Raw genomic sequence first — 194,061 nt, 5'->3', positions numbered from 1 at the left:
TGCCCACGAGCGACTACTGGTTCACACTGGCCTATGACGAGCCCCTGACCGGACAACGGAAGGAACTCAATGCCCATTTTACCTTGAAACGATAAGACATTATGAGATTAAGAAATTTTTGGTTGATAGCTTTATTTGTAACTTTTGTTGTGGATTTTATTGATGCGCAGGAAGGAGTTCCTATTTATTCTGATTATTTAACGGATAATTATTATTTAATTCATCCTTCTATGGCAGGTGTTGCAAATTGCGCTAAGGTAAGATTAACAGCACGACAACAGTGGTTTGGTGTTGATGATGCACCTAATTTACAGACATTAAGTATTAATAGTCGTTTAGGAGATTCTCCAGTTGCAATTGGTGGTATACTCTTTAGTGATGAGAATGGATTCCATTCAACCCAAGGAGGTTATGCGACGTTTGCTTATCATTTAATGTTTTCAAGGAATGAAATAGATTTAAACATGTTATCTTTTGGATTAAGTGCTGGATTTCTTCAATATAAATTGGATGAAACAAGTTTTTTAGCCCCTGGAGACTTTGATGCTTTGATTGCGGGAATAGAACAAAGTGCGACCAATTTTAATGTTGATTTTGGGTTTTCCTATCATTTCATTGATTTTTATGCGCATTTTACTGTTAAGAATATTTTGAATAATGAGGGTATTAACTTTAATGACCAAGGTTTTGAATTTGATAATTTAAGAACATATTTATTTTCTTCAGGCTATGTTTTTAGTAAGTATGGAAGTGATTGGAGTTATGAGCCATCAATAATGTATATGTACAGAGATGCTACGCAGGAGTCTTCAATTGATATCAATGGTAAAGTTTATAGAGAAATGGATTTTGGGAAAATTTGGGGAGGACTATCTTATAGAAGAAGTTTAGATGGCGCTGAATTTTTGGATGGGTCTGGAGTGAGCAGTCAAAAATTGCAATACATTACTCCATTTTTAGGGATAGACTACAATCAGTTTGTATTTGCTTATACATATTCTTACCAAGCTAATACTGTTAATTTTAATACAGGTGGTTTTCATCAAATTACTTTAGGATACAATTTCAATTGTAGAAGAGAGAAGTATGAGTGTAATTGTCCTGCCGTAAACTAATTTCGACGATAAAGCGGAATTTTTAGTTAGACCTTTTTCAAATTTATAATATTGGGCTTCTTTTTGTTTTTTATATCATTCATGGCTTAATAAAGTTGCATAGGGATTTTAATGAAAAGCTTCAGAGCACATCGTCGGATTTTATTTTGAAAGAATAGTCAAATAAGGAATTAATACTTTTTAGAGACTTTCTTTCATATAAAGTTATAATGAGTAAAGGCCACGGCTGAATGAGTTAGTTTAGGTTATATTTTAGTCTTCTGTTATAAATCGCTCTTTTTAACCTCACTTATTGGAAAAGGGTATTTTTTCAACTGAAATAAAGTATGTAGTTTAGTCTTATAGGATATCCATCGTATGCTCAAGAAAATTTTAATCATCTTACTGGTTTGCATCTCTGTATTTCAATTGAACTATGCTCAAAGTAGATCGTATAATAATTCTAAATTAGAAACTTATTTTAATATTAGAGGTTCTGTCTATGAAAAGTCATCTTATCAACCATATAAAAATGTAAGTGTTTTAGTGAACGGTGGCAGATACACTACAACTGATAATGATGGTTACTTTTCAATTAGAGCAAAAGTAGGTGATGAACTGATTGTAAGCCATGACGATTTTGAAACTATTTATCATACTATTACTAATAACGAGAGGATAACCATTGAGGTGGTAGATGAAAATGATAGTAGCAGTCCAAGGCTTAAAAGGCAAAAAACCGCTAAAAATTTTAATAAGCATATCGATTCTGCCGATGCTTATTTAAAAACTAATGCAGAGAAAAGCATCAAGTTTATTGGAGATGCCCTAGATGAAGAGGTGACCTCTGCTCAAAGTGCTGTTGCGCATGAGTTACTCGGTGATATTTATTTCTATTGGAAGCAATATGATTTAGCAATTACGGCGTTTAAAATAAGTATTCAAAACTCTAACAGGCCATCGGCTTTATTAAAACTGGCTAAAACCTATCTGTTGAATGGAAACCAAGACCTTTGTTTTGACTCCTATAATTCTATAGATGAAAAGGTCTTATCTAATTACCAGAGCGTATTACTTCACGAAGGTATAGGAGATGCGTACATAAGTAAAAGAGATTTTAGTGCTGCTATTTTATCTTACCAGAATGGTATAGAGATAGCTAACAAATATTCAATCACCCCTAAAGTAATTGACCTTAAATCCAAGATTGCAGAAGCCTACAGCAAACAAGGCGAAAATACAAAAGCAAAGACTTATTACGATAGCTCTTTAAGTTTAGCAAAAAAGGAAAATAAAAAGAGGGCTGTTGAAGAACAAATTAAAGTTGCGGAATTTAGCAGTGATATAAAAGATTATGAGGGTGAAATAGAATTGCGAAAGAAAGCGATAGAAGGATTGTTAGGCTTAGATTCATTGCTCTCCAATGAAAGTGCAAACACAGTTCAAAAACAGAATTATAAGATTGGTAATGCCTATTATTTAAAGAAGGATTTTGAAAATGCAATCCCTTATTTTGAGAAAAGTATTGAAGAATCTGATAAAAAAGGCGATTTAGTTGTAAAGAAAGATGCCATCAGAAAACTTTCAGAAGCGCTTATTAGTAAAGGCGATACCGATGAAGGTTTAGCTATGATTAATGAATATAAAAATGTAGTTGACGAATTATACGTGCTTAAAGAGCAAGAGATATCTCGAGCGGCAAGATTCAGCAGAAATATTGCCGAACAACAGAATAGAATTACATCTTTAGAAAGTGACAGGCGTTTGTCGTTGAGCAAATATCAGCTTACCCAAGAACGAAATAAGAGACAGCAACTGATTATATATTCCATGGCAGGTGGTTTAATTTTGTTCTTGGTCACAGGTTTTTTGATGTATAAATACATTAAGCAACAAAAATTGGCCAATAATCTTTTGGCTTTAAAATCCTTGAGAAGTCAAATGAACCCTCATTTTATTTTTAATGCTTTAAACTCCGTAAATAGTTTTATTGCTACTAATGATGAGCGAAGTGCTAATAAGTATCTCACAGATTTTTCTCATTTAATGCGTTCGGTTTTAGAGAATAGTGAAGAGGACTTTATTCCATTGAATAAAGAAATTGAGCTTATTGAAATGTATACGAAATTGGAACACTTTAGATTTCAGGATAAGTTTGATTTTGAATTCAAAGTAGACAAATCTATTGATATCGAGGCCTATACAATTCCACCGATGCTATTACAGCCATATATAGAAAATGCTGTTTGGCATGGTTTGCGTTATAAGGAAGAAAAGGGCTGGCTATTAGTTGAATTTAAAAATGAGAACGAAAATGAAATCTCAATAGTGATTACTGATGATGGCATTGGCCGGGAACAATCAAAAGCACTTAAAACTCAAAACCAGAAAAAGCAAAAGTCCAAAGGAATGGATAACATAAAAAAGCGGGTAGCCATCTTAAATGAAATGCATAAGGGAAAAGTTGATATTTCAGTTGAGGACTATAAAAAGGGACTAGAAAATACGGGCACTCGAGTAATAGTAACCCTTAAAAAGAGAAAAGTATGATACTAAATGCCATAATTGTAGAAGACGAAGCAAAAAGCAGAGAGATTTTATCGAATTATCTCAAAAAGTATTGTCCTAATGTTATGATAAAAGGCGAAGCTGCCAATATAGATGAAGCCTTACAACTGATAAGAAATAACGACTTGGATATCGTTTTTTTAGATGTCGAGATGCCTTTTGGAAATGCATTTGATTTGCTGGATAAAGTGGGACATGTAGATTTTGAAACCATATTTGTAACGGCTTACAATCATTATGCCATTGAGGCATTAAATGCGCATGCGTCCTATTACCTAATGAAACCTATTTCAATTGATGAATTAATTAAAGCGGTTGACTACGTTGGAGAATTAAGAGCAAAAGAGGAGGCCTTGCATAACCAAGTTCTAGTACCCAAAACCAAATCAGTTAGCGGAAAAATTACAATTCCTCAGCAAAACGGATTTGAAGTTATTGAGACGGATGATATTCTCTATTGCAAAGCTGATGATAATTATACAGAGATTTATCTTAATAATGGTAAAAGGAAATTGGTAAGCAAGACGTTAAAGTATATTGAAGAGCAACTTAAAGATGCTAATTTTGCCCGTGTACACAAAAGTTTTTTGGTAAATGTGAATGAGGTTGTGAGGTATGTCAAGGGAAAAGGAGGAAGTGTTGTTTTAAGAAACGGTAAGGAGATTATGGTTTCAGCTTCAAGAAAATCAGAATTATTATCATTTTTTAAGTAGATTATGGCTACAATATTATCAGTAAGAGGACACTATCCCATTATCCCAGAAGATTGTTTTATCGCAGATAATGCTACAGTAGTTGGCGAGGTTACAATGGGTAACCAATGCAGCATTTGGTTTAATGCCGTAATTAGGGGTGATGTTCATTTTATAAAAATGGGAAACAAGGTTAATGTACAAGATGGTGCCATTATCCATGGGACGTTTCAAAAATCACCGACAACTATTGGAAATAATGTATCCATAGCCCATAATGCTATCGTTCATGGCTGCACTATTCACGACAACGTCCTTATTGGTATGGGAAGTATAGTTATGGATGGCTGTGTTGTAGAAAGTAACAGTATTGTTGCTGCAGGCGCTGTTGTATCCCAAAACACCATAATTGAATCTGGGAGTGTCTATGCAGGCGTGCCAGCAAAAAAGATAAAGGATATTAGTCCAGATTTAGTGTCTGGAGAAATTGACAGGATTGCCAACAATTACGTTAAGTATTCTGGGTGGTTTAAATAAGACCTTTTAATTTGGCAATAAGTTCTTCAACGGTCCTAATCGAATTGAGATCGCTATGCGATAAAAGCGTTGTTAATTGCTCAGATTCTTTTTTTATCACAACGGGATAAGTCAATGCTGAATGCAGGTATTGTTTTTCAAACTCGTCCTTGTGTAAAAATTTAAATTTAGCAGAGGTTGTTTTTCTGAATTTTAGCCAGGTTTTATTTTCTTTGAATACGTTATAGGTAAGAGCGCATAGACTGCAAGGATAGGTTTTTGGACTTATCAATTTGTGGCTTACATCAAAGAGAATATTAAGTAAACCAGAGTTGGCATTATAAACAAAAATAATTGTCACAATTAAATAGTAGTAATTATAAAGTTTCCTTTCTAAAAGTCCAAGTAAGAACTATTAAAGTTTTTATCGCTAAAAGTCTTTAAAACTTCAATATTACCATTTGTGAACATTTCAACACTTGGTTGCGAACCAGAAAGATTTAATAATAAAAGTTGTTGTAAAACAGTTCGGGTTTGCTTGGCAACGGCGCGGCCAGAATCAATAATTTTCACTTCTTTCGGAAGTAACTCCTGTAATTGAGGGATTAAATATGGGTAATGTGTGCAGCCTAAAACTAAATAATCTATATGTTCTTCTATCATTGGTTCTAGGTATAATTTTAGTAAGTCTGTCATCTCACTAGAATTGAGCTTACCTGATTCGATTAAGGGAACAATACCATTACCAACCTGTTCTATAACCTTAATTCCCTTGGCAAACAACGCAGAGGTATTGTGAAATAAGCTACTGCTTAAAGTACCTTTTGTAGCTAAAACCCCAATTGTTTTAGATTTAGTATTTAATGCGGCAGGTTTAATAGCTGGTTCGATCCCTATAAATGGTATTTTGTAGCTCTTCCTTAAATATGCAATTGAATTTGTTGTAGCAGTGTTACAAGCAACGACAATGATTTTAGCCTGTTTACTCAGTAAAACTTCTGTGTTCTTTATGCTTAATCTAAGTATTTCAGATTTAGATTTATTGCCATATGGAGCATTTTTACTATCTGATAGATAGACGCAATTTTCATTGGGTAGCAACGCGTTGATTTCTTTCAGAATTGAAGTTCCTCCAATACCAGAATCAAATATACCAATTGGGTCTTTGCTCATATATCTACAAAAATAAAAAGTCGCTCATTAACATAAGCGACTTTTTTTAGTTATAACTATGTGATTTGAACTAAATTTTTAAATATGCTTTAACATCGACCATAAGGTCTTTTCCTTCTGCCATGATGAGCATTGCAGAATCTAGAACGTATTGAAAGCCTTGCTCTTTAGCAACCGCTTTAATTGCATTGTCGGCCTTTTCAACAATTGGCTTTAAAAGATTAAATTCCTTTTCTTGCAAATCCTTTTGAGCTTGTTGCTGATACTGTCCTAAACTTTGCTTCATACCCTCAACTTCTTGCATACGTTTGGTATTCTCTTCATTGGTTTGTCCAGCTGCTTCGGCATCATACTGCTTCAATTTGGTCTCTAATTCCTTAATTGAAGTTTGTATAGTTGTTTCATAAGTTTTACCGAGTTTTTCAATTTCAGCCTGGGCTGTTTTGTACTCTGGCATGGCTTTAACGAGCTCTTGCTTGTTTATATGAGCAATTTTACTCTGGCCAGTCATAAAACTTGTCGCTCCGATAAAAAGTGCCGTTGCAATCGCTAAAATTCTAAATTGTTTCATTTGTTTTAAGTTGTATTACGTGTTATAATTATTAATCATTTCCATTTTTCTTCTTAGCCTTGGCTATAGAATCTCTCTTTTTTAGTTGTTTTTCGCGTTCTTCACGCGCTTTTTTTCGTTCTTCAATTATTTTTTGTTTGCGTTCCTCTAATTCTTTTTGTCTAGCTTCTCTGTCTCTAATTTTTTGTTGTCTTTTTTCTTCTAGAATTTCAGCTGAAGTCTTAGATTTTTTAGCTGAGCTAGAGTCTTTTTTTACTTCTTTCTTAGCCTTAGTACTGTCTATTTCTGTCTTAGAATCCTTTTTAGGGTCTATTTCTTCCTTAGCTTCTGTTTTTTCTTTAGTTTCTGCTGATGCTGCAGTTACTGCAGCTGCTTCAGTTTTTTTCGTTGCCTCTTCAACAGTGTCTGTTGCAACATCTCCGTTTCGCTTTTGGTTTCTAGCATCAATTGTAGCTTGTCTCCTTTCCTCTGCCTCCCTACGTTTAGCCTCTCTTAATTCTTCTTGCTGTTTACGTCTTTCTTCTAAGGCTTTTTCTCGCTCAGCTCTTTTTTGGGCTAAATCAGCTTCGCGCTGGGCTTTACGATCTTCTAACGCTTGCTGTCTATCGTCTTTTTCTTGGCTTACGAAAGGAACAACTTCTTCTTCCTCTAAGGCCTTGCGCTCTTCTTTAGAATTAACTTGCTTACGTCTTGATGACCTTGTGATAGTTCTTAAAACCTGTTCGCTAATATCATAGCGCTCGGCAGAATATAACATTACAACATCGGCAGATTTATCAAAAATGAAATCAAATTTCTTAGATGTTGCGATTTCTTGTACTGCAGCAAATATCTGATCCTGTATAGGTTCTATAAGCTGTCGTTTCTGTATCATTAAATCTCCATTAGGTCCAAAGCGCTTCTGTTGAATGTCGATTATTTCGGCTTCTTCAAAGCTAATTTCCTCAAAACGTTCATCGTAAAGCTCCTTGGTTAAAAGAACACTCTCGTTGTTTAATTCTTTTTTCTTTTGTTCTATTTCCGAAAGGCGCTTTTCTATTTCGGTTTTCCACTGCACAGCCTTCTTATCTAACTGGGAAGAAGCTTCTTGATATTCTGGAACATTTTGAAGAATATACTCTGTATCTATATATCCTATCCTAACACCTCTTTGAGCGTGAAGGTTAAAGTTCACTAGACTTATAATTACTATTAAAAAAAGAACTTTTAACTTCATCATTTATTAATTAGTTTTTCTCAACACCTCAATAATTTGGTAGGCGTCAATTTTAAGCATATTTGTTTTTCAAATAAACGAAATATATTCCTAAAAATTTTAACGCCATGATGAAATCGTTATTTAGCTATTAGAAAATATCGTGCCAAACTTAAAATTGTTGTCCAATAATAAAGTGTGTTTCCCACCCGTTAGCGCCGACAGTTCCTGGCACTGGGTCGAATCCATGGCCAAAATCTATACCTAATAATCCAAAGGCTGGCATGAAAATTCTAACCCCCAAACCTGCAGATCGATTAAGGTTAAATGGGTCAAACTCTCTAAAACTATTTACTGAAGCTCCAGCTTCAACAAAAGTTAAGGCATAAATTTTTGCTTGTGCTCCCAAGGTTATAGGATATCTCAGTTCTAATGAAAACTTATTATAGATAGATCCACCGTCTTGCGTTGATAATGATTGGTTAGGATAACCTCTTAACTGAATTATTTCTCTACCGTCTAATGCGAAATTACCTAGTCCATCACCACCAAGGAAGAATCTTTCAAAGGGAATAATCCCTCTGTCATTATTGTATGCGCCAAGGAATCCAAATTCTGCACTAGGCCGCAATACTAGATTTTTGGCCAATTCTGTATACCAATCTACTTTAAATTTTACTTTGTAAAATTCTAACCAATTAAAACGCTCTTGGTCTATTTCACCAATTCTTTGAAAATCGTCTGGGTCACTTGGGTCTAGTGAAGCCCGTTCTTCTTTTAGGGCAGCATAGTCTACACCATTAACCAATGAATAGGGGAAACTAAATTTAAGAGAGGCGGATATATTAGATCCTCCAGTTGGGTATATTGGATCCGTGTAAAGGTTATTTCTGCTTAATCCGATGGTATAAGACAGGTTGTTTGAACTACCATTACCAAACGTAAATAAGCCGGTGTTGTAATTCTGCAGATCGTAATGTTGATAACTAATAGCTTGTGACAGTAAGAAATAATCATCTGGTTTTGTCAATCTTGTAGAACTACCAACTGTTAAACCTATAATATTAAACTGTCTGCTTCTATCCGCCCTACGCGATTGTGGATCAAATAAGAACTGTCTTGAATAGGATAATGAAGTGGATAACTGAAATGGTTTTTTCCCTCCAAGCCAAGGCTCACTAAAGGAAAAACTATAGGTTTGGAAAAATTGACTAGCCTGTAATCTTAGAGCTAAACTCTGTCCATCACCTCTAGGAACAGGTTTATAGGCATCTTTTTTAAATATATCTTTAATTGCAAAATTATTAAAAGAGAGACCCAATGTACCGATGAAACCACCGCCACCATATCCACCTTGAAGCTGGATTTGACTAGAGCCTTGTTCTACAACTTTATAATCTATATCTAATGTCCCGTCAACAGGATTTGGATTTTTAATATCTGGTGTTAATTGTTGAGCATCGAAAAAGCCAAGTTGTCCCAATTCTCTAATCGTACGGATGATATCTGCCTTTCTATAAAGTTCACCGGGTCTTGTTCTTATTTCCCTGTAAATAACATGGTCGTTTGTTACATCATTACCAGAGACAGTAACATTATTAAAATAGGCTGGTTTTCCTTCTGATATACGTATTTCCATATCAATGACATTCCCTTCAGCACTAACTTCAACAGGGTTAATGGTTGAAAACATATACCCGTAGTTTTGGTAGGCATTGGTAAGGTCATTGGCATCTGGATTTTCTGAATTAGCAATACGTTCTCTTAGCTCAACACCGTTATAGGTATCACCTTCATTAATACCAAGTAAAGCACCTAATACCTTGTCTGAATATACCGTGTTACCAACAAAAGAAATCTTCCCGAAAGTATATTGTTCACCTTCTTCGAGCTTTAAGTTTAGACTAATAGTCTTATCGTTGTGGTAAATAATGGAATCAGAAATTACCCTTGCGTCCCTGTATCCGTTTTCTTTGTACTTGTCTATTAAACTGACTAAATCTTCTTTGTAGTCTTCTTCAACGTATTTAGAGCGTTTGAAAATCCTAATAAAATTCTTTTGCTTCGTGTTTTTCATGGCTTTACGAAGCTGCTTGTCTTTTAATTTATTATTCCCTTCAAAGTTTATTTTTCTAATTTTAACTTTTTGACCTTTATCAATTTTAACAAACATATCAACGCGTTCCTTCTCTACAGAATCGATAACTTCAGACGTTACTATGTTTACTTTAGTGTTTAAAAAGCCTTTTTTCTGATATTTATTTTTTAAGAAATTCTTAGTGTTTGAAATAAGGTTTTCTGTAACTTTTTGTCCTGAAATAAGTTTATTTTCCTCAATGATTTCTTCTTTCTTTCCTTCTCTTACGCCAGAAATTGTTAACTCTCTTAATTCAGGTAAATCAATTAAACGTATTTCTAAGGTTGCTTTATTGCCTTCAATTTCGGTGAAATAAATATCTATACTACTAAAGAGATTAGATTTCCAAAGGGTTTTAACGGCATTTGCTATTTCTTCACCTCCGATTTGAACTTCGGTATTTTTGCGCAATTTAGAATATGCAATTATGGTCTGAGGGCTAAAATTAGTATTTCCGGTAACCTTGATTTCTTTAATAAAATAGGTTTTGCCGCCTTCTACTTGTGCACTTGCAGAAAAAGAGAGAAGCCCTATTAATACGGTAAAGAAAAGCTGAGTAATAAATTTCAAAAGATTGTGCTTAGATAAGTTGTTCGCTCGTTTTTCCAAATCGTCGTTCTCTATTTTGATAATCTAAGAGAGCTTTGTATAGATTTTCTTTTTTAAAATCTGGCCATAGAATATCAGTAAAATATAATTCTGCGTACGCAATCTGCCATAATAGAAAATTGCTGATTCTTTGTTCACCGCTTGTTCTAATTAACAGGTCAACATCAGGTAAATCTTGCGTGTAAAGATGCTTATTTATAATGGATTCGTCAATACTTTCAGTTGAAATTATATTATTTTTAACTTTAAGCGACAATTCCTTTATAACCTTAACAATTTCTTCCCTTGAGCCATAGCTTAAAGCAAGTGTTAATGTCATGTTTGTATTGTTTTTTGTTTTTTCAATAACATCTAATAATTCTTCGTAAGCTTTTTTTGGCAAATCATTGAGACAGCCAATGGCGCTGAGTTTAATATTATTGTCTTGTAGGGTTTTTATTTCCTTTTTAAGGGACCGCACTAAAAGTTTCATTAAGGTTTGAACTTCTAACTTAGGTCGCTTCCAATTTTCGGTAGAGAAAGCATATAGGGTTAGATTTTTAATGCCTAGTTCTGCACTTGCCTCAACAGTTTCTCTCACTGATTTAGTGCCGTTTTCGTGACCAATAACTCGCATTAAACCCTTTTGCTTTGCCCAACGGCCATTGCCATCCATTATTATTGCAATATGGTTTGGTAGTTTATCTTTTAGTATTTGATTTTTTAAACTCATCTTAAAAACCGCAGTAGCAAGGTCTCCGGCCAAATGTATAGGTTAGTGTTAATCCAGAGAACACATACCAATCATTGCTATTGGTATTACCAAAACTAAATGGCTCCCTAAACTCTGCATCAGGTACACTGCCATCTAACTCATCCGTAAATGTATATCGCGCTCCGATTTCAGCAGCTAAAACTAGGTGATTAGAAATATTGGTTTTATAGCCTAAAACAATTGGAATGCCATAGGCCCAACTGTTAGTGTTTTCAGACGTATAATCACCATTTTGATTAAAAAAGTAATTATCGTGATTGGTAACGCTTATTCCAGAATATAAATATGGCGTACCTTTTAATCCGCTTGTATGTAAATCAAAATCAAAAAAGGTAAACTCCATTCCCGCAGATAATTCAATAATACTTAAATTAAAATCATATCCGCGCTGAATACGTCTAGGGTCATCAGACTTACTATCATTTCCTTCTAAATCCGAAAAAATAATAGAGGCCCTAAATGCATGTCTTGGACTACGGTTCCACTTAAATAGAGCTCCTAAGGCCAATTGGTTTGGTGAGATATAATTTGTAGCACCGACATCGCCAATAAAGTTGCTTCCTCCGGCAAAAATACCGACTTCATAAATTTGAGAAACAACAGGTTGGCTCATGAAAATGCTTATTACAATAATTACAATTAATCTCATACGATTTTCAAAGTTTGCAAATATAACAATTCTTACTAGCCAATAGTAATTTGGCATAAAATGTCTAAGAGATTAACAGTTTTTGCCATTAATTATTGTTTAATTTCTGCGATCTTCTCCCCAAAGCAACTTTTTTCTTAAGGTGTCTAGGAAAGTTTCGTTAGGAAGCTCAATCATTTTTATAGTGAAGTTTGCTTTTTTTATGTGAACAACCGTGCTGTTTGGTAGAGTTACAATTCTGGAGTCCAATGACATAAGGAATTGATCCTCTCTACCATCAATTTTGAAAGAAATTGCAGTATTATCCGGAATAACTAATGGTCTTGCACTGAGATTGTGCGGCGCTATTGGGGTAAGCACAAAATTTTTCGCATCTGGAGCGATTACTGGTCCACCACAACTTAGCGAGTAGCCTGTAGACCCTGTTGGTGTTGATAAAATTAGGCCATCTGCCCAATATGAAGTGAGGTACTCAGAGTTAAGGTGTGTTTCTACGGTAATCATAGAAGTGGTATTCTTACGGCTCACAGCAACTTCGTTAAAGGCAAAATTAATATCTTCGATTTCCTTATTGGTAGGAGTAGTTCTTACGCTTAGAAGTGTTCTTTCAGATAATTTGTAATTACCTTTAAAAATTAGTGGCAGAACTGTGGGGATTTCTTCTGTTTGTACTGTAGCTAAAAAGCCTAATCTACCTGTATTAATACCAATTATAGGTATTCCGTAATCTCTTACATAGGTAATAGCTCGTAAGATTGTGCCATCGCCACCAATACTTATCAATAAATCAAAACTTTCATCAAGAGAGCTAAAACTTTTAAAGTTCTTATTTTTAGGTTGGGACATATTTTGAAGCTTTAAAAACTCAGCTTCAACGTAAATTTCAGAGTTATAATTTGAAAGTTCACTAGCCAATGCATCAAAAGCTGTTGCGGAAGTTTCTTTTGCATAGGTTTGACCATATATAGCTATTTTCATCACTAGATATTTAAGTATTTATCTAAATACTTGGAGCGCTCCTTTAAACTTTCTAAATAAGAGTCCTCCTCATGTCCTGATACAATGGTATAACTGTATCTTCTAAATGTTTGTATAACATCGTTAAGGCTTGTATTGCCTATTTTAATAGTAATGCTTGCAAGGTCTCCATCCATTTTAGAGATAAATGCTCCTAAAAGTTTAGCATCGTTAGATTCTACAATTTGAGAGATTTCGCTAAACGAATAATCATTGATGCCTTTCTCAACGATAAGAATTCCACCAGGTTCGGAGAAAAATGGTGTTTCGTTGAATAAATGCATAATATCATTTAGTTCATAATAGCCTAAATAAATATTCTCTTTATTGAGCACAGGCATAATATTGCTGTCGTTTTGGGCAAAAGCCTCAAGGACATCAAGCCAATTTGTGGTATCCCTAACATAAAAACCTTCTATCGCATATTTGCAGTCTTTGATGGCTAAAGCAGATTCAAAACAATGAGCGTCAGTTTCGGATATGCACCCTAAGTACAAACTCTCATTTTGTATTGGAATATGAGAATAGGTCAATTGGTTAAAAGCCAATTGTAAATCACTGATTTTATCTTCTAAGCGAAGCGGTTTGATATCGTTTATAATAAATTCTTGAAGCTGCATAAATATGGCAATATTTCGAAGTGCAAATTAATCAAAATTAACCACAATATGAGTTAAGCACTTTGTATTTTTGCAGTGAAAAAAGGGATAATAGATGACTAAGTTAAGTGTTAACATCAATAAAATAGCAACACTAAGAAATAGCCGAGGAGGAGATGTTCCAAACGTTGTTCAATTTGCAAAAGATGTTCAGAGATACGGTGCTGAAGGCGTCACCGTGCATCCAAGACCAGATGAAAGGCATATTCGTTATCAAGATGTTTACGATTTAAAACCAGAAATTTATACGGAGTTTAACATAGAAGGCAATCCCATGCCTAAATTTATCGATATGGTTTTAGAAGTTAAGCCAACTCAGGTAACCTTAGTACCGGACGGAGAAGATGCCATTACTTCAAATGCCGGATGGGACACCGTTAAAAATAAAACATTTTTGACTGAAGTTATTTCAGAATTCAAATCCAATGGCATTAGAACCTCTATTTTTGTAGATCCTTATTTAAATATGGTGGAAGGCGCAAAGGCCACCGGAACCGATAGAATTGAACTCTACACAGAGACCTATGCACAACAATATAAATTGGGTAATAAAAAGGCTATTGAACCATACATGGAATGTGCAGGGTTAGCCAATTCACTCCAACTTGGAATCAACGCAGGCCATGATTTATCATTAGAAAATATCAAATTTTTCAAAGAAAACATAACAGGATTGCTCGAAGTTTCCATAGGCCACGCCCTTATTACCGAAAGCCTTTACTTTGGTATTGAAAATGTGGTTCAAATGTATTTACACCGATTACAATGATTTTACATTCCAACACATTTGGTAACGGACGGCCGTTCTTGATTTTACACGGATTTCTGGGTATGGGTGATAATTGGAAAACGCTTGCCAAAAGATTTTCTGAAATCAATTTTGAAATGCATTTAGTCGATCAAAGAAATCATGGAAGAAGTTCTCATTCTGCAGACTTTAATTACGAGATTCTTGCAGAAGATATAAAGGAGTATTGTGAACATCATGGCCTAAAGGACATCATTTTGCTAGGGCACAGTATGGGCGGAAAAACAGCTATGTTTTTTGCTTCTCAATATCCTGAAATGGTTTCTAAATTAATTGTTGCAGATATTTCACCGCGCTATTATCCAGTGCACCACGAAGCCATATTAGAGGGTCTTTCACATTTAGATTTTTCGCTCATAAAATCTCGTGGTGAAGCCGATGAGGCATTGAGTAAGTTTGTGGATAATGACGGTGTCCGTATGTTTTTGCTTAAAAACTTATATTGGATAGAAAAGGGCCAGCTTGGTTTGCGCATCAATTTAGAAGCATTGACTGAACATGTCTCGGAGGTAGGTGAAAGTTTGCCTAAACATGCTGTGTTTAAAGGTGATACCTTATTTCTTAGAGGTGATACATCTGAATATATTGACACTTCTGATGAACTAGTTATAAAGCAACATTTCCCAAATTCTAATTTAGTGACTATTGCAAATGCAGGGCATTGGTTGCATGCCGAAAATCCAGAGGCTTTTTTTAAGGCTGTTTTAGAGTTTTTATGATGTAATCCTTAATTTTAAAGTTCAAAACGCATTCTATGGCCTTCCCTCGAATCTTATTACTAATACTGTGTGTTCAGTTTTCTTTCGCTCAACAATTAGTGCCCTTTGAAGATTATTATGAAACGGGAGAGCTTAAAACGGAAGGATTTAAGTTAGAAAATAAAAATCATGGGGATTGGAAATCCTACTACAAAAATGGTCAGCTTCAGCGCCAGAGTTCATATACAAAGGGACAAAGGAATCCTGAATATGTAGTTTATTATGAAAATGGGCAAATAAGCGAGAAAACAGAAAAATCAAAGGGAGTTTATATCAATACCGCATATTATAAAACGGGAGAATTATTTTATGAACGCCAATATAAAACTGGCTTTTGCAAGGGCTTTTATAAAACCGGAGCCGTTAAAACTGAGGCCTATTATGAAAATTTTGAGATAGTAGGGCTCTGGAAAAGCTTCGATGAAGACGGGAATTTAATCTGGGAAGTCACTTACAAAGATGGCTATAGAGAAGGACTGTATAAGAGCTATAACAAATCTGGAGTACTAAAATTAGAAGGATATAATGTTAAGGATAAAAAGCAAGGTGTCGAAAAACGCTATAGTACTGAAGGTATATTAGAATGGAAAGGAAGTTATAAAGACAATAAGCTCAGTAAATCTTGGACTAAATACGATGTAGAGGGTATTAAAATAGATAAAGTAAAATTTAATAACGGAATTGCATTAAATGCAGAAGTCGCTAATATTATTCGCCCAACTACAGTGCCTTCTGGTCTCTTTAATCGCGTACCTATTTATCCTGGTTGTGAGGGTAATTTAACTAATATTACCAAAAGAAATTGCATGAGTCAAAAGGTTGCTACTCATTTTAATAAAAACTTTAATATAGAGGTAGCAGTTAACCAAGGATTGTCAGGTTTACATAGAATTATTATTACTTTTAAGGTAGATAAAGAAGGAAAGGTCAACTTTACTAGTGCTAAAACACCACATGTCTCTTTGCAAGAAGAGTGTAAGCGGATTATAGGATTATTGCCAAAAATGACTCCTGGAATCAAACGAGATGAACCTGTTGAAGTACCTTATTCTTTTCCAGTAGCGTTTCAAATTAGAAATTAAAAAATAGCAATACAATGAATTTAATTCTCAGACTGTTAATCAATGCTTTTGCAGTATTAATCTTATCCCATTTTTTATCTGGTATCTCAGTAGACGGCTATTTAGGAGCAATCATTGTTGCTGTTGTACTGGCAATACTCAATGTGTTGGTCAAGCCGTTATTAATACTTTTTACCTTACCTGCAACAATCCTTACATTGGGTCTTTTTTTATTTGTAATCAATGCTTTGATTGTTCTTTTAGCAGATAAATTGGTAGATGGTTTTGGAGTGGAGAATTTTTGGTGGGCCTTGCTGTTTAGTATTTTACTATCTATACTTCAATCCTTTTTACAGGCCCTGTTTAAAGAGGAGAAAAACTAGTTCATTTTCAAGAGCTTAAAATATTGTTGGGTTGTAAAATTTATCGTAAATTTGCAGCCCAATTTTAGTTACAATAAAGATGAATATTACAAGAGAGAACAGCGATGCGTTAAATGCGGTGGTCAAAGTAGAAATTACTAAGGATGATTACAGCGACAAGGTAGAAAAAGTCCTATCTGATTATCGTAAATCTGCCAACATTCCTGGGTTTAGAAAAGGACATGTGCCAATGAGCTTAGTAAAAAAGCAATATGGTAAAGCAGTGCTTGTTGATGAGGTTAATAAATTATTGCAAGATGCTATAGGCAAATATCTAGTTGAAGAAAAACTAGATGTGCTAGGTAATCCACTTCCAAAGCCACAAGACGATTTAGATTGGGGTGCGGATGCATTTGCCTTTGAGTTTGAATTAGGATTGGCGCCAGAATTCGATGTTAAGTTAAAAGGCAAAAAAGCCATAACACATTATAACATCATTGCTGATGATAAAATGATTAATGACCAAGTTAAACATCTGCAAAAGCAATATGGTAAACTTATACCTCAAGAAGCTATTGACGAAGATTCTGAGATTACAGGTAAATTTTCAAATGAAGAAGAGGGTGTTGAAAATGTAGCAACCCTTTCTTTAGATAAAATAAAGGGAAAAGCTAATACTAAAAAATTAGTAGGAGCTAAGGTCGGTGATATTATAACCTTGAAAACAAAAGGCTTATTTGATAATGATCATGACTTAATGACTTATCTGAAAGTAGCCCATGACGACGCCCATGGCTTAGATATTGAAGTAAACTTCGAAGTTTCTGAAATTAATAAACGCGAGTTGGCTGACTTAGACCAAGAATTATTTGATAAGTTGTTTGGTAAAGATGTCATCACATCAGCTACAGAATTAAAAGAGCGCATTAAAGCGGACTCAGAGAAACAATTTGCGCAGCAGGGTGACCAAAAACTCTTAAATGATGTTACGGAATATTTAATTGATAGTACTAAGTTCGATTTGCCAGCAGAATTCCTCCAAAAGTGGATGCAGACCTCAGGAGAAGAACCTATGGACGAGGAGCAGGCTAAAAGCGAATATGAAAAATCAGAAAAGGGTATTCGTTATCAACTTATAGAAGGCAAAATAATTCAAGAAAACAACCTCCAAGTACAGTTTGAAGATTTAAAAGCGTATGCTATGGAGATGATAAAAGGGCAGATGGCACAGTTTGGTCAAATGAACCCTACAGAAAAAGAATTAGAGGACATCGCAGCGCGAATCTTGTCTAATCAAGACGAGGTAAAACGCCTTTCAGAACAATTAATGAGTCAAAAACTATTAAACTTCTACAAGACCGAGGTTAATCTCAAAACAAAAGAGATTACTTATGATGATTTTGTGAAGGAGTTTTACAGTTAATTAGTCTGTAAAAATATTAGTATCTTTAAGGCGTAAAACGGAAAGGTTTTACGCTTTTTTTTGATAGGCACTTTGAGTCGCAATTTTTGAGTTATCCTAGCTGTTTGTATCAATAAAAAGTAAAAAAAGGAAAATTTAATTACATTAATTAAAAGCATAAAAACTATATGAACTACGGTAAAGAGTTTGAAAAATTCGCCACAAAAGATCAAGGTGTTAATAGCCTTTATTTTGATAAGGTTTTAACAAGTATGTATCCTACTAATCTTACACCAAATATTATTGAAGAACGGCAAATGAACGCTGTTGCTATGGATGTATTTTCTAGATTAATGATGGATCGTATTATCTTTTTGGGGACAGGAGTAAATGATCAAGTTGCCAATATCATTCAGGCACAGTTGTTATTCCTTCAAAGTGTTGATGCTTCAAAGGATATTCAAATCTATATTAATTCTCCAGGAGGTAGCGTTTATGCTGGTTTAGGAATTTATGATACCATGCAGTTTGTTAAACCAGATGTTGCTACTATTTGTACAGGTATTGCTGCTTCAATGGCAGCAGTGCTGTTATGCGCAGGTGAAAAGGGAAAACGATCTGCTCTTAAACACTCAAGAGTAATGATTCATCAACCAATGAGTGGAACGCAAGGTCAGGTCTCCGATATGGAAATCGCTGTAAGAGAAACCATTAAAGTAAAAGAAGAATTATATACCATTATATCAAACCACTCAGGTAAACCTTATGAAGAAGTAGAAAAAGACTCCGATAGGGACTATTGGATGAAATCTAGCGAGGCCTTAGATTATGGTATGATTGATGAAGTTTTAGAACGCAAGTAATCTCTATTGATTGCGACTAAAACCGACAATTAAGAATTAATATTATGGCAAAGGAAGAATTAGAATGCTCATTTTGTGGTAGGAAAAAGCCAGAGACCAATCTGCTTATTGCAGGTTTAGATGCCCATATTTGCGATAGATGTATCGAGCAGGCTCATGGGATTGTTGTAGAAGAATCTAAACAAGTTGGAGGAAGTGAGCTCAGTGCAGAATTAATGTTGAGAAAGCCTAAAGAGATTAAAGCTTTTTTAGATGAGTACATAATTGGTCAAGAATACACAAAACGCGTCATGTCTGTAGCAGTTTATAATCATTATAAGCGTTTGCTGCAGCCACCTACGGATGATGATATTGAAATCCAGAAAAGTAATATCATTATGGTTGGGCAAACCGGTACAGGTAAAACTTTAATGGCCAAAACCATAGCTAAAATGCTAAACGTTCCGCTTGCTATTGTAGATGCAACGGTGTTAACCGAAGCGGGCTATGTTGGAGAGGACGTAGAAAGCATTTTAACACGTTTACTACAGTCAGCAGATTATAATCTTGAGAAAGCCCAGCGTGGTATTGTTTTTATAGATGAAATCGATAAGATTGCTAGGAAAAGTGACAATCCTTCGATTACACGTGATGTATCTGGTGAAGGCGTGCAACAAGCCTTGCTAAAACTCCTAGAGGGGACCATTGTTAATGTTCCACCAAAAGGTGGCCGTAAACACCCAGACCAAAAATTTATTGAGGTCAATACGGAGCATATTCTTTTTATAGCCGGAGGTGCTTTTGATGGCATAGAGCGTGTAATAACCAAACGTCTTAATATGCAGGCCATTGGCTACAGTTCTGTAAAGAGTGATATTGTAGATAATGACAATATTTTGCAGTACATCATTCCCAAAGATTTAAAGGATTTTGGATTGATACCAGAAATCATAGGACGTTTGCCTGTGCTTACTCACATGGATCCGTTAGATGCTCATACCTTAAGGGCTATATTGACTGAGCCAAAGAATGCCATTATTAAGCAATACAAAAAGTTGTTTGGAATGGACGAGGTAGAATTTACCATTACAGAAGGGGCTTTAGATTATATTGTAGGTAAAGCAATTGAATACAAGTTAGGTGCTAGGGGATTGCGATCCTTGTGCGAAGAGATTTTAACCGAAGCTATGTTTAATTTACCGGGTTCTGGTGAAACAAAGCTTAATGTTACGAAAGCTTATGCCGAGCAACGCCTTTCTAAATCTACATTGAAAAAGCTTAAGGCGGTATCTTAGTTTAATATCTACTTAGAACAAAAAGGCCACAACTTTTAAGTTGTGGCTTTCTTTATAATTAAGGATCGATTAATTTAATATTGCATTCTTTAGTATGCTTTTTAAGAGATGGCAATATTGTTGATAGCACATTTATTTGATACGAATATAGAGCCCAATGTGTTCTAATAAAAGAAATGTCTAATCTTTTGGCTTAAGGGATCATTATTTCGATTTGGGTAAAGGCAATACCAATTTTACCGATGAATTGCTATGGGCCATTCATCTTCAATAACGCCTCTACATAATCTCTAGAGTTAGACAGCCTTGGCACCTTGTGCTGGCCACCGAGTTTATCATTGGCTTTGAGCCAGTCGTAAAAAAGATTTGTACGCGCCATATGGATCTTAGGCTTGTTTAAGGTTATGTTATTATAGCGTTTAGCCTCGTAATCAGAGTTAAGTGCTTTGAGGGCATTATCAAATAACTCATTAAAATAATTAATATTTTTTGGTGGTGTTTTAAATTCTATAATCCATTCGTGAGCACCTTTTTCTTTACCACTCATAAAAATTGGAGCGGCGGTATAATCCACAATCTCAGAGGCTGTGCGTTTACATACTTTTTTTAGGGCTTCCTCGGCATTTTCAATGATAAGCTCTTCGCCAAATGCATTGATATGATGCTTAGTCCTACCGGTGACTTTTATGCGATGCGGATTTAAACTCACAAATTTTATAGTATCTCCAACTTTATAACGCCAAAGTCCGGCGTTTGTAGTTATAACAAGGGCGTAGTTAGTATTGAGCTTAACTTCGCTTAATGGAATGGCATATTGCTCCGGTTTACCATAGCTGTCCATTGGTATAAATTCATAAAAAATGCCATAGTCTAACATTAATAAAAGGTCGCCGGAATAGTTTTGGTCTTGAATGGCAAAAAACCCTTCAGAAGCATTATAAATTTCATAATACTTAAATGTTTTAGAAGGAATAATTCTTCGGTATTGTTCTATATAGGGACTAAAACTAACGCCACCGTGAAAATAGACTTCGAGATTTGGCCAAATATCGAAGAGGCTGTCTTTGTTTGTATGCTCTAGAGCAGCATTGAGAAGTACTAACATCCAAGAGGGAACACCAGCAAGAGAAGTTACATTTTCATTAATGGTTTCCTCAACAATGGCTTGCATTTTATATTCCCACTCGCTCATAAGAGAAACCTTGCTGCTCGGTGTGCTACTAAACTCGGCCCAAAATGGCATATTGTCAATTAAAATAGCACTTAGGTCGCCAAAAACAGTACCGTTTTCCTTATAGAGTTCCTTGCTACCGCCGAGACGCAAACTTTTACCGGTAAATAATTGAGCACCTTCATTGTTGTTAAGGTACATACAAAGTAAATCTTTACTTGCCGCGTAATGACAATCCTCTAGCGACTCATTACTTACAGGGATGAATTTGCTCTTTGCATTTGTAGTACCACTGGATTTGGCAAACCATTTAATAGGTCTAGGCCAAAAGATATTCTGCTCTCCTCTTCTTGAGCGTTCTATAGAGGGTTGAGCGGTTTCGTAATCAACTATAGGAATACGCTCATTAAATTCTTTATAAGTCTTTATGGAGGCAAAATCATACTGCTTTCCAATTTCGGTATCCTTCGCAAATTTAAGAAGGCTAAAAAGCAATTCGGATTGTACCTCATTAGGATATTTTAAAAAAAGATCAATTTGATGAAACCGCTTTTTTAAAAACCACGAAGCGATGGAATTTACAATAGGAATTGGCATGGAATGGCTATCTTTACGCTAATAATCACGCTAAAAATACTAAAATTCTTTAATGCTTTATACTGGTGTACTTACAAAAATGCAAACAGAGTTTTTAGACCCTATCCAATATTATTTGGTCTTCGAAAATGATTTTATTCATATGAATCAACTGCTTAACAAAACCATATCAATAACCAAAGTAGGAGAGCAGTGTTTGAGTTGCGGTTTAAGTCGTCCTATCTTTAGGCAGGGCTTTTGTAGAACTTGTTTTTTTGAAAAGCCACTTGCAGGAGATTGGATTATGCGGCCAGAGTTAAGTACAGCACATTTAAATAAGGAAGATAGAGATTTGGTGTTTGAAAAGAAGATACAATTACAACCGCATATTGTATATCTGGCAAATTCAAGCAATGTAAAAGTTGGTGTCACGCGCAAAAGTCAAGTGCCAACACGATGGATTGATCAAGGCGCCCATGAGGCGATAGAGATAGTCGAAGTTCCTAATAGATATTTAGCAGGTATTACAGAAGTTGCGCTTAAGGAGCATGTTGCAGATAAAACTAATTGGCGTAATATGCTAAAGAACAATCTTAAGGATGAAGATTTAATGGAATGGCGAGACCGTCTTAAAATCTATATACCAGAAGAAGTAAAACCTTATGTTTTAGAGCATAATAAAGAGACCAATATTAACTTTCCGGTAGAACATTATCCAAAAAAACCCAACAGTTTAAACCTGTCTAAAGTCTCTACTTATTCTGGTCAATTGGTTGGAATTAAAGGTCAATATCTATTGTTCGAAGATGAAAGGGTTTTTAACATCAGATCAAATGAAGGGTTGGTGGTTGAAATTGCTTTAGCATAAGATGTTAGAGTAGCGTTAAATGTTATTTTGTTTAATTAAAAATAAATATCTTTAAACAAAATAAAGAAGAATGAAGTCATCACCATTTCCATACATAGCAATTACAACATTATTACTTATAACAATCACAGTAATGAGTGCCATGGATTTTCCCTTCAATTGGGTGTTCTACTTAACTGTACTTGGCCAAGTATTTTTGGTAATTATGGTTTATAAGGTTCTTACTGACGATTATACAACGGACAAAACTTTCGAGCATTTCTACGAAGATAGACCCATTGAGCCTATTGAGGTTCCTGTTGAAAAAGAAAAATTCAGGTAGTGCAAATTGGTTATCCAAAAAAAAAGAGCAACATTTATGTTGCTCTTTTTTTTTTAACAGAATGATATCTAATCTTAAATATTTTCTTGATCTCTTAGGCCTTGGATGTATTCTGCCTTTTGAATTTCTCTTCTTCTTTTAACAGAAGGCTTAGTAAAATAACGCGATTCTCTTAAGTTTTGCATTATTTGAACATTTCTGTGTTTACGCTTATATCTTTTTAAAGCGCGCTCTATATTTTCACCTTCTTTGATTTCTATTTTAATCATGGAACCTTAATTATGTTGTCTCAATTCTTTAAATGGGTGGCAAATATACTCCAACTTATTTAAAATAAAAAATAATTTATCCCAAATAGGTTTTTAGAATTTTGCTCTTACTAGCATGGCGTAATCTGCGAATACCTTTTTCCCGAATTTGCCTAACACGCTCTCGTGTTAAATCATAAATATTTCCAATTTCTTCGAGGGACATTGCAGGCTGATTGCCAATCCCAAAATTAAGACGGATGACATCTTTTTCCTTTTGGGTTAATGTATCTAGTGCACGTTCAATTTCAATTTGAAGTGAGTCGTGCATGAGGTCTTTGTCTGGTCTTGGTGAATCTTTTTCGCTAACAACATCGTATAAACTAAATGTTTCTCCGTCTTTTAACGGCGCATCCATGGACAGGTGGCGCCCAGAGTTTTTCATGGATTGCTTAACCTCTCTAACACTAATGTCCAGTTCTCTAGCAATTTCTGCTGCGTTTGGAGGACGCTGATATATCTGCTCTAAATGAGAATAGGTTTTATTTATCTTGTTAATTGTTCCTATTTTATTAAGTGGTAATCTTACAATTCTAGATTGTTCTGCCAATGCTTGTAAGATAGATTGTCTAATCCACCAAACGGCATAGGAGATAAACTTAAATCCACGAGTTTCATCAAATCTCTTTGCAGCTTTTACTAAACCTGCGTTGCCTTCATTGATGAGGTCGGGTAACTTTAATCCTTGATTTTGGTACTGTTTAGCTACAGATACCACAAATCTTAAATTAGCAGTTGTCAATTTCTCTAACGCTTCTTGATCACCTTTTTTAATGCGCTGCGCCAATTCTACTTCTTCATCCGCAGTTATCAAAGGAATTTTACTAATGTCTTGTAGATATTTATCTAAAGATTTGTCTTCTCTATTGGTAACTTGCTTGGTGATTTTTAATTGCCTCATATATTCCTTTTAAAATTTAGTCAACCCACATAATAGTCTAATAATTCACAATTCCAAGAAAATGGCTAATAATTAACAGTTTTTAGTAAAAAATAGACCAGAAAGGCCAAAATTTAGTTTGTTTTGGTTGAGTCCTTCTGTTTTTTTGATGCGGAAGCTTTCTTGCCCTTAAGTAAATTATCTAAAACAGACCCTACATCTTTTTTGATATTGTCTTCTTGAGATTTGGTTTTTGTAGTATCTCTTTTACCACCGAGAAGTCCACCAACTATATCATTAAATTTATCTGTACCGCTATTGATAAGCTTTTGTTTTTGAATTTCAATAAGTTGTTGGCTAAGGTTGGTAATACTCTTAGATAAATCTGTTGTTATTTGTGGTTGAGAAAACGTGCCATTAATTTTAGCTGTAACGGGAACACTTATGTTATTGACTTCGTTATCATTGATTTGGCCAATGAGTCGGTTAACATCACTTCCTAAATATTTAGCGGGAACTTGAAAAACGGCATCATAGTCCATGACGTTGTCAAAACTATGGGACCCTTTTATTTCAATAGGAATATCTTTATATTTTATTGTAAAAGGCTGCATTAAAACATTTCCGTCTTTAAAGCTAAGGGTGGTTTTAAAATCTTTAAGATTTAGGTCATTAAGGTTTATAAAATTGAGATTCTGGTTTATCCCATTTAAAATTGCACTTTCATTGGTGTTTATTTTAGTGGTTAATACCTCTGCTTCAGCGTTACCAGCAATTGTCTTTAAATCTGGAGAAAAATTTCCATCTAGTAATCCATTAACATCTATTGATGCATTTAGCTTACCTTTTAAAACCTTTGCGATAGGCGCTAAGGTTTCAAGTAATTTTAAATCTTCAAAGGATTTGGAGATGTCAAAATCTTGCATTCCCAATTTCATATCAAAATCGGGTTGTTTTTCTTTCGTTGAAATATTTCCAGATACAGCTAATTGACCATTGAATAAATCTGAGGTCATGTTAACGAGCTTGGCGTTTTGATTTTGGATACGCACTTCGCCTTTTACGTTTTTGAGGCTAAGATTGTCATAGACAACCGTTTTAGCATTGGCTTTTATTGTACAATCTAGAAAATCTGGTATTTTTAAAGACCCAACATCTGATGTGCTTTTGTTAGATGTTTCAGAACCGGTATCATCTTCAACCATAAAATCCGCTATCACGAAATAGCTGGAGTTTACGTTAAAATTACCTTGTAACTTTTTATCACTTAAAAGAAAACCAAGCAAATTCGTTATGTTGCCATTTGCAGAAAAATCACTTGTTCCTGTAATCGCGTTAAAGCTATTTAGACTTACTAGCCCTGGTTTAAAGTCTAGAGTCGCTTTATTGATTTGAATAGGATTAACAATGTCTTTAGATGAGAATACAAAATTCAAAACAGAAACACTGCCATTGTTTTTTATACGCTTATAGTCATTTTTTTCAATGGCATCCATATCAAAAGACGTATTCAATTTTCCTTTTAAAACACCAGTAAGTTGATTCTTAAGCTCTAATGGATAGGCTTTAGTAATATTAGCGAGGTTTAATACGCCATCTAAATTGGCATTAACCTTAATATTTTTGTCTAAATCTTTGATGTGGGCTTCTGACTTAAAGGTATCGTCATCTATTTTAAAATCTAATTGATTAATATCTACGTAAGTGTCTTTGATAAGACCCGTTGAATTTTTAATTTTTGCATCAATCTTAATGTTTTTAACTGCTTTTGAAAGGCTAGGGTATTTAAACGAAGCATCTTTTGATGAGATTTGAATATCAAAAGTTGGGATGGTCTCTTCAGAAAGCAACCCTTTAATTCTTCCATTAACCGTAAAATTTCCAGTAGTGCTCACCTCATTTATATTTTTGGAATATTCTGAAGGAATAATGGCCAAAAAATCCTTAAATGAAGATTCAGGATTTTTGAATTTTATATCGAACTCTTCACCGTTTTCAACAAGTTTTAGATAGCCTTCAAACTCAAGTGGTAAAGCATTTATGAGCGCTTTGTTGTCTTTAAACGTATAGGTATTCTGGTCCAAGTCTACATCGATAAGAGCATCTAGTTTAATGGTGTTGTTGCTTAAATAGTCTGTGCTATCTGACGAAATGCTAATTCTAGAATTGGTTTGTGTGTCAAGTTCAGATTGGTCATCGGAGAATATGCCATTGCCTTTGTGGTTAAATTCGGATAAATAGACTTTGGTGTTGTTTTCTTCATTGATATAAGTAAAGGCGCTATTGTTAACTTCATAGTTTTCTATGTTGAAACTAAAACTGTTTGATTTAGAACTATCTTCTCTGGGCGCACTTTCTTTATTTAAAAGTAGGTCATAGTTGTTGGTGCCATTTGCATTTGTTTTAAGAGTTAGTAATAGCTCTTCTGCAATAATTTCATTTACAGTTAAGGGTTCTTCTGAACTGTTTAGCAGTTCTTTGATAGGCATTTTAAAAGAAAGGTCTTTTGCAGTGGCAAAGATTTCGTCTTTAAATGGAGCTCGATTAATTATTTTAAGAGCTTCAACATGGATTTCTGCATTTGGGAAACTCTTTATTAAACTAAGGCTTATATCGTCAAAACTTAAATCGGCATTTAGATTGTTGTCAGCATAATTCTGCACGATTGTCTCTATTTTAGATTCGAGAAAAAATGGAGTTGCAATAAGCACACTAATAATCAAGAGTAACAGTAACGCTAAAATTTTAAAAAGCTTCTTCATTATAAAATGTAATGTGATATATGGTGTTCATTATAAAAGATACGTAAAATGGGTGGTAAAAGTTGTGTATTGGCTTTATTTAATAAGAATTTAGTCTTTTTAAGAACTAGGCTAAATTTATCTCTTCGTTGATTTTTAAACTGAATCGCTTTCTAAACAGATAAACTCCTAAGTATAGAAAAGGTGTGTCTAAAAAAGCTACTAAAACCTTAAATAAAAACCCACTGATTAAAAGTCCTTTGAAACTAGACCATGGCAGAACTTCAAAAAAGCAAAGCAAGCCTATAATCGAAAACGTATCTATAAATTGAGATAGCCATGTAGAGCAATTATTCCTCAGCCATAAATGTTTGCCTTTGGTTAGATTTTTCCAAAAATGATAAATGCGTATATCAATAAACTGCGCAAACAAATAGGCAAACATACTAGAGCCTACAGCAATTATAGTTTTACTAAATACAAATTTAAAGGTCTCGTCATTTATCGGTGAATTGTCCAAAGCCGGAACTGCATCGGCTAATAAAATAATTCCAACCGAAAACAAAGAAGCGAAAATACCTGCAATCACAACATCATTAGCACGTTTCTTCCCATATATTTCACTGATTAAATCGGTAATTAAAAACGTTATGGGATAAGGTAGTATGCCTACAGATATCTCAAAGAGTTTACTGCCAAATAATTCTACGTCCACAGGATACCAATAAAAAAACTTTTGAAAAATTAGGTTAGAAACAACAAGTGAAGTTATAAAGAGTGCACCTAAAAAAAGATAAATACGTTGGGCTAAGAGCTTGTCTTTAAGGGTCATTAAAATTTGTCAATAAAATCTAGGTATAAAGATAATCTATTAAAAATTGTTTTAGTTATTTTGATCTTTAAATGAAGTCAAATAGAATCGTATATATAGCCTTAGGGAGCAATAGGGGAAATAAGTTCCAGTTTTTACAAAATGCGATTGATGCAGTCTTCAAGACTATTGGCCCAATAAAAAAAATATCTAAGGTTTACAAAACACCAGCACTTGGTTTTGAAGGTGAAGACTTTTTTAATGCTGTCATTAAAATTGAAACGCCATTATCGGCGAAAAACATTTTAAAGATGCTTCAGAAAATAGAAAAGCGATTAGGAAGAGCCCAAAAAACTAAAAGCGGTTATGAGTCTCGAGAAATTGATTTAGATATTTTGTTCTATGGAGATGAGATCATAAAGCAAGATGCTTTAATTGTGCCACATCCAGAGATGCAGAACCGCAAATTTGTTCTTCAACCTTTATGCGATATTGCTTCAGACCATATTCATCCAGAGTTAAACTTATCTTGTGCACAATTGTTTGAAGCATGCAACGATAGCTCCGCTATTGAGCCACTGAAAATATGGCTGAAAAACCCTAAAAAGCAATACAACTTTTCAAGTTATAATTACATTGCAATAGAAGGAAATATTGGAGCAGGTAAAACAAGCTTAGCAACCAAAATTTCTGAAGATTTTAATGCGAAGTTGATATTAGAGCGTTTTGCAGATAATCCATTTCTTCCTAAATTTTATAAAGAACCAGAACGATATGCCTTTACTTTGGAAATGTCTTTTTTAGCAGACAGGTACCAACAGATTTCAGACGATTTATCTCAACTGGATTTGTTCAAGGATTTTATGGTGAGTGATTACGATGTGCATAAATCCTTAATTTTTTCGAAAGTAACCTTACCAGACGATGAGTTTAGGCTGTACAGGAAATTGTTTTACCAAGTCTATAAAGACATTGCTAGACCAGATCTCTATATATACTTGTACCAAAACACAGAAAGACTGCAACAAAACATAAAAAAGCGCGGCCGTCAATATGAGAAGGAGATTGAAGATGATTATCTCGAAAAAATCAATTCTGGGTATCTCAATTTTTTAAGGAATCAAGAGAATTTGAACGTTAAAATTATTGATATTTCAGATCGAGATTTTGTGAAGAATCGTGAAGATTATTTGTGGGTGCTAAGTAAACTGAACAGTTAGGCATTGTAGGGGAATTTTTTTTAACTTCGATCCTTGTTAAGTATATTGAACAACTTTAAAAACAATCCATTATGAAAAAAATTACTTTATTACTTCTATTAGTATTTGCGACAACGCGAATGTTTAGTCAAGCAAGAACCGAATTGAATTTTGGTATTATTGGTGCTAACTACGAAATTCCCGTAAGTGAAGATGTTACCATCGCTCCTTTTGCAGGAACAAACTTCGATATCGATTGGCTAATATTAGGGGTGAAAGCAAATTATTATTTCGATAATTTACTCGAATTAGATGACGATGCCTGGGATGTTTATGGTGGCGCTGGTGCTGGTTATGCCTATTATAATGGCAATAGGAATAAAGATAATGATTTAGATATTGGACTACATGTTGGAGGGCGATGGTTTTGGAATGATAAATGGGGAATTTATTTGGAATTTGGAGGAGGAAATACTCAAGGTGCAACAGGTGGCCTTGGGCTTACAGTGAAACTGTAATAAAACACATTACTAATTACGGGTCGCTTAGGTAACTTACTTAAGCGACTTTTTTTTAGTATAAATGTGCTCGCCTAATTTTAAAAAATAGTTGAATTTCAGTCGTTATGTATAACCAAACCATTTATAGGTTTTTGGTCAAATTCAATTAGAGCTGCGTCAATAGCGCTAATCTCATAATATATTATATCACAGACCTTTAGCTTTAGCGTTAAATTAACAAAATGATTACAGAAAAGCGTTTAAAAACATTTGTATATTCTTGTTACAATATAATCTTTATTGGATTCTAGAACAATATTTAGATGCATCACTTCTTCTTTAATTTTTAAATTAAAGGGTGGTGCTAAAATATCAACACCGCTGTTATGCTTCAATCTAATGCTTTGTCCTGTAATTATGTCCTTGTTCGGTTCAAAATTGCCGAGAGGCAAGTGCTCGGTTAGTACTATATATTTGAAGTCAATAAGCTTATTTACGATCATCTTGATTTCTTCATTAGACAAGTGCTGCAACACCTGTCTCAAGATAACACAATCAGCCCTTGGCAATTGATGAGTAGCAATATTTAGGCATTCAAATTCTATATTGTCCGCCATAAAAAGACCCTTGTTTCTTTCAATTAGCGCATCTACAATATCTATACCAATATATTTTGAAGTGAATGGAGCGAGTTGTTTTCCGATATTAAAATCCCCACAGCCCAAATCGCAAACAGTTAAGGCGTTATTATGAGAACTCAAAAAAGCAACAACCGAATCTAAATAGGGATTTACAATTTTTGAATTGTGTGACCCTTCACCAGAATAAAAGTCAAAATCGTTTCCGCCCCAGAAATGCTTTTCATATATCTGTGTCATAACCGCTTTGGTTGGCCAAGGTGTTTTTGATTTTTCGATGTTTTCTTTTATTAGAACTTTTTATTCCGGATTCTCAAACGATTGAGGCATCTCGTGTAATTTTATAAAAGAAAATTATGAGATTTCTCCTCTATCGCTCGAAATAATATAAATGAATATTTTCTAACGACTAACTACTAACTTTGAAAACACATCCCAAATTACAACACCAGCGCTTACAGAAATATTTAACGAATGTTTAGTGCCAAATTGCGGAATTTCAATCACCAAATCACTTGCGTCAACTACTTTTTGAGATACACCTTTCACCTCATTACCAAATACAAAAGCATATTTAGTGTTGGGCTGAGGTTTAAAATCATAAAGCATTGTGGCTTCTTTGGCTTGTTCAATCGAGCAAATTTGTACATTTTCAGACTTCAATTTATCAACAATGTCCGTTGTATTTTCAAAGTATTGCCAATCTACAGTTTCGGTGCTGCCAAGGGCAGTTTTGCGTATGTCATTATGAGGGGGTTGTGCTGTAATTCCACAAAGATAAATTTTCTCTATTAAAAACGCATCACTAGTTCTAAATACAGAACCAATATTGTTTAGGCTTCTAATATTGTCTAATACAATAATAATTGGCGACTTCTTGGCCTGTTTAAACTCTGAAACATCTAAACGTGCTAGTTCGCTATTTTTTAATTTTCTTGCCATTTTTCTTGTTGCTTCTAAAAAAGACTAGTTACCTCAAAGGTCACCTCGAGGGAATAATTCGTAGGAGTACCTATGAAGTGACCGCCTTTGTCAGTGAATTTAGCGGTATCATCTTTATTAACACCTGTAAATAACTTATAAGCTTTAGACTTCAATAAACCTCAAATTATAAGTAAATTAGCATTCTTACAATTTTAACAAAAATACTGAATTCTCTTGGCCAAAAAGGTAAAAAAAGAAACACCTTTAATGAAGCAATACAATGCTATTAAAGCAAAGTATCCTGATGCCTTATTATTATTTAGAGTAGGTGATTTCTACGAAACTTTTGGTAGCGATGCTGTTAAAGCCGCAAAGATTTTAGATATTATTTTAACAAAGCGAGGTGCTGGCAGTGAAAGTGAAACTGAACTCGCTGGTTTTCCGCACCATTCCTTAAATACCTATTTACCAAAATTAGTTAGAGCAGGTGAGCGCGTTGCGATTTGCGATCAACTTGAAGATCCAAAGCAAACCAAGAAAATCGTAAAACGCGGTGTCACGGAATTAGTGACACCGGGCGTGGCTTTGAATGATGATATATTACATTCAAAATCGAATAATTTTTTATGTGCGGTTCATTTCGATAAAAAATACATTGGTATTTCCTTTCTTGATATTTCTACAGGTGAGTTTTTAACCTCTCAAGGTGATGCTGAATATGTAGATAAATTGCTTCAGAATTTTAATCCTAGTGAAGTCTTAATTTCTAAGCATTGTCGAAAAGAATTTGCCGAGACTTTTGGAAATGATTTTCACACATTTTATCTGGAAGATTGGGTGTTTCAGGCAGATTATGCATATGAAATCTTAATTAAGCATTTTAATACCAAAACACTAAAGGGCTTTGGAATTGAAGATTTATACGAAGGTATTGTAGCCTCTGGTGCGGTGTTGCATTATTTAAGTGAAACACGTCATAATAGATTGGAGCACATTACTACAATCTCAAGAATTGCCGCGAATGATTATGTGTGGATGGATAAATTTACTATCCGAAACCTCGAGTTATATCATTCTACAAATGTAAATGCTGTGACACTCATCAATGTTATTGACAAGACTATTTCTGCAATGGGTGGACGTACCTTAAAGCGGTGGTTGGCCTTGCCTTTAAAACATGCCGATAAGATAAAACAGCGTCACGAGGTTGTGCAGTATTTGTTAGATAAGGATGTTGTACTTCAAAAGGTACAAGGGCAAATTAAACACATTGGAGATATAGAACGCTTAATATCTAAGATAGCTACAACAAAGGTGAGTCCGAGAGAAGTCATACAGCTTAAAAACTCTTTGGAGGCCATTGTGCCTATTAAGTCAATGGCTGGAGCCAGTGATAATGGTGCTTTAAAAGTGATAGGTGAAAACCTTAACAATTGCGATTTACTTAGAGAAAAGATTAAGCAAACTTTAAATGAAGAAGCACCTGTTAACGTCCTTAAAGGGAGCACTATTGCAGAAGGTTTTTCTCAAGAGCTAGATGAGCTTAGGGGTTTGTCCAAATCAGGAAAAGATTACTTAGATGCAATGTTGCAACGCGAAAGTGAACGCACAGGTATAACCTCCTTAAAGATTGCCTCAAACAATGTGTTTGGGTATTACATCGAAGTGCGTAATTCACATAAAGATAAAGTTCCGGAAGATTGGATTAGAAAGCAAACTTTAGTGAACGCTGAGAGATATATTACGGAAGAGCTCAAGGAATACGAAGCTAAAATTCTTGGTGCTGAAGAACGCATTTTAGCTATTGAGCAACAATTGTTCTCAGAGTTAGTGCTTTGGATGCATCAGTTTATTATTAAAGTACAACAGAATGCACAATTGATTGGACAATTGGATTGTCTTTGTGGATTTGCGAGTTTGGCAAAATCCAATAATTACAACTATCCACAGATTGATGACAGCTTTGAACTAGAAATTAAAGATGGACGTCATCCTGTTATAGAAAAACAATTGCCGCTTGGCGAAGCTTATATTGCCAATGACCTGAATCTCGATAGAGAAACGCAACAAATCATAATGATTACAGGGCCAAACATGTCTGGTAAGTCAGCTATTTTAAGGCAAACCGCTTTAATAGTGTTGCTGGCTCAGATTGGAAGTTTTGTACCAGCAAAAGAAGCGCGTATTGGCTTGGTAGATAAAATATTCACTCGTGTTGGTGCTAGTGATAATATATCTATGGGCGAATCCACTTTTATGGTAGAGATGAATGAAACGGCATCTATACTTAATAATATTTCAGAACGAAGCCTGGTATTATTGGACGAAATTGGTCGAGGCACAAGTACTTACGATGGTATATCTATCGCTTGGGCGATTAGCGAATATTTACACGAGCATCCTTCAAAACCTAAAACCTTATTCGCAACACATTACCACGAGCTGAATGAAATGAGTGAAACCTTTCCTCGAATTAAAAACTTCAATGTGGCGGTAAAAGAACTCAAAGACAATGTTCTTTTTGTACGCAAATTGGTGGAAGGCGGCAGTGAACACAGTTTTGGGATTCATGTGGCTAAAATGGCTGGTATGCCGCAACAAGTTATAAGACGAGCTAATAAAATCTTGTCTAAATTAGAAAAATCACATTCTAGCGAAGAACTTACAGATAAAGTGAAAACGCTTAAAGACGATGTGCAATTAAGCTTTTTTAACCTTGATGACCCCCTGCTTGAAGAGATAAAGGATGAAATACTCCACACTGATATCGATACCTTAACTCCAGTTGAAGCCTTAATGAAGCTCAATGAAATAAAACGAATGCTTGTAAAGAAGAAGCAAGCCTAAAATGCAATTTTTTATTTTAAAAAGTCTTTGCTTTTACTAGAAATAGTTTAAATTTGCAACCGCTTTTATAGCGATACGATTATTATACATAGGCGAAAGTAGCTCAGGGGTAGAGCATCACCTTGCCAAGGTGAGGGTCGCGGGTTCAAATCCCGTCTTTCGCTCGACAAAGTATTTTTTATAAAGCTACAGTTTGTAGCTTGGATGCTGAAGTGGTGGAATTGGTAGACACGTTGGACTTAAAATCCAATGGCCATTATGGCCGTGCGGGTTCAAGTCCCGCCTTCAGTACAAATGAAAAGCCGAAACGAAAGTTTCGGCTTTTTTTATTGTATTATCCTTGTAAAATAAGTCATTTGCTTTTATCGTTAAAGTAAAGCTATTGGTTTTTTAAATACCTCTACAATAGAAAAACTCACCACTACAAAAGTTGACCTATTCATTAATTTATATATATTAGCTACTTAACAATGATCGCTACGACTGATATTTTGTCTTTTGTAAATGTTCATTAAGAAATTTAGGTTTTAGGTGAAAAAGAAGTCAATGAAAAATGTCTGTCTGTCTATTCTACTAGTTTACGTCACCCTTGTTACCGCTCAAGAGATTCCGCCAATACAAGTTTTTACACCGCAAGAGTATAGTGCCGAAGATCAAAATTGGGCTATCTCTCAATCATCCGAAAAATTTATTTACCTAGCTAATAACAAAGGCCTCTTGGAGTATAATGGAGATGCTTGGAAACTATATAATTCCCCGAACGAGTCAATTATCCGTTCTGTATTAGCAACTGAGAGACTAATTTATACTGGTGCTTATATGGACTTTGGTTATTGGGAAAAGGACGAAACTAATAGGCTTCAGTACACCTCAATTGTTAAAGAGAATGCAGTGCCTGTTATAGAAGATGAGGAGTTTTGGGGCATACTAGAGGTAGATGGCTTTGTGATTTTTCAGTCTTTTGAAAGGATATATATCTTTAACACCCAGAATTCGTCATTTAAAATTATAGATGCTAGGAAAAGGATAAATAAAATATTTCAAGTTAATAGCGATATTTATTTTCATGAAATAGGTCTCGGTATATTTAGAATAGAAAATGGCAAAGCCATTATGGAGGTGCCATCTAATGCATTTGGATTCAATGAAATAATAAATATTTTTAATCAGCAAGGGAATCTTCTGCTTTTAACAAAAGATAATGGGTTACTTAAGTATTCAAATAAAGACCCACAAGAAAATAGTATTGGCGCTAATAGGCTCTTGAAGGAGAGAACAGTATACAGTGGTATAAAATTAGCTGACGGAACAATAATTATTGGTACAATCTCAAACGGAATTATTCAAATAAGTGAAGACGGTGAGTTGTTATTGGAAATCGACCAATTTAAAGGATTAAGTAACAATACGGTATTAGCTTTGTTTGAAGATATCGATGGTAATGTATGGTTAGGTTTGGACAATGGAATCAATGTAATTAATCTCAAATCACCTTTTAGGGTTTATACGGATAAGCTTGGTCAATTAGGAACAATATATACATCTATTGTAGTTGGAAATTACCTTTATTTAGGGACAAATCAAGGTTTGTTTTATAAGAAAAGAGATGATACTTCAGCATTTAAAATGGTAAGTGGCACTAATGGCCAAGTGTGGAGTTTAGATAGTATCGAGGGGATAGTACTTTGTGGTCATGATAATGGCACCTTTATTATTGAGAATGATAGCGCTAAATTAATATCTCGTATTAAAGGTACATGGGGAGTTAAGCAGATACCATCTAATACTAACTTATTATTACAAGGTAATTATAAAGGATTGCATATACTTGAGCGAAATGGAGGTTCGTGGGTATATAGAAATAAGTTAGAAGGATTTGATATTTCTTCAAGATATTTTGAGTTTACTAGTGACAGCGAAGTCTTGGTCAGCCATGAGTACAAAGGGATTTATCAAATAAAAATAGACCAAGGCCTTTTTAATGTTACCAATTATGAAAAACTGAATTTACCCGCAGGTATTAAATCGAGCATAACAACTTATGATGGTGAGGTTTTGTATGCTTTTGGTGAAGGGGTTTTTAAGTTCGATTCTGCTCAAAGAGATTTTAAAAAGGACTCGATATTTAGTAAAGAGTTGAGCAATAGTAAATATCTCTCAGGCAAACTAATTGCAGATAAAACCAAAAATAGACTTTGGGCATTTACAAAAAATGATATTGTATATATAGAGCCTGGCCAGATGACCCAAAAACCTGATTTAAATAGTATAGCCATTCCGGAAGATTTAAGAAAGAATAAAGCAGGATTTGAGAATATTCTTCACCTTAAAAATGAAAAATATTTAATTGGTACCACAACAGGGTATTTTATTTTAGACCTGGCCAAAATTGAAACGCCACAGAATGAAATAACATTCAACTCCATTGCTTCATACGTAGGTCAAAATCCAAAAAAATATCTGACAGTAAATGAAAGTCCTAAATTGTCAAACGCCCAGAACAACATCAGCTTTTCATACAGCGTGCCAATTTTCAATGAATATAGCCACAAACAATATCAATACAAACTTGTTGGTTTGTATGATAGTTGGAGCGATTGGTCTACAAGTCCAGAAGTGACATTTGAGAATTTACCATATGGCAACTATATATTTCAGGCAAGAGCTAAAGTAGGCAATACTGACACTATTAATACTTTGTCCTATCGCTTTTCAATTGACAAGCCGTGGTATTTAAAACCTTTAGCAATAGCATTCTATATAATGGCTTTTTTGCTTATCGGCTTTATTATGCATTATGCTAATAGGCAATATTATAAGAAACAGAAGAATAAACTGCTCCAAAAAAAGGAACAGGAACGTGAATTGGAGAAATTAGAGAATCAAAAGCAGCTGATGGAATTCAAAAATGAAAACCTTAAACTCGATATAGAAAATAAAAATCGCGAGCTCGGTATAGCTACAATGAATTTGGTTAAAAGAAATGAATTGCTAAACGACATTAAAACTGCATTGTCCAAAATCAAATCTATTGAAGAAACTAAAAAAGTAATAAGATTAATTAATAATAACCTTAATGATAGTAATGACTGGAAATTATTTGAAGAAGCCTTCAATAATGTAGATAAAGATTTTATGAAGCGTGTAAAAACATTACACCCTTCAATTACACCAAATGATTTAAGACTCTGTGCGTATTTAAGGTTGAACTTGTCTTCAAAGGAAATTGCACCTTTATTAAATATTTCTCATAAGAGTGTAGAAGTGAAGCGATATCGTTTGCGTAAGAAAATGGGATTGGATCATGATAAGAGCTTAACAAACTATATTTTAGAGCTGTAATTAGGTCTAAATCCCTATACATTACCACTACAATTCTAAATTTAACACTAAAATTTAACCATCGTTATTTTTTGCATAATCCTAAGAAATTCAGCGCCTTATTGCGAATTTGACAAAAAATCAGACTATTTTTTATTGTGTATGTTTTTTGTTGTGTAATAATATTGTGATAATTTTAAGATTCAATTTAGTTTTACATTTAAGCCTCACCATTAACTAACTTCAAATAATTAAAAACTAAAACTATGAGAAAACACCTATTTGCGCTAACTTTTATGTTCAGCCTTTCACTAGTTTTTTCCCAATCAAATGTTCGTGTGTCAAAAGATACTGACGGCAAGAAATTACTTGTTGATGGAAAAGAATTTATGATAAATGGTATGAACTGGGATTACATTCCAATCGGAACAAATACAGTAGATGCAAAATTCTGGGAAAAATCAGATGACATTATTAAGGCTGGCCTAGATATAGAAATGCCACTCTTAAAGAATATGGGAGTTAACGTAATACGCCAGTACACAGGTGTGCCAGCGAGATGGATCAAGTACATTTATGAGAATTACGGGATTTACACCATGCTCAACCATTCATTTGGGAGGTATGGATTGACCCTGAACGGTGTATGGACTCCGGTAACAATTTATGATGACCCAGTGACATCAGAGTTCTTGATGCAGGAAGTAACCCAATTAGCAGAGGAATATAAAGGTACACCAGGACTACTATTCTATTTACTCGGTAATGAGAATAATTATGGTTTGTTCTGGCAGGGTGCAGAGACGGAAGATTTTCCAGACGATGATCAACAAAAGCAATTCATTGGAGAAAAACGTGGTAGGCCCATGTATAAATTAATGAATGATGCCGCGAAAGCTATGAAGGCTATAGACCCAGATCGTCCTGTGGCTTTATGTAATGGGGATGTTTTATTCATAGATATAATTGCTGAGGAGTGTCCAGACATTGATATATATGGTACCAATACCTATAGGGGAGTTTCGTTTACGGATATGTTTGATACTGTAAAAGATAAACTAGATATGGCATTAGTATTTACGGAGTTTGGATCAGATTCATATAACGCTAAAGAAAATAAAGAAGACCAAAAAATGCAGGCCTATTACAATTTGGGGAATTGGAAAGAAATTTACCAAAATGCTGCAGGTTTAGGAAAATCCGGAATTTCAATAGGTGGATTCACTTTCCAATTCAGTGACGGATGGTGGAAATATGGTTTCGATGATAGAGAAAATGCAGACAGACATGATAACAATGCCTCTTGGACAAATGGTGGTTATTCCATTGATTTGGCACCAGGGCAAAATAATATGAATGAAGAGTGGTTTGGTATATGTGCTAAGGGACCAACAAATGAGAGAGGACTTTATGAGTTATATCCGAGAGCCTCTTACTATGCTTTAAAGGAAGCACACCAGCTTAACCCATATGATGACGGGATGACCGCAGATTTTGTTGAGAATTATTTCAACAACATTAATATCATGGATGCTGTGTTGAGGGCAAGAGGAGATAAGGCTGCACTGGCAGGAGGCGATTCTCAGATGTTAAGAATTAGTCAATTACAGGCAAAATTCACAACATTTAATACAGGGGGAACACTTATAAGTACTCCAGAAAATCCAGACCCTAACTCAACGTCATTTCCAAATCAATTAGGTTTCGATCATATGCAATCTTATTTCTTGGGTGTAGAAGGTAGTCCTGCAGAAAATGTTAGAGCTAACGTAGTGTTCAACTTTATTGGTAAAGTTGCACTTAACCCTATAGATGAAATATTTTACGAAAATAGAGCAAGAGTTATTACAGTGCCAACGAGCCAAGGCGATGTTACACTGCCAGATGTTAACAGATTAAATATCTATCAGGCAGAAGCAGAATGGAATGCCAAGGATTTTGACGTAAGAGCTTTCTACCGTACAGGACATTACCACTGGCAGTATGAAGGGGATTTCTTTGGATTTTACCCAGAAGCTAACTATGGTCCTAATTTAGATATTTATGGAGGGGAGATATTTGGAGCAGAAATTGATGGAAAAGGAGATTTAGAAGGTTTAAAAGCAGCCTTTGGTCCACAGCTTTGGTGGGGAGCAAACCCAACAATGTTATTTAAATACCGTAAGAAATTAGGTCACTATGACGTTGCTGCAATCTATCATAGAGACGTGGAAACAGAATTACGATTTGATGACACAGGACGTCGAGTTTTAGACCAAAATCAGGTGCGAAGTGGTATTATCCCAGCATGGCCTACAGAACGGGCGTCAATTGCCATTAATCGTGAGTTTGGTAAGTTTGGCGTAACGCTTGGTGGTATTTGGGCAGGTAGTCCATTAAACGGAAGTTCCTTCCAAGATGTTAAAGATGGGCAAGTATTTGTCGATAAAATAGAAGCCAACGATAATTTTGGAGGTAAGGTTAAGGTAACTTATGAAGGTGGTAAATTCAATTGGTATGGCCAAGGGGCAATAATGGGATTAGTTGCAAATGGGGGTTTTGATGCCACACAGACCTTTACGGGTTGGAAACTAAAAGATACAGGAAGCGGAAACCTAACTAATTTCTTAACTGGTTTTACGTACTCCGTTGATAATTTCCAAATAGCACCAAACTTTATGTGGCAAAAACCATTAGTGGATGCTATGCCGGATGGTGGTGCTGCGCCAGGACGATTAAGAAATGTTATCGACGATCCATTTGCTGTTAGGGATTGGAACCGAGAAACAACTGCAGGTGAAATTTTATTTACCTACGACCCTACTCCAGGTACGTGGATGTACCAATGGGACAACGACAGATCAGAAGACGCAAAATTTGCCATGAATCTTGGATTTGTGTATAGACACTTACCGACAACTATGGATGCACATATTGGTTTCTTAGCAACTCGTGAATTTTTTGCTTTCCCTAATTCGGTGCCAGCACAAGATTTATGGGAAGTACACTCAAGAATGGTTTCCAAATTATCACCAGATTTAGGAATAATTGGTAATTTCTACTATGGTAATGGACAGGCTAATGGTGATAGCGACCGAACAATTTACCGTTTTGGTGGTGATATCAGGGCTATTTATAAAAAGATGAAATTAGAAACACACGTTAAAATTAATGATTGGGGTCCTTTTGATTATCACAGGGATTTCAACTTAACGTTCCCTTTACAATTTATGATGGATATTTCTACGTCATTCGGTAAGCCAGATTGGTTTATTCTTCCAAACACAACGATTGGATTGAGAGGAACTTGGCGTTCATTAGACCAATTCTCCAACAGATATGCGCCGACTTTTGTACCGGCAAATACGTTTCCGCCAGTGCCTGCATTGAGCCCGGTAGGATTCCCTGACGGTTCGGAATGGGAGATAAGAACTTATATACACATTAATATTGGAAGATAAAAATAAAGCAAATGATGAAAAATATTAATTTAGTTAAAAGCAAAACAATAGTCCTCTTCGGATTATTAATAGTCTTCAATTTTGGTTGCGAACGCGACCTAACGGACCAAGCTGTGCCAGCAACTTTTCCCAATACCGCAGATATCTATACGGATAACCCTGTAGGTCTTACTGATGAGTTCTTTATTTCATTCGATCCTGCTGGTGGAGCAAATACCGGGGCATTTGATACCGACGATAATGAAGCCTATGAAGGGACTTCTTCGATTAGAATTGATGTACCAGCATCAAACGATCCAGATGGTAATTTTGTAGGTGGTATTTTTAAAGACCGTGGCGAAGGTAGAGATTTAACAGGTTATGATGCATTGACATTCTGGGCAAAAGGTTCTGTGACAGGGACTTTAAGTCAGGTCGGTTTTGGAACAGATTTTGAAGATGATAGATACCCTGCAAGCCGAAGTGATATCCAATTAACTACTAACTGGAAAAAGTATATAGTTCCAATTCCTGACCCTTCAAAATTAGTTCAAGAAAAGGGGATGTTTTTATTCTCAGCTGGTGGTTTTGATATTTTAGGAGATGGACCTAATGGAAATGAAATTGGGTGGATCTTCTGGTTAGATGAAATTAGATTCGAAAAATTAGGTACAAATTTAACAGTGGGTGCTGAGATTTTTGAAGGTCAAGAGATTATGCGTGACGAATTTATTGATACGGCTTTCGGTGTTTCTGGAGTTGCTCACACAGTAAATTTAGGATCAACAGGAGAAAATATCTCTATGAATCTATCAGCCGCATATTTTGATTATGAGTCATCTAATCCCTCCGTTGCTGATGTTAATGCAGATGGTGACGTTGAGGTAATTGGATTGTCTGGAACTACAACAATAACTGCTTCTCTTGAAGGTTTTGGGGCAAATGGATCATTAACAGTAACATCAAATGGAATATTTCCACATGCGCCCATACCGGCACAGAATGCAACTAATGTTGTTTCTCTGTTTAGTGATTCGTATACCAATGTGCCTGTGAGACATTATAATGGCTTCTTTTTGCCATTCCAGACCACCCAAGGGGGTGCTGGCGCAGACCCAAACAATGTTGATTTACAAGTGCCATATCCAGATGGTTCACCAGATAATATTATAAATTATACAGCACTTAATTTCGTAAGTATAGGAATGTACGAATCCGTACCTAATGTAGATGTAAGTGCAGCAACGCATTTACATGTTGATATTTTTGTGCGTGAGGATATTGAGCCAGGAGACTTTATTAGGTTAGAAATGGAAAGCGGTACCTTCTCTGGGCCAACGGCTAGCGGATCTTTTCTATTGAATTCCACAGCTTTAATGGATAATATGAATGAAGATGGATGGACAGTATTAGATATTCCATTATCAAGTTTCTCAGGAAATATTGATTTCACCAGTCTTGGACAGTTGTTCTTTATTTCAGATGGAACAATCTCCGATATTTGGGTAGACAACGTATATTATTATAACGAATAATTAAAAGACATTAAAAAATTGAAAGATAAGATGAAACAAAGAAAGTTTTTAAACACGATAATTGCCTTCTCCTTTTTGGTTGGTGGTACCTTATTGGTAACCAACTGTGAAGTAGATGAAACGCAGAAAGTAGCTAATTTAACCAATTTAGTAATGTCTGATGAGTTTGATGTCGACGGAGCTCCTGACCCAGATTTATGGGGATATGACCTTGGCGATGGTACAGCTCAAGGCCTTCCAGCAGGTTGGGGAAATAATGAGTTACAGGTTTATACAGATAGTCCAGATAATGTTAGTGTAGAGAATGGTCTTTTGGTCATAACTGCACGACAAGTAGGCGCGAACCAATATACCTCTGCAAGATTAACGACCCAAGTTAATTTTGACCAGCAATATGGTAGATTTGAAGCTAGAATGCGTCTTCCGTTAGGTAAAGGTATTTGGCCTGCCTTTTGGCTATTAGGTAACGATTGTGACGAAAATCCGTGGCCACAATGTGGTGAGATTGATGTAATGGAATACTTAGGCGATGCACCAACAGTAATTTTTGGGAGTGCTCATGGTCCAGGTTACAATGGTGGTGATTCAATCTCTAAGGAGTACGACCTTGGGAACGACCGTTTTGATACAGGATTTCATGTTTTTGGTATAGAATGGGGACCAGATTTTATCAATTACTATGTTGATGGGGATTTGTATCAGCAGATAACACCTGAAATAACGGCAGAAGAAGCTATAGAAAAAGATGGTATCACTAATCCAGGTGAGTGGGTTTTTAATCGTCCTTTTTATATTATAATGAATATTGCAGTGGGTGGTGATTTACCCGGTGCTCCAAATGCAGATACTGTATTTCCGCAAAGAATGTTTGTTGATTACGTTAGAGTTTATAACTAAAAAAATTAAAAGAGCATGATATTTTTAAAAAATAGAATCAATATACTGGGTGTTTTCTTAATGACCTTAGTAATAATTTCCTGTGAACCTAAGGAAGTTGTAGTACAAAGTAATTTGGAGGCCAGATTTGTAAGTACGGTAACGGGCTCAACTATAGAATTTATAAACGTATCAAATGATGCCCAAAGTTACTTGTGGGATTTTGATAACGGATTAACCACTACGATTTCTGATCCTACACAACAATTTGATAATGGAACGTATACCGTAAGATTAACGGCATTTGACAAAAACGGTAATTCAGCAATATTTGAGCAAACTTATGTCATTGACTGTGAAATTGACGAGAATATTGACCCAGCGAATGGCAATTTAAATTGGACATTCAAAACGTCTAATGCAAATACACTATTTGATGCTTTTGGTAATACTGGAGGAGGCATTGTTCAAAATCCTTTGGAAGATGCAGTAAACTCAAGTTGTAATGTGCATAGCTTCGAAAAAATTCCTGGATGTTTCACTTTTGCTGGGCTTGGTAAAGAACTAAATACGGCACTTGATTTTAATAATCCAGATGCGAGCAAAATATTTACCATGAAAGTTTTGGCAGAAACTCAGGTAACAGAAGTTACGTTAAGATTAGAGTTTATGCCTTTTCCTGATGTAAATCCTGCTTTTGATCGTGTAGCCACAATCACAGAAGTAGGGGAATGGCAAGAATTAACATTCGACTTTACTGGTGTAACAGGTACTTTTAAAAGTATGATTATTTATTTTGAAAGAAACGCACCCTGTGATGGAGACGTTTATTATTTTGATGATATCATACAACAGTAATTAATATAACTTAAAATTTCATTGCGGCTCTAACTTTATAATTAGAGCCGCAATTTTGGCTTTAGATTTTTAAATTAAGTTAAAAAGAATTAAAAGATAACAATGGCCGTTGACATAGAAGATTTAAAATCTGCTGAAAAGCAAGTAACTTTGGAAAAGGTTGGCATAAACAATCAGGACTTCTTCAAAATCTCCAACAGTGACGCAATGCGTCCATTTTTTATGAGTATTGTAAGTGATTCTAATCATTGGATGTTTATCTCAAGCAATGGAGGGCTAACTGCAGGCCGAAAAAATGCAGAATACTCAATATTCCCATATTATTCAGATGATAAAATTACCGAATCGGCGGAAATCACTGGAGCTAAATCAATCTTTCAGGTAACAAAAAGTGATAAGCAATATATTTGGGAACCCTTTTCAATTCGGTATCAAGATAAATATAAGGTAAGACGAAACTTGTATAAAAGTGTATATGGCAACGCTATAATATTTGAGGAGATAAATCTAGATTTAGAATTGTCCTTTAGATACGAGTGGTCATCTAGTAATTTGTATGGGTTTGTAAAAACGTCTAGATTACTAAACCATTCAGATGCTGATGTAGAAATTAACATACTAGATGGTATACAAAACGTTCTACCGTTTGGTGTTAGTAGTGCCCTCCAAAATGCAAGTAGTAATTTGGTGGATGCATATAAACGTACAGAATTAGTTAAAGGTTCAGGTATTGGCATCTTCGCCTTAAGCGCCATTATTGTAGATAAGGCCGAACCAAGTGAAGCTCTCAAAGCAAATGTTGCTTGGTCTCTTGGGCTTAAATCACCATCATATTTATTATCATCCCTTCAACTAGAGCGTTTTAGAGCTTTTAAATCCATACAACAAGAAACGGATATAAAGGCTGAGAAAGGCGCTTATTTTGTTAATGAGACGGTTAGTCTTTCTAAAGATGAAACTAAAGAATGGTGCCTTGTTACCAATGTAAACCAAGACCAATCAGATATTGTGAGCCTGTCAAAAGCTATAAAAGAGGATTCAGGTCTTTGGAAAAAAGTACAAGAAAACATTGCACTTGGTACAAAAAAACTGATCGCTCTTAATGCAGCATCAGATGGTATTCAGCTAACTTCAGATAATTTCAGAGATACAAGACATTTTTCCAATACCCTGTTTAATATAATGCGTGGTGGCATTTTTGATGATGGCTACACTATTGAAAAATGGGACTTTAAAAAGTATCTTAGGGATGCCAATAAAGATGTTGTGAAAAAGCACAATGATGTTATTGATGGTCTTGCGGAAAAAATTAGTCTTGCCAACTTAAAAGAGATTGCTAATGATTCCAGTGATCCAGATTTTAGTAGGTTGACTTTGGAGTATATGCCGCTAAAGTTTAGTAGAAGGCATGGCGACCCTAGTAGACCATGGAATAAATTTTCAATCAATACCAGAAGCGAAGTAGATGGTTCAAAAATTTTAGATTACGAAGGGAATTGGAGAGACATTTTTCAAAACTGGGAAGCTCTTGTGCACTCCTATCCAGAGTATATTGAGAATATGATTCATAAATTCTTGAACGCTTCCACTTTTGATGGTTATAACCCATACCGTGTTACAAAAGGTGGTTTTGACTGGGAAATTAGTGAGCCAGATGATCCTTGGTCGTACATTGGATATTGGGGAGACCATCAAATAATTTATTTACAAAAGTTCCTTGAGATTATTGAAAATCATCAACCAGGGAAATTATCCAGTTTCTTTACAAGAGATATTTTCGTTTACGCCAATGTGCCATACAGGATCAAATCGTATGAAAAGATATTACAAAATCCTAAGGATACTATAGAGTTTGACGATGAATTAGATAAAGAAATCAGGGCAAAAAGGAATAAATTAGGGGCTGATGGAGCTTTGTTGTGTACCAGTAATGGAGACATTGTTAGGGCAAATTTCATGGAGAAAATCCTCGCAACGACACTATCAAAATTATCAAATTTTGTTCCCGAAGCAGGAATTTGGATGAATACCCAACGTCCAGAATGGAACGATGCCAACAATGCCTTAGTGGGTAATGGTGTATCAATGGTGACCCTTTACTATTTAAGACGGTTTTTAAAATTCTTTGAAGGTGTGTTTAATGAGGCTTCGTCCGAGAAGGTTTCAGTATCGAAAGAGTTAGGCGAGTTTTTTAGTGCTATTAAATCCGCATTGATGTCAAATGAAGGACTCTTAGCTTCATCCATAAGTGATAAAGACAGAAAGTCCATAATGGACCTTTTAGGAGAAGCAGGAAGCACCTATAGATATCGTATTTATGAAAAAGCATTTACAGGAGATAAAACCACTATAAGTTTAACAGAACTAAAGGATTTTACAACATCAGCATTAAAGCATTTAGAACATGCTATTAAGGCTAACAAGCGTGAAGACAATATGTATCATGCTTACAATCTAATTACAGTTAATGAGGATAATTCTGTTTCGGTGTCTTATTTAGATGAAATGCTAGAGGGCCAAGTAGCGGTATTAAGTTCTGGATATTTATCTTCAAGTGAAAATTTAAAAGTGCTAGATGGATTAAAGCAAAGCAGTCTATTTAGACCAGACCAGTACAGTTATATTCTTTATCCAAATAAAGACCTTAAAGGCTTTATGGAGCGCAATATAATTCCTGATTCTGCTATAGAAGAATCCCAATTGTTTAAGCAGTTGTTAGAAGATGATAATCGTCAACTAATAAATAAAGATGTTAACGGAGAATACCATTTCAATGGTAATTTTAAAAATGCAGAAGATGTAAAAGTAGCCTTAAACAATCTTGAAGATGGTAAGTATGCCAGTTTAGCTAGTAAAGAAAGAACCAAAGTGCTAAGGATTTTTGAGGGTGTTTTTAATCATAAGGCATTCACAGGTCGGTCAGGAACCTTCTATGGATATGAAGGTTTAGGATCTATCTATTGGCACATGGTATCAAAACTACAATTGGCAGTTTTAGAATGTTGCTTAAAAGCTATAAGTGAAAATGAGGACGAAGTTGTTGTAGGTAAGCTTTTAGAGCATTATTATGAAATTAATGAAGGTATAGGTGTTCACAAATCACCTCAGCTTTATGGAGCATTTCCAACAGATCCTTATTCTCATACGCCTTATGGTAAGGGAGCGCAACAACCAGGAATGACTGGTCAAGTTAAAGAAGATATATTATCGAGGTTTGGTGAGCTTGGTGTTTTTGTCAATGATGGGCACCTTTATTTTGATCCCTGCATGCTACGAAGTGAAGAATTTTTGTCAGAATCAGAGCAATTCAATTATGTTGATGTTAACGGCCAACAAGCTTCAGTTCAGTTACAACCTAATCAATTAGCATTTACATATTGTCAAGTGCCTGTAATTTATGAGACATCAGACAACAAAGCATTAAGGATTAAATTAAAAACAGATTTAACCGAATCATCTAATGACCTTGTATTAAATAATGCATTAAGTTCTTCCTTATTTAATAGAAAAGGAGAGATTGAGTATATTAAGGTATTTATTGACAAGGGATATTTAAAATAAAATAATTCAAATCAAAAAAGATGTCGAAATAAGCTAACAGCTTTAGTTTTTATTGAGATGTCTTGTAAGTAAAGAAAAGACGCATAGTCTATAACCCAAATTAGTAAAGCATTGACAGCTAAAGACATATTAGGAAATCCAGATTATCAGGCCATTTCATATGGTGGTTATCGCGAAAAAACAAGGGATATCCAGCCTACTGTACCACAATTGAAGGAGGATTTAAAAATCTTATTTGCAATGGGTATAAAGGTGATTAGAACGTATAATGTTCAGCCTAAGTTACCTCATGCTTCTAATATTTTAAAAGCCATAAAGGAACTTAAAAAAGAAGATTCTAATTTCGAAATGTACGTGATGTTAGGGGCATGGATAGATTGCTTAAACGCATGGACAGAGAAAGAACCAAATCACGACGTTGAAAGCCCGAATAATGCTGGTGAAATTGATAGAGCTGTTGCATTAGCAAACGAGTATCCAGACATTGTCAAAATCATTGCTGTTGGTAATGAGGCGATGGTAAAATGGGCGACTTCTTATTACGTAAAGCCAGAGGTTATTTTAAAATGGGTAAACCATTTGCAAAGTTTAAAGAAAAACGGGAAGCTTTCCAAAGACCTTTGGATAACAAGTTCTGATGACTTTTCGTCGTGGGGAGGTGGTGATAGTCAATATCACGTCGAGGATTTAGACAAGTTAATTGAGGCTGTAGATTATATATCTATGCATACGTATCCATATCATAATTCTCATTATCATCCTCAGTTTTGGGCAGTGCCGGATGCGCATAAAAATATCCCAAATGCAACAAAAATAGAGATGACTATGGAGCGCTCAGTGCGTTTTTCTCAGGAGCAATACGAAGCTGTTAAGAGTTATGTTAAAAGATTAGGCGTTGATAAGCCAATTCATATTGGAGAAGCAGGTTGGGCAACCATTTCTAATGGACATTATGGCCCAAGTGGGTCTAGAGCTACGGACGAGTATAAACAAGGCTTATACTATAAACTAATGAGACGTTGGACCAATAGAGTTGGTATTACTTGCTTTTATTTTGAAGCTTTCAACGAACAATGGAAGGACTCACAAAATATCAATGGATCAGAAAATCATTTTGGTCTTTTTACAATAGACGGTAAAGCAAAGTATCCAATCTGGGATTTGGTAGATAAGGGTGTTTTTGAAGGCTTAACTAGAGATGGGAATCTTATAAGCAAAACTTATAATGGCGATAAAAATGAACTTTTAAAAGATGTTTTAGTCCCTCCTTTAGAGTTCGAAATATTTGCAGGCAGATAAAATATCTAGACACCTAATTAAATAAATTTAAATGGAATTTGATTTCTGAACATAAAGAGATAAAAGAACACATAAAGACTAAATCATGAAATTGAGTAAACATATTTTTATAACAGTAATTTTGTCGATTTTTATTTGGTCCTGTAACCAAAAATCCAAATCAAAAGAGCAGATGCAGACAAAAAGCCAATTAACAGCAGAAGATATTTTGGGTAATCCAAAATATCTTGCCATGTCTTATGGTGGCTACCGATATGCAGACCATAGTATCGAACCGACAGCAGAGGAGCTTAAGGAGGATATGAAACTACTCTCCGCAATGGGAGTGAAGTTAATTCGCACATATAAATTGCTTAAACCACAGGCTGCGAATTTGGTGAAAGTTATTAGTGACATGAAAAAAGATGACCCAAATTTTGAAATGTACGTTATGTTGGGTGCATGGGTTGACTGTAAAAATTCATTTAATACAGGAGATGGAGAACCAATTCATAGCCTAGAAAATGAAGAAAACCCGGCAGAGATAGAAAGGGCAGTGGCCTTAGCAAACAAGTACCCAGATATTATTAAAATAATTGCTGTAGGTAACGAGGCGATGGTAAAATGGGCTGCGAGTTATTACGTTGAGCCTAACATTATTCTTAAGTGGGTTAACTATCTTCAAGAATTGAAGAAAGAAGGTAAGCTCTCAAAGGATTTATGGATTACGAGTTCAGATAATTTTGCCTCTTGGGGAGGTGGTGGCGATGAGTACCATGTGGAAGATTTAAATAAATTAATAAAAGCTGTAGATTTTATTTCAATGCATACCTATCCCATGCACGATACGCATTATCAACCAGAGTTTTGGCAAAAACCATTTGCAGATGAGGATATGACGGATTTAGAGAAAATTGATTCATCGATGCTAAGGGCAAAAGCCTATGCGATAGCGCAGTACGCAAGTGTAAAAAAGTATATGGAAAGCCTTGGTGAAAATAAACCGATACATATTGGTGAGACCGGATGGGCAAGTTTTTCAGATGGTCATTATGGAGCCGATGGTTCTAGAGCATGCGATGAATATAAAGAAGCATTGTATTACAAACACATGCGCGATTGGACCAATGAGGCTGGTTTGTCTTGTTTCTATTTTGAAGGTTTTGACGAGCCCTGGAAAGGTGGAGAAAATTCAGGGAACTCTGAAAAACACTTCGGATTGTTTAAGGTAGATGGAAAAGCAAAATATGTGCTTTGGGATGAGGTGGATAAGGGCACATTTAAAGGTCTAACCAGAAACGGAAATGAGATTACCAAAACCTATGGTGGCGACAAAGAGGCAATGATGAAGGATGTGTTAGTACCGCTATCAACCGAAGAAATTCCAACTGATAATTAGAAGTACTATACGAACAGATTATGAAACGACTACACCAATATCTTTTAATCTTCTTTTTAGCTCTATTAACTATGGCATGTACTGAAAAACAAGAGCAATTAAAAGTAGAGGTTTATGAAACATCTTCTAGTGGTAATAAATTAACACCTTTAGCAGATTTTGCTAGTTCAGAGAATGTCCCTGCGATTAACTTAAATCCAGAAAAGAAATACCAAACTATAACTGGATTTGGTGGTGCGTTTACAGAATCATCGGCATACTTGTTAAATAAAATGGGCAAGGAAAACAGAGCCAAAATAATAGAAGCTTATTTTGGAGAATCTGGAGCCGCATATTCTTTAACGAGAACACATATGAATTCTTGCGACTTTTCATTAGGGCAATATTCTTATGCATCTGTTGAAGGAGATAAAGATTTACAGCATTTTACCATCCAAGAAGATAAAGACGATTTAATTCCATTTATAAAAGATGCTCTGTCTGTGTCAAAAGAAGGCTTTAATATTTTTGCTTCACCTTGGACAGCACCACCTTGGATGAAAGATAACAAGGACTGGGTTGGTGGTAAGTTACTACCAGAGTATTATGATACTTGGGCATTGTTCTTTTCAAAATACGTCGATGCTTACAAAGCAGAGGGTATAGATATTTGGGGTTTTACAGTGGAGAACGAACCTTTAGGGAATGGAAATAATTGGGAAAGTATGAATTACTCACCAGATGAAATGACCAACTTTGTTATGAATCATTTAGGGCCTAAATTAGAAGCGGATGGTAAAGGCGATTTAAAAATTTTAGGCTACGATCAAAACAGAGAACATTTAAAAGAATGGGTAGATTCGCAATTTAAAAATGAGGAAACATCAAAGTACTTTGATGGTACAGCCATTCATTGGTACGCCAGTACATTTGATTATTTCCCGAAAGAGTTGCAGTACGCACACCATAAAGCGCCTAATAAGCTTTTGATCCAGTCAGAAGCCTGCGTAGATGCAGAAATACCTGTCTGGAATGATGACGAATGGTACTGGAAAAAGGAAGCTACAGATTGGGGCTGGACCTGGGCGCCAGAAAAAGATAAATATTTACATCCAAAATATGCACCAGTTAATCGCTATGCAAGAGATATCATTGGATGTCTAAATAATTGGGTAGACGGTTGGGTAGACTGGAACATGGTCTTAGATAAACAAGGAGGACCAAATTGGTTTAAAAATTGGTGCATCGCTCCCGTTATTGTAGACCCTAATGAAGATGAAGTGTATTTTACACCACTTTATTATGTAATGGCACACTTTAGTAAATATTTGAGACCAGGAGCTAAAGTGATTGAGGCAACAAGCGAGGACAAGGAGTTAATGCTAGCTGCCGTTCAAAATCTAGACGATTCCATAGCTGTTGTAATTTTTAATGAAGGAAAACAATCGAAGCAATTTAGTTTGAGGCTTGACGGTAAAAGTGCAGAGGTAGAAATAAGCGCACAAGCCATTCAAACGATTGTTATAACTAACTAAAAACTATTAATTATGTCAAACGTAAAAACTGCTGCAAAAGATAAGGTACCCATTGGTCAGAAGGCTGCATTTGGTGCCGGGCATTTAGTACTTAACTTACTTCCAGGAGCACTAGGAATTTTTATGTTCTTCTTGCTAACAGCTTTTGGTATGGATCCCGTATTAGCGGGTTTACTTGGTGGATTACCTAGAATCTTTGATGCGATTACGGACCCAATTATGGGTTTTATTTCGGATAATACGGTATCTAAATGGGGAAGACGAAGACCATATATCTTTGTTGGTGCTATACTCAGTGGAGTCCTATTTGCTGTGCTATGGCAGCTCGACGCAGGTAATTCACAGAATTACAATTTTTGGTACTTCTTAATTTTTTCGTTGTTATTCTTGGTAGGTAATACTATGTTCGCAACCCCTTTAGTGGGCCTAGGTTATGAAATGACATCAGATTATAACGAAAGAACACGTTTAATGGCCTTCTCGCAAACCATAGGCCAAATTGCCTGGATGATTGTACCATGGTTTTGGGTGCTTATAGCAGATGAAGATTTATTCGCTACCCAAGCGATTGGTGTTAGACAATTATCACTTATGGTTGGTGGCGTGTGTATAATCTTTGGTATTCTACCTGCAATTTTCTGTAGGGGATTAGACGCGGGGAACATGGAGAACAGAAAAGAGATTTCATTAAAATCATTAGGGACCAACCTTAAAGAACTATTTAGAGGTATTGTTGAGGTGTCTAAGAGTAGACCGTTTATGAAATTATGTGGCGCCACATTTTTAGTTTTTAATGGATTCCAATTAGTCGCATCCTTTAGTTTCTTCATTATTGTGTATTATATGTTCAATGGAGATTTTGCAGCCGCAGGCAATTGGCCAGCATGGTTTTCCACGATAACCGCGGTGATAACAGCCTTTGCTGTGATACCAATAATTTCTAAACTCGCGGACCGGTATGGAAAGCGAAGTGCCTTTATTATATCTACAGTAATTTCCATTATTGGTTATATTTTAAAATGGTGGGGCTTTGATCCGGGAAATCCTTGGTTGATGTTTATGCCAATACCATTTATGGCTTTTGGTTTAGGTGGTTTGTTTACGTTAATGATGAGTATGACGGCAGACGTTTGTGATTTAGATGAATTAGAAAACGGCATGCCCAGAAAAGAAGGAACATTTGGAGCTATCTACTGGTGGATGGTGAAAATGGGTCAGGCGCTTGCTTTGGTCCTTCAAGGATTTGTTTTAAAAATGGTAGGCTTTATATCAGATGCACCAACACAAACAGTAGAAACTATGACAAATTTGAGAATAGCTGATATTGTAATCCCTGTATTAACTGCCGGAATAGCAATAATTGTTATGTGGAAATACAGTTTAAGCGAAGAAAGAGCAAGAGAAATAAAAGCTGAGCTTGTTGAGCGACGCGGTGAATTATAAAATAAACAAACAAAAAATATATAAATGTCTTATAGAGAAGATTCATATTACAAGTATAAAGGCTATAGCCAAATTGCTACCCAAGGTGTAGATGTGTCAAAATTATCATTAGATGAATTAAAAAGTCTATGGACTAAAACTATGGAAGATGGTTTTCATGGCATATGTTTTAGTATGTATGAAGACGGTCAAACCCCTGGCGACGACATCAGTTTTGAACAAGTAGAACGCCGTGTAAAAATATTGAAACCTTACGTAAAGGCTATTCGTTCATTTTCGTGCATAGAAGGAAATGAACATGTTCCTGTTGCGGCTAAGAAACATGGTTTAAAAACACTTGTTGGTGCTTGGTTGGGCGATGATAAAGAAGATAATGAAAGGGAAATCGAAGGATTGATAGCGCTAGCAAAAGCAGGCCATGTAGATGTCGCAGCTGTAGGAAACGAAGTGTTATACCGTAATGATTTAACCTTAGAAGAATTATTAGGGTATATAAGGCGTGTTAAAGAAGCATTATCTGGATTAGACATACCAGTTGGTTATGTAGATGCCTATTACGAGTTTTCGCGTCATCCTGAAATAGTAGAACATACGGATGTTCTCCTAGCCAATTTATACCCTTTTTGGGAAGGTTGCCCAATTGAGTACGCTCTTGGACATATGCAAGCCATGTATGGCCAAGTTGTAGATGCTGCACAAGGAAAGCCTATAATAATTACGGAAACAGGTTGGCCCAGTGAAGGTGGCAGCTTTAAGGGTGCCGTAGCTGGAGATGTTGCAGCAATGAAGTATTTCATTGATACGATAAACTGGACCGAACAAAATGATATTCCAATTTTCTATTTTTCCTCCTTTGACGAGTCGTGGAAGACTGGTGACGAAGGTGATGTAGGCGCTTATTGGGGACTTTGGGATAAACATGAGAACCTAAAGTATTAGTAAATATACCAGTGAACTAGAATGTCCCTAAGAAAAGAAAAGTTTCTAGCCCTTGCTTCTATCGACTATCAAGGTCTATCAAATGAAGAATTAAGGGCGCTATTTAGAAAAACCCTGAAGTCTGGTATGCATGGACTGTGTTCTAGCCCTTATGAAGAGGGACAGAAACCAGGAGACCAGCTTTCAGAAGCACAAATAAGGCGACGTTTAGAAATTATAAAACCATACACCGATTGGATTAGGTCTTTTTCTTGTACGGACGGTAATGAACTTATACCGAGAATTGCGAAGGAAATGGGACTGAAAACCCTTGTAGGGGCTTGGTTAGGTGACGATACAGCCATAAATGATAAAGAGCTAGAAGGCTTAATCAGTTTGTGCCACCAAGGTTATGTAGATGTTGCTGCTGTTGGAAATGAGGTAATGTATAGAGGCGATCTTAACGAAGCCGAATTACTTGATAAGTTGTATTATGTTAAGGCCTCAATAAAAGATTTAGACATTCCTGTAGGGTACGTGGATGCCTATTATGAATTCCAAGATAGGCCTGCCATTACAGAGGCTTGTGATGTGATACTAGCAAATTGCTATCCATTTTGGGAAGGTTGCGATTTAGATTATTCTTTATTGTATATGAAGGATATGTACAACAAAGCTAAGACTGCCGGAAACGGAAAGCGTGTTATTATTACTGAAACTGGTTGGCCGAGCCAAGGTACCAATTTACAAGGTGCATTCCCATCTGAGGAGAATGCTATTAAGTATTTTATCAATACACAAAAATGGTCTCAAGAAGAGGATATTGAGATTTTTTATTTCTCTTCTTTCGACGAATCCTGGAAGGTGGGCGCCGAAGGTGATGTAGGTGCTTATTGGGGCATTTGGGACAAGGAAGAAAATTTAAAATATTAAAAACAGACTAAAAATAAGTTTAAGTATTAGAAACAACACAACATTACCACTACAAAAGTGCTTAATAGAACAATTTATTTCGAGTTAAACAATTGATAATAAGAAGATTGATTACTATCATGAAGGTTGTACTACAACGTTATAGTTGTATACCTTTTGTTTAGGTTAATTTTTAGAAAGTTTTAATTTCAATTGGGTATATTTACCAAGTAGTTAACTTAAATACAATTTAATTACGAATAATTAATAAATAACTAAAATAAATAACAATTATGAAAAAAATTACTTTTTTAATTTTCTTAATGTGCTCGGCCTTATCTTTTGGGCAGGCGTTGCAAATAGATTTTGAAGATGGCACTACTATACCTGCCTTCAATTTCGGTGCTAATTTTGGAACTGGTAATATTGTAAATCCAGACCAAACTGCGCCTAATACGTCGCTAAGAGTTTTAGAGGCTAATAAGCCTGATGACGCGGAATGGTTTGCGGGATTTGGATTTGAAACACCTGGGAATCCATTGATTGACCTTTCACTTGGAACAGAATTTACATTCAAAGTCTGGGCGCCAATTGCTGGTCAGAGCATCAGATTTCAAATTCAAAACAGTCTTAATGGTGCACCAACTTATGTTGTAGATACAGTTATTCCAACTGCTATGGTCTGGACAGAGGTTACAGTTGATTTTGCCAGTCAAACTAACGGTACAGAGCAGTATGCAGTATTTGTAATTCAACCAAATTACGACATAGCTTGTGAGGGCGCAGGTTGTACTACAGTTGGTGCAGGTAATGGAGGTATTTGGTATATCGATGATATATTTCAGACCTTTGATTCAAATCAAGATGCGAGTCTATCAGATTTAACCTTAGACGGCACTACAATTACTGGTTTTTCTCCTTCGGTGACAACGTATAGTGTCCAGTTAGCAAATGGAACAGCAACGGCACCTACTGTAGCAGCTGTTGCTACGCAGGCGGGTAATGGTTCTTCTAATGTTAGCGTAACACAAGCCGGAGGTGTTCCTGGGACTGCCACGGTAGATGTTACGGCACCAGATGGAGTTGCTATGCAAACATACACGGTTAATTTTGCAGAATTACCGCCTGCTGCTCCGGTACCTTCTGTAGATCCGGCAGCAGTTATTCCGATTCTTACTAATAACCCAGCTTATTCAGACATTGGAGTTCCATTTTTTGAGCCTTTTGGATCAACAACATCATTTCTTGACTTAGATGTCAGCGGAGCTGATGACGCCATTTCATTCCAATTCGGAAATGGAGGACAAGTTAATTACTTTCCTGGACCATTTCCAACAGGTATAGATGGAGCGGGTATATTCCACATCGATTTTTATTGCGAAAATCTTGATGCTGGAGATAATTTCAGAGTGGTTTTATTGCCGCAAAACACTTCCTTTAACATGGAATATAGAGTTACCGTTGATGAAACTCAACCAGGAGTATGGCAGTCGTTTGATATAGGTTTAGCTGGTGCTGGTTCTGGCTTACCAGATGAATTTACGGGTGCTGATATATCAAATTTTACCGATATAGCTTTGATACAAATCTTCCCGGCCGAGGCTGGCAGTACATTAGGTGCTGAACAAGTTATTGTAAGCAATATTTATTTTTATGGAGGTACGCTTTCTACTCCAGATGCTGATTTAGCAAATAGTTTTGCTGTAGCACCAAACCCATCTAAGGATGTATGGAATATCAAAGCAGCAGCTAATCAAAACGTAACAGCTGTGCAAGTGTATGATATGTTAGGTAAACAAGTCATTTCAATAGAACCAAATTCTAACGAAGTAACTTTAAATGCTGCAGATTTAAGAAGCGGTATTTATTTGGCAAGATTATCTACAGCGAATGGTTCTAAAACCATTAAGCTTGTTAAAAACTAGAAAGCTTTATAATATATAAATCAAGAAAAGGGTGTATTTTTAATACGCCCTTTTTTATATAATAGATTTAAAAATGACAACACTAAAAGAGTTAGCCAAGCTTCTCAATCTTTCGGTGTCAACGGTTTCTAAGGCTTTAAACGATAGCCACGAGATTAGTGCGCAGACCAAGAAGAGAGTGCACGAATTGGCCACAAAACTTAATTATAAGCCCAATCGCATAGCACAGCAGCTTAAGTCTAATAAGACAAAAACTATTGGTGTTGTTTTACCTACGGTAACCAACCCTTTCTTTGCAGAAGTGCTACATGGCATTGAAACGGAAGCAACAAAAAAGGATTATGATATATTAGTATGTCTTAGCGACGAGCATCTAGAAAAAGAAGAACGCAGTTTAGAACTGTTATCCAATGGCAGTGTGGATGGATTTATTATTGCTGTAGCCCGAGAAAGTCAGGTAAAATCAGAAACACAGCATTTAGAGAAGGTTCTTAACAATGACTTACCTATTGTTTTGTTTGATCGTGTTGTAGATGCGATTATCTGTGATAAGGTGGTCGTTGACGATTTTCTATCGGTTTATGAGGCAACCAAATATCTTATTGACAAAGAGCAGCGCCAAGCAATTCTATTGATTAGTAATATTGAGGAATTAAGTGTTGGTAAACTCAGAGTAAAAGGCTATAAAGCGGCAGTTGATGAAGCAGGTCAGCCATCTTATATTTTAAATTTAGGTCAATCAACGGATGTAGAAAAGGAAGTTTTTACCTATTTAAATAATAATCCAAGTATTGATGCTGTAGTGTCGATAGATCATATTACCGGTATCGTTGCTATTAATATGGCTAAAAAACTAAAGCGGGAAATTCCAAAAAGTCTATCGGTTATAGGATTTGGTTATGATCATACCCAGATGTTATCTAGTCCAAAAATTTCAATTATTCATCAAAAAGCCCATGCCATTGGTGAAATGGCAATGAAAACAATTATTTCTAATCTCACTTTAGAAAATCACAAGGTGGAAACAAGTATTGTTCCAAGTGAATTAAAATTAAGTGAGTCCACAAAAAAAGCCTGACATCTGCCAGGCTTAATAAAAGGTTAGAAAACGAATTATTAATTGTTTTCTTTCATTTTATCCATAGCGTCATTGCCAGCTTTTTTGGCATCTTCCACGGCTTTATTTCCGGCTTCCTTGGCTTTGTCAACCGCGTCGTTTGCTGCGTCTTTAACATCGTTTGCCATGTCTTCTGCACCTTCTTTGGCGCTATCAACTGCATCATTTACAGCATCAGAAGCTTCATCCATTGCATCTCCTGCAGCCTCAGTTGCTGTGTTAGCAGCATCCTCAACAGCATTAGCAGCATCTTCTGCAGCTTCTTGAGTAGCATCAGTAGCTTCTTCAACAGCGTTTTCAGTTTTTTCTTTAGTTTCTCTACACGATGTAAGGGATAGTCCCAATACGGCGATAAGCACTACGCTTAATACGGTTTTTTTCATTGTAATTAATTGTTTTAGAGTTAATGGTTAATGCGTTTAATATACTCATTTGATTCAAAAAATTGCAAGATACTTGCATATAAACCAATTAGACGTCCTATATACGTATATAGTTTAGTATTTGGACTACGGCACCTTTATTTGCAGAAATGTAGTCCTTATTGATTTGTCCTTTTTGTTGCAAATAGTCTTGGTTTGAAACTAATTTATCCATCTCATTTGTAAACTCCTTTGAGGATTTGACCGAGCTGACACCTCCTAATTCAATGAGTTTTTCGGCCTCGGGAAATTTTTTATAATTTTTACCAAAAAGTATGGGTATACCAAAAACAGCAGGTTCTAAAATGTTGTGGAGCCCTGTAGTACCTGCGGCTCCTCCAACGTAAGCTATATCAGCGTAGTTATAGACCTTGCTCAGATAACCTATAGTATCTAGAATAAAAACATTGTAATTTCTAAGGTCACTTTGATCTTTCAATTCAGAATAACAAAGGTATGATACCCTTAATTGATTTTGTATGGATTTGATGTAGCTGCTTTTAATATTATGTGGTGCAATAATAAATTTTAAATTATTGTTAGTGTTTCTATTAACAAAGTCTAAAAATAAAACGTCATCATCTGGCCAGGTACTCCCAAAAACGATGCATGTTTTATTGTCTTTAAATTTATCGATAAAATCTATGGTGTTATCAAGGAGCAATTGATTAGAAACCCGATCAAATCTTGTGTCTCCTGATACGATTGCTTTGGTAAACTGAATTCGATTCAAGAGTTGTTTAGAGTGCTCGTCTTGCGTAAATATGTAATCAAAAGCCTTCAAGGCCTCACGCATGAGTCCACCATACCATTTAAAAAAACTATGATTTTCTCGAAATACGGCGGAAATTAATACGGTATTGAGATTTCGGGCTTTTAATTCATTCAAAAAGTTGGGCCAAAATTCATACTTAACAAATACAGTCAATTCAGGATGTATATGGTCGAGGAATCGTTTTGCATTAGCTGGCGTATCCAACGGAAGGTAAACCACAATATCGGCGATAGGCGAGTTTTTGCGTACGTCATAGCCAGATGGTGAGAAAAACGTTAATACGATTTTATGGGTTGGATATCTATATTTAAGAGCTTCGAACACTGGTAAACCTTGTTCGTATTCGCCTAGTGATGCACAATGAAACCAAAAAGTTTTATCATTAGGGTCTAGGGAGGTATTAAGCAAATCAAAAGTTTGTTGACGGCCTTTTACACCAGATTTTAACTTGTCATTGAAGAGTGCCAAAATGCTTAGAAAAAATTTGGCAATATAAATTCCTATAGAATATACTATTCTCAAAACAGTTAGTTTATGCTAAAATACAGTTCTTTCAACAAAATGCATTGGTAATAGCCGTTACAATTTCGTATTTTCGCTAGAGGCCTTGTTAAGGTCACTCTTAAATCAAAATTACAGCATGAAAAAAATACAAATGGTTGACCTGCAAGGTCAATACAAAGACATAAAAGCGGTGGTAGACCCATCCATTCAAGAGGTTATTGAAAGTGCAGCATTTATTAATGGACCTAAAGTTCACCAGTTTCAAAAAAATTTAGAAGACTATTTAAATGTAAAGCATGTAATTCCTTGCGCTAATGGTACGGATGCCTTACAAATCGCAATGATGGGGCTTGGCTTGGAGCAAGGTGATGAAGTTATTACAGCTGATTTTACTTTTGCAGCTACGGTAGAGGTTATTGCACTATTAAAATTGACACCAGTATTGGTAGATGTAGACCCAATAACCTTTAATATAGATGTAGCTGCCATAAAAAAGGCGATCACACCAAAAACGAAAGCCATAGTTCCCGTACATTTATTTGGTTTGGCGGCTAACATGGATGAGATTATGGCTCTAGCCAAAGAGCATAACTTGTACGTTATCGAGGACAATGCTCAAGGTATTGGAGCTAATTATACACATAAGGACGGTTCTAAAACTAAGACAGGTGTTATTGGCCATGTAGCATCAACATCATTTTTTCCTTCCAAGAATTTGGGTTGTTATGGCGATGGTGGCGCCATTTTTACTAATGACGATGAATTGGCCCATACGATAAGAGGTATCGTTAACCATGGTATGTATAAGCGTTATCATCATGATGTTGTTGGTGTAAACTCAAGATTAGATTCTATTCAAGCTGCAGTTTTAGATGCAAAACTACCGCATCTCGATAGTTATAATCTTTCAAGACGAAACGCAGCCAGAAAGTATACAAAAGCATTTAAGGATCATCCACAGATAACAACACCTAGTGGTTTAACAGCTTGTGACGGTATTTGTGATACCTGCGATTGTCATGTGTTTCATCAATATACTTTAACCTTAGAAGGTGTGGATAGGGATGCACTAGTTGCACATTTAAACGAAAAAGGTATTCCTTGTGGTGTGTACTATCCAATTCCTTTGCATAAACAAAAAGCTTATAAAGATGAGCGTTACAATGAGGAGGATTTTACAGTTACTAATCATTTGGTTGAGAATGTTATTTCATTGCCCATGCATACTGAGTTAATGGATGATCAAATAGCATTCATAACTGAAACAATTCTTCAATTTATAAATACGCACTCTTAGATGAAAATATTGGTAACTGGTGGTCTAGGTTATATTGGGTCTCATACCACTGCAGAATTACAATCCGAAGGGTTTGAGGTCGTAATTATTGATAACCTTAGTAATTCGTCCGTTAAAGTTCTCGACGGTATTGAAGCCATAACTGGTAAAAGACCAATATTTGAGAAATTAGATTTAAGAATTAAATCAGACGTTTCAGATTTTTTTAAACGGCATAATGATATTAAGGGTATAATACACTTTGCGGCATATAAGGCAGTTGGTGAAAGCGTAAATGAGCCACTAATGTATTATGAGAATAATATTAATAGTCTGGTATATTTACTTCAGGAGATGAAGGAACTTGATCAGAAGAACTTTATTTTCAGCTCTTCGTGTACGGTTTATGGCCAGGCAGATGAATTGCCAATTACTGAAGATGCACCTGTTAAACCTGCAGAATCGCCATATGGTAATACCAAACAAATAGGTGAACAAATTATCAAGGATACTTGCTACGTCAATACAGATTTTAACTCTATAGCTTTGAGATATTTTAATCCAATAGGTGCTCACCCAAGTGCTCATTTAGGAGAGCTCCCAATTGGTGTCCCTCAGAACTTAGTACCATATATTACACAGACTGCAATAGGCATGCGAGAGCAGTTATCGGTTTTTGGAGATGATTATCCAACACCAGATGGCACTTGTATACGTGATTATATCCACGTTGTTGATTTAGCAAAAGCCCACGTTGTTGCATTAAACCGATTGCTTGACAATAAAAACAGTACTAATTTTGAGGTGTTTAATTTAGGTACAGGAAAGGGAAGCTCGGTTTTAGAGGCTATTCAATCGTTTGAAAAAGTTTCAAAAACCAAATTAAATTATAAAATCGTTGGAAGAAGGGAGGGAGATATTACCGCTGCATTTGCAGATACGACTAAAGCAAATCAAATTCTAGGTTGGCAGACAGAATCTTCCTTAGATGATGCCATGGATTCAGCATGGCGATGGGAACAAAAAATAAGAACATAATAATTACCTAAAACTCATGAGAATAATAACAATATGTCTGACATTTTTGGTCTTTTTTCAAATAAGTGCTCAGAAGACCTACTTGCATTGTGGTCAAATTATCGATACAGAAAATGGTACCGTATTAAAAGAAAAGACAATCATTGTAAATGGTAACCTCATTCAGTCTATTGAAAATGGCTATGTTAATCCTAACAATTCTAAAGACAGAACAGTAGATTTAAAGTCTAAAACAGTGATGCCAGGTCTCATTGATATGCATGTACATATTGAGAGTGAAACCAATCCAAAGAAATATCTTGAAGCTTATACTCTTAACGAGGCAGACGTTGCTTTTAATTCAGTTAAGCTTGCAAGAGTAACACTTGTCAATGGATTTACAACGGTAAGGGACTTAGGCGGCAGTGGTGTTAACGTAGCATTACGGAATGCCATAAATGCAGGAAAAGTAGATGGACCTCGTATATATACGGCAGAAAAAGCATTAGCGACAACAGGTGGACATGCTGACCCAACCAATGGTGCAAGCCGAAGGTTAAGTGGAAACCCTGGGCCAAAAGAAGGTGTGGTAAATGGTGTAGATGATGCAAAAAAAGCAGTTAGACAGCGCTACAAAAATGGCGCGGATGTCATAAAAATAACAGCTACCGGTGGTGTTTTGAGTGTTGCAAAAAGTGGACAAAACCCACAGTTTACTTTAGAGGAAATTAAAGCTATCTGCGAAACAGCCAAGGATTATGGTTTTCATGTTGCCGCCCACGCTCACGGCGATGAAGGTATGCAGCGGGCTATTAAAGGCGGTGTAAAAACAATTGAACACGGAACACTAATGAGCGATGACACTATGGAATTAATGAAGCAGTACGATACATATTTAGTGCCTACTATTTCAGCAGGAAAGTTTGTTACAGAGAAAGCAAAGATTCCAAACTACTATCCAGATTTAGTGGTGCCTAAAGCTTTAGAAATAGGGCCTAAAATTCAGGAAACCTTTGCTCGAGCTTATAAAAAAGGTGTTGGGATAGCTTTTGGTACAGATGCCGGTGTATTTTATCATGGGGATAACGGAAAAGAGTTTAGGTATATGGTTGAAGCTGGTATGCCTGCAATTGAAGCGATTCAGAGTGCAACAACCACAAATGCCATGATTCTTAAAATGGAAAATCAATTAGGCCAACTAAAGAAAGGCTATTATGCCGACATAATAGCGGTAGATGAAGATCCAAGACAAGACATTACTACTATGGAGCGTGTTACTTTTGTTATGAAAAATGGTACTATTTACAAGCAAACCAATTAAGTAAGACTTGCATTCCTTTTAATAATTTCAACCATCTAGTGTATTTTTCTCAATCATATTAGTGTAAGGTTGAAGAATTGTTAATCAAATTGTGGCTTAACAATGATTTAACATCCCTTCTTTGGGATTGGTCTTAGCTCTTTGTTGTTTTGCAGTTAATGTTAAGTGATTAAAAATGAAATTGATACGTATAAAACGACAAACGCGCACAGAAAAGCGCTTCTCACCAAAAATGGGTAAACTCTACACTGACGTTACCTACATTAGAAAAGAGTTTTTAAGTATTCCTATTAGAACGCTTCACAAATACAGAGAAACCTATTATGGTGAAATAAAGGATTGTGAAGACTGCTTGTTAAGCCGTTAGTCAAGGTTATTATCTGCCTTCTTTTTATTTAAGAAACTCCCAAAGAGTAGCATAATCATTCCTGTGGTAACTGATAAATCAGCAAAATTAAATATGCCAGTTTTAAAAATTCCACCCAGGTTAATAAAAAAGAAATCAGTGACTTGTCCGTAGACTATACGGTCAAATACGTTGGCAATGCCTCCTCCAATGATACAGCAAAATGCAATAAGGCTGAGGCGGTCTAATTCTTTGGTTTTAATGATATAATAAACTACATAGCCTAAAACAACCACTGGTAATATCAGAAGAAATATAAGTTTTAAGGTATCATTCATATCACTACCCATTCCTAAGAATGCTCCTTTATTTTCTACATATTGCATTATGAATTTGTCGCCAATAATCGACTTAATTTCGGCATAATCAAAATTAGCTCTAACCCACACTTTAGAAATTTGATCTATGGCTATGTTAATAGCAATCAAAATAATAATGAAAATAGTTCTGTTCAAAAGAAGAAGATTTTAGGCGTTAACGTTGTATTGGGCTGAGGTAGTTTCTGCTTCCCGGTGTATTTTTTTTACTAGGCCTTGAAGCACTTTTCCTGGGCCAACTTCAGTAAAATGTGTAGCGCCATCAGTAATCATTTGCTGTACCGATTGTGTCCAACGCACAGGTGCTGTCAATTGGGATATTAGATTGGCTTTAATCTCATTTTCATCCGTTACTGCAGAGGCAGTTACATTTTGATAGATGGGGCAGTTAGGTTTACTAAATCTAGTATTTTCTATGGCTGCAGCAAGTTCTTCGCGAGCAGGTTCCATCATCGGTGAATGAAATGCTCCACCAACAGGTAAAACCAAAGCACGTCGAGCACCTTCTGCTTTTAAGCTTTCACAAGCACGATTAACGGCATCAACTTCACCAGAAATAACTAATTGACCGGGACAATTATAATTTGCCGCAACAACAATACCTTCGGTCATAGCACATATTTTTTCAACCACATCATCATCCAAACCTAAAACAGCAGCCATTGTGCTTGGCTGTAATTCACAGGCTTTTTGCATAGCTTTAGCACGTTGTGAAACTAATTTTAAACCATCTTCAAAATTTAATGCTCCAGCAGCAACTAGTGCAGAAAATTCGCCAAGGGAATGACCAGCAACCATATCGGGTTTAAATGTATCACCAAGCGTTTTTGCTAGAATTACAGAATGTAAAAATATGGCTGGTTGCGTTACTTTGGTTTGTTTGAGGTCTTCGGCAGCACCTTCGAACATTATATCTGTGATATGGAAACCTAAGATATCATTTGCTCTTTCAAAGAGCTCTTGAGCTAAAGGAGCGTTTTCGTAAAGGTCTAAACCCATTCCCGAAAACTGAGCACCTTGTCCTGGAAATATATATGCGTGCATAGTCTTAATTTATGTGCTGCAAAAATAGCAATTAAAATAATAATCTCTTGGGATATCTCATTAAGTGAAAAGAGAACGGCTCTTCATAATTTATAATGAAAAGCCGTAATCAAAAAGTATACTTTTATTATTTTAAACTCAAACTTTTTATATTATCGCTATAAACGCGATCAATTAAAACATGCCTAGGATCTATGGCAGCCTTAACCGGGAGTTTGTCTAACTCCAAGGTAATAGACATAGATTCTCTGTTAAACTTGAGACGCTGTTCTTTGTAGAGTTCTTCTTCTTCGCCGTCCATAAAAAATCCAACATCAATCCAATCGTTAATAGCTACTTTTGTTTCATTTCCTAAACTATCAGATTTAATTTTAGAGCTTTCAATCTCTAAGGTAACTTCATATCTACCATTATCTAACTCTTTGTATTTTGCCTCTTTAAGACGATTATCGTAGAGCGTAATCTCCTTAAACCAGTCATCTATGAGGTAATTTAAAGAATCTGGCACATGTGGTTCTAAATGCCTTAAGAAATCTAAAGACGTCGGGTAAGGGGAACTGTTATAGCGGTATTCTTCAAGAAATGATTTCATTGCCGAGTTCACGTTTTGCTCACCAATATAATCCTGTAATGCATAAAGGATAACACTACCTTTACCATAATGTATATAACCTTGGTTTTCTACCTTGTAAAGGGGCAATTCCTTTAATCGTTCTCCACTACGTCCTCTAAGATACCTGTCGTGATTATATTTCAAGAATTCGCGCATCTTCATTGGATTATCCGTAATACTCTTCATAGTCATAAGAGAAGAGTATTCAGAAAAACTCTCGCTCAACATGGTACTTCCTTGCATATTAACACCAATAAGTTGGTGTGCCCACCACTGATGACCCATTTCATGTGCAATAACAGCATCGACGACATTATTTTCTGTTTCGTCCTCTAAATTAATTACAAAGCCAATGGCTTCAGAATATGGCATTGTCCCAGGAAAAGCCTGAGCAAATGAGGCATATCTAGGAAACTCAATAATACGACATTGCTTGTGGTAATATGGGCCAAAGTTCTCGGTGTAGTACTTTAGGGAGCGTTCTACCGCATCCAACATCATTTCTACATTTTGTGGATGCTTCTCATCATAATAGACCTCAATATCGATACCATTCCATTGACGCGTTGCTACTTCATAATCAGCAGACATAAAAGAATAGAAATCCAAAGATGGAGTATCCGTTTTGTATTTGTAATAGCGCCTTCCATTCTCTTCCCACTGCTTCTGGAGCGATCCAGGAGCTATAGCGATTTGGTCATTACTAGTAGAAATTACAGTTTCAACATTGATGAAATCTGATATTCCATTATTGATGTAGTTTCTGTAATGTAATTCAGATATTTTACCAGATAGCTCAGGAGTACGCTCTTTTGGTTCTAAGCCATACTTCTTTCGAGTATTCTTATCGGCTAGCTCAAAACCTTCATTATAACCCATTGTTGGTAAAATAAAGCCATTATTTATAAAGGTTCCATTGTTTACTATACTAGTGTTGCCAGTACCATTACTAAATCCTTTGGTGATGTATTTGTTATCTAATTGTATTCTGGTTTTTTCTCCTGGTTGTAATGGAGGATTTAACTTGTATATGGTCAATAAATACGTATCATCCGTAAAAACGGACTCGGCATTTGGAATCTTTAATTCAGTCTCCCAATCTTCGCTAAAATAAAAATGTAAAGAGTCAATAGGGACATTGGATTCGTTGGTTAATTCAATATCTGCCTTTACGTAAACGTTGCGTTCTTCAGGGAAAATATCAATAAAATATTTAGCGTCAGTAACCTTTGGATTTATAATATCTTTATACTTTCCGTATGTTTTTTCGTAATCAGCCGCTAACTCTTCTAGCGTATCGCCTGTTCTGTATGGATTTAAAATTTGTGTATTATAATATACAAATGCAGCGACTCCAAGCCAGATGATTGTAGTAACTAGTAAAACACGTTTGTAGCTTTTAGGGACTTCTTGCTTCGCCTTTTTTATTCTGCTTAAGAAAGAGCGTTTTACACCTCTATTCCAAAGTGCACCAGCAGCAATAAGTCCTATTAAGGCAATTAAAATCCAATAAAAGTTAAACCATAAGGTACTTTTCACACCTGGTCCAAATCGATTCATATCAGAATAGAACAAGGATGGACTTCCGCCGATATCCAGCATATTGGTATATACATCCAATATGCTTAAAATTATTTCCCAGACTAGCAGTACAACAACAGATATAAAATAGCCAATATATTTATTGCTAGACAAGACCTGTATCGTAATCATAATACCACCAAATATGATGTAGAGTGCGAGGTTTCCGTAGAAGAAATCAAGTAGGTAAACATCAAGTTCAATTCTTGTAAAACCATGTAATAATTGGTACACAACACCAATAAGAATAAAGAACAGATTTAAAATTGTTGTAATACATACTAAGGATAAGGTTTTGGCGGCAAGTGAAATAAAAGAAATGTGAGGCGTTGCATCTATCACCTCATTTATTTTATAGTCGCGGTCGCGCCATATCAGTTCACCACTAAAAAAGATAAGTATGATAATAGTGAAGAGATTAGTATTGTCCGTTATAGAATCTATAAGTTTGTAGGTTAGTGGATAAGATTGCAAACCAAAATACTCAAAGCCTCCACTTAAGTCTGCCACTAGAATTATAAGGCAGAATAAGAATAATATCTTAAACGTTACGCTTTTAATAATGCTTAAAAAATTGGTATAAAAGAAACTTTTAAACTGCTGCCAATTAGTGTTAGAACTAAAACTTGGATGAAGTTGAGGTAGATTGAATGTCTTATTTTTTGAATCCTTAACCTTCTTTTGCTTTTTGATGGTTTTGTTTTTCTGCTTAAATGAAAAACTGAAATACGAAATAAGTAATACCAAGACGCCAAATGCTGTCCAAATCAATCGGTTTTGAAACAACAAACCGTTAAAACCTGGACTGATTGAATTTTTCTCAGAGGGTGTAAAATATTTGGTTTCTATAGAATAAGTATTGATCCCAAAAATATCAGTAAGCGCACCGACAGTTTCATTATCAATGTCTGAGATTAAAGATCCTGAAACGATATAGGCTACAATTATTAACAGACCACCTACAAATGAAATAATGGTACTGCGCCATTTGTTGGCCAAAGCATAAATAACTGCGCCTGCCAAAAACATATTTGGTAGAATAAAAAGTAGATAGTTATTTAAAAAGGTTTCAAAATAAAAGGGGCCAAAACGTGCAGGGTCAATCCATTCGAAAATTGAATTCATCCATGTACCTAAAAGCATTCCTATAAAGACACCGACTAATGGTAAGGTAGCTACAAGGAGAGCACCGAAAAACCGACCGAAGAAATAGCCTGGTTTACTAAGAGGAGTTGTAAACAATATTTCATTAAACTCGTTATTGAAGTCTCGTAAAGCGGCATTATTAAAAAATGCTACAGCCATAATCAAGCTAAAAATGCAAAATATACTAACGTGGATGGTTAACGTATAGGGAGAATTACGGTAGACGTTGCCAATAGCTCCTCCGATAATGACATTATCGCTAACCGTTGCAAAGAATTCCATTAACCCCAGAACAAACATAAAAATATACACCATGGGTTGTTTAAGGGTGTATTTTAATTCCGATAAAAAGAATGTTTTAAACATAATAATTACAATTTAAAGGATTAAACAAGTACACTGTTGGTGTTGATTTTTGAAAAGAAAACATCCTCTAAATTAGGTGTTACACGTTCAAATCCATTCTCAGGATGCTCGTCACTGTAGATGTGAATTAGTGGCTTACCACCAACCATTTTGTTTGAAATGATTTTGTAATCATTGGCGTATTGTTCTAACTCGGAACGATCGACCATTTTTTGATATACTTTGGAGTTTAGTTCTCCAATAGCGTCTGATGGAGAACCGTGATATACAATTTCACCAAAATTCATAATCGCCATTTTTGTACACAGCTCTCTTACGTCATCTACAATGTGCGTAGAGAGAATGACGATTACCTCTTTTCCGACATCTGCTAATAGATTGTAAAAACGATTGCGTTCACCAGGATCTAAACCTGCTGTTGGCTCATCAACAATAATAAGTTTAGGGTTTCCTATTAAAGCTTGGGCAATTCCTACACGCTGTTTCATACCACCAGAGAAGCCTTTAACGGATTTATTACGCTTATCATAAAGATTGACCTTATTCAATAGATAGTTTACAAGCTCCTTGCGTTCGCTTGTGTTGGATATGCCCTTAAGAATAGCAATGTGCGTTAAAAGCTGTTCTGCGGTTATTCGCGGGTATACGCCAAATTCTTGAGGTAAATAGCCTAATACTTTTCTTAGTTCGGCAGGCTGATTTAAAATATCAATATCATCTAAAGTGGCACTGCCAGAATCGGCTTCTTGCAACGTAGCAAGAGTTCGCATTAGCGTAGATTTACCAGCACCATTGGGACCCAGGAGTCCAAACATACCGTTTTCGAGTTCTAGACTGACGTTGTCTAAGGCTTTTACACCATTAGAGTAGGTTTTAGATAAATTATTGATTTTTAATGTACCCATTGGTTTGATTTTTTAGTTTAGTTATAAAATAAGACGACAAACTAAGCTCTGCGTTACAAGATAACGCAGATTGCCTTTACTAAATTAGACGTTTATCTTAAGCTAATGGTTGCCCAGGGTAAGTTTTTTATGGCCGTACGTAGGTAATAAAGGAGAATGGGTGGGCATGAGACTCATCAGCATCATGTGTAGTGCGCTCTACTTCCTTCCATTGGTTTTCATCAATGTCAGGGAAGAAGGTGTCGGCATCAGGGAAAGATGCATGTACTCTTGTAATTTCTAATTTATCCGCTAAAGGAAGGGCTTGCTTATAAATTTCTCCACCGCCAATAATAAAAGGTTGGTCATCAGATAGAGAGGCGTCTATAGCGTCATCTAAAGTGCTCACAACAATAACGCCATAAGGCGCTTCATAATCTTTTTGTCTTGTAATGACAATATGTGTTCGGTTAGGCAGTGGTTTAGGAAAACTTTCAAAGGTTTTCCGTCCCATAATAATATGGTGCCCATTAGTTAAAGACTTAAACCGTTTTAGGTCTTTGCTGAGGTGCCAAATTAAATCGTTGTTTTTGCCAATAGCATTGTTTTCACCTGCAGCCACAATTACAGTGAGATTAGAGGTCTTTTTTTTTTCATCAGTACCTTCTTTTTCTAATGCCTCATTATAAGCTTGTGATTGAGCAATTTTTGTCTCTTCTTTTAAAAAGTTGGCCTTAAGCTCATCTATACGCTGTTGTTGCTGATTAACTAATTTGTCCAATTGTATTTTCTCCCAGTCTTTTCCCATAAATTTATTTGTGATAAAGACATTGGTAAAATGATAAATAAATAAAAAGAGCCACGCTAAAATGGCATAAACGAACCAGTCTATACCAGCGATAGTAAAATCCTTACCAATTCCAAGAACAGTATTAGCCAAGATTAAAAAAACAGCACCAATCAGAAAAAGAACAAAATGTAAATACAAACGTTTTTTTTGTTTGATACGTTTCTGAGCGTATTCTATGAGTTCAAGCTGCTCTTTATCAATTTTCGAAGTTTGCTTTTTCTTGCCGAACATGGATTGATTTTTACTTTGTAAAGATACCTATTTTTCACTAAAACGTTATCGTAGATGTTTAGTTATCGATATTGTTGGATTCCGAAAACGATATCGTTGATAATCAGTTAGAAAGGCTCTAAAATTTTCTTGAAAATCTTCTAAATTTTATCCTTAAATATTACATTCTTCATTAAAAAGTATCCTCTGTATTAATAAAATGATAATTCTTGCATTTTACAAGAATAAAATAGATGTTATTACTAGAATGTGTTATAATTTTGAACTGTAATTAAATTGATTATTATGGCAATTAAAAAACAATACTTAAAAAGCAAGCCAGTTTGTAAAGTTACATTTTCTGTGCCTGCAGAAGAAGCGAAAAAAGTTGCAGTTGTTGGAACGTTCAATGAATGGAATGAAAAGAAAGCTGTTAAACTTAAGAAATTGAAAAGCGGAACCTTTAAAGGGACTGTTGATTTAGAAAAAGACAATTCTTACGAGTTTAGATATGTTGTTGATGGTACTTACATCAATGATGATCAAGCAGACGCCTATGCATGGAATGATTATGCGGGAGCTGAGAATGGAGTTTTAAATTTATAAGAAAGACTAAAGCTATTAATCTACGAAAGCCTTCGAATTTTGAAGGCTTTTTTTATTGAAAATAAACAGTCATTAACAAGCTAAAAGGAACATCTACAGGTTTTCCATTTTTAGTTCCTGGGGCTTTAAACTTTGGGAGCCGTTTTGCCAAACGTATAGCTTCTATGGCAACAGCTCTGTGATTTGCTTTAGCATTGACATTAGCTACTTTACCCTTTTTTGTAATGGTAAAATCGAGCTGAAAAGAGGTGGATTCTTCAGTTAAAAAAACGCGATCTGCCATTTGGTAATCGAAACTCACCTTAATAAAATCAGTAATTCTTTTTTTAGTACAAGCCTCTAATTCTTTATTACTCAATGTTTCATCGCAACCTCTGTAAATAGGATATCTTTCGCTATTATCCTTTTTGCGATCTAAATTAATATTTAAAGGCAATGAATAGGGCACAATTACAGGTTCGCCACGTTGTAATCCTGGTTTTAATTTAGGTATTAAATTAGTGACCCTTATAGCTTCGTCTTCGAGAAATTTAGCCGGACCCCTTGCTTCAGCCGCAATAACATTTCCTTTGGTATCAATTTTAAAGGTTACGAATACTCTCACCAATCCTACATCTAAATTAGAATCTTCAGGGATTGCAGTGTCAAAGTTATCGGCAAAAAGTTGTGCTACTTTTTGAGACATACACTTCTTTTTATTGGTATTGCCTTTTTTTCTTTCGCAGCCTTTATAAACAGGGACATTTTCAATAATTTCGAAATCCCTCTTATTTGGTCTTTCGGCCTTGTCTATAGAATCTATTTGTGTTTGTGTTATTGTTTGACTTTGGCATAAGCCAAACCAACAAAAACCGAAAACTAACAACTTAAAAGAGTGTTTCATGAAGTCTTAAACAGCAACAGTACCTTTTATATGTGGATGCGGATTATAATCCACTAAGGTAAAATCTTCAAATTTAAAATCGAATATATCCGTAATTTCAGGATTTAAAATCATTTTAGGTAATGGCCTAATATCCCTGGACAACTGAAGTTCTAATTGCTCTAAATGGTTATTATAAATATGGGCATCCCCAAACGTATGGATAAAATCTCCTGGTTGAAAACCACAGACCTGTGCCATCATCATAGTAAATAAAGCATAGGAAGCGATATTAAAAGGAACACCTAAAAATATGTCTGCACTCCGTTGATATAACTGGCAAGACAGCTTACCGTTAGCTACATAGAATTGAAAGAACGCATGACAAGGTGGTAGGGCTGCTTTACCATTTGACACATTTTCCGAAAACGATTTTGAAGTGTCTGGCAATACAGAAGGATTCCAAGCTGATACAAGCATTCTACGACTATCAGGGTTTTTCTTTAGTCCATTTATTACGGCCTTAATTTGATCAATATCCTCACTAGCCCAATTGCGCCACTGATGTCCATAAACAGGTCCCAAATCACCATTTTCATCAGCCCACTCATTCCAAATTCTAACCCCATTATCATTGAGGTATTTAATATTGGTATCTCCTTTTAAGAACCAAAGTAACTCATAAATTATAGATTTAAGATGTAATTTTTTAGTAGTGACCATGGGGAATCCATCGCTCAAATCAAACCGCATTTGATAGCCAAAAACACTTTTAGTACCAGTGCCTGTTCTATCGCTTTTGTCATTACCGTGTTCTAATACATGTTTTACTAAATCGTGATATTGCTTCATAATTAATTACCCTAATTGGGGAACATTGAATTAAATTAAAACCTATTTGGATTGAAATGTTGAACTAGATTCAACAGGTCTAAGGCGAAAATAAATAAAATGATAAATACCATTTACTATTGTTCCAGCTCAGATATTAAAAGTTATTAACGGGTAAGAAATCTTTTGTTATGGCTTAATAATTTTTTTAACACTTATAAGGCCTTTCTTTTGGTCAAAAATTTTGACCAGATATACTCCCGAAGTTAAGTTGGAGATATCTATTTGAGATTTTGTAGTCCTTTGTATTTCATTCCCTAAAATATCCATCAAAACAAGCAGCTCATTTTCCTTGTTGTTCAGAAACACTATGGAGGAACTAGGGTTTGGATATACTGTAATTTTATTCAATGTATCATCTTCAATTGAGAATGTTGGCTCTTTGTTTAGTTTTACAATCCAGGGGTCTATGAAATCTGAATTTTCGTCTTTATCACCATTGACATCAGAAAATGAATGTCCGTAAAGAATATAGCCGTTATCAGTTTCTGCTGCACAAACTAAGTTGTCATTTGCATTTCCACCAATGGTCTCTTGCCAGAGAATAGTTCCGTTATTATCAATTTTTACGGGCCAATAATCGATAGCGCCATTAGAGTCTTTTAGTTTTTCGCCAGAAGTATCTGATTTAGATTGCCCAGCAATTAAATAATTGCCGTCAGTAGTAACCTTTATATCAAAAGCGAAGTCTTCATCGTCTCCACCAATAGTGGATTGCCCTAAAATAGATCCATTTGCAGCGAGCTCAACAATCCAATAATCAAAAGTTCCTCGAGAGTCTTGTGTTTTATCTAGGGAAATATTCGAATCTGAGTAGCCAGCTAAAACGAAATTATCATTATCTAAAATGACCAAATCCCTTAAGATATCAGAAGCGTTTCCACCTATTGTATTTTCCCATTCAATGACGCCTAAATTATCAGTTTTAATAACCCAGAAATCATTAAAGCCACTTACGCCTTCGGATTTATCATCTTCCGCGTCGGAATTAGAATACCCGCCAATAATATAACCTCCATCATTAGTTTGGCCCACTACCGTTGGGATATCATCTCCATTAGAGCCAATGGTATTTTGCCATTGCAGTGTACCAGAACTATTTAGTTTTAACAGCCAAATATCTATCTGACCCTTTCTTCCTTCAGTTTTGTCTCCAGATATACCAGATTCAGAGGAAGCTGAAACAATATAGCCGCCATCATTTGTTAGAGCAATAGCTCGAGCGCTATCGCTATTTGTTCCGCCAATGGTATTTTGCCATTCTATAGTACCTGTAGCATTAATTTTTATAACCCAAACGTCATTCTCGCCGATATTGTTTTCTGTTTTGTCTCCCGAAATATCAGATTTTGAACCACCAGCCAATATAAACCCTCCATCAGTTGTTTCTTGAGCAGAATTAATAAAATCTGATAAAGACCCACCTAAGGTCTCTTCCCATAAAATATCCCCTTGGGCGTCAAGTCTTATGAGCCAAATATCATTTCCGCCATTAGAATTTTCGGACTTGTCACCACTGGCATTAGAGTCAGAAGTCGCCACTACTAAGGAACTGCCATCAGAAAGGGTTAGTGCTGTAAATACAGTATCGAAATCACTGGCATTAATGGTGTTCTGCCATATGATATCTGTAGTTTGAGTATAAGCGATATTGATAAAAAGTAATAGTGCAATAAATGTCTTCATGATTTAACGCGATTTTTAGCCAATAATCATTCCGGCAATAGTTGCAGATAAAAGGGAAGCCAGTGTTCCTCCAATTAAAGCGCGGAGACCAAATTCCGAAAGCGTTTTTCGCTGACCTGGAGCTAAAGAACCAATACCACCGATTTGGATACCGATGGAAGCAAAATTGGCAAAACCACAAAGCATGTAGGTGGCCATGATAACTGATTTTTGATATTTGAGATGGACTGGATTAGCAAGATTCTTAAGTTCAGACAATTGAATGTAACCTACAAATTCACTAGCAGCGAGTTTTATTCCAATCAGTTGGCCCATTAAGGTCATATCTTCTTTTGCAACTCCGATGAGCCACATGAGAGGAGCGAACAAGTATCCTAAAATAAGTTCAAGGGAAAAGGAATTATAACCCGTATTAGCAGCTATCCACGTATTTAGAGTCGTCACATCTCCAACCCATCCAAGAATGCCATTAATCATGGCGATGAAGGCTAAAAACACTAAGAGCATGGCACCTACGTTAACAGCCAGTTTTAAACCTTCTGTTGTTCCGTTTGCAATGGCATCTAAAATATTGGACCCAATAACGTCTTGGCTTACCTCAACATTTTCATTAATTGGGGCTTGTTGTGGATATAAAATTTTGGAGATAACAATAGCCCCTGGCGCTGCCATCACGGAAGCGGTTAATAAATGCTTAGCGTAAAAAATCCGTAAGGCTTCATCTTCGCCACCTAAAAAGCCAATATACGCAGCTAAAACTCCTCCTGCAACTGTTGCCATACCACCAATCATAACTAACAAGATTTCTGATTTGGTCATATTTTCTAAATATGCCTTAATCATTAAAGGCGATTCAGTTTGTCCTAAGAATATATTACCTGCTACACTTAGACTTTCTGCTCCAGATATTTTTAATAGTTTGGTAAGTAACCAGGCCATACCTTTTACAACTTTCTGAATAATACCCAGATAAAAAAGTACAGAGGTTAATGCCGAAAAGAAAATTATTGTTGGTAAAATAGAAACAGCAAAAGTGAGTAACGAGTCCGCAATTTCATTGGTGCTGAAAGATGCAAACAAGAACCGGGTTCCTGCCATTGTAAAATCTAGAATATTAACGAAACCTTTTCCAATAGTTTCAAAAACCGATTGAATAAAGGGAACTTTAAGAACACCAATAGCCAATAGCAGCTGTGCTAATAACCCAAACCCTACGGTACGCCAATTAATGGCTTTTCTGTTTTTACTCAAGATTATGGCAAGTACTAAAAGTACCAACATACCTAATGCTCCTCTACCGAGGCTTTGTAAAGAAAATCCTTGACTTGGGACTATAGTATTCTCTGCAGACACAACTTTTTCATAAGGCTTAAACCTGTAACTAACCCCAGACTCCTTAAACACTAAGGTGGAGTCCGTAAGTTCGGTAATCCTGTAGTGCCTTATTGTATCGTTGGGATGGCTATAATAAAAGAGGAGGAGATTATTTTGGTAAATATAGTCGCCATAAGCTTGTAGGTTATTCTTTGCTTTTAAGCTATATGAAAACTTACCTTTGGCAAGGCTTAAGGTATCGTCTTCAGTAATTTTAAAAAGAGGTTCTTCTGATGCATTTTCTATGGCTTCAAATTGCCAAGTTTTTTCAAGATTCTGAGCGAGAAGAAAATTTATTCCAAATAAGACTGCTAGAATAATCTTGAAAAATTTAATCATAAATGGAATCTTAATTAGCGCTTGGATATTTCATCCCTTATTTTGGCCGCCTTTTCATAGTCTTCATTAGCAACGGCTTCTTCAAGTAATTTATGAAGTTCATCTAAAGTTTTGTCCTTATAACCTTCCTGTTCTATCGCTGCCGATTCAATTTCCTCGGCAATTAAATCATCAACTAAAATACTGTCCTCTTCTTCTTCGTCTTTCTTGGGGTTGACTTTAAGGTAAATACCTGCTTTATCAAGGATATTCTTATAAGTAAAAATGGGAGCTTGAAATCGCAGTGCAAGAGCAATGGCATCGCTAGTTCTAGCATCTATTATTTCCTCGATTTTATCGCGTTCACATATTAAGCTAGAATAAAAAACACCATCAACTAATTTGTGAATAATGACCTGTTTTACAACAATATCAAAACGATCTGCAAAATTCTTGAATAAATCGTGAGTGAGGGGTCTTGGTGGTCTAATTTCTTTTTCTAAAGCAATGGCAATAGACTGAGCTTCAAAAGCACCAATAACTATAGGGAGCTTTCTGTCGCCATCTACTTCATTGAGTATTAAGGCGTACGCACCATTTTGGGTTTGACTATAAGATATCCCCTTTATGTTTAATCGAACTAGACTCATATTATTATACACAAAGAACTGTTTAAATTTGGACTTTACCAACTGCTATTTGCAGATTTGGATATCTTCCCAATACTTTCGATAAATGGTTAAACCGAAACGGGTAATCTAAAATTTAAACAGCCCTTATCTCTTAAAGGTAATAAAATTATGCGTTCTGATCCTTGAATGCTTTTAATTTCTCAGTAAGCTTGGGAACTACCTCAAAAGCATCACCAACAATACCATAATCGGCGGCCTTAAAGAACGGTGCTTCTGGATCGGTATTTATAACCACTTTTACTTTTGAAGCACTAATACCGGCCAGGTGCTGTATAGCACCAGAAATACCTATAGCAATGTAAAGGTTAGTAGCCACCGGCTTTCCGGTTTGTCCAACGTGCTCACCGTGAGAACGCCATCCTAAATCCGATACTGGCTTAGAGCAGGCTGTCGCCGCTCCAAGTACTTCTGCTAAGTTCTCAACTAAGTGCCAATTTTCAGGACCTTTTAATCCACGTCCACCAGAAACAACAACTTCGGCATCTGCAATAGTTACCTTTCCAATAGCTTTATCAACTGATTCTACAGTAACACCAGATTCTGGGAGTGTGGGAGAAAAAGCTTCAACAGATGCTGACCCACCAGATTCTACTAGCCCGAATGAATTATTAGATAGCCCAACAATTTTTTTGTCTGTCGTAATTTTGGTATTGGCAAAAGCCTTGTTCGTAAAAGCGGTGCGCTTCACCGTGAAGGGTGAAAGGTTCGATGGTGTTTCAACGACGTTCGAAACATAGCCTGCCTCTAAGCCAACAGCTAATAGAGGAGCAAGATACTTGCTGTCTGCACTTGAGCTAATTACGATTACGGAGGCATTTTCTTGTTTTGCAGCGGCTTCGATAACCGCAGCATATGTTTTGGCATTGAAAACATCTAAATTGTTGTCTGCAACTTCAAGAACTTTTGATGCTCCGTAATTTCCTAAGCTCTCTAAGTCATTTGCATTTATGGCTATGGCAGTAACATTACTACCCATCTCATCTGCGATTGCTTTTGCATATGATACCGCTTCAAATGCTGCTTTTTTAAATTTTCCTTTTTCTGATTCTGTATAAACTAAAACTGACATATTTTTCTTTCAATTTTTAAATCTCAAATTCCAAATTCTTCAAGGAGATTTTGGACATCGAAATGGGATTATTAAATTACCTTAGCTTCATTGTGAAGCAAGTTCACTAGTTCATCTATATTGTCGGCATCAACTAATTTAACTGCGCCTTTAGGAGCAGGCTTTTCATAGCTCACGGCCTTTGTCTCAGCAATAACATTTACAGGTTCTAATACCGTTAAAGGTTTTTTTCTAGCCATCATAATACCACGCATATTCGGTATTCTTAGGTCACTTTCTTCTACTAAACCTTTTTGACCTCCTATGACTAATGGTAAAGACGTATTAACTGTCTCTTTACCACCATCAATTTCTCTAACTGCTTTTGCGCTAGTTCCTTCAATTTCAAGACTTATACAATTGGTTACAAAGTTTGCTCCAATTAAAGTAGCTAGCATTCCAGGGACCATGGCACCATTGTAATCTATTGACTCACGTCCAGCAATAACTAAGTCGTAGCCACCATTTTGAACAACATTTGCGAGTTGTTTTGCCACTGCAAAACCATCTGTAGCTTCTATATTAACACGGATAGCTGCATCGGCACCTATGGCAAGGGCCTTTCTCAACGTAGGTTCTGTTTCTGCACCTCCAACATTAACGACATCAACACTAGCACCTTGTTTTTCTTTAAACCACATAGCACGGGTTAAGCCAAACTCATCATTAGGGTTAATTACATATTGTACGCCATTTGTATCAAATTTTGTATCACCATCTGTAAAGTTAATTTTCGATGTCGTGTCCGGAACATGACTAATACAGACTAATATTTTCATATATCTAAGTTTTTATTTTTGCGAGCACGAAGATACTTATAATTTTTGAAAAATACTATGCACGCATAATAAAATTTTCTAAAAATGATTGATAAATTGGAGTTGATTACGGATTTAGAAAAGTTGACTGGTTAAACTTGAGGATTTTCTAAAATTTTAGCATTTGATATCATTCTATAAGTTGGAAAATAATAAACGAATTTTTTAACCTTATCATTTTATGATATTATTACTTATATAACTCATGTTAATTTAGTGGCAATTATTATTTTTGCTATTCGACTTAAAACAATAGAATGAAGACAATTCAATTTAGAGAGGCGATTTGTGAAGCCATGAGTGAAGAAATGCGCAGAGACGAAAGTGTTTATTTGATGGGTGAGGAAGTAGCGGAGTACAATGGTGCTTACAAGGCCTCTAAAGGAATGTTAGATGAATTTGGTGCAAAACGCGTTATTGATACACCTATAGCAGAATTAGGTTTTGCCGGCATAGCTATTGGTTCTACAATGACTGGTAACAGGCCTATAGTAGAGTATATGACGTTTAATTTCTCTTTGGTTGGTATTGACCAAATAATTAATAATGCAGCAAAAATTAGACAAATGTCTGGTGGGCAATTTAAGTGTCCTATTGTATTTAGAGGGCCTACAGCATCTGCTGGTCAATTGGCAGCAACCCACTCACAGGCTTTTGAAAGTTGGTTTGCTAATACTCCTGGGCTAAAGGTTATAGTGCCATCAAACCCTTATGACGCAAAAGGTCTTTTAAAATCGGCAATTAGAGATGACGATCCTGTCATTTTTATGGAAAGTGAGCAAATGTATGGTGATAAAGGTGAGGTTCCAGAGGGCGAGTACACCATACCTATAGGTGTGGCAGAAATAAAACGTGAAGGTACTGATGTTACAATCGTATCCTTTGGAAAGATTATAAAGGAAGCCTATAAAGCCGCCGATGAGTTAGCTAAGGAAGGAATTTCATGTGAAATTATAGATTTGAGAACAGTTAGACCTATGGATCGACAAGCCATTCTTAAGTCTGTAAAAAAAACAAACCGGTTGGTTGTGCTTGAGGAAGCTTGGCCCTTTGGAAATGTAGCTACGGAAATCACCTATTTAGTGCAGTCAGAGGCTTTTGATTACCTTGATGCTCCTGTGGTTAAAATCAATACGGCAGACACACCTGCTCCATATTCTCCCGTTTTATTAGAAGAGTGGTTGCCTAATAGTACTGACGTTGTTAAGGCTGTAAAAAAAGTAATGTACAAATAAATAATTCCTAGAATTTTACGTTTAATAAACTTCACTTATAACCTTAGAGTTTATTTATAACTTGGTTATCGGTGAAGTTTGTAGTTTCTATATGAGGTTAAAACTATTCTTTCTTCTTTTTTTGTTCTCGGCTTTTTTGAGTTTTGCCCAAACTAAGGTTAGTGGTTATGTTTATGATGCCAACAATGAACCTGTAGCCTACGCAAATGTATTATTTAAAGGGTCTACAGAAGGTACAACTACAGATGAAAACGGGAAGTTTTATTTAGAGTCCGACGAAAGATGGAAGACCTTGATTGTCTCTTTTATTGGTTTCGAAACTTTAGAAATTCCCTTGCCCAAAAGTGTCAATTACAATTTAAAATTTGTCCTCAATGAGGAGGCCTCTTCATTAGATGAGGTCGTAATTGTAACAGGGAAGCAATCTAAAAAAGCATCAGAAAATCCAGCAATACGTATTTTAAAGAAAATTTGGGAGCGCAAACGGCAAAATGGGCTCAATCAATTTAAGCAATACGAGTATGATCAGTACGAAAAAGTAGAATTCGATCTTAATACTATAGATAGTGCATTGATAAAAAGCAAATTATTTAAGGGAATGGAATTTGTTTTTGAAGAGGTTGACACCTCTAGTGTTACTGGTAAAACCTATTTGCCAATTTTCTTAAACGAGTCCGTGAAGCGCGTTTCTGGAGATAATTTAATCAACAAAGAACGCATTGATTTAGTAGGAAACAAAAACTCTGGGTTTAGTAATAACCAAGTGATTATAGACTTTATTGATGATTTGTATTCAGAATATAATGTCTACGATAATTATCTTAAATTTTTTGACAAAAGTTTTGTAAGCCCTATTGGTCGATCGGGTATTCAAACCTATAATTATGTCTTATCGGATAGTGCCTACATTGACAATAAATGGTGCTACAATATAATTTATTATCCACGCCGAAAAAACGAGCTGACTTTTAAGGGTGATTTTTGGGTGAATGATTCTACCTATGCGATTAAGGAAATAAATATGCAGGCTTCAAAAAGCGCTAATATCAATTGGGTAAAAGAAATATATATTGAGCAAGAGTTCGAGGTTTTAAGTGATTCGGTCTTTCTTATAAAGCGCGATTACTTTTTATCTGATTTTGCGCTTAATAAAAAAGAAGCGTCAAGAGGTGTTTATGGTAAGCGCACTACACTTTACGATAATTATAAGTTCAATGAACAAAAAGACACCAAATTTTATGATAAGGTAGTTTATAATTATGACGAAGACGTTTACAATAGGGAGGAAGAATTTTGGCAGAAGAACCGTTTGGAAGCCCTCAATAAGGACGAAAAAGGGGTATACAAAATGTTGGATACGCTAAAAACCGTTAAGAAATTTAAACGTTTATATAATTTAGGGAGCATTTTAGCCTCCGGATATGTAGAATTTCCAAGTATAAATTTTGATTATGGCCCGATATTCTCAACCTTTGGCTATAATGATGTAGAAGGCTTGCGTATAAGAACTGGTGGGCGAACCTACTTTGGGCCAAATGATTTGTGGCGTTTGGAAGGGTTTGTGGCTTATGGTTTTAAAGACAATAAATTTAAGCATGGAATTTCAGGTAAGTGGCTTTTAGACAAACGGAGCCGATTTATTGTCTTTGGAGGCCATCGCAGAGATATAGAGCAAATCGGTGCAAGTTTAACAAGCTCTACCGATGTTTTAGGGCGTAGTTTAGCGTCCAATGCGGTATTTACAGCTGGCGCTAACGATAAATTATCAGATATAAATTTAACAAATTTTGGTGTCGCTGTAGAACCTTTACGAAATTTGGAAGTCCGATGGGACGGGAGTTTCAGGAGAATTAGTAGTGCTTCGCCCACCTTTAGCTTGGACTTTAACGATCCAAGATCACCAACGGGAGTGTCTTCAGAAGTGTACCAGTTTGAAAGCCGATTTTCCTTAGGATATTTTCCAAAACGCCAAATGACAGGATTTGGTGTAGAGCGTAAGGAAAAGAATGATAATTTTGCTCGTCTTTTCGCGCAGATAACTAAAGGTGACAGGGATTGGTTTAATAGTGATTTTGAGTATACTAAATTGCAGTTCTCTTACATTCAGCCATGGCAGCTAGGTGGTTTTGGTAGGTTAACAAGCTCGGTAGAATTAGGCAAAACATTTGGAGAGGTACCACTTGCCTTGCTAAGTGTGGTGCCTGGTAATCAAACTTATTTCTCAATTTACAACACGTTTCCACAGTTAGATTTTTACGAATTTGTTACAGATACCTATACATCTATGCATTTAGAGCATAATTTTAATGGACGTATTTTTTCTAGAATTCCATTTTTGAAGAAATATAATTTAAGGGCTATTGTAGCCTTAAGAGGTGTATGGGGTGAGCTATCTGATAAAAACATAGCACTCAACACTACGGGAAATCCTTTAGAGTTTCCGTTAATTGCCCCAGACTCTAAAGTGTATTATGAATATAGTTTCGGCGTGGCCAATATATTTAAGGTACTCCGAATAGACCTTAACTTTAGAGGAAATTATCTAGATAATCCCGGTGCCAGAAGATTTGGTATAACAGGAAGTTTCGGGTTTTATTTTTAAATACTTAAGTCGGGCTTAATTTATATCTTCGTAGTTCTAAAAGTAATTCCATGGCAAACAAAGACATTTTAACCTTTGATGTATTGATTGAAATTCCCAAGGGTAGTCGTAATAAATATGAATACGATTTTGATTTGAAGAAAATTAGATTTGATCGTATGCTATTCTCTTCAATGATGTATCCTGGTGATTACGGATTTATTCCTGAGACCCTAGCCTTAGATTCCGATCCTCTAGATGTTTTGGTTTTGGGTCATGAGCCAACCTTTCCTATGTGTGTTATGGAGGTAAAACCAATAGGTGTATTTCATATGGCAGACGAAAAAGGCCCAGATGAAAAAATTGTGTGCGTACCTATATCAGATCCTATTTGGAGCTTAAAAGAAGATATCTCTGATTTAAATCCACATCGCTTAGATGAGATTACACATTTTTTCCAGGTTTACAAAGATTTAGAAGAAAAGAAAGTTGACGTTGGAGGCTGGGGAAATGCCGATGAAGCCAAAAGTATTGTACAAAAATGTATAGAACGGTACCAAAATAGTGACCACAAGACCAAAGGTAATTTTATGATTTAATTCAAGACAAAATATCACAATAAAGAGCCCTTTTGCATTGCTTGTAAAAGGGTTTTTCTATTAACATTCAATTCACTACTTTTGCCCAGCTAAATATCAAATCAAACTAAATACTTTAATATGGAATCTAACATAATTTTTATCCCAATGGCTTTAGCAGTTCTAGGATTGCTATTTATGTTTATTAAAATGTCATGGGTTAAAAAGCAACCAGCAGGAAGCGAAAAAATGCAAGGAATTTCTAAGGCGATTAAAGAAGGTGCTCTTGCCTTTCTTAATGCAGAATACCGTCTTCTATTAATTTTCGTAGTTATAGCATCAGCTGCATTATTTGGAATTTCACAAATGGTTGATACCACTAGTGTAATGATTATACCAGCCTTTATTATAGGAGCAGTCTTTTCTGCATTAGCTGGCAATGTTGGTATGCGTGTTGCTACTGAAGCTAATACTCGCACTGCTGAGGCGGCAAAAACAAGTTTGCCACAGGCATTAAAAGTATCCTTCGGTGGTGGAACTGTGATGGGATTGGGTGTTGCAGGATTGGCCGTGTTAGGTTTAAGTTTATTATTCTTTATTTTCTTAAGTCAATTTATGACTGAAGGTGGAGATTTTTACGCAGATATGACGGTTGTTCTTGAAACTTTAGCCGGTTTCTCATTAGGAGCAGAGTCTATCGCTTTATTCGCCAGAGTAGGTGGTGGTATTTATACCAAAGCTGCTGACGTTGGTGCAGATTTAGTCGGTAAGGTAGAGGCTGGTATCCCAGAGGATGATCCTCGAAATCCTGCAACCATTGCTGATAATGTTGGAGACAATGTCGGAGACGTTGCTGGTATGGGAGCGGATTTATTCGGTTCTTACGTAGCTACAGTACTTGCTGCCATGGTATTAGGTAATTATGTAATAAAAGACATGTCGGCGACAACACAGTTCACTGATGCTTTTAATAATATGGGACCAATATTGTTACCATTGGTAATTGCAGGTGTTGGGATATTAGCCTCTATACTTGGTACGTTCTTAGTTACGATATCTAGTAATGATGCTAAAGAATCTCAGGTTCAAAAAGCATTAGATACTGGTAACTGGGTGTCTATAATAATAACGTTAATTGCAAGTTGGTTCTTAATCCGTTGGATGTTACCAGAAACATTAACCATGAATTTCTTTGGTGAGGGAGCGAAAGCGATTCCTTCTCGTCACGTGTTTTACGCTGCAATGATTGGACTGGCTGTTGGTGCATTAATCTCTATGGTGACAGCCTATTACACCTCATTAGGTAAAAAACCTGTAATGGATATTGTTAGAAATAGTTCTACGGGAGCAGCCACTAATATTATTGCTGGTTTAGCAGTAGGTATGAAATCTACATTTCTATCCGTTATTCTTTTTGCCGCTGCTATTTTTGGATCGTATGCCTTAGCAGGATTTTATGGTGTCGCCTTAGCAGCCTCTGCTATGATGGCTACTACTGCAATGCAGCTCGCAATTGACGCTTTTGGCCCGATTGCAGATAATGCAGGTGGTGTTGCCGAAATGAGTGAATTAGAGCCTCACGTGCGTGAGCGTACAGATATATTAGATTCTGTTGGTAACACAACTGCCGCAGTAGGTAAAGGATTCGCTATTGCATCCGCTGCCTTAACAGCTTTAGCTTTGTTTGCTGCTTATGTAACCTTTACAGGAATTGACGGAATTAATATCTTTAAAGCTGACGTATTGGCGATGTTATTTGTGGGAGGTATGATTCCAGTAATTTTCTCTGCACTTGCCATGCAATCTGTTGGTAAAGCTGCGATGGAAATGGTACAAGAAGTACGTCGACAGTTTAAAGAAATTCCTGGAATCATGGAAGGTACAGGAACGCCAGAATATGCAAAATGTGTTGATATTTCAACGCAAGCCGCATTAAAGGAAATGATATTACCAGGACTTATAACTATTATAACACCAATTCTTATCGGATTAGTTTTTGGAGCTGAACCTCTAGGCGGATATATGGCCGGAGTATGTGTTAGTGGTGTTATGTGGGCCATCTTCCAGAATAATGCTGGTGGTGCCTGGGATAATGCTAAGAAATCATTCGAGGCAGGCGTAGAAATTAATGGAGAAATGACTTACAAGGGTTCAGATGCACATAAAGCTGCAGTCACTGGAGATACGGTTGGTGATCCATTTAAGGATACATCAGGACCTTCAATGAACATTCTTATTAAACTAACTTGTTTAGTAGGGTTAGTGATTGCTCCAATTTTAGGAGGTCATTCTGAGACAGGATTAGCAGCAAACGATGAACAAGAGATAAAGGTTGAAATGGCTATTAGTTCTGACGATATGGCTAAGGCAACCATCGAGTATAAGATTATGGAAAACGGAGTTGAAGTATTGAAAACTGAAACTTTTGAAGGGACTGAGAAAGCTGTTGAAGAGAAAATAAAGGCTTTTGAGAAGAACCTAGAAAACAGTACTGATAATCTTAAAATTGAGATAGATAAAATAGAGGTTACAAAAAGTTAACCTATTTTAATATCTAAATAACACTCTTAACATAAGCACCTCATTGAGGTGCTTTTTCTTTTACTTTATAATAACGAGAGATTTACCTTACTCTAGGATTGGCAATTTAATTTTATGGATCGAAATAATCCAACATTTTAAAAACCATTCCAATGAAAAATTTTTACTTTGAAAAAATCATGGTATTTATCATGATTTTACTCATGTTTTCTGGTGCAAAAATAATTGCCCAGAACTTCGAACTACAATTGTTGCACTACTCTGATGTTGACGGTAACGAGGAGAGTGCGCTTGATGCGGTGGACGAGTTTTCTGCCTTGGTCGATTTTTTCAAGAACGACCCAACTTATAGCAACAACACCCTTACCGTAACCTCTGGTGATCTTATCATCCCTGGACCTAGATATTTTGCCGCTGAGAACAGTGCGGTACGAAGCTTGACAGGTAGCAACGAGCCAGGCCATGTGGATATAGCATTTGCTAATATTTTCGGTGTTGATGTATCAAGTTTTGGGAACCACGAGTTCGATCAAGGGCCTGGAGAGTTGTTTGATTCGGCTTTTAACATTGAATCAAATAGTGGTGTTACCTTTCCAGGATCTAATTTTCCTTGGTTATCCACCAATATAGACTTTTCTTCTGATGGCGACTTCTCGGGTATCATCGGAACAGACGGTAATGACATATCCACATTAAATAACCAAGTAGCCAAATATGCTGTGGTGACCATAGATGGAGAAACAATCGGAATTGTTGGTGCTGTTGCTCCTAGTTTTCCAAATATTACAACCATGGGCAGCTTGGTAGTATCACCAAGTCCAGGGACAACGGTAAATGATTTGGCTGCAGAGATTCAGACAAGTGTGGATGCACTTACTAATAGTGGTGTCAATAAAATTGTTCTTTTGGCTCACATGCAAGCCATAAGTATAGAGAAACAACTGGCATCACTGTTAGACGGTGTTGATATTATAGTGGCCGGAGGATCCAACACAAGAATGGGAGATAGCAACGATACTTTGTTCAGTAATTCATTTGTTACCGATGCAGCATTCGATGAGGCCTATCCCTTCCAAACTACTGATGCTGGAGGAGATCCTGTATTGGTCGTTAATGTAGATGGCGATTATAAATACCTTGGAAGATTAGTTGTCGAGTTCGATTCCAATGGTATATTAGATATCAGTGCATTGGACGATACTATAAATGGTGTCTACCCAGCGACTGAGACTTTGGTAAATTCTTTAAGTGCTACGCCAAACCCAGATGTAGTTGCCATTAGAGATGCTGTTCAAGGTGTTATCACCGCACAGTTTAGTAATGTTGTAGGTTTTGCTAGTGTCTATCTTGATGGGAGAAGATCTCAGGTTAGGACACAGGAGACCAACTTAGGCAATTTGACTGCAGATGCTAACCTTTGGTACGCCAATCTTCTTAATCCTGCTGCAGATGCAGATGTGGACATTTCACTTAAGAACGGCGGTGGTATAAGAACAGAGATTGGTTCAGCGGTGCTTCCTGGAGGATCAAATGATCCAAATGATATTGTGTTTTCTCCTCCAACCAATAATGAAGTTTCCGAGGGTAATTTAAGGGCGACATTGCGTTTTGACAACGGGCTTGTAAGATTGACCATGACACCGGCCGAATTGATAACCATAATAGAGCACGGTCTAGCAGAAGTAGCTCCAGGAGCAACTCCTGGACGTTTCCCTCAGATAGGAGGAATGAGTTTTGTTTATGATCCTAACCGACCAGCAGGTAGCAGGTTAGTTAGTTTGGTGGTTGATCGAGGTGATGCTGATCCAACTAATGATGTGGTTGTCGTAGACAACGGTGTTAATGTTGCTCCCGGTGGAATTACCTTCAATATGGTGACCTTAAACTTTCTTGCCAACGGAGGGGATAGCTATCCATTCGATCAATTGAGTGCCCCTAACCGAATAAATTACTATAGTGGTCTCGGTTTTGGTGAGACCGTCGACTTTCCTGATGGAGATCTTGGTAATGATCCTGGTAATAACAGCACCTTTAGTAATACAGGTGGGGAACAGGACGCGGTGGCCGAGTACATGTCTACTTTCCATCCAGACAATGCGTCGGCTTACGACATTGCTGAAACAGATGCTGACCAGGATACAAGAATTAGAATAGGAATGCTTCCAGTTTTGACTTTTTCTGAAGCCTATGATTCTGTCTCTGAGAATGGTTCAAGTATCACCTTAACAGTATCAATTTCTGAAGCTCCAGGCTCAGAAGTAACCGTTGAAGTGGCATTAGTTACTGGCGGTTCTGCAGTTGAGGGTAGTGATTTTACCTATCCTACGATGCAGACCTTGACCTTTCCTGCGGGTAGTTCTGCGGACCAGACCTTGAATATTCCGATTATAGACAATGGTGATGATGGTTCTGACATATTCTTTGTAGTTGAGTTACAAAATGCCAGTGGTGCGACTATAGGTAGTGCGAATACATTCTCGGCCCATATTCTTGATGATGATACTGTTGTACCTGCAGTCGATTCATCAGTTTTGAACGCCAGCTATCTGGCAAGCTATTTGGTCGATGCCAATGGAACTGCTGAGATAACAGCATATGACCCGAGTACACAACGTTTATTCGTTACCAATAGTACTTCAATTGAAGTTTTAGATTTTTCAGACCCAAGTAATATTACTCCAATTTCAAGTATTGCTTTACCACCCAATACAGACGGCGTGCAGAGTGTTGCTGTGAGTAATGGTATTTTAGCAGCAGCTATAGCAGCAGACCCTAAAACAGATCCAGGTATGGTTATGTTCTCTGATACAGACGGGAATAATCAGGTTATGGTAACGGCTGGGGCTTTGCCAGATATGTTAACCTTTACACCTGATGGTACAAAACTATTGGTTGCTAATGAAGGAGAACCTAATAACGATTATACAATTGATCCTGAAGGTGGTGTTTCGATTATAGATGTAACAGGTGGTTTAGGTTCTATTGACCAAAGTGATGTAACTAATTTAGGCTTTACCGGCTTTAATGGTGATTTGGCTGCGCTGTTGGCAGCAGATGTTAGGATATTTGGACCTGGGGCTAACGTTGCTCAAGATGTTGAACCTGAATATATAGCCGTTTCAGATGATAGCCAGACAGCCTATGTAGTACTGCAAGAAAACAATGCCTATGCTATTGTAGACCTTACTGTACCAACTATTACTCAAATTGTTCCATTCGGTCTAAAGGATCATAGTATTGCATCCAATTCATTGGATACCAGTGATGAGCAAGACTTTATTTTCAATGCGTCTTGGCCTATTTATGGTATGTACATGCCAGACGGGATTGATTACTATAATGTTGGTGGTACAGCTTACATCGTTACGGCCAATGAAGGTGATGCACGTGAGTATGATACTTATGAGGAGGAACGCAAATTAGATGACTCTGACTATAATTTGGATCCTGCAGTATTCCCTAATGCCTCTATATTGGAACTAGAAAATACCCTCGGTGATATTAATGTTTCGAACGCTTCTGGTAATACCGATGGTGATCCAGAGTTCGAGGAAATCCATGTTTATGGTGCCCGGTCGTTCAGTATTTTTGAGGCGAATTCAGGGAACATTGTCTATGACAGCGGTAATGACTTTGAGGTGATTACGGCTGCTGATGCTACTTATGGTGGTATTTTCAACGCGAGTAACAGTAACAATAACTTCAAGAATAGGAGTGACAATAAAGGACCTGAACCAGAAGCGGTTATTGTAGAGGAAATAGAAGGTTCTTTCTATGCCTTTGTGCTCCTAGAAAGAATAGGCGGTGTTATGATTTATGATGTGACAGATCCAAATGCACCTGTTTTCTTACAATATTTGAACAGTCGTGGTAATGTGGAGGGCGACCCAGAAAGTGGCGACCTTGGACCTGAGGGCATTGTTTATGTGAATGCTGATGACAGTCCAACAGGAACTGCTTTAATTGTAATATCCAACGAAGTGAGTGCTACATTGAGTATTTATTCTTTGGACAACATATTGAGCGTTGATGATAATGTTATTGCATCTAATGATTTTAGAATGTTCCCAAATCCAACAAAAGGTAGAGTGAACTTTAGTCACATGAGTGACTATAAAGTTTATGATATTTCTGGACGAATGGTCACCGAAGTTAAGAATTCGAGTACCATTGATTTACAAAATGTGAGACCTGGACTTTACATCATTGAGAATGCCTTAGGTATTACAAAGAAGTTACTAGTTGAATAATTCTATTTAATTAAATAACTAAAAGCCTTGTCATTGACAGGGCTTTTTTATTTTTACCTATAGTTATTTTCATTTATTATTAATGTTAAGAAAAGATCCATTACAAATTATTCCATTTTCTACCTATGGTACTCAACAACATTTGTACTTAAGGGGAAGGGCCATTGAAGATGAGGACATTGACTTGGGCGATAAGAACTGGTGGAGTGTTGTTGTGAATTCATGGAAGCGTTTTGAAACCGACGAAATAAGAGGAACGCCTATTCGTTTTAAGTTAAATGCAGATGAAACCGTTTACTGCAATACAGACAAAGAGGGTTACTTTTTAATAGATCAAACTTTAAAAGATTTAAAGCTATCAACGGATGATGAGGGTTGGTTTAATTATGAAGTTAGTTTTGACACAGAATCACAACGCAGACATATCCAACAAGAAAATAAATTTACTGGAGCAATGCTTATACCTCCGGAAAACGCTGCATTTGGGGTTATTAGCGATATTGATGACACCATACTTCAGACAGGTGTGGCCTCGCCCTTAAAATGGCGTGTAGCGGTTAATACATTTTTGAAAACACCACAAAAACGCAAAGCGCTAGAAGGTGCTTCGGAGTTTTATTCAGTATTACACAAAGGAAAAACGCTCAATGAAGCTAATCCTATTTTTTATGTTAGTAATAGCCCATGGAATCTCTACAGGTATTTAGATGTCTTTTTAAGGCAGAATAAATTTCCAAAAGGACCTGTTTTGCTGCGAGATTTTAGAACACCATTTGATAGAACACCCAGAACGGAATTGGTGCATAAGTATCATGAGATTTACAATATTTTAAAAACCTATCCGCTTCTAAATTTTATTCTTATTGGAGATTGTGGAGAGAAGGATGCTTATATTTATCTGGATGTGGTTAAAGAGTTTCCTAACAGAATAAATGCTATTTACCTAAGGTCTGTTGAGCATAACAAGAAGATGAATAGAATGGTCAACCTATTTTCAGATTACAAAGAAGTCCCAGTACAAATCGTGGAAAAAAGTGAGGAGGCTTTTAGCCATGCTAAAAGTCATGGATTTATTGCTTAGAATAAGCCATTAATCTCTGCATCAATCTTATTTATAATACCACCTAAATCTTCAGGATTATCAACAAAGTCCAATTCGTCAACATTAATAATGAGAAGATTACCTTTATCGTAACCGTGTATCCAGGCTTCATAGCGCTCATTCAATCGACTTAAATAATCAATGCTTATAGAATTTTCATAATCACGACCGCGCTTGTGTATTTGTGAAACTAAATTGGGAATAGTACTTCTTAAATAGATTAATAAATCCGGCCCTTTAACAAAGGACTCCATGAGTTCGAATAAGGAGGAATAATTCTCAAAATCTCGATTTGTCATAAGTCCCATTGCATGAAGGTTTGGTGCAAAAATATGGGCGTCTTCGTAAATGGTTCTATCTTGGATTATATCCTTACCACTATTTCTAATTTGTTTAATCTGTCTAAATCGACTGTTTAAAAAATAAACTTGTAGATTAAAACTCCAGCGTTCCATTTGGTTGTAAAAATCATCTAAATATGGATTGTCTACAACATCTTCTAGCTGGGCTTCCCATTTGTAATGTTTTGCTAATAATTTAGTCAGTGTTGTTTTACCAGCACCGATATTTCCTGCCACAGCAATATGCATAATCTATTGTAATTTTAGTTGATAGCGACTGAGAGTTCCGTCGTTGTAAATATACAAGGTTTCATTCGTTACCAAAAACTGTTTTATTAACAAATTAGGGTGTTCAATAGCCTTTATCTCTGAACCATTTTTAGGTAAGATATAAAGCTTATTTCCTTTGTTTAGTATTAAGTGCGCCTTGCTAAAGGCCATATTTTTAAAGCCGTCATTGGTATGCTTTGCAACCAAACTTCCAAAGTAATTGTAGATATAAAGGTACTTCTCTGTTAACATATAACAGTAATTGTAATCACTTTTTAAATCTAGTATTTGAGATTGTACAGGGACTGTTTTTAATCGTATTTTATTGGTGATGAAGTCATAGAGCTCAAGTTGCTGTAAATCTTGATTAAAAATCCAAAGGGTATTATCAAAGCCATTGGAAACATAGGATACATTTTTATAGGGAATTAAGGTGTTAAAATCAATTTTAAAAATTTCTGCCAATCTGTTATCTAAAATAATGGCGGTGTTGAAGTCTTGATAAAACAAATTAATTTTTAACGGATTAAAGGCATTGGCACTCGTTATTTCATTAAGTTGAAAGTTGGTGTAGGTAACAATAGTGTCTTTTGTTTTTTTGTAAAAGGTATTATCCTCAGTGGTGTAGTAAAAGGTGCCAAACGTATCTACTCCAAATATAGATTTGGCGTCAATTTTTATGGAATCCTTAAAAATTGCTTTAGGTTTAATTTGGGCATTTAACAAACACCCGAGACATAGAAAAAAATAAAAAATCTTGCGCATTAGAAATGGAAAAGTACAAAAAAATGTACCATTCTATAACACCATATTAATATGTTTTAGTATATACTTATTATAGAGTCAGTTTGTATCCATAACCACGCACATTGATAATCTGAATGCGAGAATCTTGTTTGAGTTTCTTCCTTAGCTTGGTGATAAAAACGTCCATACTTCTAGCAGAAAAGAAATCATCAGTGCCCCAAAGTTTATTTAGAATAAGGGAACGGTCTAATACCCTGTTTTTGTTTTTTATAAGATGAAAGAGTAAGTGGGCTTCCCTATGGGTGAGTTGAACTGTATTTTCATTTTTATACGATAGAATTTGTTTCGGAAAATCAAATGTGAAATCACCAAGTGATATAACCTCTGTTTGCTTTTGAAGCTTAGAACGATGTAGCAAGTTATGTACACGTACTATAAGCTCTTCCATACTAAACGGCTTTTTTAGATAATCATTACCTCCAATTGAGAACCCTTCTACAACATCTGTAGTTTGGGATTTTGCAGTTAAGAAAATAATGGGAATAGTATCATCAACAGCGCGTATTTCTTTTGCTAATGTAAAACCATCTTTTTTTGGCATCATTACATCCAAAACCAAGACATCTGGTGATTCGGTTTGATATTTTTCAAGCGCTTTTACACCATCTTCGCATAAAACAACATCGAAGTCTCTTGTCTCTAAACTTTCTTTTATAATAAGGCCTAAAGCCGCCTCGTCCTCTGCTAAAAGTAATTTTATGGTATCAGCCATTTGGTAGCGTAATTTTAAAAGTGGTCAAAGCATTATTGATTTCAACAGTTATAGTTCCTCCGAGTTTTTCTATAATCGTTTTGGTATAAAACAACCCAATACCAAATCCTTTTACGTCATGCCTATTGCCTTTTGGCACACGATAGAATTTTTCAAAAATCCGTTCTTTGTCTGCTTTTGAGAGATTTTTTCCATTATCAGAAATAAGGATTTCAAGATGGTTTGATTTAGGAAGAACATCAACGAAAATTTCAGGACCACCATATTTAACGGCATTATCAAAAAGGTTATTGATGGCATTTTCGAAATGAAAAACATCAACCGAAGCTCGTATGCTTTTAGCTTTCAAACTCAACCGAAATTCTTTTTTTGGAAACTGAACCTCATAGCGATTGAATACATCTTCAATGATGTCAACGACATTGACCGTTTCTAGTTGAAGTTTTAGTTTATCACTGTCAAGGGTTGCTGTTTCCAGAAGTTTCTCAACCATGATATTCAGTTTGCCTAATTGCTCAGACGACATATCGAGGTATTTTTTTGTTTTCTCTTTATCGTCAATACCGTTAAAATTATTAATGCTCTCTAAGGCTACACCAATGGTGGCAATAGGTGTTTTAAACTCGTGTGTAATGTTGCTTATGAGGTCATTCTTAACTTCTGCCAGCTGCTTCTGATTTTTGATGATTTTCAATAAATAAAATAGACAACTAATAACTGCTAGGACAAGTACGATAGAAATTAGAATACCACTAAGGCTTCGCTTTAACACCGTTAAGGTTTCATTACTGTATTCCAATTCGAGGATACTTCCTTTTGGTAAAAATGTTGACTCTGAAATGGCATTGAGTTCGTATTCCTTTTCAACTGAGTTTTTGTTTTGCAGCGAGTCTTTTATCTTAGCCACTTGTCTAAATACGCTAGATTTAAAAAACTTAAGTTGGCTTTTAATCCCTATTTCTTTTCGTTGAAACTCCTTTTTGAGCAAACTATCAACTTCGGCTACATTGAGACTATCATTAGTGATAGATACTACTATTTTTGAAGTCAAGAACTCAATATTCTTCATGTTCAAACTATCATTAGCTTCCTTGATACTGTCTAGTCGATATTTAAATAAACCTTGTGAGACATTGGGGCTATTGTCCTGTTTTAGGAAATTCTCCATTGAATCTACTGCCTTGCCTTTGAGAACCGTTATGCCTTTTATATTATTAATCCCGAAGGAATCATTGAACACAAATTGCTTTTTATTTTCATCTACACTATCTATCTGCATTAATAATCGCTCTACTTCACTCCCTTCTGCGAGGGCATTTTTTTGTTGGTCGCCATCTAAGAAAATACCGAAAGTAGATTTTTCGGCAAGCCTTGCATAGTAGTCGTCAACAGCTTTATCTAAGCTTACTTGTACGTCAGTTTTAAGCTGTTGCTTGTTAGTGAGGTAGTTTTTGTAATTCCAATACGCCTGTATGGTAATAGTTGCGATAATCACCGTGACAATTACATATAGGATATATTGATAACGTTTGTCATTCATATGTCAAATGTATGGGTAAATACCAAAGTAATACTAATCGGTTAACACACGTTAACACTGGTTAACGCATTAGAACAAAATCTGTGATGATATTTGTAGGGTATTAATCATTAAAAGTATTAGAAATCATGAAAAATTTAATTTTACCTTTAACCTTAGTGTTAGGAGTTTTGGGATTCAGTCAATCTAAATCTTTAGAGGATATAGAAATTAGAAAAGAGACAAGGGTGGAGCGCGTTGATGTTACGGTTACAGTGGATTCACTTGAGGAGTTGGAGTCTACATTTACCCTAGATGATGTAAGGGAAATGTTTGAACTATCAGGTGATGATAAAGCAGTATCCTTTAAATTGGTATGTAACGGCAAACCAATGTCAAATGGACAAAAATCTAATATGTCCTACAAAGTTGAAGGGTCCTCAGGTGAAGAGACTATTTTTATTAAGCGGGTAGAAGCCATAAAAAAGGCGGCAATTAAATATTATCAAAATAAATAACTAAAAATCATCAATCAAATGGCAACAGTTATAAGAATAGTAGTTTTGGTATTGACGGCAGTATTTTCTACTGCTAATGCTCAAGATTTTCAAGGAGTCGCAACGTACAAGACAAAGCGAAAAGTTGATTTAAAAATTGATAGTACCAATACAAGTTTAGCGCCTGACATGCAAAAGAAGATGCAAGAAATGCTAAAAAAGCAGTTTGAGAAAACATTTTTACTGTCCTTCAATAGAGAAGAGTCTGTTTATAAGGAGGATGTAAGTCTGGCAACGCCTGGTTCTGGAATTTCTGTAGATGGCATTCAAATTAAAGCGTTCGGTGGTGGAGGTGGTTCTGATGTTCTTTATAAGAATACTAAGGCCGGTTTTTTTATCAATCAAAATGAATTATTCGGTAAGATATTTCTAATAAAAGATAGTCTAGAGACCTATCAGTGGCAACTAGAGAAGGACACAAAGAACATAGGTAAATTCACCTGTTATAAGGCCACTTTTAAAGAAGATGTTGAAGTTACGACGAGTAGTTTTGGAAACGGTAATGATGATGAAGACTCAGAACCAAAGACAGAGACACGAACTAGAACGGTTACGGCCTGGTATACACCTCAGATACCTATTAATAATGGGCCAAGTCAGTTTCAAGGCTTACCTGGATTAATTCTCGAGATTAATGACGGCGAACAACAAATTATTTGTAGCCAAATAGTTTTAAATCCAGAAAATGATATAAGCATAAAGAAACCATCAAAAGGTAAAGAAGTGAGTAAAGCTGAGTTTGATGAAATCAGGGAGAAGAAGCTAAGAGAATTTCAAGAAAGATATAGACCTACAGGGAGAGAAAGTGGCGAGACCATACAGATTAGAATAGGCGGTTAAAACTTTAAGGTTTTATTAACTAATTAGGATTAAACGTATAGAAAAACTTTAAGTCTAAGAGTTGTTAGTTGATTTAACTGATTGTTGAGAGTGTTAATGTTATAATAAAGAAATGTTTTTTGTTTAAACATTAAATACATTTGTTAGACATCATTAAAGCTAAACCTGTAATTCCTATGAAACCATTATTACTTAAAATCAGTATTTTAGTACTTACCCTTACTGTATTTTCACTTCATAAACCACCTGTACAAGAATTTCAAGGACAGGCTGTATACTTCTCTAAGACAACTATGGATCTTGGACGTTGGGGCGCTCGATTTAGTGAAGCCCAGAAAAAACAAATTAAAGAGCGGATGAAAAGTCAATTAGAGAAGACTTTTGTGCTCAACTTTAACAAAGAAGAGTCTTTATTTTATGAAGAGGATAAATTGGATGCTATGTCTGGTGCAACAAACTCTTGGGGGAAAAATTTCTCTGCGGGCGAAAGCTACAAGAACGTTAAATCAAATACTCAAATTCAGGATCAGGAATTTTACGGTAAACAGTTCTTAGTTAAAGACAAACTGCAGCCAATTCAATGGACAATGGGCAAAGAGTCTAAACAGATAGGAAATTATATGTGTTTTAAGGCTACAGCCATTATTCCTACAAAAGAATTAACCTGGTACACGTTCAGTTGGAACGAAATTAGAGACATGGAAAGAAATCAGAAAATAGCTGATTCATTGAAGGCCATAGGAGAAGAACCAAAACAAGAGATTCCGATGACAACTGTAGAGGCTTGGTATTCGCCGCAAATACCAGTGAGTCATGGTCCTCTAGAGTATTGGGGATTGCCAGGACTTATACTTGAGGTAAGTGCAGGGACTACAACTATGCTTTGTTCAAAAATTACATTAAATCCTGAGGAGAAGGTTAAAATAGAAGCTCCTTCTAAAGGAAAAGAAATTACAAAAAAGGAGTATAAAGAAACCATCATTTCTAAAATGCAGGAATTTAGAAACAATCGTGGCAGGAGAAGACGTAGCTAATATAGCCGTATTTTCTGTTATTACTTCAAACTATATCTAAGCACACTATGAAACACTTTTTGTTTGTAGCGCTACTATGCGTTACTAGTTTGTCATTTGCTCAAGTCACTATGAGTGGTATAATTAAAGATAGCATTGGCACACCTCTTGAGTTAACAAATGTTATAGCCATTGACCCAGAAAGTGGAGGCTTGGAGTCTTACAGTATAACAGACACAAAGGGTTATTATAAATTATCCTTAGCAAAAAATTCTAAATTCAAGTTACAGATTACCGCGATTGGATTTAAATCCATTCAAGAAGAGATTATAACCAAAGAAGCGGACATCAAAAAAGACTTTACCATGAAGATTGATGATGCCTTAGATGCCGTAGAGTTAACCTATGAAATGCCGGTTCAGATCAAAGGAGATACCTTAATATATAATGCAGACTCCTTTAAAAATGGTACAGAACGAAAATTAGAGGACGTTTTAGAAAAATTACCAGGTGTTGAAATTACCGAAGATGGTGGTATAGAGGTGGAGGGTCAACGCGTACAAAAAGTCATGGTTGATGGTAAAGATTTCTTTGATGGTGATACACAAATTGCGACCAAGAATATCCCGTCTAATGTCGTAGACAAAATACAAGTCTTAAAAAATTATTCAGAGAACAGACAGTTGAGTGGTGTAAGAAATAATCAAGATAATGTTGCCATAAATATTAAACTTAAGGAAGGAAAGACCAACTTTTGGTTTGGAGATGTTAGAGTAGGTGCTGGAGCCTCAACCGATGAAGCGCTATATGTTGCACAACCAAAGTTGTTTTATTACAATCCAAAATATAGTGTCAATATTATTGGTGATGTTAACAATATTGGAGAGCCTACACTAAACGGTAGGGATTTACGAAATTTTGGTGGAGGCTTTAGGGCTGCAAGTAGTGGTAGCGGAACAAATCTAAATTTAGGGACATCGACGGCTAATTTTTTAAACACCAACAGAAATCAAGTTGAGCGTATAGAGTCTAAACTTTTAGCAGGTAATTTTAGTTATTCCCCAAAGGATGAATTAGATTTTAGTGGGTTTGCGATTTATAATAGGGCTAATGTCGATACTCGTCAGAGAAATGATATTACTTACACAGATCCAGAATTAGGGATACCAAATGAAACAACCTCACAAGATGCAGATCAAGTAACAGATTCAGGGTTACTAAAATTAAGTACGCGATATATTCCAAATGTGAATAATCAATTAGATTATGATATTTTAGGAAGCTACACCAAAGAAGAGCAAAGTCAACGATTTTTATCCTCTGTATTAGGAGCAAACACGCAGCTAGACGAAAATGATCCGTTTAGTATCAATCAAAATATTAATTATTACTTAACGCTTAATGAAAAGAACATCTTGGCATTTGAAGCACAGCATTTGTTTCAGGATGAAGACCCCTTTTATAATGCTGTTATTGAGGATAAGGATACTTATGAGAACACGGCAGACGATATTGGTTTAGATTTAAATCAACAGAATTTTGATATTGTTCAAGATCGAAGAATAAAGACCAATCAGTTTGATGGGAAGTTAGATTACTACAATGTTTTAAATACAAAGAGTAATTTAAACCTATTCTTGGGAACCATTTTTAGCCGTCAGGATTTTGATTCAAGAATATTCCAATTTTTAGACGATAGATCGGAGTTTGATCCAACTCCAATCGGTAGCGCAGGCGCTACAAATGATGTGCGCTATAGCTTTAGTGATGTTTATGCAGGAGTACGTTATACGGCTAAAGTTGGTGATTTTACCTTTAGGCCTGCCGTTTCTTTTCACGCCTATGGAAATAACAACTTTCAAAACGGGCAAGAATTTGGTGAAGACTTTTATCGTATTTTACCAGACGTTGATATTCGGTGGGATATTAAGAATAGTGAAAGTCTTACGTTTAGATATAATATGCAAAATCAGTTTACTGATGTTACTAATTTAGCTCAAGGCTTGGTCTTAAATAATTTTAATAGCTTATTTGTGGGTAATCCAGATATAGAAAATGGATTGAGCCAAAACGTATCGCTTTTCTACAGAAACTTTAATTTGTTCAATTTTACAAATATCATAGCTAATATTAGTTATAGTAAGCGAGAAGATCAAATTAGAAATATTGTCGATTTTGAAAGTGTTATTAGAAGTTCCACGGTTTTTAATTCTCCATTTGCGGATGAAACCTTAACAGCTTTTGGGCGCTATCAGCGTACTTTTGGTAAAGTTAGAGCTGAATTTCAGGCCAACTTCAACTATTCAAAATTTAATCAAATAATTGGAGGCAATCAATCTACAAACGAGTCCTACACCCAAACTTATCGTCCGGGAATACGTACTAATTTTAGAGAGGCACCAAATATTAATGTAAGGTATAGTTATTCTGTACAGGATGTCGATCAGGGAACCAATAGTAACAAAATTATCACAAACGCGCCCAATGTGGTTTTTGATGCTTATATCTGGAATAAAGTCACCTTTAGAACCGACTATAGTTATAATAGTGTAGATGATGGGACAAATGTTAACACCTTTGATATCTGGAATGCCACATTATCTTACAGGAAAGAGCGTCAGGCAAAATGGGAGTATGAGATTAGAGCAACCAATTTGTTGAACACCCAATCTCGAATTAATACCAATGCTGGTAATATTTCATTAAGTTTACGTGAAACCTTTATTCAGCCTAGGTTCATAACTTTAAGGGTAGTTTATACATTATAAAATGTTCCTTAATACCATAATAAGGCCTCTTCAACTGAAGAGGCCTTTTTTTAATGTTTCTGTAGGCAAATTTGTATATTGAAGTCAAAACACCATAACATGAAAAAACTATACATTTTATTTGGGTTCGCCATAGGTCTAATAGCACTTCAGGGTCAAGCACAAAATTCACAAGAGGTTATTGATGCTATTGTAAAAGAAGCTAATGACAATTCTCAGTTAGAACGTTTGGCTCATGAAATGTTAGATGTAATAGGGCCGCGGTTAGTAGGAACACCGCAAATGAAGCAAGCGCATGATTGGGCTGTTGGCACTTTTCAATCTTGGGGCGTTGATGCCAAAAATGAGAGGTGGGGCGAATGGCGCGGCTGGGAACGCGGTATAACACATATAGATATGCTTGAGCCGAGGGTACAAAGTTTGCAAGGTATGCAACTAGCATGGAACCCAAGTACAGGGTCAAAAGGAGTTAAGGCAGAAGTAGTTGTGATGCCTAATAAGATTTTAGATTCTATGGGTTTTCAAAAGTGGTTGCCAACGGTTAAAGGTAAATTGGTAATGGTCTCTATGAAACAGCCAACAGGGCGTCCAGACTATAATTGGGAGGAGTTTGCTACTGAAGAGTCCTTTGAAAAAATGAAAAGTGACCGTGATGAGCAAACTAAGCAATGGCGCCAAAATATTAGAAACACAGGCTACAATAGTAGAACCATTATTGCTGCCTTAGAGGAAGCAGGAGCCGCTGGTATTATTTCTTGTAATTGGTCGCGTGGTTTTGGGGTTAATAAAATTTTTAGTGCACGAACAAAGGCTATTCCTACCGTAGATGTGGAATTAGAAGATTATACCATGCTTTATCGTCTTGCGGAATATGGTAATAAACCTGTTGTTAAAATTGTGGCTGAATCTAAAGAATTAGGAAGAGTACCAACATTTAATACTATTGCAGAACTTAAGGGTACCGAAAAGCCAGATGAATACATTGTTTTATCCGCACATTTCGATTCTTGGGATGGTGCAACCGGAGCTACGGATAACGGAACAGGATCATTAGTTATGATGGAGGCAATGCGATTACTTAAAAAATTCTACCCAAATCCAAAACGTACGATTATTGTAGGTTTATGGGGAAGTGAAGAACAGGGATTAAATGGCTCTAGATCATTTGTTGAGGATCATCCTGAAGTTGTGGATGGGTTACAGGCATTGTTTAATCAAGACAATGGTACAGGGCGGGTTGTACGTATTTCTGGAGGTGGTTTCCTTAATTCATACGACTATATTTCAAGATGGTTATACCCAGTACCTCAAGATATTAAAACGCACATTGAAACTGATTTTCCCGGTCTGCCAGGTGGAGGAGGTTCAGATTACGCGTCTTTTTTAGCCAAAGGTGCGCCTGCATTTAATTTAAGCGCACTTAACTGGTCTTACTGGAATTATACCTGGCATACCAACAGAGATACCTACGATAAAATTGTTTTTGATGATGTGAGAAGTAACGCCATTCTTACAGCTATATTGGCGTACATGGCGTCCGAAGACCCAGAGAAAAGTTCTAGGGAGAAAATAGTGCTCCCAATAAATCCAAGAACAGGAGAACAACGTACTTGGCCAACACCAAGATCTCCGCAAAGAGATGGTATGAAGGATTAAAAAACAAAGCCTTTCGTTTTGAAAGGGTTTATTATTCAATATTAAATACCAAAGGCTGTTTTAACCTTATCTACATAATCTAACTTTTCCCAAGTGAAAAGTTCAACATCTAGGGTTATGGACTCACCATTGGGTTGCTCAAAGGTTTTTGTTACAACCTCATTGTTGCGGCCCATATGACCATATGCCGCCGTTTCGCTATACATCGGCTGACGCAGGTTTAAGCGTTCTTCTATAGCTGCAGGTCTCATATCAAATAGTTCAGAAACCTTTTTGGCAATTTCACCATCGGTTAAATTAAAAGGACAGGTGCCGTAAGTGTCAATAAAAATACCCATAGGTTCTACAACACCTATGGCGTAAGAAACTTGTACTAGAACTTCATCACACAAACCTGCAGCTACTAAATTTTTAGCAATATGCCTTGTAGCATAAGCGGCACTGCGATCGACCTTACTTGGATCTTTACCCGAAAATGCACCACCACCATGGGCACCTTTACCACCATAGGTGTCAACTATAATCTTACGGCCTGTTAATCCGGTATCACCATGAGGTCCGCCAATAACAAATTTACCGGTTGGGTTAATATGATACTTAATATGCTCAGTAAATAAAGGTTTAATATGATCAGGTACTTTTTCTATTACTCTTGGTATAAGAATCGTTTTGATGTCCTCCCTTATTTTTTCTAACATCACAACTTCTTCATCAAACTCATCATGTTGGGTAGAAATAACTATGGCGTCAATACGTTGAGGCGTGTTATCATCACTGTATTCAATAGTTACTTGACTTTTTGAATCTGGACGTAAATAGGTGATATCCTTGTTTTCGCGTCTTAATGCAGCTAATTCTTTAAGAATTAAATGGGAAATATCCAATGCCAAAGGCATGTAGTTATTAGTTTCATTGGTGGCATAGCCAAACATCATGCCCTGATCGCCAGCACCCTGATCGTCTTTTGAGGCACGATCCACACCACGATTGATGTCTTCGGACTGCTCGTGAATTGCAGAGAGAACACCACAAGAATGACTATCAAACATATACTCGCCTTTAGTATAGCCTATGTTATTTATGGTATCTCTTGCTATTTTTTGTACATCGAGATAAGTTGTGGACTTTACCTCACCAGCTAGAATGACTTGTCCGGTTGTAACTAAAGTTTCGCAAGCCACCTTGGAGTTTTGATCGAATGCTAAAAAATTATCAATTAAAGCATCGCTTATTTGGTCTGCAACTTTATCCGGATGTCCTTCAGAAACACTTTCTGAAGTAAATAAATATGACATAAATATTATAGTATTACTAAGAAAAACACCTGATGGCTATTGCAACCTGCTAGAGAAGTGATTTAAACTGCTTTAGCATTTTTGTTTCCGTTGGCATAGCCCACTTCAGAGGTTGCAATCAGATCAAATCTTTCCTCTAATTTTAATGAGCACAAAAATAGACATTTTGTTAGAATCGACCATAACACAGAATAGAATTATGATTTTGTTAGGATAGCAAAAGCATTAAATAACCAATTTGGTGCTTCAGTTTATGAATTCTGTTATTTTTGCCATCGACAATACTTTAATGAAACGACACCTATCTTGTATTATCATGGTTTTGGGATTTCTTATTTTGAAAGCCCAAGACGACCAAGCACTTCATTCCTACACAGATATTTCTTATTTTAAAGGTAACATAGCTCTTCATAACAGTGATATTTTACATTTAATTTCAGGCAGGCCGGAAGGCTTCATTCTTGGTTGGAACCGTAAGACATTTGGAGAGGAAGACTGGCACAAACGCTATAATTATCCAGATTATGGTTTTTCATTTTCATACCAAGATTTTAAGGATAGTAGGTTGGGCGAAAATTTAGCTCTTTACGCACATTTTAATTTTTATTTTTTTAAGCGAAGGCTAATGTTACGAATTGGTCAAGGTATTGCTTACACAACTAATTCTTACGATAAAATTGACAACCCTAAAAACGTGGCATTTGGGTCCGATTTCCTAAGTTCAACTTATCTTATGTTCAATTATAAGAAAGAACGATTAGTAGGGCCTTTTGGCTTTCAAGCGGGTTTGTCATTGATTCATTACTCCAATGCCAATGTAAAGGCTCCAAATACTAGTGTAAATACTGTAGCCATAAATTTAGGCCTTAATTATAACTTTCAAGAAGAAGATAAGGTTTATAAAAAGAAAGCTGATAGCACTAAATTTAGTGAGCCTATTAGATATAATTTAGCATTTAGAACAGGAATTAACGAAAGTGACGTCATAGGAAGTGGACAGTTCCCTTTTTATATTTTTTCTGCCTACGCAGATAAGCGCTTGAGCCATGTAAGTGCTGTTCAATTTGGTGTGGATGTCTTTTTCTCAAACTTTTTAAAGGAGCTGATTTATTATAAATCTGTCGCGTTCCCTGAAGAGAATGTAAGCGGAGATGAGGATTATAAGCGGGTAGGTTTATTTGTTGGACACGAACTATTTGTTAATAAAATGTCTATTGTAGGTCAACTGGGATATTACGTGTATTACCCTTTTGATTTTGAAGGTAAAGTATACTTTCGGATAGGACTTAAACGTTATTTTGGTAAAAAGATTTTTGGAGCGGTTACCCTAAAATCTCATGGTGCCAAGGCCGAGGCTGTTGAATTTGGTATTGGAATTAGATTATGATAAGAAGGAGATTATATACTTGTAAGTGGATTTTTGTTGTCAGTTTTACTATTTGTCTTCTCTGGTCTTGTGATTCTAGGAATGCCTTAGATTGTTTTCAAACATCAGGGTCAACGGTAACTGAGGAATTAAATTTAGGCCCATTCAATAGAGTTGTGGTCAATAGAGATATTGAGCTTATTATAAGTGAGTCTTTAGATTATAAGGTAATTATTGAAACAGGAAAAAACCTCATTAATGATGTCAATGCAGAAGTTATTGGAGATAGGCTAATCCTTACTGATTATAATACCTGTAATTTTGTTAGAGATTACGGGATAACAAAGATAAGGGTTGAAACTCCTAATTTAACCGAGATACGGTCGTCTACACAGTACGAAATAAAGTCCGATGGTGTCCTGAATTTTCAAGATGTGACGTTGATTTCCGAAGATGCTAATGAAGAATCTGCATTTACTGTTGGAGATTTTAGACTCACACTAGACTCTGAAAATGTAACTATTATATCCAATAATATTGCATTCTTTTATTTAGATGGAGAAGCAGAAAACATTGATATTGGCTTTTTCTCGGGTTCAGGTCGGTTTGAAGGTGCCAACCTTTTTGCGAAAAATATTAATGTTTCACATAGGGGAAGTAATGATATGATTGTTAACCCTCAACAATCACTAACTGGTGAATTACGTGGCACAGGAAATCTCATTTCTGTTTCAGTACCACCTTTAGTTGATATTAATCAAATTTACACAGGTCAACTCATTTTTAACTAGTCAGATCTCTAAAAAGGGTTTCAAGACTTACATTTTTTTGGTAAAGCTGAAGAATTTTTAGTTCATTATCGTGCGCAAAATCAAAAACAGAAGGACGCATATCTTTGGAGCTAGAGAATGTAATCTCATAAACGAAATCTCGTGTGTTTTTAACGGTTGTAACGTTTGGTAGCTTGAGCAAAAAGGTATCCTCTACCCGATAATCAAATTCCGCTACTACAATTTGTGTGTCGCCATCACGTAGGTCATTTAAATATTTGTCGGCAACTACTTTTCCCTTGTTTATTATAATTACCCTATCGCACATGGCTTCTACCTCTTGCATAATGTGTGTAGATAGAAACACCGTTTTCTTCTTACCTATAGATTTTATTAGCTGTCTTATATCTATTAATTGGTTAGGGTCTAAACCCGTTGTAGGTTCATCTAAAATTAAAACTTCAGGATTATGAAGCATAGCTGCAGCTAATCCAACGCGTTGTCTATAGCCTTTTGATAATTGCCCGATTTTTTTGTGACTTTCTGGACTTAAGCCTGTTAAATCAATGACTTCATTGATTCTTTCTTTTGAGATTTTATGAATTTGAGCATTGAATGATAAATATTCCTTAACAAACATATCTAAATAAAGCGGATTGTGCTCAGGAAGGTATCCAACACTCTTTTGTACATCTTTTTTTGAATTTGCTGTATTAAAACCGTTAACTAATGCCTGCCCTTTTGTTGGCTCTAGATATGAGGTTAATATTTTCATCATGGTAGATTTTCCTGCACCGTTAGGCCCAAGAAATCCAACCACTTCAGCAGTATTAATAGCAAAGGATACTTGGTCTAATGCCTTTTGATTATCATATAATTTGGTTATATCCTTAACTTGAATAGACATATGCTTTATTAGTTTTTGTAAAAATAATCAATTGCTGATACACACCTCGCAAAAATTAAATTATAGAGTTTTGTTTTTACAGATTATTAACTACATTAGCCGCATATTAGTGTTAATAATGTTTAACGATAAATCATATTACAGCTGGTTTTATTTCTTTTTTACCAAAAGAAACGAGGCTTAGTATGTTTTATTTAAAATAAATTTATAAGGTCTCGAGATAATCGAGACCTTTTTGTTATGGGTAAACCAGTGGCAATACAAGGAATAAAAGGATCATTTCATTATCAGGTGGCAAAGGAGTATTTTAATTCTAATCAATCTGTTTTGGAATGTATGTCTTTTGATAGTACTGTAGATAGTCTAATTAATGGAACTTCTGATTATAGCATTATAGCTCTTGAGAATTCTATCGCAGGGTTTATTATTCCTAATTATGCATTGATTGATTCTAATGATTTAGAAATTAGCGGCGAATATTATTTAGATATTCAGCATCATTTAATGGCATTACCAGACCAATCTATTAAAGATATTATTGAAGTTCAATCTCATCCTATGGCATTATTACAATGCAAAACGTTTTTAAAGAGGTTTCCTCATATTAAACTGGTTGAAGCCAAGGATACTGCGGCAATTGCCAAGGATATAAGAGACCAAAATTTAAAAGGGATTGCTGCAATAGCTAGCCAACGTGCGGCAGAGTTGTTTAACCTTGAGATTTTAGGTTACAGTATTCAGTCTATAAAGCATAACGAGACACGCTTTGCAATTGTAAAACGAAAAGGAAATATTGGTAATGCAAGGACCATGGATAAAGCCTCGTTAAAATTTGTATTAGGCCATAAACGTGGCAGTTTGGCAACTATGCTCAATGTGATGAGCGATTGTAAATTGAATCTAACGAAAATACAATCCATCCCAATCATTGATGTGCCTTGGAAGTATGCTTTCTTTGTAGATGTAACTTTTGATAATACAGAAGATTACCTAAAAGCAAAATCAATTTTAATGATTATGGCAGAGCAGTTTAAGGTTTTGGGTGAATATAAAAATGCAAGACTATGATTGATGTAGCAAACAGATTAAAATCAGTTGAAGAATACTACTTCTCCAAAAAATTAAGGGAAGTTGCGTTTTTAAAGTCCCAGGGCAAACCTATTATTAACTTAGGTGTTGGAAGTCCTGATTTAGCGCCACCTTTTAAGGCTACGATGCTACTTCAAGACAGCTTAATTGATGATGGAGCACATAGGTATCAAAGCTATCAAGGTATTCCGGAGTTTAGAGAAGAAATAGCCAATTTCTATAAAAAGCACTACAGGGTCAATCTAAGCTCACAAACAGAAATTTTACCGCTTTTGGGAAGCAAAGAAGGGATAATGCATATTTCAATGGCCTTCTTAAATACAGGAGACGAAGTGCTCATCCCAAATCCCGGATATCCAACCTATTCAGCTGTTACAAAATTACTTGAAGCAGAGCCAGTATTCTATGATTTGTTGGAGGAGAATCAATGGGAGCCAGATTTTATCGCGCTCGAGCGAATGGATTTGAGTAAGGTGAAAATTATGTGGGTTAGTTATCCGCACATGCCCACGGGGGCAAATGCTTCAAATAAGTTTTATGATGAGGTCATTGCTTTTGGAAAGCGTCACAACATTTTAATTGTTAATGACAATCCTTACAGTTTTATTTTAAACAATAGACCAATTAGTATTATGCGTTATAAAAATGCTAAGGATGTCTGTTTAGAATTGAACTCCTTAAGCAAAACCTTCAATATGGCAGGCTGGCGTGTTGGCATGCTTGTTGGTAATTATGATTATGTCAATGCTGTTTTAAAGGTAAAGAGTAATATGGATTCAGGGATGTTCTATGGTATCCAAAAAGGTGCTATAGAAGCCTTAAAATCATCTGATTTGTGGTATGTGAGTTTAAATAGTGTATATCAACAGCGAAGAGAATTGATTTGGAAACTCGCCGACGGACTAAATTGTACGTATGATAAAGACACTTCAGGTCTTTTTGTTTGGGCAAAATTACCACCGCATATAAAATCAGAGGAGTTTACGGATGTCGTTTTAAAGGAGCATTCCATTTTTATTGCTCCAGGAACCGTTTTTGGAAGTAATGGAGAGGGCTATGTGAGATTTTCACTTTGTGCCTCAGAGGATGATATTAATGAAGCCTTAGCTAGGATTTAAAGACATATGAAAAACGTCGTTATTGTTGGTATAGGATTGATAGGAGGAAGTTTTGCGTTGGATTTAAAGCAAAAGTATGCGGCATTGACTATTTATGGTATTGACAAAAATGAACAACATTTAGATGAAGCTGTGAGATTAGGGCTTATCGATGAAAAAGCCACGTTTGAATTCTTGGATAAAGCAGACCTTGTTGTAATGGCTATTCCTGTCGATGCTACTTTAGAAATACTGCCTTTAATTTTAGATGCTATTTCAGACGATACCATCGTATTTGATGTAGGTTCAACCAAAGAAGATATTTGTCTCAGCGTTAAAGATCATCCAAAGCGGAGAAATTTTTTAGCGGCACATCCTATTGCAGGGACTGAGTTTTCAGGGCCGTCTGCTGCTGTAGCAGGTCTCTTTCAAAACAAAACTAATATTATTTGTGAGGTAGAAGAGACGGCTTTTAAACTTCAAGAAATAGCATTAACCGTGTTTAAAGATTTGGGTATGCGCATTCGTTACATGAATCCTAAAGCACATGACAAGCACATTGCTTACGTATCGCACTTATCGCATATTAGTTCATTTATGCTTGGGAAAACGGTAATAGAAAAAGAAAAGAATGAACGCGATATTTTTGATATGGCTGGTAGTGGATTTGAAAGTACAGTGAGATTAGCCAAAAGCTCTCCTGCTATGTGGACACCCATCTTTCGACAAAATAAAACCAATGTTATAGAAACTTTGGAGGAATATATTAGCAACTTAGAGCACTTTAAAAATTTAATAAAAGAAAATGATTTTGACGCAGTATTTAATGAAATGGAATCTACAAATCACATCAAAAAGATTTTAAAGGGAATACAATAAAAATTAGAAAAAGAGATTAAATAGCATTATGGAAAATAAAAAAGAATTGCGTAACTGGTTAGATGCCTTTAATTTAAATCATCCCTTGGTCATTGCTGGTCCCTGTAGTGCCGAGACCGAAGACCAAGTGCTAAAGATTGCACATCAATTAAAGAATAGCGATGCAACAGTCTTTAGAGCAGGTATTTGGAAACCAAGAACACGTCCAGGTAATTTTGAAGGAGTTGGTGCTTTAGGATTAAAATGGTTGCAAAGAGCTAAGGCCGAAACAGGATTGAAGATAACAACTGAGGTGGCCAATCCACACCATGTAGAATTAGCGTTAAAACACGATGTTGATATCCTATGGATTGGTGCCAGGACTACGGTAAGTCCATTTATAGTTCAGGATATTGCTGATGCATTAAAGGGTACAGATAAACCAGTACTTATCAAAAATCCGGTTAATCCAGATTTATCGTTGTGGCTAGGTGCTGTAGAACGCTTTTATAAGGCTGATGTTGCTAATCTTGGAGTTATTCATAGAGGCTTTTCAACCTATGAAAAAACCAGATATAGAAATAATCCAGAGTGGCAAATTGCCATTGATTTGCAAAATCGTTTTCCAGATTTACCATTAATACTAGACCCTTCTCATATTGCTGGACGTAGGGACATTATTTTCGATTTAAGTCAGACCGCTCTAGATCTTAATTATGATGGCTTAATGATAGAAACACATTACGATCCGGATAATGCATGGAGTGATGCTGCACAACAGATTACACCAGATGCTTTAATTAAGTACACAGAAGACTTAAGAATAAGAAAGGAGTCTGGTGACGATGCGGCTTTTAACAATAAGATTAACACTCTACGGACTAAAATAGATGTTATTGATCATCAATTAATAGAGATTTTAGGGAAACGAATGAAAGTTGCAGACGATATTGGGTCTTTAAAAAAGGCACATAATGTGGCTGTTCTTCAGTCTAAGCGATGGAATGAGATTTTAGGTAAGATGATTTTAGAAGGGGAAGAAAAAAATCTAAGCGAAGAGTTTATTCTAAGAATGTTCAAGGCGATTCACCAAGAGTCCATAAATCATCAAGAAGAGATAATTAATCACTAATAAAAAAAGCCTCGATAATTCGAGGCTTTTTTGTTTTATTGTTTATTGCGTTTAAAAAGATAGCGCGTTACAAAAATTCCTTGACCATCTCCTTTACCTGCATCACTCTCTGTGCTACTAGTTACAAATGCCAATTCCCAGCCTTCATCTGACATGGCATTTATCTTTGAAGTAATAACAGCATCGTTAGCTACAATATTCTGAAAACGAATGCCACCGATATTGAAGAAGTTGAGCAACTTGGTCTCTTCAAAGTCTTTGACGCGTATATCACCACGTTTAGATTTGTTTCTTTTATCGTCATCCTTATCACTTGAGCGTTCAGAGGTAAACTCATCATAATCTCTTTTCACGTTAGAAGAAATGAGCCGCGAACGCCCAAGACCATTTGGGATAATCGATTCTACGCTCGTCACCACCTGATATTCAACACCAGTTACTGGCTTATTAGAATTTATAAATGAAAACGACAGGAACCCTGCGATAAAAAGACCGATAAATAAAAAGTTTTGCTTCATTGTATTTGATTTTTGATTATCCATTGAAAATAGGGATTTTTTGTTAAATGTCGTTTCTTTGCTGTTGTAATTAAACGGAATGACGGGAATTGTTTATAAATCTACAGGAAGTTGGTATTTGGTCAAGACCTTGAACGGAAAGTTCTACGAGTGTAGGATTAAAGGAAAGTTCAGGTTAAAAGGAATTAAAAGTACCAATCCTATTGCAGTTGGAGATAGGGTAGAATTTGATTTAGAGACTAAAAATAACACAGAGACAGGTGTCATTAAACGAATTGAAGAACGAAAGAATTATATTATAAGAAAGTCCGTAAAACTATCTAAACAAACCCACATTATTGCTGCCAATATAGATCAGGTATTTTTATTGATTACCTTAAACAATCCGCCAACATTTACAAGCTTTATCGATAGGTTCTTGGTTACGGCAGAAGCATATTCAGTAGATACGGTATTGTTATTTAATAAAATTGATTTATATAGTGAGGAAGACCTATTGGAAATTAAATATTTGCAAAATGTATATCATAAAATAGGGTACCCTACAATTGAGATTTCGGCTGCTACGGGGAAAAACATTGACAAGGTGAAGAGTCTTATGGAAGGCAAGGTGAATATGTTTGCAGGCCATTCAGGTGTTGGTAAATCAACATTGGTCAATGCAATTGAGCCTTCTTTAGACTTAAAGACTAAGGAAATTTCAGAACAGCACCTTCAAGGGCAGCATACCACTACATTTGCAGAAATGTTCGATTTAAGTTTCGACGCCAAGATTATTGATACACCTGGGATTAAAGGTTTTGGAGTAGTTGATATGGAAAAGGAAGAAGTGGGTGATTATTTTCCTGAGTTTTTTAAATTAAAGCAAGATTGTAAATTCAATAACTGCTTGCATATCAAAGAGCCTAAATGTGCCGTAAAAGAGGCCTTGGATAATGATGAGGTCTCCTATTCTAGATATAGAAGTTATCTCCAGATTTTAGAAGGGGAGGAAGAAAACTACAGAACCGATAATTGGGACACGGAATGAAAGTTGTGATTCAAAGGGTTTCTCAAGCATCAGTGGTAATTGACAATAAAATTGTTGGACAAATTGGTACAGGGCTTTTGATATTGTTGGGCATTGTAGAAGAAGATACCACTGAAGATATCGAATGGTTGTGCAAAAAAATCACCAATTTAAGAGTGTTTCCAGATGATAATGGTGTAATGAATAAGTCTGTTCTTCAAATAGATGGAGATATACTTTTAGTTAGTCAATTCACACTTCACGCCAGCACTAAAAAAGGAAATAGACCAAGCTACATTAAGGCAGCCAAACCAGAAATAGCTATTCCGCTATACCATAAATTCACTAAAGGATTGAGCAATGTCTTAAGTAAGGAGATTTCAACTGGTGAGTTTGGTGCAGATATGAAGGTGCAGTTAATTAATGACGGTCCAGTAACAATTATAATTGATACAAAGAATAGAGAATAGTTGATTGGTACTAAATATCAATTAAGAATTCTAAAAAGACAATATAATGAAAATAAAAAACGCGCAGCAAGAGGTAGATAATTGGATAAAAGAGCACGGTGTTCGTTACTTTAATGAATTAACCAATATGGCTCAGCTCACAGAGGAAGTTGGGGAGGTGGCTAGGATTATAGCGCGACGCTATGGTGAGCAAAGTGAAAAAGAAACCGATAAAGATAAAGATCTTGGAGAAGAATTGGCAGATGTAGTATTTGTAGTACTTTGCCTCGCTAATCAAACAGGTATAAATTTGCAAGAGGCTTTTGACAAAAAAATGTTGAAAAAGACCAAACGAGATCACGATAGGCATCATAATAATGATAAATTAAAGTAGTTTTACAGCCTAAACAAGGGATCGCTGATGCATGTGCATATAGAAAAATCTAAACTACTTGGTAACAAGGCCATTCAAATAACCGGGTCTAAGAGTGAATCTAATAGAGCGCTTTTGCTTCAGGCTTTATTTTCTAATATTAACATAAAGAACCTTTCTAATTCAGATGATACTAGTTTGATGAAGAAGGCCTTAGCATCTAACGCTGAGCTTATTGATATTCATCATGCAGGGACGGCCATGCGATTTCTAACGGCTTATTTTGCGGTTCAAGAAAATAGAGAAGTCGTTCTTACGGGTTCTAGCAGAATGAAAGAACGTCCAATTAAGATTTTGGTCGATGCGCTAAGAGCATTGGGTGCTGATATCACTTATCTAGAAAATAATGGTTTTCCACCACTTAAGATAAAAGGAAAACAACTCAACAATAGTAGTGTAGAGCTTAAAGCCAATGTAAGTAGCCAGTACATTTCGGCCTTACTTTTAATTGCACCAGTTTTAGAAAATGGTTTGGTTTTGGAGCTTAAAGGGACAATCACCTCTGTACCTTATATAAAAATGACCCTTAGTCTACTTCGTCAAATAGGTGTTGAAACAAGTTTTAAAAATAAAGTTATAACTATAAAACCAGCAAAACATCCTACACCAAAAACAACAATCGAAGTAGAATCCGATTGGTCATCAGCCTCTTATTTTTACAGTGTAATTGCGCTTAGCGAAATTGGTGCCGAACTACATTTAAAATCATACAAAACAAATTCCATACAAGGCGATGCGGCATTGGCTCATATTTATGAAGAATTTGGAGTTGAAACAGAATACACTAAAAATGGAATTCAACTAAGAAAAACAACGGACGTTCTCGAAAGAACGAATATTAACTTAGATTTAAGCCATGCGCCAGATATTGCCCAGACCATTGTGGTTACTGCATTTGGGTTACATTTAGAAGCAAATCTCACAGGGCTACATACCTTAAAAATTAAGGAAACAGATCGTCTTTTAGCTTTGCAAACGGAATTGGGTAAACTTGGTGCAGATGTCGAAGTTACTGAAAACAGTCTTAAACTTAAGGCTTCTAAACGGATTGAGCCAAATATAGCTATTGCAACATATAATGATCATCGTATGGCTATGGCTTTTGCACCCTTAGCTCTCAAAACTACAATAACCATCGAAGATTCTGATGTGGTGAGTAAATCCTATCCAAATTTTTGGCAAGATTTGAAATCTCTTGGCTTCAATTTAAAATAAACCCCTCATTTACTTGACAAGGCCTAGCTTGAGGTTGTATATTTGCCACTTCAAAAAATAAGAGCAAATGAAATTATCACACTTTAACTTCGATCTTCCACCAGAGTTATTAGCAGAACATCCAGCAGAGCATAGGGATGAATCACGTCTAATGGTTTTAGATAGAGAGAAACAAACCATTGAGCACAAATTATTCAAGGATGTCATCGATTATTTTGATGAAGGTGATGTGATGATTTTAAACAACACCAAGGTTTTTCCAGCACGCTTGTATGGCAACAAAGAAAAGACGGGAGCACGTATTGAGGTCTTCTTATTAAGAGAATTGAACCAAGATCAACGTCTCTGGGATGTACTTGTAGATCCTGCGCGTAAAATTAGAATTGGCAATAAATTATATTTCGGTGAAGACGAAACTTTAGTAGCTGAGGTTATTGACAATACAACGTCTCGAGGAAGAACACTACGTTTCTTATATGATGGGTCTTACATTGATTTTAGGAGAAAACTGACAGAACTTGGAGAGACACCACTTCCAAAATATATTAAGCGCGATGTTGAGCCAGAAGATGAAGATCGTTACCAAACTATTTTCGCTAAAAACGAAGGGGCTGTAGCTGCACCAACTGCCGGACTCCACTTTTCAAAGCACTTACTTAAAAGATTGGAGATTAAAGGTGTTGAAATGGCGGAGGTTACTTTGCATGTTGGGTTGGGAACTTTTAATCCGGTTGAGGTAGAAGACTTATCTAAGCATAAGATGGATAGTGAAGAGATAACAATAGACCAAAGAGCTGCAGATATCGTAAATAAAGGTATTGAAAATAAGAAGAGAGTGTGCGCTGTTGGAACGACCTCAATGAGAACCATTGAAAGTTCTGTGTCTTCTAGTGGTAGGCTAAATCCTTATGAGGGATGGACCAATAAATTTATTTTTCCACCTTATGAATTTAGCATTGCCAATAGTATGATTACTAATTTTCATACGCCCAAGTCTACGCTGTTAATGATGATTTCTGCATTTGCTGGTCATGAATTCGCAAAGCATGCTTATGAGGTTGCAGTAAAAGAAAAATATAGATTCTATTCCTATGGCGATGCCATGTTGATAATTTAAATTACAATTTCAATATCTTAACAGCCTCCTTATTATGGAGGCTGTTTTGTTTAGGTAAAGATTTATAATCCTTAATTTTGCCATCTATGGCTAGTACCAAAAAAGATATTAGAGCATTAACAAAAAATCAATTAAGAACATTTTTTGTTGAACAAGGCGATAAAGCCTTTCGTGGTAACCAAGTCTACGAATGGTTATGGAAAAAGTCTGCTCACAGTTTTGAGGATATGACAAATATATCCCTTGAAACAAGATTTATGTTAGAGGAGAATTTTGTTATTAATCATATTAAAGTTGATCAGATGCAGCGCAGCTCTGATGGAACCATTAAAAATGCCGTGCAATTACATGATGGATTAATTGTGGAGTCTGTTTTAATTCCAACCTCTACACGCACTACGGCATGCGTGTCTTCACAGGTAGGCTGTAGTTTAGATTGTAAGTTCTGTGCAACTTCGCGTTTAAAACGAATGCGTAATCTAAATCCAGATGAAATATACGATCAGGTTGTGGCCATTGATAATGAAAGTCGCTTGTATTACGATAGGCCTTTAAGTAATATTGTGTTTATGGGCATGGGAGAGCCTCTTATGAACTACAATAACGTTTTAAAGGCTATTGATAAAATTACATCACCTGAGGGTTTGGGTATGTCTCCAAAGCGGATAGTGGTTTCTACATCTGGAGTGCCTAAAATGATAAGAAAACTTGCCGATGACAGGGTAAGGTTTAAATTGGCAGTCTCGCTACACTCTGCTATAGATGAGGTCAGGACGTCCATTATGCCATTTAATGCTACCTTCCCTTTAAAAGAGTTGAGGTCTGCATTAGAATATTGGTATGAAAAAACAAAGAATAGAATTACTTACGAGTATGTGGTTTGGGAAGGAATTAACGATAAGCGCAAAGACGTTGACGCGCTTGTGGAGTTCTGTAAATTTGCACCGAGTAAAGTCAACCTTATTGAATACAATCCTATTGACGATGGCGAGTTTCAGCAAGCAAGCTCAAAGGCCATAGACATGTATCAAGCAGTCCTAGAAGCCAACCATATTACGGTAACGGTAAGGCGCAGTAGGGGTAAAGATATTGATGCTGCCTGCGGTCAACTGGCCAACAAAGCATAAAAAAAGCGGCAAATAGCCGCTTTTTTATTGAAGTAGTTTATTTAATTTTTAATAAACTTGAATGTTTCTACACTTCCATTAATGGTAACTTTTGTTAAATAGATGCCATCAACAAGATTACTGACGTTTATTTCCTCTGCGGATCTAGATAAATCTCTGGTTAAAACATTTTGCCCAAGTAATGAAAAAATTTCAATTCCATCAAATGCTAATTCTGGAGAATCTAAATTTAACGTTTGTTCATTCTTATTGTAGTGATGACTAAAAGATTCTATATTAAAATCATTAATACTTAATGTAGACTCTAAAATCGAATCAAAAAGTAAGATAAAACCACCTCCGGAAAGACCAAAAGAACGATAGGCAATATAATATGTTCCTGATGCAGTTGGAGTAAAGGTATCAACTTCCTGATATGCATTGATCTCTAGGGTTGCAAAATCTCCCTGTGTAGTAAAGTTGATATTAGAAAATAGGGTTGCAACTACATTGGCTGTTGAAGATGGTGCGTCAACTATAAATGCCTCAAGACTACCGGTAGCCGTGCCCGAAATGATATTGTAAGCAGATCTTAATTCATATTCAGTCCCTCCTGTTAGAGATAGGCCTGGGCTGAACATCCAATCATTAACATTTAATCCTGTTGCTCCGCCCATTGAATTTGTAGCGAAAGTTTCTGGAATAGTATCACCGTCTAAATCTAAATCTTGCTGAGTAATCCAGTCAAAACCATTAGCATCTGCATCTTCTACAGTGAAGCACCCTAAAAATTGAATATTATTGTCATAAAGTTCATTGTAGGGAAGACCATAAACTCCACAATCAAAAGTAGATTCAGTTAATAAAAAATCAAATCCAGCAGAGCTCCATTGGTCATCCCATGCAATATAATATGGCGTTCCGGCTGAAGCTACGAATGTTAAATCAGTTAAGAAGTTAGTGTTGGATACATCATCTGCACCTTCAAAACAAGTTAAAGCCCCACAAGTCCCTGTATAAATATGCAGCCTCGTATCACCACCAGCATTAGCAGGGAGGTCTGAAGTAATATTTACAACGACATCCGACGTAGGTGTGTAGATATACCATTCTCCAAAATCTCTTGGGTCAAGGCCTGCATTTGGCGCACAGTCTGGGTTTGGAAGGTCACCATCTATCGTTCCTACGGTAGTGGTTCCAGGACCAACAACTACAGCTGTAGCACAGGTGTTTTGTGCATAGTTAAAATTAAAAGCTATAAAAGCTAAAAATAAAAAAGTAATTTTTTTCATAAGTTGAGCGTTTAATGATTAATTAATTGAGTATAAGGTACAAATAAAATGTTTTGTTGTAAAACGATGTTTGAATTTTAAGAAATACGCAATTCTCACGGGCAATATTTGTAATTTTACAATTCAGTATAAACAAATTGATAAATCTTTGATCAATTCTTAGCCTTTAGAATTAGTACGTGAAAATCACTGAACAGATAAAACAGCCTATAGCTTATGAGATGGAACTTTTTGAAAAGAAGTTTCGGCTCTCTATGGCGAGCAAGGTGGCATTGCTTAATCGCATAACGCATTATATTGTTAATAGAAAAGGCAAGCAAATGCGCCCCATGTTTGTGTTTCTAGTAGCTAAGATGCTGAACAACGGAGAAGTTAGCGAGCGCACATATCGTGGTGCTTCGGTAATAGAATTAATTCACACAGCAACTTTAGTGCATGATGATGTCGTAGATGATAGTAACCGAAGACGCGGCTTCTTTTCTGTCAATGCGCTTTGGAAAAATAAAATTGCAGTACTCATAGGAGATTTTTTATTATCAAAAGGGTTACTTCTATCTATTGACAATAATGATTTCGACCTTCTTAAAATAATATCAGTGGCGGTGCGAGAAATGAGCGAGGGCGAATTGCTACAAATTGAAAAAGCGCGTCAGTTAGATATAACAGAGGAGGTATATTACGATATTATTAGGCAAAAAACGGCAACACTTATTGCTGCTTGTTGTAGTTTGGGAGCGGCCTCAGTAAAACCTAATTCAGCAGAAATAGAAACTATGCGCAGATTTGGGGAGCTTATAGGTATGGCCTTTCAAATTAAAGACGATCTTTTTGACTATGGCGAACAAAAGATTGGCAAACCAACAGGTATTGACATTAAAGAACAAAAAATGACTTTACCTTTAATTTATGCGCTTAACAATTGCTCAAAAAAAGAAAAAGCTTGGCTTATTAATTCAATCAAGAACTACAATAAGGACAAGAACAGGGTTAAAGAGGTAATCGCCTTTGTTAAGGCTAATGGAGGGTTAGAATATGCCGTAAAAAAAATGATTTCCTTCCAAGATGAAGCCTTAAAGTTACTATCAAACTACCCAGATTCGCCATATAAGGCCTCCTTAAAGCTCATGGTAGAGTATGTAATTGAAAGAAAAAAATAATACAATTATCTGAAAATCAGTTGATTGTAAAATTTTTTTATTTTTTTTGATAATCCATACAACCCTTTTTAGAGAAAATGCGTCTATATTAATAGAAACCCTCTTTTATACGAATAGTGAAAGTTATTCAACTTCATAAAAACGAAACAAAACTCATTAAGAGAGCGATTAAGAAAAATCGAGAAGCTCAGCACCTGCTTTTTGAAATACACGCTCCCAAGATGTTAAGTGTTTGCAGATATTATATAAAAGATGTACATAGCGCTGAAGAGGTTATGCTTAATGGTTTTTTTAAGGTTTTTAAACACCTTAAAAGTTTTAAGAATGAAGGTAGTTTTGAAGGCTGGATACGGCGAATTATGGTCAGGGAGGCTATTTCTTTTTTAAGAAAGAAGAAACCAATTGAGTTCACAACAGATATAGAGTACTTCGAGGAAAACTTTTCTTATACCATAGAGAGTAATCTGGCCGTAGCAGAATTACAACAGTTAATAGATAGTTTACCAGAAGGTTATAAAATGGTGTTTGTTATGTATGCCATAGAAGGCTATAAGCACCATGAAATTGCAGATTTGCTAAAAGTTTCTGAAGGAACATCTAAATCGCAATTATTTAAGGCAAGACAGATGTTACAAAAAAAGATTAAAGAACTAAATAGTAGTAGTTATGGCACCAATTAAGTTTGAGGAAAAAATAAAAGATAAATTAGAACAACGCTCAGTATCGCCATCAACTGATGCTTGGTCTAAGCTTGCTCAACGCTTGGATGACGATGCTACATCAAAGCAAGCTAATATCTTTTGGTGGATAGGTATTGCGGCCGGTATTGTAATAATGTTAGCAATAACCATTCAAATTTTTGGTAATGATACTACTGAGAAGGTAATGCCTCAAGTCGTTGAAGAACCGTTAAAAGAAGACAACACAAATGCTTTAGATATTACAAGTAAGGATAGGAAGTCCCAAATACAATTGGTAAATGAACCAACTACTCAAAGAGGAAGTGAAGAAGAGCCGGAATCAATTAGAACTGAAGCACAGAAATCTCTTAAGGCAAACAAACCAGGATATAGTGCCAATACTCAACTTGCTTTATTAGAAAATAAATCCAAAGAGGATAAAAGTAAACAAGATGTCACCACTAAAGAAATCGAGAACACAACAGCCGAGATTTCTATAAGCAAAGAAGGCGTTGCTGTAGTTTTAAAGGAATTGAATACCTCTTTAGAAAAGGATTTAGATAGAGAGGTGGACTCGCTTCTGAAATTGGCAAGCAAGGAATTATTTAAGAACCAACTTAAAAAACAGGCTACAAAAACTGTTGATGCAAAGGCCTTGTTAGAGAGTGTACAAGAAGACATGGGACAATCCTTTAGGACTAAAATCTTCGAAGCTTTAAAAGATAGCTATAAAACAGTAAGAACAGCTGTAGCAGAACACAATAATTAAATCAAATAAATCATCTAAAAACGAACAGTTATGAACACAATTACACGATTATTAGTACCCTTTGTCATATGCTTTGCTGTAGGCAGTATTAATGCGCAAGAGACAGAAAAAGACTCTATTGTTAACTCCTCGAAGCCAGAGAAACAAATGGAAATCAAAAAACTTCAAGAATCAAAAAAAGATATTGAAAACGAAGAGCGTGAGTTATTAAGGTCTGATATAGAATTAATCAACAAAAGACTAGATAATGGTAAAATTACAGCAGCAGAAGCAGAGAAATTAAAGAAAGATGCCGCAAAAAAAAGAGCAGCAAACATAGAAAACAGATTACAGATAATAGACAGTAAAATTGCCTTAATGGAAAGAAATGGTGTCTATTATAAAGGAAATGATGAAGGGGATCGATTAATTATTAGAATTGGAGGTGATGACGAAACGAGTGAGAGTATAATATATATAGGTGAAGAAGATTATGATAAGCCTAAGAAATATGATAGAAGAACTGTTGAGGAAAGTGTTTTTGCTATTGGGTTTAATAATACCTTGATAGATGGTCAGAGTCTTGACGATTCGCCCTATAAGTTAGGCGGGTCTGGTTTTGTAGAATGGGGTTTTTCTTGGAAAACAAGACTTTTAAATAACTCTAATTTTTTAAGATTTAAATATGGCCTTTCTATTCAATGGAATAAGCTTGATATTAAAGACAACAACTATTTTGTTAATAATAATGATATTATTGAGTTGCAAGAATTTCCCCAGGAATTGGATAAGGCCAAATTTAGAGCAACAAATATTGTAATTCCTCTACACTTTGAATTTGGGCCATCAAAAAAAATAGAACGGGATAACTATTTTAGGTATTCTACAAGGAGACAATTTAAAATTGGTTTGGGAGGTTATGCTGGTTTAAATGTCTGGAATATGCAAAAACTTAAGTATAAGGATGATGGTAATCGTGTTAAAAATAAACAACGAGGAGGTTATGAAGTCAGCGAGTTTATTTATGGTTTAAGTGGTTATGTTGGGATAGGCGATATAGCGCTTTATGTAAAATATGATTTAAATCCACTATTTAAGAACCAAATGGTGGATCAAAATAATATTTCATTCGGTGTACGTTTCGATATAGACTAAATCAATTAAATTTTTTGAAAGGCCTTAATCAATGAAGATTAAGGCTTTTCTATTGTTTTTTATAAATTGATTGGCCATCTTTAATGGTTTCAACCACCTGTATGTCTTTAATAGCATCAGGTTCCACCTTAAGCGGGTTTGCATCTAGGATAACTAAATCTGCTATTTTTCCTGTCTCCAGCGTTCCCTTTTTATCTTCTTCAAAATGTTGATAGGCGCTCCATATCGTAATGGCCTTAAGTGCTTCATAAGGGCTTAGACGTTCGCCTTCTCCAATAATCTTACCTGAACGCGATGTTCGGTTAACCGCAGTCCAGATCACACGCATTAAGTTGGGAAGTGCTACAGGTGCATCTGTATGAATTGTAATATTTAACCCTTTATTTAATGCTGTTTTTACAGGGCTAATCCTATTACCTAATGAATCGCCAATAATTTGCTTGTGCCAATCACCCCAATAAAAAGTATGCAGCGGGAAAAGTGATGCCACGACACCAAGTTCTTTAAAACTATCTAATTGGTCTTCTCTAATATATTGGCCGTGGATTAAAACATTTCGTCTATCCTGGTTACCGTATTTGTCGGACATAATTTTTTGAGTTCTTATCATCTGGTCCATTGCAGCATCGCCATTAGCATGGGTAAGAATTTGCCAATTATTTTTAAACCCTTTTTCGTAAATATCCAAAAGGTCTTGGTCGCTAGGTATTGCAGGGTAGCCGCTGTATTGTTTGTCTGCTCCGTCGGGTGGCAATAAATAGGGTTGAGTTCGCCAGGCAGTACGTCCTTGTGGTGACCCGTCAAGTGTAACCTTCATGCCTCCGATACGATATCTGTTTTGATATTCTGGCGAATACCATTTGGAGTCCATGTACTTATCAACAAACAAATAGTCTATATAACTCACAACATCAATCTCAATGAGGTTGCTGTCCGCTAGTTTTGCTAAAAGTTCATGATTTTGCATGGTTCGCCCATCTTGTGCTGTGGTATAGCCGTAAGACTTGGCCATGTCTTGGCCAGCCAGGAAAAACTTGAGATTAGCTTCGTCAGTCTTGGGCATTAAACCATCCATCATATATGGAATTGCAGCAAGTTCCTCTAAAACACCATTAGGTTCACTAGAGTTTGGTTCTCTGCGAATAATACCACCTTCAGGGTCCTTAGTTGTTTTATTGATACCAAGCTTTTCTAGTCCCTTAGAATTTACAACTGCAAAATGTCCAGAAATATGAATAATCATTATCGGGTGCTCCGTGCTCACTTGGTCTAAATCATGTTTGGTCGGGAAGCGCTTTTCTTCTAAAACAGAATCGTCGAATCCTGTTCCGAAAACCCAGCCTGTTAGAACTCTATTTTCTGGTGTATTCCATTCTTTCAAGATTTCAATCAAGGCTGGTATGTTGTCCGAATTGCCATCTGGTGAAGGTAGTAACAGTGCTCCAATAGCTTGTGAAGAGAAATTGGAGAAATGGGCATGTCCATCTATGAAGCCAGGAACCATAGTTTTGCCGTCTAAATCAACCATATGGTGACCTGCGCCTGCAATTTCCATGGCCTTAGAGCTCGGTCCTAGATATGCAATTTTTCCCTCCTTAACTACCAAGGCTTCAATATATTCTGGAGATTCTCCCTTCATGGTAAGTATATCTCCGCCGTAATAGACGGTGGCCTTACTTTCTTTATCCGCAGTGTTATTAGGGTCTTCGTTTTTACAGGAAAAAATAGTAACTGAAAAAAATACGAAAAAAATGAGTTGTTTCATGGTTAGGATGTTAATTGTTATAAAGATATTAATTATGACTAAATTAAATTAGTTTTGTTCTTTGTCTTTTAGAACTGAAGACTATTAAATGGAAAATCCTTGTTGATTTAACTTCTGCTATAAGTTTTATAACTTTACACATATAAAATTCACCTTAAAAATTGATATCACAAAATACCATATCCCAAGTTTTTGAAACCGCTCGTGTTGAGGAGGTTATTGGCGATTTTGTGCAGTTAAAACGAGCTGGCAGCAATTTTAAAGGGCTTAGTCCATTTAGTGATGAGCGTACACCTAGTTTTATGGTGTCACCTTCAAAGCAAATTTGGAAAGATTTTTCCTCAGGTAAAGGAGGTAATGCAGTGACATTTCTCATGGAACACGAGCATTTCACTTATCCTGAAGCTATTAGGTATTTGGCTAAAAAGTACAATATTGAAATTGAAGAGACTGAACAAACAGACGAAGAAAAGGCGAAAATAGACGCAAGAGAAAGTCTTTATCTCGTATCAGAGTATGCTAATTCGTATTTTCAAAAGATACTTCACTCCACTGACCAGGGAAAGGCCATAGGTTTAAGTTATTTTAAAGAGCGTGGATTTACTGATGAGATTATAAAAAAGTTTCAATTAGGGTATTCTCTAGATCAGTGGCAGGCTTTTACCGATGATGCTTTAGGAAAAGGATATAAATTGGAATTTCTCGAAAAAACTGGTCTTACCATTGTAAAGGAAGATAAGCGTTTTGATCGATTTAAGGGTAGAGTTATGTTTCCAATTCACAGCATGAGCGGTCGCGTTTTGGGTTTTGGTGGACGTATTTTAACTAATGATAAAAAAGCGGCAAAATATCTTAATTCGCCAGAGAGTGATATTTACCATAAAAGCAAGGTACTCTATGGACTTTATTTTGCAAAACAAACTATAGCTAAAGAAAACAACTGTTACCTGGTTGAGGGTTATACAGACGTTATTCAATTCTATCAAACCGGTGTTAAAAATGTTGTGTCGTCTTCTGGTACAGCATTAACGCCCGAACAAATACGATTGATAAATAGACTTACCGCTAATATTACCGTTTTATTTGATGGTGATGCTGCTGGGTTGAGAGCTTCGCTTAGAGGAATAGATCTTATATTAGAACAAGGTATGAATGTGAAGGTCTGCACCTTTCCGGACGGTGAAGATCCCGATAGTTTTGCAAAGTCTAATTCACTTGCGGAACTACAAGATTATTTAGATGCCAATGCAAAAGACTTCATTCAATTTAAAGCGTCTATCCTGGTTGAAGAAGCCAATAACGATCCTATTAAGAAAGCAGAAACCATTAGGGATATTGTAAATAGTATTTCTAAAATTCCAGATGCCATAAAGCAAGAAGTCTATATCCAAGAGTGTGCGCAAATCATGGATATCAGTGAGAATGTATTGTTTAGTACCCTGGCGCAAATCTCTAAAAAAGACTTTCAAGAGGCTAATAAAAACTACAAGAAAGAGCAACGAGCCTTTGACGTAGTAAGAAATTCAGGGGAAACCAAACAAAAAATTGATGTACAATTTGAACTCGAAAGGAAAATTATTGAAATATTGATGCTCTATGGTAATAGAGAGGAGGTTTTTGAAGATCTTATTTTAAAAGAAGATGATATTTCTGGAGATCTACTTTTAGAGCCCGTAAAGCAAGAAGCAAAAGTATTTGAGAAGATATATTTGGATCTTCAGGAGGATGAGATGCAATTCTCAAATGAGGGTTTTAAGACCTTGTATTATTCCCTTATTGATCAGCTGCATCAAAAAGAGGATTTTTCTACAAAAGATTTTATCAACCAGTTAGGTCAAGACTTAGCAAGTACGGTAACAAGTATTTTGATGGAGGATGAAAAGTATAACCTCCACGATTGGCATCGAAATAACATCATTCCTAAAGTAAAGGACGATACGGTTTCTCAATTGGTAAGTCAAACCATTTTAAGTTTAAGGTGTTATCTTATAGATAGAAAAGTTGCGGAATACAAGAACCAAACCTTAAAACCAGATTTAGATTCTACAACTATTATAGAAGATGTTAAAGACTATCTTGGGTTAAAAATGTTATTGTCTCGTAAACTTGGAAAAGTAGTTGGAGGCTATAACGTTAAGTAAGGTTATGATGTTTAGCCTGATGAATTAAATCTACAATATTATTAACATTTAATTTTTTGAACAATCGAGCTTTGTAGGTGCTAACTGTTTTTTCGTTAATATCTAGTTCCTCGGCAATTTCTTTGTTCTTCCGTCCAATAGAAAGTAGTTTTAAAACCTCTACCTCGCGTGTAGATAGTTTTTTAAACATACGGCTTCGGCTTTTTCTTGTATCTTCATACCTGTAATGCTTATCCATTTTTTCGCTCAAGGAAACCTCTCCATTATTAATCTTTCTAACTGCTGCTTCTATATCGTCTAAACTGGCTGTTTTATTGAGATACCCAGACGCTCCGGCCTTTAGGGTGCTTATAGCATATATTTCTTCAGGCTGGTGGCTCAAAATTAATACATGGATATTTTTATTTTCCTTTTTTATAGCTCTTAATGCCGTAATTCCATTGAGTTCAGGTAAATCTATTTCGGATATAATGACATCAACAGGATGCCGCCTTACAAATTCAAAAATCTCAATGCCGCTTCTTAGGCTGCCAACAATTTTAAAGTCTGGTTTGTTATTAAAATAAAGCTCTAATCCTTTACGGACAATAGGGTGACTATCAACTATCAAAATTTGTATCATGATATTCGATTTTGTGTGGTTAGGGTTAATAAATTTGTACTACAACAGAAGTAGTTTAATAAGAAGATTCGTTAAACAAAAATAATCAAAAATCCAACAGGAATAGCTTTTTTTTTGATAAAATGTAAGAATTATTTTAAATTTTTAGGAATATCGCAAATTGGTATAGGAATCATTTTATGTTTGTTTGACGTGTTGTATTTTGTAAAGATTTCAAATACCTCTTTCTGTCTTCCAGAGAAATCCTTAGCAGTTTTACCTTGGTCATTCATCAACATAGCCCATTCTAACTCTGGGTAAGAAGCACCAATTTGATCCTCATCACTTCTTGCATCTCCAAACAACCCGTCGCTAGGAGCAGCGTCCATTATTGTTTGAGGCACTTTGAGAGACTTGCCCAAAGCGTAAACTTCAGATTTTAAAAGATCTGCAATAGGACTTAAATCTACGCCACCGTCGCCATATTTGGTATAAAAACCAACACCAAAATCTTCTACCTTATTTCCTGTGCCAGCCACTAAGCGTCCTAACAAACCTGCATGGTAATACAATGTGGTCATTCTTAGTCTTGCTCTCGTATTTGCTAAGGCCATGTCTACGGTAGCTTCATTACCCTCGAGGCTGACTTCCGTTTTAAATTCTTCGAATACAGGCGTGAGGTCAACCCTTATACCAGAGACATTAGAATAGCGTTCTTTTAATTGAGCAATATGCTCTTGTGCACGAGAAACATGGCTTTTTGCTTGATGAATAGGCATTTCCAAACACAAAACATCTAATCCTGTTTCTGCGCACAGGGTCGAAGTTACTGCAGAATCTATGCCGCCCGATACACCAACAACAAAACCATTAACCTTGGCATGTATTGCATAGTCTTTTAGCCAATTTACGATATGATTTACAACTTTTTCGGTTTGCATAATATGATAAATTTAACACAAAGAAGTGTACCTTTGCACAACAAAAATAACGCAATACAGTTAGCTTTTAAAATGTTTTATAATATGCTTTGGAGAATTTATTTGGTTCTGATAGCAGCTTTATTTTTTTGGTCTTGTAATGATGATAATCAATTAGAAGATGAGATTTCGAAAATAGATATCGATGTTGTAATAGAACGATTCGATAAGGCTATTGAACAGGCAGAACCTCAGGATTTATACAGGCTTCAAGCCGCTTATCCTTTTTTGTTCTCAAAACGTATCCCAGACTCTGTTTGGGTGAAAAGAATTACAGACACCCTCCAAGATGCATTATTGAGTGAGGTTGTGAGTGCTTTCCGCGACTTTTCACAAGTTGAAGTTGACATAAAACGCTTATTTCAACATTTTAAGTATTACGATAAAACGTTTAGGGTGCCTCGTGTTATAGCGCTTACCAATGATGTGGCTTACAGGGATAAAACTATTGTCACGGATACAATTGTTTTAGTAGCTTTAGATAATTATCTAGGGAAAGATCATAAGTTTTATCAAAATATTCCAAGATATATAACTGCAAATATGCAACCGAAGAATATAGTACCGGATATTGCCGAGGGCTTTGCTGTAAACTATGTGTTTCAGTCCCAAAAAAGAACTTTTCTAGATGAAATGATATATCAAGGGAAGCTATTATACTTTAAGGATGTAATGACGCCTTTTATCTCCGATCATGAAAAAATAGGATATACTCAAGAGCAATTAAATTGGGCAGAGGCTAATGAAAGTGCAATATGGAGTTACTTTGTCGAGCGAGAACTCCTTTATAGTACGGACAGTAAATTGGTAAACCGGTTCATTGTCGATGCACCTTTTTCTAAATTTTATTTGGAGCTAGATAATGAATCGCCAGGACGTGTAGGGCAATACATTGGATGGCAAATAGTAAGGGCCTATGCCATGAGAACTGAAGAAGACGTTCTCACCATACTTCAAAAGGAACCTCAAGAAATCTTCAATAAATCAAAATTTAAACCACGGAAATAATGTCCAAAACCATCACTTCTAAAATAGAATTAAACGTAGAATTAGACGAAAACAGAGTGCCTGAAAAATTACATTGGTCTGCCCAAGATGGTGGCGTTGCCAATGAAGAAGCAAAGGCTGTTATGCTTTCAGTTTGGGATAGTAAAGCTCAGGAGACTTTAAAAATAGATTTATGGACCAAGGACATGCCTGTTGATGAGATGAAGTTGTTTTTTCATCAGACCCTTGTAACCATGAGTGATACTTTTCTGCGCGCAACACAAGATGAAAAAATGACTGCTACGATGAAGGATTTTTGCGATTATTTTGCAGAAAAACTAGAATTGAAAAAATAGCTATCTGCTTGCTAAAAAGTTATTGGAGGAATAATAGGGTATTGAATTAAAATACTCCGAGGCTCTAATTTGCGAAAAATCTGAATTTGCACGCCTTGTTAGTAAAAACGAACGTGTATTATACACTTCCCAAATCTTGAGGTTATTCAGTTTCCCTTGAGTTGTGTTAATTTCTAATTTATTTCTGGCAATCATTTTCTCAACCATTTCTTTGTTTGCGAAACGTGAGGTTTTGTATGAAGAGTTGCCATTTCTTATGTGGTATTCAAGCCAATAGCTCTGAGGTGTTTTTGGCGAGTTTTGCAAAGGCACGGTTGCGATGGGGTTATTAAGATTCACTTCTAACACTTCCTTTTTGAGTTCACTGACTTTTACAGCATCTATTTTTGACGATACCAAATCTGAGGATTCGGTTAAATCTTGTGATTTAGTTTTGCTATTCGTTTCACGGATTAAAGTCATAACAATGAGTTTGTCAGTTAATTTAGCTTCTATCAAAAACCTACCGCCTGGAAGTGTTTCTAGCGGAATTTTTATATGCTTTTTATTAACTTCAATAATCCTTTCATATTCATCGTTAAATATTTCTACTTTTAATATAGTGCGTTCGCAAGAAAAGTATAAACTATCTCCAGTAAAATTTAGGTCATGTTTTAGCTCATTGGCTCTAGGATTAATATTTTTCAATAGAACATTCTTCTGGCCAAAACAAAATACTGAAAATACTAAAAGAATGATGGAAAGTGAATACTTCAATTTCAGTTTGTTTTATAAGTTGTAACGTTAACTGAATAGGTAAGTTTATCACTGATAAGGTCATTAAATGTAGAAAAAAATCAATTCAAAAAACAGATAAAACACACTTTTATTTGATAAAGTAAAGGCTATGACGATGAAGTGCTATAAAATCAGGTGAAAAGAAAAAAACCTGTTTTGTCAACGGACTTGATAAAACATTCTTTATAATTCGATGTATCAAAAATAAAATGAAAAGAATTAATTGAAGAGCTAAATAAATCTGAAATTAGAGTTTAGTACTACATTTCCATGAGATAAGTTTGAGAGGCATAGTAGGGAGTAACATTAAAGAAGTCTGAATCACTGACGTTCGAAAAATCCGGATTACGTCTTTTAAACCGCAAAAATTTGGTTGTATCATATATTTCCCAAACCGTTAAGTCATTGAGTTTGCCCTTTACACTTTTAATTTCAATTCTGTTCTTTGCAACCATCTTGTCTACTAAAGATTTATTGGCGAACCTTAACGTTTTATAAGAGGAGTTGCCGTTGCTGATTATATATTCAATCCAGTAGGATTTTGGAATTTTTGGTTGCTTTATTAATTCAGTAGCTCTAGGTAGATTAGTACTAAATGCAATGCTATTTTGTTTTCGGTGTTGCTCTTTTTCAATGATATCCGATTTTAAACTTTTCATAGAAACGGGCTCAGATAAGTGTGTCAATTCAAGGGCCGAATCTTCGCTTTGTCTCAATAAAGTTATAATAATGAGTTTGTCTTTTAGACCAGCTTCTACTACAAAACGACCTAAGGGTAAATCATTTAGAGGTATACGTACTGAGCTATTTGAAACATTAATAGTTTTCGAAAAATTTTTATTAAAGATTTCTACCTTAAATATGGTCCGTTCCGCTGAGAGCAGAAGAGAGTCTCCAGAAGAATTTAGGCCATGCTTTAATTCTTTAGCTCTAATGTTTACATTTTGTAAAAGCAGATTTGTTTGTGTAGAAGCTATAGTGTAATTAAATAGCAATACCGCGATGGTGACGAGGGTTTTCATTGTGAGGTTGATTTGAGGGCAATTAGATTAAATATATTAGCTAGGTATTATAAAACTACCTTAGATTTTAAAACCTAGTTTAAAAGAAGGTTGTAAGGTTATAATATTAGATGAATAGGATTGGTCATCGATATAATGAAAAAAAGCTCGATATATTTTACCCTTGATTTAAAGTACATTGAATAATTTTTAAATTTACACATGAGAAATTTTCTTTTAGGAATCCTAATAACGGTAGTAATATTGCTACTTTATAAGCAATGCACCAATAGGTCGGAAAACTCCCTAAGGACATCTTCAGAATTAATTCAAGAGCAGTTAAATCAGGTAAGTAAACTGGTTGTAACAGAAGGTCATTTTACCGAAGTTTTTAATTATGAAAATTCCAAAGAAATTTTTGGAGATTATCTTACAGCTGATAAAAAGGCCTTGGTTGTTGTTAATGCAAAGATTTCAGTAAGCTACGATTTAAGCAAATTGGAGTATAGCTTGAATGAAGAGACAAAAACAATCGAAATTCTAAATATCCCTGAACAAGAAGTATTGATTTCGCCAGAATTGGAATATTATGATATGCAATCCGATTTTTTTAACCCTTTTGAGGCTAAGGATTATAATACCATAAATGCATCTGTAAAATCAACTTTATTGAAAAAAATTGAAACTTCAACACTAAAGACTAATGCCGAGAACAGATTAATAAGTGAATTGGCTAAATTTTATATTCTCACAGAATCCTTGGGCTGGACGCTAATTTATAAATCTAAACCTGTAAACGTCCAAGAAGAACTCAATGACTTAATTTTATAATACTGACTTTAACTTGGCAATACCTCCGCCATTTATGGTATCTACACCATTTGATTTTAGAAAACTGGCTGCCTTAGCTGATCGCATGCCACTTGCACAGTGTACAATTACAGGCTTGTTAAGTACTTTGATTTCTTCTACGCGATATTCCAATTCGTTTAAAGGAATGTGAATAGCCGATTCAATATTATTAGACTGATATTCGCTATGTGTCCTAACATCTAAAATTACCGCCTTTTTTTGAAGATATTCTCTTAGTTGATTTGTACTGTTTCCCGTTAAAAAATCCAAAAATCCCATAATTTAATTTTTAGCAAATGTCAAAAATTCTATAACTATCTATGGTATCAAATGTTACATATCGCTATTTATTGCAATAGAGGTGTTGATAATTTCCATCCCATTAGAGATGAGGTGCGCTATTTTTGGTCGGTTTTTCATTTGAGATTTTAAATAATCGGAAATAACAGTTGTTGCTCCAATCATCCCATTCTTAGATGATAGTTCAAATAGTTCTAGAATTAACAACCAATCTTTAGGGAACTTTTCTTTAAGGGTGCTCAACACATCGAGCAATTCATCTGCATCCATATTAATCTTTCCTTCTCGGCAGTCCCTAATACGTTGGTACATCATTTCAAGTTGAAGCGTGTCTTTGCTTTTATCGGGTTTATGGGTGTTGTAATTGGAAATATGATATAAATCTTCGAAGGACCTAAAATCAGCACTTCCTGCATAGGCTGAAATAATTGAAGACCCAACAGCAAGGTCAAAGGCGCCATCCTCAGGTGAAAATAGTACCTTGCCATTAAAGGTAACGGTACAGTCTTCGAATTGTATTAAAATCAATTTTCCATTAATGTTTCGCAATCCAGTAATATTTAAACCCTCAACAGTTATGCCACTTTCGTACTCAAAGGAGATGCGCTTTCCATCGTAAAAATTATAGGCCTTTAAATCTCTTGGTCCCATGTCTTCAATGGCCAGATTAATGCCTTTTAATTTTCCAATTGGAGAACTAAAACCGCCGCTGTAAGTCTGAACACCATGGCCTATTAGCTCTTTTTCTCTATTTGCTAGAGCCGTCGGGCCCTCGGTTTTAAAGAAGACCACATTGTTGTCCTCATCTTTAATCATTTGAGTGAATTTGCCAGATATCTGAAGTCCTGTGTTTAATTCTATGGTGCCAATTTTTTTAGAATCCATAAGTTTTTGTAGCCCACGCCAGCCTCCTTTGCGAAGCGCCATTGTATTGGCATACTCCTCTAAGACCTGCATCAGATATGAAAAGTCAGGCGTCACAAATAACTGTGGTTGAGGTTGGGTGATGTCAAATTCAGTTTCTGCTGCTTTTATAGAATAGGGGATTTTCTTCACTGCATCAGAAAGACACCACTTACTTTCACCAATTGAAGACAATAAACCTGCACCATATAATTTTGGATTTTCAGGTGTGCCAATTAGGCCATATTCGACAGTCCACCAATGTAAATTTCTTATTTGAGCCATCTCAGAAAGTGCGACTTTTTTTGACTGCAGCTGATTAACTTCGTCCTCTGCATCCGCAATCTCTTGTTCTAAACTTGTTGCAGATTCTTTTAGTATAGACAATTTTCTAACCGCTTCGTACATGTCATTATCGTGCGCTGATAGAATAGCTTTAGCGCCAATTTCACCAAATCGTCTTAAGTATTCAGCATAGTCTGGGTTGGCAATAATAGGCGCATGTCCTGCGGCTTCATGAATAATATCCGGAGCTGGAGTATATTCAATATTTTCAAGTTGCCTTATGTCTGAGGCAATCACTAAAATTTTATAAGCCTGGAACTCCATAAAGGCATTTGGAGGAATAAAACCATCAACGGCAACTGTAGCCCATCCTATTTCTTTAAGTATGCGGTTCATACCGTACATACTCGGTATAGTATCAATGGAAATTCCTGTCATGTCCAGACCCTGTGAATACGATTGATGTGCGACCTTCGAGAGATAAGATATATTTTTGCGCATCACATAGCGCCAAACCGCTTGATTAATTGAGGAATACTGGTCGTAATCTTGAGGCTTTATAAACTGTTTAAGATGGGGAGGGAGTCTATCAATTAATGGATTAGACTCAAATGAAGTTTCCATAGCAATTTTTTGAACAGCAAAATTATCAAATATTCATTATATGAAACTAACTATTGACGTTAAAGCCTAAGATTTTATATATTCATGCTGTCAATGAAAAAAGAAACACGAAAACAAGAAATTATTAGAGTTGCCTCTAAATTATTTAAGAATAAAGGCTACAGTGCCGTTACCATGAGAGATGTAGCCAAGGCTATGGATATGAAAGCTGCAAGCTTATACAATCATATCAACTCTAAGCAGGCCATACTTCAAGACATCATATTAAATATAGCAGAAGAATTTACTAGCGGTATGGCTATGGTTTTGGCTAAGGACAATTCAAATGTGGAAAGGCTAAACGCTCTTATAGCTCTGCATGTTAGGATTGCCGTCGAGAATCCGGAAGGCCTCGCTGCCTTAAATACAGATTGGATGCACTTAGAGGAAAAGTTAGATTATTATCTGCAGTTGAGAAATGACTACGAGAATAACTTCAGGAATATTATTGCAAATGGTATTGAGAACAATCAAATAAAATCTATTGATGTAGAGGTAATTCTGTTTTCAATGCTGTCAACACTGCGCTCATTGTATTTATGGCTTCCTAAAAAGGGAACCGTTAATCAAAAAGACTTGACGGAAAGTTTAGCTCAAATCCTAATAGAAGGAATTAACAAATAGTTTGCATTTAATTTTATAACTTTGCTAATCAAACTAACAAACGTTAGTTTGTGGATATTGTAAATTTTATGGCGGATTTTCATAACTTAAGAATAGCAGACATCTATAAGGAAACAGAGGATACATCTGTAGTTACATTTGATGTTCCAGAAGAATTGCATGAAGAGTTTGCTTTTCATCAAGGACAGCATTTAACCTTAAAAGCAGATATCAATGATGAGGATGTTCGCCGTTCGTATTCATTATGTTCAAGTCCATTGGATAAGCAATGGAAAGTTGCTGTAAAGCAGATACCAGGCGGTAAATTTTCAACTTTTGTAAATGAAGCACTTCAGTCTGGAGATACTCTCGAGGTTATGGCGCCAAGTGGGCTTTTTGGTGTAGAGTGCCAGCCCGAAAAAGCTAAAAACTATTTGTTTTTTGCGGCTGGTAGTGGCATAACACCAGTGTTATCCATGGTGAAAACACATTTGGCGGCAGAGCCAAACTCAACTTGCAAGTTGTTCTATGTCAATAAGACTGCAAAATCTATTATCTTTAAAGAAGAGTTAGAACAACTTAGAAATACCTATTTTGGAAGATTTGAAATCTATTATTTCTTAACGAAAGAAAGAAGAGACATAGAGTTGTTTAATGGACGTTTTGATGAAGAGAAGATGAAAGTGCTCACAAATACGTTTATTGATATTCCAGATACCAACGAGGTCTTCTTATGTGGGCCAGAGAAAATGATAAATTTTGTTAGCGACTATCTTGTAAGTGCTGGCTTACCAAAAGATTTAGTTCATTTTGAACTATTTGTATCAGGATTATCAGAAGAAGATATCAAACGTGCAGAGCGTTTGGCAAAACAAAATGTAGAAGGAACTGAAGTGACTATAGTAGATGGTGGAAAGGAGTTTTTGTTCACCATGACTAAAGAATTTGATAACATACTTGATGCGGCTTTGGATGCAGGTGCCGATTTGCCATTCGCATGCAAAGGTGGTGTGTGTAGTACTTGTAAATGTGAAGTCAAAGAAGGTGAAGTTGAAATGAAAATTAACTATGCCTTAGATGAAAAAGAAGTCAGTCAAAATCTGGTATTAAGCTGTCAGGCCGTGCCAACGACTGATAAGGTGGTTGTTGATTTTGATGTTTAACAAATTCCTGCGAAGGCAGGAATCTCAAAATATATTGAAAAAGAAAAATTAACTCGCTTGTGGTTAAGAGCCAACAGCTAAAAGCTAAAAACAATGAGTGAAGAACAAATTAGAAGTTTAGAGAGACAATTTGAAGAGCGTATCGCTAGAGATGAGAAAATTGAGCCTAAAGATTGGATGCCAGAAAAGTACCGTCAAACCCATATCAGGCAAATGTCCCAACACGCACATTCTGAAATCGTAGGTATGCTTCCAGAAGGGAATTGGATTACAAGAGCACCGTCTTTGAGACGTAAAGTAGCGCTTTTGGCTAAAGTGCAAGATGAAGCAGGTCATGGATTGTACTTGTATTCAGCTACAGAAACTTTAGGAATTTCTAGAGATGAAATGTATGAGCAATTACATACAGGAAAAGCAAAATACTCTTCAATATTTAATTACCCAACAATCACTTGGGCAGATATGGGAGCTATCGGATGGTTAGTTGATGGCGCTGCGATTATTAATCAAGTACCATTATGTAATACATCTTATGGACCGTATGCCAGAGCTATGATTCGTGTATGTAAGGAGGAAAGTTTTCACCAACGTCAAGGTTTTGAAATCATGATGAAATTGGCTAACGGAACACCAGAGCAAAAAGATATGGCTCAAGATGCGTTGAACAGATGGTGGTGGCCAAGTTTAATGATGTTAGGTCCAACAGATGATGTTTCGGTTCATACAGAGCAATCAATGAAATGGAAGTTGAAGCGTAAGTCAAATGATGATTTACGTCAGCAATTTATTGACCAAACAGTGCCACAGGCAGATTTAATTGGTTTAACAATTCCAGACCCAGATTTAAAATGGAATGAAGAACGTGGTAGTTATGATTTTGGAGAAATTGACTGGGATGAGTTTTGGCAAGTGGTCAAAGGTCACGGACCAATGAACAAAGAGCGCATGAAAGCTAGAGTAGGCGCATGGGAACGTGGTGAATGGGTTAGAGATGCGGCAATGGCACATGCGGAAAAGAAACAAGTACGTAAAGAAAAACAAGCAGTTTAATTAGATATGATACTTGAGTATTGAGATTTTAGATTCTTTTCAATACTTAATGCTCATTTCTCAATACTAGAAAATATGTCAACTAAAAATTGGCCCTTATGGGAAATCTTCGTTAGAAGTAAAAACGGATTAGAGCACAGGCATTGTGGTAGTTTACATGCTGCTGATTCTGAAATGGCGCTCGAAAATGCACGAGATGTATATACAAGAAGAAATGAAGGTGTGAGTATTTGGGTAGTAGAATCTAAACATATCACAGCGTCTAATCCTGAGCATAATGGTGAGTTGTTTGAGCCTGCTCAAGATAAGGTGTATCGTCACCCAACATTTTATGATTTACCAGACGATGTAAAACATATGTGACAAAGCAGTGTTTTGTTATGCTGAACCCGTTTCAGCATCTCATTAAGAAAAGTTATACGATGAAAAACGAAAATTTATATAATTATATCCTCGGTATTGCTGACAATAGCCTAATCCTAGGTCAACGAATGGGCGAACTCTGTGGACACGGACCAAGTTTGGAAACAGATATCGCTTGCACTAATATCTCATTAGATTTATTTGGGCAAGTGCGAAGCTATTTTCAGTACGCGACTAAGATTGCTGGTGATGGCAGGTCGGAAGATGACATCGCAATGCTTCGTCAAGAGCGGGAATACAAAAATGTATTGCTTGTAGAGCAACCAAACACCAACTTTGCTTATACCCTTGGGCGTCAATTCTTATTTGATATTTACCATTTAGCATTCTTAAAGGAACTTCAAAAAAGTACAGACCTTACATTATCAGCTATTGCAAATAAATGTGTGAAAGAAGTAAGCTATCATGCACGCTTTTCTTCAGATTGGATTAAGCGTTTAGGAGATGGTACTGATGAGAGTAAAGAAAAAATGCAGGAGGCGATAAATGATTTATGGGCATATACAGATGAATTGTTTCATCAGACCGATGCTGATAAGGCGATGGTAGCAGAGGGGATAGGAGTCGATGTTACTAAGCTTAAGGATAATTACTACAGAGAGATTTCTCAAGTTTTAGAAGAAGCAACATTACAAGTACCTGGATCAAAATACTTCCAAAAAGGAGGAAAACAAGGAATTCATACAGAGCATTTAGGGTATATACTGGCGGAGTTACAATATATGCAGAGAGCTTATCCTAATATGGAATGGTGATAAATTCTTGATTTGTCATCCTGAACTTGTTTCAGGATCTCATTATTAAAACTATGACAAGTACAGAGCAAAATATAGACGAGAGATTACTGTCAATACTGGAACAGGTTTCAGACCCTGAAATTCCAGTTTTGTCTATAATGGATATGGGTGTGGTGCGTTCTGCTGTAATTGAAAATGGAGAAGTTAAAGTTGAAATTACACCAACCTACAGTGGTTGTCCCGCAATGGATGTTATCGGTGACGATATTAAAAAAGCTTTAAAAGATGCAGGATATGACTCCGAAATTGATTTAATTCTACATCCAGCTTGGACCACAGATTGGGTTACGTCTAGAGGTCGTAAGGCATTAGAGGATTATGGAATTGCTGCACCTTTAGATGCTGAAGCTGATAAAGATGTACTTCTTAATAACAAGCGAATCGTTAAGTGTACCAATTGCGGTTCTCAAAATACTAGATTAGTTAGTCAATTTGGGTCCACGGCATGTAAAGCACAATTTCAATGTGATGACTGTCAAGAGCCATTTGACTATTTTAAATGTCTTAAATAATGATGTTAGGACTACGAACTGCAGTTTACAGAGTTGATGATTTAGAAGCTGCCAAAAAATGGTATTCTAAAGCCTTTAAAACCGAACCATACTTTGATGAACCCTATTATGTGGGTTTTAATATTGCTGGCTATGAATTGGGCTTGCAGCCAGATAAGTCTGTAAAAGGTGATAGTATTTTAGCTTATTGGGGAGTAGAGGACATCCAAGCACAATATAATAGCTTCATTAAGCTTGGTGCAACCGAACATGAAAAACCAATGAATGTAGGTGGAGAACTTATGGTTTGTTCAGTCAAAGACCCTTGGGGAAACATTATTGGCCTTATCTATAATCCATACTTTAAATTACCAGAATGATATGAGTAACTCAATTCAATTAAAAATTGAAAACAAAGTAGCATATATAGCGCTAAACAGACCTGAAGTTTTTAATAGCTTCAATCGCGAAATGGCGTTAAGTCTTCAAAGTATTTTAGATGATTGTGAATCAAACCCTGAAGTTCGAGCCATTGTGTTAACCGGAAGTGGAAAAGCTTTTTGTGCAGGTCAAGATTTAAAAGAAGTAACAGACCCAGAATTAAATCCTGGATTCAAAAAGATATTAGAAGAACACTATAATCCTATAATTACTAGAATACGTTCCATTAAAAAACCAATTATTGGAGCTGTAAATGGTGTTGCTGCAGGAGCTGGAGCTAATATAGCTTTAGCATGTGATATTGTTGTGGCTCATGAAAAAGTTAGCTTTATTCAAGCATTTAGTTTAATTGGTTTAGTGCCAGATAGTGCAGGAACTTTCTTTTTACCAAGACTTATTGGTTTTCAAAAAGCACAAGCTTTAGCAATGCTAGGAGATAAAATCTCAGCTGAAGAGGCCGAAAAAATGGGAATGATATATAAATCAGTTTCTTTAGAAGAGTTTAGCGACACAATATCAAAACTAGCAATTAAGCTCGCTAATATGCCAACAAAAGCACTGGGTCTTATTAAGGAGTTATTCAATAAGTCAATGACCAATACCTTAGAGAATCAATTGGCATTAGAATCTAAATTACAAATTGAAGCAGCAAGCAGTAATGATTATGCAGAAGGTGTTGCGGCATTTATAGAAAAGCGTAAGCCTAACTTTGTAGGTAATTGATAATTTATTGTTATCCTGAACTTTTTTCAGAGTCTCATCACATATGGATAAACAAATCCTCATAGAAGTTCACAACAGAATAAAACCGTTTATTCATAACACACCAGTTTTAAGCTCTAGCTTAATTAATGAAATGGTAGGTGCAGATATCGTGTTTAAATGTGAGAACTTTCAAAAAATGGGTGCCTTTAAAATGCGTGGTGCAGCCAATGCGATATTATCATTATCAGAAGAGGAAAGACAGCGTGGCGTAGTAACGCATTCTTCTGGAAATTTTGCACAAGCAGTATCATTAGCTGCTCAAAAATTAGATGTCAAGGCGTATATTGTTATGCCAGAAAATGCACCGCAAGTCAAAAAAAATGGAGTAAAGACTTATGAAGGTGAAATTATAGAATGTGAATCGACACCTCAGGCAAGGGAAGCTACAGCGAATAAAGTTAGAGAAAAAAAAGGAGCATCTTTTTTACACCCATCTAATCAAGATGAGGTCATCTATGGCAATGCAACTGCAGCAATGGAGTTGTTAGAAGATTATCCAGAATTAGATGTAATTTTAACACCAGTTGGTGGAGGCGGATTAATTGCAGGAACCGCTTTAGCTGCGCATTTTTTTTCGGATAAATGTAAAGTGGTTGGTGGTGAGCCCATGGAAGCAGATGATGCGTATCGTTCATTAATTTCTGGTAAAATAGAATCAAATGATAGTTTTGATACCGTGGCAGACGGATTAAGAACACATTTGGGAGACCGAAATTTTCCGATTATTCAAAAGCATGTAGATAAAATTATCCGTGTAGAAGAAGATGAAATTGTAAATGCGATGCAATTAATTTGGGAACGAATGAAGATTATTATTGAACCCTCATGCGCTGTCCCTTTTGCAGCAGTATTAAAGAACAAAGAAGAATTTCAAAATAAAAAAATAGGGATTATCTTATCTGGCGGAAACGTCGATGTGACAAATCTCCCATTTTAGAGGATTGTCATCCTGAACTTGTTTCAGGATTTCATCAAATAAATAAAACTATGAACATAGGAATAATAGGTTCTGGAACAATGGGAAGTGGTATAGCACAAGTTGCTGCTACTGCTGGTTGTCAAGTGAAATTATATGATACCAATCAAGCTGCCTTAGATAAAGCAAAAGCAGCATTAGAGAAAATATTAAATCGTCTTATTGAAAAAGGACGAATCGATGCTGATGAGAAATATAGAATTCAGTCTAATATCTCTTATGTCGATAGTTTAAAAGGCTTATCAGGTTCTAATTTGACGATTGAAGCGATTATAGAAAACCTTGATATTAAGAAAAAGGTATTTTCAGAATTAGAAAGATATGTAGCCGAGGATTGCATCATTGCGTCTAATACGTCGAGCTTATCAATAGCATCAATAGCCGCATCTCTTCAGAAACCTGAGCGCTGTGTGGGAATACACTTTTTTAATCCAGCACCATTAATGAAATTAGTAGAGGTGATTCCTGCCATTCAAACATCTGAAGCAGTTCTCAAAAAGTCAATTGAAACCATTTCTAATTGGAAAAAAACAGTGGCTGTGGCTAAAGACACACCAGGTTTTATAGTTAACCGGGTCGCACGACCATTTTATGGCGAAGCATTACGAATTTATGAAGAAGGCATTGCCGATTTTGCAACTATCGACTGGAGTTTAAAAACTGTAGGAGGTTTTAGAATGGGGCCATTCGAGTTAATGGATTTCATCGGCAACGATGTGAATTATACGGTTACAGAAACTGTATTCACAGCATTTTATTTCGACCCAAGATATAAGCCAGCCTTTACACAAAAACGCTTTTCAGAAGCAGGTTATTTAGGTCGTAAATCTGGTAGAGGATACTACGATTACCAGAATGGTATGAGTAGTGCTGAATTTATTTCAGCATCTGCCAAAAAGGATGAAAAGTTAGCAGAGCAAATTTTTAATCGTGTTTTAGTGATGTTGATTAATGAAGCGGCAGATGCTCTATTTTTGAATATTGCTTCAGCAGAAGATATAGATAATGCCATGACCAAAGGAGTCAATTATCCTAAAGGATTGTTGGCTTGGGCAGATGAAATAGGTATTGGTAAATGTGTTACAGCATTAGATAAATTGTATGACGAATACCATGAAGATAGATATCGATGCAGTCCATTATTACGAAAAATGAGTAGAGAACATAAAACGTTCTTTTAATGGAAAGTGCAAAAATTCCATATAAGATGTTATCTCAAGATGCCTATAGCCAATGGCTAGGGATTGAGATTTTAGAATGTGAAATTGGAAGATGTAAAGTAGCAATGACCGTTAGAAAAGACATGCTTAATAGTATGAACTATGCACATGGAGGTATCAGCTATTCATTAGCGGATACCGCTTTCGGTTTTACTGCAAATACACATGGTAAATATGCGGTTTCCATTGAGACAAGTATTAATCATATTGAAGCACTAGAAGAAGGAGACTATTTGGTAGCTGAATCAGTTATTGAAAAAGTAAATAATAAATTAGGATTCAATATCGTCGAAGTAAAACGTGGTGATGAATTGGTAGCACTATTTAAAGGTGTGGTTTATAGAACTCAAAAAGAATGGAGCTAATTCCTGCGAAGGCAGGAATCTCAAAATAAATAGAAATGAAACATTGGTATGTCTATATAATGGCAAACAAACCTAATGGAGTAATCTATATTGGTGTAACAGATAATCTTGATGAAAGAGTAAAAGAGCATAAACTTAAGTTTATGTAAAATCTTTTGCTGCAAAATATAATTGTAATAGATTGATTTATTTTGAAGAGTTTGAGGATGGAGAAAAGGCATCGGTTAGAGAAAAACAATTCAAAAAATGAAAAAGACAATGGAAAGTGAATTTAATTGAAGAAATGAATCCTAGTTGGACTGATTTAAGCACAAATTGGAATTTAGGAAAGAAGATATTTAGGAATAACAATTAATAAGACACCTGCCTGCGCAGGCATTTAACATGAAAGAAGCATACATAATAGACGGTATAAGAACACCAATAGGAAACTACAAAGGCACATTGTCAGCTGTTCGCACAGATGATTTAGGGGCTTTAGTAATTGCAGAAGTAGTCAAACGAAATCCAAACATCCCAAAGGAAGCATATGATGATGTGATTATGGGCTGTGCCAACCAAGCAGGTGAGGATAATCGTAATGTGGCACGCATGGCATCACTATTGGCGGGATTACCATTTACGGTTCCTGGAGAAACCGTTAACAGATTATGTAGCTCTGGTTTATCTGCAATCATACACGCCAATAGAGCAATTAAAGCAGGAGATGGCGATGTATTTATATCTGGTGGAGTTGAGAATATGACTCGTGGACCATACGTTATGGCAAAACCGTCAAGTGCATTTGGAGGAGACTCTAAAATGTATGATTCAACCTTTGGATGGCGTTTTATTAATCCAAAGATGCACAAGTTATATGGAACTGATGGTATGGGAATGACTGCAGAGAACTTAGTAGAGAATTACAATATATCCCGAGAAGACCAAGACAAATTTGCGTATTGGAGCCAAATGAAAGCGTCTAAAGCTCAAGAAAATGGACGCTTGGCTAAAGAGATTGTAACTGTAGAAATTCCACAACGAAAAAAAGACCCCATTCAATTTTCAAAAGATGAATTTGTAAAACCAACGACGTCTTTAGAGGTTTTAGGAAAACTTAGGGCAGTTTTCAAAAAAGAAGGTGGCTCGGTAACAGCAGGGAACTCTTCCGGATTAAATGATGGCGCAGCTGCAACGATTATAGCTTCAGAAGATGCTGTAAAAAAGTATAATTTAAAACCATTAGCAAGAATAGTAAGTTCTGCAGTCGTTGGCGTAGAACCAAGAATTATGGGAATTGGTCCAGTCCAAGCTTCTAACAAAGCCTTAAAAAAAGCAGGATTGACAATGGAAGATATGGATATCATCGAGCTTAATGAAGCCTTTGCAGCTCAAGCTTTAGCTTGCACAAGAGCTTGGGGATTAGCAGATGATGACCCAAGATTAAACCCAAATGGCGGCTCAATTGCAATAGGTCATCCACTTGGAGTAACAGGAGCACGTATAGCATATTCAGCAGCATTAGAATTACATGAGCAAAATAAGAGGTATGCTTTAATCACCATGTGTATTGGAGTTGGACAGGGTTATGCATGTGTGATTGAAAAAGTTTAAAAAGATTTGTCATTCCGCACTTGATGCGGAATCCACTATAAAGTGAATAACATGAATAAGATTCAACATTACGTCCAAGGAAACTGGACAACAGGAAAAGAAGACGGCACACCAATTTTGGACGCCGTAACAGGTGAAGCGTTCACAAGTGTAGCTATAGAAGGATTAGATATTCCCGAAATTCTAAATTACGGAAGAACAAAAGGTGGAGAACAACTTCGTAAAATGACCTTTCAAGAACGTGGAAATATGCTTAAGAAATTAGCATTATATCTAACAAAACGAAAAGATGCATTTTATGATTTAAGCTATAGAACAGGAGCAACTAAAGTTGATAGCTGGATTGACATTGAAGGCGGTTTTGGAAATCTTTTTGCTAACGCCTCATTACGTAAACTTTTCCCTAATCAACCGTATCACGTTGAAGGCGATGCTATCGATTTATCTCGTGGCGGACGCTTTATGGCACATCATATTATGGTGCCAAAAAAGGGAGTTGTTGTACATATTAATGCCTTTAACTTTCCTGTTTGGGGCATGTTAGAAAAATGTGCGGTGAATTGGATGGCTGGAGTTCCGGCTGTGGTTTTACCTGCACCATCATCATCGTATTTAGCCGAAGCTGTAGCTAGAGTAATTATAGATTCAAAAATATTACCAGAAGGTGCACTTCAAATCATAAATGGTACAGTTAAAACAATATTAGATACCGTTGAGTCTCAAGATGTAGTTACGTTTACAGGTTCTGCGCAAACAGGTCGTTTACTAAAAGCGCACCCAAGATTAATACAAGAATCTGTGCCATTCACGATGGAAGCGGATTCTTTAAATGCATCAATACTTGGAGAAGATGCGGTTCCTGGAACACCAGAATTTGACTTATTCATTAAAGAAGTCCGAAAAGAAATGACGGTTAAAGCTGGACAAAAATGTACTGCAATACGTCGTATTATTGTTCCAGAAAATTTAGTGGAAGATGTTCAAATTGCATTGGGAAAAGCATTAGATAAAGTGACGATTGGTGACCCAAGACTCAAAGAAGTACGAATGGGATCATTAGTCAGTCGTCAGCAAGTTGATGCCGTCAGAAACTCTGTCAACGATTTAGCCACAGAGGCTCAAATCGTTTATGGCAACTTAGATAAAATTGAAACTATAGGTGCTGATTCCAAAAAAGGGGCTTTTATAAGTCCAATAGTATTACGAGCAGATCATCCTTTCCAAAATACAGTAATTCACGAACGCGAAGCGTTTGGTCCAGTAAGTACAATTATGCCTTATGCAACTTTAGATGAAGCGATAACTTTAGCGCAAATGGGCAAAGGCTCATTAGTGTCTTCAATCGCAACAAACGATGATAACATTGCAAAAGATTATGTGGTCAATGCAGCATCGCATCATGGGCGTATTTTAGTATTGAATCGTGAAAGCGCTAAAGAAAGTACAGGGCACGGTTCACCATTACCATATTTGGTTCATGGAGGTCCAGGACGTGCTGGTGGTGGCGAAGAAATGGGAGGCATGCGAGGTATAAAACATTATTTGCAACGTACCGCAATTCAAGGTTCGCCATCAACTATTACGGCGATTACGGGAATATATCAGCAGAATGCAAAGTATACTGAAGCAGAAGACCATCCATTTAAATACCATTGGGAAGATATCGAAGCAGGTATGTCCATGAAGACACACAAGCGAACATTAACGGATAACGATATACAGAATTTCGCCAATTTAACCTGGGACCATTTTTATGCGCATACAGATATTACGTCGCTTGATGGAAGTATTTTTGAAAAAAGAACAGCACATGGTTATTTCATAATATCAGCTGCAGCAGGTTTATTTGTGTATCCAAATAAAGGACCAGTAGCAGCGAATTACGGATTAGATAGTATTCGATTTTTAAGACCATTGTATCATAACGATACGATTTACGTACGTTTAACCTGTAAAGAAAAAGTAGACCGTGATGTGGCTTCAGCCGAACATCCAAGTGGTATTGTAAAATGGCATGTAGAAGTATTTGATGCGAATTTTGAAAATAGACCAGAAAGTCAGAAAACTGATAAGGATAGTCCATTAGTGGCTGTTGCAACCATCTTGACTATGGTTCAGAAAAAGCAAGAAACGTTTGTTGAAATGACAGATAGTAAGATTGACGAATGTTTATCAAAGCTATCTGAAGACCTAAAACCAAAATGGGGAATCATGACACCGCAACACATGATTGAGCATTTAGAATATACCTATAAAATTGCGTCAGGAGAGATTCAGGATTTTGAAATTTCAACACCTGAAAGGATTTTAGAAAAGGTAAAAAATAGCCTTTGGAATTATGATAAATTTCCAATGAACAGTCAGTTTCCGCAATTAGAAAAGGACACGCTTGATGCTTTAAAGCATGAAAATTTAAGTGTTGCCATTCAGCAATTCAAAGAACAGCGAAAAAAGTATTTAGAATATTTTAAGGAGAATCCTGATGCTACATTAAGCAACATGGTATTTGGGGAATTAAACAGATATGAGTGGTATTTATTAGAACGCAAGCATTTAAATCATCATTTTGAACAATTTGGATTAGTTTAAAAGTACTCATCAATCAATATGAAGCAATTCAAATTAATTTTAATAAGCCTTTTAATATTCGGCTGTAATTCAGAAAAAAAGGATAACATTTCTGAAGTTTCAGTTAAAAACACTTTCAATAAATTCACAAATTTAGTAGATGCTTTCGCTGAAAATACCATCAAAAAAGGTAATGCTAATTCTTTTGCAGTAGCCATTTATAAAGATGGCGAGATGTATCAAAACTATTATGGTGCAATTGACAAAGATGGCAACAATAAGCCCAATGACAGCTCACTTTACGAAATAGCATCTATAACAAAAACATTTACTGGATCTTTAGTAGCGAAAGCTGTTTTAGCTGGAAAAATTGGGTTAGAAGATGATATAAGAAAGTATATAGAAGGTGATTATTCAAATCTAGAATTTGAAGGACAGTCAATTACGGTAAAACATCTTTTAACCCATAGTATGGGATTAAAAAATAAGCTGACAAAGGGGTTTGAATCTATCAGGAATAAGGTAACAACCGGCACCTACGATTACAAAACGGATTCCTATACTATAGACGATTTATTAAAAGAACTTAAAACTGTAGAGGTAGATAAAAAACCAGGAACGGTTTTCGCCTATAATTCATTAGGGCCTGAATTATTAGCATACATCTTAGAAAAAGTAAACAAGAAACCTTTTAAGGAGCAAATGAATGTGTTTTTCAGAGAACTCGGAATGAACGATACCTACCTTGATGAATCTCAAAAGTTCGAAGACCGATTGGTAAAAGGTTATAAAGGAGATGTATTAGCACCTATAGATCATGACCCAGTTTACGGAGCAGCAGGTGGCGCGATTTCAACATTACCAGATTTAGCTACATACATGCAATATTTTGTTGATAATAAAAACGAACCTTGGGTAAAAGAAGCCTCAAGTGTACTTTTTGAAGACCCAGAAGATGGTGAGAAAATCGGTTATCTTTGGCAAGATATTGACCATGCTGAGGTAGAAGGTTTTTACTATTCAAAAACAGGAACCTCTAACAGAATTCAAAGCGGCATCTTAATTTGTCCAGATTCTAATTACGGAATTGTTGTAATGGTAAATAATACATCCGATGAAGCGATGCGAGATTGGGAATTACTATTTTTTAGAGATATTGAACCTATGGTCATAAAATTCCCCAAACTCAATTTGACATCTATATTCAAATCAGACTTTAGTACAAATCCAAGTAAGGCTTATCAAAACTTTAGAGCACTAAAAAGTGATACAACGACCTATGACTTTAATTTAAGAGAATTGAACAATTTTGGTTACGATTTATTAAATGATAGTCAGAGCCAAAAAGCGATTGAAGTTTTCAAGTTTTTAACTGAAGAATTTCCTGAAAATGCCAATATTTATGACAGTTTAGGTGAAGCCTATTTTATGAATGAAGATTATAAAAATGCATTAATAAGTTTTAAAAAAGCATTGGAGTTAAATCCAGATATGAAAACTTCAAAAGGCTACATAAAAAAAATTGAAGAATTAAATTTATCAAAGTAATGAGTGACCCATACGTAAAACAAACCATAGAAAACGAAGTAGGATATATAGAATTCTTTCATCCTTCGCATAACTCACTGCCAGGAAATGTGTTAGCAAAGTTGGCAAATACTATTAAAGAAGCTGGGCAAAACGATGCGATTAAAGTTATCGTCTTAAGAAGTGGTGGCGATAGAACCTTCTGTGCAGGCGCAAGTTTTAACGAATTAATTAATATCAGCGATGAAGAAACAGGTAAAGTGTTCTTTACTGGATTTGCTAATGTCATTAATGCCATGCGCAAGTGTCCTAAGTTTATTATAGGAAGAGTACAAGGTAAAACTGTTGGAGGCGGTGTTGGTTTGGCTTCAGCAACTGACTATTGTATGGCAACTAAGTTTGCCTCAATTAAACTTAGCGAATTGAATGTGGGTATTGGTCCATTTGTTGTTGGTCCAGCCGTGCAAAGGAAGCTCGGTTTAAGCGGGATGTCCCAGATTGCTATAGATGCGAATAGTTTCTATTCTGCAGAATGGGCTAAAGATAAAGGGCTATATGCACAGGTTTTTGAATCTACCGAAGCTCTCGATGAGGGTGTTAAGGCCTTTTCAGAGCATTTGTGCACTTATAATCCTGAAGCCATGCGAGACATGAAAACCATGTTTTGGAGTGGTACAGAAAATTGGGATAATTTGTTAGCTGATCGTGCTGCCATTAGTGGGCGCTTGGTGTTGAGCGAATTCACCAAAGAAACCCTGAAACGTTTCAAATAGATGATTTACGAATTTCAAGGCTATACACCAGTAGTTCACGAAAGTAGTTTTGTGCATCCTCTAGCAGCTGTTACTGGAAATGTAATCATAGGTAAAAACTGTTATATAGGTCCAGGTGCTGCAATCAGAGGAGATTGGGGACAAATCATTCTTGAAGATGGTGTTAATGTGCAAGAGAATTGTACCGTTCATATGTTTCCCGGAAAATCCATAACGCTCAAAGAAAGCGCACATGTTGGTCATGGAGCCATAATTCATGGTGCTAATCTGGGTAAAAACTGTTTGATTGGTATGAATACAGTCATTATGGACGATGCCGAAATCGGAGATGAATCTATAGTTGGTGCTATGGCTTTCGTAAAAGCTGAAACTAAAATCCCACAGCGAAGCTTAGTTGTTGGGAATCCTGCAAAAGTCGTGAAACAAGTCAGCGATGAAATGTTAGCTTGGAAAACAAAGGGGACCCAATTATATCAAAAATTACCGGCTGATTGTTATGAGTCATTAAGGGAAGTCGTACCACTTCGAGAAGTACCAAAAGATTTGCCCACACAAGAAGAAGCTTATAAAACATTGAGAGATACTTTTAAAAAGTAATCTTAAACCCTACTCAAATCAATCTCATTAGTCTCTTTTCCTGTAGACAGTGTAATTAAGCTCTGTACATTTCCCAAATAAGGAAGAAGTGTTAACTTAGAAATAATGAACATCTCGTAGGCTTCAATATCTTCAACTACCAATTTCAGTAAATAGTCAAAATTCCCACTAACGCGATGACATTCTACGATTTCAGGGAAATCATTAATCTCTTTCACAAACTTCTCAAGATAGCTTCTAGTATGGCCTTGTAATGTTATGCCAATAAAAACAGTAAGCTTCAGGCCTATTTTTTTGTTGTCTAAAACAGCGACATACTTTTTGATAAAACCTTCTTTTTCTAGCTTTTTGATGCGTTCAAAAACTGGTGATGTGGTCATGCCTAATTGCTCTGCAATTCGCTTAGTGGTCTGATTACTATCTTTTTGTAGAATTTGTAGAATTTTCGTGTCAATTTTATCCAAAGAATAAGGCATAAGAAAAATTTATTTTTAGAGGTCTGAAATACAAATATAAAAGAATAAAAAACTAAAATTAGAACTAAAAAAAGAAATAAAAACTTTTTAATTCTTATTTAGAGGTTGTTAACAGTGCAAATCACCCATGTTACTTATCTTTGTTTCTTATAACAAATTATATTCAAATTGGCGAAAGTTGAATTTAAAATGCCCAGATTGGGCGAAAGCATAACTGAAGCAGCAATCATCACATGGTTTAAAAATGTTGGTGACTCAATTGAAGAAGATGAGATGCTTCTGGAGGTGGCAACAGATAAGGTGGATTCTGAAGTGCCATCTAATGTTTCTGGTGTAATTGAAGAGATTTTATACGAAGCAAATGATGTTATAAAAATTGGAGAAACTATAGCTATTATTAACAGTAATGGAGCGGTGCCTATTTCGTCATCGAAAACTAAAAAGCAGACGTCGAAAACAGAGAAACCTAAGCCTAAAAAGATTGAAAAATCCAAAGCAAATAAGCCTTCAACTAAAATAAGCGCTGAACAATTTAGTATTTCAAATACAAATTCGTTTTTCTCACCATTGGTTGTTTCTATCGCAAAAGAATTCCATATCAGTTTTGAAGAATTGGCTAGAATACCAGCTACCGGAGCAGAAGGAAGATTACGTAAGAGTGATGTTTTTAAATATATAGAGGAGGGTCGACCATATCAGTTTGCACAAGCCGTTGCCCAACAAGACCCAACAGCTTACCGTATTCCGCAGTTAACATTCGATAAGGGAGAAGGTAAAATTATTGAAATGGACCGCATGCGTAAAATGATTGCGGATCATATGGTCTATTCTAAACATACCTCACCTCATGTTACTGCTTATGTAGAAGCCGATATGACTAATATGGTCAATTGGCGTAATGCAAATAAAAAAGCATTCCAAGAAAAATATGGAGAACGCCTTACGTTTACGCCACTATTTGTTGAAGCCGTTGCAAAGGCTGTCAAAGATTTTCCAAATATTAATGCATCAGTAGATGGAGATAATATTATTGTCAAAGAAGATATAAATATTGGTATGGCTACGGCCTTGCCAAGCGGAAACTTAATTGTTCCTGTGGTAAAAAATGCAGATACTAAAGACTTAAAGCAACTTGCAGAAAATGTCAACATCTTGGCAAATAAAGCTAGAGAAAACAAGCTTGTAGGAGATGATATAAAAGATAGCACATTCACCATTTCTAACGTTGGAACATTTGGAAGTGTCATGGGAACACCAATTATCAATCAACCCGAAGTTGCCATTCTTGCTTTAGGTATTATTAAGAAACGTGCTGAAGTTATTGAAACCGAAAACGGTGACGAAATCGCAATCCGAAGTATGATGTATCTATCCTTGTCTTTTGACCATCGCGTAGTAGATGGTTTTTTAGGAGGAAGTTTTGTGCGTCGTGTCGCCGATTATTTTGAACAATTTGATACAAATCGAAACATATAAAAATCTGTCATTCTGAGTTTTATTCAGAATCTCATAAACTATAAACTATGAGTTATAACATTTCAATCACCAAAACACAATCGTCAAAATTAGACCAATTAGATTTTGATAATATCCCGTTGGGAACATCCTTTACAGACCATATGTTTATTTGCGAATACAAAGATGGGCAATGGCAAAACCCAAGAATCGAACCGTTAAGGCCAATTCCTACGCATCCTGCCGCGATGGCATTACATTACGGTCAGGCGATTTTCGAAGGGATGAAGGCGTATAAAAATGCAGAGGGAACACCATTATTATTCAGGCCAGAACATAATGCATCTCGTTTAAATAAAAGTGCAGAGCGCATGGGAATGCCAACTGTTCCAGAAGAACTATTTGTAGATGGCTTAAAAGAATTGGTAGCTTTGGACCACGCTTGGATACCACCGCAACAAGGAAGCGCATTATATTTAAGACCTTTCATGTATGCCACTGAGGCATTTATTGGGATGCGTGCTGCGACAAGTTACAACTTTGTGATAATGGCATCACCATCAGGGCCATACTTCAGTAAACACATTCGTTTATGGGCAGAAAAACAATTTATTAGAGCTGCAGAAGGTGGTACTGGCGAGGCAAAAGCAGCAGGTAATTACGCCGCAGCAATTCGCCCAACAGAATTGGCAAAAGCTAAAGGTTACGATCAAGTCTTATGGTTAGATGCTGCTGAGCACAAGTACATTCAAGAAGTAGGGACTATGAATATCTTCTTTAAGATTAATGGAAATTTTATAACTCCGGAATTGGATGGTTCGGTACTACATGGTATCACACGATTGAGTGTCATTGAGCTACTAAAATCTATGGGTTACCAAGTCATAGAACGCAAAATTACTATTGATGAAATCCGTGAGGCATCACGTAACGGTACTTTAGAAGAAGCCTTTGGTACGGGTACTGCCGTGGGTATAGCTTACATAAAAGAAATCGGACTTGAGAATGAAACGATTCATGTCTCTGAAGAGAGTCCGGTTGCGGTAGAAGTTAATGATACTCTAAATGCCATTAAGATAGGAAAGATAGACGATAGATTTTCTTGGATGACTGAAGTTCAAAGCCAATTAGCTTAAAATAAAAGATGCAAAATCAAGATATAAACCTAAAAAATAGGACTGGATTAGATAAAAAAGTTCTTGCTGAGGGATTTTCTAAGTTGTGTTTAGCAAAATCTATGGCAGAATTATACGAAGCTAATTTCAAACAGGTTTCAAAATATGTACATGCTACATCGCGTGGTCACGAGGCTATACAAGTTGCTTTAGGGTTGCAATTATTGCCCCAAGATTATGCCTTTCCGTATTATAGAGATGATGCAATGTTATTGTCTTTCGGACTAGAGCCTTACGATGTAATGCTCCAACTGTTAGCCAAAAAAGATGATCCATTTTCTGGAGGACGAACCTATTATTCGCACCCTAGTTTAAAAGATGATGATAAGCCAAAAATACCACATCAATCTTCAGCAACAGGTATGCAAGCCATTCCTGCAACTGGTGTTGCCATGGGAATGCAGTATAAAGAATTGCAAGGCTTAAACGATACAACTATTGAAAACCCGATTACTGTATGTTCATTAGGTGACGCCTCTGTGACTGAAGGTGAAATCGCTGAAGCGTTTCAGATGGCAGCTTTAAAACAAATGCCCATTTTGTATTTAGTACAAGATAATGGTTGGGATATATCTGCAAATGCAGCCGAAACAAGAGCCCAAAATGCTGCAGAATATGCACAAGGTTTCCATGGATTAGAAGCGATTTCTATCGATGGTGCCAATTTTATTGAAAGCTACGAAGCTCTTAAAAAGGTGATTGCGACTATTCGAAAAGAGCGCCGTCCGTTCTTAGTACATGCCAAAGTACCATTATTAAATCATCATACATCTGGTGTACGCATGGAATGGTATCGTGATGATTTAGACGAAGCACGTTCTCGAGACCCATACCCGGTTTTAAGACAGCAATTACTAGATAATGGAATCTCAGATTCTGATATTAATGAAATAGAAAACGCAGCAAAAGACAAAGTAGCATTAGATTTTGAAAAGGCCTTAAAAGCAGAAGACCCAAAACCTGAAGATTTATTTACCCACGATTTTGTACCAACTCCAATAACAGAAGAAAAAGGTGTCCGTGAACCAGAAGGAGCTGATAAAGTAGTGATGGTAGATTGTGCATTATTCGCTGTTGAGGAATTAATGAGAGAGCACAAAGAGTGCTTGGTTTATGGACAAGATGTAGGCGGGCGCTTAGGCGGAGTATTTAGAGAAGCTGCAACACTAGCTCAAAAGTTTGGAGATGACCGTGTGTTTAATACACCAATTCAAGAAGCATTTATTGTAGGGTCCACGGTTGGAATGTCTGCTGTTGGATTAAAACCAATTGTTGAGGTGCAGTTTGCGGATTACATTTGGCCCGGACTTAATCAACTATTTACAGAAGTGAGTCGAAGTTGTTACCTCTCAAATGGTAAATGGCCAGTGAGTATGATATTGCGCGTACCTATTGGTGCTTACGGAAGCGGTGGACCATATCATTCATCATCTGTAGAAAGTGTGATTACTAATATTAGAGGCATTAAGATTGCCTATCCAAGTAATGGAGCAGATTTAAAAGGCTTAATGAAAGCGGCCTATCACGACCCAAATCCGGTAGTTATTCTAGAGCATAAAGGCCTGTATTGGTCTAAAGTACCTGGAACACTGACAGCAACGTCAAAAGAACCAGCAGAAGATTATGTATTGCCTTTTGGGAAGGCTTGGTTGCTTCAAGAAATCTGGAAACAAGATGATGTAGAAACTCTAACTATAGTAACCTACGGAATGGGTGTGCATTGGGCATATAATGCATCAGGGGAATTAGATATGCGCAACCAAATTGAAATCATCGATTTAAGGACTTTATACCCTTTAGATGAAGATACTATAATGAAATCTGTAAAGAAAACAGGGAAATGTTTAGTGGTCACCGAAGAGCCATCAAACAATAGTTTTGCAAGAGCATTAGCTGGTAAAATTCAAGAAGAATGTTTTAAATATTTAGATGCACCTGTTATGACTATTGGCAGTGAAAATATGCCAGCCATACCTTTAAATTCTACCTTGGAACAAACTATGATTCCTTCAACCGAAAAGGTGAAAGTGAAAATTGAAGAGGTATTAAGTTACTAGTACACTTTGCTTACTGGAAATTCTTTATCTTTCATTCAATAACACCGAATTGAATGCTGACTAAGAAACGTTATTCTGTTAAGGAAATGGTCCTTTGGACCAGAGGAGAAACACTTATCTATCTTTCCTATGCGGCAGTTCTGACTGTGCTTTATGAAGTAGTTGGATTAACGTTTCTAAATGTACCTTGGACCCCAGTAGCACTTATTGGTACTGCAGTTGCCTTTATGGTTGGTTTTCAAAATAATGCTGCTTATGAGCGCATTTGGGAGGCTAGAAAAATTTGGGGTGCTATCGTGAATACCTCGCGCACTTGGGGTATGAAAGTTCAGGATTTGGTAAGAGTAGATCGAGAGGGAGATGTTGAAAATCAAATTAATTTATCTGAGGATAGACAAATATTGGTGTATCGACATATAGCTTGGTTAACAGCTCTACGTTACGCGATGAGAAGCAGAAAATCATGGGAAACACAACACAGAGCCATAACGAATCAGGAATGGCGAAAACGGATTCATACACCAGAGTATATTACCAAACTAGAAGAGAGTCTAGAACCCTATTTGTCAGAGACTGAACAAGCCTATGTATTATCAAAATCAAATAAACAGGCGGCAATCTTGTATTTACAATCTAGGCATTTAAGAGCCTTGAAAGATAAAGGGATACTAAAGGAATTTACATTTTTAAATCTTGAGGATGTATTAGAAGAATTATTTACGCATCAAGGACAAACGGAGCGTATTAAAAATTTCCCTTATCCCAGGCAGTATGCCACACTCTCTCTTTATTTAACTAGGATATTTGCTATTCTTTTGCCGTTTGGTATTATACCAGAGTTTGCTGAAATTGGTGAGGAAATGTTGGAAGAGTTTAATCGCGTTGGTCGGTATTTTATTTGGCTAGCCATTCCATTTTGTGCTGTAGTATCCTGGGCATTTCACGTGATGGAACGTATGGCCCGTGTTGGAGAAAATCCATTTGAAGGCACTGCGAATGACGTACCTATATCAACTATTTCAAGGAGTATAGAGATTAACCTCAGGGAGATGCTTGATGAACCTGATAGTGAGATACCAAAACAGTTTCCAGAAGAAATGAACGTCCAGATGTAATGCGGATTTAAATGTCGTAGGCCGATAAGGGTTTAGTAAACTCTTCAGGATTTGCGGCCAAATGATATCTTGGGTCATCAACAGCTTCTACTATGACATCTTCAAATATAGGACTTCCTTTTCTAAGGATGATTTTACAGTCTTCACTCAAATGTTTTAGCTTAATTGATTTACCAGCGGCCTCATATTTTTTAACAATATTGAAAATAGCCTCTAACGCAGAATGATCACTTATTCTAGACTCAATAAAGTCAATTTCTATGGACTGAGGGTCATTTTTCACATCAAACTTAGAATTAAAAGCTTGTACTGAACCAAAAAAAAGTGGTCCCCATATTTCATAAGTTTTGGTGCCGTCTGTTTGAATGCGTTTACGTGCTCTAATCATAGTGGCACTTTTCCAAGCAAATACTAAAGCAGAAATAATTACTCCTGCAATTACTGCAACCGCTAAATCCTTCCAAACGGTTATGGCTGAAACCGCTATAAGCACAATAGCATCAGATAACGGAATCTTTCTAATAATTCTAAAACTACTCCAGGCGAAGGTTCCAATAACTACCATAAACATTACGCCTACAAGTGCTGCGATTGGTATTTGTTCAATCAACGGTGCTCCAAACAAAACGAAGCATAGTAAGGCGACTGCAGCAATGGTGCCAGACAGTCTTCCTCTACCTCCAGAATCTACATTGATAATAGATTGTCCAATCATAGCACAACCTCCCATACCACCGAATAGACCATTCAATATATTTGCGCTGCCTTGAGCAATGCACTCTCTATTTCCGTTTCCTCGTGTCTCTGTAATCTCATCAACAAGATTTAGTGTCATTAATGACTCTATGAGGCCAACAGCAGCCAATATTACTGCTGTAGAAAGTATGGTGTCCCAGTGTCCTGCCAAAGTATAAAACAAACTGAAGATCTGTTCTTGGAAGGTAGGAAGACCACCTTGGAGACCTTGTCCACCTCCTTCTCTAATAAAAGAGCCTACGGTGCTAACTTCTATATTTCCAAAAATTGTTATACCCGCGACCACAATGATAGCAATGAGCGCAGCTGGAATCTTTTTTGTCAATTTGGGTAGTCCATACATAATACCCATTGTTAACCCTATGAATCCCATCATTTTCCAAAACGAAAGGTTTGAAAATAGAGCAGTTAACCATTCCGAAGTATTACTAAATAGTGAAATATCCTTTGGAACAGCATTAGGAAACAAGCTTAATTGAGATAAAAATATGACAATAGCTAAGCCATTTACAAAACCCATCATAACAGGATGTGGGATTAGTCTAACAAACTTCCCCAATTTAAAAACACCAGCAAGAATTTGAATTGCTCCAACAAAAAGTAAGGTAATGAACAGCCATTGTAAACCAAGGTTATCAATTGGAACATCTAAAGTTTGTCCTACTGCATTCCCTTTTTGTATTAAATAGACCATAACCACGGCCATAGCACCTGTTGCTCCAGAAATCATTCCTGGTCTACCACCAAAAAGAGCTGTAACAAATCCCATAATAAAAGCACCATACAAGCCAACAAGAGGGTCAACTCCTGCTACAAAAGCGAAAGCAACAGCTTCTGGAACTAAGGCAAGAGCAACAGTAAGTCCAGAAAGGATATCGTTTTTTGGGTTTTGAGTAAAATTTTTACGCGTGGTTTGTCCGAGAATCATTACTTGTGCTTTTAGGGCGGCAAAGATAGATTTTTTAATTAAAAAGGTACCAAAACAAAAAAAGCACCGAATTTAATCCGATGCTTAAAAAATATTTTTAGATGTAAATCAATTCTGTCCTGGAGGGAATTGGGCCATAGTTTTCGCTACAAATTCTTTAATCCTAGCTTCCTTTTTTTCGACACTTTTAGTGACTAGATAGCCGGTGCCAGAACCTTGCCAGATTAAGTCCATTTTCTTTGTATCTATTAAATCAATAAAAAGCATACCCTCTATAGAGGTCGAAACTTGATTTCCGCCCCAGCCAGGTCCCCAGCCCCAGCCAGGTCCCCATGCCCAACCAGGTCCCCATCCCCAGCCGCCCCAGCCGTTGTTGTAAATATCAACACGCTGATTGGATTCGGTGAATATACTAACCAAAAGGTCAGGTTCTTCAGATTTTCTTAAGCCTTTGGAAAGGAGTTCAGCTTCAATGGCTCTTAGAATACGTCGCTTGTCAATATCACTAATCTTTGCTTCGTCTATTCCAGGTTTGTAAAATGCAAACGTCTTGTAATTCTCAAAGTTTGCATTTTGCTCATAATCCACTGCAACTCTAATACTGCTGCACGACGATAGTGTCACAAGAATTAATAAAATAGTAACCAGATTGCCTAATCCCTTAGTGGTGGTCCTTTTCTTGGAGCGCCCATCATAAGTTTTTCCTTTTTTCATAGTGCTCATTTTTATAGTGTTTCTAACAAGGTGTCATCAACTTGGTTGGGTAAAGTAACTTTTAATTCAGGTTCTTTTTGCATAGCGCGTTTTATAGCGAAAATAGCGCCTTCGTTTCTGGCCCAACTCCGTCTAGAGATGCCATTGTTTACATCCCAAAATAACATTTGTTTTAAACGCCTGTCCGTATCCATAGAACCATCAAGAACCATGCCGAAGCCGCCATTTATTACCTCGCCCCAACCGACTCCTCCTCCATTATGTACACTTACCCAGGTAGCACCTCTAAAACTATCGCCAATAACGTTATGTATGGCCATATCAGCGGTGAAACTAGAACCGTCATAAATATTACTTGTCTCTCTGTACGGAGAGTCTGTTCCAGATACATCATGATGGTCTCTTCCAAGAATTACATAGCCAATTTCACCTCTGGCAATTGCTTGATTAAACGCTTCGGCAATTTTCATCCGGCCTTCTGCATCTGCATATAAAATTCGAGCTTGGGAGCCAACAACGAGTTTGTTCTCCTGTGCACCTTTAATCCATTGAATATTGTCCGCCATTTGTTGCTGTATTTCCTTAGGAGCATCTTTCATTATATTCTCTAGCATATTACAAGCGATTTCATCTGTTTTTAATAAATCTTTTTCTTTCCCTGAGGCACACACCCAACGAAAAGGACCGAAACCATAATCAAAGCACATAGGACCCATGATGTCTTGGACATAACTAGGATATTTAAACTCTCGACCTAGACTTGGGTTCTCACTCATAACATCTGCTCCTGCTCTTGATGCTTCTAATAAAAAGGCATTACCATAATCAAAGAAATAGGTCCCTTTTTTTGTATGAGCGTTTATGGCAGAAGCATGACGTCTTAAACTATTTTGAACATGAATTTTAAATTCCTCTGGATTGTTGGCCATCATGCTATTGGCTTTCTCAAAACTTAAACTCATGGGATAGTAGCCTCCTGCCCATGGATTGTGCAATGAAGTTTGGTCGCTCCCTAGATCTATGTGAATATTTTCTTTATTGAATTTCTCCCAGACATCCACTACGTTACCCAGATAGGCTAAGGAGACTACTTCGTTATATTTTTGGGCTTTTTTTACGCGAAGAACTAAAGCATCTAAATCTGTAATTTTCTCATCTATCCAACCTTGGTCAAGTCGTACTTGAGTGATTTTTGGATTTACCTCTGCACATACAGTTATACAGCCTGCAATATTTCCTGCTTTTGGTTGAGCACCAGACATACCTCCTAGGCCAGATGTAACGAAAAGACCACCTGAAGGAGATTTTCCAATTTTTCTAAAACCGTTTAAAACCGTTATAGTTGTTCCATGAACAATGCCTTGAGGACCTATGTACATGTAACTTCCAGCAGTCATTTGTCCGTATTGGGTGACACCTAACGCATTATATTTTTCCCAATCATCAGGCTGGGAGTAATTAGGAATCATCATACCGTTAGTTACCACAACACGAGGAGCCTCTTTATGGCTAGGGAATAGTCCCATGGGATGTCCAGAATACATGACCAAGGTTTGTTCGTCAGTCATTTCTGCCAAATATTTCATAGTGAGCCTATATTGCGCCCAATTCTGAAATACGGCACCATTTCCGCCATAGGTAATTAGTTCATGTGGATGTTGGGCTACTGCATAATCTAGATTATTTTGAATCATTAGCATAATTGCAGCAGCTTGTTTGCTCTTTGCAGGATATTCGTCTATCGGTCGTGCATACATGTTATAGTCTGGTCTATACCGATACATATAGATGCGGCCATAGGTGTCTAGCTCGTCCTTAAATTCTGTTAATAATTCTTCATGATGCTTTTTGTCAAAATACCTTAGGGCATTGCGTAGGGCAAGTTTTTTTTCCTCTTTGGTTAAAATAGTTTTGCGTTTAGGTGCATGATTAATAGTTGGGTCATATGGTTTATGTTCAGGAAGATAATCTGGAATCCCTTCCAACAATTGTTCTTTAAACGATAAGCTAGTTAACTGCATCAGTTTTGTTTTAAGTCATTCTTATTGAAACCATAAGGGCAGTGTCTGCAGCCGCTCTCACAGCAGTAACCACGTTTTAGTAGGTACTGCTCAGTAAAACAGCGATAGCCCTCAGGGGTGAAGTAGTAATCGCCTTCTTCTATGGGGACATATTTTTTCATGCTTTACAAAGATAACGCAAAATGGATTGATTTTTGATATCGAATAATTGTGGTTATTGTGTCAAAATATCTTATACCAAAGGGTTATGCAGGTTTAACCCTTTATCCCTTTGTTTTTTTAAAGAATAAGAGATTTAAATCTAATGAAGTAGTTTTAAATCATGAACGAATTCACTTAAGACAGCAAAAAGAACTTATGGTTCTACCTTTCTATCTTATTTATGGGTTTGAATTTTTACTTCGTCTGACTCAATACAAAAATTGGCCTGATGCTTATAGGAGTATCTCATTTGAAAGAGAAGCTTACGAAAATGAAAAAAACCGTGATTATTTGAAATCAAGATCTTGGTTGAGTTTTATAAAATATTTTAGAAAATGAGTTTAACCACCTCTTGACTTCCATCAACTAAAGAAATCTTTAAGAATATAACCTGTGTTTTTGAATTAAGAGCATCAATGCGAAACATGTTTTGGTTAATATTGGATTTTTCAAACAAAGATCTACCTAAGACATCATGAACTTTAACATTTGCGATAGATTTTAACATTGATTCAATTTGGATTTTTTCTTGTTTTTCATAAACCAAAACACCTGAGGACATATTTGTACCATTTACGCCAAGACTTCCTGCATTATAGCGTAAAACAAATCTGTCATTAACTATACCAGCTTCGCTGTTAAAAAAGTATGGGGCGTTTTTTATATTGTGAATTATGCCATCATGCAAATCTTCAATAAAAATTTGAGAATTCTCCTCAAGAAAAATACCTTCCAAAGTATTAATTGCAATAGTTTGAATACCTGCTTCAGAGATGTTTAGTCCTAGTGGTACTGTATCTGTTTCATCAAAAGGAATTTGCCTTCCCTGAATAATATACATGTCCTCATTAATAAGAGAATACAGGTTTAGACCATTACCTTGAGAATTCTTAGCATCGAACATGCGGTCATGTTCGTTTGTGGCGCCATTTACATAAGCTACAAGAGTAATATTGGTATTGTTGTTTGGTGCTACATAATCTAGCCAAATTCTGTGTGTTTCAAGTGTTGTGCTAGTTGCTGTTTCACTTGTCCTATAGAACTGGTCGTTAGCATAACTGCTGTTACGCATGGCATTGTTGAAAGTAACTGTTTCAGTGGGTGTTGCTAAATCATTCATAAGCACAAAGAATCCTTGGCCTGCAGCGATACTTCCATTAAACCCAACTGGGATTGAAGGTCCACTGCCCGTCCAGACTAAATAATCGACTGCATTGTAGTTATAGACGAAGTCTTGATAAAATGGAGAATCACTAGCAGCGATATCTGTATTGTGTGTCCATAAATAGACCGAGCCTTCAACGTTATTATTTGATGGTAGCGCTAGAAAACTCATTGCACTTATCGCTGAGGGATAAGGATTTCCTATTAAATTCCAATTGTCGGCTTCGGGAGTAACCAAGTCATCTCCAGGGCCTACATAAGGTAGTCCAGTATAACCTCCTCGAGTTATGGCAATATCAACATTTCCGTTATTTGGAGTCCCATCAAATGTGGCAGTGTAGGGACTTGGAGTACTAGGATGGCCATTTGGACCTTTAACTATATACCCTTTAGCCAAGGTCATTAATCCAGAAGCACTTTCCCAACGACCAAAATCGTTAGGTACAAAATTAGGTGGTGGACCGTCTGGTCTGTCAAAACTAGGATTCCAGTCATATATAAAATTGGAAGGTGTATTAATTGAAATATCCTCTACATTAAAATTTGCTACTGGTGATGACCAATAGACATAGTCATTTTGGCGCATATTGGCGGTTCTAGCCATAGTAAATGTTCCGTCCACAGTATTGGCAACATCATCAATTTGTATTAGGCTTGCACTATCTTCCATAGTATAGGTTGCACCAGTTTCAACCTCGATAAAGTTTAACACGGTTAGAGTTGAATTTGGTTGTTGAGTTAAAGTAGCGCCATTTTCAATTGTGAGGTTAAGACCAATGCCATTGTCACTATTGTAAATAATGGGATCATTACCCGTAACTGGAATAACTATACAATCCGTTGCCGTTGGAATTGTGTCATCACTCCAATTAAACGGATTCATCCAATTATTTGTAGCCTCTGAACCGTCCCAAATTTTTCCTCCAACAACTGTAACTGTAGTATCATCTGAAATGATAAGATTTCCACCATTACAGAGGTTGTATGTGACTTGAGCAGTGTACATAGTAGTTACAGAAGGGCTAATCGTTATTGTCGTTTGTCCATTATAGGTAGGTTCTAGCGTACCATCTACTAACCACTCTAGTGTAGCAGTAGAAGAGCCTCCCGAAGGTGTAAATCGCCAAGCTTCGTTTGTAGCTACCCAGTTATCATCTAGGGTATTTCTACATGGTGCTACAACGGCTTCAGTAGCACCAACGTTTTGTATGCCAACTATGGCATTTCCGTCATTCCATATACCAAAAAAGTCGTCATCTAAGTCCTTTTCTTTGATTAAAATTTCAACAATATTTGTATTTTCATACAAAACAGCCATGACAGTTTGACGTTTTGAATTGTCTCCAAGATTACCATTATCCCAAAGAGGTATGTCGTCCCAAAGTACCACCAAAGCATTACAGCCATTCACGTTGGTCGTACCATAAGTAATTTGGCCAGAACCTAAAACGCTTGGGTCTAAATCTTGGTAAGCAGCGTATATTGTGTCATCAAAAAGGTCTTCATCGGTACTTGGTAAATTCTCATCAAAGGAAAATCCTGAAAGTGTATTTGCTCGTGAGGGGTCAAATGAAATCGTGCCATTTGTCCCAACAACAAATTGGGCTACTGTATTGCCATAAAAACAAAAGTCAAAAGGAATATTGAATGCTGTGTTAGACCATCTATCGTCCTCTGTACCAGTCGAACCAAATAAAATCGACGTTGTAGCAGCTGCAGCAAAATTTCCAAAAGTAGTAGCGTCATAGGTGATTAAATCCACATTATAATCCGAGGTATCACCTAAATCCATATAATTTGCCGTTAAGGTCTCTGACCCTGCTCCTGAACCGCAAGATACAATGCTGGATGAGTCTGGTGTAACATCAACATTCGGACATGAAGGGGTGGTTATAGGAGTCGGTAACGCACAAGGTAAGGACAGTAGAGTGACCAAAATATCTCCATTATCGAGAGAGCCACCAGATTGGCAATTAAATCTGTTTAACTGTATTCTATAACTCCCATCAGCTGGAGGTATAAAATTAATTGAGGCAGCTAAACCAGCACATGCAGGTCCGTTATCATCATTATATCCCACAACCGTACCTCCTAAATCCCTTATGGTCATTTGTGTATCAACACCCGAGTTGCAGTTTGAAATTCTATAGGTGGCATTCGCAATCATGTTAGTCACTCTAAAGTTTTGTCTCCCGGCATTATTAATAGGAGGATTGCAGGTAATGGAGTTGCCAACAATTGTCGGTGCAGCCGTTGTGCATGCATCAATGCCTAAATTCGGACATTGCGCATTTACACTAAAGGAAAAGACGAGAAACAGAATTGAGATCAATCTAACGGCCATCGGATAAATTAAATATTTTTAACTAATAATTTTTTCTTTAAGTAGACAGGATTAAGGAAAAACAATAATTTTTCACTTAAGTTTGGATACGGGATCGAAGCAACGATTTCCTCAATATTTGTTTGTGGCACTACTTCGAATTTCTGTTAATTTAAAGTTAAGATATTGCTGATTTACAGCTTAATAAATCTTAATTTATCGATGAAATGTATATTATTAAGGATGAAATAATCAAAAATGATAAAATTAAGCTTGTGTTGCGACGCGAAGATCTAATACATCCCATAGTTTCAGGAAATAAATTTCGCAAGCTGAAATACAATCTCGTAGAGGCAAAGAATCTTGGTTATGCCAACCTTCTTACCTTCGGTGGTGCTTATTCCAATCACATAGCGTCTACAGCCTATGCTGGCAAACAGTCTGGCTTAAAAACGATCGGAATTATAAGAGGAGCAGATCTTCACAATAAGATAGATCACAACCCTACCTTAAGTTTTGCCAAAGAAAACGGCATGAAACTTCACTTTGTCCGCAGGGAAGCTTACAGGAGAAAAGATCAGCAGGAATTTCTGGACAAATTGAAAAGTCAATTTGGAGAGTTTTACCTGTTGCCAGAAGGCGGAACCAATACGTTGGCTGTTAAAGGCTGTGAAGAAATATTGATTAAAGAAGATTACGACTACGATTTCATCTGTTGCGCTGTGGGTACGGGAGGTACAATTGCTGGCATTATAAATAGCGCTCAAACCCAACAAAAGGTCTTAGGTTTTCCAGCGTTAAAAGGTGATTTTATTCGCAACGATATTCGTAAATTTGCACAACAAAAAAATTGGGAGATTATCACAGATTATCATTTTGGAGGCTACGCAAAAATAAATGCTGACTTGATTTCGTTTATCAATAGATTCAAGGCCAAATATGGTATTCCATTAGATCCTATTTACACTGGGAAAATGATGTATGGTATCTTAGATTTAATGGAGAGAGGGTTTTTTCCAAAAGATGCTAAAATACTTGCAATCCATACTGGCGGCTTGCAAGGAATAGCTGGTATGAATATAGTTTTGAAAGAAAAAAATCTACCATTATTAGATTGATGAAAGCATTGAAAATTATACTATGCTGTTGTGTCGTGCTTTTAGCTCTTGGTTGCGGTCCGAAAAAAGGTATTGTGACTAAAAAGGAAAAGAAAAAGGACGTTGTTGATAAAACAAAAAAAGGGCATGAGGTGACTGAAGCGAAAACAATTACTAAACCGCTATCATCTACAGAACAGTATATTGACCAATTTGCTGGGATTGCCAAGCGACAGATGCGCACTGCTAAAATTCCTGCAAGTATTACTCTAGCTCAAGGTATTTTAGAATCCGGTTCTGGAAGAGGTCGTCTAGCCGTCAAGGGCAATAATCATTTTGGAATTAAATGTCATGGTTGGCAAGGGGCTAAAATATATCACGATGATGACAGGTCTAAAGAGTGTTTTAGAAAGTATAAGGAAGCAGAGTCCTCTTATAGAGACCATTCAGAATTTCTAACTGGACGGAAGCGTTATGCCAACTTGTTTAAGTTAAAACCAGATGACTATAAAGCATGGGCCAAAGGATTAAAAGCTGCTGGCTATGCCACAGACCGTAAGTATCCGCAGAAGTTAATTAGCTTGATAGAACGCTATGAGCTATACAAATACGATGCAGAAGTTTTAGGTAAGGGCAATCTCGATGAGCTAGTAAAAGTGAACAGTGGCGTTCTGCGTTATATCGTTGAGCGAGGAGATACCCTTTATTCCTTGGCTAAACGTTATAGCACAACAGTTGAAGCCATAAAAGAATTAAATAATTTATCATCAAATGATTTGGCCTTAGGTCAAGAATTAATGATTCCCAATTAATATTATGATTTATCAAAGAAGTAGCGCGTTGTTTAAAGATGCAGAACGAGTTATTCCGGGAGGTGTAAACTCTCCGGTAAGAGCTTTTAAGGCCGTTGGAGGAACTCCTATTTTTGCCAAATCTGCTAGTGGCGCTTATGTTTATGACGAGGATGGTAACCGATTTATCGACTATATCAATTCTTGGGGTCCGATGCTATTGGGTCATGCTTTTCCGCCAGTAGTTAATGCGGTTATAGATAGAGCTAGGGAAGGCACGTCATATGGTATGCCTACTAAGCTAGAGACAGAGATTGCGGAATTAGGAGTCTCCATGGTCCCTAACATTGATAAGATACGCTTTGTTAATTCTGGAACCGAGGCTTGTATGAGTGCTATACGCTTGGCAAGAGGCTTTTCACAAAAAGAGAAAATAATAAAATTTGCTGGATGTTATCATGGTCATAGTGACGCCTTTTTGATTCAGGCAGGAAGTGGAGCCGTGACATTTGGTTCACCTAATAGCCCAGGTGTAACTCAAGGGACAGCTAAGGATACGCTTTTAGCGGATTATAACGATTTAGTAAGTGTTCAACGCTTATTCAAGGCTAATAAGGATGAAATAGCTGCAATTATCGTGGAACCTGTTGCAGGCAATATGGGCTGTATTCCACCGCAGCAAGGGTTTTTAGAAGGATTAAGGCAGCTATGTGATGAATATGATGCTCTTTTGATATTCGATGAGGTGATGACAGGATTTAGGCTTGCCAAAGGGGGTGTTCAAGAACTCAAAGGTGTAGATGCTGATATCGTTTGCTTTGGAAAGGTTATTGGAGGTGGATTACCTGTTGGTGCTTTTGCTGCTAGAAATGAAATAATGGATGTGTTAGCCCCATCAGGACCTGTTTATCAGGCAGGAACACTTAGCGGAAACCCGCTGGCTATGGCAGCTGGATTAGAAATGCTAAAGGCCATTAAATTAGATAAGGGCTTAATGAACAGGCTAGAGGAAAAAACCAAATATCTACACCAAGGAATGGCAGATGTTTTAGACCGTCACAACATTGATTACACTATCAATAGAATAGGCTCAATGATATCTGTACATTTTTGTACGGAAGAGGTTGTGGATTTTAAAACAGCTGCAGCTGGTAATAATGACACTTTTAAGACATTTTTTCATGGTATGCTAAATCGAGGGATTTACATTGCACCGAGTGCTTTTGAGTCATGGTTTATTACTGATGCGTTATCCTATCAAGATTTAAATGAAACTATTGCTGCAGTTGAGGAAGTTGCAAAAGAGTTATAAAAAAGCTTCATGAAAATGAAGCTTTTAGAAGTTTTTTACTCTTCTTTTAATTTTAAATAACGCTCAAATTGGGCTTCTGTAAGAATCAGTTTGAATTTCTCGTCTCTGAAAACATTTAACTTCTCTAAGGAAGGATTATTAAGCGATGTATTCCTTAGGCTAGACTTTTTTTGAACATAGACCTTATACACGTCGTAAATCTCGTTACGCTGTTCATTGTCAAATTTGAGCTGTTGTCTTAAGGCTTCAGTTTTTTCTGCAGCTATCGCGTTTACGTCTTTTTTATTCATTTGAGCAACTGCAGATTGGGTTCCAAGAATCATTGCAATTGCAAAAGCGCATATGGTAATTACCTTTTTCATTTTGTGAGATTTAATTATTGGTTACTAAAATAGTAATTTATTTAAAAGTAGCGTGCCTGATAGAAAACAGTCTTTCAATTTTTAATTCTATAGTGTTTTAGTGATGACTTCGTCTTAGATAACGAAGAAGTATATTTAGCCCATTGTTCTGGGGTTAAAATATCTTTAAACGCAGAAATTATCTTATTGAAAGGATCCTTATGTATTTTGTCATATTTTAATTGAGCTTCATCTTTGGATGCTTTTTGTGAATTGCCGTAATCATCTTTCAATTTAGCGCTTTGTATTTTATCGGACGACTTTACAGATTTGCTCTAGGCAGTACTAGTGGTTATAAATGGCAGTAATAGAAGTGAAATAGTTCGTTTCACAATTGAAATGCGATTTTAGTTACTTTTAAAAGTAGTTGTTTTTTTAGGCTTTATTTTTAACTATTGAATATTTATACAATAATATCTTCATGAGCCTCAGTCTAATTTTTCTATATTGTAGGTATATATTTCTTTATATGACTTATTGGGTTTCTACAGTTCTCATTATTTTCAGTATATACTTTGCAATTAGTATAGCACTATATTACTTGCAGGATTATATGCTTTTTAAACCTGAAAAATTACCTTTAGATTTTCAATTTGACTACGAAAATCAACAAACCAAAGAATATAATCTCGAAACTAGAGATGGAGCTATTATTAATGGATTGCGATTTTTTCCAAAAGGGGAGAGCAAGGGTGTTGTACTTTACCTTAAAGGCAACTCCAAAAGCATAAAAGGCTGGGGGAAATTTGCCGTAGATTTTACTAGGCATGGATACAATGTGCTTATGGTAGATTATCGCGGTTTTGGGAAAAGTACAGGAAAACGTTCCCAGAAAGCTATTAAGCGCGATTTACAAGAAGTATATAACAAGATTAAGGAAAGAACTTCCGAAGATAGGATTATACTATATGGGCGGTCATTAGGTTCGGGTTTTGCAACAAAGCTAGCATCATTGAACAATCCACGTTTATTGATTCTAGATGCTCCATATTACAGTCTAACAAAAGTTACGGCACGTTACGCACCTTTTATGCCACTTTCAATTTTAATAAAGTACCCGTTACCAACCTACAAATGGCTTAAGTACGTGCAGTGCCCTATACATATTATCCACGGAACAAATGATAAGCTTATTCCATACAAGACAAGTGTTAAACTGGCGAAGATTAAGCCAGAACTTACTAAACTTCATACGGTTATTGGAGGAGGTCATAAAAACTTGAATAATTTTGAAGCATACCATAAAATGTTAGATGATATTTTAAATAGCGAGCCTAAAACTATAGATTTAGAAACAACGAGTATTAATGTCATTCACAGTGCGAAAAAATCCAAGAAAAAAGCTTAAATACACACTATTTGCGCTTTTTGGAATATATATTATGATTGGAGCCTCCTTATATCTTTTGCAAGAAAAAATAATGTTTTTACCAACTGAATTGGCGCAAGACTATGAGTACCAGTTTAACTATCCGTTTGAAGAGGTTTTTCTTAAGCCTGAGAAGAATGCGCTCATTAATGCCTTACATTTTAAAGCTAAAGCGCCAAAAGGAGTAATTCTGTATTTTCATGGAAATGCGGGGAATTTGAGCAGATGGGGTACTGTAACAGAATATTTTGTTGGTTTAAACTACGATGTCTTTGTGATAGACTATAGGACATATGGTAAGAGCAAAGGTAAGCTTAGTGAAGAGGCACTTTATAGCGATGCACAATACTCCTACAATTACCTTAAGGAGTATTACAGTGAGAATGAAATAATTATTTATGGACGGTCTTTAGGAACAGGTATAGCATCTTATTTAGCACAAAATAATACACCTAAAAAACTATTTCTAGAAACACCCTACTATAGCATTGCAGATGTCGCTAAACATAGGTTTCCGTTATTGCCGGTTTCCTCTTTACTAAAGTACAAAATTCCAAGCTATGAGTATTTAAAACGAGTAAATTGCCCCGTTATAATATTACATGGCACAGCAGATAAAGTGGTGCCTTATTCCTCTGGTAAGAAGTTAACACAGATTGGCGTACAGGACATATTGTTTATTTCTATTGAAGGTGGCGGCCACAATAATCTCATAGAATTTGAAACTTATCACATAGGCGTAGAAACCCATCTAAAATAAGAGAGCTTCATATAATTATGAAGCTCTTATCAACGAAATTCGTCACTGAGGTATGTACCTATAGCTTTATTTTTTTCTGCTCGTCTGTTAATATTTTATCCATACCGTTTTGAAAAGAACTATTGCCCATAACAGTTTTAGATATTTCATTTTGTGCGGCCGAGCCCATTAATTGATCAGGAGAAAAACTAGAAATAAGTTTTTGTACTTTTTCTGATTTCAATTGAGAAACCACTAAATCACTGACCTGCGTCTGTTGTTTTTCCGACAAATTCAGTTTTTTAGTTAGTTTTTTAACTTGGTCACCAGCAAACTTCTCTACAAAAGAGTTGTTATCTGTGGCTTTAGTCATGCCTTCTGCAGATTTAGATAGTGATTTTAAATCTTGTGCGCTTAAATTAAACGCAACCATAGTTATAAGTAATAAGATTAATTTTTTCATTTTTTTAGTGTTTTAAATGGTAAAGATAACATTTTCAAAACTTTGATAAATGTAAACCCCAAAAAAAAGCTTCGATTTTTATCGAAGCTTTTTTTACCATTGTTCTTTCTATCCTAATTATTAGGGTCAAGAATATCATTTACGCGCTCTAATGCATCTGCAATATGAATTCTACTCATAGCGTCCCCACCACGTGCATTTCTTAATTGAGAACGTAAGGACTTCAATTCAGCTCGTACAATTGCTCTAATATCAGATTGACTTACATTTACACTTGTACCACTAAAGAATCTTCTAAATTGAGCAGGTATTGATGGCTGCTCATTTTTCATTATAAACTCCATGCGTTCTATGTAAGCACGTTGTAGATTACGTCTGTAAATATCTATTTTTTTACCTGTACGTAATTCACTAAACACACCTTTGCGCAAATCCTTCATCATATCATACAAACCATAAGCTGATGAACCGTTAATGGACTCATTCTCGAGCAAACGTTGCATTCTGCCAAAATCCATCATATTGTTCAACGTACGCGTTTGAATTCCTCTTACACGTTCAATATGTCCAGCACTTTCTATTTTGTTGAAAATGTTGTTGTCTAACATCCATTCTGGCGTAGTAAACAACTGATCTTGTATAAATTGCATTGCTTTTTTCTGGTGGTCAGCAGGAACGTGTGTGTAAACTGCTCCTTCTTGGTCGTAAGTCTTGTAGTACTCATATACACCACCAATATTAGATGATACATGACCCATATAGCGATTAAACTGCCCAAGGACTTGACCGTACATGGTTTCTAAATCATCATAATTTTTACCGTCTTCTGCAGTCCATTCAATTAGATTAGGAAGAATACGTTTAAGATTTTTTATACCGTATTCACTAGCTAGTACCGCGTCATCTCCTAAGTCTTCAGTTTGAGAGCTAGGGTCAATAACTCCCCTTTGTTGTCTTCCAAAGCGATACATTGGGTCTCCAGCTTTTTCTAATATCCAGCTGTCTAATGTTTTCTTTTCATCAGCAGCAGTTTTGGCTTCAAGAATAGGTCTGTAACCCCAATTTATTGAGTATTTATCGTAAGGTCCAATATTTGGCATTAAAGCCACGCCTTCATCACCTGGTTGAGCCACATAATTGAAACGGGCATAATCCATAATTGAAGGTGCTGTTCCATATTTCCTTGTAAATTCAGCATCACGTAATTTCTCAACTGGATAAGCTACGCTGCTACCCATGTTATGTGGTAGACCAAGCGTATGCCCGACTTCATGTGCAGATACAAAACGAATTAATCGTCCCATAACTTCATCTTTAAAGGCAACACCTCTGGCATCAGGGTTAATAGCTGCAGTTTGTACAAAGAACCAGTTTCTCAATAAGGTCATAACGTTGTGATACCAGTTAATATCACTTTCCAATATCTCACCAGATCTAGGGTCACTTACGTGAGGGCCATTGGCATTTGGTATTGGAGACGCTAAATATCTAACTACAGAATATCTGGCATCTTCAGGAGACCATTCTGGATCTTCCTCTGGTGTTGGAGGGTCTTTTGCAATAATAGCTTCTTTAAAACCTGCGGCCTCAAAAGCTACTTGCCAATCTTCAATACCTTGCTTTATATAAGGTCTCCATTGTTCTGGAGTTGCCCTATCAATATAGTATACTATTTGTTTCTTAGGAACTACTAATTCCCCTCTTTTAAATTTCTCAATATCTTCATCTCTAACTTCTAATCTCCAACGGTCTAGATATGTGATGGTTTTACTCTCTTGAGCTGGTAAGCCATAATCCGTTGTGCCACTGGTGAACCATCCTACACGCTGATCAAATATTCTACGTTGCATAGGTACTTTAGGAAGTAATATCATAGAATTGTTGATTTCTAAAGTAATTGCTCCAGTATTAGAATTTGATGGTGGCTGGCCGGCAGCGTATGTTTTTACTGTTCTAGACTCAATGTTAGTTGGGTAAGACTTTAAACTTTCAATGTACGAGAGCTGTCCGTCTAGGCGTGTAATTCTATATTGCTGACGTCTTCTTTGAGGAAAACCTAATGGCTTGACATCTTTTGAAAATAAATCGGTTACGTCTATAACAGTGCTTGTAGAGTCTTTTCCTAGAGCCTTAATAGGAAATGTTGCAATTACTGGTTCAAAGTTAGAATTTACTACTGCTTCATGCACAGGTAAAGAATCTGCAGCTACTACTTGGTGAGATACCATTCTTAGTAATACTTTTTTGTCTTTCTTTTGCCAGCGAAGTACTTGCTCGCTCAATTTTCCACCGCCAAAACCAAGTCCTGCAGCAGTTTTAGAAATACGGGTTACCATCAACATTTCTCTTTCAAATAATGAATCAGGTATTTCGTAAAAATATTTGTCCTCTAATTGGTGCACATAAAAAAGACCTTCGTCCGATTTGGCCTTGTCGGTTATCACCTTATCGTAAGGCTGAATATCATTTTTACCAGGCTTTTTTCCTGGTGGTTTAGCCATTGCTGTTTGGTCTGATTTTTTAGATTTGCTGGCTTTTTTCGTTGTTGAACAAGAAAAAACCAAAAATGCGCAAAGCACATAGAGTAGTTTAGTTGAATAGAATCTCACAATTGTCGGTTTTAAAAAATTTGCATGAAAGTAAGGATTCCAATGCTTATCTTTAAAATAAGGCTACTACTTTAATATTTATTTAACGAAGCTTTTAAAGTGTGTCTAAAAAGGATTGAATCAGGTCTACACCTTCATAATGAATCATCGTTGTACCAATAAAAGGCATGCTAAATTCAGGAATATATATACCCATTCTTGACGAAATGCTGAATTTTCTCTGGATAATATTGGAATCCTCAAGGCTTGTTGCATAGTCGAGATTTAAGGTAGATAAGTCGTCACAAAAACCACCTGGAATATGACAATGTGCACAATTGACGTCAAAATAAGACCGTGCCCTGTCTTCTAATGGGGCCGAGGTGTCTTCCCAATTTGCGATTGAATCCACTTCTCCAGCATCAGTAAGCCCTGAAAGGTAAGAATTGTCAATAAGGTTTTGCAACTGGTTGTCACCGTTTAAATTAAAATTAAGTGTTCTAAGTTTCGGTCCAATAGGAGTTAGGTTGTCATAAGAGTTATGACAGGTAAAGCAATCTGTATTAGACGGGATTTCATAATCGGTAGATTGTGCTACTCCGTTATTATCTACCCAGTTTACAGGGACTGTGCTTCCATTTAAATCTAAGACAGCTTCTGTCTGCTCATCATTCCATTTATAATCTCCTGTAGTCCATTGGCCATTGATTTTAATTAAAACCCGAGTTTCTATAATTTGCCGTCCCAAAGAAAGGTCTCGTTCATCAATATTGTAGTAAAATGTCTTTGCAATAACAGTATTATCAGGGAAAATTGGAAGCCCGTCGCCATCGAATTGCATTGTAGTACCTTCTGGTAAAGCTATAAGACGTTCTTTATGGGCATAATCGGTAAAAAGAGGCGTGTTTAGTTCATACTGAAAGGCGTACGGCGAAATGTCTAGCGCACTTAATTCACCTGAATAAAGATTTAATTCAGATAAGTTGGTTTTAAATTCCGCAACGACCTGAGGTTCAGGGCTGGGTGTGACAGAGTCATCATTACTACAGGATAGTATTCCAAACCCTACAATTAAGTAAAAAAAGCGTTTCATATATTGAAGAAAACAAATATTGATATAGTTAGGACGGTAAAGTAATAAAAATATGGGTATTACCAAGAACTACTCGGTGAATAGCCTAGAATTTAAGCAAAAAAAGAATCAGCGTACTGATTCTTTTTTTCTAATATGATGTTATATAACTATAAGGCTTCAACAAAAAGACCCTCATCAGTTTTTTCAACCTTGGCAACTTTCTTACCTGTTAGTTCTTTAATGGTTTTGTCCCATTTTTTGTTAGAAAGACCAGAATTTGCCTTTAATTCGCTAAGTACCATCTTCTCCTGCTTAGCAAGGATAGCTAATACCATTTTAGCTTCTTCACTTATCTCAAGTGGCTTTTTCTCGGGTTTCATTTGAGGAAAAAACAACACTTCTTGTATACTTTGATTATCGGTAAGAAACATTACCAAACGATCCATGCCAATTCCCATACCTGAGGTAGGTGGCATACCATATTCTAAAGCTCTTAGAAAATCAAAATCTATAAATTCTGTTGCTTCATCATCACCTTTTTTGGCCAATTGCAATTGATGTTCAAAACGCTCGCGTTGATCAATAGGATCATTCAATTCCGAATAGGCATTGGCTATTTCTTTACCACAGACCATGAGCTCAAAACGTTCCGTCAATTCAGGATTATCGCGATGTTCCTTGCACAACGGGCTCATTTCTTTTGGGTAATCTGTTATAAATGTGGGTTGAATATAATTGCCTTCACATTTTTCACCAAAAATTTCATCTATGAGTTTGCCTTTACCCATGGTGTCGTTAACTTCGATACCCATATTTTGAGCAGCAGATCTTATCTCATCTTCCGTTTTTTCATTAATGTCAAACCCGGTAAATTCTAAAATAGAATCGCGCATTGTAATGCGCTTGTAAGGTGCTTTAAAATCTATTTTATGCGCTCCGTAGGTGGCTTCGGTGGTACCGTTAACCGCAATGGCACAGTATTCTAAAAGCTGCTCACAGAAATCCATCATCCAATTATAATCCTTGTAAGCTACATATATCTCCATAGCCGTAAATTCGGGATTATGAGTGCGATCCATACCCTCGTTTCTAAAGTTTTTAGAAAACTCATAAACCCCTTCAAAGCCACCAACAATAAGACGTTTTAGATACAATTCGTTAGCTATTCTCATGTAAAGTGGAATATCTAAGGTGTTGTGATGGGTTACAAATGGTCTTGCTGCAGCACCTCCAGGAATAGGTTGTAATATCGGCGTTTCTACCTCAAAATAGCCTGCATCATTAAAAAATTGACGCATAGCATTAAATAGCTTGGTACGCTTAACAAAAACCTCTTTAACATGAGGGTTAACTGCTAAATCGGCATAGCGCTGTCTATACCTAAGTTCTGGATCGTTAAACTCGTCGTAAACATTACCTTCACTATCTGTTTTAGGAAGTGGTAAAGGTCTTAGGGCTTTGCTTAGTAAGGTGAAGTCTTTTACCATTACTGTTTTTTCACCAACCTTGGTCGTAAAAAGCTCACCTTCAATACCTATAAAATCACCAATATCAAGTAGTTTCTTGTAGACAGTATTATATTTTGTCTTATCATCATTAGGACAAATTTCGTCTCTATTGAAATATACCTGAATACGGCCTTCGCTGTCTTGAAGCTCAGCAAAACTCGCATTTCCCTGAATTCTTCGAGACATTAACCGACCCGCTATGGTCACTTTTTTCTCATTTTGATAGCTAGATTTGATATCCTCAGTGGTATGATTAACTGGATATAAATCTGCTGGGTAAGGATTAATATCTAGTGCCCTTAGTTTTTCTAACTTCTCTCGCCTTACGATTTCTTGCTCTGACAGCTGCATGCCCTTAATTTTTTGAAATGCAAAATTACATTATTTCAGGTAAACATTGAATCCTTAAGAAAAGATTGTGAGGCTCATACAATAGTTAATCTCTACTTAGAATTAAAGAAATTGAAAAATCTTAAATTATAGAGGTTATGACTTGATTAAAACTAACTAACCAAGCCACAACCTCCTTAAAAATATTCTTCTTGTCACTTATTCTGATGCGATAATATTCCCCTTTATTTTTAATACCGTATTTCCGCTTTTAGTGTTCGATGATACAGTTATGGATTTGGTAAAGGCACCTAACTTTTTGGTATTGTAATTAATTTTAATTTCACCTGTTTCTCCTGGAAGTATAGGGTCTTTAGAATAAGAAGGGACGGTGCAGCCACACGAGGTTTTTACATTGGTAATTAACAAAGGCGCATCTCCTGTATTTTGAAAATTAAAAACCCGATTGCCATCTGAGTCTTGTAAAATAGTTCCATAATCAATGGTCTGGGACTCAAAACTAATAATCGCCATCGCATCTAGATTTAGTGAAGCATTGGCCGATTCAAAATTGTAGAAGCCTAAGGCTAATACCAGAATAAATACATTTAAAACTGTTCGTTTCATAATTAATAAATTTTTGATTAATACTGAAGCAAACCTACCTTTAATCTGGGAGAGAATACAAAAAAAGTGGGTTTGAAATTGGTACTAGTACCGAGGTTGAATTTTTTACCTAATTGATAAACAAAGACTTAGCCTCTTCTCTCGATTGCACATTGAGTTTTTTGTAGATGTTATTGGTGTGCGATTTAATAGTGCTTACACTTAAAAAAAGAGTTTCTGCAATCTCTTTGTTCGATTTATCTAATAGTAATTGCTCTAACACAATTGTTTCTTGTTTAGACAGATTGGACTTCAAAGCTATACTTCGATTTTTTTGTTTTTTTAGTTGATAATAAATCAACCAGACGTTCAAACCGAGAGAGAGTAGTAGTAATCCAAAAAGCCAGTAAGTGTAACTATTTAACTTACCTCCGTCATTAAATCCCAACATATAGCGATCAGATTCTAATTCGCCCTTATATTGCTTTGTATAACTCGCGTTTGGGTATTGAGACACTAGTCTATCTAGTAAGGCGTCATAATATGTGTTAGTTTTTAAATCTTGTACATAGTAGCTATGCAGGTCACTGCTTCGATTTGAAAGGTAATTATAGATATATAATTCGGCCAATGGTTCTTCCAAATTCTGGCCAAATTCTTGTAGGGTTCTAAACCACTTTTTATTGTTGAGCTTTCTATTGGCCTCACTTCTAAATTCGCCATAGGCAAATTTCATATCTTGTTTGAGGGAATCTATTTTTAGAAAAGCACTTGCGCCTGGATTGTTAGATTCTACGGCACAAAATATTTGTTTTCCAAAGGAGAAAGGTAGGCTTAGGGTATCTGTGTTTTTAGCAATAAATAGAAAGGCTTCACTATCGCTGCAATCACCATTAAAATGATTTACTTCATTAGAGGAATCCGAACATTTGTCAATATGGATACGGTAAATTCTATTTTGGTTAGCTAATTGATCGCCGGTGAATTGAAAATAGCCTGTAGAATCTGCAAGTGTTTTTGTGAGAATTTGCTCAGAATAGGCACCTGACATCTTTCTGTAATCTTCTACCAGAGAGAGATAAACCGGACTCTTTGAGTCTTCTGGGTTAATGTAACCAGAGAAAGCGTATTGGGCCTTACAAAGAATACTGTTAAGTAAAAATAAAATCAATACAAAACTTCGCATAGAACGAATCTACAAATTTTAGTTTTTAGTACTGCTACGATGTAACGTTTTTAGCAAAATAAAGACCTATAGTTACATCAAAATCAAAAAACAGTTTATGAGTATTTGGCGCGTATTGCTATCCATTATTTGCCCACCTTTAGCCGTTATAGACAAAGGCTGTGGGTCCATACTAATTACATTTTTACTGTGGCTTTGTGGTTGGGTTCCAGGGGTTATTGCTGCACTAGTTATTTTAAACAATCCTGACCGATAAATCCTTAACTTTGCGTTATGAATAAAAGCGTGCAGGTTCAGGATTTAGGGAGAAAAGATTTTAAAGTCACTTGGGATTACCAAGAAAATCTTTTCAAAGCTATTTTAGATACCAAAATAAAGAATAGACGAGAAGAAGCAGGTCTTGAGACTAAAAATCATTTTTTGTTTGTTGAGCATCCTCATGTCTATACCCTAGGCAAAAGTGGAGATGTATCTAATTTACTTCTTTCTGAAACCGAACTAGCAAAAAAAGGAGCCACGTTTTATAAAATTAATCGTGGCGGGGATATTACCTATCATGGCCCAGGACAAATTGTTGGCTATCCTATTTTAGATTTAGATAATTTTTTTACGGATATTCATAAATACCTACGCTACCTAGAAGAGGTTATCATTTTAACCTTGGCAGAATATGGGTTAAAGACGGAACGGAGTCCTGGAGAAACAGGTGTATGGTTAGACGTAGGCACGCCATTTGCCCGAAAAATTTGTGCTATGGGCGTAAGGGCAAGTCGTTGGGTCACTATGCACGGCTTTGCGCTAAATGCCAATGTAGACCTCGGGTATTTTGATAATATTATTCCTTGTGGAATTAGAGGTAAAGCGGTGACTTCAATGAATGTTGAGCTTGGAGTTGACAAAGTCGATGAAAATGAAATTAAAGCCAAGTTATTAAAGCATTTTAAGCATCTGTTCGAAGCTGAATTAACTTAGCTTTCTGCATTGAAATAGACTTTGTAAAAATGCATTTTTTTGTCCTCATCGAAACCTCTTTCTAGATACTCTGCCGAGGCGTCTGGGGCATCTACATCTAGTTTGATCTGAATATTAGTATCTAGTTTAATTTCAGTTTTAATTTTTTGCTTTTGCTTTTTGAGTACACGTTCAGAAACATCGAACTGATTTCTAATCAACACTTTGTGTTCGCTTTCATAGCTTTTTTTGTAATCTTCAAAAAGTGCAATTTGGTCTTCTTCTTCAAAAACTTCTTCCTTAAAAACTTCAAGATTTACCATATCGTTTTCTTTGAAAAAATCTACGGTTTTTGCTAAAAAATTGCTCTGCTCTTGACCACCAAAATTAGGTTGAAGTACCTCCTTAGAGAATTCCCTGCAAAGTTCTATACAGTTCTTGGTGTGTTGGTTATAATCATCAGGATATTTTATATTGAGAAAACGCTTAATCCAGTACTGGGCATCATAAGCATTATTGTCTATGCTTAATACAATTTTACCTTCTGTATCTCCAGTGTTTAGTATGAGACAACCTTTATCAACCTTTTTGGCTTGAATTCCTTTTTGAACCAACATATCGTAAGAGCTATTCTCCAAATAGGTTTGAAAAAACGGAGTTTTGTTTTCTATTTTGTAGATACCAACGGCATCGGTAAAATAGTCTTCAAATTGGATTCCTTCAAAATAACAGATAAGTACATCACCTGCCTTAATCTGAGCAGAATTGCTCTGCTCAAACAGATGCGTTAAAATATGTTTAGACACTTCAATAAATTCGCTGTCATCATTAAATAACTGATCGCTGTAGGTGTTTATTTCATTTAATCCAACATCGCTGTGGTGATGAAAGCGAAATGATTCTATCGCACTTGTAAATGGTTTTAGTAAATAGGGTAGAAGTAACTCATAAGTAGCTTCGTCAAAGTTGACCAAGGTATTTGAAAAGGCGTTTTTAGTAGCATTGAATTTGTTTCCAACCTTATGAATAATACATTGTTTTAATACTGCTTTTTGGCGCTTTATCATAGTGTGGATATTGGTCTTTTTTGTGCTTGCAATAGTATAAAATAAAACCGTGAAATACCAATAAAGCATTCTACGGTTTTTGTTCTTTTTTTATGGTAATAATCAAATTGCCAAGTCTTAATTATGCTTATCCGAAAGGAAAAAACAGAACGAAACTTAACGATTAGAGTTGGCAATATTTAGCTTAAAATAGTAAGTAAACAATACGGAAATACTACTAAATTTAGCCTCATAGGCTTCTGAATTCTTTAAGATATCACGATTGAGCTGGTATCTTAAAAGAATACTATACTTTTTGTTATACCTATATCCCAACCCGAATAAAAAGTTGGCGTTGGGATCTAAAAGAAGGTCTTCATTTCTGGTGTCAAATTTGATGTTACTTCTAGATATAGGGAAATCAAAAGTAACACCACCTTCTAAAAATAGACTCGATGTATCACTTAAAAACATATAGTGTCGGATTCCGCTTGCAATTTCAAATGAAGTATAATCAGCTTCAACATTTATAAGTGTACTATTATCTGTATCAAGTGCTTGTGTACTTGAGGTATATCGCTGAAATAAAGGGGCAAGAAAGATTGACCATTTTTGTTTTTGAAATGAAAATAAATATTCAAATTCTACACCAAACCTAAATTGTATTTCATTATCAAATTCTGCATCAAGGCGATTTCTCAATGGTGCGCTCTCGTCTGCCGCAAAATTTAAATTGAGTGAAGCACTACCAAGTGAGGGTTGAATCCCTATTAATAGTTGCTCTTGTTGGCGTTTAAAATACGATGTGGTTTCTGAGGATTTGCAGGTATTATAGGTTTCAAAAAAACGAGATAGGTTTCTAGCTTCGTAATCAACCTTTCTTACAGCTTTTAAGGTTATATCCTCACATGTAAAGGTCGAAAATAACTGATTTTTATAGTTTTCATTGAATTTTACCTCAGAGTTTTCAATATAACGCTTGTATTCTAATAGTTGAATTAGGCCTTCTTTCTCTTGGTAAAAAAAGTTTTTTACATCAGTAGCAGAATATTCATAAAGGCTAGCCTCACCTTCAATGAGTACCTTTAAAAAGACCTCTTTTTCGGAGCGTTCTAGAGTTTTAGATCGACTTAATTTGTTTAAGTTGTTACTTGAAATTTCTAGATTCACTATTCGTCTAACAAATTTGGTTTTGTTAAGGATACCAAATTCTATAACATCGCTAATTCCTAATTGTGAAACGGCCTCTTTTTCAGACTTTTTAAATTTAAATGTGTAAGGGTTCTTGCTCCAGTTAGCATCTTCAATAAGGCATGTTACGCGTTCATTATTGTTAGTAATGTAGTAACCCTCTTGATACTTTGCCTGTCCTTGGGTTACTGCGAAAATAAGGATGAACAGGCATGAGGAAATAAAATTTTTCATTGTTCTTGCTTTTTATTTCAAATTTATAGAATTCACCGAATTGTAGCATACGATAACTGTTAATTTTCCCAAATTAGTCATGCAAAAAAAGAGCGCCAATGTTAATTGACGCTCCTAGATTTAGGGACTTTGAGATTTGGTTATTATTAGGGTGTTTTAAATTATTCGCTAACTTGTTTAATGCGCTGCAATGGTAGTTAAAACACGAGTTACTTTAATGATGGTAAATTGTGTACCCGTTAAATATGATTTAAAATTCTCATTGTTAACCTATTAAAGATAAGGTTTCTTACTTAAAATAAAAATTAACACCTTATAAAGCTTCAATTAATGCACCTCGTATACTAAAACTTGGTCTATGCCATCTTGGGTAACTAACTCTAAAGCCGAATCGCCATCTATATTTTCTAAAACGGCAGCAGAAGTACCATAAACAGGGAAGTTAGGTATTGGTTTGGCTTGGCTGTCAAAGAGATATACCTTTTTAGCTTCTAAGTCCGTAACAGTAATATAAATCTTATCATTAAGGTAAAAAATCCTCGGAGGTGTGTAATTACCATAGTCTAGATTAACTCGCCTTGATTTTATATTTAAAATGTTCTCCGTTAAAGAGACTAGCGTTTTACTTGTAGTGCTTACCGAATGATCTTCTGGAAGATTTAAAGCTTTTTTGGAGAGTTTACCTTTAGTGTCTATTTGAATTAATTCACCAAGTTTTGTGGATGATGTAAACTTATTTTGGTACAAGAAAAGTTCGTTATCAGAAAACGGAAAGGTTTCATTGACCTTAATTCTTGTTTGTCCTCGTCTGTTTAAAATAACTAAATTCTTTTCCGTCTTAAATGCAATATAATCCTTGGAAGCAACTCTAAAATGTTTAGGTTGAGAAGTTATAGTCCCTTTCTTTAAATTATACTTAAAGCCTTTTACTAATTGACCTTTGGCATTGTACATCAACAAATTTTCGCCTTGTGTTACAACTATGCGATAATTTCGGTTTTTATCATAATCAAAAACAGATAACGGTTGTGTAATTTTATCCTTGAAGTTAAGAGGGAAGGGACTAACATCTTTACCATTTCTGTCTAACACATACAATTTATTTGGTGTTGCAAAGGCTAATTGCAGCCTACCATTCTTATACATGTCAATCTGCTCAACTGTTCCCAGGATTTTATCATTTAATGTTTTTGTCCATAGCACTTTTCCTGAGCCAGAAATAAGGCTCAATTGATTTTTAGCATCTTGCACTATGATGTCGTGGCCCTTAGTAATATGATTTTTTACAACTTGAGGAGGACTTATCAATGGGTGCTTTAGTGGTGTTGTAAAACTCTCAATAATCTCTGATGTCCTAGGGCGTTTCTTAAATTTCTGAATCATCCCATTAATATGGGCAAAATCAGTCTCGTTTATCAATTGAACTACATTTGCATCGTAACCCTTCATATCTAAATTAAAACGGGAAGATAAACTTTTGGAATTCTCAAAAATAAAAAGTGAAGCTTCATCACTGAGATCAGAACTAACATTTTTAAAAGCTTCAAGATTATTGAGTGTATTATTGTTTAAGGCAGAGGATAAAAAGGTTTTTATCTCCTCTAAAGTAGCAGCCCAAACAACATAATTTTTAATAATAGCTACAAAACCGAATTCACTCGACTTAAAAAAAGGTAAAAATTGGCTGTTTAATAATTCGGCATCCTCCCCTGTAGTAAATATATCAATGCCTCTAAACTCTTCTTGTAAAGTTGCGTTCTCCAAGGATTCTAAAATAATATCTGGATCGAGGCTGTGCATCACCAAATAATTATCTGCTTTGGTTATTTCATTCGTGTAGTTTAAAAAAGAATTTTTCTGCACGATGCTATCAGCCTTAATTAATTTTATCCTGTTACCTTCAAAAATTTTATAGTCGTCAAATGCAAGGCTAATGACTTTGTTTATGTCTTTAGGGATAATATTGATAGTATTTATTTCCTGAGGTTTAGTGTTTTTAAAACATTCTACCGGTGAGTTAATACTATCGTTATAAGTTAGTATACCGTTATATCTATAAGTGTCGTTTGTTAGTTTTAAATCTAATGTTGTCGAATTAGAGGTATTATAGCCCCAAGAATTTAATAATAATTTAGAAATAGGGCTTTTCTCATTTTTAAAAACGAGGGAGGTAATAACGTCATCTGATGCAGTTTCAAGTATGGAGAACGCCTTATTATTTGATTCATTATATACTTGAGGGGAGTTTATCGATTCTTTAAGGTTTGAAGCTATGATGTAGTCTCCAACCGCAATGAAATAATGCGTGGATAAATTAAGTTGAAGACTATCTATTTTTGAATTTTCGTTCTTTTTTAAATTTGAAAAGGATGCAGAATCCAGCGGTTTTTCATAGTTGGACCTTTCAGAGACTAGCGTATAATAAGGCAAGCCCGCTTCGTTTTGTGATAGAGAAAGGTACGCCGTGCTTTCCGGATTCATTTTTTCAGCAAACTCAAATGTTAAATCAAAATGCATTGCATATAAACTGTAAATAATATTTTGAGAATCCATCTGGCTTTCAAAATCGTTGAATGCTTTTATTTTAAATAAAACCTCAGAGTTTTTAGGAATTAGTTGTAGTGGAGTTATAGAGGAATCTTTATTCTGTTGGCAAGAAAAAAATAAAGAAAAAACAAGTATGCCAAAACCAATGTGCTTCATATATATAGTATAATCGTCATAAAATTAAAAATTATAAATCCAGTTTATATTGTTCGGGCAGTAATCTAAAGGATTTTCTGTGATATTTAGAAGGGCCATATTTTTTAATGGCAGCACGATGCTCTTTTGTTGGATATCCTTTATTTTTTCTCCAATTATACATTGGGTACTCCTTGTGGATGGTCTCCATATATATATCGCGATACGTTTTTGCTAAAATAGAGGCTGCGGCAATATTTAGATATCTTCCATCGCCTTTTACTATAGTTTGATAAGGAATTGCATTTAGCGGTTTAAATCTATTTCCATCGACACTTATAAAATTCGGTGCTGGATCAAGTTTTAGAATGGAACGTTGCATGGCTTCGATGGAAGCATTTAAAATATTTAGGGAGTCTATCTCATCCTCAAAAACATGAGTAACGCTATAACATATAGAAGTAGTCTCTACAATTGACTTCAATTTAAGTCTTGTTTTTTGGTTAAGTTTTTTTGAATCGTTTAGGTCTATATTAGTAAAGTCCTCTGGTAATATAACTGCAGCTGCTGTTACTGGTCCAGCAAGGCAGCCACGCCCTGCTTCGTCGGTACCGCATTCAAATTCTAGGTCTGAATATTTAAGTTGTAATTTCAGAGGTAACTTTTTTTTACAAATTTATGTTTTCTGACGCAACCTTTTAAAGGATATTACATCTATTAAATGAGTTAGCGGATTTTAAAGGGATAACCACGTGCCGAAACTCTTGCTTATATCGCAAAATCGTTAACATATTTTTGGCAAAAACACTTGTTTATTTAATATTAAATTAAGATGTTTGCAACTAGACTAACTCAAATAATTGTTTTATGAAATTAAAGTTAACATGGTTATTGACGCTTTTTATGGCGTTTGTGATGCAATTTTCTTTTGCACAAGAGAAATCGGTCACAGGAACAGTTACTATAGCATCGGATGGTTTACCATTGCCAGGAGCTAACGTAATTGTAAAGGGTACGTCAAGAGGTACTCAAACAGATTTTGATGGTAATTATTCTATCAATGTTAATGTGGGAGACGTTTTGGTGATTTCCTACGTCGGTTTAAAATCGACAAACATTACAATCGGCGCTGCCAACAAATATGATGTTGCGTTAGAAGCTGATAACACCTTAGAAGAAGTTGTTGTTACAGGGTATACCCGAGAAACAAGAGCAACAACTACCTCTGCTGTTTCTACGGTATCTGCTGAAGCTGTAGAATCTAGACCTAATGCATCCATTGCAGCATCACTGCAAGGGCAAGTGCCAGGTCTTAACATTGGTACTGGTTCTGGACAGCCAGGTGCTAATAGTGTAATCTTACTTCGTGGTATTGGTTCTATTAATGGTAACATCGAGCCGTTATTCGTTATCGATGGTGTACCAGTAGATGAAGATAACTTCCGTAGTTTGAACAACAATGACATTGCGAACATTACCGTATTAAAAGATGCTTCTGCTTCTGCACTGTATGGTAATCGTGGTGCAAACGGTGCTATTATCATCACTACCAAGAAGGGTACTTTCAGTGAAAATTTACAAATTAACTACAGAGGCCAGTTTGGTTATTCTGTTTTACCAGACAAAAACTTCGACGTGATGAATTCACCTCAGAAGTTACGTTACAACAGAACCATTAATAATGGTGCTCTTGGTAGTGGGCTTTCAGATGCTCAGATTAATGCTATTGCGAGACAGGCCAATACAGATTGGGAAGACGTATTCTTCAGACCTGGTGAAACAATTAGTCATAACTTAAGTTTATCTTCTGGTTCTGAGTTGATGTCTTCATTTACATCGCTTGGATACTTTGAGCAAAAAGGTGTAACTCTTCGTAGTGATATCCAAAGATTTAACTTGCGTCAAAATTTGAATGGTAAAAGTTCAAATGGTAAGTTTAATTATGGTACAACCTTGAGTTTGAACTTTAGTACAAACAACTTTATCCAAAATGAGGGTACTGGTAACTTGTCAAATCCATTCCTTGTTCCTTATGTAGCCTTACCTTATTTCTCTCAGTTTAATCCTGATGGAACACTTAATACGGTAGGTTCTGGTCTTGATGATTTTGATAATACACCTTTTACTGCACTTAATAATACAGTGTTAAACACTAATAGAACAGAAGAAATTAAATTCATCGGTTCTGTATTCGCAGATTATGAGTTTATGAAAAACGTTACGGCTTCTATCCGTTTTGGTTTGGATTACACGTATCAAAGAGGTCAATTTATAGAAGACCCAACAAGTGTTTACGGACAGACAGCTGCTGCTGCTGGAGATGCAGAGTTCCAAGGGACCAATGCTGAAAATTATTCAAGAGATGCAAGATTTAACAATCTAGTTGGTTTAAATTATAACAATGTATTTGGTGAAAAACATAATGTTGATTTCTCAGCATTCATGGAATATAACAAAGCATATTTAAACACATCTGGCTTTACGCAAGTAGGTCTTAACCCAAAGGTTTTTGAATTTGGAACTGGTTTTATTCCAGCAACAACATTCGAAGATTTAGATGGTGATGGCTTAGCTGCTACAGATGGTACTGAGTTTCCTTATATACCAGGTATTTCACTAAATGAAATTACTGTAGGTATTTTCTCTTACTTCGGTGTTTTGAGATATACTTATGATGACAGATTTAATTTCCAAGGTTCTGTAAGACGTGATGCCTCATCAAGATTCTCTGAGTCTAATCGTTGGGGTACATTCTGGTCTGTATCTGGTTCTTGGAATATTACCAATGAATCCTGGATGGACAACAGTGTGTTTAGTAACTTAAAATTAAGAGCATCTTACGGTGTTACTGGTAACGATCGTATTAGTGGTGGTTTCTACGGATCTGATGATGCAACTTTTGACCTTTACGGACAAGGTGCTGGGTACAATAATACTGTAGGTTTATTTGCTACTCAAATTGGGAACAAAGACCTTAAATGGGAAACAATTACACAAACGAATATCGGTTTAGATTTTGGTTTATTTAATAATAAGTTAACTGGTAGCTTTGATGTTTACGAGAAAGTAACGGATGATTTATTTCAGTCTCAGCCAGTATCTGCTTTGAATGGTGTAAATACAATTTTTGCTAATCAAGGGCAGTTAACAAATACAGGTGCAGAAGTAGCACTTAATTGGACGGCATTATCTAACCCAGATGGTCTAACTTTAAGCTTCTTCGCTAATGGTTCTTATAACGTAAATGAGATTACAGAACTTCCTGGCGGAATTGATGAAGTTTTAGGTGGAGGTCGTACAAATAGCTTAAGAGTTGGTAAGCAACTTGGTGAGTTCTTCGCTGTAAGATGGGCTGGTGTAAATCCTGCAAATGGTAATCCTCTATATTTAGATATCGACGGAAACGTTACAGAAACATATAATGTTGATAACAGAGTATGGACTGATAAAACTATTTATCCAACATACCAAGGTGGTTTTGGATTCAATGCTGGATTTAAAGGCTTTACCTTAGATACACAGTTTTCTTGGGTTGCTGATATTTACAGATATAACGGAAGTTTAGGTGTTATTGAAGATCCAACATTAACTACGTTATCTAATGGGTCTACATCATTCTTAAGACAATGGCAACAGCCAGGTGATGTTACAGACATCCCAAGAGCTGGTTCACCGTCAACTCGTAACCTTTTAACGGATAGATATTTAGAAGATGCGTCTTTCTTAAGATTAAGAAACATTGTATTAGGATATAACTTTGCAGATGCATTGAAAGATTCTAACTTCATACAAAACATTAAAGTATTCTTACAGGCTGAGAACTTATTTACTTGGTCTAAGTGGAGAGGTTGGGATCCAGAATCAAGTTTTAGAAACTCTGATTTCTTTGACTATCCAACAACACAAATCTTTACTATTGGAGTAGACTTAACATTCTAAAAAAATTAACAATGAAAATGAACAATAAATTATTTCTATTACTTCTGGTAGGTTTCTTATTCGCGTCATGTAATGATGCAATAGATATTACACCAGAGGATGAGTTTACACCAGAAATTACTTTTGAGTCTCTTGCAGATTTACAGCAAGGTTTAAATGGTGTATATGCGAACTTTGGGTTCGAAGAAGATATCGAGTTTAATTCCATATTTGCCGATAATGGTAAACCTGGTTTCGATAATGGAGGTCAGTTAATAAATTTATATAACTGGGTTTTCCAAGCAGCTAGTGGTAGCACTACAGCAATGTGGAACAATTACTACGATTTAATTAACGCGGCAAACAGGGTAATAGAGGCTGCGCCGCTGGTGGAAGTTGACCCTTCTGATATTGTTGAGTACAACAATATTTTAGGTCAGTTATATGCTTTGAGAGCAGTAGGTCACTTCCGATTACATATGTATTACACAACGGACTATGAGAATCCAACAGCTCTAAGTGCAATAATTAGTCCAAACGTACCGGTTGTTACTGATGTATTTCCAAGGAATACAGTGCAAGAAATGTCAGATTTTATAGCTGACGATATTGCTTTGGCAGAACAATTAATAGATCCTGCATTTACTGACAACGCTTATGTTACTCAGGATTTCGTAATGGGTTTAAAAGCTAGAGTAGCCTTATTAACGGGTGACGCTAGTGGTATTGCTCCGGCAACAGCATTAATCAACAAGTACCCTTTGGCTAGTCCAATTCAGTATCTTCAAATGTATGCAGATGCAGATAACACAGAAGTAATCTTTAGATTAATAAGGTCTTCTGCCGTTGGTGGTATCTGGTACTTTACTAATAGTGCTGGTCCTTTCTTTGAAGCCTCTAACAGTTTATACAACGATTTAGCTGCTAGTAATGATGTAAGGTTAGGTGTTAATATTAATTTTGGTACTAATAATGGCGGTCCTAGTGATCCAGCTAATAATATTCATCTAATTAATAAATATCCAGGTTCTTCAGTTCCTTTTGTGTCTAACATTAAGCAAATGAAAGTTAGCGAGATGTACTTAATTAGAGCAGAGTTAAGAGCTAAAAATGGACAACTAGGTCTTGCGGCTGATGATGTAAGAGCAGTGAGAAATGCTAGAGGTAGTGGTACTGTAACCCCTACATCCTATTCAACAGTAAATGAGGCTATTACTGATATTACATTAGAGCGTCGTTTAGAATTGGCTTATGAGGGTCATCGTTACTTAGACTTGAAGCGTAACAAAGACGTTTTGGGAGGAATTTTGAGAAACCCTATAGATTGTGCTTCTGGTGGAAATTGTGAGATGCTTTCTAACGATCCAAGATTAACTTTTCCAATTCCACAGGTTGAGGTTAATGCTAATCCTGGTATCACTCAAAACCCTGGGTATAACAACTAAAAATGAGAACAATTATGAAAAATAGAATTTATTATATATTAGCTGTTGTATTGGTGGCGCTGAATTACTCTTGTGGTGATTTTGAACCAGTGATTTACGACGGTGTAAATGGACAGACCTTAGCTGCTTTTGATGGCGCGGGTGGTACTTTAGAAGTGTTGATTAACGATACTGGCGAACTAGAAATAGGGGTTAGCGTAAGTACATTATCTTCAGAAGATAGACAGATAGCAATTGAAGTTTTAACTGACTCAGAAGATAATACAGCGACACCGGGCCAATATGATATACCTGCAACCGTAACTATACCGGCAGATACTTATTTCGGTTCGTTTACAGTAACAGGAATAGATGATGAATTAACAACAGATGGTGTTAACCTAATTTTAGGTTTAGACCCTGAGGCATTAGGTAACGCGGTAGCGGCTGCTCCATTCAATGTAAGAATAGTAGAAATATGTCCTGTTGAAGCATCATTCATGGTAGGAGATTACACAATTAACCAGATTTCTGGTGGTGTTCCTGCTGCAGGTAATGCACCTTTTATGGGTAACGGTACAGTAGTAACCTTGGTTCCTGGAGCAGCTTCAACTGAGCGTGTATTTAACGTAAAGTTTTATCCAACATTTGGATTTAGTAATCCACCGGTGGATTTCTCATTCTCCTTGTCTTGTGGTGAGACAGTGGTAAATGGAATTTTGGATGGTGGTGTATCTGGTGTTGGTTGTGGAAGCTCTATACCAATGGGTCCTGGTGCAACAAACGGTGTATATGATACAGCAGACGATACATTTTTGACTCTTGTAACTACAGAGGATGTCGGAGGAGCAAGTTGTGGTACTGAAGCTCAAACGGTAATTTCTTTAACTAAAAATTAAAAATTATGAAAAAGATGAAAAAAGTTTTTTTGTTTGTCTCGGCTATGGCAATGATGGTAGCTTGTGACAACACTACATTTGAAGGTGGAGAAGATCCAACTTTTGGGTGGCTGGAGTTCCCTTCAGCGACATCAACGGTGTCTGCCACTTCAGATTTAATGTCAGTTCCAATTGCGGTAAGTTTTACTGCACCAATTAATAAGGAAGATTTAACGTTAACTTACTCGGTAGTGGGTGTAGATGGTATCGATGCAGGTACTATAGTAACCGATACTGAGGGTTCTACTACAATAGTAGGTGATACCAATACAGGTGAAATAGTTTTAAACCTTCTGCCAGACGCTGCACTTGTTGTAGCTGCTAATGATGAAGTATCTTTAGATATAGAAATCGTTTCTAACGACAGAAGTGTATTAATCGGAGTGGATGAAAACACGGTTACAACACACCGTTTAACTTTAGTTTGTGATCTTACTTTAGACATTGGTGGTACATACAGTGTAACTACCGATTATGGCTTCCATGATTTCTTACCAGATTTTTCATCATATACATACACTACGGATATCGTAGATAATGGTGATGGAACTTTCTTTGTACAGGATTTCTCAGGAGGTTTATACACAGAGGGACCATATGTAACTGCTTATGGTACTGGTCCTACAAGTTTCGATGTTAATTTCACGAATGCATGTAGACAAATCATCTACCCTGATCAAGGTGATCCATGGGGTGCTGTAATACCTTTAGATGGTGGAGTTAATGAGATAGACTTAAGTACTGGTATCATTACTATTTCTTGGTTCTGCGAAGGATATGGTGAAAACGGTGTTTCTGTTTATACACCACTATAGTCTCAGTTTTTCAGGACTACCTGTAAAAAATAGAATAAAAAAATCGCCTTTATGGCGATTTTTTTATTTCTAAAATCTTAAAATTATATGAGTTTATAAATTTAAGGTTATCTTTACCAGGCGATGTTTTATTCGCTACAATACAAAAAAAATAAAATTGTAATATGAAAAGAATAGTTCTACTTTTTCTTGGGCTTAGCTTGTCGTTATGCTATGGTCAGCAGGTTCAAAACTCTTGGGTGAAAATTTCTACAATGCCAAATGACGTTGAGTTATTTTCAAAATCGGATATACCAACATCATATACGCTATATGAGTTAACAAATTTAAATTTGCTAGAAGAATTGTCAAGTATACCTTCTATCGAAGAATCACAGATTAAAAATGGTGCAATAGTATCATTTCCTACAATGGATGGAGACTTAGAGTCTTTTGAGGTATTTGAAGCTTCAGTTTTAGCACCGGAATTACAGGAGCAGTTACCAAATGTGAGATCATTTAAGGGAAGTTCTCTTAGAAATCCTTATAAAACTGTCAGGTTTTCTTTTTCACAGAGAGGGTTGCATGCCATGTTTTTAAATGGCATTAATGGTACAGAATATATAGATGCTTATTCTAAGGATGGTAAATATTACATGCATTATTTAAGAAAAGACGTTCCTGTTGATAATGATGGGAATTTCTGTTTGGTAGATGAGTCTAATCTCGATCGAAATGGAATGTTCAATAATGGTGATATGCCAATCCAACAAAGAAATGCAGACGATGGTCTTTTAAGAACATATACCCTCGCCATGGCATGTACTGAAGAATTCGCTGATTATTGGATTGCACAGTTAGGTTTAAATGCGTCATCTGATGCAGATAAAAAGAATGGAATCTTAGGGGTAATGAATGATTTTATGACCCGAGTCAATGGTCCATATGAAAGAGATTTAGGTATAACTATGGAAATTGCGGCAAATAACACTAATGTTATTTTCTTAAGTAGTCCTTTTTTAAATGACGGAAGCATTGGTACTTTAATAAACCAAAGTCAAACAGCCATTGATAATAATATAAATCAATCTTATGATATAGGGCATATGTTAAGCCGATCTGGCAGTGGCCTAGCGGCTGTAGGTGTGGTTTGCTTAAATGGTAACAACGCGCGTGCAGTAAGCGGTGGTCTTGGTAATTTTCCGCCTCCAGAAGGTATACAGTATGAAAATGTGATTATGCATGAAATGGGGCATCAATTCTCAGCAAGACATACATGGACCGCAGCAAGCTGTTCAGGGTCTTATACGTCAAATTCTGCTGCAGAGCCAGGAGGAGGCACAACCATTATGGCTTATGCTGGTATTTGTGGTGCCTCTGCTAATATCCAAAGTTTGGCGGACGACTATTTCCACGAGCTAAGTATTGGTCAGATGTGGGGCTTTATTGAGTTTGGTGCCGGAGGAAACTGCCCTGTAGAGGAAGTGACTGGCAATTCAGCTCCGGTAGCAGATGCTGGCTTAAACTATACAATTCCCGCCTTGACACCCTATAAACTTGTAGGTAGTGCCACCGATGCAGATGGCACTGGGTCATTAACTTATTGTTGGGAACAAAGTGATGTCAATGGGCAAGAAATAAATTTCCCAGTAAATACAACAACGACCGGTCCTGTAACTAGATCTTTCCCACCTAGTCCAAATAGCACAAGGTATATTCCACGTTTAGAAGACTATGTTCAAAACGTAGATAATTCTACAGAATGGGAAATTTTAATGCTTGCAGAACGAAATATGAATTTTACATTTACGGTGAGAGATAACGCCGTACCTGGAGCTCAGTCTGACTCTGACCAAATGAGAGTCACAGTTACTAATACTGCAGGACCATTTAGAGTAATATCCCAATCAAGTTCAGGTATTGTGTATACAGGAGGGACTACCCAGACCATAGCTTGGAATAATTTTGGAACCACTTCCCCTCCAGTAAACGAAAGCTCTGTGAATATTCTTTTATCGGTTGATGGAGGATTAACCTTCCCAGTAGTCTTATTGGCAAACACGCCAAACGATGGAGTACAAGATATTGTAATTCCAAATGTAGACGCTACAAATTGCAGAATAATGGTAGAAGCAGCAACAAATATTTTTTACAATATTAACCGCCAAGATTTTGAAATCCAGCGCGACCCATTGAGCATAGATGATAACAGTTTAGAAAACCTCATAAGTGTTTATCCAAACCCAACCGATAATCAACTATTTATTGAGGCTTCAGGAACACTATTAAACCAAACACTTGATATTGATTTATATGATATCAATGGACGTTTCATACTAGATACTACATTTTCGCCATTAAATGGACAAAATAATTTAGCTGTAGATGTGAGTAATTTACAACCAGGTATGTATCTTTTAAAAGTAGGTTCTGAGGATAGATTCATTAACAAGAAGATTATTATAGAATAATCAATTTGTAAAAGCGTTAAATTAAGACCGTCTATCTTGGCGGTCTTTTTTATATTTATAACCTAAATGAATTGTTTTAGCAGTATCACAAGTAATATGAAATTTACGAAAACACTATCAAGTTTTTTTGTAATTGTACTTTGTACTGTAGGTTCATTGAACGGACAAATTAATCCTGAAAAAAGAAATCAAGCGATTAACGACCAAAACAACCCCTCTAATAAATCTAAAAAAGTAAATAAAAACGATTTAGCCACTATTGATCTTTATAAAATAGTGAAGGCAACAAATGATACTACTTTTGTTGACACAACGTTATCCCTTAAAAAACTTTATAAGTTCAATTATTTACAAGAAGATAATTTCGGACTCATTTCTTTTGCAAATATTGGTCAGACATATAATACCTTAACTTTTAATAGTGCTGAGCAATATAGTTTACCCTTATTTGGTGCTAGCGCACGTCATTTTAATTATAAAAAAGGTAGTGACATGGAGTATTTTGAAGTGCCAACCCCATGGACAAGACTAACCTATAAAACAGCATTTACTCAAGGACAGTTACTAGATGCTTTCTTTACAATTAACATGTCTAAACAGTTTAATTTTTCAATTGCCCACAAAGGGCTTCGTTCCATTGGAAACTATCAGCATGCTTTAACAAGCTCTAATAACCTAAGAATTACATCCAACTATAAATCTCTAAATAAGCGATACAATGCTCGGGGCCATATGACATGGCAAAGAATACTGAACGAAGAAAATGGAGGTATAAGAGATGAAGACATCATTAATTTCACCTCTGGTAATGAAGAGTTTTTAGATAGGGAAGTATTTGACCCTAATTTCGAGGACGCAGAAGGGGTGTTAATAGGCAAAAGATTTTATTTAGACCATACCTTCGAAATAACAAAGCCTAAAGATTCTATCCAAAACAATAAGTTGTTATTGCTAAACACTGTCTCTTTTGAAGATATGTACTTTGAATACGTTCAAACATCACCTGCAACAGACTTTTTCGGGAGTGCATTCTCAAATACAATAAGGGATAGGGCAACCCTAGAAAATTTTCAAACAGATGTTGGAGTGTCCTATTTTAATAATCTTATAGGAGAACTCAAATTTAAATTAGAATATTCAGATTTAAATTATGGCTACAATAGCGTAGTGCTATTAAATAATCAAAATATTCCTAACCGAATTCAAGCTAATGTTCTGGCAGTAAATGGCCAGTATAAGAAAATGTTCAGTGGATTTATTATTGAGGGTAAAGCAGGTCTAAATCTTTCAGATGATTTTGGAGGGAACTATATTTACGGTAACATAGGTTATCAACTAAATCAAGATATTTACTTAGAAGGCGCTTTAAGTATAAGTTCAAGATTGCCAAATTATAATTTCTTGCTATATCAGAGTGATTACCTTAATTATAACTGGTACAACTTTGGAGACTATAATAATGTCAATACGCAACAAATAAGTTTTAGTCTCAAATCTGAAAAATATCTTGATATAGATTTCGATATTTCTAATATAGATAATTATACATTTTTCAATTTGGAGGGTATTGAAGAAGGTGTAAAAATTATTAAACCAAGGCAATATCAAAACACCATACAATATTTAAGAATTAAATTCCGAAAGGATTTGAGGTATGGCAAGTTTGGTTTAGACAATACGGTTTTATATCAAAATGTTATTAGCGATGAAGACGTTCTAAATGTTCCAGCTATTGTAACTAGAAACACATTTTATTTTTCGGACCAGTTGTTTAAAAAAGCATTGACTTTCCAAACAGGTGTAGTTTTTAATTACTTTACGAAATACAATATGAATGGCTACGACCCTTTATTAGCCGAGTTTTATACTCAAAATAATACTGAGTTAGGAGGGTTTCCTAGGTTAGATTTCTTTGTAAACGCAAAAATCCGGCAGACTAGGATATTTTTAATAGCAGAACACTTTAATTCCTCGTTCACAGGTTACGACTTTTTCTCAGCACCTAACAACCCCTACAGGGATTTTACCATACGCTTTGGATTGGTATGGGATTTCTTCCTATAGTCCCAATACTTTAAGTCTGATTATTAGAAGCTTAAGAAATAAAAATAATTTTATTTCAAAAAAGACTTGCCCAATAAAAAAGGCTTAATATCTTTGCCGCCCTGTTCAGATGAAAAGACTGAATAATGGAGCCCTAGACATTAAGAAAATATTTTAAAAAAATAAATAGATTCTTATTGTGGGAATAAAAAAAGGGTTTTATATTTGCACCCGCTAAAACGCCGAAGGGATGTTAAGCGGAAAGAAAAAAGTTCATAGACAT

Annotated in this window: 163 protein-coding genes and 2 tRNA genes; 103 read left to right on the top strand and 62 right to left on the bottom strand. The window is 36.0% G+C overall.

The window, feature by feature from the left end:
* Positions 1-101 precede the first annotated feature (101 nt).
* The 4 genes from J4050_RS10360 (at position 102) to J4050_RS10345 (ending at position 4,891) form a co-directional block, all read left to right on the top strand.
* The gene (locus J4050_RS10360) at positions 102-1,115 is read left to right on the top strand and encodes a PorP/SprF family type IX secretion system membrane protein (protein WP_208154508.1); all 1,014 of its coding nucleotides are present in this window, start codon (positions 102-104) and stop codon (positions 1,113-1,115) included.
* Between the two features lie 357 nt (positions 1,116-1,472).
* Positions 1,473-3,644, top strand: a complete 2,172-nt coding sequence (locus J4050_RS10355) for a histidine kinase (RefSeq protein WP_208154507.1) — start codon at positions 1,473-1,475, stop codon at positions 3,642-3,644.
* On the top strand, positions 3,641-4,375 hold the full coding sequence (locus tag J4050_RS10350) for a LytR/AlgR family response regulator transcription factor (RefSeq protein WP_208154506.1): 735 nt from the start codon (positions 3,641-3,643) through the stop codon (positions 4,373-4,375). Before J4050_RS10355 ends, J4050_RS10350 begins: the two co-directional genes overlap by 4 nt.
* 3 nt (positions 4,376-4,378) lie before the next feature.
* Positions 4,379-4,891 (top strand): gamma carbonic anhydrase family protein, encoded by a 513-nt coding sequence (locus tag J4050_RS10345; RefSeq protein WP_208154505.1) that lies wholly within the window; start codon positions 4,379-4,381, stop codon positions 4,889-4,891.
* On the opposite strand, the gene J4050_RS10340 is transcribed toward J4050_RS10345, so the two are convergent.
* The 9 genes from J4050_RS10340 to J4050_RS10300 all read right to left on the bottom strand — a co-directional run bounded on the left by J4050_RS10340 (position 4,884) and on the right by J4050_RS10300 (position 13,595).
* The gene (locus J4050_RS10340; RefSeq protein ID WP_208154504.1) at positions 4,884-5,231 is read right to left on the bottom strand and encodes a GTPase; all 348 of its coding nucleotides are present in this window, start codon (positions 5,229-5,231) and stop codon (positions 4,884-4,886) included. The genes J4050_RS10345 and J4050_RS10340 overlap by 8 nt on opposite strands.
* Positions 5,232-5,263: 32 nt before the next feature.
* Positions 5,264-6,043 (bottom strand): glutamate racemase, encoded by a 780-nt coding sequence (gene murI, locus J4050_RS10335; protein WP_208154503.1) that lies wholly within the window; start codon positions 6,041-6,043, stop codon positions 5,264-5,266.
* Between the two features lie 70 nt (positions 6,044-6,113).
* A complete protein-coding gene (locus J4050_RS10330; protein ID WP_208154502.1) occupies positions 6,114-6,614 on the bottom strand; it encodes an OmpH/Skp family outer membrane protein in 501 nt (166 codons plus the stop codon).
* Between the two features lie 31 nt (positions 6,615-6,645).
* On the bottom strand, positions 6,646-7,833 hold the full coding sequence (locus tag J4050_RS10325; protein ID WP_347879112.1) for an OmpH/Skp family outer membrane protein: 1,188 nt from the start codon (positions 7,831-7,833) through the stop codon (positions 6,646-6,648).
* A gap of 148 nt (positions 7,834-7,981) precedes the next feature.
* Positions 7,982-10,516, bottom strand: a complete 2,535-nt coding sequence (locus J4050_RS10320) for a BamA/OMP85 family outer membrane protein (protein ID WP_243878613.1) — start codon at positions 10,514-10,516, stop codon at positions 7,982-7,984.
* A 10-nt stretch (positions 10,517-10,526) separates the two neighbouring features.
* Positions 10,527-11,267, bottom strand: coding sequence for an undecaprenyl pyrophosphate synthase (uppS, locus tag J4050_RS10315; protein WP_208154517.1), 741 nt, complete (start codon positions 11,265-11,267; stop codon positions 10,527-10,529).
* A gap of 1 nt (position 11,268) precedes the next feature.
* Positions 11,269-11,958, bottom strand: coding sequence for a type IX secretion system protein PorG (porG, locus tag J4050_RS10310; protein ID WP_208154500.1), 690 nt, complete (start codon positions 11,956-11,958; stop codon positions 11,269-11,271).
* 99 nt (positions 11,959-12,057) lie between these two features.
* Complete coding sequence (locus J4050_RS10305) at positions 12,058-12,936, bottom strand: NAD kinase (protein ID WP_208154499.1); 879 nt, start codon at positions 12,934-12,936, stop codon at positions 12,058-12,060.
* Positions 12,937-12,938: 2 nt separating this feature from the next.
* Positions 12,939-13,595 (bottom strand): CBS domain-containing protein, encoded by a 657-nt coding sequence (locus J4050_RS10300; protein WP_208154498.1) that lies wholly within the window; start codon positions 13,593-13,595, stop codon positions 12,939-12,941.
* Positions 13,596-13,689: 94 nt separating this feature from the next.
* Between J4050_RS10300 and J4050_RS10295 the strand changes: the two genes are divergently transcribed.
* The 7 genes from J4050_RS10295 (at position 13,690) to clpX (ending at position 20,162) form a co-directional block, all read left to right on the top strand.
* Complete coding sequence (locus J4050_RS10295; RefSeq protein WP_208154497.1) at positions 13,690-14,403, top strand: pyridoxine 5'-phosphate synthase; 714 nt, start codon at positions 13,690-13,692, stop codon at positions 14,401-14,403.
* Positions 14,400-15,161: an alpha/beta fold hydrolase gene (locus J4050_RS10290; RefSeq protein WP_208154496.1), complete on the top strand. Its 762-nt coding sequence runs from the start codon at positions 14,400-14,402 to the stop codon at positions 15,159-15,161. The genes J4050_RS10295 and J4050_RS10290 overlap by 4 nt, the downstream gene beginning before the upstream one ends.
* A 35-nt stretch (positions 15,162-15,196) precedes the next feature.
* Positions 15,197-16,282, top strand: coding sequence for a toxin-antitoxin system YwqK family antitoxin (locus tag J4050_RS10285; RefSeq protein WP_208154495.1), 1,086 nt, complete (start codon positions 15,197-15,199; stop codon positions 16,280-16,282).
* A 14-nt stretch (positions 16,283-16,296) separates the two neighbouring features.
* The gene (locus tag J4050_RS10280) at positions 16,297-16,644 is read left to right on the top strand and encodes a phage holin family protein (protein ID WP_208154494.1); all 348 of its coding nucleotides are present in this window, start codon (positions 16,297-16,299) and stop codon (positions 16,642-16,644) included.
* Between the two features lie 79 nt (positions 16,645-16,723).
* Complete coding sequence (gene tig / locus J4050_RS10275) at positions 16,724-18,046, top strand: trigger factor (RefSeq protein ID WP_208154493.1); 1,323 nt, start codon at positions 16,724-16,726, stop codon at positions 18,044-18,046.
* Positions 18,047-18,213: 167 nt separating this feature from the next.
* Entirely contained in the window at positions 18,214-18,888 is a 675-nt protein-coding gene (gene clpP, locus J4050_RS10270; protein ID WP_208154492.1) for an ATP-dependent Clp endopeptidase proteolytic subunit ClpP, read from the top strand.
* A 44-nt stretch (positions 18,889-18,932) separates the two neighbouring features.
* On the top strand, positions 18,933-20,162 hold the full coding sequence (gene clpX / locus J4050_RS10265) for an ATP-dependent Clp protease ATP-binding subunit ClpX (protein WP_208154491.1): 1,230 nt from the start codon (positions 18,933-18,935) through the stop codon (positions 20,160-20,162).
* A gap of 250 nt (positions 20,163-20,412) precedes the next feature.
* Here clpX and J4050_RS10260 read toward each other — a convergent pair whose 3' ends face one another.
* On the bottom strand, positions 20,413-21,930 hold the full coding sequence (locus tag J4050_RS10260) for a GH3 auxin-responsive promoter family protein (protein WP_208154490.1): 1,518 nt from the start codon (positions 21,928-21,930) through the stop codon (positions 20,413-20,415).
* 52 nt (positions 21,931-21,982) lie between these two features.
* Here J4050_RS10260 and J4050_RS10255 point away from each other — a divergent pair, with 52 nt between their 5' ends.
* Entirely contained in the window at positions 21,983-22,777 is a 795-nt protein-coding gene (locus J4050_RS10255; RefSeq protein ID WP_208154489.1) for a DUF2797 domain-containing protein, read from the top strand.
* A 70-nt stretch (positions 22,778-22,847) separates the two neighbouring features.
* Complete coding sequence (locus tag J4050_RS10250; RefSeq protein ID WP_208154488.1) at positions 22,848-23,099, top strand: hypothetical protein; 252 nt, start codon at positions 22,848-22,850, stop codon at positions 23,097-23,099.
* Positions 23,100-23,173: 74 nt separating this feature from the next.
* On the opposite strand, the gene rpsU is transcribed toward J4050_RS10250, so the two are convergent.
* The 4 genes from rpsU to J4050_RS10230 all read right to left on the bottom strand — a co-directional run bounded on the left by rpsU (position 23,174) and on the right by J4050_RS10230 (position 27,860).
* Positions 23,174-23,368 carry a 30S ribosomal protein S21 gene (gene rpsU, locus J4050_RS10245; protein ID WP_208154487.1) on the bottom strand — a complete coding sequence of 65 codons (195 nt, stop codon included), beginning with the start codon at positions 23,366-23,368 and terminating at the stop codon, positions 23,174-23,176.
* Between the two features lie 76 nt (positions 23,369-23,444).
* Complete coding sequence (locus tag J4050_RS10240) at positions 23,445-24,308, bottom strand: sigma-70 family RNA polymerase sigma factor (RefSeq protein ID WP_208154486.1); 864 nt, start codon at positions 24,306-24,308, stop codon at positions 23,445-23,447.
* A 113-nt stretch (positions 24,309-24,421) separates the two neighbouring features.
* Positions 24,422-27,049, bottom strand: coding sequence for an AsmA-like C-terminal region-containing protein (locus J4050_RS10235; RefSeq protein WP_208154485.1), 2,628 nt, complete (start codon positions 27,047-27,049; stop codon positions 24,422-24,424).
* Positions 27,050-27,155: 106 nt separating this feature from the next.
* A complete protein-coding gene (locus J4050_RS10230; RefSeq protein WP_208154484.1) occupies positions 27,156-27,860 on the bottom strand; it encodes a queuosine precursor transporter in 705 nt (234 codons plus the stop codon).
* Between the two features lie 71 nt (positions 27,861-27,931).
* Here J4050_RS10230 and folK point away from each other — a divergent pair, with 71 nt between their 5' ends.
* Together folK and J4050_RS10220 are read left to right on the top strand one after the other, a co-directional pair.
* Positions 27,932-29,059, top strand: coding sequence for a 2-amino-4-hydroxy-6-hydroxymethyldihydropteridine diphosphokinase (gene folK / locus J4050_RS10225; RefSeq protein ID WP_208154483.1), 1,128 nt, complete (start codon positions 27,932-27,934; stop codon positions 29,057-29,059).
* Positions 29,060-29,130: 71 nt separating this feature from the next.
* Entirely contained in the window at positions 29,131-29,556 is a 426-nt protein-coding gene (locus J4050_RS10220; protein ID WP_208154482.1) for a hypothetical protein, read from the top strand.
* A 242-nt stretch (positions 29,557-29,798) separates the two neighbouring features.
* Here J4050_RS10220 and J4050_RS10215 read toward each other — a convergent pair whose 3' ends face one another.
* Together J4050_RS10215 and J4050_RS10210 are read right to left on the bottom strand one after the other, a co-directional pair.
* Positions 29,799-30,416 carry a class I SAM-dependent methyltransferase gene (locus J4050_RS10215; RefSeq protein ID WP_208154481.1) on the bottom strand — a complete coding sequence of 206 codons (618 nt, stop codon included), beginning with the start codon at positions 30,414-30,416 and terminating at the stop codon, positions 29,799-29,801.
* Between the two features lie 162 nt (positions 30,417-30,578).
* Positions 30,579-31,118: an RNA methyltransferase gene (locus J4050_RS10210; protein ID WP_208154480.1), complete on the bottom strand. Its 540-nt coding sequence runs from the start codon at positions 31,116-31,118 to the stop codon at positions 30,579-30,581.
* A 216-nt stretch (positions 31,119-31,334) separates the two neighbouring features.
* On the opposite strand from J4050_RS10210, the gene mutS reads away from it, so the two are divergent.
* From mutS to J4050_RS10130, 17 genes are all read left to right on the top strand, one after another.
* Complete coding sequence (gene mutS / locus J4050_RS10205; RefSeq protein WP_208154479.1) at positions 31,335-33,947, top strand: DNA mismatch repair protein MutS; 2,613 nt, start codon at positions 31,335-31,337, stop codon at positions 33,945-33,947.
* Between the two features lie 92 nt (positions 33,948-34,039).
* Positions 34,040-34,111 (top strand) — tRNA-Gly (locus J4050_RS10200).
* A gap of 42 nt (positions 34,112-34,153) precedes the next feature.
* Positions 34,154-34,238: transfer RNA gene (locus J4050_RS10195), tRNA-Leu, on the top strand.
* Between the two features lie 255 nt (positions 34,239-34,493).
* Positions 34,494-37,289 carry a helix-turn-helix and ligand-binding sensor domain-containing protein gene (locus J4050_RS10190; RefSeq protein WP_208154478.1) on the top strand — a complete coding sequence of 932 codons (2,796 nt, stop codon included), beginning with the start codon at positions 34,494-34,496 and terminating at the stop codon, positions 37,287-37,289.
* 245 nt (positions 37,290-37,534) lie between these two features.
* A complete protein-coding gene (locus J4050_RS10185) occupies positions 37,535-40,708 on the top strand; it encodes a glycoside hydrolase family protein (protein WP_208154477.1) in 3,174 nt (1,057 codons plus the stop codon).
* An 11-nt stretch (positions 40,709-40,719) separates the two neighbouring features.
* Complete coding sequence (locus J4050_RS10180; RefSeq protein ID WP_208154476.1) at positions 40,720-42,222, top strand: immunoglobulin-like domain-containing protein; 1,503 nt, start codon at positions 40,720-40,722, stop codon at positions 42,220-42,222.
* Between the two features lie 30 nt (positions 42,223-42,252).
* Entirely contained in the window at positions 42,253-43,119 is an 867-nt protein-coding gene (locus J4050_RS10175) for a glycoside hydrolase family 16 protein (RefSeq protein ID WP_208154475.1), read from the top strand.
* Between the two features lie 15 nt (positions 43,120-43,134).
* Complete coding sequence (locus J4050_RS10170; RefSeq protein WP_208154474.1) at positions 43,135-43,956, top strand: PKD domain-containing protein; 822 nt, start codon at positions 43,135-43,137, stop codon at positions 43,954-43,956.
* 102 nt (positions 43,957-44,058) lie between these two features.
* Positions 44,059-47,517: a 1,3-beta-D-glucan phosphorylase, GH149 family gene (locus J4050_RS10165; protein WP_208154473.1), complete on the top strand. Its 3,459-nt coding sequence runs from the start codon at positions 44,059-44,061 to the stop codon at positions 47,515-47,517.
* Positions 47,518-47,607: 90 nt separating this feature from the next.
* Complete coding sequence (locus J4050_RS10160) at positions 47,608-48,816, top strand: glycosyl hydrolase family 17 protein (RefSeq protein ID WP_208154516.1); 1,209 nt, start codon at positions 47,608-47,610, stop codon at positions 48,814-48,816.
* An 85-nt stretch (positions 48,817-48,901) separates the two neighbouring features.
* A complete protein-coding gene (locus tag J4050_RS10155) occupies positions 48,902-50,194 on the top strand; it encodes a glycosyl hydrolase family 17 protein (RefSeq protein ID WP_208154472.1) in 1,293 nt (430 codons plus the stop codon).
* Between the two features lie 20 nt (positions 50,195-50,214).
* Entirely contained in the window at positions 50,215-51,708 is a 1,494-nt protein-coding gene (locus J4050_RS10150; protein WP_243878611.1) for a glycoside hydrolase family 30 protein, read from the top strand.
* A gap of 12 nt (positions 51,709-51,720) precedes the next feature.
* Positions 51,721-53,151 (top strand): MFS transporter, encoded by a 1,431-nt coding sequence (locus J4050_RS15325; protein WP_243878610.1) that lies wholly within the window; start codon positions 51,721-51,723, stop codon positions 53,149-53,151.
* A 24-nt stretch (positions 53,152-53,175) separates the two neighbouring features.
* Positions 53,176-54,090, top strand: coding sequence for a glycoside hydrolase family 17 protein (locus J4050_RS15320; protein ID WP_243878609.1), 915 nt, complete (start codon positions 53,176-53,178; stop codon positions 54,088-54,090).
* 21 nt (positions 54,091-54,111) lie between these two features.
* The gene (locus J4050_RS10140; RefSeq protein WP_208154471.1) at positions 54,112-55,002 is read left to right on the top strand and encodes a glycoside hydrolase family 17 protein; all 891 of its coding nucleotides are present in this window, start codon (positions 54,112-54,114) and stop codon (positions 55,000-55,002) included.
* Between the two features lie 272 nt (positions 55,003-55,274).
* Complete coding sequence (locus J4050_RS10135; protein WP_208154470.1) at positions 55,275-56,906, top strand: T9SS type A sorting domain-containing protein; 1,632 nt, start codon at positions 55,275-55,277, stop codon at positions 56,904-56,906.
* 73 nt (positions 56,907-56,979) lie between these two features.
* Entirely contained in the window at positions 56,980-57,984 is a 1,005-nt protein-coding gene (locus J4050_RS10130) for a LacI family DNA-binding transcriptional regulator (RefSeq protein ID WP_208154469.1), read from the top strand.
* 38 nt (positions 57,985-58,022) lie between these two features.
* On the opposite strand, the gene J4050_RS10125 is transcribed toward J4050_RS10130, so the two are convergent.
* On the bottom strand, positions 58,023-58,406 hold the full coding sequence (locus J4050_RS10125; RefSeq protein ID WP_208154468.1) for a hypothetical protein: 384 nt from the start codon (positions 58,404-58,406) through the stop codon (positions 58,023-58,025).
* 97 nt (positions 58,407-58,503) lie between these two features.
* Complete coding sequence (locus J4050_RS10120) at positions 58,504-59,742, bottom strand: 3-deoxy-D-manno-octulosonic acid transferase (RefSeq protein WP_208154467.1); 1,239 nt, start codon at positions 59,740-59,742, stop codon at positions 58,504-58,506.
* A 118-nt stretch (positions 59,743-59,860) separates the two neighbouring features.
* Here J4050_RS10120 and J4050_RS10115 point away from each other — a divergent pair, with 118 nt between their 5' ends.
* The 4 genes from J4050_RS10115 to J4050_RS10100 all read left to right on the top strand — a co-directional run bounded on the left by J4050_RS10115 (position 59,861) and on the right by J4050_RS10100 (position 63,705).
* Positions 59,861-61,021, top strand: a complete 1,161-nt coding sequence (locus J4050_RS10115; protein WP_208154466.1) for a DegT/DnrJ/EryC1/StrS family aminotransferase — start codon at positions 59,861-59,863, stop codon at positions 61,019-61,021.
* Positions 61,022-62,038, top strand: a complete 1,017-nt coding sequence (gene galE / locus J4050_RS10110) for a UDP-glucose 4-epimerase GalE (RefSeq protein ID WP_208154465.1) — start codon at positions 61,022-61,024, stop codon at positions 62,036-62,038. It abuts the gene before it with no gap.
* Positions 62,039-62,054: 16 nt separating this feature from the next.
* Positions 62,055-63,338, top strand: coding sequence for a metal-dependent hydrolase family protein (locus J4050_RS10105; protein WP_208154464.1), 1,284 nt, complete (start codon positions 62,055-62,057; stop codon positions 63,336-63,338).
* A 175-nt stretch (positions 63,339-63,513) separates the two neighbouring features.
* On the top strand, positions 63,514-63,705 hold the full coding sequence (locus J4050_RS10100; RefSeq protein WP_208154463.1) for a hypothetical protein: 192 nt from the start codon (positions 63,514-63,516) through the stop codon (positions 63,703-63,705).
* On the opposite strand, the gene lspA is transcribed toward J4050_RS10100, so the two are convergent.
* The 5 genes from lspA to J4050_RS10075 form a co-directional block, all read right to left on the bottom strand.
* Entirely contained in the window at positions 63,702-64,199 is a 498-nt protein-coding gene (gene lspA, locus J4050_RS10095; protein ID WP_208154462.1) for a signal peptidase II, read from the bottom strand. The genes J4050_RS10100 and lspA overlap by 4 nt on opposite strands.
* A 12-nt stretch (positions 64,200-64,211) precedes the next feature.
* A complete protein-coding gene (gene fabD, locus J4050_RS10090; protein WP_208154461.1) occupies positions 64,212-65,105 on the bottom strand; it encodes an ACP S-malonyltransferase in 894 nt (297 codons plus the stop codon).
* A gap of 127 nt (positions 65,106-65,232) precedes the next feature.
* A complete protein-coding gene (locus tag J4050_RS10085) occupies positions 65,233-68,811 on the bottom strand; it encodes a M1 family aminopeptidase (protein WP_208154460.1) in 3,579 nt (1,192 codons plus the stop codon).
* A gap of 20 nt (positions 68,812-68,831) precedes the next feature.
* A complete protein-coding gene (locus J4050_RS10080) occupies positions 68,832-69,716 on the bottom strand; it encodes an ABC transporter ATP-binding protein (RefSeq protein ID WP_208154459.1) in 885 nt (294 codons plus the stop codon).
* 127 nt (positions 69,717-69,843) lie between these two features.
* The gene (locus J4050_RS10075) at positions 69,844-70,776 is read right to left on the bottom strand and encodes a dihydrofolate reductase (RefSeq protein WP_208154458.1); all 933 of its coding nucleotides are present in this window, start codon (positions 70,774-70,776) and stop codon (positions 69,844-69,846) included.
* Between the two features lie 285 nt (positions 70,777-71,061).
* Between J4050_RS10075 and J4050_RS10070 the strand changes: the two genes are divergently transcribed.
* On the top strand, positions 71,062-71,361 hold the full coding sequence (locus J4050_RS10070; RefSeq protein ID WP_208154457.1) for an isoamylase early set domain-containing protein: 300 nt from the start codon (positions 71,062-71,064) through the stop codon (positions 71,359-71,361).
* 52 nt (positions 71,362-71,413) lie between these two features.
* Here J4050_RS10070 and J4050_RS10065 read toward each other — a convergent pair whose 3' ends face one another.
* The 7 genes from J4050_RS10065 to J4050_RS10035 all read right to left on the bottom strand — a co-directional run bounded on the left by J4050_RS10065 (position 71,414) and on the right by J4050_RS10035 (position 79,071).
* On the bottom strand, positions 71,414-72,244 hold the full coding sequence (locus J4050_RS10065; protein WP_208154456.1) for an energy transducer TonB: 831 nt from the start codon (positions 72,242-72,244) through the stop codon (positions 71,414-71,416).
* 6 nt (positions 72,245-72,250) lie between these two features.
* Positions 72,251-73,075, bottom strand: a complete 825-nt coding sequence (locus J4050_RS10060) for a thymidylate synthase (RefSeq protein WP_208154455.1) — start codon at positions 73,073-73,075, stop codon at positions 72,251-72,253.
* 168 nt (positions 73,076-73,243) lie between these two features.
* A complete protein-coding gene (locus J4050_RS10055) occupies positions 73,244-74,800 on the bottom strand; it encodes a T9SS type A sorting domain-containing protein (RefSeq protein ID WP_208154454.1) in 1,557 nt (518 codons plus the stop codon).
* A gap of 15 nt (positions 74,801-74,815) precedes the next feature.
* Positions 74,816-76,513: a nucleoside transporter C-terminal domain-containing protein gene (locus J4050_RS10050; RefSeq protein ID WP_208154453.1), complete on the bottom strand. Its 1,698-nt coding sequence runs from the start codon at positions 76,511-76,513 to the stop codon at positions 74,816-74,818.
* A 14-nt stretch (positions 76,514-76,527) separates the two neighbouring features.
* Positions 76,528-77,142: a bifunctional nuclease family protein gene (locus J4050_RS10045; RefSeq protein ID WP_208154452.1), complete on the bottom strand. Its 615-nt coding sequence runs from the start codon at positions 77,140-77,142 to the stop codon at positions 76,528-76,530.
* Positions 77,143-77,290: 148 nt separating this feature from the next.
* A complete protein-coding gene (locus J4050_RS10040; RefSeq protein ID WP_208154451.1) occupies positions 77,291-78,253 on the bottom strand; it encodes an electron transfer flavoprotein subunit alpha/FixB family protein in 963 nt (320 codons plus the stop codon).
* Between the two features lie 71 nt (positions 78,254-78,324).
* Positions 78,325-79,071, bottom strand: coding sequence for an electron transfer flavoprotein subunit beta/FixA family protein (locus J4050_RS10035; RefSeq protein WP_208154450.1), 747 nt, complete (start codon positions 79,069-79,071; stop codon positions 78,325-78,327).
* A gap of 296 nt (positions 79,072-79,367) precedes the next feature.
* On the opposite strand from J4050_RS10035, the gene J4050_RS10030 reads away from it, so the two are divergent.
* The 6 genes from J4050_RS10030 to J4050_RS10005 all read left to right on the top strand — a co-directional run bounded on the left by J4050_RS10030 (position 79,368) and on the right by J4050_RS10005 (position 91,376).
* Positions 79,368-80,345 (top strand): pyruvate dehydrogenase complex E1 component subunit beta, encoded by a 978-nt coding sequence (locus J4050_RS10030; RefSeq protein ID WP_208154449.1) that lies wholly within the window; start codon positions 79,368-79,370, stop codon positions 80,343-80,345.
* Positions 80,346-80,436: 91 nt separating this feature from the next.
* Entirely contained in the window at positions 80,437-82,947 is a 2,511-nt protein-coding gene (locus tag J4050_RS10025) for a DUF5686 and carboxypeptidase-like regulatory domain-containing protein (protein WP_208154448.1), read from the top strand.
* Positions 82,948-82,997: 50 nt separating this feature from the next.
* Positions 82,998-83,525, top strand: a complete 528-nt coding sequence (locus J4050_RS10020) for an inorganic diphosphatase (RefSeq protein ID WP_208154447.1) — start codon at positions 82,998-83,000, stop codon at positions 83,523-83,525.
* Positions 83,526-83,645: 120 nt separating this feature from the next.
* Positions 83,646-86,045, top strand: a complete 2,400-nt coding sequence (locus J4050_RS10015; RefSeq protein ID WP_208154446.1) for a sodium-translocating pyrophosphatase — start codon at positions 83,646-83,648, stop codon at positions 86,043-86,045.
* 152 nt (positions 86,046-86,197) lie between these two features.
* Positions 86,198-90,295, top strand: a complete 4,098-nt coding sequence (locus tag J4050_RS10010) for a choice-of-anchor I family protein (RefSeq protein ID WP_208154445.1) — start codon at positions 86,198-86,200, stop codon at positions 90,293-90,295.
* 82 nt (positions 90,296-90,377) lie between these two features.
* Positions 90,378-91,376 (top strand): App1 family protein phosphatidate phosphatase, encoded by a 999-nt coding sequence (locus J4050_RS10005; RefSeq protein ID WP_208154444.1) that lies wholly within the window; start codon positions 90,378-90,380, stop codon positions 91,374-91,376.
* On the opposite strand, the gene J4050_RS10000 is transcribed toward J4050_RS10005, so the two are convergent.
* The 4 genes from J4050_RS10000 to J4050_RS09985 form a co-directional block, all read right to left on the bottom strand.
* On the bottom strand, positions 91,373-91,987 hold the full coding sequence (locus tag J4050_RS10000; RefSeq protein ID WP_208154443.1) for a deoxynucleoside kinase: 615 nt from the start codon (positions 91,985-91,987) through the stop codon (positions 91,373-91,375). The genes J4050_RS10005 and J4050_RS10000 overlap by 4 nt on opposite strands.
* Before the next feature lie 3 nt (positions 91,988-91,990).
* Positions 91,991-92,773, bottom strand: a complete 783-nt coding sequence (locus J4050_RS09995) for a hypothetical protein (protein WP_208154442.1) — start codon at positions 92,771-92,773, stop codon at positions 91,991-91,993.
* 70 nt (positions 92,774-92,843) lie between these two features.
* Positions 92,844-93,527 (bottom strand): response regulator transcription factor, encoded by a 684-nt coding sequence (locus tag J4050_RS09990; protein ID WP_208154441.1) that lies wholly within the window; start codon positions 93,525-93,527, stop codon positions 92,844-92,846.
* Positions 93,520-95,067 carry a sensor histidine kinase gene (locus J4050_RS09985; RefSeq protein ID WP_208154440.1) on the bottom strand — a complete coding sequence of 516 codons (1,548 nt, stop codon included), beginning with the start codon at positions 95,065-95,067 and terminating at the stop codon, positions 93,520-93,522. Before J4050_RS09985 ends, J4050_RS09990 begins: the two co-directional genes overlap by 8 nt.
* Positions 95,068-95,195: 128 nt before the next feature.
* Here J4050_RS09985 and J4050_RS09980 point away from each other — a divergent pair, with 128 nt between their 5' ends.
* From J4050_RS09980 to J4050_RS09960, 5 genes are all read left to right on the top strand, one after another.
* Positions 95,196-95,564, top strand: coding sequence for a hypothetical protein (locus J4050_RS09980; protein ID WP_208154439.1), 369 nt, complete (start codon positions 95,196-95,198; stop codon positions 95,562-95,564).
* Between the two features lie 18 nt (positions 95,565-95,582).
* Positions 95,583-96,443, top strand: a complete 861-nt coding sequence (locus tag J4050_RS09975; protein WP_208154438.1) for a GLPGLI family protein — start codon at positions 95,583-95,585, stop codon at positions 96,441-96,443.
* Between the two features lie 176 nt (positions 96,444-96,619).
* Complete coding sequence (locus J4050_RS09970) at positions 96,620-97,477, top strand: GLPGLI family protein (RefSeq protein WP_208154437.1); 858 nt, start codon at positions 96,620-96,622, stop codon at positions 97,475-97,477.
* Between the two features lie 47 nt (positions 97,478-97,524).
* The gene (locus tag J4050_RS09965; protein WP_208154436.1) at positions 97,525-100,224 is read left to right on the top strand and encodes a TonB-dependent receptor; all 2,700 of its coding nucleotides are present in this window, start codon (positions 97,525-97,527) and stop codon (positions 100,222-100,224) included.
* Positions 100,225-100,323: 99 nt separating this feature from the next.
* A complete protein-coding gene (locus tag J4050_RS09960; RefSeq protein ID WP_208154435.1) occupies positions 100,324-101,880 on the top strand; it encodes a M20/M25/M40 family metallo-hydrolase in 1,557 nt (518 codons plus the stop codon).
* A gap of 41 nt (positions 101,881-101,921) precedes the next feature.
* Here J4050_RS09960 and metK read toward each other — a convergent pair whose 3' ends face one another.
* Positions 101,922-103,175: a methionine adenosyltransferase gene (gene metK / locus J4050_RS09955; protein ID WP_208154434.1), complete on the bottom strand. Its 1,254-nt coding sequence runs from the start codon at positions 103,173-103,175 to the stop codon at positions 101,922-101,924.
* Positions 103,176-103,464: 289 nt separating this feature from the next.
* Between metK and J4050_RS09950 the strand changes: the two genes are divergently transcribed.
* Both J4050_RS09950 and J4050_RS09945 read left to right on the top strand, forming a co-directional pair.
* Positions 103,465-104,562: an acyloxyacyl hydrolase gene (locus J4050_RS09950; RefSeq protein ID WP_208154433.1), complete on the top strand. Its 1,098-nt coding sequence runs from the start codon at positions 103,465-103,467 to the stop codon at positions 104,560-104,562.
* Entirely contained in the window at positions 104,559-105,332 is a 774-nt protein-coding gene (locus tag J4050_RS09945; protein ID WP_208154432.1) for a head GIN domain-containing protein, read from the top strand. Before J4050_RS09950 ends, J4050_RS09945 begins: the two co-directional genes overlap by 4 nt.
* Here the strand turns inward: J4050_RS09945 and gldA are convergent.
* The gene (gene gldA / locus J4050_RS09940; protein ID WP_208154431.1) at positions 105,325-106,218 is read right to left on the bottom strand and encodes a gliding motility-associated ABC transporter ATP-binding subunit GldA; all 894 of its coding nucleotides are present in this window, start codon (positions 106,216-106,218) and stop codon (positions 105,325-105,327) included. The two genes, J4050_RS09945 and gldA, sit on opposite strands and share 8 nt — an antisense overlap.
* 240 nt (positions 106,219-106,458) lie before the next feature.
* On the opposite strand from gldA, the gene J4050_RS09935 reads away from it, so the two are divergent.
* Genes J4050_RS09935 through J4050_RS09920 form a run of 4 tightly spaced genes read left to right on the top strand, consistent with a single transcriptional unit; the run spans position 106,459 to position 110,394 of the window.
* Positions 106,459-107,286, top strand: a complete 828-nt coding sequence (locus J4050_RS09935; RefSeq protein WP_208154430.1) for a prephenate dehydratase — start codon at positions 106,459-106,461, stop codon at positions 107,284-107,286.
* Positions 107,283-108,425, top strand: coding sequence for a pyridoxal phosphate-dependent aminotransferase (locus J4050_RS09930; protein WP_208154429.1), 1,143 nt, complete (start codon positions 107,283-107,285; stop codon positions 108,423-108,425). Before J4050_RS09935 ends, J4050_RS09930 begins: the two co-directional genes overlap by 4 nt.
* A gap of 6 nt (positions 108,426-108,431) precedes the next feature.
* Positions 108,432-109,283, top strand: a complete 852-nt coding sequence (locus tag J4050_RS09925; RefSeq protein ID WP_208154428.1) for a prephenate dehydrogenase — start codon at positions 108,432-108,434, stop codon at positions 109,281-109,283.
* A 28-nt stretch (positions 109,284-109,311) separates the two neighbouring features.
* Positions 109,312-110,394 carry a bifunctional 3-deoxy-7-phosphoheptulonate synthase/chorismate mutase type II gene (locus tag J4050_RS09920; RefSeq protein ID WP_208154427.1) on the top strand — a complete coding sequence of 361 codons (1,083 nt, stop codon included), beginning with the start codon at positions 109,312-109,314 and terminating at the stop codon, positions 110,392-110,394.
* A 35-nt stretch (positions 110,395-110,429) separates the two neighbouring features.
* Here the strand turns inward: J4050_RS09920 and J4050_RS09915 are convergent, their stop codons facing one another.
* On the bottom strand, positions 110,430-110,912 hold the full coding sequence (locus J4050_RS09915; protein ID WP_208154426.1) for a hypothetical protein: 483 nt from the start codon (positions 110,910-110,912) through the stop codon (positions 110,430-110,432).
* 79 nt (positions 110,913-110,991) lie between these two features.
* On the opposite strand from J4050_RS09915, the gene rsgA reads away from it, so the two are divergent.
* The 6 genes from rsgA to rlmN all read left to right on the top strand — a co-directional run bounded on the left by rsgA (position 110,992) and on the right by rlmN (position 116,262).
* Positions 110,992-111,942, top strand: coding sequence for a ribosome small subunit-dependent GTPase A (gene rsgA / locus J4050_RS09910; RefSeq protein ID WP_208154425.1), 951 nt, complete (start codon positions 110,992-110,994; stop codon positions 111,940-111,942).
* Positions 111,939-112,391: a D-aminoacyl-tRNA deacylase gene (gene dtd, locus J4050_RS09905; protein WP_208154424.1), complete on the top strand. Its 453-nt coding sequence runs from the start codon at positions 111,939-111,941 to the stop codon at positions 112,389-112,391. The genes rsgA and dtd overlap by 4 nt, the downstream gene beginning before the upstream one ends.
* 46 nt (positions 112,392-112,437) lie before the next feature.
* Entirely contained in the window at positions 112,438-112,764 is a 327-nt protein-coding gene (locus J4050_RS09900) for a nucleotide pyrophosphohydrolase (RefSeq protein ID WP_208154423.1), read from the top strand.
* Positions 112,765-112,791: 27 nt separating this feature from the next.
* Positions 112,792-114,018, top strand: a complete 1,227-nt coding sequence (gene aroA, locus J4050_RS09895; protein ID WP_208154422.1) for a 3-phosphoshikimate 1-carboxyvinyltransferase — start codon at positions 112,792-112,794, stop codon at positions 114,016-114,018.
* 67 nt (positions 114,019-114,085) lie between these two features.
* Complete coding sequence (queA, locus tag J4050_RS09890) at positions 114,086-115,135, top strand: tRNA preQ1(34) S-adenosylmethionine ribosyltransferase-isomerase QueA (protein ID WP_208154421.1); 1,050 nt, start codon at positions 114,086-114,088, stop codon at positions 115,133-115,135.
* Positions 115,136-115,221: 86 nt separating this feature from the next.
* Positions 115,222-116,262, top strand: coding sequence for a dual-specificity RNA methyltransferase RlmN (gene rlmN / locus J4050_RS09885; RefSeq protein WP_208154420.1), 1,041 nt, complete (start codon positions 115,222-115,224; stop codon positions 116,260-116,262).
* Between the two features lie 41 nt (positions 116,263-116,303).
* Here the strand turns inward: rlmN and J4050_RS09880 are convergent, their stop codons facing one another.
* Positions 116,304-117,533 (bottom strand): T9SS type A sorting domain-containing protein, encoded by a 1,230-nt coding sequence (locus J4050_RS09880; RefSeq protein WP_208154419.1) that lies wholly within the window; start codon positions 117,531-117,533, stop codon positions 116,304-116,306.
* Between the two features lie 179 nt (positions 117,534-117,712).
* Here J4050_RS09880 and J4050_RS09875 point away from each other — a divergent pair, with 179 nt between their 5' ends.
* The 4 genes from J4050_RS09875 (at position 117,713) to J4050_RS09860 (ending at position 121,273) form a co-directional block, all read left to right on the top strand.
* Positions 117,713-118,690 (top strand): polyprenyl synthetase family protein, encoded by a 978-nt coding sequence (locus J4050_RS09875; protein WP_208154418.1) that lies wholly within the window; start codon positions 117,713-117,715, stop codon positions 118,688-118,690.
* A gap of 116 nt (positions 118,691-118,806) precedes the next feature.
* A complete protein-coding gene (locus tag J4050_RS09870; protein ID WP_208154417.1) occupies positions 118,807-119,370 on the top strand; it encodes a sigma-70 family RNA polymerase sigma factor in 564 nt (187 codons plus the stop codon).
* Positions 119,357-120,139 (top strand): hypothetical protein, encoded by a 783-nt coding sequence (locus J4050_RS09865; protein WP_208154416.1) that lies wholly within the window; start codon positions 119,357-119,359, stop codon positions 120,137-120,139. Before J4050_RS09870 ends, J4050_RS09865 begins: the two co-directional genes overlap by 14 nt.
* Positions 120,140-120,169: 30 nt before the next feature.
* Entirely contained in the window at positions 120,170-121,273 is a 1,104-nt protein-coding gene (locus J4050_RS09860; protein ID WP_208154415.1) for a hypothetical protein, read from the top strand.
* 49 nt (positions 121,274-121,322) lie between these two features.
* On the opposite strand, the gene J4050_RS09855 is transcribed toward J4050_RS09860, so the two are convergent.
* A complete protein-coding gene (locus tag J4050_RS09855) occupies positions 121,323-123,038 on the bottom strand; it encodes an amidohydrolase (protein WP_208154414.1) in 1,716 nt (571 codons plus the stop codon).
* Positions 123,039-123,199: 161 nt separating this feature from the next.
* Between J4050_RS09855 and dnaG the strand changes: the two genes are divergently transcribed.
* Positions 123,200-125,179 carry a DNA primase gene (gene dnaG, locus J4050_RS09850; protein ID WP_208154413.1) on the top strand — a complete coding sequence of 660 codons (1,980 nt, stop codon included), beginning with the start codon at positions 123,200-123,202 and terminating at the stop codon, positions 125,177-125,179.
* Here dnaG and J4050_RS09845 read toward each other — a convergent pair.
* Together J4050_RS09845 and nadE are read right to left on the bottom strand one after the other, a co-directional pair.
* Positions 125,172-125,801 carry a response regulator transcription factor gene (locus J4050_RS09845; protein ID WP_208154412.1) on the bottom strand — a complete coding sequence of 210 codons (630 nt, stop codon included), beginning with the start codon at positions 125,799-125,801 and terminating at the stop codon, positions 125,172-125,174. The two genes, dnaG and J4050_RS09845, sit on opposite strands and share 8 nt — an antisense overlap.
* Before the next feature lie 131 nt (positions 125,802-125,932).
* The gene (gene nadE, locus J4050_RS09840) at positions 125,933-126,721 is read right to left on the bottom strand and encodes an NAD(+) synthase (RefSeq protein WP_208154411.1); all 789 of its coding nucleotides are present in this window, start codon (positions 126,719-126,721) and stop codon (positions 125,933-125,935) included.
* A gap of 84 nt (positions 126,722-126,805) precedes the next feature.
* Between nadE and gldB the strand changes: the two genes are divergently transcribed.
* Entirely contained in the window at positions 126,806-127,768 is a 963-nt protein-coding gene (gldB, locus tag J4050_RS09835; RefSeq protein WP_208154410.1) for a gliding motility lipoprotein GldB, read from the top strand.
* Positions 127,768-128,103 (top strand): gliding motility protein GldC, encoded by a 336-nt coding sequence (gene gldC / locus J4050_RS09830; protein ID WP_208154409.1) that lies wholly within the window; start codon positions 127,768-127,770, stop codon positions 128,101-128,103. Before gldB ends, gldC begins: the two co-directional genes overlap by 1 nt.
* Here the strand turns inward: gldC and J4050_RS09825 are convergent, their stop codons facing one another.
* Together J4050_RS09825 and J4050_RS09820 are read right to left on the bottom strand one after the other, a co-directional pair.
* A complete protein-coding gene (locus J4050_RS09825; RefSeq protein ID WP_208154408.1) occupies positions 128,104-128,859 on the bottom strand; it encodes a hypothetical protein in 756 nt (251 codons plus the stop codon).
* A gap of 281 nt (positions 128,860-129,140) precedes the next feature.
* Positions 129,141-129,902 (bottom strand): hypothetical protein, encoded by a 762-nt coding sequence (locus J4050_RS09820; protein WP_208154407.1) that lies wholly within the window; start codon positions 129,900-129,902, stop codon positions 129,141-129,143.
* 201 nt (positions 129,903-130,103) lie between these two features.
* On the opposite strand from J4050_RS09820, the gene J4050_RS09815 reads away from it, so the two are divergent.
* Entirely contained in the window at positions 130,104-130,712 is a 609-nt protein-coding gene (locus J4050_RS09815; protein ID WP_208154406.1) for a DUF4230 domain-containing protein, read from the top strand.
* Here J4050_RS09815 and J4050_RS09810 read toward each other — a convergent pair.
* Both J4050_RS09810 and J4050_RS09805 read right to left on the bottom strand, forming a co-directional pair.
* Positions 130,707-131,012, bottom strand: a complete 306-nt coding sequence (locus J4050_RS09810; protein ID WP_208154405.1) for a rhodanese-like domain-containing protein — start codon at positions 131,010-131,012, stop codon at positions 130,707-130,709. The genes J4050_RS09815 and J4050_RS09810 overlap by 6 nt on opposite strands.
* A 54-nt stretch (positions 131,013-131,066) precedes the next feature.
* Complete coding sequence (locus J4050_RS09805) at positions 131,067-132,845, bottom strand: aromatic amino acid hydroxylase (RefSeq protein ID WP_208154404.1); 1,779 nt, start codon at positions 132,843-132,845, stop codon at positions 131,067-131,069.
* Between the two features lie 93 nt (positions 132,846-132,938).
* On the opposite strand from J4050_RS09805, the gene J4050_RS09800 reads away from it, so the two are divergent.
* From J4050_RS09800 to J4050_RS09720, 17 genes are all read left to right on the top strand, one after another.
* A complete protein-coding gene (locus J4050_RS09800) occupies positions 132,939-133,508 on the top strand; it encodes a TetR/AcrR family transcriptional regulator (RefSeq protein WP_208154403.1) in 570 nt (189 codons plus the stop codon).
* Positions 133,509-133,576: 68 nt separating this feature from the next.
* Positions 133,577-134,650 (top strand): 2Fe-2S iron-sulfur cluster-binding protein, encoded by a 1,074-nt coding sequence (locus tag J4050_RS09795; protein ID WP_208154402.1) that lies wholly within the window; start codon positions 133,577-133,579, stop codon positions 134,648-134,650.
* A 93-nt stretch (positions 134,651-134,743) separates the two neighbouring features.
* A complete protein-coding gene (gene paaA / locus J4050_RS09790) occupies positions 134,744-135,700 on the top strand; it encodes a 1,2-phenylacetyl-CoA epoxidase subunit PaaA (RefSeq protein ID WP_208154401.1) in 957 nt (318 codons plus the stop codon).
* A 75-nt stretch (positions 135,701-135,775) separates the two neighbouring features.
* On the top strand, positions 135,776-136,063 hold the full coding sequence (paaB, locus tag J4050_RS09785) for a 1,2-phenylacetyl-CoA epoxidase subunit PaaB (RefSeq protein WP_208154400.1): 288 nt from the start codon (positions 135,776-135,778) through the stop codon (positions 136,061-136,063).
* A 59-nt stretch (positions 136,064-136,122) separates the two neighbouring features.
* On the top strand, positions 136,123-136,878 hold the full coding sequence (gene paaC / locus J4050_RS09780) for a 1,2-phenylacetyl-CoA epoxidase subunit PaaC (protein ID WP_208154399.1): 756 nt from the start codon (positions 136,123-136,125) through the stop codon (positions 136,876-136,878).
* A 53-nt stretch (positions 136,879-136,931) separates the two neighbouring features.
* Positions 136,932-137,432 carry a 1,2-phenylacetyl-CoA epoxidase subunit PaaD gene (gene paaD / locus J4050_RS09775; RefSeq protein WP_208154398.1) on the top strand — a complete coding sequence of 167 codons (501 nt, stop codon included), beginning with the start codon at positions 136,932-136,934 and terminating at the stop codon, positions 137,430-137,432.
* Positions 137,432-137,791 (top strand): VOC family protein, encoded by a 360-nt coding sequence (locus J4050_RS09770; RefSeq protein ID WP_208154397.1) that lies wholly within the window; start codon positions 137,432-137,434, stop codon positions 137,789-137,791. The genes paaD and J4050_RS09770 overlap by 1 nt, the downstream gene beginning before the upstream one ends.
* Before the next feature lies 1 nt (position 137,792).
* Positions 137,793-138,575, top strand: coding sequence for an enoyl-CoA hydratase-related protein (locus J4050_RS09765; protein ID WP_208154396.1), 783 nt, complete (start codon positions 137,793-137,795; stop codon positions 138,573-138,575).
* A gap of 43 nt (positions 138,576-138,618) precedes the next feature.
* A complete protein-coding gene (locus tag J4050_RS09760) occupies positions 138,619-139,554 on the top strand; it encodes a threonine ammonia-lyase (protein ID WP_208154395.1) in 936 nt (311 codons plus the stop codon).
* 50 nt (positions 139,555-139,604) lie between these two features.
* Positions 139,605-140,774: a 3-hydroxyacyl-CoA dehydrogenase NAD-binding domain-containing protein gene (locus J4050_RS09755; RefSeq protein WP_208154394.1), complete on the top strand. Its 1,170-nt coding sequence runs from the start codon at positions 139,605-139,607 to the stop codon at positions 140,772-140,774.
* Positions 140,774-141,178: a PaaI family thioesterase gene (locus tag J4050_RS09750; protein ID WP_208154393.1), complete on the top strand. Its 405-nt coding sequence runs from the start codon at positions 140,774-140,776 to the stop codon at positions 141,176-141,178. The genes J4050_RS09755 and J4050_RS09750 overlap by 1 nt, the downstream gene beginning before the upstream one ends.
* A 35-nt stretch (positions 141,179-141,213) precedes the next feature.
* On the top strand, positions 141,214-141,327 hold the full coding sequence (locus tag J4050_RS15375; RefSeq protein ID WP_347879111.1) for a GIY-YIG nuclease family protein: 114 nt from the start codon (positions 141,214-141,216) through the stop codon (positions 141,325-141,327).
* A 235-nt stretch (positions 141,328-141,562) separates the two neighbouring features.
* On the top strand, positions 141,563-142,771 hold the full coding sequence (gene pcaF, locus J4050_RS09740; RefSeq protein WP_208154392.1) for a 3-oxoadipyl-CoA thiolase: 1,209 nt from the start codon (positions 141,563-141,565) through the stop codon (positions 142,769-142,771).
* A 51-nt stretch (positions 142,772-142,822) separates the two neighbouring features.
* Positions 142,823-145,360: a phenylacetic acid degradation bifunctional protein PaaZ gene (gene paaZ / locus J4050_RS09735; protein WP_208154391.1), complete on the top strand. Its 2,538-nt coding sequence runs from the start codon at positions 142,823-142,825 to the stop codon at positions 145,358-145,360.
* 18 nt (positions 145,361-145,378) lie between these two features.
* Positions 145,379-146,887, top strand: coding sequence for a serine hydrolase (locus J4050_RS09730; protein WP_208154390.1), 1,509 nt, complete (start codon positions 145,379-145,381; stop codon positions 146,885-146,887).
* Entirely contained in the window at positions 146,887-147,639 is a 753-nt protein-coding gene (locus J4050_RS09725) for an enoyl-CoA hydratase/isomerase family protein (protein WP_208154389.1), read from the top strand. The genes J4050_RS09730 and J4050_RS09725 overlap by 1 nt, the downstream gene beginning before the upstream one ends.
* Positions 147,640-148,236: an acyltransferase gene (locus J4050_RS09720; RefSeq protein ID WP_208154388.1), complete on the top strand. Its 597-nt coding sequence runs from the start codon at positions 147,640-147,642 to the stop codon at positions 148,234-148,236.
* 2 nt (positions 148,237-148,238) lie between these two features.
* Here the strand turns inward: J4050_RS09720 and J4050_RS09715 are convergent, their stop codons facing one another.
* Entirely contained in the window at positions 148,239-148,712 is a 474-nt protein-coding gene (locus J4050_RS09715) for an Lrp/AsnC family transcriptional regulator (RefSeq protein ID WP_208154387.1), read from the bottom strand.
* A gap of 189 nt (positions 148,713-148,901) precedes the next feature.
* Between J4050_RS09715 and J4050_RS09710 the strand changes: the two genes are divergently transcribed.
* The 4 genes from J4050_RS09710 (at position 148,902) to J4050_RS09695 (ending at position 154,514) form a co-directional block, all read left to right on the top strand.
* On the top strand, positions 148,902-150,188 hold the full coding sequence (locus J4050_RS09710; protein ID WP_208154514.1) for a dihydrolipoamide acetyltransferase family protein: 1,287 nt from the start codon (positions 148,902-148,904) through the stop codon (positions 150,186-150,188).
* Positions 150,189-150,235: 47 nt separating this feature from the next.
* Positions 150,236-151,303, top strand: coding sequence for a branched-chain amino acid aminotransferase (locus J4050_RS09705; RefSeq protein WP_208154386.1), 1,068 nt, complete (start codon positions 150,236-150,238; stop codon positions 151,301-151,303).
* Between the two features lie 101 nt (positions 151,304-151,404).
* On the top strand, positions 151,405-153,399 hold the full coding sequence (locus J4050_RS09700) for an alpha-ketoacid dehydrogenase subunit alpha/beta (RefSeq protein ID WP_438874716.1): 1,995 nt from the start codon (positions 151,405-151,407) through the stop codon (positions 153,397-153,399).
* 53 nt (positions 153,400-153,452) lie between these two features.
* Positions 153,453-154,514, top strand: coding sequence for a bestrophin family protein (locus tag J4050_RS09695; RefSeq protein ID WP_208154384.1), 1,062 nt, complete (start codon positions 153,453-153,455; stop codon positions 154,512-154,514).
* 7 nt (positions 154,515-154,521) lie between these two features.
* Here J4050_RS09695 and J4050_RS09690 read toward each other — a convergent pair whose 3' ends face one another.
* From J4050_RS09690 to J4050_RS09675, 4 genes are all read right to left on the bottom strand, one after another.
* Positions 154,522-156,198 carry a SulP family inorganic anion transporter gene (locus tag J4050_RS09690; protein WP_208154383.1) on the bottom strand — a complete coding sequence of 559 codons (1,677 nt, stop codon included), beginning with the start codon at positions 156,196-156,198 and terminating at the stop codon, positions 154,522-154,524.
* 108 nt (positions 156,199-156,306) lie between these two features.
* Complete coding sequence (locus J4050_RS09685; protein ID WP_208154382.1) at positions 156,307-156,912, bottom strand: DUF4136 domain-containing protein; 606 nt, start codon at positions 156,910-156,912, stop codon at positions 156,307-156,309.
* Positions 156,913-156,923: 11 nt separating this feature from the next.
* Complete coding sequence (gene hutU, locus J4050_RS09680; protein WP_208154381.1) at positions 156,924-158,933, bottom strand: urocanate hydratase; 2,010 nt, start codon at positions 158,931-158,933, stop codon at positions 156,924-156,926.
* Positions 158,933-159,094 (bottom strand): C1orf53 family protein, encoded by a 162-nt coding sequence (locus J4050_RS09675; RefSeq protein WP_208154380.1) that lies wholly within the window; start codon positions 159,092-159,094, stop codon positions 158,933-158,935. Before J4050_RS09675 ends, hutU begins: the two co-directional genes overlap by 1 nt.
* A 58-nt stretch (positions 159,095-159,152) precedes the next feature.
* Here J4050_RS09675 and J4050_RS09670 point away from each other — a divergent pair, with 58 nt between their 5' ends.
* Positions 159,153-159,473 carry a hypothetical protein gene (locus tag J4050_RS09670; protein WP_347879110.1) on the top strand — a complete coding sequence of 107 codons (321 nt, stop codon included), beginning with the start codon at positions 159,153-159,155 and terminating at the stop codon, positions 159,471-159,473.
* On the opposite strand, the gene J4050_RS09665 is transcribed toward J4050_RS09670, so the two are convergent.
* Positions 159,463-162,642 (bottom strand): RemA C-terminal-like gliding motility protein, encoded by a 3,180-nt coding sequence (locus tag J4050_RS09665; RefSeq protein ID WP_208154379.1) that lies wholly within the window; start codon positions 162,640-162,642, stop codon positions 159,463-159,465. The two genes, J4050_RS09670 and J4050_RS09665, sit on opposite strands and share 11 nt — an antisense overlap.
* Positions 162,643-162,848: 206 nt before the next feature.
* On the opposite strand from J4050_RS09665, the gene J4050_RS09660 reads away from it, so the two are divergent.
* The 3 genes from J4050_RS09660 to hemL all read left to right on the top strand — a co-directional run bounded on the left by J4050_RS09660 (position 162,849) and on the right by hemL (position 165,821).
* Positions 162,849-163,739 carry a 1-aminocyclopropane-1-carboxylate deaminase/D-cysteine desulfhydrase gene (locus tag J4050_RS09660; RefSeq protein WP_208154378.1) on the top strand — a complete coding sequence of 297 codons (891 nt, stop codon included), beginning with the start codon at positions 162,849-162,851 and terminating at the stop codon, positions 163,737-163,739.
* A 74-nt stretch (positions 163,740-163,813) separates the two neighbouring features.
* On the top strand, positions 163,814-164,530 hold the full coding sequence (locus J4050_RS09655; protein WP_347879109.1) for a glucosaminidase domain-containing protein: 717 nt from the start codon (positions 163,814-163,816) through the stop codon (positions 164,528-164,530).
* Between the two features lie 4 nt (positions 164,531-164,534).
* Positions 164,535-165,821 carry a glutamate-1-semialdehyde 2,1-aminomutase gene (hemL, locus tag J4050_RS09650; protein WP_208154376.1) on the top strand — a complete coding sequence of 429 codons (1,287 nt, stop codon included), beginning with the start codon at positions 164,535-164,537 and terminating at the stop codon, positions 165,819-165,821.
* Positions 165,822-165,856: 35 nt separating this feature from the next.
* Here the strand turns inward: hemL and J4050_RS09645 are convergent, their stop codons facing one another.
* Complete coding sequence (locus J4050_RS09645) at positions 165,857-166,183, bottom strand: hypothetical protein (protein ID WP_208154375.1); 327 nt, start codon at positions 166,181-166,183, stop codon at positions 165,857-165,859.
* A gap of 508 nt (positions 166,184-166,691) precedes the next feature.
* On the opposite strand from J4050_RS09645, the gene J4050_RS09640 reads away from it, so the two are divergent.
* Complete coding sequence (locus tag J4050_RS09640; protein WP_208154374.1) at positions 166,692-167,570, top strand: alpha/beta hydrolase; 879 nt, start codon at positions 166,692-166,694, stop codon at positions 167,568-167,570.
* On the top strand, positions 167,530-168,351 hold the full coding sequence (locus J4050_RS09635) for an alpha/beta hydrolase (RefSeq protein ID WP_208154373.1): 822 nt from the start codon (positions 167,530-167,532) through the stop codon (positions 168,349-168,351). The genes J4050_RS09640 and J4050_RS09635 overlap by 41 nt, the downstream gene beginning before the upstream one ends.
* A gap of 58 nt (positions 168,352-168,409) precedes the next feature.
* Here J4050_RS09635 and J4050_RS09630 read toward each other — a convergent pair whose 3' ends face one another.
* The 6 genes from J4050_RS09630 to J4050_RS09605 all read right to left on the bottom strand — a co-directional run bounded on the left by J4050_RS09630 (position 168,410) and on the right by J4050_RS09605 (position 176,086).
* On the bottom strand, positions 168,410-168,793 hold the full coding sequence (locus J4050_RS09630) for a hypothetical protein (RefSeq protein ID WP_208154372.1): 384 nt from the start codon (positions 168,791-168,793) through the stop codon (positions 168,410-168,412).
* Positions 168,794-168,906: 113 nt separating this feature from the next.
* A complete protein-coding gene (locus J4050_RS09625) occupies positions 168,907-171,405 on the bottom strand; it encodes a zinc-dependent metalloprotease (RefSeq protein WP_438874715.1) in 2,499 nt (832 codons plus the stop codon).
* Between the two features lie 91 nt (positions 171,406-171,496).
* On the bottom strand, positions 171,497-172,474 hold the full coding sequence (locus J4050_RS09620) for a hypothetical protein (RefSeq protein WP_243878608.1): 978 nt from the start codon (positions 172,472-172,474) through the stop codon (positions 171,497-171,499).
* A 149-nt stretch (positions 172,475-172,623) separates the two neighbouring features.
* The gene (gene lysS, locus J4050_RS09615) at positions 172,624-174,315 is read right to left on the bottom strand and encodes a lysine--tRNA ligase (RefSeq protein WP_208154371.1); all 1,692 of its coding nucleotides are present in this window, start codon (positions 174,313-174,315) and stop codon (positions 172,624-172,626) included.
* A gap of 198 nt (positions 174,316-174,513) precedes the next feature.
* On the bottom strand, positions 174,514-174,921 hold the full coding sequence (locus J4050_RS09610) for a DUF1573 domain-containing protein (RefSeq protein WP_208154370.1): 408 nt from the start codon (positions 174,919-174,921) through the stop codon (positions 174,514-174,516).
* A 109-nt stretch (positions 174,922-175,030) separates the two neighbouring features.
* Positions 175,031-176,086 (bottom strand): LuxR C-terminal-related transcriptional regulator, encoded by a 1,056-nt coding sequence (locus J4050_RS09605; RefSeq protein ID WP_243878607.1) that lies wholly within the window; start codon positions 176,084-176,086, stop codon positions 175,031-175,033.
* Between the two features lie 97 nt (positions 176,087-176,183).
* On the opposite strand from J4050_RS09605, the gene J4050_RS09600 reads away from it, so the two are divergent.
* Both J4050_RS09600 and lipB read left to right on the top strand, forming a co-directional pair.
* Positions 176,184-176,342: a YqaE/Pmp3 family membrane protein gene (locus J4050_RS09600; protein ID WP_208154369.1), complete on the top strand. Its 159-nt coding sequence runs from the start codon at positions 176,184-176,186 to the stop codon at positions 176,340-176,342.
* Positions 176,343-176,359: 17 nt separating this feature from the next.
* A complete protein-coding gene (lipB, locus tag J4050_RS09595) occupies positions 176,360-177,058 on the top strand; it encodes a lipoyl(octanoyl) transferase LipB (RefSeq protein ID WP_208154368.1) in 699 nt (232 codons plus the stop codon).
* On the opposite strand, the gene J4050_RS09590 is transcribed toward lipB, so the two are convergent.
* The 4 genes from J4050_RS09590 to rnhB form a co-directional block, all read right to left on the bottom strand.
* The gene (locus J4050_RS09590; RefSeq protein WP_208154367.1) at positions 177,055-178,104 is read right to left on the bottom strand and encodes a nucleoid-associated protein; all 1,050 of its coding nucleotides are present in this window, start codon (positions 178,102-178,104) and stop codon (positions 177,055-177,057) included. The genes lipB and J4050_RS09590 overlap by 4 nt on opposite strands.
* Before the next feature lie 156 nt (positions 178,105-178,260).
* Positions 178,261-179,508, bottom strand: coding sequence for a hypothetical protein (locus tag J4050_RS09585; protein WP_208154366.1), 1,248 nt, complete (start codon positions 179,506-179,508; stop codon positions 178,261-178,263).
* Between the two features lie 327 nt (positions 179,509-179,835).
* Entirely contained in the window at positions 179,836-182,211 is a 2,376-nt protein-coding gene (locus J4050_RS09580) for a hypothetical protein (protein WP_208154365.1), read from the bottom strand.
* 31 nt (positions 182,212-182,242) lie between these two features.
* Entirely contained in the window at positions 182,243-182,845 is a 603-nt protein-coding gene (rnhB, locus tag J4050_RS09575) for a ribonuclease HII (RefSeq protein WP_208154509.1), read from the bottom strand.
* A gap of 212 nt (positions 182,846-183,057) precedes the next feature.
* Between rnhB and J4050_RS09570 the strand changes: the two genes are divergently transcribed.
* From J4050_RS09570 to J4050_RS09545, 6 genes are all read left to right on the top strand, one after another.
* Positions 183,058-186,129, top strand: a complete 3,072-nt coding sequence (locus J4050_RS09570) for a SusC/RagA family TonB-linked outer membrane protein (RefSeq protein WP_208154364.1) — start codon at positions 183,058-183,060, stop codon at positions 186,127-186,129.
* A gap of 17 nt (positions 186,130-186,146) precedes the next feature.
* Positions 186,147-187,553: a RagB/SusD family nutrient uptake outer membrane protein gene (locus J4050_RS09565; RefSeq protein WP_208154363.1), complete on the top strand. Its 1,407-nt coding sequence runs from the start codon at positions 186,147-186,149 to the stop codon at positions 187,551-187,553.
* A gap of 14 nt (positions 187,554-187,567) precedes the next feature.
* The gene (locus J4050_RS09560) at positions 187,568-188,431 is read left to right on the top strand and encodes a hypothetical protein (protein ID WP_208154362.1); all 864 of its coding nucleotides are present in this window, start codon (positions 187,568-187,570) and stop codon (positions 188,429-188,431) included.
* Positions 188,432-188,445: 14 nt separating this feature from the next.
* A complete protein-coding gene (locus tag J4050_RS09555) occupies positions 188,446-189,285 on the top strand; it encodes a hypothetical protein (RefSeq protein ID WP_208154361.1) in 840 nt (279 codons plus the stop codon).
* 164 nt (positions 189,286-189,449) lie between these two features.
* Positions 189,450-191,735 (top strand): zinc-dependent metalloprotease, encoded by a 2,286-nt coding sequence (locus J4050_RS09550; RefSeq protein WP_208154360.1) that lies wholly within the window; start codon positions 189,450-189,452, stop codon positions 191,733-191,735.
* Between the two features lie 96 nt (positions 191,736-191,831).
* Positions 191,832-193,799: a putative porin gene (locus J4050_RS09545; RefSeq protein WP_208154359.1), complete on the top strand. Its 1,968-nt coding sequence runs from the start codon at positions 191,832-191,834 to the stop codon at positions 193,797-193,799.
* Positions 193,800-194,061: the final 262 nt, after the last annotated feature.

The sequence above is a fragment of the Winogradskyella pelagia genome, from assembly GCF_017581965.1.
GTDB lineage: Bacteria > Bacteroidota > Bacteroidia > Flavobacteriales > Flavobacteriaceae > Winogradskyella > Winogradskyella pelagia.
This window is presented reverse-complemented; position numbering and strand designations above follow the sequence as displayed.

Coding starts and splice junctions, on each gene's coding strand:
- J4050_RS09770 (WP_208154397.1), top strand. CDS start 137,432: ATGATGTTAGGACTACGAACTGCAGTTTACAGAGTTGATGATTTAGAA.
- J4050_RS09820 (WP_208154407.1), bottom strand. CDS start 129,902: ATGAAAACCCTCGTCACCATCGCGGTATTGCTATTTAATTACACTATA.
- J4050_RS15320 (WP_243878609.1), top strand. CDS start 53,176: ATGTCTTATAGAGAAGATTCATATTACAAGTATAAAGGCTATAGCCAA.
- J4050_RS10015 (WP_208154446.1), top strand. CDS start 83,646: ATGGAATCTAACATAATTTTTATCCCAATGGCTTTAGCAGTTCTAGGA.
- J4050_RS10280 (WP_208154494.1), top strand. CDS start 16,297: ATGAATTTAATTCTCAGACTGTTAATCAATGCTTTTGCAGTATTAATC.
- folK (WP_208154483.1), top strand. CDS start 27,932: ATGAAGTCAAATAGAATCGTATATATAGCCTTAGGGAGCAATAGGGGA.
- J4050_RS10260 (WP_208154490.1), bottom strand. CDS start 21,930: ATGCCAATTCCTATTGTAAATTCCATCGCTTCGTGGTTTTTAAAAAAG.
- J4050_RS09685 (WP_208154382.1), bottom strand. CDS start 156,912: ATGAAAAAAGGAAAAACTTATGATGGGCGCTCCAAGAAAAGGACCACC.
- J4050_RS15375 (WP_347879111.1), top strand. CDS start 141,214: ATGAAACATTGGTATGTCTATATAATGGCAAACAAACCTAATGGAGTA.
- J4050_RS09980 (WP_208154439.1), top strand. CDS start 95,196: ATGAAAAATTTAATTTTACCTTTAACCTTAGTGTTAGGAGTTTTGGGA.
- J4050_RS10350 (WP_208154506.1), top strand. CDS start 3,641: ATGATACTAAATGCCATAATTGTAGAAGACGAAGCAAAAAGCAGAGAG.
- galE (WP_208154465.1), top strand. CDS start 61,022: ATGAAAATATTGGTAACTGGTGGTCTAGGTTATATTGGGTCTCATACC.
- queA (WP_208154421.1), top strand. CDS start 114,086: ATGAAATTATCACACTTTAACTTCGATCTTCCACCAGAGTTATTAGCA.
- J4050_RS09730 (WP_208154390.1), top strand. CDS start 145,379: ATGAAGCAATTCAAATTAATTTTAATAAGCCTTTTAATATTCGGCTGT.
- J4050_RS10075 (WP_208154458.1), bottom strand. CDS start 70,776: ATGTTCGGCAAGAAAAAGCAAACTTCGAAAATTGATAAAGAGCAGCTT.
- J4050_RS10165 (WP_208154473.1), top strand. CDS start 44,059: ATGGCCGTTGACATAGAAGATTTAAAATCTGCTGAAAAGCAAGTAACT.
- J4050_RS09765 (WP_208154396.1), top strand. CDS start 137,793: ATGAGTAACTCAATTCAATTAAAAATTGAAAACAAAGTAGCATATATA.
- J4050_RS09585 (WP_208154366.1), bottom strand. CDS start 179,508: ATGAAAAATTTTATTTCCTCATGCCTGTTCATCCTTATTTTCGCAGTA.
- J4050_RS10065 (WP_208154456.1), bottom strand. CDS start 72,244: ATGAAACACTCTTTTAAGTTGTTAGTTTTCGGTTTTTGTTGGTTTGGC.
- J4050_RS09635 (WP_208154373.1), top strand. CDS start 167,530: ATGTCATTCACAGTGCGAAAAAATCCAAGAAAAAAGCTTAAATACACA.
- fabD (WP_208154461.1), bottom strand. CDS start 65,105: ATGCACGCATATATATTTCCAGGACAAGGTGCTCAGTTTTCGGGAATG.
- J4050_RS09560 (WP_208154362.1), top strand. CDS start 187,568: ATGAAAAATAGAATTTATTATATATTAGCTGTTGTATTGGTGGCGCTG.
- J4050_RS09795 (WP_208154402.1), top strand. CDS start 133,577: ATGGCGGATTTTCATAACTTAAGAATAGCAGACATCTATAAGGAAACA.
- J4050_RS10300 (WP_208154498.1), bottom strand. CDS start 13,595: ATGCAGCTTCAAGAATTTATTATAAACGATATCAAACCGCTTCGCTTA.
- J4050_RS09750 (WP_208154393.1), top strand. CDS start 140,774: ATGGAAAGTGCAAAAATTCCATATAAGATGTTATCTCAAGATGCCTAT.
- J4050_RS09555 (WP_208154361.1), top strand. CDS start 188,446: ATGAAAAAAGTTTTTTTGTTTGTCTCGGCTATGGCAATGATGGTAGCT.
- gldA (WP_208154431.1), bottom strand. CDS start 106,218: ATGTCTATTCAAGTTAAGGATATAACCAAATTATATGATAATCAAAAG.
- J4050_RS09665 (WP_208154379.1), bottom strand. CDS start 162,642: ATGGCCGTTAGATTGATCTCAATTCTGTTTCTCGTCTTTTCCTTTAGT.
- J4050_RS09710 (WP_208154514.1), top strand. CDS start 148,902: ATGCCCAGATTGGGCGAAAGCATAACTGAAGCAGCAATCATCACATGG.
- porG (WP_208154500.1), bottom strand. CDS start 11,958: ATGAGATTAATTGTAATTATTGTAATAAGCATTTTCATGAGCCAACCT.
- J4050_RS09580 (WP_208154365.1), bottom strand. CDS start 182,211: ATGAAGCACATTGGTTTTGGCATACTTGTTTTTTCTTTATTTTTTTCT.
- J4050_RS10250 (WP_208154488.1), top strand. CDS start 22,848: ATGAAGTCATCACCATTTCCATACATAGCAATTACAACATTATTACTT.
- J4050_RS10140 (WP_208154471.1), top strand. CDS start 54,112: ATGTCCCTAAGAAAAGAAAAGTTTCTAGCCCTTGCTTCTATCGACTAT.
- J4050_RS09880 (WP_208154419.1), bottom strand. CDS start 117,533: ATGAAAAAAATTACTTTTTTATTTTTAGCTTTTATAGCTTTTAATTTT.
- J4050_RS09800 (WP_208154403.1), top strand. CDS start 132,939: ATGAAAAAAGAAACACGAAAACAAGAAATTATTAGAGTTGCCTCTAAA.
- J4050_RS09755 (WP_208154394.1), top strand. CDS start 139,605: ATGAACATAGGAATAATAGGTTCTGGAACAATGGGAAGTGGTATAGCA.
- nadE (WP_208154411.1), bottom strand. CDS start 126,721: ATGCAAACCGAAAAAGTTGTAAATCATATCGTAAATTGGCTAAAAGAC.
- J4050_RS09970 (WP_208154437.1), top strand. CDS start 96,620: ATGAAACCATTATTACTTAAAATCAGTATTTTAGTACTTACCCTTACT.
- J4050_RS09695 (WP_208154384.1), top strand. CDS start 153,453: ATGCTGACTAAGAAACGTTATTCTGTTAAGGAAATGGTCCTTTGGACC.
- J4050_RS10255 (WP_208154489.1), top strand. CDS start 21,983: ATGCTTTATACTGGTGTACTTACAAAAATGCAAACAGAGTTTTTAGAC.
- J4050_RS09855 (WP_208154414.1), bottom strand. CDS start 123,038: ATGAAACAACTCATTTTTTTCGTATTTTTTTCAGTTACTATTTTTTCC.
- J4050_RS09810 (WP_208154405.1), bottom strand. CDS start 131,012: ATGGGATTTTTGGATTTTTTAACGGGAAACAGTACAAATCAACTAAGA.
- J4050_RS10030 (WP_208154449.1), top strand. CDS start 79,368: ATGAAGACAATTCAATTTAGAGAGGCGATTTGTGAAGCCATGAGTGAA.
- J4050_RS10360 (WP_208154508.1), top strand. CDS start 102: ATGAGATTAAGAAATTTTTGGTTGATAGCTTTATTTGTAACTTTTGTT.
- J4050_RS10060 (WP_208154455.1), bottom strand. CDS start 73,075: ATGAAGCAATATCACGATTTAGTAAAACATGTATTAGAACACGGTAAT.
- J4050_RS09570 (WP_208154364.1), top strand. CDS start 183,058: ATGAAATTAAAGTTAACATGGTTATTGACGCTTTTTATGGCGTTTGTG.
- J4050_RS09935 (WP_208154430.1), top strand. CDS start 106,459: ATGGGTAAACCAGTGGCAATACAAGGAATAAAAGGATCATTTCATTAT.
- J4050_RS09915 (WP_208154426.1), bottom strand. CDS start 110,912: ATGAAGCAAAACTTTTTATTTATCGGTCTTTTTATCGCAGGGTTCCTG.
- J4050_RS10040 (WP_208154451.1), bottom strand. CDS start 78,253: ATGTCAGTTTTAGTTTATACAGAATCAGAAAAAGGAAAATTTAAAAAA.
- J4050_RS09705 (WP_208154386.1), top strand. CDS start 150,236: ATGAGTTATAACATTTCAATCACCAAAACACAATCGTCAAAATTAGAC.
- J4050_RS10025 (WP_208154448.1), top strand. CDS start 80,437: ATGAGGTTAAAACTATTCTTTCTTCTTTTTTTGTTCTCGGCTTTTTTG.
- tig (WP_208154493.1), top strand. CDS start 16,724: ATGAATATTACAAGAGAGAACAGCGATGCGTTAAATGCGGTGGTCAAA.
- J4050_RS10290 (WP_208154496.1), top strand. CDS start 14,400: ATGATTTTACATTCCAACACATTTGGTAACGGACGGCCGTTCTTGATT.
- J4050_RS09815 (WP_208154406.1), top strand. CDS start 130,104: ATGAGAAATTTTCTTTTAGGAATCCTAATAACGGTAGTAATATTGCTA.
- J4050_RS10180 (WP_208154476.1), top strand. CDS start 40,720: ATGATGAAAAATATTAATTTAGTTAAAAGCAAAACAATAGTCCTCTTC.
- clpX (WP_208154491.1), top strand. CDS start 18,933: ATGGCAAAGGAAGAATTAGAATGCTCATTTTGTGGTAGGAAAAAGCCA.
- J4050_RS10005 (WP_208154444.1), top strand. CDS start 90,378: ATGTTAAGAAAAGATCCATTACAAATTATTCCATTTTCTACCTATGGT.
- J4050_RS09865 (WP_208154416.1), top strand. CDS start 119,357: ATGGCACCAATTAAGTTTGAGGAAAAAATAAAAGATAAATTAGAACAA.
- J4050_RS09975 (WP_208154438.1), top strand. CDS start 95,583: ATGGCAACAGTTATAAGAATAGTAGTTTTGGTATTGACGGCAGTATTT.
- J4050_RS09610 (WP_208154370.1), bottom strand. CDS start 174,921: ATGAAACGAACAGTTTTAAATGTATTTATTCTGGTATTAGCCTTAGGC.
- J4050_RS10115 (WP_208154466.1), top strand. CDS start 59,861: ATGAAAAAAATACAAATGGTTGACCTGCAAGGTCAATACAAAGACATA.
- J4050_RS09900 (WP_208154423.1), top strand. CDS start 112,438: ATGAAAATAAAAAACGCGCAGCAAGAGGTAGATAATTGGATAAAAGAG.
- J4050_RS09545 (WP_208154359.1), top strand. CDS start 191,832: ATGAAATTTACGAAAACACTATCAAGTTTTTTTGTAATTGTACTTTGT.
- J4050_RS10215 (WP_208154481.1), bottom strand. CDS start 30,416: ATGACACAGATATATGAAAAGCATTTCTGGGGCGGAAACGATTTTGAC.
- J4050_RS09620 (WP_243878608.1), bottom strand. CDS start 172,474: ATGAAACGCTTTTTTTACTTAATTGTAGGGTTTGGAATACTATCCTGT.
- hutU (WP_208154381.1), bottom strand. CDS start 158,933: ATGCAGTTAACTAGCTTATCGTTTAAAGAACAATTGTTGGAAGGGATT.
- J4050_RS09630 (WP_208154372.1), bottom strand. CDS start 168,793: ATGAAAAAATTAATCTTATTACTTATAACTATGGTTGCGTTTAATTTA.
- J4050_RS10330 (WP_208154502.1), bottom strand. CDS start 6,614: ATGAAACAATTTAGAATTTTAGCGATTGCAACGGCACTTTTTATCGGA.
- J4050_RS09720 (WP_208154388.1), top strand. CDS start 147,640: ATGATTTACGAATTTCAAGGCTATACACCAGTAGTTCACGAAAGTAGT.
- J4050_RS10125 (WP_208154468.1), bottom strand. CDS start 58,406: ATGAAAAAAACCGTATTAAGCGTAGTGCTTATCGCCGTATTGGGACTA.
- J4050_RS09845 (WP_208154412.1), bottom strand. CDS start 125,801: ATGATACAAATTTTGATAGTTGATAGTCACCCTATTGTCCGTAAAGGA.
- dtd (WP_208154424.1), top strand. CDS start 111,939: ATGAAAGTTGTGATTCAAAGGGTTTCTCAAGCATCAGTGGTAATTGAC.
- J4050_RS10105 (WP_208154464.1), top strand. CDS start 62,055: ATGAGAATAATAACAATATGTCTGACATTTTTGGTCTTTTTTCAAATA.
- J4050_RS10355 (WP_208154507.1), top strand. CDS start 1,473: ATGCTCAAGAAAATTTTAATCATCTTACTGGTTTGCATCTCTGTATTT.
- gldC (WP_208154409.1), top strand. CDS start 127,768: ATGTCCAAAACCATCACTTCTAAAATAGAATTAAACGTAGAATTAGAC.
- clpP (WP_208154492.1), top strand. CDS start 18,214: ATGAACTACGGTAAAGAGTTTGAAAAATTCGCCACAAAAGATCAAGGT.
- paaC (WP_208154399.1), top strand. CDS start 136,123: ATGAAAAACGAAAATTTATATAATTATATCCTCGGTATTGCTGACAAT.
- hemL (WP_208154376.1), top strand. CDS start 164,535: ATGATTTATCAAAGAAGTAGCGCGTTGTTTAAAGATGCAGAACGAGTT.
- J4050_RS09995 (WP_208154442.1), bottom strand. CDS start 92,773: ATGCGCAAGATTTTTTATTTTTTTCTATGTCTCGGGTGTTTGTTAAAT.
- lysS (WP_208154371.1), bottom strand. CDS start 174,315: ATGCAGCTGTCAGAGCAAGAAATCGTAAGGCGAGAGAAGTTAGAAAAA.
- J4050_RS09605 (WP_243878607.1), bottom strand. CDS start 176,086: ATGCGAAGTTTTGTATTGATTTTATTTTTACTTAACAGTATTCTTTGT.
- J4050_RS09725 (WP_208154389.1), top strand. CDS start 146,887: ATGAGTGACCCATACGTAAAACAAACCATAGAAAACGAAGTAGGATAT.
- aroA (WP_208154422.1), top strand. CDS start 112,792: ATGCATGTGCATATAGAAAAATCTAAACTACTTGGTAACAAGGCCATT.
- J4050_RS09930 (WP_208154429.1), top strand. CDS start 107,283: ATGATTGATGTAGCAAACAGATTAAAATCAGTTGAAGAATACTACTTC.
- uppS (WP_208154517.1), bottom strand. CDS start 11,267: ATGAGTTTAAAAAATCAAATACTAAAAGATAAACTACCAAACCATATT.
- J4050_RS09925 (WP_208154428.1), top strand. CDS start 108,432: ATGAAAAACGTCGTTATTGTTGGTATAGGATTGATAGGAGGAAGTTTT.
- J4050_RS09565 (WP_208154363.1), top strand. CDS start 186,147: ATGAACAATAAATTATTTCTATTACTTCTGGTAGGTTTCTTATTCGCG.
- J4050_RS09690 (WP_208154383.1), bottom strand. CDS start 156,198: ATGATTCTCGGACAAACCACGCGTAAAAATTTTACTCAAAACCCAAAA.
- J4050_RS09550 (WP_208154360.1), top strand. CDS start 189,450: ATGAAAAGAATAGTTCTACTTTTTCTTGGGCTTAGCTTGTCGTTATGC.
- J4050_RS10045 (WP_208154452.1), bottom strand. CDS start 77,142: ATGAGTCTAGTTCGATTAAACATAAAGGGGATATCTTATAGTCAAACC.
- paaA (WP_208154401.1), top strand. CDS start 134,744: ATGAGTGAAGAACAAATTAGAAGTTTAGAGAGACAATTTGAAGAGCGT.
- J4050_RS09660 (WP_208154378.1), top strand. CDS start 162,849: ATGTATATTATTAAGGATGAAATAATCAAAAATGATAAAATTAAGCTT.
- J4050_RS10230 (WP_208154484.1), bottom strand. CDS start 27,860: ATGACCCTTAAAGACAAGCTCTTAGCCCAACGTATTTATCTTTTTTTA.
- pcaF (WP_208154392.1), top strand. CDS start 141,563: ATGAAAGAAGCATACATAATAGACGGTATAAGAACACCAATAGGAAAC.
- J4050_RS10085 (WP_208154460.1), bottom strand. CDS start 68,811: ATGTTTAAAACATTCTTTTTATCGGAATTAAAATACACCCTTAAACAA.
- J4050_RS09640 (WP_208154374.1), top strand. CDS start 166,692: ATGACTTATTGGGTTTCTACAGTTCTCATTATTTTCAGTATATACTTT.
- rlmN (WP_208154420.1), top strand. CDS start 115,222: ATGGCTAGTACCAAAAAAGATATTAGAGCATTAACAAAAAATCAATTA.
- J4050_RS10055 (WP_208154454.1), bottom strand. CDS start 74,800: ATGAAGACATTTATTGCACTATTACTTTTTATCAATATCGCTTATACT.
- J4050_RS10010 (WP_208154445.1), top strand. CDS start 86,198: ATGAAAAATTTTTACTTTGAAAAAATCATGGTATTTATCATGATTTTA.
- J4050_RS10150 (WP_243878611.1), top strand. CDS start 50,215: ATGAAACGACTACACCAATATCTTTTAATCTTCTTTTTAGCTCTATTA.
- J4050_RS10130 (WP_208154469.1), top strand. CDS start 56,980: ATGACAACACTAAAAGAGTTAGCCAAGCTTCTCAATCTTTCGGTGTCA.
- J4050_RS10035 (WP_208154450.1), bottom strand. CDS start 79,071: ATGAAAATATTAGTCTGTATTAGTCATGTTCCGGACACGACATCGAAA.
- J4050_RS10185 (WP_208154477.1), top strand. CDS start 37,535: ATGAGAAAACACCTATTTGCGCTAACTTTTATGTTCAGCCTTTCACTA.
- J4050_RS09860 (WP_208154415.1), top strand. CDS start 120,170: ATGAACACAATTACACGATTATTAGTACCCTTTGTCATATGCTTTGCT.
- J4050_RS10345 (WP_208154505.1), top strand. CDS start 4,379: ATGGCTACAATATTATCAGTAAGAGGACACTATCCCATTATCCCAGAA.
- metK (WP_208154434.1), bottom strand. CDS start 103,175: ATGTCATATTTATTTACTTCAGAAAGTGTTTCTGAAGGACATCCGGAT.
- J4050_RS09675 (WP_208154380.1), bottom strand. CDS start 159,094: ATGAAAAAATATGTCCCCATAGAAGAAGGCGATTACTACTTCACCCCT.
- J4050_RS09600 (WP_208154369.1), top strand. CDS start 176,184: ATGAGTATTTGGCGCGTATTGCTATCCATTATTTGCCCACCTTTAGCC.
- J4050_RS10135 (WP_208154470.1), top strand. CDS start 55,275: ATGAAAAAAATTACTTTTTTAATTTTCTTAATGTGCTCGGCCTTATCT.
- J4050_RS09760 (WP_208154395.1), top strand. CDS start 138,619: ATGGATAAACAAATCCTCATAGAAGTTCACAACAGAATAAAACCGTTT.
- paaD (WP_208154398.1), top strand. CDS start 136,932: ATGACAAGTACAGAGCAAAATATAGACGAGAGATTACTGTCAATACTG.
- gldB (WP_208154410.1), top strand. CDS start 126,806: ATGCTTTGGAGAATTTATTTGGTTCTGATAGCAGCTTTATTTTTTTGG.
- J4050_RS10070 (WP_208154457.1), top strand. CDS start 71,062: ATGGCAATTAAAAAACAATACTTAAAAAGCAAGCCAGTTTGTAAAGTT.
- J4050_RS09945 (WP_208154432.1), top strand. CDS start 104,559: ATGATAAGAAGGAGATTATATACTTGTAAGTGGATTTTTGTTGTCAGT.
- J4050_RS10305 (WP_208154499.1), bottom strand. CDS start 12,936: ATGAAAATAGCTATATATGGTCAAACCTATGCAAAAGAAACTTCCGCA.
- J4050_RS09715 (WP_208154387.1), bottom strand. CDS start 148,712: ATGCCTTATTCTTTGGATAAAATTGACACGAAAATTCTACAAATTCTA.
- J4050_RS10190 (WP_208154478.1), top strand. CDS start 34,494: ATGAAAAATGTCTGTCTGTCTATTCTACTAGTTTACGTCACCCTTGTT.
- J4050_RS10240 (WP_208154486.1), bottom strand. CDS start 24,308: ATGAGGCAATTAAAAATCACCAAGCAAGTTACCAATAGAGAAGACAAA.
- J4050_RS09645 (WP_208154375.1), bottom strand. CDS start 166,183: ATGAAAAAGGTAATTACCATATGCGCTTTTGCAATTGCAATGATTCTT.
- lipB (WP_208154368.1), top strand. CDS start 176,360: ATGAATAAAAGCGTGCAGGTTCAGGATTTAGGGAGAAAAGATTTTAAA.
- J4050_RS09965 (WP_208154436.1), top strand. CDS start 97,525: ATGAAACACTTTTTGTTTGTAGCGCTACTATGCGTTACTAGTTTGTCA.
- J4050_RS15325 (WP_243878610.1), top strand. CDS start 51,721: ATGTCAAACGTAAAAACTGCTGCAAAAGATAAGGTACCCATTGGTCAG.
- J4050_RS10020 (WP_208154447.1), top strand. CDS start 82,998: ATGGCAAACAAAGACATTTTAACCTTTGATGTATTGATTGAAATTCCC.
- J4050_RS10285 (WP_208154495.1), top strand. CDS start 15,197: ATGGCCTTCCCTCGAATCTTATTACTAATACTGTGTGTTCAGTTTTCT.
- J4050_RS09985 (WP_208154440.1), bottom strand. CDS start 95,067: ATGAATGACAAACGTTATCAATATATCCTATATGTAATTGTCACGGTG.
- paaZ (WP_208154391.1), top strand. CDS start 142,823: ATGAATAAGATTCAACATTACGTCCAAGGAAACTGGACAACAGGAAAA.
- J4050_RS10080 (WP_208154459.1), bottom strand. CDS start 69,716: ATGGGTACATTAAAAATCAATAATTTATCTAAAACCTACTCTAATGGT.
- J4050_RS10170 (WP_208154474.1), top strand. CDS start 43,135: ATGATATTTTTAAAAAATAGAATCAATATACTGGGTGTTTTCTTAATG.
- paaB (WP_208154400.1), top strand. CDS start 135,776: ATGTCAACTAAAAATTGGCCCTTATGGGAAATCTTCGTTAGAAGTAAA.
- rsgA (WP_208154425.1), top strand. CDS start 110,992: ATGACGGGAATTGTTTATAAATCTACAGGAAGTTGGTATTTGGTCAAG.
- J4050_RS10295 (WP_208154497.1), top strand. CDS start 13,690: ATGACTAAGTTAAGTGTTAACATCAATAAAATAGCAACACTAAGAAAT.
- J4050_RS10210 (WP_208154480.1), bottom strand. CDS start 31,118: ATGGCAAGAAAATTAAAAAATAGCGAACTAGCACGTTTAGATGTTTCA.
- J4050_RS10175 (WP_208154475.1), top strand. CDS start 42,253: ATGAAACAAAGAAAGTTTTTAAACACGATAATTGCCTTCTCCTTTTTG.
- J4050_RS10000 (WP_208154443.1), bottom strand. CDS start 91,987: ATGCATATTGCTGTGGCAGGAAATATCGGTGCTGGTAAAACAACACTG.
- J4050_RS09700 (WP_438874716.1), top strand. CDS start 151,405: ATGGCAGAATTATACGAAGCTAATTTCAAACAGGTTTCAAAATATGTA.
- J4050_RS10325 (WP_347879112.1), bottom strand. CDS start 7,833: ATGATGAAGTTAAAAGTTCTTTTTTTAATAGTAATTATAAGTCTAGTG.
- J4050_RS09805 (WP_208154404.1), bottom strand. CDS start 132,845: ATGGAAACTTCATTTGAGTCTAATCCATTAATTGATAGACTCCCTCCC.
- J4050_RS09920 (WP_208154427.1), top strand. CDS start 109,312: ATGGAAAATAAAAAAGAATTGCGTAACTGGTTAGATGCCTTTAATTTA.
- J4050_RS10100 (WP_208154463.1), top strand. CDS start 63,514: ATGAAATTGATACGTATAAAACGACAAACGCGCACAGAAAAGCGCTTC.
- J4050_RS09960 (WP_208154435.1), top strand. CDS start 100,324: ATGAAAAAACTATACATTTTATTTGGGTTCGCCATAGGTCTAATAGCA.
- rpsU (WP_208154487.1), bottom strand. CDS start 23,368: ATGATTAAAATAGAAATCAAAGAAGGTGAAAATATAGAGCGCGCTTTA.
- J4050_RS10155 (WP_208154472.1), top strand. CDS start 48,902: ATGAAATTGAGTAAACATATTTTTATAACAGTAATTTTGTCGATTTTT.
- J4050_RS10235 (WP_208154485.1), bottom strand. CDS start 27,049: ATGAAGAAGCTTTTTAAAATTTTAGCGTTACTGTTACTCTTGATTATT.
- murI (WP_208154503.1), bottom strand. CDS start 6,043: ATGAGCAAAGACCCAATTGGTATATTTGATTCTGGTATTGGAGGAACT.
- J4050_RS10050 (WP_208154453.1), bottom strand. CDS start 76,513: ATGATTAAATTTTTCAAGATTATTCTAGCAGTCTTATTTGGAATAAAT.
- J4050_RS09950 (WP_208154433.1), top strand. CDS start 103,465: ATGAAACGACACCTATCTTGTATTATCATGGTTTTGGGATTTCTTATT.
- J4050_RS09590 (WP_208154367.1), bottom strand. CDS start 178,104: ATGATAAAGCGCCAAAAAGCAGTATTAAAACAATGTATTATTCATAAG.
- J4050_RS10220 (WP_208154482.1), top strand. CDS start 29,131: ATGAAAAAAATTACTTTATTACTTCTATTAGTATTTGCGACAACGCGA.
- J4050_RS09990 (WP_208154441.1), bottom strand. CDS start 93,527: ATGGCTGATACCATAAAATTACTTTTAGCAGAGGACGAGGCGGCTTTA.